This is a genomic window from Alloyangia pacifica, from assembly GCF_900116195.1.
GTDB classification, from domain to species: domain Bacteria; phylum Pseudomonadota; class Alphaproteobacteria; order Rhodobacterales; family Rhodobacteraceae; genus Salipiger; species Salipiger pacificus.
Map to the genome: position 1 here is coordinate 1 of NZ_FOZW01000013.1, position 225,356 is coordinate 225,356.

At 66.8% G+C, this 225,356-nt stretch carries 216 protein-coding genes, 2 tRNA genes, 1 rRNA gene, 2 pseudogenes and 1 riboswitch (1 of these 222 running past the window's edge); of the genes and pseudogenes, 101 read left to right on the forward strand and 120 right to left on the reverse strand.

The features are described from left to right. The first annotated feature begins 17 nt into the window (after positions 1-17). The 3 genes and pseudogenes from rrf to BM397_RS22660 form a co-directional block, all read left to right on the forward strand. Positions 18-132, forward strand: a 5S ribosomal RNA gene (gene rrf / locus BM397_RS22645). Positions 133-176: 44 nt separating this feature from the next. Then, positions 177-253: transfer RNA gene (locus BM397_RS22650), tRNA-Met, on the forward strand. Positions 254-586: 333 nt separating this feature from the next. Beyond that, positions 587-904 (forward strand): annotated as a pseudogene (locus BM397_RS22660) (integrase core domain-containing protein); the annotation flags it as partial. A gap of 135 nt (positions 905-1,039) precedes the next feature. On the opposite strand, the gene BM397_RS22665 reads toward BM397_RS22660, so the two are convergent. Both BM397_RS22665 and BM397_RS22670 read right to left on the reverse strand, forming a co-directional pair. Further along, the gene (locus BM397_RS22665) at positions 1,040-2,287 is read right to left on the reverse strand and encodes an MFS transporter (protein ID WP_176806816.1); all 1,248 of its coding nucleotides are present in this window, start codon (positions 2,285-2,287) and stop codon (positions 1,040-1,042) included. Positions 2,288-2,426: 139 nt separating this feature from the next. Continuing rightward, complete coding sequence (locus BM397_RS22670; protein ID WP_143015417.1) at positions 2,427-4,859, reverse strand: peptidoglycan-binding protein; 2,433 nt, start codon at positions 4,857-4,859, stop codon at positions 2,427-2,429. Between BM397_RS22670 and BM397_RS29095 the strand changes: the two genes are divergently transcribed. Next, the gene (locus BM397_RS29095; RefSeq protein WP_143015416.1) at positions 4,858-5,121 is read left to right on the forward strand and encodes a hypothetical protein; all 264 of its coding nucleotides are present in this window, start codon (positions 4,858-4,860) and stop codon (positions 5,119-5,121) included. The two genes, BM397_RS22670 and BM397_RS29095, sit on opposite strands and share 2 nt — an antisense overlap. Before the next feature lie 242 nt (positions 5,122-5,363). Here the strand turns inward: BM397_RS29095 and BM397_RS22675 are convergent, their stop codons facing one another. From BM397_RS22675 to BM397_RS22710, 8 genes are all read right to left on the reverse strand, one after another. Further along, positions 5,364-5,630 carry a hypothetical protein gene (locus BM397_RS22675; protein WP_092567418.1) on the reverse strand — a complete coding sequence of 89 codons (267 nt, stop codon included), beginning with the start codon at positions 5,628-5,630 and terminating at the stop codon, positions 5,364-5,366. 35 nt (positions 5,631-5,665) lie between these two features. Further along, positions 5,666-5,860, reverse strand: a complete 195-nt coding sequence (locus tag BM397_RS22680; protein WP_092429211.1) for a hypothetical protein — start codon at positions 5,858-5,860, stop codon at positions 5,666-5,668. A 199-nt stretch (positions 5,861-6,059) separates the two neighbouring features. Further along, positions 6,060-6,308 carry a hypothetical protein gene (locus BM397_RS29100; protein ID WP_143015415.1) on the reverse strand — a complete coding sequence of 83 codons (249 nt, stop codon included), beginning with the start codon at positions 6,306-6,308 and terminating at the stop codon, positions 6,060-6,062. Between the two features lie 1,099 nt (positions 6,309-7,407). Then, positions 7,408-7,827, reverse strand: coding sequence for a hypothetical protein (locus BM397_RS22690; RefSeq protein WP_092429207.1), 420 nt, complete (start codon positions 7,825-7,827; stop codon positions 7,408-7,410). Positions 7,828-7,837: 10 nt separating this feature from the next. Further along, positions 7,838-9,340 carry a c-type cytochrome gene (locus tag BM397_RS22695; RefSeq protein ID WP_092429205.1) on the reverse strand — a complete coding sequence of 501 codons (1,503 nt, stop codon included), beginning with the start codon at positions 9,338-9,340 and terminating at the stop codon, positions 7,838-7,840. After that, on the reverse strand, positions 9,337-10,680 hold the full coding sequence (locus tag BM397_RS22700; RefSeq protein WP_092429203.1) for an NADH:flavin oxidoreductase: 1,344 nt from the start codon (positions 10,678-10,680) through the stop codon (positions 9,337-9,339). The genes BM397_RS22695 and BM397_RS22700 overlap by 4 nt, the downstream gene beginning before the upstream one ends. Then, a complete protein-coding gene (locus tag BM397_RS22705; RefSeq protein ID WP_143015414.1) occupies positions 10,677-11,522 on the reverse strand; it encodes a hypothetical protein in 846 nt (281 codons plus the stop codon). The genes BM397_RS22700 and BM397_RS22705 overlap by 4 nt, the downstream gene beginning before the upstream one ends. Next, the gene (locus BM397_RS22710) at positions 11,519-13,315 is read right to left on the reverse strand and encodes a peroxidase family protein (protein ID WP_092429199.1); all 1,797 of its coding nucleotides are present in this window, start codon (positions 13,313-13,315) and stop codon (positions 11,519-11,521) included. The genes BM397_RS22705 and BM397_RS22710 overlap by 4 nt, the downstream gene beginning before the upstream one ends. 426 nt (positions 13,316-13,741) lie before the next feature. Here BM397_RS22710 and BM397_RS22715 point away from each other — a divergent pair, with 426 nt between their 5' ends. The 6 genes from BM397_RS22715 to BM397_RS22740 all read left to right on the forward strand — a co-directional run bounded on the left by BM397_RS22715 (position 13,742) and on the right by BM397_RS22740 (position 23,523). Further along, positions 13,742-15,007, forward strand: coding sequence for an MFS transporter (locus tag BM397_RS22715; protein WP_092429197.1), 1,266 nt, complete (start codon positions 13,742-13,744; stop codon positions 15,005-15,007). A gap of 918 nt (positions 15,008-15,925) precedes the next feature. Continuing rightward, positions 15,926-17,089 (forward strand): metallophosphoesterase, encoded by a 1,164-nt coding sequence (locus tag BM397_RS22720; protein ID WP_092429195.1) that lies wholly within the window; start codon positions 15,926-15,928, stop codon positions 17,087-17,089. A 587-nt stretch (positions 17,090-17,676) separates the two neighbouring features. Further along, complete coding sequence (gene paoA, locus BM397_RS22725) at positions 17,677-18,312, forward strand: aldehyde dehydrogenase iron-sulfur subunit PaoA (protein ID WP_092429193.1); 636 nt, start codon at positions 17,677-17,679, stop codon at positions 18,310-18,312. Beyond that, entirely contained in the window at positions 18,309-19,259 is a 951-nt protein-coding gene (locus BM397_RS22730) for an FAD binding domain-containing protein (protein WP_092429191.1), read from the forward strand. The genes paoA and BM397_RS22730 overlap by 4 nt, the downstream gene beginning before the upstream one ends. 4 nt (positions 19,260-19,263) lie before the next feature. Next, positions 19,264-21,462, forward strand: a complete 2,199-nt coding sequence (gene paoC / locus BM397_RS22735; RefSeq protein ID WP_092429189.1) for an aldehyde oxidoreductase molybdenum-binding subunit PaoC — start codon at positions 19,264-19,266, stop codon at positions 21,460-21,462. A gap of 231 nt (positions 21,463-21,693) precedes the next feature. Further along, positions 21,694-23,523 (forward strand): cation:proton antiporter domain-containing protein, encoded by a 1,830-nt coding sequence (locus tag BM397_RS22740; protein ID WP_092429187.1) that lies wholly within the window; start codon positions 21,694-21,696, stop codon positions 23,521-23,523. 166 nt (positions 23,524-23,689) lie between these two features. On the opposite strand, the gene BM397_RS22745 is transcribed toward BM397_RS22740, so the two are convergent. The 7 genes from BM397_RS22745 to BM397_RS22775 all read right to left on the reverse strand — a co-directional run bounded on the left by BM397_RS22745 (position 23,690) and on the right by BM397_RS22775 (position 29,856). After that, positions 23,690-24,877, reverse strand: a complete 1,188-nt coding sequence (locus tag BM397_RS22745; protein WP_092429185.1) for an MFS transporter — start codon at positions 24,875-24,877, stop codon at positions 23,690-23,692. Between the two features lie 10 nt (positions 24,878-24,887). Beyond that, positions 24,888-25,607 carry a hypothetical protein gene (locus tag BM397_RS29105; protein WP_143015413.1) on the reverse strand — a complete coding sequence of 240 codons (720 nt, stop codon included), beginning with the start codon at positions 25,605-25,607 and terminating at the stop codon, positions 24,888-24,890. Positions 25,608-25,982: 375 nt separating this feature from the next. Beyond that, the gene (locus tag BM397_RS22755) at positions 25,983-26,315 is read right to left on the reverse strand and encodes a hypothetical protein (RefSeq protein WP_092429181.1); all 333 of its coding nucleotides are present in this window, start codon (positions 26,313-26,315) and stop codon (positions 25,983-25,985) included. Between the two features lie 415 nt (positions 26,316-26,730). After that, a complete protein-coding gene (locus BM397_RS22760) occupies positions 26,731-27,378 on the reverse strand; it encodes a nuclear transport factor 2 family protein (protein ID WP_092429179.1) in 648 nt (215 codons plus the stop codon). Between the two features lie 40 nt (positions 27,379-27,418). After that, a complete protein-coding gene (locus tag BM397_RS22765; protein WP_092429177.1) occupies positions 27,419-28,231 on the reverse strand; it encodes an IclR family transcriptional regulator in 813 nt (270 codons plus the stop codon). 40 nt (positions 28,232-28,271) lie between these two features. Beyond that, positions 28,272-28,823, reverse strand: a complete 552-nt coding sequence (locus BM397_RS22770; RefSeq protein WP_092429175.1) for an NADPH-dependent FMN reductase — start codon at positions 28,821-28,823, stop codon at positions 28,272-28,274. A 70-nt stretch (positions 28,824-28,893) separates the two neighbouring features. After that, positions 28,894-29,856: a Bug family tripartite tricarboxylate transporter substrate binding protein gene (locus BM397_RS22775; RefSeq protein ID WP_092429173.1), complete on the reverse strand. Its 963-nt coding sequence runs from the start codon at positions 29,854-29,856 to the stop codon at positions 28,894-28,896. A 152-nt stretch (positions 29,857-30,008) separates the two neighbouring features. Here BM397_RS22775 and BM397_RS22780 point away from each other — a divergent pair, with 152 nt between their 5' ends. From BM397_RS22780 to BM397_RS29395, 8 genes are all read left to right on the forward strand, one after another. Beyond that, a complete protein-coding gene (locus tag BM397_RS22780) occupies positions 30,009-30,473 on the forward strand; it encodes a tripartite tricarboxylate transporter TctB family protein (protein ID WP_092429171.1) in 465 nt (154 codons plus the stop codon). 4 nt (positions 30,474-30,477) lie between these two features. Further along, positions 30,478-31,998 carry a tripartite tricarboxylate transporter permease gene (locus BM397_RS22785; protein WP_092429169.1) on the forward strand — a complete coding sequence of 507 codons (1,521 nt, stop codon included), beginning with the start codon at positions 30,478-30,480 and terminating at the stop codon, positions 31,996-31,998. Between the two features lie 70 nt (positions 31,999-32,068). Further along, a complete protein-coding gene (locus BM397_RS22790) occupies positions 32,069-32,932 on the forward strand; it encodes an intradiol ring-cleavage dioxygenase (RefSeq protein WP_218124913.1) in 864 nt (287 codons plus the stop codon). 274 nt (positions 32,933-33,206) lie between these two features. Continuing rightward, complete coding sequence (locus BM397_RS22795; RefSeq protein WP_092429167.1) at positions 33,207-34,337, forward strand: TRAP transporter substrate-binding protein; 1,131 nt, start codon at positions 33,207-33,209, stop codon at positions 34,335-34,337. Positions 34,338-34,409: 72 nt separating this feature from the next. Further along, on the forward strand, positions 34,410-34,994 hold the full coding sequence (locus BM397_RS22800) for a TRAP transporter small permease subunit (RefSeq protein ID WP_092429165.1): 585 nt from the start codon (positions 34,410-34,412) through the stop codon (positions 34,992-34,994). After that, positions 34,991-36,409, forward strand: a complete 1,419-nt coding sequence (locus tag BM397_RS22805) for a TRAP transporter large permease (RefSeq protein WP_092429163.1) — start codon at positions 34,991-34,993, stop codon at positions 36,407-36,409. Before BM397_RS22800 ends, BM397_RS22805 begins: the two co-directional genes overlap by 4 nt. Beyond that, positions 36,399-37,763, forward strand: coding sequence for an amidase (locus BM397_RS22810; protein WP_092429161.1), 1,365 nt, complete (start codon positions 36,399-36,401; stop codon positions 37,761-37,763). Before BM397_RS22805 ends, BM397_RS22810 begins: the two co-directional genes overlap by 11 nt. Positions 37,764-37,784: 21 nt before the next feature. After that, the gene (locus BM397_RS29395) at positions 37,785-37,946 is read left to right on the forward strand and encodes a hypothetical protein (RefSeq protein WP_176806813.1); all 162 of its coding nucleotides are present in this window, start codon (positions 37,785-37,787) and stop codon (positions 37,944-37,946) included. Between the two features lie 281 nt (positions 37,947-38,227). On the opposite strand, the gene BM397_RS22815 is transcribed toward BM397_RS29395, so the two are convergent. The 7 genes from BM397_RS22815 to BM397_RS22845 all read right to left on the reverse strand — a co-directional run bounded on the left by BM397_RS22815 (position 38,228) and on the right by BM397_RS22845 (position 43,192). After that, positions 38,228-39,187 (reverse strand): HesA/MoeB/ThiF family protein, encoded by a 960-nt coding sequence (locus tag BM397_RS22815; RefSeq protein ID WP_092429159.1) that lies wholly within the window; start codon positions 39,185-39,187, stop codon positions 38,228-38,230. Beyond that, positions 39,184-39,780 (reverse strand): thiamine phosphate synthase, encoded by a 597-nt coding sequence (locus BM397_RS22820; protein ID WP_092429157.1) that lies wholly within the window; start codon positions 39,778-39,780, stop codon positions 39,184-39,186. The genes BM397_RS22815 and BM397_RS22820 overlap by 4 nt, the downstream gene beginning before the upstream one ends. Further along, entirely contained in the window at positions 39,777-40,547 is a 771-nt protein-coding gene (locus BM397_RS22825; protein ID WP_092429155.1) for a thiazole synthase, read from the reverse strand. Before BM397_RS22825 ends, BM397_RS22820 begins: the two co-directional genes overlap by 4 nt. 2 nt (positions 40,548-40,549) lie before the next feature. Continuing rightward, a complete protein-coding gene (gene thiS, locus BM397_RS22830) occupies positions 40,550-40,744 on the reverse strand; it encodes a sulfur carrier protein ThiS (RefSeq protein ID WP_092429153.1) in 195 nt (64 codons plus the stop codon). Continuing rightward, positions 40,728-41,705, reverse strand: a complete 978-nt coding sequence (locus BM397_RS22835) for an FAD-dependent oxidoreductase (protein WP_092429239.1) — start codon at positions 41,703-41,705, stop codon at positions 40,728-40,730. The genes thiS and BM397_RS22835 overlap by 17 nt, the downstream gene beginning before the upstream one ends. Beyond that, positions 41,702-42,502: a bifunctional hydroxymethylpyrimidine kinase/phosphomethylpyrimidine kinase gene (thiD, locus tag BM397_RS22840; RefSeq protein WP_092429151.1), complete on the reverse strand. Its 801-nt coding sequence runs from the start codon at positions 42,500-42,502 to the stop codon at positions 41,702-41,704. Before thiD ends, BM397_RS22835 begins: the two co-directional genes overlap by 4 nt. Positions 42,503-42,546: 44 nt before the next feature. Then, a riboswitch (TPP riboswitch) is annotated at positions 42,547-42,650 on the reverse strand. A gap of 452 nt (positions 42,651-43,102) precedes the next feature. After that, a tRNA-Ser gene (locus tag BM397_RS22845) sits at positions 43,103-43,192 on the reverse strand. A gap of 1,120 nt (positions 43,193-44,312) precedes the next feature. On the opposite strand from BM397_RS22845, the gene BM397_RS22850 reads away from it, so the two are divergent. Next, on the forward strand, positions 44,313-46,109 hold the full coding sequence (locus BM397_RS22850) for a DUF3604 domain-containing protein (RefSeq protein WP_245696195.1): 1,797 nt from the start codon (positions 44,313-44,315) through the stop codon (positions 46,107-46,109). 106 nt (positions 46,110-46,215) lie between these two features. On the opposite strand, the gene BM397_RS22855 is transcribed toward BM397_RS22850, so the two are convergent. The 5 genes from BM397_RS22855 to BM397_RS22875 are packed head-to-tail and all read right to left on the reverse strand — an operon-like array spanning position 46,216 to position 51,158. Next, positions 46,216-47,322, reverse strand: coding sequence for a DmpA family aminopeptidase (locus BM397_RS22855; RefSeq protein WP_092429147.1), 1,107 nt, complete (start codon positions 47,320-47,322; stop codon positions 46,216-46,218). Then, positions 47,319-48,137: an ABC transporter permease gene (locus BM397_RS22860; RefSeq protein WP_092429145.1), complete on the reverse strand. Its 819-nt coding sequence runs from the start codon at positions 48,135-48,137 to the stop codon at positions 47,319-47,321. Before BM397_RS22860 ends, BM397_RS22855 begins: the two co-directional genes overlap by 4 nt. Next, the gene (locus tag BM397_RS22865; protein ID WP_092429143.1) at positions 48,134-49,018 is read right to left on the reverse strand and encodes an ABC transporter permease; all 885 of its coding nucleotides are present in this window, start codon (positions 49,016-49,018) and stop codon (positions 48,134-48,136) included. Before BM397_RS22865 ends, BM397_RS22860 begins: the two co-directional genes overlap by 4 nt. Next, complete coding sequence (locus BM397_RS22870) at positions 49,015-50,076, reverse strand: ABC transporter ATP-binding protein (RefSeq protein WP_245696194.1); 1,062 nt, start codon at positions 50,074-50,076, stop codon at positions 49,015-49,017. The genes BM397_RS22865 and BM397_RS22870 overlap by 4 nt, the downstream gene beginning before the upstream one ends. Positions 50,077-50,135: 59 nt before the next feature. Then, positions 50,136-51,158, reverse strand: a complete 1,023-nt coding sequence (locus BM397_RS22875; RefSeq protein ID WP_092429139.1) for an ABC transporter substrate-binding protein — start codon at positions 51,156-51,158, stop codon at positions 50,136-50,138. A gap of 112 nt (positions 51,159-51,270) precedes the next feature. On the opposite strand from BM397_RS22875, the gene BM397_RS22880 reads away from it, so the two are divergent. Continuing rightward, a complete protein-coding gene (locus BM397_RS22880; protein ID WP_092429137.1) occupies positions 51,271-52,137 on the forward strand; it encodes a MurR/RpiR family transcriptional regulator in 867 nt (288 codons plus the stop codon). 22 nt (positions 52,138-52,159) lie between these two features. On the opposite strand, the gene BM397_RS22885 is transcribed toward BM397_RS22880, so the two are convergent. From BM397_RS22885 to BM397_RS22935, 11 genes are all read right to left on the reverse strand, one after another. Next, positions 52,160-53,299 (reverse strand): CaiB/BaiF CoA transferase family protein, encoded by a 1,140-nt coding sequence (locus BM397_RS22885; protein WP_092429135.1) that lies wholly within the window; start codon positions 53,297-53,299, stop codon positions 52,160-52,162. Further along, complete coding sequence (locus BM397_RS22890) at positions 53,299-54,099, reverse strand: SDR family NAD(P)-dependent oxidoreductase (RefSeq protein WP_092429133.1); 801 nt, start codon at positions 54,097-54,099, stop codon at positions 53,299-53,301. Before BM397_RS22890 ends, BM397_RS22885 begins: the two co-directional genes overlap by 1 nt. Then, positions 54,096-54,974, reverse strand: coding sequence for an amidohydrolase family protein (locus BM397_RS22895; protein WP_092429131.1), 879 nt, complete (start codon positions 54,972-54,974; stop codon positions 54,096-54,098). The genes BM397_RS22890 and BM397_RS22895 overlap by 4 nt, the downstream gene beginning before the upstream one ends. Beyond that, positions 54,971-55,534: a carboxymuconolactone decarboxylase family protein gene (locus BM397_RS22900; protein WP_092429129.1), complete on the reverse strand. Its 564-nt coding sequence runs from the start codon at positions 55,532-55,534 to the stop codon at positions 54,971-54,973. Before BM397_RS22900 ends, BM397_RS22895 begins: the two co-directional genes overlap by 4 nt. Beyond that, positions 55,531-56,187, reverse strand: a complete 657-nt coding sequence (locus BM397_RS22905) for a glutathione S-transferase family protein (protein WP_218124912.1) — start codon at positions 56,185-56,187, stop codon at positions 55,531-55,533. The genes BM397_RS22900 and BM397_RS22905 overlap by 4 nt, the downstream gene beginning before the upstream one ends. Continuing rightward, positions 56,184-57,494: a TRAP transporter large permease gene (locus tag BM397_RS22910; protein ID WP_092429127.1), complete on the reverse strand. Its 1,311-nt coding sequence runs from the start codon at positions 57,492-57,494 to the stop codon at positions 56,184-56,186. Before BM397_RS22910 ends, BM397_RS22905 begins: the two co-directional genes overlap by 4 nt. Next, positions 57,491-58,015: a TRAP transporter small permease subunit gene (locus BM397_RS22915; RefSeq protein WP_092429125.1), complete on the reverse strand. Its 525-nt coding sequence runs from the start codon at positions 58,013-58,015 to the stop codon at positions 57,491-57,493. Before BM397_RS22915 ends, BM397_RS22910 begins: the two co-directional genes overlap by 4 nt. Before the next feature lie 71 nt (positions 58,016-58,086). Next, positions 58,087-59,118: a TRAP transporter substrate-binding protein DctP gene (gene dctP / locus BM397_RS22920; protein ID WP_092429123.1), complete on the reverse strand. Its 1,032-nt coding sequence runs from the start codon at positions 59,116-59,118 to the stop codon at positions 58,087-58,089. Between the two features lie 115 nt (positions 59,119-59,233). Beyond that, complete coding sequence (locus BM397_RS22925) at positions 59,234-60,175, reverse strand: LysR family transcriptional regulator (RefSeq protein WP_092429121.1); 942 nt, start codon at positions 60,173-60,175, stop codon at positions 59,234-59,236. A 17-nt stretch (positions 60,176-60,192) separates the two neighbouring features. Beyond that, positions 60,193-60,792: a flavin reductase family protein gene (locus BM397_RS22930; RefSeq protein WP_092429119.1), complete on the reverse strand. Its 600-nt coding sequence runs from the start codon at positions 60,790-60,792 to the stop codon at positions 60,193-60,195. 151 nt (positions 60,793-60,943) lie between these two features. After that, positions 60,944-61,372: an RbsD/FucU family protein gene (locus tag BM397_RS22935; protein WP_092429117.1), complete on the reverse strand. Its 429-nt coding sequence runs from the start codon at positions 61,370-61,372 to the stop codon at positions 60,944-60,946. Between the two features lie 146 nt (positions 61,373-61,518). Between BM397_RS22935 and BM397_RS22940 the strand changes: the two genes are divergently transcribed. Together BM397_RS22940 and BM397_RS22945 are read left to right on the forward strand one after the other, a co-directional pair. Next, positions 61,519-62,085: a heme oxygenase-like domain-containing protein gene (locus BM397_RS22940; protein ID WP_092429115.1), complete on the forward strand. Its 567-nt coding sequence runs from the start codon at positions 61,519-61,521 to the stop codon at positions 62,083-62,085. Further along, entirely contained in the window at positions 62,082-64,655 is a 2,574-nt protein-coding gene (locus BM397_RS22945) for an HWE histidine kinase domain-containing protein (RefSeq protein ID WP_092429113.1), read from the forward strand. The genes BM397_RS22940 and BM397_RS22945 overlap by 4 nt, the downstream gene beginning before the upstream one ends. Positions 64,656-64,726: 71 nt before the next feature. Here the strand turns inward: BM397_RS22945 and BM397_RS22950 are convergent, their stop codons facing one another. The 4 genes from BM397_RS22950 to BM397_RS22965 all read right to left on the reverse strand — a co-directional run bounded on the left by BM397_RS22950 (position 64,727) and on the right by BM397_RS22965 (position 70,952). Continuing rightward, positions 64,727-65,368 (reverse strand): PAS domain-containing protein, encoded by a 642-nt coding sequence (locus tag BM397_RS22950; protein WP_092429111.1) that lies wholly within the window; start codon positions 65,366-65,368, stop codon positions 64,727-64,729. A 149-nt stretch (positions 65,369-65,517) separates the two neighbouring features. Further along, positions 65,518-68,901: an error-prone DNA polymerase gene (locus BM397_RS22955; RefSeq protein WP_092429109.1), complete on the reverse strand. Its 3,384-nt coding sequence runs from the start codon at positions 68,899-68,901 to the stop codon at positions 65,518-65,520. A 10-nt stretch (positions 68,902-68,911) separates the two neighbouring features. Continuing rightward, the gene (locus tag BM397_RS22960; RefSeq protein WP_092429106.1) at positions 68,912-70,423 is read right to left on the reverse strand and encodes a Y-family DNA polymerase; all 1,512 of its coding nucleotides are present in this window, start codon (positions 70,421-70,423) and stop codon (positions 68,912-68,914) included. After that, a complete protein-coding gene (locus BM397_RS22965; RefSeq protein WP_245696193.1) occupies positions 70,350-70,952 on the reverse strand; it encodes an ImuA family protein in 603 nt (200 codons plus the stop codon). The genes BM397_RS22960 and BM397_RS22965 overlap by 74 nt, the downstream gene beginning before the upstream one ends. A 375-nt stretch (positions 70,953-71,327) precedes the next feature. Between BM397_RS22965 and BM397_RS22970 the strand changes: the two genes are divergently transcribed. From BM397_RS22970 to BM397_RS22980, 3 genes are all read left to right on the forward strand, one after another. Further along, positions 71,328-71,774 (forward strand): DUF2852 domain-containing protein, encoded by a 447-nt coding sequence (locus BM397_RS22970; RefSeq protein ID WP_092429104.1) that lies wholly within the window; start codon positions 71,328-71,330, stop codon positions 71,772-71,774. Between the two features lie 167 nt (positions 71,775-71,941). Beyond that, positions 71,942-72,394 (forward strand): RDD family protein, encoded by a 453-nt coding sequence (locus tag BM397_RS22975; protein WP_092429102.1) that lies wholly within the window; start codon positions 71,942-71,944, stop codon positions 72,392-72,394. A 631-nt stretch (positions 72,395-73,025) separates the two neighbouring features. After that, on the forward strand, positions 73,026-73,838 hold the full coding sequence (locus BM397_RS22980; protein WP_092429100.1) for an arginyltransferase: 813 nt from the start codon (positions 73,026-73,028) through the stop codon (positions 73,836-73,838). 48 nt (positions 73,839-73,886) lie between these two features. On the opposite strand, the gene BM397_RS22985 is transcribed toward BM397_RS22980, so the two are convergent. Together BM397_RS22985 and BM397_RS22990 are read right to left on the reverse strand one after the other, a co-directional pair. Next, the gene (locus tag BM397_RS22985; RefSeq protein ID WP_092429233.1) at positions 73,887-74,519 is read right to left on the reverse strand and encodes an alpha/beta family hydrolase; all 633 of its coding nucleotides are present in this window, start codon (positions 74,517-74,519) and stop codon (positions 73,887-73,889) included. Positions 74,520-74,524: 5 nt separating this feature from the next. Next, positions 74,525-74,992, reverse strand: coding sequence for a YbaK/EbsC family protein (locus tag BM397_RS22990; protein ID WP_092429098.1), 468 nt, complete (start codon positions 74,990-74,992; stop codon positions 74,525-74,527). A 125-nt stretch (positions 74,993-75,117) separates the two neighbouring features. Between BM397_RS22990 and BM397_RS22995 the strand changes: the two genes are divergently transcribed. From BM397_RS22995 to BM397_RS23030, 8 genes are all read left to right on the forward strand, one after another. Then, positions 75,118-77,895, forward strand: a complete 2,778-nt coding sequence (locus tag BM397_RS22995; protein ID WP_092429096.1) for a [protein-PII] uridylyltransferase family protein — start codon at positions 75,118-75,120, stop codon at positions 77,893-77,895. Next, positions 77,892-78,149 (forward strand): hypothetical protein, encoded by a 258-nt coding sequence (locus BM397_RS23000; RefSeq protein WP_092429094.1) that lies wholly within the window; start codon positions 77,892-77,894, stop codon positions 78,147-78,149. Before BM397_RS22995 ends, BM397_RS23000 begins: the two co-directional genes overlap by 4 nt. Positions 78,150-78,381: 232 nt before the next feature. Continuing rightward, positions 78,382-79,443, forward strand: a complete 1,062-nt coding sequence (locus BM397_RS23005) for an extracellular solute-binding protein (RefSeq protein WP_092429092.1) — start codon at positions 78,382-78,384, stop codon at positions 79,441-79,443. A gap of 62 nt (positions 79,444-79,505) precedes the next feature. After that, positions 79,506-80,636, forward strand: a complete 1,131-nt coding sequence (locus tag BM397_RS23010) for an ABC transporter ATP-binding protein (RefSeq protein ID WP_092429090.1) — start codon at positions 79,506-79,508, stop codon at positions 80,634-80,636. Positions 80,637-80,639: 3 nt separating this feature from the next. After that, positions 80,640-81,506, forward strand: coding sequence for an ABC transporter permease (locus BM397_RS23015; protein ID WP_092429088.1), 867 nt, complete (start codon positions 80,640-80,642; stop codon positions 81,504-81,506). Then, positions 81,503-82,357, forward strand: a complete 855-nt coding sequence (locus BM397_RS23020; RefSeq protein ID WP_092429086.1) for an ABC transporter permease — start codon at positions 81,503-81,505, stop codon at positions 82,355-82,357. Before BM397_RS23015 ends, BM397_RS23020 begins: the two co-directional genes overlap by 4 nt. Positions 82,358-82,625: 268 nt before the next feature. Then, the gene (locus tag BM397_RS23025; protein WP_092429084.1) at positions 82,626-84,503 is read left to right on the forward strand and encodes a PAS-domain containing protein; all 1,878 of its coding nucleotides are present in this window, start codon (positions 82,626-82,628) and stop codon (positions 84,501-84,503) included. Further along, complete coding sequence (locus tag BM397_RS23030; protein WP_092429082.1) at positions 84,500-85,201, forward strand: response regulator transcription factor; 702 nt, start codon at positions 84,500-84,502, stop codon at positions 85,199-85,201. The genes BM397_RS23025 and BM397_RS23030 overlap by 4 nt, the downstream gene beginning before the upstream one ends. 3 nt (positions 85,202-85,204) lie before the next feature. On the opposite strand, the gene BM397_RS23035 is transcribed toward BM397_RS23030, so the two are convergent. From BM397_RS23035 to BM397_RS23060, 6 genes are all read right to left on the reverse strand, one after another. Then, positions 85,205-86,128: an HNH endonuclease gene (locus tag BM397_RS23035; RefSeq protein ID WP_092429080.1), complete on the reverse strand. Its 924-nt coding sequence runs from the start codon at positions 86,126-86,128 to the stop codon at positions 85,205-85,207. A gap of 65 nt (positions 86,129-86,193) precedes the next feature. After that, positions 86,194-86,682 (reverse strand): DUF2383 domain-containing protein, encoded by a 489-nt coding sequence (locus BM397_RS23040; protein ID WP_092429078.1) that lies wholly within the window; start codon positions 86,680-86,682, stop codon positions 86,194-86,196. A 69-nt stretch (positions 86,683-86,751) separates the two neighbouring features. After that, positions 86,752-87,957 carry a hydantoinase/carbamoylase family amidase gene (locus tag BM397_RS23045; RefSeq protein WP_092429076.1) on the reverse strand — a complete coding sequence of 402 codons (1,206 nt, stop codon included), beginning with the start codon at positions 87,955-87,957 and terminating at the stop codon, positions 86,752-86,754. Between the two features lie 59 nt (positions 87,958-88,016). Further along, entirely contained in the window at positions 88,017-88,454 is a 438-nt protein-coding gene (locus BM397_RS23050; RefSeq protein WP_092429074.1) for an acyl-CoA thioesterase, read from the reverse strand. Then, positions 88,451-89,212, reverse strand: a complete 762-nt coding sequence (locus BM397_RS23055) for a TIGR02186 family protein (protein ID WP_092429072.1) — start codon at positions 89,210-89,212, stop codon at positions 88,451-88,453. Before BM397_RS23055 ends, BM397_RS23050 begins: the two co-directional genes overlap by 4 nt. Then, entirely contained in the window at positions 89,209-90,114 is a 906-nt protein-coding gene (locus BM397_RS23060; RefSeq protein WP_092429070.1) for a sulfite exporter TauE/SafE family protein, read from the reverse strand. The genes BM397_RS23055 and BM397_RS23060 overlap by 4 nt, the downstream gene beginning before the upstream one ends. A 472-nt stretch (positions 90,115-90,586) precedes the next feature. Here BM397_RS23060 and BM397_RS23065 point away from each other — a divergent pair, with 472 nt between their 5' ends. The 9 genes from BM397_RS23065 (at position 90,587) to BM397_RS23105 (ending at position 100,058) form a co-directional block, all read left to right on the forward strand. Beyond that, positions 90,587-92,551, forward strand: a complete 1,965-nt coding sequence (locus tag BM397_RS23065; protein WP_092429067.1) for an AMP-binding protein — start codon at positions 90,587-90,589, stop codon at positions 92,549-92,551. A 116-nt stretch (positions 92,552-92,667) separates the two neighbouring features. Continuing rightward, the gene (locus BM397_RS23070; RefSeq protein ID WP_425425975.1) at positions 92,668-93,423 is read left to right on the forward strand and encodes an ABC transporter ATP-binding protein; all 756 of its coding nucleotides are present in this window, start codon (positions 92,668-92,670) and stop codon (positions 93,421-93,423) included. A 13-nt stretch (positions 93,424-93,436) separates the two neighbouring features. Beyond that, positions 93,437-94,390, forward strand: a complete 954-nt coding sequence (locus BM397_RS23075; protein ID WP_092429063.1) for a branched-chain amino acid ABC transporter permease — start codon at positions 93,437-93,439, stop codon at positions 94,388-94,390. A 150-nt stretch (positions 94,391-94,540) separates the two neighbouring features. Beyond that, entirely contained in the window at positions 94,541-94,774 is a 234-nt protein-coding gene (locus BM397_RS23080) for a hypothetical protein (RefSeq protein WP_092429061.1), read from the forward strand. A gap of 107 nt (positions 94,775-94,881) precedes the next feature. After that, on the forward strand, positions 94,882-95,958 hold the full coding sequence (locus BM397_RS23085; protein ID WP_092429059.1) for a branched-chain amino acid ABC transporter permease: 1,077 nt from the start codon (positions 94,882-94,884) through the stop codon (positions 95,956-95,958). A 53-nt stretch (positions 95,959-96,011) separates the two neighbouring features. Continuing rightward, positions 96,012-97,304, forward strand: coding sequence for an ABC transporter substrate-binding protein (locus BM397_RS23090; RefSeq protein ID WP_092429057.1), 1,293 nt, complete (start codon positions 96,012-96,014; stop codon positions 97,302-97,304). Between the two features lie 65 nt (positions 97,305-97,369). Further along, positions 97,370-98,224 (forward strand): ABC transporter ATP-binding protein, encoded by an 855-nt coding sequence (locus tag BM397_RS23095; protein WP_092429055.1) that lies wholly within the window; start codon positions 97,370-97,372, stop codon positions 98,222-98,224. Continuing rightward, a complete protein-coding gene (thpR, locus tag BM397_RS23100) occupies positions 98,225-98,800 on the forward strand; it encodes an RNA 2',3'-cyclic phosphodiesterase (RefSeq protein WP_092429053.1) in 576 nt (191 codons plus the stop codon). Between the two features lie 25 nt (positions 98,801-98,825). Continuing rightward, a complete protein-coding gene (locus BM397_RS23105; RefSeq protein WP_092429051.1) occupies positions 98,826-100,058 on the forward strand; it encodes a phenylacetate--CoA ligase family protein in 1,233 nt (410 codons plus the stop codon). A gap of 51 nt (positions 100,059-100,109) precedes the next feature. Here BM397_RS23105 and BM397_RS23110 read toward each other — a convergent pair whose 3' ends face one another. From BM397_RS23110 to BM397_RS23180, 15 genes are all read right to left on the reverse strand, one after another. Next, positions 100,110-101,303 (reverse strand): class I SAM-dependent methyltransferase, encoded by a 1,194-nt coding sequence (locus BM397_RS23110; RefSeq protein WP_092429049.1) that lies wholly within the window; start codon positions 101,301-101,303, stop codon positions 100,110-100,112. A 55-nt stretch (positions 101,304-101,358) separates the two neighbouring features. Beyond that, complete coding sequence (locus tag BM397_RS23115) at positions 101,359-101,661, reverse strand: DnaJ family domain-containing protein (RefSeq protein ID WP_092429047.1); 303 nt, start codon at positions 101,659-101,661, stop codon at positions 101,359-101,361. Between the two features lie 122 nt (positions 101,662-101,783). Next, a complete protein-coding gene (locus BM397_RS23120; RefSeq protein WP_092429231.1) occupies positions 101,784-102,518 on the reverse strand; it encodes a class II aldolase/adducin family protein in 735 nt (244 codons plus the stop codon). 21 nt (positions 102,519-102,539) lie between these two features. Then, positions 102,540-103,973, reverse strand: coding sequence for a carnitine 3-dehydrogenase (locus BM397_RS23125; protein ID WP_092429045.1), 1,434 nt, complete (start codon positions 103,971-103,973; stop codon positions 102,540-102,542). Continuing rightward, on the reverse strand, positions 103,970-104,890 hold the full coding sequence (bcoG, locus tag BM397_RS23130; protein ID WP_092429043.1) for a 3-dehydrocarnitine:acetyl-CoA trimethylamine transferase BcoG: 921 nt from the start codon (positions 104,888-104,890) through the stop codon (positions 103,970-103,972). Before bcoG ends, BM397_RS23125 begins: the two co-directional genes overlap by 4 nt. Positions 104,891-104,900: 10 nt before the next feature. Then, positions 104,901-105,686: a carnitinyl-CoA dehydratase gene (locus BM397_RS23135; protein WP_092429041.1), complete on the reverse strand. Its 786-nt coding sequence runs from the start codon at positions 105,684-105,686 to the stop codon at positions 104,901-104,903. Continuing rightward, positions 105,683-107,737 carry an acetate--CoA ligase family protein gene (locus BM397_RS23140; RefSeq protein ID WP_092429039.1) on the reverse strand — a complete coding sequence of 685 codons (2,055 nt, stop codon included), beginning with the start codon at positions 107,735-107,737 and terminating at the stop codon, positions 105,683-105,685. The genes BM397_RS23135 and BM397_RS23140 overlap by 4 nt, the downstream gene beginning before the upstream one ends. Positions 107,738-107,740: 3 nt before the next feature. Then, complete coding sequence (locus tag BM397_RS23145; protein WP_092429037.1) at positions 107,741-108,901, reverse strand: acyl-CoA dehydrogenase family protein; 1,161 nt, start codon at positions 108,899-108,901, stop codon at positions 107,741-107,743. Positions 108,902-108,981: 80 nt separating this feature from the next. Then, on the reverse strand, positions 108,982-109,794 hold the full coding sequence (locus BM397_RS23150; protein ID WP_092429035.1) for an ABC transporter permease: 813 nt from the start codon (positions 109,792-109,794) through the stop codon (positions 108,982-108,984). Continuing rightward, positions 109,791-110,600 (reverse strand): ABC transporter permease, encoded by an 810-nt coding sequence (locus tag BM397_RS23155; RefSeq protein ID WP_092429033.1) that lies wholly within the window; start codon positions 110,598-110,600, stop codon positions 109,791-109,793. The genes BM397_RS23150 and BM397_RS23155 overlap by 4 nt, the downstream gene beginning before the upstream one ends. A 55-nt stretch (positions 110,601-110,655) precedes the next feature. Next, complete coding sequence (locus BM397_RS23160) at positions 110,656-111,768, reverse strand: ABC transporter substrate-binding protein (protein WP_092429031.1); 1,113 nt, start codon at positions 111,766-111,768, stop codon at positions 110,656-110,658. Between the two features lie 110 nt (positions 111,769-111,878). Further along, positions 111,879-112,847, reverse strand: coding sequence for an ABC transporter ATP-binding protein (locus BM397_RS23165; protein WP_245696191.1), 969 nt, complete (start codon positions 112,845-112,847; stop codon positions 111,879-111,881). A 166-nt stretch (positions 112,848-113,013) separates the two neighbouring features. Continuing rightward, complete coding sequence (locus BM397_RS23170) at positions 113,014-113,958, reverse strand: LysR substrate-binding domain-containing protein (RefSeq protein ID WP_092429028.1); 945 nt, start codon at positions 113,956-113,958, stop codon at positions 113,014-113,016. A 74-nt stretch (positions 113,959-114,032) separates the two neighbouring features. Beyond that, positions 114,033-114,779: a class II aldolase/adducin family protein gene (locus tag BM397_RS23175; RefSeq protein ID WP_092429026.1), complete on the reverse strand. Its 747-nt coding sequence runs from the start codon at positions 114,777-114,779 to the stop codon at positions 114,033-114,035. After that, positions 114,776-115,915 carry a TauD/TfdA family dioxygenase gene (locus BM397_RS23180; protein WP_092429024.1) on the reverse strand — a complete coding sequence of 380 codons (1,140 nt, stop codon included), beginning with the start codon at positions 115,913-115,915 and terminating at the stop codon, positions 114,776-114,778. The genes BM397_RS23175 and BM397_RS23180 overlap by 4 nt, the downstream gene beginning before the upstream one ends. 117 nt (positions 115,916-116,032) lie before the next feature. On the opposite strand from BM397_RS23180, the gene BM397_RS23185 reads away from it, so the two are divergent. Then, positions 116,033-116,947 (forward strand): LysR substrate-binding domain-containing protein, encoded by a 915-nt coding sequence (locus tag BM397_RS23185; RefSeq protein ID WP_092429022.1) that lies wholly within the window; start codon positions 116,033-116,035, stop codon positions 116,945-116,947. Here the strand turns inward: BM397_RS23185 and BM397_RS23190 are convergent. Together BM397_RS23190 and BM397_RS23195 are read right to left on the reverse strand one after the other, a co-directional pair. Then, positions 116,944-117,705, reverse strand: coding sequence for an ABC transporter permease (locus BM397_RS23190; protein ID WP_092429020.1), 762 nt, complete (start codon positions 117,703-117,705; stop codon positions 116,944-116,946). The genes BM397_RS23185 and BM397_RS23190 overlap by 4 nt on opposite strands. Then, a complete protein-coding gene (locus BM397_RS23195; protein WP_092429018.1) occupies positions 117,702-118,634 on the reverse strand; it encodes an ABC transporter ATP-binding protein in 933 nt (310 codons plus the stop codon). The genes BM397_RS23190 and BM397_RS23195 overlap by 4 nt, the downstream gene beginning before the upstream one ends. A 242-nt stretch (positions 118,635-118,876) precedes the next feature. Between BM397_RS23195 and BM397_RS23200 the strand changes: the two genes are divergently transcribed. After that, entirely contained in the window at positions 118,877-119,881 is a 1,005-nt protein-coding gene (locus BM397_RS23200) for a DMT family transporter (protein ID WP_092429016.1), read from the forward strand. A 7-nt stretch (positions 119,882-119,888) separates the two neighbouring features. On the opposite strand, the gene hemE is transcribed toward BM397_RS23200, so the two are convergent. Beyond that, positions 119,889-120,926 carry a uroporphyrinogen decarboxylase gene (gene hemE / locus BM397_RS23205; RefSeq protein ID WP_092429014.1) on the reverse strand — a complete coding sequence of 346 codons (1,038 nt, stop codon included), beginning with the start codon at positions 120,924-120,926 and terminating at the stop codon, positions 119,889-119,891. 109 nt (positions 120,927-121,035) lie between these two features. Between hemE and hemC the strand changes: the two genes are divergently transcribed. After that, on the forward strand, positions 121,036-122,007 hold the full coding sequence (gene hemC, locus BM397_RS23210; RefSeq protein ID WP_092429012.1) for a hydroxymethylbilane synthase: 972 nt from the start codon (positions 121,036-121,038) through the stop codon (positions 122,005-122,007). A gap of 226 nt (positions 122,008-122,233) precedes the next feature. Here the strand turns inward: hemC and BM397_RS23215 are convergent, their stop codons facing one another. Both BM397_RS23215 and BM397_RS23220 read right to left on the reverse strand, forming a co-directional pair. After that, positions 122,234-122,746: a DUF6446 family protein gene (locus BM397_RS23215; protein ID WP_092429010.1), complete on the reverse strand. Its 513-nt coding sequence runs from the start codon at positions 122,744-122,746 to the stop codon at positions 122,234-122,236. Then, positions 122,743-123,690, reverse strand: coding sequence for a glycine--tRNA ligase subunit alpha (locus tag BM397_RS23220; RefSeq protein ID WP_092429229.1), 948 nt, complete (start codon positions 123,688-123,690; stop codon positions 122,743-122,745). Before BM397_RS23220 ends, BM397_RS23215 begins: the two co-directional genes overlap by 4 nt. A gap of 222 nt (positions 123,691-123,912) precedes the next feature. Between BM397_RS23220 and BM397_RS23225 the strand changes: the two genes are divergently transcribed. Next, on the forward strand, positions 123,913-125,754 hold the full coding sequence (locus tag BM397_RS23225; RefSeq protein ID WP_092429008.1) for a serine protease: 1,842 nt from the start codon (positions 123,913-123,915) through the stop codon (positions 125,752-125,754). A 261-nt stretch (positions 125,755-126,015) separates the two neighbouring features. On the opposite strand, the gene BM397_RS23230 is transcribed toward BM397_RS23225, so the two are convergent. Together BM397_RS23230 and BM397_RS23235 are read right to left on the reverse strand one after the other, a co-directional pair. Further along, positions 126,016-126,411 carry an ester cyclase gene (locus BM397_RS23230; RefSeq protein ID WP_245696190.1) on the reverse strand — a complete coding sequence of 132 codons (396 nt, stop codon included), beginning with the start codon at positions 126,409-126,411 and terminating at the stop codon, positions 126,016-126,018. A 206-nt stretch (positions 126,412-126,617) separates the two neighbouring features. After that, positions 126,618-127,907, reverse strand: coding sequence for a PQQ-dependent sugar dehydrogenase (locus tag BM397_RS23235; protein WP_092429227.1), 1,290 nt, complete (start codon positions 127,905-127,907; stop codon positions 126,618-126,620). Positions 127,908-128,092: 185 nt separating this feature from the next. On the opposite strand from BM397_RS23235, the gene dctP (BM397_RS23240) reads away from it, so the two are divergent. The 5 genes from dctP (BM397_RS23240) (at position 128,093) to BM397_RS29400 (ending at position 131,595) form a co-directional block, all read left to right on the forward strand. Continuing rightward, positions 128,093-129,106: a TRAP transporter substrate-binding protein DctP gene (gene dctP / locus BM397_RS23240; RefSeq protein WP_092429004.1), complete on the forward strand. Its 1,014-nt coding sequence runs from the start codon at positions 128,093-128,095 to the stop codon at positions 129,104-129,106. A 9-nt stretch (positions 129,107-129,115) separates the two neighbouring features. After that, positions 129,116-129,634, forward strand: a complete 519-nt coding sequence (locus BM397_RS23245) for a TRAP transporter small permease (protein ID WP_245696189.1) — start codon at positions 129,116-129,118, stop codon at positions 129,632-129,634. Positions 129,635-129,663: 29 nt separating this feature from the next. Beyond that, positions 129,664-130,953 (forward strand): TRAP transporter large permease, encoded by a 1,290-nt coding sequence (locus BM397_RS23250; protein WP_092429002.1) that lies wholly within the window; start codon positions 129,664-129,666, stop codon positions 130,951-130,953. Between the two features lie 16 nt (positions 130,954-130,969). Further along, positions 130,970-131,344, forward strand: coding sequence for an OsmC family protein (locus BM397_RS23255; RefSeq protein WP_092429000.1), 375 nt, complete (start codon positions 130,970-130,972; stop codon positions 131,342-131,344). 86 nt (positions 131,345-131,430) lie between these two features. Further along, positions 131,431-131,595, forward strand: a complete 165-nt coding sequence (locus tag BM397_RS29400) for a hypothetical protein (RefSeq protein ID WP_176806812.1) — start codon at positions 131,431-131,433, stop codon at positions 131,593-131,595. 111 nt (positions 131,596-131,706) lie between these two features. Here BM397_RS29400 and ilvC read toward each other — a convergent pair whose 3' ends face one another. Continuing rightward, the gene (ilvC, locus tag BM397_RS23260; protein WP_092428998.1) at positions 131,707-132,729 is read right to left on the reverse strand and encodes a ketol-acid reductoisomerase; all 1,023 of its coding nucleotides are present in this window, start codon (positions 132,727-132,729) and stop codon (positions 131,707-131,709) included. A gap of 177 nt (positions 132,730-132,906) precedes the next feature. Between ilvC and BM397_RS23265 the strand changes: the two genes are divergently transcribed. The 3 genes from BM397_RS23265 (at position 132,907) to BM397_RS23275 (ending at position 135,014) form a co-directional block, all read left to right on the forward strand. Then, on the forward strand, positions 132,907-133,362 hold the full coding sequence (locus tag BM397_RS23265; protein ID WP_092428996.1) for an Lrp/AsnC family transcriptional regulator: 456 nt from the start codon (positions 132,907-132,909) through the stop codon (positions 133,360-133,362). Then, positions 133,359-133,814: an Lrp/AsnC family transcriptional regulator gene (locus BM397_RS23270; protein ID WP_092428994.1), complete on the forward strand. Its 456-nt coding sequence runs from the start codon at positions 133,359-133,361 to the stop codon at positions 133,812-133,814. Before BM397_RS23265 ends, BM397_RS23270 begins: the two co-directional genes overlap by 4 nt. A 75-nt stretch (positions 133,815-133,889) precedes the next feature. Then, positions 133,890-135,014: an aminotransferase class V-fold PLP-dependent enzyme gene (locus tag BM397_RS23275; RefSeq protein ID WP_092428992.1), complete on the forward strand. Its 1,125-nt coding sequence runs from the start codon at positions 133,890-133,892 to the stop codon at positions 135,012-135,014. A 29-nt stretch (positions 135,015-135,043) separates the two neighbouring features. Here the strand turns inward: BM397_RS23275 and BM397_RS23280 are convergent, their stop codons facing one another. Beyond that, on the reverse strand, positions 135,044-135,706 hold the full coding sequence (locus tag BM397_RS23280; RefSeq protein WP_092428990.1) for a GntR family transcriptional regulator: 663 nt from the start codon (positions 135,704-135,706) through the stop codon (positions 135,044-135,046). Positions 135,707-135,946: 240 nt separating this feature from the next. On the opposite strand from BM397_RS23280, the gene BM397_RS23285 reads away from it, so the two are divergent. From BM397_RS23285 to BM397_RS23305, 5 genes are all read left to right on the forward strand, one after another. Continuing rightward, the gene (locus BM397_RS23285) at positions 135,947-137,059 is read left to right on the forward strand and encodes an ABC transporter substrate-binding protein (RefSeq protein WP_092428988.1); all 1,113 of its coding nucleotides are present in this window, start codon (positions 135,947-135,949) and stop codon (positions 137,057-137,059) included. Between the two features lie 117 nt (positions 137,060-137,176). Continuing rightward, positions 137,177-138,070: a branched-chain amino acid ABC transporter permease gene (locus BM397_RS23290; protein ID WP_092428986.1), complete on the forward strand. Its 894-nt coding sequence runs from the start codon at positions 137,177-137,179 to the stop codon at positions 138,068-138,070. Further along, positions 138,063-138,953 (forward strand): branched-chain amino acid ABC transporter permease, encoded by an 891-nt coding sequence (locus BM397_RS23295; protein WP_092428984.1) that lies wholly within the window; start codon positions 138,063-138,065, stop codon positions 138,951-138,953. The genes BM397_RS23290 and BM397_RS23295 overlap by 8 nt, the downstream gene beginning before the upstream one ends. Then, positions 138,946-139,704, forward strand: a complete 759-nt coding sequence (locus BM397_RS23300; protein ID WP_092428982.1) for an ABC transporter ATP-binding protein — start codon at positions 138,946-138,948, stop codon at positions 139,702-139,704. The genes BM397_RS23295 and BM397_RS23300 overlap by 8 nt, the downstream gene beginning before the upstream one ends. Continuing rightward, positions 139,701-140,423 carry an ABC transporter ATP-binding protein gene (locus BM397_RS23305; RefSeq protein ID WP_092428980.1) on the forward strand — a complete coding sequence of 241 codons (723 nt, stop codon included), beginning with the start codon at positions 139,701-139,703 and terminating at the stop codon, positions 140,421-140,423. Before BM397_RS23300 ends, BM397_RS23305 begins: the two co-directional genes overlap by 4 nt. 37 nt (positions 140,424-140,460) lie before the next feature. Here the strand turns inward: BM397_RS23305 and BM397_RS23310 are convergent, their stop codons facing one another. Both BM397_RS23310 and BM397_RS23315 read right to left on the reverse strand, forming a co-directional pair. Further along, positions 140,461-140,928, reverse strand: coding sequence for an Lrp/AsnC ligand binding domain-containing protein (locus BM397_RS23310; RefSeq protein WP_092428977.1), 468 nt, complete (start codon positions 140,926-140,928; stop codon positions 140,461-140,463). A 404-nt stretch (positions 140,929-141,332) separates the two neighbouring features. Then, positions 141,333-142,931 (reverse strand): winged helix-turn-helix domain-containing protein, encoded by a 1,599-nt coding sequence (locus BM397_RS23315; RefSeq protein WP_176806811.1) that lies wholly within the window; start codon positions 142,929-142,931, stop codon positions 141,333-141,335. A gap of 231 nt (positions 142,932-143,162) precedes the next feature. Between BM397_RS23315 and BM397_RS23320 the strand changes: the two genes are divergently transcribed. Continuing rightward, the gene (locus BM397_RS23320; protein ID WP_092428973.1) at positions 143,163-144,368 is read left to right on the forward strand and encodes a ShlB/FhaC/HecB family hemolysin secretion/activation protein; all 1,206 of its coding nucleotides are present in this window, start codon (positions 143,163-143,165) and stop codon (positions 144,366-144,368) included. A 15-nt stretch (positions 144,369-144,383) separates the two neighbouring features. Here BM397_RS23320 and BM397_RS23325 read toward each other — a convergent pair whose 3' ends face one another. The 7 genes from BM397_RS23325 to BM397_RS23355 are packed head-to-tail and all read right to left on the reverse strand — an operon-like array spanning position 144,384 to position 151,380. Then, positions 144,384-145,655, reverse strand: coding sequence for an L-fuconate dehydratase (locus BM397_RS23325; RefSeq protein WP_092428971.1), 1,272 nt, complete (start codon positions 145,653-145,655; stop codon positions 144,384-144,386). Next, positions 145,652-146,107 carry a MaoC/PaaZ C-terminal domain-containing protein gene (locus BM397_RS23330; protein WP_092428969.1) on the reverse strand — a complete coding sequence of 152 codons (456 nt, stop codon included), beginning with the start codon at positions 146,105-146,107 and terminating at the stop codon, positions 145,652-145,654. Before BM397_RS23330 ends, BM397_RS23325 begins: the two co-directional genes overlap by 4 nt. After that, positions 146,107-147,150, reverse strand: coding sequence for a Gfo/Idh/MocA family protein (locus BM397_RS23335; RefSeq protein ID WP_092428967.1), 1,044 nt, complete (start codon positions 147,148-147,150; stop codon positions 146,107-146,109). The genes BM397_RS23330 and BM397_RS23335 overlap by 1 nt, the downstream gene beginning before the upstream one ends. Positions 147,151-147,159: 9 nt before the next feature. Further along, entirely contained in the window at positions 147,160-148,251 is a 1,092-nt protein-coding gene (locus tag BM397_RS23340; RefSeq protein ID WP_092428965.1) for an ABC transporter ATP-binding protein, read from the reverse strand. 3 nt (positions 148,252-148,254) lie between these two features. Beyond that, positions 148,255-149,121, reverse strand: coding sequence for a carbohydrate ABC transporter permease (locus BM397_RS23345; protein ID WP_092428963.1), 867 nt, complete (start codon positions 149,119-149,121; stop codon positions 148,255-148,257). Beyond that, entirely contained in the window at positions 149,121-150,017 is an 897-nt protein-coding gene (locus BM397_RS23350; RefSeq protein ID WP_092428961.1) for a carbohydrate ABC transporter permease, read from the reverse strand. The genes BM397_RS23345 and BM397_RS23350 overlap by 1 nt, the downstream gene beginning before the upstream one ends. Before the next feature lie 58 nt (positions 150,018-150,075). Beyond that, entirely contained in the window at positions 150,076-151,380 is a 1,305-nt protein-coding gene (locus BM397_RS23355; protein ID WP_092428959.1) for an ABC transporter substrate-binding protein, read from the reverse strand. Between the two features lie 150 nt (positions 151,381-151,530). On the opposite strand from BM397_RS23355, the gene BM397_RS23360 reads away from it, so the two are divergent. Further along, positions 151,531-152,328, forward strand: coding sequence for an IclR family transcriptional regulator (locus BM397_RS23360; RefSeq protein WP_176806810.1), 798 nt, complete (start codon positions 151,531-151,533; stop codon positions 152,326-152,328). A gap of 38 nt (positions 152,329-152,366) precedes the next feature. Then, entirely contained in the window at positions 152,367-153,212 is an 846-nt protein-coding gene (locus BM397_RS23365) for an amidohydrolase family protein (RefSeq protein WP_092428955.1), read from the forward strand. Between the two features lie 3 nt (positions 153,213-153,215). Here the strand turns inward: BM397_RS23365 and BM397_RS23370 are convergent, their stop codons facing one another. The 5 genes from BM397_RS23370 to BM397_RS23390 all read right to left on the reverse strand — a co-directional run bounded on the left by BM397_RS23370 (position 153,216) and on the right by BM397_RS23390 (position 157,115). Then, on the reverse strand, positions 153,216-154,319 hold the full coding sequence (locus BM397_RS23370) for an extracellular solute-binding protein (RefSeq protein WP_092428953.1): 1,104 nt from the start codon (positions 154,317-154,319) through the stop codon (positions 153,216-153,218). Beyond that, complete coding sequence (locus tag BM397_RS23375; protein WP_092428951.1) at positions 154,316-155,509, reverse strand: CaiB/BaiF CoA transferase family protein; 1,194 nt, start codon at positions 155,507-155,509, stop codon at positions 154,316-154,318. Before BM397_RS23375 ends, BM397_RS23370 begins: the two co-directional genes overlap by 4 nt. A gap of 160 nt (positions 155,510-155,669) precedes the next feature. Then, positions 155,670-155,963, reverse strand: a complete 294-nt coding sequence (locus BM397_RS23380) for a DUF1330 domain-containing protein (RefSeq protein WP_092428949.1) — start codon at positions 155,961-155,963, stop codon at positions 155,670-155,672. A gap of 169 nt (positions 155,964-156,132) precedes the next feature. After that, positions 156,133-156,498, reverse strand: a complete 366-nt coding sequence (locus tag BM397_RS23385) for a rhodanese-like domain-containing protein (RefSeq protein ID WP_176806809.1) — start codon at positions 156,496-156,498, stop codon at positions 156,133-156,135. A 68-nt stretch (positions 156,499-156,566) separates the two neighbouring features. Further along, a complete protein-coding gene (locus BM397_RS23390; protein WP_176806807.1) occupies positions 156,567-157,115 on the reverse strand; it encodes a YgjV family protein in 549 nt (182 codons plus the stop codon). A 195-nt stretch (positions 157,116-157,310) separates the two neighbouring features. On the opposite strand from BM397_RS23390, the gene BM397_RS23395 reads away from it, so the two are divergent. The 5 genes from BM397_RS23395 to BM397_RS23410 all read left to right on the forward strand — a co-directional run bounded on the left by BM397_RS23395 (position 157,311) and on the right by BM397_RS23410 (position 161,538). Next, the gene (locus BM397_RS23395) at positions 157,311-157,943 is read left to right on the forward strand and encodes a TetR/AcrR family transcriptional regulator (protein ID WP_092428943.1); all 633 of its coding nucleotides are present in this window, start codon (positions 157,311-157,313) and stop codon (positions 157,941-157,943) included. A gap of 140 nt (positions 157,944-158,083) precedes the next feature. Further along, positions 158,084-158,662 (forward strand): OsmC family protein, encoded by a 579-nt coding sequence (locus tag BM397_RS23400; RefSeq protein ID WP_092428941.1) that lies wholly within the window; start codon positions 158,084-158,086, stop codon positions 158,660-158,662. A gap of 85 nt (positions 158,663-158,747) precedes the next feature. Further along, on the forward strand, positions 158,748-158,918 hold the full coding sequence (locus BM397_RS29405; RefSeq protein WP_176806805.1) for a hypothetical protein: 171 nt from the start codon (positions 158,748-158,750) through the stop codon (positions 158,916-158,918). A 183-nt stretch (positions 158,919-159,101) separates the two neighbouring features. Continuing rightward, positions 159,102-160,361, forward strand: a complete 1,260-nt coding sequence (locus BM397_RS23405) for a flavin-containing monooxygenase (protein WP_092428939.1) — start codon at positions 159,102-159,104, stop codon at positions 160,359-160,361. 40 nt (positions 160,362-160,401) lie between these two features. Beyond that, a complete protein-coding gene (locus BM397_RS23410) occupies positions 160,402-161,538 on the forward strand; it encodes an FAD-dependent oxidoreductase (protein WP_176806803.1) in 1,137 nt (378 codons plus the stop codon). Positions 161,539-161,714: 176 nt separating this feature from the next. Here BM397_RS23410 and BM397_RS29410 read toward each other — a convergent pair whose 3' ends face one another. Beyond that, positions 161,715-161,864, reverse strand: a complete 150-nt coding sequence (locus tag BM397_RS29410; protein WP_176806801.1) for a hypothetical protein — start codon at positions 161,862-161,864, stop codon at positions 161,715-161,717. 297 nt (positions 161,865-162,161) lie between these two features. Between BM397_RS29410 and BM397_RS23415 the strand changes: the two genes are divergently transcribed. The 9 genes and pseudogenes from BM397_RS23415 to BM397_RS23445 all read left to right on the forward strand — a co-directional run bounded on the left by BM397_RS23415 (position 162,162) and on the right by BM397_RS23445 (position 169,633). After that, the gene (locus tag BM397_RS23415) at positions 162,162-162,518 is read left to right on the forward strand and encodes a group I truncated hemoglobin (RefSeq protein WP_092428935.1); all 357 of its coding nucleotides are present in this window, start codon (positions 162,162-162,164) and stop codon (positions 162,516-162,518) included. 10 nt (positions 162,519-162,528) lie between these two features. Beyond that, complete coding sequence (locus tag BM397_RS23420) at positions 162,529-163,578, forward strand: adenylate/guanylate cyclase domain-containing protein (protein ID WP_092428933.1); 1,050 nt, start codon at positions 162,529-162,531, stop codon at positions 163,576-163,578. 1 nt (position 163,579) lies between these two features. Then, the gene (locus tag BM397_RS23425) at positions 163,580-165,487 is read left to right on the forward strand and encodes a hybrid sensor histidine kinase/response regulator (protein WP_092428931.1); all 1,908 of its coding nucleotides are present in this window, start codon (positions 163,580-163,582) and stop codon (positions 165,485-165,487) included. Next, entirely contained in the window at positions 165,484-166,182 is a 699-nt protein-coding gene (locus BM397_RS23430) for a response regulator (RefSeq protein ID WP_092428929.1), read from the forward strand. Before BM397_RS23425 ends, BM397_RS23430 begins: the two co-directional genes overlap by 4 nt. Before the next feature lie 92 nt (positions 166,183-166,274). Continuing rightward, a complete protein-coding gene (locus tag BM397_RS23435; protein ID WP_092428927.1) occupies positions 166,275-166,712 on the forward strand; it encodes a globin domain-containing protein in 438 nt (145 codons plus the stop codon). Between the two features lie 10 nt (positions 166,713-166,722). Beyond that, positions 166,723-166,854, forward strand: a complete 132-nt coding sequence (locus BM397_RS29805) for a hypothetical protein (RefSeq protein ID WP_256218778.1) — start codon at positions 166,723-166,725, stop codon at positions 166,852-166,854. A 25-nt stretch (positions 166,855-166,879) separates the two neighbouring features. After that, a pseudogene (gene cysK, locus BM397_RS23440) lies at positions 166,880-167,917 on the forward strand (cysteine synthase A); the annotation flags it as partial. Between the two features lie 105 nt (positions 167,918-168,022). Then, positions 168,023-168,379 carry a glutaredoxin domain-containing protein gene (locus BM397_RS29810; protein WP_245696196.1) on the forward strand — a complete coding sequence of 119 codons (357 nt, stop codon included), beginning with the start codon at positions 168,023-168,025 and terminating at the stop codon, positions 168,377-168,379. 12 nt (positions 168,380-168,391) lie between these two features. Beyond that, positions 168,392-169,633 carry an MFS transporter gene (locus BM397_RS23445; RefSeq protein ID WP_092428923.1) on the forward strand — a complete coding sequence of 414 codons (1,242 nt, stop codon included), beginning with the start codon at positions 168,392-168,394 and terminating at the stop codon, positions 169,631-169,633. Positions 169,634-169,707: 74 nt separating this feature from the next. On the opposite strand, the gene BM397_RS23450 is transcribed toward BM397_RS23445, so the two are convergent. From BM397_RS23450 to BM397_RS23465, 4 genes are all read right to left on the reverse strand, one after another. Continuing rightward, positions 169,708-170,046 (reverse strand): hypothetical protein, encoded by a 339-nt coding sequence (locus tag BM397_RS23450; protein WP_092428921.1) that lies wholly within the window; start codon positions 170,044-170,046, stop codon positions 169,708-169,710. Between the two features lie 166 nt (positions 170,047-170,212). After that, complete coding sequence (locus BM397_RS23455; protein WP_092428919.1) at positions 170,213-171,517, reverse strand: TRAP transporter large permease; 1,305 nt, start codon at positions 171,515-171,517, stop codon at positions 170,213-170,215. Between the two features lie 25 nt (positions 171,518-171,542). Beyond that, the gene (locus BM397_RS23460; protein ID WP_245696188.1) at positions 171,543-172,070 is read right to left on the reverse strand and encodes a TRAP transporter small permease; all 528 of its coding nucleotides are present in this window, start codon (positions 172,068-172,070) and stop codon (positions 171,543-171,545) included. Positions 172,071-172,075: 5 nt separating this feature from the next. Continuing rightward, a complete protein-coding gene (locus tag BM397_RS23465; RefSeq protein ID WP_092428917.1) occupies positions 172,076-173,065 on the reverse strand; it encodes a sialic acid TRAP transporter substrate-binding protein SiaP in 990 nt (329 codons plus the stop codon). A 190-nt stretch (positions 173,066-173,255) separates the two neighbouring features. On the opposite strand from BM397_RS23465, the gene BM397_RS23470 reads away from it, so the two are divergent. The 3 genes from BM397_RS23470 to BM397_RS23480 are packed head-to-tail and all read left to right on the forward strand — an operon-like array spanning position 173,256 to position 177,546. Further along, the gene (locus BM397_RS23470) at positions 173,256-174,152 is read left to right on the forward strand and encodes a dihydrodipicolinate synthase family protein (protein ID WP_092428915.1); all 897 of its coding nucleotides are present in this window, start codon (positions 173,256-173,258) and stop codon (positions 174,150-174,152) included. Between the two features lie 34 nt (positions 174,153-174,186). Further along, positions 174,187-174,867 carry a GntR family transcriptional regulator gene (locus tag BM397_RS23475; RefSeq protein WP_092428913.1) on the forward strand — a complete coding sequence of 227 codons (681 nt, stop codon included), beginning with the start codon at positions 174,187-174,189 and terminating at the stop codon, positions 174,865-174,867. 27 nt (positions 174,868-174,894) lie between these two features. Next, on the forward strand, positions 174,895-177,546 hold the full coding sequence (locus tag BM397_RS23480) for an alpha-L-rhamnosidase (protein WP_092428911.1): 2,652 nt from the start codon (positions 174,895-174,897) through the stop codon (positions 177,544-177,546). 13 nt (positions 177,547-177,559) lie between these two features. On the opposite strand, the gene BM397_RS23485 is transcribed toward BM397_RS23480, so the two are convergent. Further along, complete coding sequence (locus tag BM397_RS23485) at positions 177,560-178,360, reverse strand: helix-turn-helix transcriptional regulator (protein WP_092428909.1); 801 nt, start codon at positions 178,358-178,360, stop codon at positions 177,560-177,562. Between the two features lie 149 nt (positions 178,361-178,509). On the opposite strand from BM397_RS23485, the gene BM397_RS23490 reads away from it, so the two are divergent. Genes BM397_RS23490 through BM397_RS23510 form a run of 5 tightly spaced genes read left to right on the forward strand, consistent with a single transcriptional unit; the run spans position 178,510 to position 183,320 of the window. After that, positions 178,510-179,643, forward strand: a complete 1,134-nt coding sequence (locus BM397_RS23490; protein ID WP_092429221.1) for an ABC transporter ATP-binding protein — start codon at positions 178,510-178,512, stop codon at positions 179,641-179,643. Between the two features lie 41 nt (positions 179,644-179,684). Then, positions 179,685-180,839, forward strand: coding sequence for an ABC transporter substrate-binding protein (locus BM397_RS23495; protein WP_092428907.1), 1,155 nt, complete (start codon positions 179,685-179,687; stop codon positions 180,837-180,839). 22 nt (positions 180,840-180,861) lie between these two features. Next, complete coding sequence (locus BM397_RS23500; RefSeq protein ID WP_092428905.1) at positions 180,862-181,719, forward strand: ABC transporter permease; 858 nt, start codon at positions 180,862-180,864, stop codon at positions 181,717-181,719. 16 nt (positions 181,720-181,735) lie between these two features. Next, a complete protein-coding gene (locus BM397_RS23505) occupies positions 181,736-182,542 on the forward strand; it encodes an ABC transporter permease (protein ID WP_092428903.1) in 807 nt (268 codons plus the stop codon). Positions 182,543-182,564: 22 nt separating this feature from the next. Further along, positions 182,565-183,320, forward strand: a complete 756-nt coding sequence (locus BM397_RS23510) for an SDR family NAD(P)-dependent oxidoreductase (protein WP_092428901.1) — start codon at positions 182,565-182,567, stop codon at positions 183,318-183,320. Between the two features lie 16 nt (positions 183,321-183,336). Here the strand turns inward: BM397_RS23510 and glpK are convergent, their stop codons facing one another. From glpK to glpD, 9 genes are all read right to left on the reverse strand, one after another. Further along, positions 183,337-184,848, reverse strand: a complete 1,512-nt coding sequence (glpK, locus tag BM397_RS23515) for a glycerol kinase GlpK (RefSeq protein WP_092428899.1) — start codon at positions 184,846-184,848, stop codon at positions 183,337-183,339. Positions 184,849-185,231: 383 nt separating this feature from the next. Further along, the gene (locus tag BM397_RS23520; protein ID WP_092428897.1) at positions 185,232-186,935 is read right to left on the reverse strand and encodes an ABC transporter substrate-binding protein; all 1,704 of its coding nucleotides are present in this window, start codon (positions 186,933-186,935) and stop codon (positions 185,232-185,234) included. Positions 186,936-187,014: 79 nt separating this feature from the next. Then, a complete protein-coding gene (locus BM397_RS23525) occupies positions 187,015-187,287 on the reverse strand; it encodes a DUF2160 domain-containing protein (RefSeq protein ID WP_092428895.1) in 273 nt (90 codons plus the stop codon). A 12-nt stretch (positions 187,288-187,299) separates the two neighbouring features. Then, a complete protein-coding gene (locus tag BM397_RS23530; protein WP_092428893.1) occupies positions 187,300-188,151 on the reverse strand; it encodes a carbohydrate ABC transporter permease in 852 nt (283 codons plus the stop codon). A gap of 252 nt (positions 188,152-188,403) precedes the next feature. Further along, positions 188,404-189,273, reverse strand: coding sequence for a carbohydrate ABC transporter permease (locus BM397_RS23535; protein ID WP_092428891.1), 870 nt, complete (start codon positions 189,271-189,273; stop codon positions 188,404-188,406). Then, positions 189,270-189,488 (reverse strand): hypothetical protein, encoded by a 219-nt coding sequence (locus BM397_RS23540; protein WP_092428889.1) that lies wholly within the window; start codon positions 189,486-189,488, stop codon positions 189,270-189,272. The genes BM397_RS23535 and BM397_RS23540 overlap by 4 nt, the downstream gene beginning before the upstream one ends. Beyond that, entirely contained in the window at positions 189,485-190,567 is a 1,083-nt protein-coding gene (locus BM397_RS23545) for an ABC transporter ATP-binding protein (RefSeq protein ID WP_092428887.1), read from the reverse strand. The genes BM397_RS23540 and BM397_RS23545 overlap by 4 nt, the downstream gene beginning before the upstream one ends. Before the next feature lie 12 nt (positions 190,568-190,579). Then, positions 190,580-191,668: an ABC transporter ATP-binding protein gene (locus tag BM397_RS23550; protein WP_092428885.1), complete on the reverse strand. Its 1,089-nt coding sequence runs from the start codon at positions 191,666-191,668 to the stop codon at positions 190,580-190,582. 36 nt (positions 191,669-191,704) lie between these two features. Continuing rightward, positions 191,705-193,300, reverse strand: a complete 1,596-nt coding sequence (gene glpD / locus BM397_RS23555; protein WP_092428883.1) for a glycerol-3-phosphate dehydrogenase — start codon at positions 193,298-193,300, stop codon at positions 191,705-191,707. 236 nt (positions 193,301-193,536) lie between these two features. On the opposite strand from glpD, the gene BM397_RS23560 reads away from it, so the two are divergent. Both BM397_RS23560 and sfsA read left to right on the forward strand, forming a co-directional pair. After that, the gene (locus tag BM397_RS23560; protein ID WP_092428881.1) at positions 193,537-194,304 is read left to right on the forward strand and encodes a DeoR/GlpR family DNA-binding transcription regulator; all 768 of its coding nucleotides are present in this window, start codon (positions 193,537-193,539) and stop codon (positions 194,302-194,304) included. A gap of 43 nt (positions 194,305-194,347) precedes the next feature. Continuing rightward, complete coding sequence (gene sfsA, locus BM397_RS23565; RefSeq protein ID WP_092428879.1) at positions 194,348-195,055, forward strand: DNA/RNA nuclease SfsA; 708 nt, start codon at positions 194,348-194,350, stop codon at positions 195,053-195,055. Between the two features lie 109 nt (positions 195,056-195,164). Here sfsA and BM397_RS23570 read toward each other — a convergent pair whose 3' ends face one another. After that, positions 195,165-196,067 carry a mechanosensitive ion channel family protein gene (locus BM397_RS23570; RefSeq protein WP_092428877.1) on the reverse strand — a complete coding sequence of 301 codons (903 nt, stop codon included), beginning with the start codon at positions 196,065-196,067 and terminating at the stop codon, positions 195,165-195,167. 247 nt (positions 196,068-196,314) lie between these two features. On the opposite strand from BM397_RS23570, the gene map reads away from it, so the two are divergent. Beyond that, positions 196,315-197,142, forward strand: a complete 828-nt coding sequence (gene map, locus BM397_RS23575) for a type I methionyl aminopeptidase (RefSeq protein WP_092428875.1) — start codon at positions 196,315-196,317, stop codon at positions 197,140-197,142. A gap of 46 nt (positions 197,143-197,188) precedes the next feature. On the opposite strand, the gene BM397_RS23580 is transcribed toward map, so the two are convergent. From BM397_RS23580 to BM397_RS23595, 4 genes are read right to left on the reverse strand one after another with little or no spacing between them, the layout of a single operon-like run. Then, a complete protein-coding gene (locus tag BM397_RS23580; RefSeq protein ID WP_092428873.1) occupies positions 197,189-198,667 on the reverse strand; it encodes an aldehyde dehydrogenase in 1,479 nt (492 codons plus the stop codon). A 9-nt stretch (positions 198,668-198,676) separates the two neighbouring features. Beyond that, entirely contained in the window at positions 198,677-199,711 is a 1,035-nt protein-coding gene (locus BM397_RS23585; protein WP_092428871.1) for an LLM class flavin-dependent oxidoreductase, read from the reverse strand. A 23-nt stretch (positions 199,712-199,734) separates the two neighbouring features. Next, on the reverse strand, positions 199,735-200,514 hold the full coding sequence (locus BM397_RS23590; protein ID WP_092428869.1) for an alpha/beta fold hydrolase: 780 nt from the start codon (positions 200,512-200,514) through the stop codon (positions 199,735-199,737). Then, positions 200,486-201,085, reverse strand: coding sequence for an amino acid synthesis family protein (locus BM397_RS23595; protein ID WP_092428867.1), 600 nt, complete (start codon positions 201,083-201,085; stop codon positions 200,486-200,488). Before BM397_RS23595 ends, BM397_RS23590 begins: the two co-directional genes overlap by 29 nt. Before the next feature lie 103 nt (positions 201,086-201,188). On the opposite strand from BM397_RS23595, the gene BM397_RS23600 reads away from it, so the two are divergent. Then, positions 201,189-202,037 carry a LysR family transcriptional regulator gene (locus BM397_RS23600; RefSeq protein WP_092428865.1) on the forward strand — a complete coding sequence of 283 codons (849 nt, stop codon included), beginning with the start codon at positions 201,189-201,191 and terminating at the stop codon, positions 202,035-202,037. Between the two features lie 27 nt (positions 202,038-202,064). Here the strand turns inward: BM397_RS23600 and BM397_RS23605 are convergent, their stop codons facing one another. Continuing rightward, on the reverse strand, positions 202,065-202,877 hold the full coding sequence (locus BM397_RS23605; RefSeq protein WP_092428863.1) for a sulfite exporter TauE/SafE family protein: 813 nt from the start codon (positions 202,875-202,877) through the stop codon (positions 202,065-202,067). 319 nt (positions 202,878-203,196) lie between these two features. Between BM397_RS23605 and BM397_RS23610 the strand changes: the two genes are divergently transcribed. From BM397_RS23610 to BM397_RS23645, 8 genes are all read left to right on the forward strand, one after another. After that, complete coding sequence (locus BM397_RS23610; protein ID WP_092428861.1) at positions 203,197-203,976, forward strand: serine O-acetyltransferase; 780 nt, start codon at positions 203,197-203,199, stop codon at positions 203,974-203,976. Continuing rightward, positions 203,973-204,869, forward strand: coding sequence for a VOC family protein (locus tag BM397_RS23615; RefSeq protein ID WP_092428859.1), 897 nt, complete (start codon positions 203,973-203,975; stop codon positions 204,867-204,869). Before BM397_RS23610 ends, BM397_RS23615 begins: the two co-directional genes overlap by 4 nt. A 51-nt stretch (positions 204,870-204,920) precedes the next feature. Further along, entirely contained in the window at positions 204,921-206,060 is a 1,140-nt protein-coding gene (locus BM397_RS23620; protein WP_092428857.1) for a M20 aminoacylase family protein, read from the forward strand. Next, a complete protein-coding gene (locus BM397_RS23625; RefSeq protein ID WP_092428855.1) occupies positions 206,060-206,968 on the forward strand; it encodes a LysR family transcriptional regulator in 909 nt (302 codons plus the stop codon). The genes BM397_RS23620 and BM397_RS23625 overlap by 1 nt, the downstream gene beginning before the upstream one ends. Positions 206,969-207,097: 129 nt before the next feature. Next, on the forward strand, positions 207,098-208,009 hold the full coding sequence (locus BM397_RS23630) for an NAD(P)-dependent oxidoreductase (RefSeq protein WP_092428853.1): 912 nt from the start codon (positions 207,098-207,100) through the stop codon (positions 208,007-208,009). After that, positions 208,009-209,544: an aldehyde dehydrogenase family protein gene (locus BM397_RS23635; RefSeq protein ID WP_092428851.1), complete on the forward strand. Its 1,536-nt coding sequence runs from the start codon at positions 208,009-208,011 to the stop codon at positions 209,542-209,544. The genes BM397_RS23630 and BM397_RS23635 overlap by 1 nt, the downstream gene beginning before the upstream one ends. Positions 209,545-209,658: 114 nt before the next feature. Next, entirely contained in the window at positions 209,659-210,474 is an 816-nt protein-coding gene (locus BM397_RS23640) for a DUF3100 domain-containing protein (RefSeq protein WP_092428849.1), read from the forward strand. A gap of 3 nt (positions 210,475-210,477) precedes the next feature. Beyond that, positions 210,478-210,957, forward strand: coding sequence for a hypothetical protein (locus tag BM397_RS23645; protein WP_092428847.1), 480 nt, complete (start codon positions 210,478-210,480; stop codon positions 210,955-210,957). Between the two features lie 113 nt (positions 210,958-211,070). Here BM397_RS23645 and BM397_RS23650 read toward each other — a convergent pair whose 3' ends face one another. Next, entirely contained in the window at positions 211,071-212,051 is a 981-nt protein-coding gene (locus tag BM397_RS23650; protein WP_092428845.1) for a zinc-binding dehydrogenase, read from the reverse strand. 30 nt (positions 212,052-212,081) lie between these two features. Beyond that, positions 212,082-212,681 carry a TetR/AcrR family transcriptional regulator gene (locus BM397_RS23655; protein ID WP_092429219.1) on the reverse strand — a complete coding sequence of 200 codons (600 nt, stop codon included), beginning with the start codon at positions 212,679-212,681 and terminating at the stop codon, positions 212,082-212,084. A gap of 144 nt (positions 212,682-212,825) precedes the next feature. On the opposite strand from BM397_RS23655, the gene BM397_RS23660 reads away from it, so the two are divergent. Then, entirely contained in the window at positions 212,826-213,404 is a 579-nt protein-coding gene (locus BM397_RS23660) for a GNAT family N-acetyltransferase (protein WP_092428843.1), read from the forward strand. A 4-nt stretch (positions 213,405-213,408) separates the two neighbouring features. Here BM397_RS23660 and BM397_RS23665 read toward each other — a convergent pair whose 3' ends face one another. From BM397_RS23665 to BM397_RS23685, 5 genes are all read right to left on the reverse strand, one after another. Then, a complete protein-coding gene (locus BM397_RS23665; RefSeq protein ID WP_092428841.1) occupies positions 213,409-213,951 on the reverse strand; it encodes an NADPH-dependent FMN reductase in 543 nt (180 codons plus the stop codon). A gap of 86 nt (positions 213,952-214,037) precedes the next feature. Continuing rightward, the gene (locus tag BM397_RS23670; RefSeq protein ID WP_092429217.1) at positions 214,038-214,481 is read right to left on the reverse strand and encodes a MaoC family dehydratase; all 444 of its coding nucleotides are present in this window, start codon (positions 214,479-214,481) and stop codon (positions 214,038-214,040) included. Positions 214,482-214,590: 109 nt separating this feature from the next. Then, positions 214,591-215,463 (reverse strand): TIGR01459 family HAD-type hydrolase, encoded by an 873-nt coding sequence (locus BM397_RS23675; RefSeq protein WP_092428839.1) that lies wholly within the window; start codon positions 215,461-215,463, stop codon positions 214,591-214,593. Positions 215,464-215,544: 81 nt separating this feature from the next. Next, positions 215,545-216,411, reverse strand: a complete 867-nt coding sequence (locus tag BM397_RS23680) for an aldose 1-epimerase family protein (RefSeq protein WP_092428837.1) — start codon at positions 216,409-216,411, stop codon at positions 215,545-215,547. Between the two features lie 176 nt (positions 216,412-216,587). Next, positions 216,588-217,508: a manganese-dependent inorganic pyrophosphatase gene (locus tag BM397_RS23685; protein ID WP_092428835.1), complete on the reverse strand. Its 921-nt coding sequence runs from the start codon at positions 217,506-217,508 to the stop codon at positions 216,588-216,590. 205 nt (positions 217,509-217,713) lie between these two features. On the opposite strand from BM397_RS23685, the gene BM397_RS23690 reads away from it, so the two are divergent. Together BM397_RS23690 and BM397_RS23695 are read left to right on the forward strand one after the other, a co-directional pair. Next, the gene (locus BM397_RS23690) at positions 217,714-217,926 is read left to right on the forward strand and encodes a DUF3072 domain-containing protein (RefSeq protein ID WP_092428833.1); all 213 of its coding nucleotides are present in this window, start codon (positions 217,714-217,716) and stop codon (positions 217,924-217,926) included. Positions 217,927-218,108: 182 nt separating this feature from the next. Next, positions 218,109-220,388 carry an NADP-dependent malic enzyme gene (locus tag BM397_RS23695; protein WP_092428831.1) on the forward strand — a complete coding sequence of 760 codons (2,280 nt, stop codon included), beginning with the start codon at positions 218,109-218,111 and terminating at the stop codon, positions 220,386-220,388. 45 nt (positions 220,389-220,433) lie between these two features. On the opposite strand, the gene BM397_RS23700 is transcribed toward BM397_RS23695, so the two are convergent. After that, entirely contained in the window at positions 220,434-221,408 is a 975-nt protein-coding gene (locus BM397_RS23700) for a Hint domain-containing protein (RefSeq protein WP_092428829.1), read from the reverse strand. A 475-nt stretch (positions 221,409-221,883) separates the two neighbouring features. Between BM397_RS23700 and prpE the strand changes: the two genes are divergently transcribed. Then, on the forward strand, positions 221,884-223,782 hold the full coding sequence (gene prpE / locus BM397_RS23705) for a propionate-CoA ligase PrpE (RefSeq protein ID WP_092428827.1): 1,899 nt from the start codon (positions 221,884-221,886) through the stop codon (positions 223,780-223,782). 181 nt (positions 223,783-223,963) lie between these two features. Further along, entirely contained in the window at positions 223,964-224,857 is an 894-nt protein-coding gene (gene yghX, locus BM397_RS23710) for a YghX family hydrolase (RefSeq protein ID WP_092428825.1), read from the forward strand. A gap of 18 nt (positions 224,858-224,875) precedes the next feature. On the opposite strand, the gene BM397_RS23715 is transcribed toward yghX, so the two are convergent. Further along, on the reverse strand, positions 224,876-225,356 hold the end of the coding sequence (locus BM397_RS23715; protein ID WP_092428823.1) for a GlxA family transcriptional regulator. Its footprint extends 548 nt past the window's final position; only the last 481 of its 1,029 coding nucleotides appear in the window; its start codon lies off the right edge, out of view — the gene reads right to left on this strand; the stop codon is at positions 224,876-224,878.

Here is a 225,356-nt window from a genome sequence, read left to right on the forward strand (position 1 = left end):
ATGTGGGCCTTTCTCGGTTTGGTGGTCATAGCGCAAGCAAAACACCCGGCTCCATTCCGAACCCGGCCGTTAAGTGCTGCCGCGCCAATGGTACTGCGTCTCAAGACGTGGGAGAGTAGGTCACCGCCAAACCTAGTAAGACCCACAAACGTATCTCTTAAACGATCTCCCCCTGTCGCGGGATGGAGCAGCCCGGTAGCTCGTCAGGCTCATAACCTGAAGGTCGCAGGTTCAAATCCTGCTCCCGCAACCACTTCCACCGAACACGCATCGACACCGCACAGCGCACCTGGCTGCGCCTGATCGATCATCGCCGTGATCGCCCCTTCCAGTTCCAGAACAAGATTGCCTCTCTCGTGGCGCACGGTCACGCGCTCGGTCAGGCCGCGCAGCACGTCCAGCGCCGGCGTCCGGATTGCCGCGTCGCGCAGCGTCTCCGACAGCTCAGCGACCTTCTTGCGGTAAGCTCGGCCAGCCCGGGATGGAAGCGCACCGGGGCAGGGGGCGCCTGCAACTCGGTCTCCAGTTCAGCCGTCCTCGTTTTCAGTTCTTCGAGCTGCTGTGAGCCATCCTCTCTGAAGTGGTCTACCCGAGCGCAATACGCGTCGACGATGGCAGCGAATTTATTTCACGCGACTTGGAACTCTGGGCCTACGCCAATGCCGTCACCTTGGACTTCTCGCGCCTCGGAAAATCGACTGAAACCAGGTTCATCGAGGCGTTCAACAGCAAGTTTCGGTCCGAGTGCCTCAACGCGCACTGGTTCCTGAGCCTTGCCGACGCCCGCGAGAAGCTGGAAGATTGGCGTAGACACGACAACGAAGACAGGCCCCACAGCGCGATCGGATACAACGTCCCGATCGCTCTGCACTATCCCGATGACGCCACCAGCCCGTCATCGTGAAACTGCCGGAAAATTCCAGCTTCCGATGGTCCAGCGTCGGGGAGAAGAGCACAAGCGCGGAAACTCCAAGGACGGCCGAGGGCGCGTCGAGTTCGCTCATCAAAGTCCATGAGCCATGGGAGAGGTCCTCCCAGGCTACTCGCGCTGCGTCAGGGGGCCAGCAGCGGGCGGCTTTGCGGCAGTCGCCAGACGTCCGCGCAGCGGCAGCAGTCCCAAGGCAGAGATGGCGGCGAAGGCGGCTCCTGCCAGGAAGGTGGCGGCCGGGCCCCGGATCTCCCAGAGCGCGCCTGCAAGAAGGCTCGCCAGCAGCAGGGCCACGCCCGTGACGAGATTGAACATCCCGAAAGCCGTGCCCCGGAGTTCCGCGGGTACGGTCTCGGCAACCATTGCCGCCAGCAGTCCCTGGGTAAACCCCATGTGCAGCCCCCAGATCAGCACACCGGCCGCGAGTCCGGCCAGACCGGGCGACAGTGCCAGCACGACATCGGCCACGATCAGCAGGCCGAGCCCGCAAAGCAGAAGACCCGTCCTGCCGATCCGGTCGGAGAGCACGCCGACCGGCCAGGCCGAGAGTGCGTAGACGAGGTTCATCCCGACCAGCACCAGTGGCACCAGCATCGGCGGCGTGCCTGCCACCTGTGCCCGTAGGATCAGGAAGGCCTCGCTGAAGCGCGCGAGGGTGAACAGCGTGGCGACCACCACGACCCACCAGTAGACCCCGCCGAGTAATTTCAGTTCTGCAAGCGCCAGCGGATTGCGGACCTTGCGTTGCGTGGCGGGGCGCTCGGGTTCCCGAACCACCCATAACAGCAGCCCGACCGACAGGAAGGCCGGGAGCACCGCGATCCAGAACACGCTGCGGAAATCGTCGGAGAAGAGCCACATCAGTCCGATCGCCGCGAGCGGACCGAGAAAAGCCCCCACGGTGTCGAGCGACTGACGCAGCCCGAAAGCGGCACCGCGCATGCCGGGAGGCGCGAGATCGGCGACCAGCGCATCGCGCGGCGCGCCGCGGATGCCCTTGCCGATCCGGTCGATGAAACGCGCCGCGATCACCCAGCCGAGCGCGCCTGCCAGCGGGAACACGGGCTTGGTCACCGCCGCCAGCCCGTAGCCTAGGGCCGCCAGTTCCTTGCGCCGCCCGATGCGGTCGGACAGTGCGCCGGAGAAGACCTTGGTGATTGCCGCGGTGGCCTCCGCGATGCCTTCGATCACGCCGAGGGCCAGGGCCGAGGCGCCGAGCCCGACCGTCAGGTAGACCGGCAGCAGCGCGTGGATCATCTCGGAGGAGACATCCATCAGCAGCGATACGAAGCCGAGCGCCCAGATGCCCACGGGAAGGCGCGCAGAAGTCGTCTTGTCCGGCATGAGATGCGACCGCATGCGCCCCTTCGCCCTGTATCACCTCCCGACCAGACACTCCGGACGGTGGCAGAGGCAAGCGGTTTCAGTATGCGAGGCCGAATTCCGTGGCGCAGCTCTTGGATGTGGGCCGCCGGCTGTGCGCCGACGACCCCGCGGCTCAGCCAAGCACATCTTTCGCCGGCAGGATGGTCGTGAGGAAGCGGTAGCCGTTGTTCGCCTTATAGCGCGGGTCGCGCTTCACCTCGGTCATGAACTCCTCGTGGCCCTTCTTCGTTCGCCCCACGAGGCAGCCGGCACTGGTCCTGCCGATGTTGTCCTCGGGCCTGTCATAGCCCCAGTGTTGGTTGATGAAGAAGATGCCGGTCTCGACACGGTCGCCCTGGCGCTCGTGGTCTTTGTTGAGGTCGCGGTACACGCTGACATCCGCGGTCTGGCGCAGCGCCTCGTGCTCGCCCGGTTTTCCCGGGTGGTGCTTTCCGACACTCCAGGCCGCGTATTGGCCGAACTTGATCCGCGCGGCCCCGAGCGGGTTGAGGGGGCGGTCGGTGAAGAACTTGCCCGGCTCGGTCGTCGCCTGCCAGGCCCGGGTCTGCAACTGCCCGGTCTGTCCGTCGACCCAGAACAGCAGGCGAAGGTCGTTGAACACGTTGACCCGGTCATCGTTCAGCGTGCCGTCCATGTTCGCGCCTTCCAGGTAGACAATGTTCCGGCATTCGGGCACGCGGCAAATCCAGAAGCCCTTCGCGGTCATGTAGTCAGCGACCCGGTTGACCCAGGACAGGGTCTGATGGCGCGGAATATCCGGAAGCCCGTTCGTGGGTATGGTCAGCGCGCTTGCCGTGTCGCGGTCGAAGATGTCCTGCTCTGCAAGGCCGCGGGTCTTGCAGAAGGCCTTCATCGACCACCTGGTGATCGGGCCGAAATCGCCGTCCGCAGGCGGATCGAGGTATCCGAAGGCGCTCAACCGTTGCTGGATCTCGGTGACCAGCCCGGTCTGCTCCACGAGGGCATCATACCCGAAACTGTCCTGGAAGCTTTCCAGCAGCGGCGCCGGCCGCATCAGCATCGCGGCAGGATCCGGTATGGCGGGGGCGGCTGCTGCGGCAATCATCGCGGCGGTGCTTCCGGCCGGCATCCCGGCAACCGCGGCGGCAAAGCTCGGGGCTCCGGTTGTCGCGCCCCAGCGGTCATCGCGGCTGACCGCCATTGCGTCGCCGAACCAGGAGAGGAAGCGATCGATGTGCTCGCCGGTTTTCGACGGGTAGCAGATCAGCAGCCAGCGGTTCTGCGCAGCATTCTCGCGCCGCAGGGACCCGGCGTTATAGGCGGCGGCAACGAGCGGCGGGTCGAAATGCGTGCTCTTGCGCTGCCGGGCAATATAGCTCGTCCCGGCCTCGATGGAGAGCGAGGGCTCCAGCAGGTCGTCGCCCGTGAGGCTGGCGCGTCCCAGGGTTTCGCGCGCGGTGGTCACCAGCGTCTGCATGAGGCCGACGCTCTCGTCGCGGATCTGTGGCTCTGGCCGCCGAGCGGCGCGGTTGCCGCTGCTCTCGGTGGCGATGGTCGCGATGATCAACTCCACCGGGACCTGGAAGTGTTTCGACCAGCGTGCGCAGAGGTCGCCGTACTCCTGCCAGATCCTGCGGATCGTCTTGGGATCACCGGGCGTACGCTCCGGCGGTCCGCCATCGATCCGGATGCCGCCGTCGGCTAGCGCCCAGGACACCGCATCTTCGAAATGCCGGTGCGGCGTGCAGAGATGCGGCAGCATCTCTCCGAGCAGTTCCGACCCGGCCGGCATCGTCGGTTCGCTGACGCGCAGCTCCGCCCCCATGGGTGCCTCCGCCGCGAGCACGGGTGGGGCGGCTGGGGCCGGGGACGGGCCTGGGGCGGTCGCGCCGGGTGGCGCCGGAGGCGGGGTCGCGGCGGCGTTGGCCTTGGCCGCCCGGCCGAGATCCTCGCTGAATTTCTGTATCGAGCGGTCCATCGCCGCGGACTTTTCCTTCGAGCCCTGGCTGCTGCCCCAATAGAAGGTGACCACGGCGCCGGCAATGCCGTTGACGAACCCAACGGCGGTGCCGATCAGTCCGAAAGCCGCAGTGGCGAAGCTGTCGTTCCCGATGGGTATTTTTCCGATTGCCACCAGCAGAAGCAATACAACCACCACCAGCAAGCCGCCCATCGCGATCCAGACCAGCCGCATGCCGTAGCGGAAGGCGAGGTCCCCTAGCTGGTTTGCTGTCTGAAAATCCGAAGCGCGTTTGCGATCTTCCAGTTCGAGCTCGGCAAAGCGCACGCCGGCTTCGAGCTCATATTGCTGAAGCGCGGTCTCCGCCTGTTGGAGCGCGACGAAAATCTCGGGGTCGCCCGCATTCTCCTTGATCGACTCGACGACCTGTTGCGGCGTCATCGCCGCGCGCGTCGCGGCACCGGAGGAGGCGGTTGCCGCGGGCTTCGCGCCGGGGAGCCGTTCGAGAGCATGGCTGACCACCGAGGCCGCGATCGCGTTGACCGGCGGCGGGAGGGCGAGGGCGGTGAGCAGCGTTGGAGCGGAGGATCTCAGCAGACCACTGACAAGAGGCGGAATTCGCATGGTCATTCATCCAAAAGGTGTAAAAGAATACCTTGTTATACCACAAGTAGGCGCAATGGTTTGGATGAATCCATCTATCTGGATTGCTGAATTGTGTCAGGTTCGTAATTATGACTTAACTATTAGTATTGAAGAAATGCTTCGGTGTTTTAGAGATTTATGGTCAAAACTGCGCTGCATCCGTCACATCTCTCTGTTGGGTGAAGCGGCATCTCCTGATGCATCTTTTGGTCCGTATGGCGACCATCCTGATTGGATGTGATGTGCGATTTGCAATAAACTGATGTCTCATTGATAGGTAATAACCCCGAAGGACAGGGAAATGCCTGCATGGCGGATTGTCACGCGGCGGATTTTGAAAAAGCCACAAATTGCTTTGTCACTGTCCTGCCGTCGAGATGCCCAGTGACCTCGTGTCGGCATCGATCGCTTCGGTGCCGTGTTGCGCGGCTGCCCGAGATTGGCGGTGATCGCATTGATCCCGAGCGGCGAGCCAATGGTGACCTAGCTGGCGAACCTCATCTGCGGCGCCTTGGCGACGAGCAGGTTGCAGCCCACGAAGTTGCCCGGCGGATGGCCCACTTCACTGGTCGACTCATCGGTCAACGCCTCTTGCAAGATCTTGTTGAGGGCCTTTCGCAGAACGGACTTGTCGAGGTAGCGGTACACCTCCGTCAGGCATTTCTCGACCTCCGAGCCCGAGAGCCCGCACCACTGCTGGTCGATAGCCTTGACGATAGCCTGCAGCCAATCCTGGTTCTGCGTGCCCAATTTCTGCAACTCGGCGTCGGCCTTTCCTTCCGGATTTAGACCTCGGAGATCTTGCCGGCGGCTGCGATCTCCTGCGGCACGGATCGCGTGAAAAGCTCGTATTCCACGGCCTTCCCGGGACCTACGGCAATGATCTGCGCGCTGGTGGGCCGCTTTGCCCGCGCGACGAATTCGTCGAGCGTGTCGCCATCGGACGGAAGGTCGTATTTGATGTCAGGTGGCAGGTCCACGCCGATTTCCGCCAGCCCTCTGTGCAGCGACGCGGGCCAAACCGCAGCTGCTCTGCCGAGGTCTTGCCGCGCTCGTCGCGGCCGCGGATGACATAGCGCGGATCTCAACTCTCCTGTCTGAATGGCCTTGAAGAGGGCATCACCCGATCCGGCCGAAAATGTTGTGCTCAGGATGTCGAGCAGCTACGGGCGCAATGCCTCAAGCAGCATGGAACTCGAGCGCCGGGTCGATGGCCTTGCCTGTACGGATGGCGCTCGCCAGCGCATCGGGATTTCGCGGATCGCCGATCGCGACCCTGCGCTTCTCGAAGGCCAGCGTCGTGGCGGCGCGCAGCTTGTCCAGTTCGGCGCGGCAACCCTGCGTCTCGTTGCCGCGAGAGGATGTAGTCGGCGGGGGCGTGGGAGAGCGGGGCCATGCCCTCGGCCTCGATCCGGATACGACCGACATACCCCTTGAAGCCAGACACCAGCAGACAGCGGCTGTCGCCGAACTCTATGGCGACCTGACCGAAGGGGCCGTCGGGATAGAGGCGGACCACGCTCTGGTCGGGGCCGCAGGACTTTTCCGGCGCAAGTGCCTACATGGCCCGCGGCCGCCCGACCTGCTTGATTTCCTCCCGGGCGATCCGCGCGCCGGACAGGCTCTGGCCGGACGCGGTTTCGGAGCGTGTCGCGTTGTCTATGGCATGCGCTCCCGCATCCTGCGGACGAGCTGGCCGATGTCGACAGAGCGCCCGACGCGCGGCGCCAGCGACGCGTCCAGCCCCGGGAACATTTGCTGGCGTCCCGCCTGTAGGGACACGAGCCCCTTCTGCAGGTCCGAGGGCGTCTAGGCCCGCCAGACCCATTTCTCGGTCCGGGCCCGGCGGACGGCGTCGGTGTACGGCGGTTCGAGCCGGGCAATTTCGGTGTCGCCCCAGAGCGCGATCTCGGAGCAGGTCCGGACGCCGAAGGGTTAAAGCATCTGGGCCGTCTGCGCGTCGATCCCAATGATGGGGAGAAGGTCGTCTGCCGCCGCCACGGCCGGTTAGGCCGGAGGGGCATGGATCGACGGGTGCGATGAAGACCCCCGTCCGCCGAGGGGATATTCGCCTTGATGTGCCGGGTCTTGGGGAAATTGACCTGGCCCAGCGTCCCGTCGCTCTTGTCTTGGAGGAACCGCTCTAGCTTCCGGGCCGGCACCACTTCGATCTGCCGCCCGTCGTACGTGACCTTCAGCCGCATTCTGGCGCGCGGCGTTTGGTACGCGCGCCGCAGGGCATGGGGCGGAAAGGACTGGCGCATCCCGCCGATCTCGCCCTCGAAGGCGGGGGGCCCCTTTGCGGTGGCATCGAAGATCAGCTTGCGCGTCATCGGCTCCCTGGCATCTGTGAGCATGGTGAGGCCATTGCCGGGATCGAAATTGCGGTGATCAGGCAGGCCAGTCATGTGCAGATCGCCTCGGCGCTGGGGGTGGCGGAGGTCAGGGCTGTCAGCCCTGCCGAGCGTCCGACCCCGATCACCATGGTCGCGGGGCAGGGGCTCGGTGGTCACGGCCTTCGGGCCGCCTATGGCCGGGTCTGGAGTTCCGCGATCAAAGCGCGGTGGAACAGCACGGCCAGGGCCACCGCGAAGATCGCGTCGAAGGCAGCGAAGCGCCAGAAGTCGAGCCCGAGGCTCAGGTAGACCAGCACCATCCAGACGCGGATCCCGATGGCAATCGCCACGTGGAACCGCTGCCGGATCGGATCACGCCACGCCAGCACCTGCAGCGCCGAAACCACGACGACCATGGCGCCCCAGACCTGCAGCAATGGTCGCGCCTGCGACGGCTCGATCCCCGTGCTCCATGCGCCCAGCCCCGGCGCGAAGAGGCAAATCAGCGCCACCAACGACTGCAACAGCAGGTTGGCCGCGAAGAGGCGCCGGAAGCGTTTCAGGGCGCTTTTCGCCTGTGCCTGGCTCCAACCGAGCGAAAGGGTGTTCATGGCAGCCTCCTCAGAACGTCAACAGATAGGCCAGAAGGTCGGATGTCTGTGCCTCGGGCAGCGCGGTCCCCCAGAGATGCCCGGTGTTCGAATTGCCTGGCAGTGAGGTGTCGTAACAGCCGGGGCCCTCCGTGCAGGCGGGCGACACGAAGCCCCCGTCGGGATCGATCACGTCCCTGCCCCGGCGGAAGCTTGCCGGGCGCTCGTCCGGGGGACGCAGCAGATCGCGCAGCGTCGGCACCGAGCCGTTGTGCAGGTACGGGCCACGCAGCCAGAGCCCGTCGAGCGGCGCGTTGGCATAGCCATTGGTTTTCCTGAACTGGCGGAACGCATAGGGTGTTCCCGCGAAAAGCTCGCGCAGCTGTGCCTGCTGGAAGGTCGGTGTGTAGCTGTTCAGCCGCGCGGGGTCGGTGCCGACGCTTGCCAGCGGCTCCACCGTGCCCAGCCGTGCGCCCTCGAAGACGTAGCCTTGGTCTCCCCGGTAGCCATGGCAGGCGGCGCAGGTCTCCATGTAGACAGCCTTTCCGCGGTCTGCCGCCGCCGCGTCGGGACGGTGCGGGCTTGCGGGCGGTGTCAAATCGCCGAGCCAGCGGGCCACGCGCTCGATGGCGGCATGGTCGGCGGTCTGCGGCGTGACCCCGGCTCCGAGTGCCGCCGAGAGGTTGCGCTCGGCGAGGCTGGTGTTGTTGCCGTCCCAGTGCAGCTGCATGCCCTCGCGCGGGCGCTGCTGGAAGATCGAGGGGAAATCCGAGGCACCCACCACCTCCTGATCGCTGAGCGCGCGGGCGTCGTCGTCGAAGGCAAGCACCTTGTAGGGGTTGAACGTATCGACCCGACCCGGGCCCCAGTCCGGTTGCCGGTCTAGCAGTGGGGACAGCCGGGCGGCGCGGTCGATCATGCCTTCCCGCAGGCGCGGGAAGACGGCGACCTTCCACAAAAGCGCCTCGACGGGGTCGAGCCCGACGCCGCTGTCACGCATCGCCGCGCTCAGAGGGGCGGGTGCCATGCGCGGATCGCGCGAGGCGGCCAGCACGAAGCGGGTGAAAAGGTGTAGGTCAAGCTGCTGCGCGGGCATCCCGGAGATGGTCAGCGGCGGGTCTTCCGTGCTGTTACGGACGGTGCCGGTGTGGCAGACGGCGCAGTTGAACCAGACCAGTTCCACCCCCGACACCGTTCGGCGCGAGATGCCGATGGGAAGGTCGTCGTCTTCATCGTAGAGAAAGCCGAACGCCCGGTAGTCCCCGGTCGTGCCGAAGGCTTCTGGGAAGAGCGTCGGCAAGGCTTTCCAGACCTTGTAGGGAATGCCCGAAGCCGTTTCCGCCCCGATCGAGCCATGCCGGAAATGCGTCTCTTCGTCGGGGTAATAGGGCGTGCCCGATTGCAGCACGCGGACGAGCAGCAGGACCGCAACGAGGACTGCTCCGGCGAGCGCCAGCACCGCGAGCCAAAGGAGCGGTCGCCACCTGCGGCGGCGGCGGTCCAGCTCGGCTTCGACGGCGGTGGGAAAGCTCATGACGCCTCCGGAATGCGCAGCTCGGGTTTGGTGTCGTAGACCTCCATCAGCTGGTCGATCATTGCCTCGCGGGACGAGAAGCGCGACAGCTCGTGGCAGCCCATCGGCAGTTTCGGCGCTCCGACGAGGCACTTGTTGCAATAGGTGCAGGGGGCGGGCGGCAGGTCGCGGCCTTCGGCCCAGTGGCGCAGCAGGTCCGGGTTGGCCACCAGCGAGCGGGCGATCGACACCCCGTCCACGTGTTCCAGCGCAGCGCGGATCGCGCCCGCGTCCTGCCAGCCGCCGGTCGAGATTACCGGGATGCCCACCTTCTCGCGGATCAGCCGCGCCTCTTCGAAACCCACGCCCTCGACGGGGCGGCCTTTCTTCATGCGAAACCAGAGCCAGTGAAAGATCGGCCGCAGCGCCGGGTAGCGGAACAGCAGGAAGTTCCGGAAGCCGTGCACCCCGCTGGAGATCATCGCGTCGTAGGTGACCGCCAGCACCTCCAATGGCAGATCGCCCGGCGGGTTCAGCGGATGCGGGAAGAGCGAGCCGGTGGAGACGTGCAGTGCGTCGGCCCCCATGGCCTCGCACCATTGCGCCACCTGCACGGTGTCGCCGACCGTATTGCCGCGCCCCTCCCAGGGAATGACATTGTTGTGGTCTGTGGCCGAGAGCTTCACCTGCAGGTGGAAGTTTCGCCCGACCGTGTCGCGGATCGCCGCAATGACCTCGAGCAGGAAACGGGCACGGTTTCTCAGCCCGCCGCCATATGCGTCGGTACGGTCATTGATCGCCGAGCTGAGGAATTGGGTGAAAAGATAGCCGTTGGCGGCGTGCAGCTCGATCCCGTCCAGCCCGGCCTCGCGCGCCCGCCAGGCAGCGCGGGCGAAGTCGCGTACCAAGCGGCGCACCTCGCCGGTGGGCATCGCCTGTGTCAGGAAGCCGTGGAGGGTCTCCGGTGCCGACGTCGGCGAAGGAGAGGCCCGGTGCATATTGTGCACCCCCGGAATGTCCATCTGCCGCCCCGAGTGGCTGAGCTGCAGGATGAACTTCGCGCCGTGTGCGTGCACCGCCTCGCCGAGCCGCGTCCAGGCCGGGATGAAATCGTCGCGGTGGATCGTCGCGTAGCCTGCGATGATCCTCCCGTCCATCCGCACCGGCACGTAGGACGAGATGATTGCCCCCACGCCGCCCCGCGCAAAGCGGCACTCCCAGTTGATCCGCGTCTGGGTGAGCGAGCCGTCCTCATTGTCGAACCGCCCCGAGATGTTCGAGCGGAAGATGCGGTTCTTCACTGTCAGGTTCCGGAATGCGAGCGGCCGGAAGATGGGGTCCTCCTCTGTGCCTTCGGTCATGGGGCACCTGTCGCTTCGGTCCAGACACGCCGAAGGACGGCGGGGACGAACGCATGTGCCGGGCAGCCGCTCCAGGCCTCGCTCAGGAAGGCCACGCGCGGGTCGAGCGTGCGTCGCGCAGCCTCGCCGACCGGCAGGATCACCAGCGTTCCGGTCCGGATGGAGCCGCCCAGCAATTCTGCAGGCACAGTCGCTTGCCGCAGCACCCGTCGCGGCGCGATCAGCGCGTGCGCCAGGGCCGCCTCGGCAGAGGCGGTCCGCGGCATCTCCCGCAGCGCCTCGAGGCTCGCCGCCATGTTCTGCGCAGCGATGCCGAGGGCATGGATCGCTGTCAGGTTGCCATGGGTCAGCCCGTGCAGCGCCGCGCGCGCGAGGCGGGAGCGGCCTGTGATCCGGTCGAGCAGCCGCTGCGCGAAGGTACCATTCAGCCCCCGACCGATGGTCTCTGCCGCAGCGACGCTTTCGGGCGTGGGGGCGAAGCCGGTGATCACCACCGGTCCGATCAGCGCCTGGGACAGTTCAAGCGCCTCGCCGGGTCCGCCGCCCACGAAGGCCGCCGCCCGCGCCACCGGCCCTGCGAGGGCCGCGTCCAGATCGCCGGATCCGAGCCGTGTACTCAGCGCGGCACGCATGTCCTGGCGCCGGTAATCGGCCTTCGGCAGGGCGCTGGGCAGATGTTGGCGGTGCGCGCTCAGCGTGTCCCGGGCCGCCCGCGCGATCAGCCGGTTCAGCAGCGGCCCATGGCCGGGGGCGGGCCGGTCAAGGCGCGCATCCTGCGCTGCCGCGCGCAATGCCTCCGGGTCCCGCAGAGTGACCACATCTATCACCCCGGGGATCCTCATGACGACCGCTCCCAGGGAAAGAACATGTTCCGCGCGTCGCCATAGGCATGGGCCAGCTCGGGGCAATGCCGCGCCACCACCGTCCGCAGGGAGTTCTGCTTCACCCAGTCGAAGCCGGCCTCGGTATAAATCTCGGGCCGGAAGTCGTCGGTGAAGAACCGGTCCGATTTCAGTCGGCGCGAGGCCATGAGGATAAAGATGCGGAAGGCGGTGTCCGAGAAGCCAAAGCGCGGCGGCTGGCCGCGGTCGGATTGCGCCTCGGCCAGCGTGCCGACCAGCAGGTCGACTTTGTCGACCGTGCCGTAGAGGTCCTCGAGCTCGGCGGCCCAGGTGCTGTTGGAGGTGATGTCGCTGAAGGTCTTGGGCACCGACATGCCGGTTTGCCGTCGGAACTCGGCAAACCGCGGCACCCCGCGTTCGCGGTCGCGCAAGATGTCGATCGCGGCCAAGTCGATCGTGTGACCGTTCTCGCGCTTCAGGTGTCGCAGCCCCTCGGGATAGTTGTGCAGGACAAGCGCCCCAGGGTGCTCGGTGCAGAGAGAATAGAGCACATCGTCGAAGGACAGGTCCCTGTAGAGGCCGCTGGCCGCACCCGCGCTGACCCCCGCGAGGTCGGCTGTCTGAACGTGGCTGTCGTCGCGCGCGCGGCGGAAATCGAAGCTGTCGGGGAGCAGCGAGTGCAGGCGATAGACCGCAGTGAACTCCTCGGTCATCGCGTAGGGCGCGCCATGATGGTCTGCGGGCGAGCCGGGAATGCCGTTGATGATCTCGCTCATCGACATGCGGCCGAAGGCGCCGGTCTCGCGCTCGCCGACGATGCCCCACTGGTTCCCGCGCATGGCCATCCGTCCGACCGGGCTGTCCATCAGGGCCGGGGTCCATTCAACCGTGTGGATCTTGGCAAGCAGCGCCGAGACCACGAGCCGCGCCTTGCCGAACAGCCAGTCGCCGGAGGCGGCGGGGTGCTCTGCCTTCAGCCGGTCCACCACGGCGTTGTGCTCGCGGACGAAAAGCGTGTGCAGAACCGAAAGACCGATCCACCAGTTGCCGTTGACGCCGCTGAGTTCCAGCCCGGGCACGCACGAAGGGCTATCGAGGGGCAGCAGTCCACGGTCGTCGAGCGCGAGTTTTCCGTCAGGAAGGGCCTCTGGCCCCGTTCCGCGCCGCACCGCTGCGATCCGCGCCTCTGACGAGCCGTAAATCTGGCTACCATCCCACCAGTGGGTCTCGACGTTTGTGAAGGCCCCGGGCCGGCCGGCGTCGGCATCGCCCGCCGCCGAGAGGGTGGTCGCGGGCACGGTCATCGGGCCCTCCCAATCGTCATCCCCGGCGAGCGGGATCTCGTGTAGATGGTCGCTGTTGTTCTTGCCGTGCGACAGCCAGTCGTGGACCATGAACTGGATCCAGGCGGCCGCGAGCACGTTGAGATGCGGAACCGGGGTGAATTCCCTGCGCGCCAATAGCCGCCGCGACACCTCGCGCGGCGACGGGGTCATCAGGTCGTCCCCCGTCTCGCCGAAGGCCGCCTCGAGCGCCACGTTGCGGGCAAAGCGGCTGCCGGCCATGCCCATCCACGGCTTGCCCAGATCGTTGTAGCTGCCGTCGGCGGTGCGGAAGTTCACCGGGTCCTCCGCGGGCTCGGGCTTCGGCGGTGCCGTCTCGGTGTCGATCAGGTTGGCGCTGCGCAGGTTTTCGCGGTGCCCCAGGATGATCAGGACCGCCGTGACGAAATTCCACTGAAACCAGACGCGGCGCGGTTCGGTAATTCTCGCGATGTAAGCCAAGATAGACATGGTTTGCCCTCTGCAATGACGTCGAGGTGCGGTCTCAATGACTTGAAATAATCTTATCATCATAACACGGAATTGGGGGCGGGAGAAGTTTTCCGGGGTTTGGTCGCGTATTTCCGATTTTGGACCGAGGGTCGGAAAATTGGGCAGGGGGGTGATTGCGGAGTTATTTTCGGGGTCGGCAGGAAGGGCAAGCCCCTGTCGCGGAGGGAGAGCCCCTATCCCGGTCCCCGATAGTTTCCGGGCCGAGACGGAGCCGGGTCCTTGGCGTTCTCGGCTTTGGGGGATGCTCGCCCGCGCTACAAAGAGGCACCGCATCGGGCCATGTCGTAAAGCGCCGAACAGATGCCGCGCGTGCGGCAGCGGCACGGCGCGGTACAGGTCAGGAGTGGCTAGGGGGATTCTGCCCGAGCTACGAGAGACGTCGTCATGATCAAGGTTTTGTCGGGGGTCTGGGTGCTCCTTCTGGGCATCGTGCTCATCATGCTCGGCAACGGCATGCATTTCACCCTGATCGGCCTGCGGGGCGGGATCGAAGGATTCTCCTCGACCGCACTGGCGGTGATCACCTCGGGCTACTTCATCGGCTTCCTGTCCGGTGCACGGGTCACGCCGCAGCTGATCCGCAAGGTTGGCCACGTGCGCGTCTTTGCCGCCTTGGGCAGCTTCATGTCCGCAGGGCTTATCGCCTTTCCGCTGGTCACCGAGCCCTGGGCATGGACGCTGCTGCGGCTGATCGTCGGCTTTTGCATGTCGGGGGTCTACGTTACCGCCGAAAGCTGGCTGAACCACGCGGCGAGCAACGAGACGCGGGGCAAGGTGCTCTCTGCCTACATGATCGCGCAGACCCTGGGGATCATCGGTGCGCAGGGCCTGCTGACGCTGGGCGATGCCGGGACCTCGACGCTGTTCATCGGCGCCTCGATCCTCGTGTCGATCTCCTTTGCTCCGATCCTGCTGTCGGCGACACCGGTACCCGCGGTCGAGGTTGCGCGACCGATGTCGCTGCGCACCCTGTTCGGCAACGCGCCGCTGTCGACGGTCGGGATCTTCCTGTTGGGCAGCGTCTATGCGACGCAGTCGGGCATGGGGCCGGTGTTCGGCTCGCAGATTGGTCTGACGGCGCCGCAGATCTCGCTGTTCATCGCCATGCTTTTTGCCGGGGCGCTGGTGCTGCAATACCCGATTGGTTGGCTGTCGGACCAGATGGACCGGCGCAGGCTGATTTTCGGGGCGGCGGTGATTGGCGCAGCGGCCTGCGCGATGGGATGGTTGATGGGCGGGGGCGTCGGCGCATTGCTGGGGGCGGCCTTTGTTGCGGGCGGGGTGACCACGCCGCTCTATGCGCTGTTTCTTGCCTTCACCAATGACTCGCTTTCCGCCGAGGACATGCCCGCCGCCTCGGGTGGCCTCGTCTTCACCTTCGGTCTCGGCGCCATCGCCGGTCCGCTGGTCACCGGCTGGGCGATGCAGCGCATCGGACCGCACGGCTTCTGGCTCGTGCTCGCCGCGACTTTCGGGGTCATCGCGCTCTACGCGCTCTATCGCATGACCCAGCGCGAGGCCTTGCCGCCGGAAGAGACGGAAAGCTATCTCAACGTGCTGCCGACGAGCTCCCCGGTTGCCGTTGAGGCGGCGGGGACCTGGGCCGCGGAGCATGCGGAGGCGGAACGCGAGAGCAGCGCGCAGCCCTGACCAAGGTCTTGCGAGCCGCTGAGCGTGCGGTGCTGCGCCTGGTGAGCGCGGAGGGCCTTCCCGCATCGGTGGACCGGGCTTGCCGGCCGCCGATGTCGTTGACCGAAAAGGTTCATCCGCTCCGCCGCCCAGTTGCGCCGACCGGCAATTGCGGTCCTGCGGAGGTTGAGATGGCGATGACTTGCCGCAGGAACGAACTCGCGCGTGGCGGTCAGGCGGCTGCGGATGGATATGCCGGGCCTCGCTGTGGGCGAGGGGGCGTCGGCCCTCGAGCGTGGTGGGTGCGCCCTCCAGCTTCTGCGCCTTGTCTTCGTCGGCGAGCGTCCAAGGGCTGCGCAGCGGCGTCCGCGCGGGAGCTTGGGGCAGGGGCCAAGGACAGGGGGCCAAGGACAGCGGGGCATCGGCGTTTCTCGGAGGGAGATGCCTGCGAAGTGTTGCCCTTGCCGCGTTCAGGGGTGAGCGTCACCTTCCAGCCCTCGGCATCGGGAGTTCCGTCCGGGGTCGCCCGGTAGAGCAGGAGCGGGTCATCTGTCCCGCCGGGGGCCGCCCCTTGCTACAGGGGCGTTAAGCGCCCGCAGCGCCGTCGGCGCGCGACCCTGCGCGCCGAGGAGGCCTGCGGCGGTGCCGAACCCGGCGCGCACCGCCGTCCTCCGCGTTTATCCGACGGGCCTGGCCGCCTTGTTGTCCGCTCAAAGGGGCGCGTCAGAGTCCTGGCCTGCCGAGAAACCCGGCAGGCGGAGACCGAGGCGCGCGATACATGAGGTTCACCAATCGGTAGGCATGGCATTCGCGTGCTGCGCTCTTATTTATGGTTCTCGTTCATGACGTTAATCGTGAATTCCCACGGGACAGCCCGGCTGTGGTGGCTTAGCGTTCGGCGCTCGCCCGGTCAGGATCAAAGAGCAGGAGAGCCAGAACATGTTTGCCACCGTCATGGGGATCATCGGCGCATACGTCGCGCTACGCGTCGTCGGACCGCTGGGTATCCCGCTCTGGAGCAAACTGCTGCTCGGGCTCGCGATCCTGCTGCTGGCCGAGAACCACCTGCTGACCAAATGGGCCTATGGCAACATGTTCTCGCTGGAACTGCCGCGTGGCATCGTCATCGCGGTGAACCTCGGTTTCGGCGCGATCCTGATCACCGCGGCGCTGCACGTTCTGCTCGACGTGTTCATGCTGCTGCGCTCGCTCGTGCTCTGGCAATGGCGCCCGCTTGGTCCGGGCTGGAGCATGGGCGCGGTGGCGCTGGGAGTGGCGCTTGCGGGGCTCGGCGTGGCCAACGCGGTGCGCCAGCCGGCGCAGAAGGACCTCGCCTTCGAGATCGAGAACCTGCCCGCCGGATTCGATGGCTACTCGGTGATCCACCTGACAGACATACACCTCAGCCGCCTGTTTCATCGGCCCTTCGCCGAGGCGCTGGTGGCACGGGTCAACGCGCTCGAGCCCGATCTCATCCTGATCAGCGGCGATCTGATCGACGGCTATCTCGACGCCCGGCGCGAGGACGTGGCGCCGCTGGCCGGTCTTTCGGCGCGGGATGGTGTCTATGTCAGCCCGGGCAACCATGAGTATTACTTCGGCTACGAGAGCTGGTGGGCGACCTACCAGGAGCTGGGCATGCGTCCCCTCGCCAATGCCCATGCCCGGATCAAGCGCGGGGAGGATGCGCTGGTGGTGGCGGGGCTGACCGATCTCGCGGCCGGACGCTTCGGACTGCCGGTGCCGGACATCGATCGGGCGCTGGCGGGGGCTCCGGAGGATGCGCCGATCCTGCTGCTCAACCACCAGCCGCAGCAGGCACGGATCATGGCCGCGCGCGGCGTCGACGTGCACCTGTCGGGCCACACGCATGGCGGCATGGTCGTTGGGCTGGCCTCGCTGGTTGCCCGCTACAACGAGGGGTTCATCTCGGGCTATTACGCGGTCGCGGGCATGCATCTCTACGTCAGCAATGGCACCGCGCTCTGGCCCGGCTTCGCGCTGCGCCTCGGCGTACCGTCAGAGCTGACCCGCATCACCCTGCGTCCGCGCGGGTCCGGTGCAGGGCAGGGGACGGGCGCAGACGGTCCCTTGGGAAGCTGACCCCGCATACCGGCTGGCCCGGCGCATGAAGGGCGCGCCGCAGCACGGATGGAATCCGGCGTGCGTCCTCGGGAGGCGATCATGCCAACTTGTCGTGTCGGCAGCGCCGGGTTTCGACTGACCCTTTCGGGGCAAGACCGTGCGTGACGGCGCCCGAGGGGCTACGGATCGCTCCACCACCGGTATGAGCAACACGGGCCATCAGGCTTTTGTCCCGCTGACGGCTGCAAGCTCCGACAGGGCGTGTGCGGGTGAGGCGCAAGCGCGGCGCCGGTCCGCAGGGAGGGCGGGCCATTGGGTCGTGTCCGCAGGTGCCCTGTGCGCGTCATCGCGCATCCCCGTGGTGTCGGCGCGCAACCGAGGAACAAGCGCGCGGGATGTGGCGTTGGGGACTCACGCGGCTCCGGAGACGGGCGCGACACCGCGCTTCGCCGTGCAAACCCGCTGAGCACATTCACGAGGAGGACCGATAACTGCGTGCGCTCTCGCGGCATGGTCCCGGTCTCCTCTCCACATACGTCTTAACGCATCGTCAGGACCGAACCAGCCGCCCGGCACCGGGCAGGCCAGACCAACAGGAATTGATCATGTCTTCACCCTCCAAAGCGTTCGAACCGCGCCGCCGCACCTTGCTCGCCGGCAATACGGACCTCGAACCGGGCGCCGCGCAGCGCACCGCAGCCCCGGTCGGCCCCGAGACCACGACCATCACTGTCACCGTGAACGGCACCGAGCAGGAGCTGACCGTCGACAACCGGACCACGCTGCTCGACGCGCTGCGTGAGCATCTGCAGCTCACCGGGACGAAGAAGGGCTGCGACCACGGCCAGTGCGGCGCCTGCACCTGCACGGTGAACGGCGCGCGCATCAATTCGTGCCTGTCGCTTGCGGTGATGCATGATGGCGACGCGGTGCAGACCATCGAGGGCATCGGCATGCCGGAGGCGCTCGATCCGATGCAGGCCGCTTTCGTCGAGCATGACGGCTTCCAATGCGGCTATTGCACGCCGGGGCAAATCTGCTCGGCCAAGGCGGTGCTCGAGGAGATCGCGGCGGGCGTCCCCAGTCATGTGACCGGCGATCTGACCACCCGCATCGAGGCCACCGAGGCCGAGATCCGCGAACGCATGTCCGGCAATATCTGCCGCTGCGGGGCCTATTCCAACATCCTCGCCGCCATCACCGAGGTCGCGGAGCAGCAGGCTCAAGGAGATCGGGCATGAGACAGTTTTCCTATGAGCGCGCCATCGATCCGGCGCAGGCCGCGGCACGGGCCGCCGAGGTCGAGGGTGCCAAGTTCATCGCAGGTGGCACCAACCTTCTCGACCTCATGAAGCTCGAGATTGAAACGCCGGTGCACCTCATCGACGTGAACGGGCTTGGCCTCGACGAGATCACCGAAACCGACGAGGGCGGGCTGCGCATCGGCGCGCTGGTGCGCAACACCGCTTTGGCCGCAGATGAGCGCATCCGCCGGGACTACCCTGTGCTGACGCGCGCGTTGGTGGCCGGTGCCTCGGGCCAGTTGCGCAACAAGGCGACCACGGCTGGGAACCTGTTGCAGCGCACCCGCTGCCCGTATTTCTACGACACCGCCCAGCCCTGCAACAAACGCGCGCCCGGATCCGGCTGCGCGGCGCTGAGCAAGGGGGCGTTCTCGCGCCAGCTCGGCATCATCGGCACTTCGGAGGCCTGCATCGCGACGCATCCGTCGGACATGGCGGTAGGGATGCGCGCGCTTGATGCGGTCGTCGAGACCATCACCCCGACCGGCCTCACCCGGAGCGTCCCGCTCGAGGAATTCCACCTGCTGCCCGGCGATACGCCGGAGCGGGAAAACGTGCTCATGCCGGGCGAGATGATCACAGCCGTGGCGCTGCCCGCGCCGGTGGGCGGGGTTCACAAGTACCACAAGGTGCGCGATCGGGCGTCCTATGCCTTCGCGCTGGTCTCGGTGGCGCTGATCCGCCAGCCGGATGGCACCGGCAGCGTGGCGCTTGGCGGCGTCGCGCCGAAGCCCTGGCGATCGGTCGAGGCGGATGCGGAGCTGCCGAACGGAGCCGAGGCCGTCATGGCCCGCCTCCTGAACGGGGCCCGCCCGACCGAGGAGAACGCCTTCAAGATCACCCTGGCGACGCGCACGCTCGCGGCCATGCTGGCAGAGGAGTGAGACCATGCAGTTCAATCAACCCGCCGGAGACAACCTCTTCGACAACGCCCGGCTGATCGGACGCCCGACGCCGCGCATCGATGGCCCGCTCAAGGTCTCGGGGCAGGCGCCCTATGCCTACGAACGCCACGACGCGGCCGAGGGCCAGCTTGTCGGCTACCCGGTGGTCTCGACCATCGCGCAAGGCCGCATCACCGGCATGGATACCTCTGCTGCCGAGGCTGCACCGGGCGTCATCGGCGTCGTCACCACGCTGGAGGTGGGCGAGATGCCGACACCTTCGGGAATGCACACGGCGCCGCTCTTCGGGGGTGCCGAGGTCTGGCACTATCACCAGGCCATCGCCGTTGTCGTCGCCGAGAGCTTCGAGCAGGCGCGTGCCGCCGCCGCATTGGTAAAGGTCGACTATGACGTCACCAAGGGCAGCTTCGATCTCGAAGCGGTCTGGCAGCAGAAGAAGGACGACAACTCGGAGCCGGTGGCCCGCGTCGGTGATTTCGAAACCGCCTATCAGGCGGCCGAGGTGACGCTCGATCAGGAATACCGCACGCCGAGCCACAGCCACGCGATGATGGAGCCGCATGCCTCCATCGCCGAATGGCAGGACGGCAAGCTGACGGTCTGGACCTCGAACCAGATGATCGAATGGGGCCGGCAGTCGCTTGCGACCACGCTGGAGATGGATGCGGACGACATCCGTGTCGACAGCCCCTATATCGGCGGCGGCTTCGGTGCCAAGCTGTTCCTGCGCGCCGACGCAGTGATGGCGGCGCTGGCGGCGCGCAAGCTGCAGCGCGCGGTGAAGGTGATGCTGCCGCGGCCCATGGTGATGAACAACACCACGCACCGCGCCTCGACCATCCAGCGCATCCGCATCGGCGCGCAGGCGGACGGCAAGATCACTGCCATCGCCCATGAGGCGATCTCGCACACGCTGCCCGGCGGCTCTGGCGAAGATGCGGTGGACCAGACGCGCAAGTTCTACGCCGGGGACAATCGGCTGATCGTGAAACATCTGGCCGAGATGCATCTGCCCGAGGCCAACGCCATGCGCGCCCCGGGAGAGGCCTCGGGACTCATGGCGCTCGAGATCGCGATGGATGAGATGGCCGAGAAGCTCGGCATGGATCCCGTCGAGTTCCGCACGGTGAACGACACGCAGGTCGATCCCGAGAACCCGGACCGGACGTTCTCGGACCGGCACTTCGTCGAATGCCTGCGTCAGGGGGCCGAAGCCTTCGGCTGGGTGTCTCGCAACACCACGCCGGGGGGCATGCGCGACGGGCAATGGCTTATCGGCCATGGCGTTGCAGGGGCCTATCGCGGCGGCCCGGCGACCACCTCCGGCGCGCGCGTCCGGCTGCAGGATACCGGGCGGATCATCGTCGAGACCGACATGACCGACATCGGCACGGGCTCTTACACCATCCTCGCGCAGACCGTGGCCGAGACCATGGGCGTGGACCTAGACGCGGTCGAGGTGCGCCTTGGCGACAGCGACTTCCCGGTCTCCGCGGGCTCAGGCGGCCAGTGGGGGGCGGCAAGCTCCACCGCCGGCGCCTATGCCGCCTGCATCGCGCTGCGTGAACAGATTGCCGAGCGGCTAAGGGTCAATGACCCCGAAACGCTGAGCTTCGCCAACGGCGCGGTGAACGCCGGAGAGAAGCAGGTGACGCTCGCTTCGCTGGCGGCGGATGGAGAGCTGGTGGCCGAGGACAGCATCAGCTTCGGCGACTTCCGGGACGAGCAGGTGGTCTCGACCTTCGCCGCGCATTTCGTCGAGTTGGGCGTGCATGTGGGTACCGGGGAAATCCGGCTGCGGCGCATGCTGGCGGCTTGTGACGCCGGGCGCATCCTCAACCCGGTCACCGCGCGCAGCCAGGTGATCGGTGGCATGGTGATGGGCGTCGGTGCGGCGATGATGGAGGAAATGGCGATCGACACGGGGCGCGGCTACTTCCCGGCGCATGACCTCGCCGGCTACGAGGTGCCCGTGCACATGGACATCCCCTCACAGGAGGTGATCTTCCTCGATACGGTGGATCCGGCCTCCTCGCCGCTCAAGGCCAAGGGCGTGGGCGAGTTGGGCCTCTGCGGCGTCGCCGCGGCTGTTGCCAACGCGGTCTACAATGCTACCGGCGTCCGGGTGCGCAGCTACCCGATGACGTTGGACAAGTACCTCGACCAGCTTCCGGCGGTGTGAGGGCCGGGCCGGGCGCAGAGGAACGCGCCCGGCCTTTTCATATCCGCAGAGCTGGGCTCAATAGGCGGCTCGGTTCGGAGGCATGGACTAGGGCGCTTCACTTCCTGCCCGGTCTTACAGGGCACACGCCCGGGGTGGCCCGCCACCCTTGCCAATTTGAGGGCCCCGGGTGACGCTGGGTCGGGCGGCTGTCTCGCGCCCCCTTTTTCGGCGGCACCAGAGGGCGCGATCATGACCGACTACCTGATGCTCGTCTTCATTCTGCTTTTCGCAGGGGTCGTCGTGGTCCCCATCGCGACCCGGTTCGGGCTCGGCTCTGTGCTGGGCTACCTGCTGGCGGGTGTCGCGCTGAGCCCGCTGCTCGAGACGCTCGGGGTGGACGTGGAGTCGGTGCAGCACCTTGCCGAGTTCGGCGTGGTGATGATGCTGTTCCTGATCGGGCTTGAGCTGCGCCCGGTGCTGCTCTGGCGCATGAGGGGGCGGTTGCTGGGGCTGGGCGGCTCGCAGTTCGCGCTGACGGCGCTGGTCGTCGGGGCGATCCTCTGGGCGTTCGGACAGACGTGGCAGGTCGGGCTTGCCGTCGGACTGGTGCTGGCGCTCTCCTCCACCGCCATCGTGCTGCAGACGCTCAACGAGAAGGGGCTTATGCAAAGCGACGGCGGGCAGGCCAGCTTCTCGGTGCTGCTATTCCAGGACATCGCGGTCATCCCGACGCTGGCGCTGATGCCCTTTCTGTCCAGCCCCGAGCTCTTGCGAGGCGTGCATGGCGGCGAGGATCATGACGCTGGCTTCAGTCTCGTTGCCGGGCTTGCCGGCTGGCAGGCGGCGCTGGTCACACTGGCGGCGGTCGCCGTGCTGATCCTCTTCGGACGCTGGGTGGTCACCGCGGTGCTGCGCTACATCGCGCAGACGAGGATGCGCGAGCTCTTCACCGCCGCGGCGCTGATGATCGTGCTTGGAGTGGCGCTCTTGATGTCCATGGTCGGCCTCTCGCCGGCGCTTGGCACCTTCCTGGCCGGCGTGCTGCTCTCGGGTAGCGAATACCGGCACGAGCTGGAAGCGGACCTCAACCCGTTCCGCGGCCTGCTGCTCGGCGTCTTCTTCATGACCGTAGGGGCCGGAATCGACTTCGCGCTTCTCTTCGATGAAATCGGCCTGATCCTTGTCGCAACGCTGGGGCTGATCGCCCTGAAGGCGGCGGTGCTGTGGAGGCTGGGGCAGGTCTTTGGCATCCGCGGCGGGGACCGCTGGATGTTCGCTCTCGGCCTCGCGCAGGCGGGCGAGTTCGGCTTCGTGCTGCTGGCCTTCGCCGTGGCGCAGGGGGTGCTGCCCGAGGCGCTGGAAGCACGGCTGTTGCTGGTCGTCGCGCTGTCGATGCTCCTGACGCCGGGGCTCTTTATCCTTTACGAGCGGGGGATCGCGCCGCGCTTCGATGCGCAGCAGAAGCGCGAGGCGGACGAGATCGAGGCAGAGGCCGACGTCATCATCGCCGGGCACGGGCGGGTCGGCGGCATCGTCAACCGGATGCTGCGCGGGCTCGGCTACAAGACCACCGTGATCGACTACAGTGCCGAGCAGCTCGAGTTCCTCTCGGCCTTCGGCATCCGGGTCTATTTTGGCGATGCCACACGGCCCGATTTGCTGGACGCGGCGGGGATTGCCAAGGCCCGGCTGCTGGTCATCGCCATCGACGACAAGGCGCAAACCACCGAGCTGGTGAGCTACGTCACCCGCACCTATCCCGAGGTGCATGTGATCGCCCGGGCCTTCGATCGCTTCCACACCTATGAGCTCTGGGCCGCAGGCTGCCGGGACGTGATCCGCGAGACCTACGACAGCTCGCTGCGCACGGGGCGCTCGGCGCTTGAAGCGCTGGGGATGAGCCCAGAGATGGCCGAGCGGCGCACCCGCGCCTTCGAGACGCTGGACCGCAAATCGATGCTGGAACTGGCGCAGCTCCACCGGCTGGGCGAGCCGAACCATGAGAACCCCGAGTACACGGCCAAGGCGCGCGAGATGCAGGAGATGATCGAACGCCAGCTGCGCGGTGTCGAGGAGTAGGGGACGCCGGACGGGAGGCGCAGGAAATTGCGCACGGAAAAGGTCGGCCCGGACCACCCGAACCGGCCTCTCCCTCTCGGAGATTGTTCAGATCGGGCCGATCTATACCCGCAGCAGCGTCCTGATCGCGCGTCGTTCGTCCATCACGTTGCAGCTTTCGGCGATTTCACCCGGAGAGCGTCGCGGGCGCGGTGCGGGTGCCACTTTTCCAGGACATCAGGGCGAGTGCCGCAAGGGTCGCCGAAATAGCCATCATCGCGATCGTCATCCCCGGGAATTCGGCCGGAACGAGGACGACGAGCAACGCGCCACCCAGCCTCGCGCAGACGATGTCGAAGCTGGCGCTCAGCCCGAACGCGCCCCTGCGCGCATTTGCCAGGATGATCTCTGTGGTGGGCATGTTGGCAAGCGCCATGGCGGCGCCGACGAAGAGGGCGCACCAGGGCGTGACGAAGAACAGGGCGGTTCCCGCCACCAGAAGCGCAGCGCTCAACAGAAGGTATCCGTGCAGCATGGACAGGTGCACGCTTCGCGCCATGGCAAGGCAGGTCAGTGAGAATGTGAGCCACAGAAGAGTCGAGAATGTCGCGGATCCGATGTCGTCGAGGCCGTAGAGCACGGCGGCACGCAGAGGAATGTTGTAAATGAACCAGGAGGTGACACCGTAGGAGAGGAAGACATAGGCGAACATGTAGTAGGCGGGCGCGCCGGTGGCTGGAGGGCCGGATGATCCGGAGATCTTCGCATCGGCTCGCAGATTCAGGCCGATGGCGATGGCGATCAGCGAGGTCGTCGGCACGACCAACCAGGCGAGCCGCCAGTCCGCTCCGGCGTGCGACGTGGCGAGGACGATGGCGAGCGGCGAGAGCGCCGCGAAAATCCCTGACCAGACGCCCCACATCGTAAGGCCTCTCGCGGAGCCGTGACGGGCGCAGGCAGCGATGATCAGCGGCACGCAGGGTGAGAAAATCCCCGCGCCAACTCCCTGCGCCGCCCGCAAAAGCAGGACCAACTCGAATGTCGGCGCCACCGCGATCAGCGCCGCTGCCGCCGTGTAGATGCTCAGACCAGCTAGGAATATTAGCTTCAAAGAAGACCGGTCGATCAGAAGGCCGCCGAGCAGGAGCGTTGCAGAGAGACTGGCACCATAGGCCGCAAACAGCAGCAGCGCCTGGTCGGCACCGATGTTCAGCGATGCGGCGATGCCCGGGAGAATGATCGCAAAGGCCGCGATGTCGAGGATGTAGGAAAAATTCGCCAGCAATGCCGGGAGCTGGGACGACCCGCGCGGGGGCGTGGCAGAAGACAAGGACGGCGAAAACGGCGGCAATGGCCCGGAGGACGATCTCGACATGGGGTGCCTTTCAGCTGGAGGCCTGCGCGCGCCGTGTCTTGCGTGCGTAGGCGCCGCGGGCGTTGCCCGACTTCAGCATGACTTCGGAGAACTTCGACCAGTCCGGGTCGCGGAACGCCTCGATGCCGGTCTCGATCGTCATGTTGGCGTGGATGTCTCTGGACAGGTCTTCGCTGCGGATGAGCTGCACGAAGAACACCGGCATGTTCCGCCGAAGCGAAACGACGGTGTCAGTACGGAGGATGCGGATATTGGTGAGCAGTGGGCCGAGCCAGGTATCGGCCCTTATTATCCCCTCGTAACCGATCATATTCTCCGTGATCGGCAGATTTGGGGGGTTTCGCACGATTGCGCTATATCCCGGAGGCGCTTCCATGAGGTAACCGCTCCAAAGTTGAAATACGCCGGGTTCTATCGTTGATCCAATTGTCACCGGGGCAAGCCCATGAAGCGAGTCCGGGCACGTCATTTCGAATTCATCTCGAAATCTTGTGTCTTTGAGATTTGTGAGTTTCTCGAATCTGTCGCCGCCTGCAGGGCGCCATGAAATCGAAACGCCGTCGAAAATTAGGTCGATATCTATGGGGGAAAACATGTACCACCCTGTGCCGCTCGCGAGCCGCATCGGTTCGCAATAGCGGTAGGCGCGGGTGAACATCGTGCCCATCGCTGATTTGTCGGCGATGGCGGGATCCGGAGCGGCTCTCAGGAGCTTGAGAAAGCGTGTCATTGGGTCACCATGCACGGCGCCACGGAGCGAGAGCCGCCTGATGATGGGCGTCGCGGGGGGCCGTGCCTGTTCTGGGGCGCTGTTCTGAGCGGATGGCTCGTCGCGCGGTGGAATTTTGGTAAGGGGTGGTCTCGCGCCGTAGCCCCGAGGGGGCATGGGACCCTGGCACGCGCAATGAAAGTCTCCCTGCAGCCGTATCCCCCGACCCCCAAAAGGCGGTCGGGAGAGCACGCTAGCTTTTCAGCGCAACGAGGGTTTGATCTCCAGTCCGTCGCGAGGTCCCTTATGAAGAAGCCGGGGCAAGTACGTGCTTTCAGAGAGCGTTGCGGAGTTTACCCCGAGAGTCCCGCCGACCGGTCGAAGGCCGAAATCCGATCAGGCGGCGCTGCGCAGGTCGTCTACGGTGAACTCCGCGGAGCGATTTGCGACGGGGGCGTCCTCGACGGTGAACTCCGCGGAGCGGTTTGCGACGGGGGCGTCCTCGACGGTGAACTCCGCGGAGCGGTTTGCGACGGGGGCGTCCTCGACGGTGAACTCCGCGGATCGGTTTGCGACGGGAGCGTCCTCGACGGTGAACTCCGCGGAGCGATTTGCGACAGGGGCATCCTCGACAATATACGCCGTGGTGAGCTGGGCGGGGTGCTGGGTGGATTCTTTATTCGCGGAATTGCCTCCGCGATCCGCAAATTGGCGCGAATGAACGTGCATATCTGAATTCCTTTGATTATATATATGGGTGATTCCCGATTTCAATTTATCACTGCGCTTCGTGTGTGTCAGTAATTTTATCTCCAATATATCCATACTCAATTAGCAAGTATCGGTATGAAGAATTTCCAAAATATCTTTGATTCAATTTTTTGATGCCTTGCAATTTATTCGGCTTTGAGTTGGCTGCTTTTTGGAAGTTTTTGCTGAAAAATAACTATTCATCCATTCTCCTTATTTCTCGGGGTCGCCCGGTCTCGCGCAGGTTTCAGGCGCCCGGCGCCCGGTCCCCGGGCTCTCGCCGCGGCGTCTCCCGTTTTCGTTTCAGGAGGCAGGTCATGGTGTCGCCGCTGGACGTACCGCAGGACGGACGTCGGGCCGCGACTTACGTGCGTGGAGAGAGCAGGCCGGGACTTCAGTCGCCCCAGCGGTAGCCTCCCCATGCGATAGGCTCGCCGGCCAGCCATTGAGTCCCGGTTGCGTAGAGCTCGTCGACCCTGCGGCCCATCAGCCCGGGCATGTCCGTCTTGACCGGATAGCCGATGGAGGACTGCAGGTAGGCAAGATGGCGATAGCCCGCCGGGTAGCGCGCCAGCACTTCCGGGTCGAGCTCGAGCCGCGCCGCGGGATCGACCGTGTCCATCCGGTCCTTCTCGTAGATCGGCTGGCGCAGGCAGAGGCCCCAGCGTCCCGTGCGGCGTTCCCAGAAGTCGTGGAAACGTCCGGTGCAGACCACATCCACAAGGACGCCATGCACCTCGGCGCGCTGCGAGATGGTCATCTTGGTTTGGGTGATGGCCCGGTCGTCGGAGACCTCGACAGTGCTGCCGCCAAGGAAATGCAGGATGCTCACGCCCTTGTCCCAGCCGGCGCGGTTCATCGCGATGAATTCGTCTGCTGTGCCCTGGGTCCAGGTCGCCATCATGCGCCCGTCGTCGTGCCAGACGGTGCGGAACTTCTCCCAGAGGCCGGCGTCGCGCCAGAGGACCCAGTTCTCGACAAGGTCCCTGAGTGCCAGCTTGTCCTCGCGCAGGCGCGATGTGTCGGGAAAAGCGGTGGTCATGGCAGTGCCTCCTCTGGTGATTGGTCTATGGGCGGCGCGGTCATGTCAGCCCGGCCCGGTGTTTGAGCGAGGTCACCGCCTTGTCGATGGCGGCGAGAGCGGTCTCGCGCAGCGCCGGGGTCATCCGCTCGGCGGGAACCGTGACGCTGAGCGATGCCAGCGGTTGCCCCTGCGCCGAGAGGATCGGTCGGGCGATGCCGCCGATGCCGGGGGTGAATTCCTCTTCCACCGTCGCGTAGCCGACGCTAGCGATGACATCGAGCTTCTGGCGGACGGCCTCGGCGTTCATCAGGGAATTCCTGGCGAAGCGCTGGTAGTGAGCCCGGTCCAGGTATTCGTCCCGCATCGCCGGGGGCAGATGCGCCAGGATCGCCTGCCCACCGGACGTCGCATGCAGCGGCGCGTGGTCGCCGAGCCGAAGGTGCGCGACGATCCGGTGCGGGCTGATCACCGTGGCGGCGACCCGGTGATCGTCGCCCTCTCGCAGGTTCAAGGCCGAGCTCTCCCCGGTCTGCTGGGTCAGCCATTCGAGCACCGGTGCCGCTGCCTCCTCGAGCTCGCGCTTGCTGCGCAAGCGGCCGGCAAGCTCGGTGACTGCGGGCCCGAGAAGGTAGCCGCGCCGCTCTGCATCGAACGCCAGGTAGTCGTGGCGCAAAAGGGTCTTGAGCACCTGCGTCAGGCTGCTCTTGGGGATGTTCAGCTCTTCGGCGATCTGCACGTGGGTGCGGGGGCTGCCCCATTGGCCCAGCAGATTGAGAAGCTGGATCACACGCAGCGCCGACTTCACATCGCCCGAGGCTGCCGGACGCCGGAAGTCCGGCTCTGCATCGATGTCCCGTTCCGCGCCACTCATGCGCGGGGTCCGGATGTCGGCGGGATTGTCACCTCCGGCCTCATGCGCGACCTCCGATCTCTGCCGTGAAGGCGGCCAGCTGCGCGCGGATCATCTCGCGCGTGGTCTCGTCGGCGATGCGTGTGCCGCTGTCGTCGACCTTGGACTTGGCAAAGCTGACAAAGACCTCGGGCTTGGTGAAGACCTTCGCCTCGAGAAACACCATGATCTGTCGGAGGTGGTACTGCATCCGTGCCCCTCCGAGCATCCCCCCCGCGGCCGACTGCAACGCCACCTGCTTGCCCTTGAACGGCTGGTCGGGCAGGCGCGAGATCCAGTCGATGGTGTTCTTGAGGCCACCAGGCACCGAGAAATTGTACTCGGGGCTCACGATCACCACGCCGTCCGCGACGGCGATCATCTGCGCAAGTTTCTCGACCTGCTCGGGAAAGCCCTCCGTCGCGTGGTGGTCCGCATTGTAGATCGGGATACCGCCGAAATCCGGTGCCTGGACGATCTCGCAGCCGTCGGGCGCGAGGTCGGGCAGCGTGTTGCAGATCGCGCGGTTGAATGAGCCGGTTCTCAGGCTTCCACAGATCGCGAGGAGTTGCATGGCGGTGTGTTCCTTGGTTTGGGCGCCGGCCCGAAGACCGGCCGGCGCGCTTGATGGGTCTCGCTTGGCGTCAGTTCTGTTCGATCCCCGCGTCTTCGCGGACCTTCTGCCAGACGCCGATGGCGTCGCGGAATTTCTGGGTGAAGGCCTCGGGCGAGGAGGGCGAGAGGATGAAGCCGCGTTCCCCGAGCGAGGTGGCAAAAGTCTCGGAGCCGACAGCCTCGGCGACGGCGGCGCTGGCTGCGCTCAGAATCGCCTCGTCGGTGCCCGCGGGGGCCGCGACGCCATACCAGGTGGATACATCGAGGTCGTAGCCCGCGCTTGCGAATGTGCCGACCTCGGGGATCGCCGGATGCGGCTCGGGCGAGGTGACGCCGATGCCCTTGAGGTCGCCCGACCCGATCTGCCCAATCACGGTGGAGGCCACCTCGACCATGAAATCGACCTCGCCCGACATCACCGCAGCCAGCCCCTCGGGGGTCTTGGCGTAGGGGATTTCCAGCAGCTCGATGCCGAGCTCGGAGGCAATCAGCGCCGCGGTGAGATGCTGCGTCGACCCGATGCCGACCGAGGCGATGGTCAGCCCGCCCGGATCGGCCTTGGCGGTCGTCACCAGCTCCTCGATGTTGTCGATCTCGGCGTCGGGCCGGGCGATCAGCACCAGCGGCATCGTTGCGATCCCCGAGACGCCGACGAAATCCTCGCCGGGGTCGTAGGGCAGCTCCTTGTACATGGCGGCGGCGACAGTGTGTCCGGCCGCCATCATGTAGAGCGTGTAGCCATCCGGATCGGCCCCCGCAGCCGCCGCCGCTCCGATGGTGCCCCCCGCGCCGGCGAGATTCTTCACCACGACAGGCTGGCCGAGGATGTCCGAAAGTGGCTCGGCAAGCTGTCGGGCGATGGTGTCGGTGCCGCCCCCGGCACCATAGGCGACGATCATGTCGACGGCCCGGTCCGGCCAGTCCTCTGCCCAAACAGCCCCGGCGCTTGTCAGGGCCAGGCCAAGAGCCGCGGCTGTGTTGCGAAGTGTCATCGATCGTTCTCCTCCCAGTGAACTCTCTCGAGTTTGATAGCCACATGACTGAAAGGCTGTAAACAGATATATGAATAGTTTACATATGTGAACAAGAAAGCATTTGACAGAATGCCGCCCAGCCTCGAGCATCGCTCTCAAAGGGAGGAAACGTGTTCAGGAAGCTCGCAGCCATCAATCGGCGCGACGCTTGGACGGCGGTCGCCGTGGTGGCGCTCGGCTCGGCCGGGGCCTTCATGGCGCTGGACTACCGGCTGGGCGAGTTGCGCAATATCGGTCCCGGGGCCTTCCCGCTGATCGTCAGCCTGCTCGTCGTGCTCGCGGGCGTGCTCATCGCGCTGGAGGGGCTCGCGCCGCAACGGGAGGAGGTCATCGACGACGGCCCGCCGCCCTATCGCGTGCTGATCTTCGTCACCGCGGGGCTGCTGGCCTTCGCCGTCGTCACGCCGATGGCGGGCGCGGTGCCGGGCATCCTTGCCTGCGTGGTCCTTGCCTCACTGGCGGACGGAAGCCTGCGGGTCTGGCAGGTTGGGGCGCTGGCCGCGCTGGTGGCTGGCTTCTGTGCGCTGGTCTTCGTCGTCCTTCTCAAGCTGCCGCTCGAGCTGGTGACCTGGTAGAGCGATGGCCTTTGCAGAGAATATCGCGCTCGGCCTGTCGGTTGTCCTTAGCCTGTCGACGCTCGGCTACTGCGCGCTTGGCGTCACGGTGGGCATGTTCATCGGCGTCCTGCCGGGGCTGGGGCCGCTGGCGACGGTGGGGATGCTGCTGCCGCTGACCTTCTACGTGCCGCAGACCGACGCCATCGTGATGCTCGCGGGGATCTACTACGGCTCGATGTACGGCGGCTCCACCGCCGCGATCCTGCTGAACCTGCCGGGGACGGCGGGCGCTGCGGTCACCTGTCTCGACGGCAATCCGCTGGCGAAGTCGGGCAGGGCGGGTGTCGCGCTGTTCACCGCCACCATGTCATCCTTCTTCGGCGGCATCTTCGGACTGGTGATCGTCGCCTCCTTCACGCCGTTTCTCGCGCGGGTGGCCCTGAGCTTCGGGTCACCGGAATACGCCGCGCTCATCGTGCTGGGGCTGCTGGCCGCGGCGATGGTCGGCAATGCCTCCAAGGGACGGTCGCTGGCCATGGCGCTGCTTGGCCTGCTGATCGCCATGGTGGGCACCGATCCCAATTCCGGGGTCAACCGCATGACCTTCGGCATGCTGTCGCTGGCCGACGGGGTGAACCTCGTGGTGGTGACAACCGGGCTTTTCGGGATCGCCGAGGTGCTGGCGAACGTCGGGCGGATCGGCAGGCGCGAGGCCCGGGTCGGGCGGATCCGGATGCGTGACATGCTGCCCACCGCGCGTGAGGCGCGCAGCTCTTTGGGGCCGGCGCTGCGCGGCAGTTCGATCGGGGCGATCCTCGGCATCCTGCCCGGCACCGGTGCGGCGCTGTCGACCTTCGTCGCCTACGCGGTGGAGAAGCGGACCTCGCCGACGCCCGAGCGCTTCGGCAAGGGCGCGATCGAGGGCATCGTGGCGCCGGAGTCGGCCAACAATTCCGCCGCGCAGACTGCCTTTGTGCCGACGCTGAGCCTCGGCATTCCGGGCGATGCCATCGTCGCGATCATGCTCGGTGCGTTGATCATCCATGGGATCGTGCCGGGGCCGCAGTTGATCCGCGACCACCCGGACCTGTTCTGGGGGCTGATCGCGAGCTTCCTCATCGGCAACATCCTCCTGCTGTTTCTCAACCTGCCACTCATCGGGGTCTGGGTCCGTATCCTGCGCATTCCCTATGCGGTGCTCTATCCGGCGATCCTCGTCTTCATCTGCGTCGGGGTCTTCTCGATCCGAAACTCGGTCTTCGACGTAGTGGTCTCGACGCTCTTTGGTCTCGGCGGCTACGTGATGCGGCGCTTCGGATTTCCGACCGCGCCGCTGCTGCTCGGCCTCGTCCTCGGCCCGCTGCTGGAGCAGAACTTCCGGCGCTCACTCATGCTGTCCCGGGGCGATCTGATGACCTTCGTCGAGCGCCCGATCAGCGGCGGGATCCTCGCGCTGACGGTGGCGATCGTCGTGCTCCTGTTGTGGGCGGAGTTCCGGCCGCGCCGAGCCCGGAGCCCGATCGAGAAGGAGGCGAAGGAATGAGGAAGGCTTGGGATGCGCAGATCGGGTCGCGCGGCTCCGCGCGGATGGTGGCGGAACAGGGAGGCACCAGATGATGGACAGAGGCTTGCCGGGCTATTTCTCGGAAGAGGGCTCGGCCGAGACGGTCAATGCCCGGATCGGCCCGGGGGCCGACGCGCGGCTTGCCGAGGTGATGGCGGCGCTGGTGCGCCACCTGCACGCTTTCATCAAGGACGTGGAACTCACTCAGGCGGAATGGGAACAGGCGATCGGATTTCTGACCCGTACCGGCCAGATCTGCGACGACACGCGGCAGGAATACATCCTACTATCCGACGTGCTGGGGGCCTCGATGCTCGTTGATGCGATCAACAATCGGCGCCCGCCGGGCGCGACCGAGAACACGGTGCTGGGGCCGTTCCACGTCGACGGGGCACCACGCTACGAGATGGGGGCGGACATCTCTCTGGCTGGCGGTGGGGAGCGGTGCCTCTTCGAAGGCAGGGTGCTGGATCTCGACGGCAATCCGGTTGCCGGGGCGACGCTCGATGTCTGGTGCGATAACGAGGACGGCTTCTACGACGTCCAGCAGCCCGGCGTTCAGCCCGCGTTCAACAATCGCGGCGTCTTCACCACCGGCGCGGACGGGCGCTACTGGTTTCATGGCATCCGTCCGGTGTCCTATCCGATCCCGGACGACGGCCCGGTGGGCCAGCTGCTTGGCCAGCTCGGGCGCCACCCATACCGCCCGGCGCACATGCACTTCATCGTCGCCGCCGAGGGCTTCGAGACCGTGGTGACGCACACGTTTGTTGCCCGAGATGCGTATTTGTTGTCGGATGCGGTCTTCGGCGTGAAGCAATCGCTGATTGCGAATTTCGTCGCAGCGGAGGGCGGCGAGGCGCAATGGCGGTCCGAGTTCGACTTCGTGCTCGTCCGGGAGGGTAGTCCCTGACGTCGCGCGAAAAGGCATTGCCGTGAGGCGGCGCGCCATGTCGCGCGCCTCGGCGGTTCGGAAGCGGAACAGGAGGAAACGGAACACGCAATAGCACAGGAAAGACGCGGCACTGCCCCCATGGTCCACTCTTGAGGAGGAGGATGGACCAGGAGGACCGGAGGCGGTGGCGGCGAGCGGCGGGCGTCCGATCATGACGCCCAAGTCGCGCGGTCAGGGGCAGGGCCCCGCGCCGCGAACCTGATCAAGACATGTCATCTAGGGAGGAATGACGATGACGGATTCCACGAAGATCGGCCGCAGATCCTTTTTGAAGAGATCGGCGCTGGCCGGAGGCACGCTCGCAGGCGGCACGCTGGCCGCACCGGCCGTGCTTGCACAGGCCCCGCTTGTACTGAAGATGCAGACCTCCTGGTCCGCCTCGAACATCTGGCAGGAGTTCGCACAGGATTACGTCGACCGGGTCGAGGCGATGTCGGGCGGCCGGCTGAAGATCGACCTACTGCCCGCGGGCGCCGTGGTTGCCGCCTTCCAGGTGCTCGACGCGGTCAACGACGGGCTGCTCGACGCGGCGCATTCGGTGCCGGTCTACTGGTACGGCAAGAACAAGGCCGCCTCGCTCTTCGGCACCGGCCCGGTGTTCGGCGGCTCGGCCACGACCATGCTCAGCTGGTTCTACGAGGGCGGCGGCGCGGAGCTCTACCGCGAGCTGACGCAGGACATCATGGGGCTCGATGTCGAGGGCTATCTCGGCTTCCCGATGTTCGCCCAGCCCTTTGGCTGGTTCAAGGGTGAGGTGAATACCGCCGCTGACCTGAACGGCTTCAAGTACCGGACCGTGGGCCTTGCCGCCGACCTGCTGCAATCCATGGGCATGTCCGTGGCGCAGCTGCCGGGCGGCGAGATCGTGCCGGCGATGGAGCGCGGCGTGATCGACGCCTTCGAGTTCAACAACCCCTCGTCGGACAAGGACTTCGGCGCGCAGGACGTGGCCAAGAACTACTACCTGTCGTCCTATCACCAGGCGTCGGAAAGCTTCGAGTTCCTTTTCAACAAGCTGACGATGGAGGACCTCGAACCCGACCTGCGGGCGATCCTGGTGCATTCGGTCGAAGCCGTGTCCACCGCCAACACCGCAAAGGCGATGCGGCGCTACTCGGCGGACCTCAAGTGGCTGCAGGACGAGGCCGGGGTTACGGTGCACCGCACCTCGAAGGACATCCTGGACGCGCAGATTAAAGCGTGGGACGGGCTGATCCCCGAGCTCGAGCAGGACCCCTTCATGAAGAAATGCCTCGACAGCCAGCGCGCCTGGGTCGAGCAGGTCACCTTCTACGAGCTGATGAACGCGCCTGACTACGCGCTTGCCTACGAACACTATTTCCCGGGCAAGCTTAAGCTCTGATCGGCAGCGAAGCGCAAGGTGGCGGCCCCGGCAAAGCATGGCGGGGCCGCCAAGAACCGTGAAGGGGGCCACATGATCGGGTTCATCCGTTTTGCCGACAACCTGTCGGCCTGGTTCGGCAAGGCGTTCGCCTGGCTGATCATTCTCATGTCCGTGGGCACCGGCTACGAGGTCTTCGTACGCTACGTGCTGAACAGCCCGACGGCTTGGGCTCTGGACGTATCGTTCATCATGTACGGCACGCTGTTCATGATGGGCGGCGCCTACACGCTCTCGCGCGGCGGGCACGTCCGGGGCGACTTTCTCTACCGGCTCTGGTCGCCGCGCACGCAGGGAGCGGTGGACTTGGTGCTTTACGTGCTCTTCTTCTTTCCCGGCGTGCTGGCACTGATCTTCGCCGGTTGGAAATACGCCGCGCGCTCCTGGCAATACGGCGAGGTCTCGGTGAACAGCCCGGCGGGCGTGCCGATCTACCAGTTCAAGACGGTCATCGTCGTCGCCGGCATCCTGCTCTTCGTCCAGGGAATCGCGCAGGTCCTGCGCTGCATCATCGCCATCCGCACCAACGCATGGATCGAGGCCGAGGAGGACGTGCAGGAGACCGAGGATCTGCTGATGCAACAGGCCAGCGCGGCCGAGAAGGACAACCACATATGACCGACCCGCAAATCGCCCTGATGATGCTGGGGCTGTTCATCTGCTTCGTGTTCCTCGGCTTTCCCATCGCCTTCACCCTGATGGCCATGGGCATCGGCTTTGGATACTACGCCTACTTCGATGCGCGCCGGATGTGGCGGGCCTTCGACCGGCTCGACGAGACCGCGGGCAGTTGGGACCAGTGGAGCACCTGGTTCGAAGGCTTCTTCAACAACCGAATATTCGACCTTTTCGTCAATCAGACCTTCACCGTGATGTCGAACGAGGTGCTGACAGCGGTGCCGCTGTTCCTGTTCATGGGCTACATCGTCGAGCGGGCCAATATCGTTGACCGGCTGTTCTCCACGCTGAACATCGCCTCCAAGAACATCCCCGGCTCGATGGGGGTCGCGGCGCTGATCACCTGCGCGCTGTTTGCCACGGCCACCGGCATCGTCGGCGCGGTGGTCACGCTGATGGGTCTGCTGGCGCTGCCGGCCATGCTTAAGGCACGCTACAACCCGTCCTTCGCCAGCGGCATCATCTGTGCGGGCGGCACGCTCGGTATCCTGATCCCGCCGTCGATCATGCTGATCGTCTATGCCGCGGCCTCGAACGTCTCGATCGTGCGGCTCTACGCCGGGGCGCTCTTGCCGGGGCTGACGCTGGTCGGGCTCTACCTGGTCTACGTCATGGGACGCTCGATCCTGCAGCCCTCTGCCGCGCCGCGGCCTACCGCCGACGAGGTGCCCGATGTACCGGCGGGACGGCTGCTCTGGATGATCATCACGTCGTTCCTGCCACTGGCCTTCCTGATCCTCGCGGTGCTCGGCTCGATCCTCTTCGGGCTGGCCACGCCGACCGAGGCGGCCTCGATCGGCGCCTTGGGAGGCATCTTCCTGGCGGTGATCTACCGGGCGATGACCTGGCAGCGATTGCGCGAAAGCGTCTACCTGACGGTGCGCACCACGGCGATGGTGTGCTGGCTCTTCGTCGGCTCCTACACTTTTTCGGCGGTCTTCTCCTATCTCGGTGGCGAGCACGTGATCTCGGAGTTCGTGCAGGGCATGAACCTCACGCCGATCCAGTTCCTGATCATGGCGCAGGTGATCATCTTCCTGCTTGGCTGGCCGCTGGAATGGTCAGAGATCATCATCATCTTCGTGCCGATCTTCCTGCCGCTGCTGCAGTTCTTCGAGATCGACCCGCTGTTCTTCGGCATTCTCGTGGCGCTCAACCTGCAGACCAGCTTCCTGACGCCACCGATGGCCATGTCGGCCTATTATCTCAAGGGGATTGCGCCCCCGGAGGTGCGGCTGACGCAGATCTTTGCGGGGGTGATGCCCTTCCTCGCCTGTGTCATCATCTCGATGATCCTGATGTATCTGTTCCCGCAGATCGTCTTCTACCTACCGGAGATGTTCTATGGCAGTTGACCTTGCAAGACAGGCGCTCGGCGCGCTGGGCCCCGTGGTGGAACTCGGCGCGGTGGAGTTGCGCGACCGGCTTGCCTCGGGTGCGCTTTCGGCGCTTGCACTGGCGGAAGCCTGCATCGCGCGGATCGAGGCGCGGGATGCAGAGATCCGGGCCTGGGCCTGGTTCGACGCAGACTTCGTGCGGGCACAGGCGCGGCATCTCGATGCGCATCGCGCGTCGGGCAAGCCGATCGGCCCGCTGCACGGGCTGCCGGTCGGCGTGAAGGACATCATCGACACCGCGCGCATCCCGACCGAGAACGGCAGCGCGGTGGATGCGGGGCGCGTGCCGCTGCAGGATGCCTTCGTCGTCGAGCGCCTGCGGCAGGCCGGGGCGGTGGTTATGGGCAAGACGGTGACCACCGAGCTTGCCTTCATGGACCCCGCGGTGACGCGCAATCCGCACAACCCGGGCCATACGCCGGGTGGGTCGTCCTCCGGCTCGGCCGCGGCGGTGGCAGACGGTATGGTGCCGCTGGCGATCGGCACCCAGACCGGCGGTTCGGTGATCCGGCCGGCGTCCTTCTGCGGGGTGACCGGTTTCAAGCCGAGCTTCGGCGCGATTCCGCGGCGCGGGGTGCTGAGGCAATCGCAATCGCTCGACACGGTCGGCGTCTTTGCGCGTGATCCCGCGGGCGCGGCGATGCTGGCAGAGACGCTCTACGGCTTCGATCCGTCCGACCCCGCGACAGCCCTGGCGCCGCCGCCGCGGCTGCTGGAGACGGCCCTTTCGACGCCGCCCTTTGCCCCGGTCTTCGCACTGGTCAAGCCGCCGGGCTGGGATCAGGCGGACCCGCAGCTGCATGCGGGGTTCGCGGAGCTTGCCGCTGCGCTTGGCGATCAGGTCTTCGAGGTCAGCCTCCCCGAGGCCTTCGAGGTGGCCGCGGCGCAGCGCAAATGTGTCAACCTTGCCGAGATGTCGCGCAACCTGCATCGCTACGGGCGTGACGGGGCTGAGCTGCTGGGCGCGCGGACGCGCGAGGCGCTGGCCGAGGGTGATGAGATCCGCGCCCGCGACTACCTTGCGGCGCTGGACTGGAGGGGCGTTCTGACCGCCGGACTCGCGGCGGTCTTCGAGCGCTGCGACGCGATCCTTTGCCCCGCCGCGCCGGGTCCGGCACCGGAGGGGCTGAGCTCGACGGGCGATCCGGTTTTCAATGGGCTCTGGACCTTCTGCGGAACGCCTGCCGTGACGGTTCCGTTGCTGACCGCCGAGAACGGCATGCCCATGGGGGTGCAACTGGTCGCAGCGCCCGGCAACGACGCCCGCCTGATGCGCTCCGCCTGCTGGCTCTATGCCTGGGCCGATCGGTGACACCCGACACAGGAGACTGACATGAACCGACTTCTCGCGCTCATCGCCTTCCTTGCCTTCAGCGGCTTCGTGCTGATCCTGATCGTCAAGGTCCCCAGCCCCGACCTGATCGTGGTGGCGATCCTGACCATAGGCCTTGTCGCTTGGGATCTGTTGACCTCGAGCGGCGGACGACGCGGTTGAGCCGGCATCGGGCCTGCGACCGACCGACTGCGCTGCGTAGGTGGAGCCTTGCTAGGCCAGTGGGCGCCAAGCTTTCGGCTACCGCGGCCCGCTAGGCGTGAGAGGATCACGCCGGCCCACGGCACTTGCTCGATCCTGCACGGGGACATGCGGTGCCGAACCGATTGTGCGGGTGCGCCTCGATGCGTCGCCTCCAAGGGTATTTCACATCGTCTGCTAATGGCTGGCCATCTGTGGCGTAAGCGAGCAGGTGTTGGATGGACGGGGCTGGGCCGCGGTCGTCACGAGGCAGAGGCGGCGACGAGAACGATCTCGCCGCGCCAGGTTTCCGCGATCCGTTCCGCCGCGCGCCAGGCGCGCAGGCCGGTGGCGCAGCACAGCGCGAGCCGGGTGCCAGAGGCGGGCAGGTGGGTCGCGACCTCGGCTGCTGACGCCCGCCGTATTGCCTGCGGATGCAGCAACGCACCGTCCGGGCGCAGGTCGACGATGTGATCTTCGCTGCAAAGCTGTGCCGCTGCGAGAAAGCGGAAGCCACCTTCGGGCTCCGCCGCACCGTCGAAGCGGAAGCTCGTCGCCCGCAGCCAGAGCCCGTCGTAGCGCACCAGCAGACCAAGGGGGGAGGGCGTAAGCCCCAGCAGAAGGTTCAGCGCCATCTGCGCCTGCATGGCGCCGACCGTGCCGACGACCGGGCCCAGCACCCCCGCGGTCGCGCAGCTGGCACCGTTTTCGGGCGCATCGGGAAATACCGCCCGCAGCGAGGGCGCCCCGCCGCAGACGCCAGCGACATAGCCGCCGAGACCGAGCGCCGAGGCGGTGATCAGTGGCACGCCTGCGGCGAGGCACAGGTCGCTCAGCATGTAGCTGACCGCGTAGCTATCGGCGCAGTCGAGGACGAGATCGGCGCTGCTGACGGGCCCCGGCGCCGTTGCAGGGGTGAGGCGGTCCGGCACAGCGTCCACGTCGATCCCGGGGTTGATCGCGCGGCAGCGCTCCGCGGCGACCTGCGCCTTGGGCTGGTCGCAGTCGGCCTGGGTGAACAGGGTCTGGCGGTGCAGGTTGGACAGGCTCACCACGTCGCCGTCGACGATGGTGATCCGGCCCACGCCAGCCCCGGCCAGCAGCGGCAGCACGGGGGCGCCGAGACCGCCGGCGCCGACCACGAGAACGCGGGCTGCCGCAAGGCGCCGCTGGCCTCTCTCGCCGACCTCGGGCAGGGCGGTCTGGCGGGCATAGCGGTTCATCGCGTCACCCTGAGCCATTGGCGCAGCCGCGCTTCGGGGTCCGCGTTCAGCGTGATGTCGGTGACCGCCGAGACGATGTCGGCCCCGGCTGCAAACACTGCCGCTGCGCGCTCGATCGACATGCCGCCGATGGCAACCAGCGGCGTTGCCCCGACGCGCGCCTTCCATTCGGTGACGCGCGGCAGACCCTGCTGATGCCATTTCATCTTCTTCAGGATCGTCGGGTAGACCGGGCCGAGCGCGACATAATCCGGGTCCATCGCCAGCACGCGCTCCAACTCGTCATCGTCATGGGTCGAGACGCCCAGTTTGATCCCGGCCCGTCGGATGGCCCCGAGATCGGCGCTGTCGAGATCTTCCTGACCAAGGTGCAGCCAGGGGCAGCCGAGCTCGATGGCTTCCTGCCAGTAGTCGTTGACCACCAGCACCGCGCCATGCGCGCGGCAGAGGTCGCGCGAGAGGGCGATCTGTTCACGGACGGCCTCGGGTGGCTGGTCCTTGATGCGCAGCTGCACCAGCCGGACACCGAGCGGCAGCATGCGCCGCAGCCAGTCCGAATGGTCGAAGATCGGGTAGAACCGGTCGAGGCTCATGACAGGAACGCCTTTCCGATCACCGGGGTCGAGGCCTCGGCCATGTCGCGCGCCTCTATCGGGTCGGCCTGATAGGCCAGCCGGCCCGCCTCGATCGCGCGCATCATGGCGCGGGCCATGGCAACCGGATCGCCGGCGCGGGCGACGGCGGTGTTGAGCAGCACGGCGTCATAGCCCAGCTCCATTGCCTGCGCCGCATGGCTCGGCAGCCCGATTCCGGCATCGATCACCAGCGGCACCTCGGGGAACTCGGCCCGCATCGCCCGCAGCGCATAGGTGTTGCTCAGCCCGCGGCCCGATCCGATCGGTGCCCCCCAGGGCATCAGCACCTCGCAGCCCGCGGCCAGAAGACGCTCCGCAACGATCAAATCGTCGGTGGTGTAGGGAAATACCTGGAAGCCGTCATCGGTGAGGATCTTCGCGGCCTCGACCAGTTGGAAGACATCCGGCTGCAGGCTGTCGGTGTGGCCGATCAGCTCGAGCTTGATCCAGCGCGTGCCGAAGACCTCGCGCGCCATATGCGCGGTGGTGACCGCTTCTTTCACCGTGTGGCAGCCGGCGGTATTGGGCAGGACGAGGACGCCGAGGTCCTGGATCATCTTCCAGAAGGCGGCGCCCGCGCCCTCGGCCCCCTCGCGGCGCAGCGACACCGTCGCCACCCCGGCACCGCTTGTCCGGAAGGCTTGTTCGAGGATGGCAGGGCTGGGGTATTGCGCGGTGCCCAGCATCAGCGGGTTGGGCAGCGCGGTGCCGTAGAAGAGCTTCATGGTCATCCTCCCTGCATCGGGGCGAGAATTTCGACACGATCGCCGTCGCGCAGGACGTGCGAGGCGCGAAGCGTGGCAGGGACAAAGCCCTCGTTCACGGCCGTCGCGACGCGTCCGGGCAGTCCGCGCTCCTCCAGCAGGCCGGCAAGGGTTGTCGCGGTCACCTCGCGGGGCTCGCCGTTAATCACGATCTTCATCGACCATCTCCGTACGAATGTTGTGCAGGGCAAGATCGGCCACGCCGCGCGCCAGCGCCGGGGCCAGCAGGTAGCCGTACCGGTAAAGCCCGTTGGCATAGATGCGGCCGCCGATCCGGCGGATGCGGGGCAGGTTGTTGGGGAAGGCCGGGCGCAGGTCGACGCCGACTTCCAGTATCTCGGCCTCGCCGAAGGCGGGGCTCAGGGCATAGGCGGCGCTGAGCAGCTCCAGCATCGAGCGCGCGGTGATCCGGCGGCGGTCTTCGCTTTCGATCATCGTCGCGCCCAGCATGTAGACGCCGTTCCCGCGCGGCACGATGTAGAGCGGGATGCGCGGGTGCAGCAGGCGCACCGGGCGGGTGAGCGTGACATCCGGGCAGCGGATCACCAGCATTTCGCCCTTCACCCCGCGCAGATCGCGCAGGGTGTCGCGCGCGCCGAGGCCACGGCAGTCGATGACATTGGGCAGATTGGCGGGCGCCTCGGTGTGGTGAAAGCGGACGCCGCGCGCGACCAGTCCGGCATGAAGATCCGCCAGAGCCTTGCGGGGGTCCAGATGCGCCTCGTCCTCGAAGAAGAGGCCGCGTGAGAAGCCGTGCAGGTCTGGCTCGAGCGAGGCCAGTTCCGCCCCGACTTCGCGAAAACCCTCGGTGCGCCGCGCAAAACGGCGCAGGTCGGGCAGGTCGCGCCGTGCGGCGACGACAAGCGTGCCGCGGCGCTCGACCGCGGTGCGCTCCTGCCACCATGCGGCGGCCTGCTGGCCAAGCCGCAAGACCGGCTCTTCGGCATTCTCATACTCGCACCACGGCGCCAGCATGCCACCGGCCCACCACGAACACCCGTGCGGGCCGGGAGGACCGGCTGGGTCGAAAACCTGGAGCTCGGCCCCCCGGGAGGCGAGTTCGCTGGCGACCGCAAGTCCCGCAACGCCGGAGCCGACAATCGAAAACACCGCGTTCAGCCCCAGAAATGGTGGAAGTGGTGAAGCGGACCGCGCCCCTGTCCGATGTCCAGCGTATCGGCTGCCGCGATGGCCTTCTGGACGTAGCGATGCGCCTCGGCGGCAGCCTCTTCGAGGCGCATCCCTTTGGCGAGGCCCGCGGCGAGGGCCGAGGACAAGGTGCAACCGGTGCCATGGGTGTTGCGCGTGTACTGGCGGTGGGCAGAGAAGCGGGCCCGAACCTCGCCTCCCGAGATGAGCAGATCCTCGCAGAGATCGCTCTCTGCATGGCCGCCCTTCATCAGAACCGCCTTGGCGCCGGCGGCGCAGAGGGCCTTGCCTTGATCGATCATCTCCTCGGAGGTTTTCGCCTCGGGCGCTGCCAGCAGTGCGGCGGCCTCGGGCAGGTTCGGCGTGACGAGGGTTGCGCGGGGAAGGAGTGTTTCCCGCAGTGCCGAAATGGCATCGGGGGCGAGCAGCGCATCGCCGGACTTCGCAATCATCACCGGATCGAGGACGATGGCACCGGAGAACCCCGCGATCGCGCGGGTGACGCAGTCGATGATTTCCCGTGTCGCCAGCATGCCGATCTTGATGGCGCGCACGTCGAGGTCGCTCAGGACGGCGCCGATCTGCGCTGCAATGACGTAATGCGGGATGGCATGAACGGCGGAAACGGCCCGGGTATTCTGCGCGGTCACGGCGGTGATGACACTGGCGCCGTAGACCCCGAGTGCGGACATTGTCTTGAGATCCGCCTGGATGCCGGCCCCGCCGCCACTGTCGGATCCGGCTATGGTCAATGCGATATGTGCCAACGGCTGCTCCTCCAAAGACAAGGGCACCGGGCATGGAAAACGTTCCGAAACTGAAGACCGTTCCCTACGCCGGAATTGCCCGGATCAGGTTCGATGGGTTAGCGCGATCACGCCTCTCAGCCTCCACGAGGCACCCCAACGGTTGTTCGTCTGATAGCAACCAGGTGGGCTGCGGTCAAACCCACTGACAGGGTCAAGCGGACAGCTGCGGGCGGGCAACGGGAGGGGGCACAGGTGCCGCGGTTTGTGGGGAAACGTTGCGCGACCAAAGCGCGTTGGCTGAGCCTGCCGGGCTGTGCTGGCGACGTTCCACGTCAGGACGCGGGGTGAGCCGCTGAACCGGCGCTTCCTCAGTGTCTGTCCGGGCGCTTGGGGAGAAGGCCGATGCGAAGTCGTGCAACTGGCAGGGGCGGCGGGTCATCCGTGCTCCCAGGATAGCTTGCGGTCTCTTGAATGCAGGAAGGCACCGGAAAAACGTCGGTCTGCGCATCGTGACCGGCGTGCTTCAGCCGCCTCGATGACGGGCATCCTCGGGTGGATAATCCTGTGTCTGATAGACCTGAAGGGCCTGATTTCCGTTCTTGATAAATCAGCGCCTAGTGGCGGAGACGAAGGGATTCGAACCCTCGAGACGGTTTCCCGCCTACTCCCTTAGCAGGGGAGCGCCTTCGACCACTCGGCCACGTCTCCGCCGACGCGTATAGCCAAGGAAACATGGGGGCCACAAGGCGAAACTGGCCTTGTCGGAAAAAAATTTTTCACCCCCAAGAACATGCATGAAATGCGGCCAATGGCGCTGAATGCCGTCGGTTTCGGGGGAGTCCTGAGGTACGACCCTTGCGGCAAGAGTAGCTTTGAGCAGGTGGAGAAAACCGCCTGCGCCCCAGCTCGCGCTTCCGGTGGAGAGAAGTGGGTCATGATTGCCGAGGCCGGCGCGTAGGCCTCTCTCTGCGCCCAGGCTCGCAGACAGGGATTGCCGACATGCGTGCTGGAGTGTGCAGAGCCGAAGGGTCTGCCAAGTGCCAAGATGGCTCGGTGGGCCGCAAGATTACGCGAAGCGCCGGAGAGTGGGCACACCGGCGATCAGGAGTCCCGGTGTTTCGTTCGGGTTCACTTCGGCCTTGATCGCAGAGCGAGTCGCGATGCGCGACGGCGCTTTTCAGAAGTCGGGGGGCTTGGGTGCCGCGCCACACAGGACCGCCCGCAGCGAAAACGCGGATGACTCTCTGATCGCCATGATTTGTGCCCATCGTGTCATCGCTTGTCATCACGAACCATCCGGACTTTCCGTTTCCCTGCGGTGCACGCGCAGAGGGTCCACGAAATGGGCCCTCGGCCATATACCGAGGCTTGCCCGCGATCTCCGGGGCCGAAAGCGCGGAGACTCCCGGCGACCCAACAGTGCGCCGTAGGCACGGGTGTGCCGGGCGCAGCCCGTGGGCCGTGGGAGCGCCTGCCGGGGGCGCAAGACTGGCTTTCCGGTGCCGCCTCCATTCCCGGTATCGAGATACGCGGAGATGCACGAGACCGCGATGCGACGGCTTCGGAGATCCCGGCCGGGACGGCGCGGAGGAGACATATTCACTTCAGCGCATGAACGCGAAACATGCTAGGCTGTGGCATGTCGGGTTTTTGGTGCGGCATTTTCACGCCAACCTTTGGGGAGAGAGGTCCAATGCCGATATTCTTGAATTCAGGAAATACTTTATTCATTCGCGCTGCCGTGACGTTCGGCGCCTGCGGTCTTGCGTTTTGTCTGCAGCCTGCCACGGCGCAGGAATATTCCACCGAACAGCAGGACACCGAGGTCGTGCTGGCTCCCGACGGCTTCTCGCCCTACGCGGGCCGGAATTTTCCTCAGGTGCCGCTCTGGGGAGACTCGCATCTGCACACGATGGTCTCGGTCGACGCCGGCACGATGACACGCTTGTCGCAGGAGGACGCCTACCGCTTTGCCCGTGGCGAAGAGGTCACCACCACCCACGGGCTGCGCGCGAAGCTGTCGCGTCCGCTCGACTGGCTGGTGATTTCGGACCATGCCGAGATGTACGGGCTGATGCCGCAATTGCTGTCCGGGGATGCGCAGGTCCTTGCCACCGAACAGGGGCGGATCTGGTACGAGGCGCTGACCGCCGGAGACGCGCAGCGGGCCTTTGATACCGCCATGGAGATCGTCGCCTCGCTGTCCGGAGAAACGCCGCCGATCGACAACCCAAAGGCGATCAAGCACGCCTGGGAGGCCTACACGGCGCTGGCCGAGCGCTACAATGAGCCGGGGGTTTTCTCGGCGATCATCGGCTACGAATACACCACCGAGGGCGCCAACAACCTGCATCGCAACGTGCTGTTCCGCGATGATGCCACGCGGGCGAACCAGACCCGGCCGTTCTCGCAATACGACAGCAAGAACCCGGAGGACCTCTGGACATATCTCGACGACTACGAGGCGCGCAGCGGCGCCGAGGTTCTGGCCATTCCGCACAACGGCAACCTGTCGAACGGGCGGATGTTCTCGCTGAATGCCTATGATGGCTCGGCGCTCACCGAGGAGATCGCGCAGATGCGCGCGCGCTTCGAGCCGCTCTACGAGCCGACCCAGATCAAGGGCGACGGCGAGGCGCACCCCTTCCTCAGCCCGGATGACGAGTTTGCCGATCACGACACCTGGGACGCGGCGAACCTCAACGGCACGGAGGTGAAGACACCCGACATGCTGGCCGGGGAATACGCGCGCGAGGCGCTGAAGCGGGGGCTGGCCATCGAGCGCGAGATTGGGGTGAATCCCTTCAAGTTCGGCATGGTCGGGGCCACGGACTCGCACACCGGCATGGCCACGGCACAGGAGGACAACTTCTTCGGCAAGCACTCGGGCGTCGAGCCGGAACCGCACCGCTGGGAGCACCTGGTGATCGAGGCGCCGGACCCGGCGCTCAACATCTACGGATGGAAACAGGCGGCCGGCGGCCTCGGCGCGGTCTGGGCCAGCGAGAACACCCGCGCCGCGATCTTCGACGCGATGATGCGCAAGGAGACCTATGCCACCACCGGCTCGCGCATGACCGTGCGGTTTTTCGGCGGCTATGATTTCACCGAGGCCGACACCATCAGCCGGCTGCCGGCGGACGCAGGCTACGCCAAGGGGGTGCCGATGGGAGGGGACCTGGCGGCCGCGCCCGAGGGCACCGCGCCAAGCTTCCTCGTCGCCGCGCTGAAGGACCCGATCTCGGGAAACCTCGATCGCATCCAGATCGTGAAGGGCTGGCTCGACGCCGAGGGCGAAACCCACGAGAAGGTCTTCGATGTGGCCTGGTCGGGCGATCGGTCGCCCGACGACAGCGGCAAGCTGCCGGACGTGGGCAATACCGTCGACGTGGCAAACGCAAGCTGGACCAACACCATCGGTGCGCCCGAGCTGATCGCCGCGTGGCAGGACCCGGAGTTCGACGCCACTCAGCCCGCCTTCTACTACGCGCGGGTGATCGAGATCCCGACGCCGCGCTGGACCGCCTACGAGGCCAAGCGTTTCGGCGTCGAGATGCCCGAGGAGGTGCCGATGATCACCACCGAGCGCGCGTATACCTCGCCGATCTGGTACACCCCGGGGTGAAGAACCGGGCTTCGCCCGTGGGCTGCGAGAGGCCCGGGGCGGGGCGCCGCCAAGGCGGGTGCGCTTCTTTGAAGGCCCGGCTTCCCTTGGCGGGCGTCGGATCGGCTCAGTCGCCCAGCAGCTCCATCAGCCGGCCCGTGTCCATCGCCCGGCAGGTGCCGACGGCGGGCCGCGCCATGGGCACGTCCTCGGCGGCGCAGAGCGCGTTGAGTACGGCCTCGTCCACCGCCTCGACGGCGGCCATGTAGACCGGATCGAGAAGCTCGTCGTTCAGGCAGATCATCTGCCGCCACGGGCCCGAGAGCTGCGGCAGCGGCATCTCGTTGGCAGTGGAGAAGGCCAGGAAGATGTCGCCAGAGTTGTTGCCGCCCGGGCTGCCGGCGCGGCCGATGCCGATGGCGGCGCGGCGCGACAGGCGCTCGAGCTGGCTCGAGGACAGCGGCAGGTCGGTGGCGAGGATCACGATGATCGAGCCGCGCTCGGTCATCATGTCGAGGATCCGGTGCTCGGTCATCTGCTCGCCGACGCGGCGTCCGGCCACGGTAAGCCATGGCCGCAGCCCGTGGTTCGCCTGAACCAGCGCGCCGAGGGTGAAGGTCTCGCCCTCCACCTCGATCTGCCGCGAGGCGGTGCCGGTGCCGCCCTTGAACTCGTAGCAGATCATCCCCGCGCCCCCGCCGGAATTGCCCTCGGTCACCGGGCCGGGCCTTGCGGCATCCAGTGCCCGACGCGCCAGCGCCTCGGTCACATGCAGCCCGTTGATGTCGTTGAGCACGCCGTCATAGGTCTCGGCCACCACCGGCATCGCCCAGAGGTGGTTGTCCTCCCACGTGCTGCCATAGGTCTCGACCATCCAGCGCACCGCCGCGGTGTGACAGGGGCCGATGGCATGCGAGTTGGAGATCATGATCGGCCCCGCGAGCCAGCCACCGTCGCGCACCCAGTGGGCGCCGGTCATCTCGCCGTTGCCGTTGAGGCTGAACTGCCCGGCCCAGACAGGTTTCGGCTCGGGGTCGCGGCCGCGCGGCAGGATCGCGGTGACGCCGGTCTGCACCTGGATGCCGCGGGTCGCGAGCGACGGATCGCGCGACGACAGCAGCTCGGTGGTGCCGACCTCGAGGCCCGGTACATCGGTGATGGCATTCAGGGGGCCGGGTTTGCCGGGCAGGGGGATCCCCAGCGCGCGGGCGCGGGGTTTGGTCGTCTTGGTCATTTCTGTCGTCTCGATCTGAAGTAGAGGCCGGCGGCGGCGATCACCAGGGTGAACAGCAGCATCAGCGTGGCGATGGCGTTGATCTCCGGCTTGATGCCGCGGCGGAGCAGCCCCCAGATGTGGATGGGCAGCGTGGTGTTGCCGGTCCCGGCGATGAAATAGGTGATCACCAGGTCGTCCATCGAGATGATGAACGCCAGCAGCCAGCCGCCGAGAATACCCGGAGCGATGCCCGGCAGCGTCACCTTGCGGAAAGTCTGCGCGGGGGTGGCACCAAGATCGGCCGAGGCCTCTTCGACCGAGGTGTCGACCTCGGCAAGCCGGGCAGAGACGGTCACGAAGACATAGGAGATCAGGAAGGTCGACTGGCCAATGATGATCGTCATCATCGACAGGTTCATGCCGATTGTGATGAAGAAGATCAGCAGCGCGATCCCCAGCACGATGTCGGGCATGATCATCGGCAGCATCATCAGCGTGCGGTAGAAGCGTGCCAGCCGGAAGCGGTAGCGTGCCACGGCCAGCGCCAGCGCGGTGCCGCAGACAGTCGAGAAGACCGAGGTCGAGAGCGCAACGATCAGGCTGGTGCGCACCGCGCCCCAGAGCTGGTCGGTGCTGTCGACGAAGGTGGCGCTCTGGGTCAGCGAGGTCTCCATGCCGAAGAGCTGGCGGTACCAGTCGAGCGTGAAGCCGTCCCAGATCATCATGTTCAGCGTGTTGGCGTTGAACGAGTAGATCACCACCAGCAGGATCGGCGCGTAGACGAAGACGAAGAACAGCAGCCCGTAGAGGCTCAGCAGGCGGCGCAGGATCATGCTTGCGCCTCCTTCTTCGAGAGGCGGAATTGTGCGATCAGCAGGATCAGCACCGCGCTCATCACCAGCATCGCCAGCGCCGAGCCGAAGGGCCAGTTGCGCGCCGAGAGGAACTGCTGCTCGATCAGGTTGCCGATCATCAGCACCTTTGCTCCGCCCAACACCGAGGGCACGATGAAGTTGCCCAAGGCCGGGATGAAGGTGATCACCGAGCCGCCGACGATGCCGGGCAGGGTGGCGGGCAGGATCACTTTGCGGAAGGTCTGGAAACGGGTGGCTCCAAGGTCAGAGGAGGCCTCGATCTGCGCCATGTCCAGCTTTTCGATCGAGCCGTAGAGCGGCAGGAACATGAAGGGGATGAAGACGTAGGTCATCCCGAGGATCACCGCGAAATCGGTATAGAGGAACTCGATCGGCGCGCCGGTCAGACCCAGCCCCATGAGCCCCTGGTTAAGGAACCCCGTGGGTCGCAGGATCAGCACCCAGGCAAACAGCCGCACGATCAGGCTGACGAAGAACGGCAGTGTGACGAGGAAGATGGCAAAGTCGCGCATCCCTGGCCGCATCCGGCTGATCCAGAAGGCGGCGGGGTAGCAGACCAGCAGGCTTGCCAGAACGGTCAGCGCGGCCAGCCTCAGCGAGCGCAGGAAGATGGCGATGAACACCGGGTCGAACTTCTCGTAGCGCGTGTCGGCCCAGCCGAGGATGCGCCCGTAGTTGAGGTGCGAGAAGATCCAGTCGACGCCGCCGTAGAGCCCCGGCGTCAGGAAGCTGTAGACCAGCATGATCAGCAGCGGGCCGAAGAAGAAGACCAGCAGGAAGACCGTCGGCGCACCGAGCAGGCCAACGAGTTGCAGCAGCTTGCGTCGGGCGAGGGTCATGGCGCGGCCTCGTCGATCAGGTGCAGCCCCTGCGCCGGCGCGTGCAGGGTCATCTCCGCCCCGAGGCCGGGCAGCGCGGCGCCGCTGCGGAGCAGCGCGTGCAGCGTGCCATGGGCGGGCGTCTCCAGCGCGATCTGGTGATCGGTGCCGGTGTAGTAGGTCTCGCGGATGGTGCCGGTGAAGCTGAGCGCATGGCCCTCGGGAGGCGTGATCGACAGTGCCTCGGGGCGCAGCAGCAACGTCGCCTCTCCGGCCCGATGCTCGGTGGCAAAGCTCTGCCCGTCGCGCAGGCTCGCCCGGCCGCCCGCGACCTTGACCGGCAGCAGGTTGCTCTCGCCGAGGAAGTCGGCGGTGAAGAGGTTGGCGGGCGTCCGGTAAAGTTCGGTCGGCGCGCCGATCTGCTGGATCTGCCCATGCGCCAGCACGGCGATCCGGTCGGACATGGTCAGCGCTTCCTCCTGGTCGTGGGTGACGAAGATGAAGCCGATCCCGAGCTCGCGCTGCAGCGCCTTCAGCTCCTGCTGCATCTTCTGGCGCAGGTTCTTGTCGAGCGCCGAGAGCGGCTCGTCGAGCAGCAGCAGCTTGGGTTTCGCGGCAAGCGCCCGCGCAAGCGCGACGCGCTGCTGCTGGCCACCCGAAAGCTGCTGGATCGAGCGCTTCTCCATTCCCGCGAGGCCCACCAGCTCCAGCATCTCACCGACGCGGGTGCGGATCTCGCGCTTGTCGCGGCCCGCGATCTCGAGCGCGTAGCCGACGTTGCGCGCCACGCTCATGTGGCCAAAGAGGGCGTAGCGCTGGAACACGGTGTTCACCGGGCGGCGGTGCGCCGGCATCTGGGTGACGGCGCTGCCGTCGATCAGCACCTCGCCCGCGTCGAGCGTCTCGAAGCCGCTGATGGTGCGCAGAAGCGTGGTCTTGCCGCAGCCCGAGGGGCCGAGCAGCGTGACGAACTCGGCGCTGGCGAGTTTCAACGAGATGCCGTCGAGCGCGGTCATGGTGCCGCCCTCCGGGGTCCGGAAGGATTTGCGGGCGTCGATAATTTCAAGCGGGGAGGGCATGGGCGTGCGGTCCTGCGAGCCGGCGGGGAGGAGCCCCGCCGGATGGGTGTCAAAGGGCGTCATTGCGCGGTCTTGATGCGTGTCCACTCGGAGTTGTAGAGCTGCAGGTCGCGGCCCAGGTCCTCGAAGATCTGCAGCTTGTCCATGACCTCCTGCGGCGGGTAGATCGTCGCGTTCCCGGCAATCGCCTCGGGGATCAGTTTCTGCGCGGGCACGTTCGGCGTGCCGTTCATCTGCTGCTCGACGTTCAGCGCCGCGATCTCGGGGCGCAGGTAGAACTCGAGGAACTTCTTGGCCGCATCCTTGTTCGGCGCGGACTCCAGCACGCAGATGTCTTCCTGGTACATGGTCGCGCCTTCCTCGGGGATCATGTAGCCGATGGTCTCGGGGTTCTCCGAGACATAGAGGTTGGCGCCCACGTACCAATGCGCCGCCGCCACATCGCCCGAGATCACCTGCGGCACGGAGTCGTAGGTGAAGGCTGTGACGCCGGAGATGTGGTCGATGATGTAATCCGCTGCCGCCTCGACCTCGGCGGGATCGGTGGAGTTCACCGAGTTGCCGTTGACGATCAGCCCGATGCCGATGGTCTCGCGCAGGTCGTCGAGCAGGGTGATTTTCTTGCCCGCCGCGCCAAGCGCGAAGAAGTCGTCCCAGCTCTTGATGTCGCCGGCCAGTTCCTTGTTGTAGACGATGCCGACGTTGCCCCAGGCGTAGGGCAGGCAATATTCGGCGTCGGGGTCGGTCTGGGCGCGGACGAACTGCGGGTCGATGTTCTCGAAGCCCGGCGCCTGACCGATGTCGGTCTTCGCCAGCAGGCCGAGCTGGAACATGATGTCGTGCATGTGGACGGACGGGAAGACGATGTCATAGCCCGTGGCGCCGGCCTGGATCTTCGCCAGCATCTCCTCGTTCGAGCCGTAGCTGTCGAGCGTGATCTCGATGCCGGTTTCCTCGGTGAAGGCCTCGAGCACGGCGGGGTTGATGTAGTCGCCCCAGTTGTAGAGCGACAGCGTCTCGGCGGAGGCGGCGAGCGGCGCAAGGCTCAGCGCCGTGGTTGCGGCAAGATGCATCTTCTTCATGGTTTCGGTGACTCCCTGTCAGGCTGTTTTTCGGTTTTGCCTTGAGTCGCCAAAATGGTTCGATACTGTCTTTTTCGTCAAATGTTAGTTTTCTGTCATTGGGAGATCTGCCATGTCACACGGGTTTGCATCCTATGCCGAGGCGCCGATCGATGATTTTGTGAGCAGAGTCGAGGAAGGCATGGCCGCACTGCCCAAGCAGGAGGCAAAGGTCGCGCAGTACTTCCTGCTCAACCTCAACTCGATTTCCTTCGAGACCGGCAAGTCCATCGCGCAGAAAGCGGGGGTGGCCGAAATCACCGTCGGCCGGATGCTGCGCCGCTTCGGCTGCGCCGGGATGAAGGAATTCAAGGCGATGATGCGGCACCGCTATTCGGTCACCGGCGAGAGCCTTGCCGATGACAGCGCCGAGCTGCCGAGCGACTGGCAGGAGCAGATGACCGCCGAGCTGCGCGCGGTCAGCACCGTCTATGCCAAGATCAACACCCCCGCCTTCCAGGCCGCCGAACGCTATCTCGGTGAGGCCGAGGAGGTCTACGTCACCGGCTTCCAGACCGTGCGCGGACTGGCCGAGGACACGGCGCGGCGGCTGGCGCTGGCGCGCCCGCGCGTGCGCTTTCTGTCGGGGCATGACAGCATGCTGTCGGAATGGCTCGATCCGCCGGCAGCAGGGGGCAGCTGCCTGCTGATCATCGACGTCATCCCCTATGCCGCCGAATGCGAGACGCTGGCGCGCATGGCGCGCGAGCAGGGGCGCGACGTGGTGGTGATCACCGACGAATATTGCCATTGGGCGCATGAGGTGACCGACGCGGTGATCAACACGCCGTCGAAGACCGGTCTGTTCCTCGAGTCCTTGCTGGGGCTCACCGCAGCGACAAGCCTGCTGATCCATGCCACGGCGAACGCCACCGGGCGGGACATGGATGCGCGGATGCGTGACTGGAAGCGGCTGGCGCAGCGCATCGGGATATTCTGAGGGATTTCGGACCCGCCTCGGCTTAGTCGCGCCAGCGCCTGTCCCCGTCCTGCGCGCCGACGGATTGCGGCGCGCTGCGCAGCTCGGGCGGCGTCTCCGAGAGCGTGAACCCGGCCAGCGGAACCCGTAGCCGCTGACCCTGCGTCCCCCAGCCTTCATGCGTGCCGAGCACGCCGCGCGCCGCGATCTGCGGGTCGGCCAGCGCCTCTTCCAGCCGCCGCACCCGCGCGGCGGGGATGCGAGCGGCGAGCAGGGTCTCCTCCCACGCGGCGGCGGGGCGGGTGGCAAAGATCTCGGCCAGCAAGGACTTTTCTGCAGCATGCGCCGCGATCCGGGCGTTGTTCGCGCTCTGGATCATCTCGGGGTGGCCGAGCAGACGCCACAGCCGCTCCTGCTGCGCAAGGTTCGAGGCGGCGATCATCAGCGGCTCGTCCGCCGTGTCGTAGCAGCCGAGCGTGGCGAAGAAGAAGTCGTTGCCCATAGGCTGCGGATGCGCGCCGTTCCACAGGTAGCCGGTGAGCGGCGCGCTCATCAGCATCAGCGCCACGTCGAGCATCGAGACGTCCACGTGCTGGCCGCGCCCGGTTCGCGCGCGGTGCAGAAGCGCGGCGGATATGGCGAAGGCGGCGGTGGTGCCCGTGGCATAGTCGATTACCGGCGCGCCGCATTTGAGCGGGCCGCTGTCCCCGGTGCCGGTCATCGCCATCATGCCGCAGAAGGCCTGGATGACGTTGTCGTAGCCGGTTTGCGCGCGGCGCGGCCCGGTGGCGCCGAAGGCCGAGATCGAGCAGTAGACCAGCCCCGGATTGCGCGCGGAGAGTGCGTCATATCCGAGCCCCAGCGCCTCGAAGGCGCCGGGGCGGTAGTTCTCGACAAAGACGTCGGCCGCCTCGACGAGCGCCAGAAGTGCGTCGCGTCCTTCCGGTGTTTTCAGGTCCAGCGCCATGCAGCGCTTGTTGGACCCCTGCGCCAGAAAGGCCGTGCCCATACCGGCATCGGTCAGTGCCGGGTCGCTTCCCTGCATGCGGGCCTGATCGGGATCGTTCGGATCCTCGATCTTGATGACATCCGCGCCCAGAACGCCAAGCTGGTAGGCCGCGAAGGGGCCCGCCAGCACATGGGTGGTGTCGATCACCCGCAGCCGTTCGAGCGCACCTCCCATCAGTCGCAGCGCACCGACATGCCACCGTCGACGACGATCTCGGTGCCGGTGATGAAGCGCGCTTCGTCCGACGCGAGAAAGAGCGCCGCGTTTGCCGTGTCGCGCCCGTCTCCCATCCAGCCCATAGGGATCCGCGCCAGCCGCTGCGCCAGCAGCGCATCGACGTCGCCGCCGGCGCGCTGGCCCGCCAGCCGCGCCTCGACCATCGGCGTGTGCAGCTGCCCCGGCACCACGGTGTTCACCCGCACGCCCTTGGCCGCGTATTCGACCGCCGTGACCTTGCCGAACTGGATCACGGCTGCCTTCGACGAGGCATAGGCCACCTGCGCCGCGCCGGTCCAGCGGGTGCCCGAGGTCGAGGAGGTGTTGACGATCGCGCCCGAGCCCTGCGCCTCCATGTGGGGCAGCACCGACTTGCAGGTCAGGAAGACGGACTTCAGGTTGAAGTCCATCTGCCGGTCCCAGTCTTCCTCGGAAAGCTGCGCCGCGCCCCCCTTGAACGAGCCGCCGACGTTGTTGACCAGAATGTCGACCCTGCCGAAGCGGGCGATGCAGGCCGCCACCATGGCCTCGACGCTGGCGCGGTCGGTCACGTCACAGAGGTAGGGTTCCACCTCGCCGCCCGCCTCGCGGGTGCGGGTCAGGGTCTCTTCCATCGTGTCGGCGCGCAGGTCGACCGCGAAGATCTTGGCGCCTTCTTCTGCGAAGCGCACACAGGCGGCGCGGCCGTTGCCCCAGCCCGGCCCGACGCAGCCTGCGCCGGTGACGATGGCGACCTTGCTTTCGAGACGCCGGGTCATGCGACGTCTCCGAAATCGTAGAGCCGCGCGGGGTTGTCCACGAGCAGGCGTTTGAGCGCGTCTTCGGTGGGGGCGATCACCTTCAGCGTGTCGACCAGCACGCCATCGTCCGGCGGCGCGGCGCGGAAGTTCGGATGCGGCCAGTCGGTGCCCCAGATCGTGCGCTCGGGGTAAAGCGCGACCAGCTTAGCGGCAAAGGGCGTGGCGTCGGCATAGGGCGGCTCCTCGACCGAGCAGCGCTCGGATCCCGAGACCTTGAGCCAGATGTGCGCCTTCTCGCCCAGCCGGATGAGATCCTGAAACGGTGCCTGATCCATCCCGAGGCTGGCATCGATCCGGCCCATGTGGTCGATCACCACCGGGCACGGCAGGTCGGCCAGCACCGGCGCGAGCTCGGCGATGAGCTTGGCCTCCATGTGGATCAGCAGCTGCCAGCCGTGCCGTGCCAGCCGCGGCGCGAGCGCGCGCAGCTGGTCGTGGGTGGCTCCGGGTGCGAGGTGGGACATGTAGTTGAAGCGTACTCCGCGGAAGCCCTGCACGTGCAGCTCGGTGATCTGCGCTTCCGAGATCTCGGGCGAGGCCAGCGCGATGCCGAGGTAGCGCCCCGGACGCGCCGCCATGGCGTCGGCCACCACCGAGTTGTCATGGCCGTGGCAGCCGGACTGGACGATCACGCAGCGGTCGATGCCCAGCATGTCATGCAGCGCGAAAAGCTCTTCCTTGGGCGCATCGCCGGGCTTGAAGCCGCTCTCGGGCGCGTAGGGGAAGCGCGAGGTCGGACCGAAGACATGCACGTGACAGTCGGTGGCACCCTTGGGCAGGGCCAGCGTGGGCGCGCTGCGGTCAGGGTTCCATGTGATGGGGGCGTCGTTCATGTCAGCTCCTTCGGCGCGTCCTGAGGCGGGGAGATGCGGAACACGTTGAGTGTGGCGGAGATCAGCGTGTAGTAGCCGATGACCCCCACCAGATCGACGAGCCGCTGGGTGCCCAGCACCGCTTCGGCCTCGGCATAAAGCGCATCGGGCACGGTGTTGGTGGTCAGCACGGAGATGGCGACGAAGTGGGTTACGCGCTCTTCGGCATCGGCGTAGGGCGGTTCGGCCCCGGTGCGCAGAGCCTCGACCAACTCCGGGGAGAGACCAGCCTTCAGTGCCGGCGGCTTATGCGCGAACCACTCGTATTCGGCGCTCCAGTGTCGGGCCATGGTGAGGATCGCCAGCTCGCTCAGCCGCGGCTCGAGCGCGCTGTCATAGCGGCAGTAGCGCCCCAGCTCCTGCGCCTTGGCGGCAAGTTCCGGGCGGTGCAGCCACACGGCGAGCGGTCCGCGCACCCCGCCGCGCGGGCCAGAGGCGATGGCCTCGTGGATCTCGCGCTGGCGGTCGGTATAGGTCTCGGGGTCCGGGGCGGCGAGGCGCTGCTTCGGCCAGTCGGTCATGTCGGGGCCTCCGTGGCCTTGAATGCGGGTTCGACGGTGCTGAAGCGGTCGAGCCAGGTCACGAGCTCCGGCCAGCGGTCACGCCAGGTGACGGGCGCGCGCCAGTCGAGATAGCCGAGTGTGCAGGCCAGCGAGATCGCCGCCGCGTCGGTGCGGGCAGGGTCCGGGGGCTGGGCGGCGAGCGCCGAAAGCCCCCGCTCGACCTTGCCGCGCTGGTGGGCCAGCCACTCCTCCGAGATCTTCTCGGCTCCGCGGAAACGGCCCTCGTAGACCATCAACAGCGCCGCATCGGTCACCCCGTCCGCGAGGCAGGCCTGCGTCAGGCAGTGAAACCGTTCGCGACCGTCACGCGGGAGGATGCCGCGCCCCTCGGCGAGGCTGTCGAGGAACTCGAGGATCACCCTGCTGTCGTAGAGCGTCTCGCCGTCGGTCATCAGGCAGGGCATCTTGCCCAGCGGGTTCTGCTCGCGCAGGTCGTCCGAGGGATCGCGGGTGTCGGCGGGGATCAGTTCGATCCGGTCCGAAAGCCCCAGCACCTGCGCCGCCATGCGCACCTTGCGGCCGTAGGGGGAGGTCAGCGTCGTGCGCAGGATCGCGCGGCCGCCGTCCCCCGCGCCGCGGAGCGCGAGGGGTTTGTCGAGGGTCATGCTCATAGCATCGTCTCCGGCAGGAAGAGGGCGATCTGCGGGATCAGGCACAGCAGGATCAGCATGGCAAAGCCCGCCAGCACGAAGGGCAGCAGCCCCTTGAACACCTGCTCCAGCGACACCCGCCCGTTCGAGGCCGATTGCACCACGAAGCAGTTGATCCCCACCGGCGGTGTCACCGCGCCAATCTCGACCAGCAGCACCACGAAGATGCCGAACCAGATCGGATCGAATCCGAGGTTCATCATCACCGGGTGGGTGATCGGCAGGGTGATGGCCAGCAGCGCGGGCGCGTCCATCATCATCCCCAGCGCGAGGTAGATTAGCGAGACCAGCAGCACGATCACCCAGCGGTTCACGTCGAGCCCGGTCAGGTAGCCGCCCACCGCGTTCGCCACGCCCGAGAGCGCAAGGAACTTCGAGAAGACCAGCGCGCAGATCAGGATGCCGAAGATCATCGCCGAGGTCTGGATGGTCTCGAGCAGCGTCTTGCGCAGCTCCACGCCCTTGATCCCCCGGTGCCGGATGATCGCCAACAGGAAGGTGGCGAAGGCCCCGATGCCGCCCGCCTCGGTCGGGGTGAAGATGCCGACGTAGAGGCCCACGACGATCAGCAGGATGATCAGCACCAGCGGACCGGCCAGCTTCAGAGAGGCGAATTTTTCGCGCAGGGTGAAGCTGTAGCTCTCCTGCGGTGCCAGCGACGGGTTGCGCAGCACCGTCAGCCAGATGGCGAGGCAGAGCACCAGCGCAAACACGATGCCGGGGATGAAGCCAGCGATCAGCAGCGCGCCGATCGAGCTGTCGGTGAGGATGCCGTAGACCACCACCAGCGCCGAGGGCGGGATCATCACCGCCAATGTGCCCGCGATGGCGATCGAGGCCGAGGCGAGGCTCTTATCGTAACCCCGGTCGAGCATCTGCGGCAGCGCCAGCTTGGTGAAGACGGTCGCCGTGCCCACCGAGGAGCCGGAGGCCGCGCCGAAAGCCGCAGCGCCGAGCGTCGTCGAGATCGCGAGGCCGCCGCGCAGGTTGCCGAGCCACTTGGTGGTGGCTTCGAAGAGGTCCTCGCCGAGGCCTGCGCGCATGGCGAAGAAGCCCATGAGCAGGAACAGCGGGATGACCGAGAAGTGGAAGCTGTGGGTTGTGTCGAAGAAGACGGTGCCGAGGATCGCCGTCGCGGCCTTGAAGCCGACGAGCGAGGCAAGGCCGAAAGCGCCCACGAGGCCCAGCACCACCATCACGTTGATGCCCAGCAGGATGCCGCCGAACAGCGCGGCCACACCAATCCCGCCAATCAGGAGCGAGCTCATTCCATCACCTCATCAGAGTCGTCGTCGAGAGTTCCGCCGAGCGCCACCCAGATCCCGTCGAGCAGGTACTGGATCGCCAGCAGGCCAAGGCCGAAGCAGATCGCGAATTTGATCGGCCAGATCGGGAAGCGGATCGATCCGCGTTCGAGCTCGCCGATGGCGAAGCTCTTGGCCGCCATCAGCCAGCCCGCGTAGGCAGCCCAGGCGAAGAGCACGAAGCCCGCCAGCATCGCCAGCACCTTGGCCGCCCGCGCGAGGCCTTTCGGCAGGCGCTGGGTCAGCAGGACCACCTTGATGTGACCGCCGTGCATCTGGGTCAGTGCCAGCGACAGGAAGATGATCAGTGGCAGCGCGCTTTCCGTCAGCTCCAGCGTGCCGGTGACCGGCTGGTTGAAGGCGTAGCGCATGATCACGTTGGCAACGACCAGCAGCATGACCGCGAAGATCAGCACGCCGGCGGCTGTGCCGCACAGCGACAGGAGTGCGCCGTAGCGACGGCGCAGGGTTTCTAGCGTTTGCATCTCAGGGACTCTCGCGAGGGGGAGGTCCCGCGCCGGGGGTACGCTGTGGCGCGGGACCGGTCACGTCCGGGTCAGGACGGTGTGTCGAAGCCGAAGTTCTTGGCGATCTCTTCAGCCGGAACGCCGAGCGCGTTTGCCTTGTCGATCCACTCCTGGCGCACTTCCTGAACTCCGGCATCTTCGAGAACGCCGAGCAGTTCCTCCTTCGGGAAGGGGATCACCTCGACGCCCAGATCGCCCTTCCACAGCTCGCGCACGCGGGCGGCGTCCTCGTCCACCACGCGGGCATACTCCACGAGGTAGTCCTTGCCGAGCTGATCGACGACGGCCTTGGTCTCGTCGTCCATCCCGTTGTAGCTGTCGAGGTTCATCGCCAGCAGGTGGCCGAAGGAGGCGCCGAGCGGCACTTCGATGTAGTACTTGGCAACCTCGTCATACTTCCAGCCGCGCGCCAGGGCGGGGCCGATCGGGGTGCAGTCGATGATCGAACGCTGCAGGGCCTCGTAGGCCTCCGAGGTGGCGATCGACACCGGCGAAGCGCCGAGCGCCTCGATCAGCTTGGGATAGGCAAAGCCGTAGGAGCGGATGCGCAGGCCCTTCATGTCGGCGGCGCTCTTCACCGGCTTGGTGCAGAGCAGGCCGTAGTCCTCGAGCGGGCGGAAGCCGAAGGCGTGGATGTTCTGGCTCGCCAGTTCCTCGCCGAACTGCGGGTAGGTGGCGTGCATCTCTTCCATGAACTGCCCGACTTCGAGCGTGTTCATCGGCTGCGGGATGAAGAAGCCCACAGCGTTGTTGAGCGGCATGAGATCGGGGAAATACGGGGTGATGATATCGCCGAAGTCGCCGACGCCGGCGGCCAGCGCCTCGGGGATTTCGCGGGTCTTGGCGACCGAGCCGCCCCAGAAGACCTCGATGCTGTGCTTGCCGCCGGTGCGCTCGGCGAACTGGTCGACGAGCCACTGCGTGGTGATCGCCTGTGCATCCCCTGCGCCCTGCGGCTTGAAGGTGATCCACTTGTAGGTGTCGGCCTGCGCGACGGACGCGAGGCCGGTGGCCGTCACAAGCGCAAGCGCCGACGACCGCAGAATTGCGTTCAGAGACATGAGTCCTCCCAAGATTGCGGGCCATCCTCCAGGCCCGTCGCAGGTGATCCTCGGTGATCTCGAGGCATGATTCAAATACTGTTATATGATCGCTTCGATACCTTTTAGGTATTGCTCAACGCCAGACACCCGATGCGACCAGCTCTCCCACGATGTCGCGCACCAGCCCTTCGACCACCTGGATTGCCTTCTTGCCGCGCTGGTCGGCCTTGGTCGCGGTACAGAGCGTCCAGGCCATCTGTGGCTGCACGATGGGCCGGGCTTCGAGCGTGCCGTTCTGCACCTCCGAGAGCACCCCGCCATAGGTCAGGATCGTGAAGCCGTGGCCGTGGCGGACCAGAGATTTCAGGTGCCACACCCCATCGACGCGCTGCACGATATTCAGCTCGGCGCCGACTTCGTCGGCGTGCTTGTCCACCAGAATGCGCAGGAAGTTCGGGCGGCTCGGCATGATCAGCGGCATCGCCGCGGCCTCCGCCAGCGTGTAGCTGTCCTTGTCGAACGAGCCGCAGGGGCCGATCACGTTGAGATGCTCGACCAGCAACTCGGTGGTGACGATGTCGTCCTGCAAGGGCGCGTCATGCATGACCGCGAGGCCGATCTCGCCCTGCGAGAGCTTGTGCTCGAGCGCATTGGAGAAGCCCTCGACGAAGCGCAGCTCGATCTCGGGGTATTCGGCCTTTACCCGCGCCAGCAGCGGCGGCGTGATGAACTCGCCCGGCGTTGGGGGCATGCCCACCACCACCACGCCCTGCGGCCGTTCGGCATGGGCGGTGACATCGTGATGGGCCTGCGCGATCTGCGCCATGATCGCATAGGCGCGGCGCTGCAGGATCTCGCCCGCCTCGGTCAGTTCCATCCCGCGCGCGGTGCGGTTGAACACCTTCAGCCCCAGGTCGCTTTCGAGCCGGGCGATCTGCCGGCTGAGCGCGGGTTGCGCGATGCGCAGCCGCTCGGAGGCGCGGGTCATGTTCTTTTCCTCCGCGACGCAGAGGAAGTAGCGCAGGCTGCGCAGTTCGGGCTGCCAGTCGCGCAGCGTGCTTCCGGTCTCGACCATCTCCCCCCTCCGCCGGCTCAGTCGTCGGGCCGGATCAGCTCCCAGGCCTCGGTCACGGTGGCGTAGTCGCGATATCCCATGCGCGAGATCGGGCGCGCCTTCACCGTGTCGAAGCGGCCCCCGGTGATGTACTCGTCGCGGATGTGGGTCTGAACGACTTGACCGATGACCATGAAGCGATTGATCGGCGAGCCAGTGCGGTCGGTCAGTTCGGTCACCGAAAGTGTCACGCATTCCAGCGCAGCGGGGCTTTCAGCCACGAAAGGCGCATCGGTCTCGATGCTGGTGCCGAGGGTGAGCCCGGCCTTGTCGAACTCGTTGGCGCCGTCGGGCATCGCCTCGGACGAGACGTTCATCGCCTGCGCCAGCGCCTCGGTGGCCAGGGAGAAGGTGAACTCACCCCGGTCGCGGGCGTTGACCACCGAGTGTTTCAGCCCGTCCGAGGTGAAGCAGATCATATGCGGGCTGTTGCCGATGGCGTTGAAGAAGGAATAGGGGCCGAGGTTGGGCACCCCTTCCGCATTGCGCGTGCCGATCCAGCCGATCGGGCGCGGCGCGATGATCGCCTTGAAGGGGTCGAACGTCAGGATATCGGGGCGTGTGTCGCCGTAATGCATGGAACCTCCACGGGATTTCTTGCGCCTTTCTAGGGCGAAGCGCCGCAGGAAGGCCATTGTTTTCCGGCGGTGCGCAGCGTCAGCACGTTGAGGCGGTCAGGCGCTGGAGGCGCCTGCGCCCGCCGCAAAGCAGGGGCGGGAGGGGGCCTCGTCAGGCGTCGTCGCGCAGCACGCCCTTCTTCAGGATGAGATTGGCGTAGAGCCGCCGCTCGCCCGTGGCGACCACCGCATAGGCCTGCTTCGTCCGCTCGTAGAAATCGAAACGGTCGACCTGCTGAACCTGCACCGGGCCCTCGTTGGCGGTGACGAGCAGCTGGTCGAAGACATCGAAGATTTCAGGCCGTCCGTCCGGGCAGGCCATGACCGCAGCGGGCGTTTCGACGAAATCGTCGAGGGGAAAGAGCGACAGTACCGCCTCGGCGGCGCGGTCGATGCCGATACCCGGCAAGCGCACCAGCCGCTGCGCAACGCGCGCGGCGGGGAAATTTGCATCGACAAGCACGATCTCGTCGCCGTGGCCCATGTCGCGGAGAATGGCGAGCAGCTCTCCGGTCAGCAGGGGATTGATGGTCTTCAGCATTATGTCCTCCGGCATCTGCAGTCCGACCGCAAGCGACAGCAGGACGCGTCACAAGGCAACAGGAAAATTTCCCGAACGACGGAACCAATGGGCCGGCGGGGAGTTGAAGGTGGTCGGCATAAAATAAAACAACAGGGACAGGCAGTGTGAAGGACTTCGTGGACGCCCCGGATCTGCTCCGGGACTGCAATCTGAGGGATGCCCTCCGCAGCGCGACCGCGGGCCCGCATCGCCGTCTCGACGCCCAGCTTTCCCGGCTCGATCTCACAAGCTCGGATGATCGTCGTGCTTTCTGCGAGGTGCAGAGGCGCGGGTTCACGCGGCTTGGGGCAGCCTGCGGCTGGGACGCGGCCGAGGCCGCGACGGCCCTGAGAGATACGCTCAAAGCACTGGACGAGGACTTGGGGCCGCAGCCTTTGCCGGGGCCGGGGCTTGACCTGCCTCTGCACGGCGACGCCGTGGCCTACCTGTTGCTGGGCTCGCAGCTTGGCACCGCGGTGCTGCGCCGGACGCTGCCCGAACCGCCCACCCGGGGATTTTTCGCGCTGACCGGGGATCGTGTCGCCTGGCGCGCCTTCTGCCTGCGGCTTGGCGCACAGCCAGACGATAGTGCGGAATCGCGCCGCGTTCTGCGCGATGCCATTCGCGCCTTTTCCATTTTCGAACACGAAACGCGGGCGGTTCTGAGCGCGCCCGTCGACGGAGCCCCATGAACGATTCCTTCATTTCGACCGATACGCCAGTCGATCTCACCAATTGCGACCGCGAACCCATTCATCTGCTCGGCAACGTGCAGAGCTTCGCGGCGCTGGTCGCGATCTCGGCCGATTGGATCGTGCAGCACGTCTCGCAAAACGCCGGAACGCTTCTTGGCCTTCAGGCCGAAGACCTGACCGGGCGGAGCTTCAGCGAGGTCATGCCGCGCGAAACAGTGGAGGAACTGCGCGAGAAGCTGGGCGGCACCAGTCACGAGAACGCCGTGGCGCGGCTGTTCGGCTACGACGTCTTCGGCGACGGGCGGCTGTTCGACATCAGTGCGCATCAGTCCGGTTCGAGCTTCATTTTCGAGTTCGAACCCAAGGTCCGCGTCGCCGAGCAGGACGAGCTGGCGCTGGTGACCCCCATGTTGCGGCGGGTGTCCTCGCAGAACGATCTGGCAGGGGCGTCGGAAGAGGCCGCCCGGCAACTGCGGGCGCTCACGGGGTTCGATCGGGTGATGGTCTATCAGTTTGGTCCCGAGGGCGATGGCACGGTCATCGCCGAGGCCAAGGACGGAGGGGATGCGGAAACCTATCTCGGACTGCATTTCCCGGCCTCCGACATCCCGCGGCAGGCGCGGGCGCTCTACAAGCGCAGCCTGCTGCGGCTGATCGCCGACGTTGACGACGATGTCTCGCCGATCGTGCCGCCGCAGAGTCCCGAGGGCCAGCCGCTCGATCTCTCGCTGGCCATGTCGCGCGCCGTCTCGCCGATCCACCTCGAATACCTGCGCAACATGAAGGTGCGGGCGTCGATGTCTGTGTCCATCGTCATCCGGGGCGAGCTCTGGGGGCTCTTTGCCTGCCATCATCGCGAGCCGCTGCACGTCGACTACCAGAGACGCACCGCCGTGGAGCTGCTGGCGCAGTTCTTCGCCTACGAGCTCGAGAGGCAGGAGGCGAGATCTACCAGCGACACCGTTGGCCGTGCGCAGCGTCTGCATGACCGCCTGATGATGCAGATGAGTTCCGGCGAGGGGCTGGCCGCCAGCCTGCCCAGCATCGCCCGCGAGATTCAGAAGGTGATCCCGCATGACGGCATCGCTCTCTATTCCGATGGTGACTACGTCGCCCAGGGACAGACCCCCTCCAAGGAGCAGTTCCAGACCATCGCGCGCTTTCTCAACACCGCCGCCGCGAGCCGGGTCTATGCCACGGACAGCCTCGTCGCGCGCCTGCCCTCGATGGAGGCGCTGAAGGCCGACTGCGCGGGCATCCTGGCAATCCCCGTGTCGCGCACGCCGCGCGATTACATCGTGCTCTTCCGCTCGGAAGTCGTGCGGCAGGTCAACTGGGCGGGCAACCCCAACAAGCCGGTCGAGGTCGGCCCGCTGGGCACGCGACTGACCCCGCGCAAGAGCTTCGAGCTTTGGAAGCAGGACGTTGCGGGCCGCTCGGAGAGCTGGTCGCCAACCGTTCTGAAGGCCGCCGAGGCGATCCGCGTGACCCTGCTCGAGGTGGTGCTCAAGCTCTCGGACGAGGTCAATGCCGAGCGCAAGCGGGCGCAGGACCAGCAGGAGCTGCTGATCGCCGAGCTCAATCACCGGGTGCGCAACGTGCTCGGGTTGATCCGCTCGCTGGTGGGTCAGTCGCGACAGTCGGCGCATACCATCGAGGAGTTCACCGCGGCGGTCGACGGGCGCATCCACGCGCTGGCGCAGGCGCATGACCAGCTGACCTCGACCGAGTGGCATCCGGTGGCGCTGCGCGAGCTGCTGGCCGTCGAATTGGGGGCCTATATCGCCGGTGAGGAACACCGCGTCGCGATCACCGGCGCGCCCGTGCTGCTTGCGCCCGATGCCTTTTCCACCATGGCGCTGGTGCTGCACGAACTGGTGACCAACTCGGTCAAATACGGCGCGCTGTCGGTGCCTGCAGGCCGGGTCGAGGTGGCGGTCGAAAAGCTGCCGGACGGGATCGTCCGCATCGGTTGGGCCGAGAGCGGTGGTCCGGCGGTGCGGGCACCCGAGCGGCGGGGCTTTGGCACCACGATCATCGAGAAGTCGATTCCCTTCGAGTTGAAGGGCAAGGCGGATGTGCACTTCGAGCTGACCGGCCTGCGGGCCGAGTTCCTTCTGCCCGAACGCTACGTGAGCGACGCGCCGGATACGGTGCCTTCCGCTGCACCTGCGCCGCAGGACGGCGCTTCCCTAAGCAAGGGGATCTCGGGCGTGGCGCTGGTGGTCGAGGACAACATGATCATCGCCATGGATGCCGCTGACATCCTGTCGGACCTCGGGGCCGAGACCGTGCACACCGCTTCCTCGGTGGCAGAGGCGCTGCGGATCATCGACGCGCACCCGGTCTCGGTGGCGGTGCTCGACGTGAACCTCGGCTCGGAAACCAGCCTGCCGGTTGCGGAAATGCTGGCGCGGCGCGGTGTGCCCTTCGTGCTGGCGAGCGGTTATGCCGGCCAGTCCGACTGGCTGTCGCGTTTCCCCAGCGCGCCGATGACCAGCAAGCCTTTCACCATCGAAACGCTGTCGAAGGCCGTCGGACGGCTGGGCGCGCGAGATCGGGGCTGAGCCGCGGCGCAGGCTGGCGGGGTAGGCATCGAGACTCGAGAGTTTGAAGATGGGAGGCGCAGGTGGGCTGCTCAGGCGGTCTGCTCGCCGTCCTTGCTGCCGTCGATCTGTTCGCGCAGGCATTCGACCGCCTGCGCGGCTCGCTCACCGGCTTCGCTCAGCGCTTCGGCCAGCGCGTCGGCGCGCTCCTGGTCGACGCCGCGGCGCAGGATGTTGGCAGCACTGGTCGAAACAGCGGTCAGGTTGGTCAGCGTGTGGAACAGCTCGCTCAGAGAACTCAGCATATCCCGGTCCTCGAAAGCCTCGCGCGTGTGTTTTTTGTCGGGCGCGGTGCCTGACATGAAAGAGGAGAGGGCGAGCACCCGGGCGACCTCACCCTCTGCCCAGTCCAGAGGCACGATCTCCACTTCCCACTCGCTCTGGTTGCCGGTCTCGCTCGTGAAGCTGCCGACAAAACTCGAAGGCTTGCCGCCGAAGGCGGTGGCCAGCGCGGCCTCTGCCTTCACCCGTTCTGCCCCGTCCCAGAATCCGGTCCAGACCTGGCCGCAGATCGTGTCGGCGTCGGTATTGAGCAATTCCAGCCCACGCTTGTTGACCGCGATCACCTTGCCATCGCGGTCCAGCACCTTGGCGCAGACGGTGGTGCGCTGCGCAAGATAGCCCATGACCGTCGAAAGGGCGGTCGCTTCGAGATCGGTTTTTGCGATGAGCATTGCGGGGTCCGTGGCCTTGGGGCGGCAGGTTTACGGATTGTTAATTTACGTGAAGTGCCGGTGTTTTCGCAACGGTTGAATTTGTGACGGTGTAATTTGGTTCAGCTACGATACGGCTTGGCTGCGTTTTCGCGTTAAGGTTGAACTTTTCAGTGGAAGTCCCGACTTGGAAACAGCTTTTTTGCCTGCTCCCGGGGGTGGCGGGCAGCGGTGCCGCGTCTGCTGCCGCCGGCCGGGCGGCGGGTCTCGTCGGCGCGGCCGTCGTTGGCCTCGATCGGCCCGAGGATCGGCACCGGCCCGCCGAGATCGAAGAGCAACTCCGACAGATCCTCGACCGTCTCGGCGATGAGATGGGTCACCACGCCCTCGCGTTCCAGCCGCCCGGTGACGCGCAGCAGTCGTCCCGCGATCACCGCCTTGCGGAAGGTCTCGTAGATCTTCGTCCAGACCACCACGTTGGAGGTGCCGGTCTCGTCCTCCAGCGTCAGGAAGATCACCCCCGAGGCGGTGCCGGGGCGCTGGCGGGTGATCACCAGCCCGGTCACGGTGATGCGGTGGCGATGGGGCACCTTGTCCAGCTGCACGTGCGGCAGGCTCTCGGGCAGGCGCGGGCGCAGCAGTTCCATGGGGTGGGCACGTAGGCTCAGGCGCAGCGAGAGGTAATCCTCGACCACCTCCTGCCCGAGCGTCATGGCGGGCAGGATCACGTCGGGCTCCATGCCACCTTCGCCATCGCCCCCGAAGAGCGGCAGCGGCTTCGGCGCCTGCAGCGCCTTGGCGGCCCAGAGCGCGTCGCGCCGGGTGAGGCCGAGCGCGGCGAAGCCGTCGCCCTCGGCCAGCCGCTCCAGCGTCGCGGGCTTCACCCCGGCGCGGCGCCAGAGGCTTTCGACGTCGGGATAGCCGTTGCCACGCGCCGCGACGATCCAGGCGGCATCTTCTTCGCGGAGCCCCTTGATCTGGCGGAAGCCGAGCCGCAGGGCGAGGCTGCCATCGGGGCGCGGCTCGAGCGTGTTGTCCCAGTCGGAGTGGTTCACAGAGACCGGGCGCACTTCGACCCCGTGCTCGCGCGCGTCGCGCACCAGCTGGGCGGGGGCGTAAAAGCCCATGGGCTGGGCGTTGAGCAGCGCACAGGTGAAGATCGCCTGGTGGTGCCGCTTCAGCCAGGCCGAGATATAGACCAGCCGGGCGAAGCTGGCGGCGTGGCTCTCGGGAAAGCCGTAGCTGCCGAAGCCCTCGATCTGGGCAAAGCAGCGCTCGGCGAAATCCGCCGCATAGCCGCGCGCCAGCATCCCGGAAACGAAGCGGTCGCGGAAGGCCCCGATGGTGCCCATGCGCTTGAAGGTGGCGAGGCTGCGGCGCAGCCGGTCGGCCTCGGCGGGGGTGAAGCCGGCGGCGACCACGGCGATCTGCATCGCCTGCTCCTGAAACAGCGGCACGCCGTAGGTGCGGCCCAGCACTTCCATCATCGCCGGGCCAAGGTCTTCGACCGGCTCCTTGCCCTGACGGCGGTTGATGAAGGGATGCACCATGCCGCCCTGAATGGGGCCGGGGCGCACGATGGCGACCTCGCACACCAGATCGTAGAACCGTCGCGGCAGCATCCGCGGCAGGAAGTTCAGCTGCGCCCGGCTTTCCACCTGAAACACCCCGATGGCATCGGCACGGCAGAGCATGTCGTAGACCTTTGGGTCTTCGGCAGGGACATTGGCCAGCGTCAGCTGCTGGCCTCGGTGCTCGACCAGCAGCGAGAACGCCTTGCGGATGCAGGTCAGCATCCCCAGCGCGAGGATGTCGACCTTCAAAAGCCCCAGCGCGTCGATGTCGTCCTTGTCCCATTCGATCACCGTGCGGTCGTCCATCGCGGCGTTCTCGATCGGGCAGAGCTCGTCGAGCCGCCCCTGGGTGATGACGAAGCCACCCACGTGCTGCGACAGGTGCCTCGGGAAACCGATGATCTCCTCGATCAGCTTGGCGGTCATCAGCACCCGGTCGTCGGTCGGGTCGATCCCGGCGTCGCGCATCCGGTCCTCGTCGGGGGCGCTCGACGACCAGCCCCAGATCTGCCCGGAGAGCCGGGCGATCACGTCCTGGCTCAGCCCCATCACCTTGCCGACCTCGCGGATCGCCGCGCGCGAGCGGAAGTGGATCACCGTGGCGGTGAGCCCGGCGCGTTCGCGGCCGTAGCGCTCGTAGATCCACTGGATCACCTCCTCGCGGCGCTCATGCTCGAAATCGACATCGATGTCAGGCGGCTCGCCGCGTTCCTTGGAGATGAAGCGCTCGAAGATCAGCGTGATGCTCTCGGGCGGCACCTCGGTGACGCCGAGCAGGTAGCAGACCACCGAGTTGGCCGCCGAGCCGCGCCCCTGGCACAGGATGCCGCGCGAGCGGGCAAAGGCGACGATGTCGTAGACCGTCAGGAAATATGAGGCGTAGCCCATCTCGCCGATCAGCCGCAGTTCCTTTTCCACCCGGTGCACGATCTTCGGCGGCGGGCCTGCGGGGTAGCGCCAGTGCAGCCCCTCGCGCGAGAGCCGGGCGAGCCGGTCCTGCGCCGGCTCGCCGTCCCGCGCCTCGTCCGGGTACTGGTACCGCAGCTCGTCGAGGCGGAAGGCGCAGCGACCCGAGATCTCGGTGGTGCGGCGCAGGGCGGCGGGGTAGCGGTGGAAGAGCCGGGCCATCTCGTCGCCGGACTTCAGCCGCCGCTCGCCGTTGGTCAGCCGCCGGCTGCCGATATTGTCGATGGTGCAGCCCTCGCGCAGGCAGGTCAGTACGTCGGCCAGCGGACGCCGGGCCGAGCGGTGCATCAACACATCCCCGAGGGCCACCAGCGGCAGGCCGGTCTGCTGCGACAGCCGGGCGAGGTGGTCGAGCCGTATCTGGTCGCGCCCGTCGTAGACTGGCGCGGCCCCGAGATAGGTGCGGCCGGGGCAGCGCCGGAGCATCTCGCGCAGCTCGGGGTCGGGGGGGGTGCGGGGTGCCCCGGGTTCCAGCGGGTCGGGCGGCAGGGCGATGAGGATCATCCCCTCGCAGGCGGCATGCAGGTCGGCGCGGGTAAGGTGACACGCGCCTTTCTCCGCCCGCCGCTTGCCCAGCGACAGCAGCCGCGTCAGTCGCGCCCAGGCGGCGATGTCGCAGGGCAGGGCGAGCCACTCGAGCGGGCTGTCGGACAGCACCAGCCGCGCCCCCGCGATGAGCCGGGGCAGCGGGCGTTCGGGCGGCAGCAGCGGCGCGGCCCCGGGCGGCACCTGCGCCACGCGCTGGCGGCTCGACGGATCGGTCAGAGACTGCGACCGGATCGCCGGGGCCTCGCGCGCTGCCGCCTCTGCCGCCTCGCGTGCCTCGCCCTGCAGTCGCTCCAGCTCCTTCAGGGCCGAGAAGGCGCGCACCACCCCCGCCACCGAGTTGCGGTCGGTGATGGCGATGGCCTCGAGCCCCAGCTCGGCGGCACGGGTGACCAGCTCCTCGGGGTGCGAGGCCCCGGTGAGGAAGGTGAAGTTGCTGGTCACGCAGAGCTCGGCATAGGGGGTCATGGTCGGTCCCTCATGCGAATTCCCCCTGCACGAACCAGTCCTGCGCGCCGCCCGCGTCCCAGCCCGCCACCTGCGGCGTGTGGAACAGCCAGAGCCGCGGCCCCTCGCGCGTCTCGATGCGCCAGTAGTCGCGGATCCCCGACCGCCAGGTGGGATCGTCGAACCACCATTCGGGGGCGATGCGCTCGGGCCCCGTCGCGCGCAGCGTGGAAAAGCGCATGTTGCGCCAGCGGAACTGCGCGGGCGGATGGCCGGGCTGCGCGCCGCGCGCGCCGCTGACCATCTCGGGCGGAAAGAGGATCTGCGGCCGCGGCGGGCCGCGCCGGGGCGGGGCCTCTTCGGCTTCGCTGTAGGCGGCGGGGGCGATGAGGAAGCTGCGCTCGGGGATGGTGCTGTCGGCGGGCAGCAGGCGCTGTACGGCGTCAAAGCCGAGCCGGTTGCCGAGCCGCGAGATCAGGTCCGCCATCGCGTCCTCGCTGCGCAGCTTGGGGCCACCGGGACCAAGCTGCTCGGGAGGCAGCTTCTCCGTCACCTCGGCGCAGAGCCGCAGCGCATCGATGCCGAAGCCCGCCTCGACCTCGGCCACACCCTTTTCGAAGAGCGCGGCAATTCGGGCGGGGTCGCGCATGGGCCGGGCGAGGCCGACCCGCACATGCGCCGTCTCGCGGTCGACCCGGCGCAGTTCCAGGAGCACCCGCCGCGCGCCGTGCTGGTGGTGGGTAAGCTGGGCGCAGAGCCGCTCGAGCAGCCGCGCGAGGCCTGCCATCACGTCCTCCTGCAGGCCGATGGGCTCGGGCAGGGTCATGCGCACGCCGAAATGCGGTGCCTCGCGCTCGGCATCCACCGGCTCGGGACGGGTGCCGAGCGCCTGATCGAGCCGGGTGACCAGACCTTGGCCGAAGCGTTTCGCCAGCGGCGCGCGGGGCAGGTGCACGAGATCGGCGATGCGGGTCAGCCCGACGCGGGAGAGCGTGGCGGCGGTGTCGTGGTCGATGCGCAGAGCAGAGACGGGCAGTGGCCCGAGCCCCTCGGCCAGCGCGCCCTCGGGCAGCACCCCGCCGCCGTGGCGGGCCAGCGCATGGGCCGCGCCGCGGGTGCCGGCGATGGCGCTCTGCGCTGCCAGCCCCGTGCGCTCCAGCCGGTCATGCAGATCGGCGCGCAGCGCGGCCTCGCCGCCGAAGAGATGCGGCACCCCGGTGATGTCGGCGATCAGCCCGTCGGACCCGTCGCGCGCCACCAGCGGCGCATAGCGCCCGGCCCAGCGGCGCAGACCCGAGAGCGCCGCTGCCTCGCGCGCCAGGTCGGCGGGGCGGGTGGCCAGATCGGGGCAGATGGCGCGGGCGTCGGCCAGCGCCATGCCGCGCGCCAGCCCATGCGCCTGCGCCAAGGGGGAGACACAGTGCAGGTGATCGGAATTGCCCGACCGCAGGGTCAGAGCAAACGGCCCCTCAACGGGGCGTTTCCGCAGGCTCGTGTCGCTCGCCAGCCGCGGAAACCATATGGAAAGCAGACGTCTCGCCATGCCAATCCACGGTCCAGAGTTTCAATGTTCCCTTTTTGTTCTTGATAAGCTCCCATTGCTGCAGAGTCGAGTCCGGCGCAGGGGAAGGCAGCTGTTCACAAGCCCAGCGTGTCTCGGCGGCATTGCTGCCCTGTCCGCTCTGGAGAAGCATCAGCCCGGTGGTCTTGCCGGCTTCTGCCGCCAGTTGCAGCCGCCGCCCGGCGGTGAGCGAGAGCAGCTCTCCGGGTTCGGCCACGACCAGCCCTACGGCGGGGCAGCGCAGCGCCTCCTCGGCGGTCCACAGAAGATCGGTTTCACTCTGGGTCCGCACGAGGTGCAGCCGCGCCCCCACACCCTCGGGCAGGCCGCGCAGCAGCGGCGTCTGCGGCGCATGGCGCGGCAGGATCCAGACCAGTGGCCCCGCGTGGCGCGTGGCCTGAAACAGCGCAAAGCCACGCCGCGCACGCCCCTCGGCCTCATGCACCCGGGCGGGGCAGAGCGAGAGCGGGTCGGCCTCGGCAAGAGGCGGGCTGGCGGGCAGGGGGCGCATGTGGGCAGACAAGAGAACCGGGAACGGTGGCAGCGGAGTCGGGGTAGGTGGATAGATGAGAACATTGCCAGAACATTTGGGCTGAGGGAAGCACCGGAGGGCAGAGAAGAGATCACGATTGGTGCGCCAGGGCCCCATGCGGCGGAAGCTGAGCGGCCAAGGCACGTACATCCGGGTCCGCGGGGTCAACAGGGAAGCCCCTGTAGCAACAGGGGGATGCAGACCGGGACAGGAAGACCGGGGATACGGCGACATCTGGCCCGGAGCGAAAAATGTAAAAACCCTTCACATCACCCCTTGAAGGGGGCGGGTCGAATACCGATCTTCGATAATGTGAAAGGCATTCACATCACCCGAACCGAAAGGAAACGACCCATGACCGCCGCCTCGCAGCACTACACCCAGCCCGCCAACCCCGGCTGGCTGCGCCGTGCCGAGTTCTGGCTCGACCAGCGGGGCAAACCCGCGTGGATCGTCGCCATGATCCTCGGTTTCATCTTCTTCTGGCCGATCGGGCTTGCCCTTCTGGCCTACATGATCTGGAGCAAACGCATGTTCGGAAAGTCCTGCCGCAATCGCCACAGCCACCGTCACGCCGCGTTCCAGCAGGGCTTCAACGCCATGCGCCCCAGTGGCAACGTTGCCTTCGACGCCTACAAGGCCGACACGCTGCGCCGCCTCGAGGACGAGCAGAAGAGCTTCGAGGACTTCCTGCAGCGCCTGCGCGAAGCCCGTGACAAGTCCGAGTTCGACCAGTTCATGGACGAGCGCGCCCGCAAGGCCCGCGACGAGCGTGAAAAGGGCGAGATCGAAGAGGCCTGATCGCCACGATCTCCAACCAGCCATGGCCCATGCCGGGCCATGGCTCCGCCGCGCCAGAGGACTTTGCCCCGGCTTTGCACTGGACTTTGCCAGCCATCGTCCCCAACTGACCCACTGATCCCATAGACCTGCACCCGCCCGAGACGGACAGCCCGAGCGAGAGAGACATGTACCCCAACGCGACCTATTCCCAGCTTCCCGACCCGGTGCATCAGCGCGCCTTCTACGAAAGCGTTGCGCTCAAGCGTGGCATGGCTTGGGTCATCGACACGATGATCGTCGCCGTGCTGGTGTTCATCGCCCTGCTGTTCACCGCCTTCCTGGGGGTGTTCATCTTCTTTGCCATCTGGCTGGTGGTGAGCTTCGGCTACCGGGTGGCAACGCTGGCCACCGGCTCGGCGACCTGGGGCATGCGCCTCATGGCGATCGAGTTCCGCGACTGGCAGGGTCAGCGCTTCGGCCTGCCGCAGGCCTTGCTGCACACTCTTGGCTACACGGTTTCTGTCTCGATAGCGCCGCTGCAGATCGTCTCGATCGTCTGCATGCTGGCCACCGAGCGGGGGCAGGGGCTGACCGACCTGGCGCTGGGCACCGTGGCGCTGAACCGCCGCGCCTCGTGATCCCGCCGGTGATCCTGCAGGTGGCCCGCCACACGAGCCTGCCGTTTCTCGCCAATGCGGGGGCAACATGACAAGAAGGGCCACGGTTCGCCGTGGCCCTTTTGCGTTGCCAGCAGACTCGCGGACTGTGAAAGGTTCGGCATGTTCGCGGCGACGGCCCTGGCAAGCTGACACTTCGGCATCACGTCGGCACTCGACCGGGTAGACGCAAGCACGACACCAAGCCGATCGCCGGTAATGCGCGACAACTCTGCGCGGCACAGGTCATTGCCAAGCAGGTCAGTAAGCTGCGCGGGATGGTCCGAAACATGGCTGGTCGTCGAGGGGCAAGGGGCGGCTGGTCGTCTGAATGGGATGGCAGAGGCGCTTGAAACTACGCCGAAGAACGCGCCGTGATATGTGAGTCGAAGTTAGCGGACTAGGGTCCCGACGACGGGAACAAGCCTCCCCGACCTCTCGCAGGGCCGCCGCCTTAGAGGTTCACGCGCCACGCCGGCCGCCGAGACTTGGGCGATCTTCCGCAATTTCTCGCATATGTTCTGCAAACACGCCCTTGTACGATCGCCTCGGGGTTGGCGACTGCGCGTTTCGTTGTTACGTTTTTCTTTCAAACAGTCCGGACAGTTCCGAAATGCGTCACTCGCTGCCCCTTGCGCCGCAATTCTACGTCACGGCGCCGCAACCCTGCCCGTATCTGCCGGGCCGGATGGAGCGGAAGCTTTTCACCGCTCTTCAGGGTGATTACGCGGAGAAGCTCAACGACAGTCTGTCCAAACAGGGCTTCCGCCGGTCGCAAAACGTGCTCTACCGGCCGTCCTGTTCGGAATGCTCGGCCTGTCTTTCGGCGCGCATTGACGTGCGGCGCTTCGAACCCTCGAAAAGCCAGCGCCGGTCTCTGAGGCGCAACGCGCACCTGCAGCGGAGGGCCTCCAGCCCCTGGGCGACGGAGGACCAGTTCGAGCTGTTCCGCCGCTACCTCGATGCGCGTCACGCCGATGGCGGCATGGCTGACATGGACATCTTCGAGTTCGCCGCGATGATCGAGGAGACCCCGATCCGCAGCCGCGTGGTGGAATATAGCGACCGCGAGAGCGGTGAACTGGCAGCGGTCTGCCTGACCGACGTGCTCGATGACGGGCTGTCGATGGTCTATTCCTTCTACGATCCCGAGCTGCCCAAGGCCGGTCTCGGCACCTGGATGATCTTGGACCACATCGACATCGCGCGTGAGGCGGGGCTGCCCTATGTCTACCTCGGCTACTGGGTGCCCGGCTCGCCGAAGATGGGTTACAAGGCGCAGTTCTCGGCGCTGGAGATCTATCGCCGCGGCCGCTGGGAGCCGATGCGCAGCGATGATGACTATGCCTCCGAGACCCACCCGCTGAGCACCGACCCCATCGCCGAGCAGGTGGCGAACATCTCGCTGCCGGACAGCCGGGCCTGAGCGCAGCGCTGGGCGGGCGGGCCGAGGGTGCCGCGTCCGTTGCAGGGCTTAGCCGATCCCTGCGATCCAGTCCGAAATTGTTCCGGCGGCGCTCGAGAGAGTGTCCTCGTGGTTCAGTCCGCTCACGCGCCGGCGCGGCTTGAGGTCATGATCACCGTCTTCCAGCCAGTGCAGCGTGATGGCCGGCGACAGCCCGTAGCCGGCCACCTCTTCGCGCGTGCCGAAGGGATCGCGCGTGCCCTGGCATATGAGCGTCGGGGTCCGCAGCGCGGCGAGATGCTCGGTGCGCAGCTTTTCCGGCTTGCCGGTGGGGTGGAACGGATAGCCGAGGCAGACCAGCCCCGAGATCGCCCCGGCGCTGAAAAGCTCATCGGCGATCAGGCTCGCGACCCGACCGCCCATGGACTTGCCGCCGATGTAGAGCGGGCCGGGGCACTCCAGCGCATTGATCGCGGCGCGGTATTCCTCCTGCAGAACGTCTATCTTGGGTGGCGGGCGCTTCGGGCCGCCGCTGCGCCGTTGTGCCATGTAGGCGAATTCAAACCGCGCCACGCGCAGCCCGCGCGCCGCCAGCAACTCGGCCATGCGCGCCATGAAAGGGCTGTCCATCGCCGCGCCCGCCCCATGCGCAAGCATGACCGTCGTCCGGTCCGGCCCGTCGCCGTCGATCAGGAAGTCCAAGCTGCTCACTCGGTGAACTCCGCGGCCACCGCACCCGTCAGCCCGGGCAGCACGTGGGCGTCGAGCGCGAAGAGATGCCGCGGCGTGCCCGCCGCCGCCCAGACCCGCGGGAACTCCAGCAGGCGCGGGTCGATCCAGGCACGGATCGGCGACAGGTGCCCGACCGGCGACACGCCCCCGATGGCAAAGCCGGTCTGGCCCCGGATCAGCGCCGCATCGGCCTTGCCCAGCGGCTCGCCAGCCAGCGCCGAGGCTTTATCGGCGCAGACCCGGTTGCCGCCTGCCGTCAGGAACAGCACCGCCTCGCCACTCTCCTCGGCGCGGAAGATGATCGACTTGGCGATCTGGTCGAGCTCGCAGCCCACGGCCTCCGCCGCCTCCTGTGCGGTACGGGCCTTCTCCACCTCGACGATCTCGACCGGCAGGCCGGCGTCATCCAGCGCGGCGCGCACCCGTTTCAGGCTCTTGCTCATACTCGTCTCCCGTCTTGCCGATGGTGTTTCCCGGACCGAGGGATAGCCGCCCATGCGGCGGCGCGGCAAGCCACCGATTTTCACATGGCATTGCACAAAGCCGCCAGTCGTGGCCATCTGCAGCCATGAGCCTTGCCGATGCGATCACCCGCCTGCCGCGCCCCTTCGAGCCCGCCCTCGGACAGGAGGCGCGCGAGTCCGTGCCCTGGGCCTCCGGCGCGGTCGCCGATCTGATCGAGGGGACGGGCGGCTCCAGCCCCTATCTCGCGGGACTGATCCGCAAGGAAAGCGGCTGGCTCGAAGGCGCGGTGGACGCGCCGGAGGAGGCGCTTGAGACCCTCTTCGGCACCTTGCAGAAGATCGAAGGCGATCCCGGCGCGCCGCTGCGCGAGGCCAAGCGCCGGGTGGCGTTGCTGGTCGGGCTTGCCGATCTTGGCGGTGCCTGGCGGCTGGAGCAGGTCACCGGCGCGCTCACCGATTTCGCCGACCTCGCGACGCAGATCGCCCTGCGCGACGCCATCGCGCGCGAGGTGAAGCGCGGCAAACTGCCCGGGGCGACCGAAGACGACATCGCCACCGCCGGCGGCATGGTGGTCTTTGCCATGGGCAAGATGGGCGCGGGGGAGCTGAACTACAGCTCCGACATCGATCTCATCTGTCTCTTCGACGAGACCCGCTTCGACCGTGACGATTTCCACGAGGCGCGCGCCTCCTTCATCCGCGCGACCAAGCGCATGAGCGCCACGCTCAACGATCTGACCGGCGAGGGCTATGTCTTCCGCACCGACCTGCGGCTGCGCCCCGATCCCGCCGTCACCCCGGTCTGCATGGCGATGGAGGCCGCCGAGCGCTACTACGAGAGCCTCGGCCGTGCCTGGGAGCGGGCCGCCTGGATCAAGGCGCGGCCCTGCGCCGGGGATCCCGAGGCGGGCGGGCGGTTCCTTGAATCGCTGCGGCCTTTCGTCTGGCGCAAGCACCTCGATTTTGCCGCGATCAAGGACGCCCACGACATGCGCCTGCGTTACCGCGAGGCCAAGGGGCTGTCGGGGCCGATCACCCTGCCGGGGCACAATATGAAGCTGGGCCGCGGCGGCATCCGTGAGATCGAGTTCTTCACCCAGACCCGCCAGATCATCGCCGGCGGCCGCGACCCGGCGCTGCGGGTGCGCGGCACCGTGCCGGGGCTGCGGGTGCTGGCCGAGACCGGCTGGGTGCCGGGCGAGGTCACCGAGACGCTGGTCGGCCACTACCGCGCGCACCGCGAGATCGAGCACCGCATCCAGATGGTGCAGGACGCCCAGACCCACGCGCTGCCGGGCAGCGAGGAGGGCTTCGAACGGCTCGCCGCGCTCTGCGGGCGCGATCTTGGCGAGCTGAAGGGCGACCTGAAGGCGCGGCTCGAAGAGGTGCACGAGCTGACCGAGGGGTTCTTTGCGCCAGAGAGCCGCGGCGAGCCCGCCGCCGCCTCGCCGCTCGAGGACAGCCCGCTGGTCGCCCGCTGGCCAAGCTACCCGGCGCTGCGCTCGGGGCGCGCGGTGGAGATCTTCAATCGGTTGCGCCCCGAGATCCTCTGCCGCCTCGGCCGTGCTGCCCGCCCCGAAGAGGCGCTCTCGGCCTTCGACGGATTCCTCGCGGGTCTGCCGGCGGGGGTGCAGCTCTTTTCGCTCTTCGAGGCCAACCCGCAGCTCGTCGACCTGCTGGTCGACATCGTTTCGGTCTCGCCCGAGCTGGCGCTGCACCTGTCGCGCAACGCGCAAGTCTTCGATGCGGTGATCGGCGGCGACTTCTTCGCGCCCTGGCCGGGGGTCGCGGCACTGACCGCCGATCTGCATCAGCTGCTGGCGCGCGAGGACGACTACGAACGGCAGCTCGACCAGACCCGCCGCTGGCAGCACGAGTGGCACTTCCGCATCGGCGTGCACCTGCTGCGCGGCATCTCCGAGCCGCAGGAGGCGGGCAAGCACTACGCCGAGCTGGCCGAGGCGACGCTCGCTGCACTGGCACCCGTCGTGCAAACGGAGTTCGCCCGCAAGCACGGCGATGCGCCGGGCCGCGGCGCGGTGGTGGTGGGTATGGGCAGCCTTGGCGCAGGGCGGCTGCACGCCCATTCCGACCTCGATCTCATCGTGATCTACGACGCGGATGGGGCGGAGGCCTCGGAGGGCCGCCGCCCGCTGCCCTCGCGCACCTATTACGCCCGCCTGACGCAGGCGCTGATCACCGCGATGACCGCGCCGATGGCGGAGGGACGGCTCTACGAAGTTGACATGCGCCTGCGCCCCTCCGGCAACCAGGGACCGGTGGCGACCTCGCTGGCCGCCTTCACCGAGTACCAGCGCGAGAACGCCTGGGTCTGGGAGCATCTCGCGCTGACGCGCGCGCGGGTCGTGGCGGGGCCGGCCGAACTGGCGGCGGAGGTCGAGGCGCGACGGCGCGAGCTGCTGGCCACACCGCGCGACCGGGCCGAGGTGTTGGCGGAGCTGGCGAAGATGCGCGCCCGCATCGCCGCCGCCAAGGGCTCGGGCGATGCCTGGGACCCGAAGCTGGGGCAGGGGCGCATGCAGGACATCGAGCTGGTGGGCCAGGCGGGCGCGCTGCTCTCGGGACAGGCACCGCGGCGCACGGCGCGCGGCCTCGCCGCGGCGGCGCAGGAGGGCTGGCTCAGCCGCGCCGATGCCGATCATCTCGCCGCCACCTACCGGCTGTGCTGGGCGTTGCAGATCGGGGCGCGGCTGATCACCGAGGGCGCACTCGATCCGGACGAGCTGGGCGCGGGGGGCTGCACCTTTCTCACCAGCCTCGCGGGGGTGGATGGCCCGGATGCGCTGCAGTCAAAACTCGACGAGATGACGGGGCGCGCCGCAGAGATCATCGGTGCGGCCCTGCCGGTTGCCGCCGAATGAAGGGCGATGCGCTCGATCCCAAGGCGCTGATCGCCGAGGCCTATCGCATCGAGGGCATCAGCCTCGAGGAGTGCCGGTCGATCTTTCTCGACTGGGCCCTATCGCTGCCCGAAGGCACGGATGAGCAGGCTGCGCTGGCGGCGCTGCTGGCGCGCCATGGCGTTTCGGGGCATCCGATGACGCGGGTTATGTCCGACGGGCGGTCACCCGCCGCGCCGCGCCGCCGCGGTGGCCGCGCCGCACGCCGGAACTGACCGCGATACGAAGACCCGCGCCCGACAGCTGCGCCAGCGCCGTGCCCCGAGGCAGGGCCGGTTGAGCGGGCCTGACACCTCCTGTGAGGATTGCGCATCGCGGCCCGTTGCCTGACGGCGACACGCAATAGCTTAATTTTTCGTGGACACACGTGAGGGAATTTGACCTTATGTGGCCAAAAAAAAACGTTCCTTTACTGACACATCGATTGATCCAACAAGGGAAATAGCCATGAAGTATCCGTTGCTCGCATCGCTTGTCGCGACAACCGCCCTCACCGCGCAGATGGCCTCGGCCGACACCCTGCGGCTGCTGACCTGGGGTGGCTACGCGCCGGAAGAGGTCATCGCGAAGTTCGAGGAGGAGACCGGCCACACCGTCGAGGTGACCACCTCCAACAACGAGGAAATGATCGCCAAGCTGCGCGCCACCAACGGCGGCGGCTTCGATCTGGCGCAGCCGAGCCAGGACCGGATCACCAGCGCGCAGGAAGAGTTCGGCATCTACAAGCCGATCGACATGTCCCGCGTCGAGAGCGATCTCTTCATCCCGTCCATGCTGAGCGCGACCGCGAAGAACACCACATTCGACGGCGAGGTCTACGGGCTGCCGCATGTGTGGGGCACCAGCGGACTGGTGGTGAACACCGCCGAGGCCCCGGAGGTCACCGACTATACCGACCTCTGCAGTGACGCGGTGGCGGGCAAGGTCTCCTACCGCCTCAAGCGTCCCACGCTGATCGGTTTCGCCTATTCCATGGGGCTCGACCCGTTTGCCGCCTATGGCGACACCGAGGCCTATCAGGGCATTCTCGATCAGGTCGAAGAGGCGCTGACCGCCTGCAAGCCCAACGTAAAGACTTATTGGGACGGCGGCGACGAGATCAAGAACCTGCTGCGTTCGGGCGAGGTGACCGCGGCCATGGCCTGGGATACCGGCGGCTGGCAGCTGAACGCCGACAACGCCGACATTACCTTCGTCGCGCCGGAGGCCGGGGCGCTTGGCTGGATCGACACCTTTGCACTGCCCGCACGCGGCCGCGCGGATGATGCCGCCTACGCCTGGATCAACTTCGTGATGCGCCCGGAGATCGCGGCGATGATCACCAACACCGCAGGCAACTTCACCGCGGCGGTGGACGGTGACGGCGGCGTAGATGCCGAGCTCAAGGCCCGCTACCAGGCCAGCTTCGATCAGGCCGCCATCGACAATATCAAGTGGTATCCCCCGGTCCCCGCCGGCCTCGAGGCGCTCGAAGGCGAGACCCTCGACCGTATCAACGCGGCGAACTGAGCCTGTGAGTGGAACTTGGAAGGGCACCTGCGGGTGCCCTTTCTTGCCTGAAAGGTTGACCCGTGACCGAGACTACCCCCGATCTTGCCCCCTCCGATCTCGAATGCCGCGATCTGGTCAAGGAATTCAGTGAGTTCCGCGCCGTGGATGGCGTCAGCTTCGACGTCCCGCAAGGGTCTTTCTTTTCGATCCTCGGGCCCTCGGGCTGCGGCAAGACCACGTTGCTGCGGATGATCGCCGGCTTCCAGTCACCCACCTCGGGGGACCTGCTGATCAAGGGGCGCTCGATGATCGGGGTGCCGCCGAACAAGCGGCCGGTCTCGATGGTCTTCCAGCACCTTGCGCTGTTTCCCACGATGAACATCGGTGAGAACGTCGGCTTCGGTCTGCGTCAGCGCGGCGTCGCCAGGGCGGAGATCAAGCGGCGGGTCGGCGAGGTGCTCGAGCGTGTCGGCCTGCCGGGCGTGTCCGAGCGCCGGGTCGACCAGCTCTCGGGCGGGCAGAAGCAGCGGGTGGCGATCGCCCGTTGCATGGTGCTCGAGCCGGATGTGCTCTTGCTCGACGAACCGCTCGGGGCGCTGGACCTCAAGCTGCGCGAGCACATGAAGGTGGAGCTCAAGGCGCTGCAGGCGGCGTTCAACACGACCTTCGTCTACATCACCCACGACCAGTCGGAAGCGCTGGTAATGAGCGACAATATCGCGGTGATGAACAAGGGGCGCTTCGAGCAGATCGGCACCCCGCAGGAGGTCTACCACGCGCCGCGCACCGCCTTCGTCGCGGGCTTCGTCGGTGATGCCAACCGGATTCCTGTACAGGTCGTCGACGCCACTGGTGGCACGCTGACCCTGAAGACCGGCGGCGGCGCGCCACTGAAGCTCGACGCCGCGGCGCAGGGCTCCGCCGACTGGCGGCCCGGTCAGCGCGCCGAGGTCTTCCTGCGACCCGAGGCGGTCGATCTGCTGCCCGCCGGCTCCGAGCAGGCAGAGGCCGCGAACATGGTGCCCGGGGTTGTCGATGCGGTGCTCTTCAACGGCGCCAACAGCACGGTGACGGTGCGGGCGTCGGACGGCTCGCTGATGACTGCAGCGCTGCCGCAGACCGGCGTGCTCGCGGCGCTGCGCAAGGGCGATGCAGTCACCACGCGCTGGCACCCGTCGCAGGCGCGCTGCTACCCAGTGGCGGAGGGCTGAGCCATGGCCTCCGACACCTCGAAGCTCGGCTTCTACCTGCTACTGGCACCGATCCTGCTGTGGCTGGCACTGCTGATCCTGCTGCCGCACGTCGGGCTCTTCCTCGTCTCGATCAGCGAGAAGATCGGCCCGCGCGAGTACGAGACCGGCTTCGGCAACTACTCGGCTTTCTTTACCGAGCCGCTCTACTGGCGCACCTTTGCCCGCACTGCGATCATGTCGATCCTCGCGACGGCGCTGACGCTGCTGCTCGGATTTCCCATCGCCTATTACATTGCAAAGATCACCCGGGGCCGCACCAAGACGACGCTTTTCCTGATGTGCATGATCCCCTTCTGGGTGTCGGAGCTGGTGCGCACCTTCGGCTGGATGATCCTCTTGCGGGAGACCGGGGTCTTTTCGCAATTCCTGCAATGGGCGGGACTGGTGAGCGGTCCGGTGGAGATGCTCTACAATGACGCGGCGATCATGGTCGGGCTGGTCTATACCTCGATCCTGTTCATGGTCGTGCCGCTGGTGACCACACTCGACAGCCTCGATGACAGCCTGATCGAGGCGGGCTACGATCTTGGCGGCACGACCACCGCGGTGATGCGCGAGATCGTCATCCCGCACGCCATGCCCGGTATCGTCTCGGGCTGCATCGTGGTCTTCATGCTGTCTCTGGGCAACTACCTGACGCCGATCCTGCTGGGCGGCAAGGACAGCCTTTGGTTCACCGGGATGATCTACACGCAGTTCATCACGCGCTTCAATTGGGAACTCGGATCGGCCTTCGGTTTCCTGCTGCTGGCGCTCTCGTCGCTGGTGGTCTTCCTGGGTCTGAAACTCTCCGGCCGCTCGCTCTCCGAAACCATGGGGCGCTCATGATACCCAGCCTGCCGCAATCGCCGTTCGCCAAATGGGCCTATCGGGCCTATGTGACGCTGTTCTTCATCTACCTCGGGCTGCCGCTGGCTGTGGTCTCGGTCTTTGCCTTCAACGACAGCCTCTTCCCTTCGCTTCCCTGGGAAGGCTTCACCCTGGCGTGGTTCTTTGGAAACGAGTCGCCCTTCATCGGCGTGTTCCACGAGCGCGCGATCCTGCGCTCGATCGGCACCTCGGCCTTCGTCGCGGCCTGGGTGTCGGTGCTCTCGGTCTTCGTGGGCACCTGCAACGCCTTCCTCTTCGTGCGTCATGACTTCCGTGGCAAGGCGCTGCTCTACATGCTGATGCTGCTGCCGCTGATCATCCCAGGTGTCATCCTCGGGATCTCGATCCTCGTGTTCACCAGTTCGGTCGCCAACACGCTCGAAGACGCCACCGGGCTCTGGTTCGACGGGCTGCGACCGGGGCTGATCCTGGTCATCCTCGGGCAGTTCTCCTTCATCACCACCTTCGCGACGCTGGTCATCTCCGCCCGGCTGCAGAAGTTCGACCCGAGCCTCGAGGAGGCGGCGCTGAACCTCGGGGCGACGAAGGCGGGTGCGATCCGCCAGATCACCGTACCCTTCCTGCTGCCGGCGATCGTCGCCTCGGCGGTGGTCGCCATGCTGATGAGCTTCGAGAACTTCAACACGACGCTGATGCTGGTGGGCTCGGATTCGCCGCTGACCATCACCATGTTCGACAAGCTCAAGCAGGGCTCGACGCCGGTGCTGAACGCGGTGTCGCTGCTGCTGATGCTGGCGTCCGCGGCACTGGGACTGATGTCGCTGCTGTTCCAGCGCAAGAAGGCGTGAACCCGGACCGGGCCGTACCTGGGACTGACAGGTGGCAGGCGGCGCAGGTCCACCGGCCTACGCGGTGCTTTCCTCCCGGATCCCTGCAGTGGGCGATCCAATCGACATGGCGCGCGGCAATGACACCAAGATCGAAGGAGGCGGGGCGCTGCGCGCCTCACCCCCGGGATTTTGGGATCATGTGGAAGGGCGTGACGCTGCGCGATTTTGCCGGGACATCTTCTTTCTTGCGCAGCAGGGTGCTAGCCCTTGGGGCGGAGGAGATTTCATGGACAAGGATGCGCTCACACAGGCGGGGCTGAACCTGATCCAGCAGGCGCTGTCGATCTACGACCGCGAGCTGAAGCTGGCGGTATGCAACCGTCCCTTTGCCGAGATGTTCGACCTGCCCGAGCGGCTGACCCGGCCCGGCGCAGGGTTCGAGGAAACCGTGCGGCACCTGATTGCGGCCGGAGAATACGGCGAGGTCGAAGATCCGGAGGCTTTCCTGCAGACCCGGGTCGAACAGGCCCGCGCCTTTGCGCCGCACTACATGGAGCGCACCCGCGCCAATGGAAGGGTGATCTCGGTCGAAGGGGCGCCGCTGCCGCAGGGTGGCTGGGTCACCGTTTACACCGACATCACCGCGGTGAAGGCACAGGAGGAGCTGCTGCGCACCCGTTCGGAGCTGCTGTCTGAGGAAGTGATCCGCCGCGCCGAGGCGCTTGCCGCCAGCAACCGCCAACTCGCCGCAACCAATGCCGCGCTGGAGGAAGCGCGGCGTGAACTCACCGAAATGGAGGCGCGCACGCGGCTGACCACCGAGATGATGCCGGCCCATATCGCCCGGGTCGATGCCGAGTGCCGCTACACCTATTCCAACCGTCGCCTGTCGCAGGTGATGCCGGGGCGCCCCTCGGAGATCGCCGGACTGCATGTCTCCGAGGCGCTGGGGTCGGCCTATGCCAAGGTGCGGCCGCATCTGACGCGGGCGCTGGAGGGGCAGCAGAGCATCTTCGAGTTCACCGACGACGGCTCGTCGCGGCGCATCCGGGCGGTCTTCACTCCCGATCCGGCCGAGCGCGGGGTCTACATCCTGTCGCTCGACGTCACCGAGGAGACGCAGGCGCGGGCCGCCTTGCAGCACGCGCGGCGGCGTGAGCTGGCGGCGCAGCTGACCTCGGGTCTCGCGCATGATTTCTCCAACCTGCTGACCATCATCCTCGGCATGCAGTCGAAGCTGGCGCGTATGGAACTGCCGCCCGAGGCGGCACAGCTGGCGGCCGGGACGCTGCAGGCGGCGCGGCGCGGCGGCGATCTTCTGGACCGGATCGCCGGGATCACCTCGCACCGGAGCTGGACCCCCGAGGCGGTCGTGCCCGAGCTGTTCCTGCGCGACCTGCGGACGCTGACCGGCGCGGCGCTGCCGGAAGCCGTCACGCTCGAAATCGCGCCGGCGCCCGAGGGCGCCTTCCTGCTCGATCCGGGGCTGCTGCAGGATGCGGCGCTGAACCTCGTGCTGAACGCCCGGGATGCCTGCGGCGCGACGGGCGGGCGGATCTGCGTCGAGATGCGCACGGTCAAGGACACCTGGCTCGAGCTTACGGTGCGTGACAGTGGCCCGGGGTTCTCGACGGAGGCGCTGAAGCACGCACTCGATCCGTTTTTCACCACCAAGGGCGGCTCCGGGTCAGGACTGGGGCTGGCGATGGTCTACGACATGGTCAAGCTTGCGGGGGGCACGATTAAGATCAGCAACGCGGAGCCGGGTGCCCGGGTCACCCTGCGCCTGCCACTGCGCCGCGCGCCCGAAATGCAGGCGCGGGGGCTGGCGCTGCTGGTCGAGGACGATGCGGAGCTTCGCGAACAGCTCCGCGGCATGCTGACCGGGCTTGGTCACGCGGTGGTGGAGGCAAGCTCTGTGGCGGAGGCGCGGGCGCTGGCAGAGGGGCTGTCACTGGACCTGGTGCTGTCGGACCTGCTGCTGGAAGGCGAGGCGCGCGGCTCGGATTTGCCAGGCGCGCTGCCGGGACTTGATGTGCGGTTGATGACCTCGCTGCCGCCGGGCGATCCGAGACGGACGGCAGCGGAGGCGGTTGCGCCGGTGATCGCCAAGCCCTTCACCGAGGGACAGCTGGCGGCGTTTCTCGGGGGGGATTCGGCATGAGCGCGCCGTTGATTTCGATCCTCGACGACGAGCCCGCGATCCGCACGATCCTCTCGGAAGCGCTGACCGAGGCGGGATTCCGGACGATGGCCTTCGGCCGCGCCACCGAGTTCGAGGCAGCGCTGAAGCGGGCCACGCCGGATGTCTGCCTCGTCGATCTCGGCCTGCCGGACCGCGACGGGCTTGGTCTCGTGCACCGGTTGGCGCTGGAGCAGGGCGCGGTGGTGATCATCGTGTCGGGCCGCGCGCAGGTGCAGGACCGGGTCACCGGGCTCGAGCTGGGCGCGGATGACTATATCATAAAGCCTTTCGATCCGGTCGAAGTTGTGGCGCGCGTCCGCGCCCGGCTGCGCAGCCCGCGCGGCGCGCCTGCCCGGGGCGAGACTGCGCGTTTCGCCGGCTGGACCGCGCATTTCGACCGCTATGCGCTGGAGGACGCTGAGGGCGTCGAAACGCCATTTTCTCATGCTGAGGGCGAGGTCCTGCGGCTGTTTCTGGAAAGTCCGAAACGGCTGATCACCCGTGCGCATATGCAGGAGAGCCTTGGCGGGGCGGCAGGCGAGAGTTTCGACCGGGCGATGGACGTGCGCATCTCGCGGCTGCGCACGAAACTGCGTGAGGACCCGAAGAATCCGCGCCTGATCAAGACGATCTACGGCGCGGGCTACATCTTCCTCGGGGACGTGGAGTGGGTGTGAGGCTCAGCCCAGCTGGCCGAAGACCTCTTCACGGTGATAGCGCAGGTACTCGGGGTGGGGATGGTCGCGCCTCGACTTCGGCAGGAGAAGTTTCTGGCCGGGGACGATCAGCCGTTTGGCCACGTCGTCGGGCACCTTGTTGTGGGAAATGAGGATGCTGTGGTCCTCGGCCACGCTGATCAGACCCCGGTCGAACATCCAGTGCAGCGTACCGGACAGCGCGAGGCCATTGCTGACGATGTCGGGTCCCTTGTCCTTCACCGGCCGGATGTGCGCGGCTTGCACCTCGGGCCGGCCGCCACCATTGCGCAGTTGCAGCCCTGAAATCGCGCAGCGGCTGTCATAGGCGCGCTTGACCATGCGTTGGAACGCCTGATCCCGGTAGGATCGAGAACTCAGCAGCTTTGTGCGATCCGGAGACAAAGGGGCGGCACCGAAGACGCTGGCCTCCTCGGCGAGGCCCGGGAGAGCACGCGCATCATCTTCCGCCGCGCGCGGCATGGCGTCGGCGCCCTCGATCTCTCGCAGACCGGCGTCGACGATGCTGGCAAATTCCTGCGGTGTGAGCCGGCGCACGGCCGATGTGTTGAGCCCCCCGGAATAGGCGCGCCCGTCGGGCCCCTCAAGGCGCCGTTCGTAAAGCTCGCCCCCCGGGCCTGCCCGCGGGACGATCGTCTCGAACTGAAGCAAAGTCTCGGGGGCAAAAACCGCAAAATGCCAACCGTCTCTCAGCGGGTCGGGTTCGACGGCGACGACCTTTTGCACCGCCACGTAGCCGAAGGCACCGCGCTTGCCCTCGTAGACCACGACCCAGTCGCCCACAGTCTCCTCGACCATGCCAAGGTATTGTTGCGGGAAATTGTAGCGCCGCCCCGGTTCGTCCCGGTAAATCGACTGCGGGTTTTGGATGAAGACTGCCTGCGCCATCTACCTGCCACGAAGGAAAACTCCCCTGCAGGTTGCACCACCCGCCACGCGGGCTCAAGGCGCTGTCACGCGTCCTTCGGCTTTTCCGGAAGAGAGCGTTCCTCGCCCTGGACCGTCTGCAACAAGTCCTGCAGCTCTGCCTGCATCTGCACCAGCTCGTCGCGGTAGCGCGAGGGCTCCATCGCCTTGATCACTTCGGTGAAGCCGGCCAGCACCTTGGCCTCGGACTCGCGGATGCGGGACATCATGTCGCCGTCGATGCCGCCGAAGACCGCGCGCACCGACAGGCCGGCGCGTTTCAGCGCCGCGCTCATGTTGTCGGATGGATCGGCGTCGCCGCCCACGGCGGTGATCAGTGCGGTCAGGCGTTGCACCTGCTCGACGTGCAGCCCGTGGAAGCGCACCGCGACGAAGCGGAACTCGGGGTCGGCCTTTTCCACCATCTCGTCGAACCAGCCGCGCGCGCCGATGCTGCGCGCCTGTAGGTGGTGCAGCTGCTCGAGCTGGCGCGGGCTGGCGGTGATGGCCTCGGGCTCTCTTGGAACATCCTTCATGACGGGGTCCTCCGGTCTGTTTCACCGAACAAACGCCGCTGCCCAGAGGCGGTTCCCGCCGGTGCGGCATCAGCCCAGGGCGGAGACCGCCCCGGCGAGCGCCCTGAGCCCGGTCACGAGGTCGGCCTCGGTCGTGTCCTCGGCGAAGTCGTGGCTGATGCCGCCGATCGAGGGGACGAAGAGCATGGCCACCGGCATCAGCTTCGACAGGTTGGTGGCGTCATGCAGCGCCCCCGAAGGCATCGCCCGCCATGCGCCCGGGGCGGCGGCTTCGGCACCCTGTTCCAGGGCGCCCCGCAGGCGGGCGTCCATTGTCACCGGCGCCAATTCCAGCTTGGGCGCGAACTCCAGTCCGAGGCCGCGTTCGGCGCAGATCTCCTGCACGGTGTCTCGGGCGATCTCTTCCATCCGATCTAGCCGGTCGGTCGAGCCGTCACGCCATTGCAGGGTGAAGCGCACCTCGCCCGGCACGATGGCATGGGCGTTGGGGTGCACCTCGACATGGCCGATGGTCCAGACCGTCGCCGGGGTGACCACGTTGCGGAAGCGGTCGTTGAGCGCCGTGGTGAAGGCCGCGAGCCCCTGGAAGGCATCCTTGCGCAGGCGCATCGGCGTGGTGCCCGCGTGGTTCTGCGCGCCCTTGAGCGTCATCGTCAGGTTGCGCATGCCAACGATCGCCTCGACCACGCCGAGACTGCCGCCCTCGGTGTCCAGCACCGGGCCCTGCTCGATGTGCATCTCGAGAAAGCCGGTGAAGCGGTCGGGGTCGAGGAAGGCGCCCGCGCGCGCGCCGAGTGCCTTGCGCGCCTCGGCCAGCGAGGTGCCGTCCGGACCCTGCAGCGCATCGGCTTCGGCCAGAGAGATATTTCCGCCCCAGATGGCGCTGCCGGTGGTCACGCCGAAACGGCCTTCCTCGTCCTGGAACGAAACGCAGGACACCGGCGGGCCGCCCGCCTCCTGCGCCGCGCGCGCCACCTCGAGGCCGGCGATCACGCCGAGCGCGCCGTCGAGCCAGCCGCCCTCGACCTGGCTGTCGGAATGAGACCCGATGAGCAGCGACGGGCCGTGGACCAGCCCGAAGAGCGAGCCTACGGGGTCGAAATGGGAGCGCAGACCGGCCTCTTCCATGCGCCCGGCCAGCCAGTCGCGGGAGTCGAGATCGGCCTTGCTGAAAGCGGGGCGGCAGACGCCCTTGCCGGTTCCAGACGCGCCGAAGGAACGCAGCATGTGCAGATCCGCAAGAAACCGCTCGGGGTCGATGGGAAGCGTGGTCATGATGTCTCCTTCAGCGTGCCGGGCGCTCTTCCGGACCTTGTCCTCACGGGGCGGCCGCGTCAATCGCCGCGCAGGATCGCCTCGATGGCCGGGCGGAAGCGGTCGGGGATCGGTTCGGGACGTGTTCGCTCGTCCACCGAGACGTGCACGATGAACCCCTCGGCGCAGGCGATATCGTCGTCATTGCGAAAGAAGCCGACCTCGAAGCGCGCGGAGCTTCGACCGAGGTGTCCGCAGCGTACCCCGGCGTGCAGCAGGTCCGGGAAGCGTGCCTCGGCATGGTAGGTGCAGCCGATCTGTGCCGCGAGAAAGCGCAATCCGCCGGGGCGGTAGATTTCCATCCCGGCGTCGAGCTGCCAGAGCGTCACTGCCGTATCGAGGTAGGACAGGTAAGACGCATTGTTGAGATGCCCGTAGGCATCCATGTCCTTCCACCGCGTGGCGATGGGATAGAAGGCGCAATAGTCGGCGCGGGTTCCGGGGGGCTGGCGGCTCATCCGGAACGGATCGCCCGGAACAGCGCCGAGGCGCCCCAGCCCGCCAGCGCGGCGATGGCCAGTGACAGCAGCCCGTAGGCCAGCGGCATCTGCCGCGACAGGGTGAAGAGCCAGCGTTCCAGCCCGACCTTGCCGACCTGGATTTCGCTTTCGTGTACCGAGATCACCTTGCCCGCACGGGTCAGGAAAACCCGGGTCAGGTAGCGCCCCTCGGAGATATTCGCGGGCATCGAGATCGAGGTGTCGAAGAGCGTGGATTCCTGCAGTTCGACGCTCTCTTCCTCGACCCTGTAGAGGCCCTGCTGCTCACGCACGCGGATCAGCGCCTCGGTGAAGGCCTCGCTGTCCATGATGTCCATCGGCGCGCCGACCGATCGGATGGCGCGGGGGATCGACACCTTGTGGCGCAGGTCCTCGACCGCGGTGATGCTCTGGTTCCACGGTGCTGAGGTGGCCACGGCGTAGAAGCTCGGGGCGCTGTCGATCTCCACCGCCTCTGCGTTGACCCAGATGCCGAGCTTGCGCGCCTTGCGCCAGACGGTGACCGGCTCGAGCGGTCCCTCGACGGTGACGATCACCTGCAGCGGTGGGTCGGATTGGATCGCCACCTCGCGTTTCACCGCGCCGAAGATGAGGATGTCGGAACCGTCGAAATCGGTGGTGATCGACACGTTGGTCCGGCTGAGGCCCAGCACGACCTCCTCGGCCCGCGCGGGCAGCGCGGCGATCAGGATCAGCAGCGCGGCGAGAACTCTCATCGTGCCACCAGCTCGTAGATCTCGGACGGGGTGATGAAGAGATCGAGCGCCAGCTTGCCACAGACCAGCAGCACCAGCGAGGCTAGCGCAATGCGCAGCTGCTCGGCCTTCAGCCGGGTGCCGAAGGCAGTGCCGATCTGCGCGCCGATGACGCCGCCGAGGATCAGCACCAGCGCCAGCATGATGTCTACGGTGTAGTTTGTCGTGGCGTGCAGCAGGGTGGTGAAGGCGGTGACGAAGATGATCTGAAACAGCGAGGTGCCGACGACCACTTTCGTTGGCATGCCCAGCAGATAGATCATCGCAGGCACCATGATGAAGCCGCCGCCGACGCCCATGATCGCCGAGAGCACGCCCACCGACAGTCCGACCAGCATCGGCGGGATCGCCGAGATGTAGAGCCCCGAAGTGCGGAAGCGCATCTTGAAGGGCAGCCCGTGCACCCAGCCATGATGGCGGCGCTTCCGCGGGGCACCCTTGCGCGATTTGAAGATGGCGTTGAGGCTCTCGATGAACATCAGCCCGCCGATGATGCCGAGGAAGACGACGTAGCAGAGCCGCACCAGCAGGTCGACTTGGCCGAGCCCCTTCAGCAGGTTGAAGATCCACACCCCGAGCGCCGCGCCGATCAGGCCCCCGGCGAGCAGCACGAGGCCCATGCGCAAATCCACGGTCTTGCGCTTGAAATGTGCCAGAACGCCGGAGATGGAGCTGGCGACGATCTGGTTCGCGCCGGTCGCCACGGCCACCGCCGGCGGAATGCCCATGAAGAAGAGCAGGGGCGTGATCAGGAAGCCGCCGCCAACGCCGAACATGCCCGACAGCACGCCGACCATCCCGCCCAGCCCGAGGAGCAGGAAGACGTTGACCGAGACTTCGGCGATGGGGAGGTAAATCTGCATGGCCAGACTTTGCTTGTGCCGTGCCGATTTGGCAACCGACAGGGATGTGTTCTGCGCACGGAAGATGCTGCGCCGCGGCGCTTTTCACACAGCCCGGTCGAGGCGCCGCGCGCAGCCGCTCCGGCGCTTCAGGTTCCGCCGGATCCGGGCCCAGCTTTGCGGTCGCTATGATGACCTAACGGAAGCTGCCGGGGCCCGGACGAATATGCCGAAACAATGCTGAGACATCAAGGCGCGGTTGGTGTAGCGGTGATGGTTTTGTTAATTATTACAGCGCCTTGAGTAAAAAATTCCTTTGATACAATTCGTTAGATTCGGGCAAAGATCACGAAAACATTGACGCTCACGCTGGCCGAACCCCTTAATGGGGATGACTCGCAAAAATGCGCGTCCCGAGCTGCGGAGGAGGTGGCGCGGGACGTCCGGGAGTAAGCACGTACCGGGAGCCAAGGGAGGAGACAAATTGGCTTACATGTCCGAGGGCGCAGCGGGGCTGCGCTCTATTCCGGCCCTGTTGCAGCGCAATGCTACACGCTTTGCCGGCCGCCCGGCCTACCGGGAGAAGGAATTCGGCATCTGGCAGAGCTGGAGCTGGGCCGACACGCAGGAGGAGATCGAGGCCTTTGCACTGGGCCTGCTGAACCTCGGTGTCGCGCCGGGTGACCACGTCGCCGTCATCGGTCGCAACCGCCCGACGCTCTACTGGTCCATGGTCGCGGCGCAGATGGCCGGGGCGGTGCCGGTGCCGCTCTACCAAGACGCGGTGGCCGAAGAGATGGAATACGTGCTGCAGCATTGCGGCGCACGCTTCGTCATTGCCGCCGATCAGGAGCAGGTCGACAAGGTCATCGAGATCCAGGATGACCTGCACCAGTTCGAGCACATGATCTACGTCGATCCGCGCGGCATGCGGAAATACGACCACCGCGCGCTGCACGACTACGCCCATGTTCAGGCGCAGGGCCGCGCCGCCCGCGACGAGTTGATCGGCGAGCTCGACCGCCGTCGCGACGCACTTGGCTACGACGACACCTGCGTGATGCTCTACACCTCCGGCACCACCGGCAAGCCAAAGGGCGTGGTGCTGTCCAATCGCAACATCATCGAGACCGCCAAGTCCTCGTCCGAGTTCGACCACCTGAGCCCCGGTGAGGAGGTTCTGGCCTATCTCCCCATGGCCTGGGTCGGCGATTTCATCTTCTCGATCGGTCAGGCCTACTGGAACGGATTCTGCGTCAACTGCCCCGAGTCCGCCGAGACGATGATGACCGACCTGCGAGAGATCGCGCCGAGTTATTATTTCGCTCCGCCAAGGGTTTTCGAGACGCAGCTCACCCAGATCATGATCCGTATGGAGGACGCGGGCGGCTTCAAGCGCAAGCTGTTCCACCACTTCCTCAACCACGCCAAGGTGGTGGGTCCGAAGATCCTCGACGGCAAGCCGGTGGGGATGTTCGAGCGGCTCAAGTATGCACTCGGTGAATTCATGGTCTACGGGCCGCTGAAGAACACGCTGGGCTTCAGCCGGGTGCGCGTCGGCTACACCGCGGGCGAGGCGATCGGGCCGGAGATCTTCGATTTCTACCGGGCATTGGGGATCAACCTCAAGCAGCTCTACGGCCAGACCGAGGCCTCGGTCTTCATCACCCAGCAGCCGGACAACGAGGTGCGGCCCGACACGGTGGGCGTGCCGTCGCCCGGCGTCGAAATCCGCATCGCCGAGAGCGGCGAGGTCTTCTACCGCTCGCCCGGCGTCTTCGTGGAATACTACAAGAATGCCGACAGCACCGCGGGCACCAAGGATGCCGAGGGCTGGGTCGCCACCGGCGACGCGGGCTTCATCGAGGAAGCCACGGGCCACCTGCGCATCATCGACCGCGCCAAGGACGTGGGCAAGATGGCGGACGGTGCGCTGTTTGCACCCAAGTACGTGGAAAACAAGCTCAAGTTCTTCCCCAACATCCTCGAGGCCGTGGTCTTCGGCAATGGCCGCGACCGCTGCACCGCCTTCATCAACATCGACCTCACCGCGGTGGGCAACTGGGCCGAGCGCAACAACATCGCCTATGCCTCCTACCAGGAGCTGGCAGGACACCCGCAGGTGCTGGAGACGATCCAGCGCCATGTCGAGGAGGTGAATGCCTCCGTGGCTCAGGACGAGATGCTCTCGGGCTGCCAGATCCACCGCTTTCTGGTGCTGCACAAGGAGCTGGACGCCGATGACGGCGAGCTGACCCGCACCCGCAAGGTGCGTCGCAACATCATCGCCGAGAAATACGCCGACCTGCTCACCGCGCTCTACGACGGCTCGGAGAGCATCTACACCGAGACCGAGGTGACCTACGAGGACGGGCGCAAGGGCCGGATTAAGGCGACGCTGGCGATCCGCGACGCGCAGGTGGTGCCGGTGGCACCGATGAAGGTGGCGGCGGAATGATGGACGGGTCGGGTCTGAGTATTTCAGGGAAAGATGAAAGGCGGGATGCCGTGAAGGATGCCAGCAAAGAGGTGGGATACGTCACCGAGGATGGACGGCAGATCGGCGGCGTGCTGATGGAGCTGCGCAATATCACCCTGAAGTTCGGCGGGGTCGTGGCGATCAAGGACATCTCTTTCGACATCCGCGAGGGCGAGATCCGGGCGATCATCGGGCCGAACGGCGCGGGCAAGTCCTCGATGCTCAACATCATTTCGGGCTTTTACACGCCCTCCGAGGGCGAGCTCTGGTACAAGGGCGCCAAACGCCCGCCGATGAAGCCATACGAGGTGGCACGGCTGGGCGTGGCGCGGACCTTCCAGAACATCGCGCTCTTCGAGGGGATGACGGTGCTCGACAACGTCATGACCGGACGGCTGACCCACATGAAGGCGGGCATCGCCAGCCAGGCGATCTGGTGGGGCCGCGCCCGCGACGAGGAGATTGCCAACCGCGAGATCGTCGAGAAGGTCATCGATTTTCTCGAGATCCAGAACATCCGCAAGACGCCGGTGGGGCGACTGCCCTATGGCCTGAAGAAACGCGTCGAGCTGGCGCGGGCGCTGGCCGCCGAGCCGTCGCTCTTGCTGCTCGACGAGCCGATGGCGGGGATGAATGTCGAGGAGAAGGAGGACATGAGCCGCTTCATCCTCGATGTGAACGACGAGTTCGGCACCACCATCTGCCTGATTGAGCACGACATGGGCGTGGTCATGGACCTGAGCGACCGGGTGGTCGTGATGGATTACGGCAAGAAGATCGGCGACGGCCCGCCCGAAGAGGTGCGGCAGAACCAGGACGTGATCGACGCCTATCTTGGCGTGGCGCATTGAGGGAGCAGGCGACATGCTGAACGACATCTTCATCCAGCCCTTTGCCGACATGTTCGCGGCGCCGGACTTCCTGCTGCAGGTGCTCTGGGAAGGGCTTGTCTCGGGCATCCTCTACGCGCTGATCGCGCTCGGCTTCGTGCTGATCTTCCGCAGTTCGCGGATCTTCAACTTTGCGCAGGGCATCATGGTCGTGTTCGCGGCGCTGACGCTCGTCGGGCTGCATGCCATGGGCATTCCGGCCTGGATCAGCGTGGCGCTGACCTTGGCAGTGATGTTCGTCCTGGCGGTCTCGATCGAGCGGGTGGTACTGCGGCCGCTGGTCGGCCAGCCGGACATCATCCTCTTCATGGCCACCATCGGCATCACGCTGTTCCTGATCGGCTTCGGCGAGATCATCTTCGGCGGCGAGAACAAGGTGATGATCACCGAGGAGCTGGGCATTCCCACGGACTCGGTGGTGCTGGAACCCTGGGGCGGGCTGCTGATCCTCGAACAGAAGGATATCACGGCGGTCGTGGTCGCGGGTCTGCTGGTGGTGGCGCTGCTGCTCTTTCTCGGCAAGACCCGCATGGGCCGCGCCATCCGCGCGCTTGGCGACGATCACCAGGCGGCGCTCTCGGTGGGCATCTCGCTGCAGACGATCTGGGTGCTGGTCTGGTTCATCGCGGGCATCATCGCGCTGGTCACCGGCATCGCCTGGGGCGCGCGTGCAGGGGTGAGCTTCGCCTTGGAAGTCATTGCTTACAAAGCGCTTCCGGTTCTTATGCTGGGCGGTCTCGAAAGCATCACCGGGGCGATCATCGGCGGGCTTATGATCGGTATGCTGGAGAAGCTCTTCGAGATCTACTGGGGCCAGCCGCTGATGGGCGGCAATACCGAGACCTGGTTCGCCTTCGTTCTGGCGCTGATCGTGCTGCTGTTCCGCCCGCAGGGGCTGTTCGGGGAGCGCATCATCGAGAGGGTCTAGGGCCGCTCCCGGCGGGGCCTCGATGTGGGGCCTCCGGCGGGAGTATTTCGGGAAAGATGAAGGCATCGGTGTGCTGGCCCGGCGGTCGGGGGCGGCAAGCTGGGATGCGTATTTGCGGAACGATGATGGCGCAGGGGAGGCGCTGGTGACATGGCGAAACTTGTGGCGGTGCTGAACGTGGTGGCCTGGGCGGGCTTCTGGGCCTTCGGCTACCTCGCGTTGACCGGCAGCGAGGGGCACGTGCTGCCGGCGCTGCTGCTGGCGGCGGCGGGGGGCGCGGCGGGCCTCTGGGCCTGGTTCTGGCTGGTGCGGCACTCGGAGGCGACGGGCTACGCGGTGCCACCGAAGCGCGCCTACCCCGAAGAGACGCACGGACCCGCCTGACGCCGGTCCGGCAAAGATACAGGGTCGCGTGACCGGGGAAGAGGAGCCCCGGACCCGCGGCAGGACCTGAAGGAGCGGCGCAGAGGCGCCGGGAGAGGGAGAGACGGATGCTCTATCGCACGGCGGGGCAATTCAAGACGAGTTACAAGTCGGACATGGCGCTGTTCCCGGTCCGCCAGGACGCGGTGCTGCTGATGGTGATCCTCGGCTTTGCCTGGGTGGTCTTCCCGCTCACCGCGAGCGAGTTCGCCTTCCAGACATTGCTGATCCCGATCCTGATCTACGCGCTGGCGGCGCAGGGGCTGAACATCCTGACGGGATATGCCGGGCAGCTGTCGCTGGGCACCGCGGCCTTCATGGGCGTGGGTGCCTATGCCTGCTACAAGCTGGTGACGCTGTTTCCCTGGATGAACCCGGTGGTGGCGATCCTGCTGTCGGGCTTCTTCAGCGCCGGCGTCGGCGTGGCCTTCGGTATTCCCTCCTTGCGGATCAAGGGGTTCTATCTCGCGATTGCCACGCTGGCGGCGCAGTTCTTCCTGGTCTGGCTCTTCGAGAAATGGGGTTGGCTCTACAATTACAACGCCTCGGGCGCGATCCAGGTGCCGAACCTCGAGATGTTCGGGACCTACGTCGCCGGGCCGCAGGCGAGCTCGATCGTGCAGTATTACGTGGTGCTGGTGGTGGTCACCCTGATGACCGTGCTCTGCATCAATCTCACCCGCGGCACGCTGGGGCGGAGCTGGAAGGCGACGCGCGACATGGACATCGCCGCCGAGCTCATCGGCATCAACCTGATGCGCTCGAAGCTCACTGCCTTTGCCGTGTCCTCCTACGTGGTGGGCGTGGCCGGCGCGCTCTTCGTCTTCATGTGGCGCGGCGCGGCGGAGCCCAACCTTTTCGACATTCCGCTGAGTTTCCGCATCCTCTTCATCGCCATCATCGGCGGGCTAGGATCGATCCTCGGCAACTACCTGGGCGCGATCCTCATCGTCGGCCTGCCGGTGGTGCTGGGCACGGTGCCGCAGGCGCTGGGGCTGCCGATCAGCTCGGCCATGGTCGAGCATCTCAACATCATGATCGTCGGCGCGCTCATCGTCTTCTTCCTGATCATCGAGCCGCACGGGCTGGCGCGCCTCTGGGCGCTGATCCGGGAGAAGCTGATCATCTGGCCCTTCCCGCATTGAGGAGGTGCGGGCCGGGCTTTTCACATCATCGAAGATCTCAGGGAGGAGATAGGATGAAAACGTTGACCAAACTGGCGGGGGCCGCGGCGCTTGGCGCTTTGATGGCGGGGGGCGCGATGGCCGAGGGGCTGTACACACCGAACCTCGCCTATCGGACCGGGCCGTTTGCCGCCACCGGCATCCCGCTGATGAACGGGCAGAAGGACTACATGGAACTGATGAACGCCCGTGACGGCGGCATCGGCGGCATCGCCATCGACTTCGACGAATGCGAGACCGGCTATTCCACCGAGAAGGGAGTCGAGTGCTACGAGAAGACCAAGGGCAAGGCGATCGTGACCCAGCCCTGGTCCACCGGCATCACGCTGCAGGTGCTGCCGAAGACCAATGTCGACGAGATTCCGATCCTCGCGCCCGGCTACGGCTTCTCGCCGATGGCCGACGGCAAGGTGTTCCAATGGGCCTTCAACATCCCGCTGAGCTATTGGGATGGCGCGTCGATCCTGATCAAGTATCTCGGATCGCAAGGGGACCTGAGCGGCAAGAAGATCGCCTTCCTGCACCTCGACCACCCCTTCGGCAAGGAGCCGCTGCCCTATCTCGAAGCCGCCGCAGAGGCGCAGGGCTTCGAGCTGGTGCCGATCCCCGTTGGCCTCAAGGAAATGCAGAACCAGTCGGCGCAATGGTTGCAGATCCGCCGCGAGCGTCCGGATTACGTGATCATGTGGGGCTGGGGCGCGATGAATGCCGGCGCCATCACCGAGGCCGTCAAGACCAAGTTCCCGATGGAGAACATGCTGGGGGTCTGGTGGGCCGGGCATGACGCTGACCTGAAGATCGTCGGCGACGCGGGCAAGGGCTACAAGTCCGTCAGCTGGTCCTTCCCGAACCCCGAGGCGCCGATCATGGCCGACCTGCAGAAATACGTGGTCGAGCCGGGCAAGACGCTGAGCAATGCCGAGGAAATGTCGGGCGTGTTCTACTCGCGCGGGCTGGTGATCTCCATGGTGCTCGGCGAGGGCATCCGGGTGGCACAGGAGCACGCGGGCAAGGCGGAGATTTCTCCGGCGGACCTGCGCTGGGGCCTCGAGAACCTCGACATCACAGAAGAGCGGCTCGAGGAACTGGGGATGACCGGCATGGTGCCGCCGTTCTCGACCTCGTGCAACAACCACACCGGCCACTCCGGCGGCTGGATCCTCGAATGGGACGGCGAGAAGTTCGTCAAGGCGTCGGATCTCATCATGCCGGACAGCGACATGATCGCGCCGCTCGAGGAAAAGGCGGCGATGGACTACGCCGAGGCCAACCAGCCCTGGCCGGTCAACGAAGAGTGCGGCGGCTGAGCTGACACCTCCGGCGGCGGCGCATCTGTCGCCGCCGGATTTTGCGTATTTGGAAAGAGAAGAAGATGCTGGACACTGCGCAGACGGGCGAGACCTCTACCCGCGAGGGGGCGGCGCGCGAGACGCTGCTCGAGGTCAACAATATCGAGGTGATCTACAACCACGTGATCCTCGTGCTGAAGGGCGTGTCGCTCGCGGTGCCGCGGGGCGGGATCACCGCGCTCCTGGGCGGCAATGGCGCGGGCAAGACCACCACGCTGAAGGCGATCTCGAACCTGCTGCATTCCGAGCGCGGCGAGGTGACCAAGGGCACGATCTCGTATCGCGGCGAGCGGGTGCAGGACCTCGATCCGGCGGCGCTGGTCAAGCGCGGCGTCATCCAGGTGATGGAGGGGAGGCACTGTTTCGAGCACCTGACGGTGGAAGAGAACCTGATGACCGGCGCCTTTACCCGGCGCGACGGCAAGGCCGCCGTGCAGCGCGATCTGGAGATGGTCTACGAGTATTTCCCGCGGCTGAAGGAACGGCGGAAGTCTCAGGCCGGCTATACCTCGGGTGGTGAGCAGCAGATGTGCGCCATTGGCCGGGCGCTGATGTCGCGGCCGGAAATGGTGCTGCTGGACGAGCCCTCGATGGGGCTGGCGCCGCAGCTGGTGGAGCAGATCTTCGAGATCGTGAAGGCGGTGAACGAGGGCGAGGGCGTGTCCTTCCTGCTGGCCGAGCAGAACACCAATGTGGCGCTGCGCTACGCCCACTACGGCTACATCCTCGAGAACGGCCGGGTGGTGATGGACGGGCCTGCGCAGGCGCTGCGCGAGAACCCGGACGTGAAGGAGTTCTACCTCGGCATGTCCGACGAGGGCCGGAAATCCTTCCGCGACGTGCGCTCCTACCGCCGCCGCAAGCGGTGGCTGGCGTGAATGCGCGCCTTCCTCGCTCTGCCGCTGCCCGAGCCGCTGATACCGCCGCTGCTGGCGGTGCAGGAGGCTCTGCCGGTGGGGCGCGCGGTACCCGAGGAGAACCTGCATGTGACGCTGGCCTTCCTCGGCGACGTCGAGGAGCCAGAACTTCGGGAGCTGCATCTCGAACTGGAGGGGCAGGCGCTGCCGGGCTGCCGGTTGCGGGTGACCGGGCTGGAGAGTTTTGGCGGGCGGTCGCCGAAGCTGCTGGCGGCGGCGGTGGCGCCCGAGCCGGGTCTTTCGTCCCTGCACGGGCGCGTGGTGCGGGCCTGCCGGGCGGCGGCGATCGAGCTCGAGCGGCGGCGGTTCCGGCCGCATGTGACACTGACGCGCTTCGGCGCGGGGCTGCGCGGCGAGGGGCTGGCGCGGCTTGAACGGGCGGTGGCGGCGCAGGTTGCGCTGACCACCGGGGCGGAGGCGGCGGGGGAGCTGCGGCTCGTCGCCTCGACGCTGACCCCCGAGGGGGCGATCTACGAGACATTGGCGGCCTATGCGCTGCCGATCCCGCCCGGCGATGCCGCGGACGGGGATGGATAGGACTGGGCTGAAAAGGGAGGCTCGGATGAGCAGTTACTTCGACGATTTGGAGACCCGCAGCGCGGCCGACCGCGCGTCGGCGCTGGCCGGGGCTCTGCCTGAGCAGGTTGCCCGTGCGCAGGCGTTGCCGGGCTACGCGGAGCTTCTTTCCGGGGTGGATGCGGCGAGCATCACCAGCCGCGAGGCGCTGGCGGCGCTGCCGGTGCTGCGCAAGTCCGAGCTCGGCGCGGCGCAGAAACGCGCCGCGCCCTTCGGCGGCTTCACCACCCGGCCCGCCGCCGGGTTTGCCCATGTCTTCCAGTCGCCCGGGCCGATCTACGAGCCGGGCGGGGCTGAGCACGACTGGTGGCGGCTGGGGCGCTTCCTGCATGCAGCGGGCATCGGCGCGGGCGACATCGTGCAGAACTGTTTCGGCTATCACCTGACACCGGCCGGGATGATCTTCGAGAGCGGCGCGCGGGCGGTAGGCGCGGCCGTGCTGCCTGCAGGCACCGGCCAGACCGAGCTGCAGGTGCAGGCGGCGGCGGACATCGGTGTTACCGCCTATGCCGGGACGCCGGACTATCTGAAGGTCATCCTCGACAAGGCCGAGGCCATGGGCGTCCAGCTGGCAATTACCAAGGCGGCGGTCTCGGGCGGGGCGCTCTTCCCCTCGCTGCGGGAGTTCTACGCCGAACGCGGCATCGCCTGCCTGCAATGCTATGCCACCGCCGACCTGGGGCTCATCGCCTACGAGACGCCGAGCATGGAGGGGATGATCGTCGACGAGCGGGTGATCGTCGAGATCGTCACCCCCGGCACCGGCGATCCGGTGGCCGAAGGCGAGGTCGGCGAGGTGGTGGTGACCACGCTCAACCCCGACTACCCGCTGATCCGTTTCGCCACCGGCGACATGTCCGCCGTGCTGCCGGGGCTGAGCCCTTGCGGGCGCAGCAACATGCGGATCAAGGGCTGGATGGGCCGGGCTGACCAGACCACCAAAATCAAGGGCATGTTCGTACGTCCCGAGCAAGTGGCGGCGCTGGTGGCGCGCCATGCCGAGATCGGCCGGGCCCGCGTGGTGGCCAGCCGCGAGGGCGAGATGGACGTGATGACCGTGCGGATCGAGACCTCGGGGCAGGGCGAGGCGCCGGATGCCGGGGCCTTCGAGGCGAGCGTGGCGGAGCTGCTGAAACTCAAGGGCAAGGTCGAGCTCGTGGCGCCAGGCGGGCTGCCGCGCGACGGCGTGGTGATCGAGGATGCGCGCAGCTACGAGTGAGGGGCGCCTCACTTCGTAGAGAGGAGCAGACTCCTTCGAAGGAATTTGCGCTCAGCGCAGCAGCGATGAGTAGAGAAGCAGGCCCCAGGGCTCCAGCGCCTTGTGGACCTGCGCCCAGCCGGTGCCAAAGGTGATCGGGTCGATGCTTGCACCCTGAGCGATCTCGCTCAGGCTGCGGCGCCCGTCGATCCCGGCGAGCAGCGGCGCGGTGCCCTTGGGCAGCATCAGCGTGGCCTCGGCCCCGGCCATTTTCACCGGCAGCGGGCGGCCCTGGGCCACCGCTTTCGCCAGCGCCGCGCGCTGCACGCCGCGCAGGTGCGGGACCAGCTTGCGGTCCGTGGGCCTGGCCTTCGTGTCCTCTGCTCTGGCCGGCACGGCATAGGCGGTGTGCATGCGGATCGTGCCGCGCAGTTTCTCGGCGGTGGCCATCTGGGTGGCGGCGTCCATGCCCTCGGGCACCTCGGTGATCTGTCCGAGGTCATAGAGCGCGGGGGTGGTGAAGCCCGCCAGCCGCCATCCGGTCTCGTCCAGCGTGGCGAGCAGTTCCGGCACCGCGTAGCTGCGGTCCTGCCCGTGCAGCAGCAGATCGTAGAAGCCCGCATCCGAGGTATGGTGATCGCCGAGGTTGCGGTTGGCGGTGAAGGGATGGCCCTCGGGCAGCTCGGCGACGAGGCGCTGCGCACGGGCCAGACGCTCCCGCGGCGGCAGCCCGTCGAAGAGCGCGCCGAAGGCTTCCTGCAGCGGGTAGACACCCGACCGGCCGTAGGGCGCGTAGACCATGAAGCCGAGCCCGCCGCCGGGGGCAAGGGCGGCGCGGAGGGCGCGGAAGCCGGCCTCGGGCTCGGGCAGGTGGTGCAGCACACCGCAGCAGTCGATGTAATCGAAACTGCCGAAGTCGGGGGCGTCGAGCAGGCTGGCGGTGTGGAAGGTGATGCCGCTGAGCCCGCGCACCTTGGCGCGGTCCTCGGCTACGGCGCGCGAGGCGGTCGAGAGGTCGAGATAGGTGATCTCGAAGGGCTTCTTCGCGGCGGTGAGCAGCGTGGCGAGCTGGAGCAGCCCGTCGCCGGTGCCGCCCCCGGCGACCAGCACGCGCAGCGGTTGCGACCAGTCGCGGTTGCCGCGCCAGAGCCAGTGGTCCATTTCCAGCGGGTGCGAGGGCGAGCCGGTGATCAGCCGGGTCTTTTCGTCCTTCGGGTCACGCTCAGGGTAGGGATAGCTTTCGTACTGCTCTTTGACCGTGACCATGCCTCGTCCTCTCGTTGCCGGAAGTTCTGGCACGGCGGGGCGGAAAGGCCAAGCCTCAGCGCGACTTGCGCTCGATCTCGAGGCGGGCTTCGAGCAGCGACATGTCCTGAATGAGGCGGCGCCGGGCATCGCGGTCGGAGGTCTCGCGCAACTCTTCGCGCAGGGCCGAAAGCTGGCGCGAGAGCGCCACCGCCTGCGGCACGGCGCCATTGTCCTTGAGGATGCGGTTCAGGACTGCATTCTCCGGGTCGTCGCAGTCGGGCAGCGGTTTCCCGGCGCCCGGCAGGTTGTCGAAGGCGCCTTCGGCCTCGGCCTTGGCGATGCGCGCGTTGATCAGGTCGATGAGCGGGTGGTCCATGGCAGCGGTCCGGCGGTGGCTGGTCGGCCTGTAGGGTAGCGCGGCGCGCTGGCGGCGTCACGGGCGAAAGCTGCGCGTGCGCGGGTTCGGCGCGCGCGGGGCTGCGCGCGCCGGACATAAGGTCAGGCGCGGAAGTCCGGGCCGATGGCTTCGATCGAGCGCAGGTGCGCCTGCCATTCGAGCTCGAGGTCGCCATCTTCCTCGTTCATCTGCACGTATTGCTGGTGCACGCGGGCGGCGATCTCGTCATTCACCATCCGCAGCGGCTGTCCGCTTGAGGTTGCGGCGATCTGGATCTCGCAGGCGCGCTCCAGGTAGAAGATGTTGTTGAACATCTCGGCGGCGCTGCGGCCGGTTGCGATGAGCCCGTGGTTGCGCAGCATCAGCACCGGGTGATCGCCGAGGTCCTCGACGATGCGCTCGCGCTCCTCGAGGTCGAGCGCGATGCCTTCGAAATCATGGTAGCCGATGCGGTTGTGGAACTGCAGCGAGATCTGGTTGAGCGGCAGTAGCCCCTCCTCCATGCAGGAGACCGCCACGCCCGCGCGCGTGTGGGTGTGCATGATCCAGGCTGCGTCGTGGCGGTTCATGTGCACCGCCGAGTGGATGGTGAAGCCTGCCGGGTTCACCCGCTGCGGGCTGCCGTCGACCTTGTTGCCGTCGACGTCGATCTTCACCAGCGAGGAGGCGGTGATCTCTTCCCAGCGCCAGCCGTAGGGATTGATCAGGAAATGCCCGTCCTCGCCCGGCACGCGGGCGGTGATATGGGTGTAGATGAGGTCGGTGAATTTATGCAGCGCGGCAAGCCGGTAGCAGGCGGCCAGCTCTTCGCGGGTCTGTTTCTCTTCGGGGGACATGGTCATCTGTGTCTCCGGTCTTCAGTTGCGTTGGCCGACGGCGCCACCGGCGCCCTCTGCGGGGCGCCCGGCGTGGGCCGCAGCGAGGTCTTCGAGGGCCTCCGCCACCTGCGGCTCGGGCGGGCAGGCGCGGCGAGTGGAGAGGTCAGTGTGAAGAAGCAGGGTTTCGAGCGTCGCCGCAAGGGTGCCGTCGGGCTTTGTCATGCGGTGGAAGAGTTTCATCTTCTTGCCGACGCCTTCGAGCACCTGAGTGGTCACCGTCAGGACGGTCCCGCGGTGCACCTCGTCGAGGTAGCGGATGCGGGTGTCGACGGTGAAGAAGCTCTTGCCAGCCGCGACATAGGCGTCGTCCGCGCCCACCAGCTTCATCAGCCCGTCGGTCGCCCAGGTGCCCAGCTCGAGGTAGGCGGCCTCGTTCATGTGGCCGTTGTAGTCGGTCCATGTCACCGGCACCGCCTGGCGCAGGGTGATCGGCAGCCCGTCCAGCTCACCGCCCTCGGCCAGCGTCTTCTCGTGTCCGAGCAGCACGCCGCCCGCGCCGCTGCCGGTGCGGCGCAGCCCGCGCAGGATGGCGACTAGATTGTCGTCGCGCAGCCGTTCCAGCTCGCGGATCGTTCGGTGGCCCGACTGGGCGTCGGATTGGCTGCTGATGGTTTCGATCAGCGCCGCATCAAGATCGGGCACATCGGTCAGCTTGGTCCAGGGCCAGCTGAGGGTCGGGCCGAACTGCTCGATGTAGCTCTGCATCCCTGCCTCGCCGCCGGCGATGCGGTAGGTCTCGAAGAGCCCCATCTGCGCCCAGCGGAGGCCGAAGCTCATGCGGATCGCGTCGTCGATCTCGGTCGTGGTGGCGATGCCGTCCTTGAGCATCCACAGCGCCTCGCGCCAGACCGCTTCCTGGAAGCGGTTGCCGATGAAGGCGTCGATCTCCTTGCGCAGCACCAGCGGGTGCATGCCGATGGAAGTCACCACCCCGGCGGCCTTGTCGCAGAGCGCGGCATCGCCCGAAATCTCGGCCAGAGGTAGCAGGTAGACTGGGTTGAACGGGTGCACCACCACCACCGGCGCGCCGCCGGAGGCAAGATCACTCGCCTTGAAACCCGAGGTCGAGGAGGCGATGAAGCCACCCTCGGGCAGCGCGTCGGCGATCTCCCTGTAGACCCTGTGCTTCAGCTCGAGCCGTTCCGAGACGCTCTCCTGCACCCAGTCGGCACCCGACACCGCCTCGGCGACGGAGGCGGCGAAGCTCAGCGTGCCTTCGGGCGGCAGTGGACGGTCGTAGAGGGCGGGCAGCGAGGCGCGGGCATTGTCCAGCACCTCGCCGATCTTGCGCGCGGCTTCGGGATCGGGGTCGAAGACGGCGACGTCCCAGCCGTTCAGAAGGAAGCGGGCGGCCCAGCCCCCGCCGATGACGCCGCCGCCGATGATCGCCGCATTCTTCGCGGTTCGCGTCATGCGAACACCGGCATATCGCGTTTCACGAGGCCCAGCTGGTCGCGGACCTCCTGCGGGGTCATCAGCGATGCGCCCATGTTCGACAGGATGGTTGCCGCCTTTTCGACCAGCTGCGCGTTTGTCGCGAACACACCACGATCGAGGTAGAGGTTGTCCTCCAGACCAACGCGGACGTTGCCGCCGGCCAGTGCCGCGGCGGCGACATAGGGCATCTCGTCCCGGCCAAGGCTGAAGGCGGACCAGGTCCAGTCGGCGGGCACGTTGTTCACCATCGCCATGAAGGTGTTCATATCGCCCGGCGCACCCCAGGGAATGCCCATGCACAGCTGAACCAGCGCGGGGCTGTCGAGCACGCCTTCCTTGACCAGTTGCTTGGCGAACCACAGGTGGCCGGTGTCGAAAGCCTCGATCTCCGGCTTCACGCCCAAGTCCGTCATTTGGCGGCCCATGGCGCGCAGCATGTCCGTGGTGTTGGTCATCACGTAGGTGCCATCGCCGAAGTTCATCGACCCGCAGTCCAGCGTGCAGATTTCCGGAAGGCAGTCACGGATATGCGCCATGCGTTCGGTCGCGCCGATCATGTCGGTGTTCGGCGCATCCAGAGCCATCGGCGTCTCGACCTCGCCGAAGGTCAGGTCGCCACCGGTGCCGGCGGTCAGGTTCAGAACCACATCCACCTCTGACGAGCGGATGCGGTCGGTCACTTCGCGGAACAGCGCCCGGTCACGGCAGGGCGCGCCGGTTTCCGGGTCGCGGACGTGGCAATGCACCACGGCTGCACCAGCCTTGGCCGCGTCGATCGCCGCATCGGCGATTTCCTGCGGCGAACGCGGCACGAGGCGGCTCTTGTCCTGCGTCGCGCCCGCGCCGGTGATCGCAGCGGTGATGAAGGGTTTGCGGTTCATCGTCAGGGACATCGGGTTCTCCTTACCGGCCCTTCCAGACCGGGTCGCGTTTCTCGGCGAAGGCGCGGGCGCCTTCCTTCTGGTCCTCGGAGCGGTAGAGCCGCTCGACGGTCTCGAACTGGCTGCCGTTGATCCGGTTCAGCGCGTCCTGGAACTTCATGTCCTCGGCCTCGCGGGCGATCTCCTTGATCGCGGCGAAGACCAGCGGCGGCCCCGAAGCCAGCTCGTCCGCCATCTTGCGGGCCTCGGCCATCAGCTCGGCCCCCGGCACGATGCGGTTGACCAGCCCCCAGCGGTGCGCCTCCTCGACGTCGAACCAGCGACCAGTGTAGAGCAGCTCCATGGCGATGTGGTAGGGGATGCGCTTGGGCAGCTTGAGTGTCGCCGCGTCGGCCACGGTGCCGGACTTGATCTCCGGCAGGGCAAAGGAGGCGTGGTCGGCGGCGAGGATGATGTCGGCGCTGATCGCCAGTTCCAGCCCGCCGCCGCAGGCGATGCCGTTGACCGCCGCGATCACCGGCTTGTTCAAGCCGCGCAGCTCCTGCAGGCCGCCGAAGCCGCCCTTGCCGTAGTCGCCATCGGCATCCTCGCCGCCAGCGGCGGCCTTGAGGTCCCAGCCCGGGCAGAAGAACTTCTCGCCCGCGCCGGTGAGGATCGCCACGCGCAGTTCGGGATCGTCCCGGAACTCGGTGAAGATCTCGCCGAGCTCGCGGCTTGTGGCCATGTCGATGGCATTGGCCTTGGGCCGGTTCAGCGTCACCTCGAGCACCGCGCCGCGGCGCTCGGTGAGCACGTTCGAAGAGGTCATTTGCTCTCTCCCATCCTGATGAGTGCATCCGCCGCCACCGCGCCCGAGGTGCGGCAGATCAGCGGGTTGATTTCGATTTCGTGGAGGTTGTCCGCGTGATGGCTGACCAACTCCTGCAGCGCCATGATCGTGTCGAGCACGGCCTCCATGTCCGCCGCCGGACGGCCCCGGTAGCCGGTGAGCAGCGCGCCGGTGCGCAGCCCGGTGAGCGCGCCGCGCACGTCCTCGCGGCTGGCGGGGATCAGCAGCGAGGCGGTGTCGCGGATCAGCTCGGTGAGGATGCCGCCCAGCCCCAGCGTCAGCACGAAGCCATGCGCCGGATCGCGGGTCACGCCGATCAGCAGCTCGGCGACGGTGCCGGTGATCATCTCCTCGACGAGGAAGCTCTGCGCGGGCATGCCCGTCGCCGCCTCCAGCACCGCCTCGCGGCAGTCGAGGTTCAGCACCACCGCCCCGGCCTCGGTCTTGTGGGCGATGCCTTCGCCCTTCAGCACCACCGGGAAACCGATGGCGGAGGCGCAGGTTCCGGCGGTCTCGGCACAGTCGGCTCGGTCGGACTTCGGCACGCGGATGCCCGCCGCCGAGAGCAGCGCCTTGGCCTCCGCCTCGGGGTAGACGCGGGTCGCTCCCTGGCCGTTGAGCGGCATCAGCACCGGCGCGGTCGGGCGGTTGTCGCCCGTTGCCCGCGCGCCGACCTGCGCCGCGGCGCGGATCGCGCGCAGCGCCTCGCCCATGCCGCAGAGCGGGGTGATGCCCAGCTCAAGCGCCCGGGACGCGACCGCCTCGGGCAGCCCTTCGGCGAGCAGCGAGACCAGCGCCATCGGCGTGCCGGTGGCCTCGCGTGTTCTTGCTACAGCGCGCAGTACCTGATCGTAGTCGGGTGCGGTGAAACGGTCGTCGCGCGGGTAGTCGATCACCACGCAGCCGAGCCCCAGATCGGCATCGCAGAGGCCGGTGAAAGTGGCTTCGAGCGCCGCCTCGTCGCCCCAGATATAAGTATTGTAATCCAAAGGGTTGGCCAACGCGACCTTGGGGCCGAGCGCGGCGCGCAGGGCGGTCTTCTGCGCTTCGTCCAGCGCCGGGAAGTCCACCCCCACCACCTCGCCCATATCGGCCATCAGCGAGGCCTCGCCGCCCGAGCAGGAGGCCGAGGCGATGCGGGCCGAGGCCAGTCCGCCGGTGACATGCAGCAGCTTCAGCGTCTCGACCAGCTCCGACGGCGTGTCGACCTGCGCCATGCCGAGCCGGCGCAGCAGCGCCCGCGCCCCGGCGTCGCTGCCGGTGAGAGAGGCGGTGTGCGAGACCGCCGCCTCCTGCGCCTGCTGCGATGCGCCGACCTTCAGCGCAACGATGGGCTTGCCCAGTTCCTGCGCGCGGCTGGCCAGCCCCTCGAAGGCGGGCAGATCGCTGATCCCCTCGATGTGCAGCCCGAGTGCGGTGATGCGCGGGTCTTCCAGCAGTGCGATGCCGAGATCGGCCATGGAGGTCTGCGCCTGGTTGCCCGCCGCCACGACCGCGGCCAGCGGCAGGCCGCGGCGCTGCATGGTGAGGTTGATCAGCACGTTGGACGACTGGCCGATGACGGCAACGCCCCGGTCCACCGGCGACATGCCGTGCCGGTCAGGCCAGAGTGCCACGCCGTCGAGTGCGTTGACGATGCCGTAGCAGTTCGGCCCGAGGATGCGCATCTGCCCCGCGGCAGCGACCAGCTGCGCCTGCAGCGCGTCGCCGTCGGCCAGCTCGGATACCGCCTCGCTGAAGCCGGCGGCAAAGCAGACCGCGCCGCCGCAGCCCATGGCCGAAAGCTCACCAGCGATCTGCACCGAGAGCTCGCGGTTGACGCCGATGAAGGCGGCGTCGGGCACGCCCGGCAGCGAGGCGAGATCGGGGTAGGCGGGCAGGCCGCCGACCTCGGACTTCTTGGGGTGCACCGGCCAGATCGGCCCCGAGAAGCCGGTGTCGCGGCACTGGCGCACCACGCTTTCGCACCAGGTTCCGCCGCCGATCACGGCGATGGCCCGGGGCGAGAAGAAGCGGCTGAGCGGCTGCATGGGTCAGGCTCCCAGCGGCCGGAAGATTTCCCGGCTGATGATGTGACGCTGGATCTCGGAGGTGCCGTCCCAGATCCGTTCGACGCGGGCATCCCGCCAGAAGCGTTCGATCGGCAGCTCGTCCATCAGTCCCATGCCACCGTGGATCTGCAGTGCGGCGTCAGTGACGCGGGCCAGCATTTCCGAGGCATAGACCTTGGCCGAGGCGATTTCGCGGTTTGCTGGCAGGCCCTGATCGAGGCGCCATGCCGACGACAGCGTCAACATGTCTGCGGCGTCGATCTCGGTGATCATGTCGGCGATCTGGAAGCTGACGCCCTGGAACTTGCCGATCGGCTGGCCGAACTGCTTGCGTTCGGCGGCGTATTGCACGGCGTGGTCGAACACCCGGCGGGCGCGGCCCACCGACATGGTCGCAACTGTGATGCGCGTGGCGTAGAGCCATTCGTTCATCACCTCGAAGCCGCCGTCGACCTCGCCCAGCACCTGCGCGTCGGGCAGGCGGCAGTTGTCGAAGTAGAGGATGCAGTTCTTGTAGCCGCGGTGCGAGACCGAATTGTAGCCGTTCGCCACCTCGAAGCCGGGGGTGTCGCGGTCGACGAGGAAGCAGGTGATGCGCTTCTTGGGGCCGCGCGGGGTCTCGTCGACGCCGGTGGCGACGAAGACGATGAAGAAGTCCGCGTGATCGGCGCCGGAGATGAAGTGCTTGGAGCCGTTGATCACCCAGTCACCGCCGTCACGGGTGGCGGTGCATTTCATGCCCCGCACGTCCGAGCCCGCGTCGGGCTCGGTCATCGCCAGCGCGTCCATGCGCTCGCCGCGCACGGCAGGCATCAGGTAGCGGTCCACCTGTTCGCCCTCGCAGGCCATCAGGATGTTCTGCGGGCGGCCAAAGAAGTGGGTCAGAGCCATCGAGCCGCGGCCCAGCTCGCGCTCGACCAGCGCGAATTCCAGATGCGACAGGCCCGGCCCGCCGACGCTCTCGGGGAAGTTTGAGGCGTAGAAGCCGAGATCGAGGCACTTTTGCTTGATCTCCTGTGCCACCTCGGCAGGCACCTCGCCGCTGCGCTCGACCGCGGCCTCATGCGGGTAGATCTCGTTTTCGACGAAGCTCCGGACGGTGGAGACGATCATCTCCTGTTCTTCGGTCAGTCCAAAATGCATGTCGGACCCTCTTTTTCTGTCGTTGGGTTGGTCTGGGGTTTTGCGGGGTCTTCCGCGCCACCGGGGCGCGGAAGGCGGGATCAGCGGGCGGCGCGTTCCTTGCGCATCAGCAGCAGGGCACGGGCGATCACCAACAGGCTCACCACGAGGATCAGCAGCACCGAGAGCGCGGCGATCGAGGGGTCGACGTTGTCACGCAGACCCATCCACATGCGGCGGGGCAGGGTGATGGTCTCGACCGAGGTGACAAAGAGCGTCACGCCGATTTCGTCCCAGCTGAGCAGGAAGCACAGGAAGAACGCGCCCAAGAGGCCGAAGCGGATGTTGGGCAGGATCACCCCGAAGATACGGGTTGGAACACTGGCGCCCATGGATTGCGCGGCCAGGTCCATGCGCCGGTCGATCTGGCTCAGCGAGACCATGACGACGACCACGGCGTAGGGCACGATCATCACCATGTGGGCGAGGATCACGCCGCCGAGGCTGTCGTAGGCGATCAGGCTGTTCCACTCCGACAGCTTCTTGAGGAAGAAGTAGAGTGTCAGCGACGAGACCACGGGCGGCGCCACCATGGGCAGCAGCACGAAGCCGGTCATCAGCCCGGAGAAGCGCGGACGCAGCATCCAGATGCCGATGCAGAAGGCGGTGGCCAGCGCCACGGCCAGCAGGCTGGCGATCACGCCGACCTGCACCGAGGTCAGGAAGCTGCTCAGCCACTCGGGGTCTTCCCAGAGCGCCTGGTAGTGGCGCAGCGAGTATTTGCCGTCGGGCAGGCTAAGGTACCGGCGCGAGGTGAAGCTCACCGGCACCACCGCGATCAGCGGCATCAGCAGGAAGAGCGCGACCAGCGCGGTCAGCAGCGTGGCGAGGCGGCCGGGGTGCAGCTTTGTCATTTCGCCATCTCCCCGTAGCGGCGCATGAGCAGCACCAGGATGCCGCCCACCGCGAGCATCAGGATCACGCTCATCGCGGCGGCCATGCCCCATTGCGGGATCTGGAAGATCCAGAGGTAGATCAGCTCGGCGATCAGCACCGACTGCCCGCCGCCCAGCAGCGCGGGGGTGACGAAGAAGCCGACCGAGAAGACGAAGACCAGCAGGGTCGCGCCCATGATGCCGCTCGCGGTCATCGGCAGGAACACCTGCCAGAAGATGCGCATCCGAGAGGCGCCCATGCCGTCTGCGGCGGTCAGCACCCGCTCGTCGACGTTGCGCATGGCCGTGGCCAGCGGGAAGACCGCGAAGGGAATGAGGTAGTGAGACATGCCGATGATCACGGCGAACTCGTTGCGCGTCAGCTGCAGCGAGGTCTCGATCAGCCCGAGGTCCTTGAGCCAGGTGTTCAGCAGGCCGCGGTTCGACAGCATCGACATCCAGCCGAAGGCACGGCTGAGGACGGAGATCCAGAAGGGGATCATGATGCACAGCTCGGTCAGGCTACGCACCAGCGGGCGACCGCGGACCCACAGGAGGGTGATGATATAGGCGGCTGCGACCGAGACGGCGGTGACGATCACGCAGATCCGCAGGGTGCGCCAGATCACGCTGAGGGTCAGCGGGTCCGACAGCACGTGGCTGTATTGGCCGAGCCCCGGCTCGGGGTCGGTGAAGCTGAGCTGCATGATCCCGAGGAAAGGCAGCAGGTAGCTGCCTCCCAGGAACAGCAGCACGGGGCATATCAGGAAGAGATAGGCGCGCATGGAGGCTCCTTGGCGCCGCCCCGCGACAGGGCACGGGGCGGCGGGGGTGACGGGATCAGGCGGAGATGATCTGCAGGTAGGCGTCGAGCGCCGTGCTGTAGTTCTTCTCGTACCAGTCCATGTCGAGCGCGGTCTGCTTTGGCAGGTTCTCGGGGTCCATCGGGTTGAACTTGCGCTCCTCCTGGGGGATCAGCGCGTCTGCCGCCGGGTTGCTCGGACCGTTGCCGAGCATCTGGAACAGCACCACCTGGCGCTCGGGCTCCTGCGTTGCCGCGATGTAGCGCATCGCCGCCTCGGTGCCGCCGGGGTTGCCCTTGACCACGGCGATGCCACCCGGGCCGATGATGCCGTCGTCCCAGGTGAAGGTGATCTCGCCCTCGGTGTCCTTGTGCAGCAGGCTCGCGCGGGTGTTCCAGATCAGCGCCATGGATACGTCGCCGTTGAGGAGCAGCGACTGGCTTTCCGCACCGCCGCCCCAGAAGGCACCGATGTGCTCCTTGAAGCCCTCGATCTTCTTGTGCGCGCGGTCGAGATCCAGCGGGTAGAGGTCCTCGGGCGCCACGCCATCGGCGAGCAGCGCCGCCTCCCACATGCCCGCGCCCCATTTGTACATGGCGCGCTTGCCGGGGAACTTCTCGGCGTCGAAGAAATCGGCCAGCGAGGTCGGCGGCGTGTCGAACTGCGTGGCGTCATAGGCGATGACGTAGGAGTAGAAGTAGCAGGACGACGAGTACTCCCACTGGAAGCCCTCACGCTGCTTGGCCGGATCGACGATGTCGTAGTCGATGGGTTCGATCATGCCCTGACGGCCGAGCGCCTGCGCCGAGAAGGGTTCGGCATCGACGAGGTCCCAGGTCGGATTGCCACCCTTGGCCTGCGCGATGATCGCGCCCTCGGTCGGGCCGGAGCCGTCGTAGAGCACCTTGATGCCGGTCTCGGCGGTGAAGGGCTTTCCGAAGGCCTCGTCCATGGCGTCGAGCGCATCGCCGCCCCAGTTGACGAAGACCAGCTTGCCGGTCTCGGCATGCGCGCCGCGCGCGCCAAGGCCGATGGCCGTGGTGCCCATCAGCGCCCCGAGACCCTGCAGCATCTGGCGGCGCGAGATCTGCCCCCTGGCCTGACGTTCCTTGAGGATTTCGACGCAATCGTTCTGGAAATGGCTGTTCATTTACTCACCTGTCGTTTCGTTTTTGATGGGGTCTGGGGTTTTGGAGGCAGAGTTGCCCCGCCCGGCGCGCGCGGCGCGCCGGATCACAAGGCGGGGCAGGGTGGGAGGGCTCAGACGGCGAAGCTGTCCTGCACGTCCCAGGCGACCCGGAGCTCGGCTCCGGTCTGCGGCGCGGCGGGGCCGGCACCGTTGTCGAGGTAGAGCATCAGCTCCTCGCCGGCCTGCGTTTCCAGCAGCAGGCGGGACTTCGAGCCCAGGTAGACCCGGTCGCGCAGCCGCACCGGCAGCTGGTTGGCGTCGCCCTCGGCGGCGAGCCGCATATGCTCGGGGCGGACGGCAAGGTGGCCGAGACCGACGGCATTGACCGGCAGCTGGATCGGGGTTCCGGCGACGCCGGATGTGCCGTCGAGGGTCAGGATGTTGATGTCGCCGAGGAACTCGGCGGTAAAGCGGTTGGCGGGCCGCTCGTAGACCTCGTCGGGCGTGCCGACCTGCTGCAGCGCGCCGTGGTTGAAGATGGCGATGCGCGACGAGAGCGCCAGCGCCTCTTCCTGATCGTGGGTGACGAAGACGAAGGTGGTGCCGAGCTCGCGGTGCAGGCGGCGCAGTTCCTCCTGCATCTGTCCGCGCAGGTTCTTGTCCAGCGCCGAGAAGGGCTCGTCGAGCAGCAGCACCTTGGGCTCATAGGCCAGCGCCCGGGCCAGCGCCACGCGTTGCTGCTGGCCGCCCGAGAGCGCCTTTGGCTTCTTGTTCTCATGTCCCGACAGGCCGACCATCTCGACCATCTGTGCCACCCGATCGGCGATCTGCGCCTTGGAGCGTTTCTGCACCTTCAGTGGGAAAGCGATGTTCTCTGCCACCGTCAGGTGCGGAAACAGCGCGTAGCCCTGGAAAACCATGCCGAAACCGCGCTGGTTCGCGGTCCAGCCCGTCATGTCCTGCCCTTCGAGAAACAGCTGTCCCGAGGTGGTGTTTTCATACCCTCCGAGCAGCGTCAGGAAGGTGGTCTTGCCCGAGCCCGAAGGCCCCAGCAATGAGAGGAATTCGCCTTCGGCGATTTCCAGGGAAATGTCGCGCAAGGCGTGGAATTTCCCGAACTTTTTTCCGACCGAACGTGCTTCGATCTGCGTTGTGTTTGCCACAATCGCCTCGCTTTTCATTCCTGTCCGTTATGCGACAAACCTAGGGAGGCACGAACATGGATCGCAAATGAAACTTATTGCGCCTCGTGACAAACGAAATTTGTCACGAGGCGCGCTTGCGGCGAAACCTGCTCAATTCAAGTCGTCTTTTCAGCCAGTTAGAGAATTCAACCACGATCTGGTTCTCGAGGTTTTCTTCCGGCGTGCAAAGAAAATACCCCGTGTCAGCGTGCAAAGATGGTGAAAAAGGTCGCATCAGCCGGCCTTCGCGCAGTTCCTCGCGCCAAAGGACCGTATCGCCGATCGCGATTCCCTGGCCCGACAGAACCGCGGTGTGAACGATGTTCATGTCCGAATAGCAGATGCCCCGGTGGGCATTCTCCGGCGGCAGGCCGGAGAGCTGCATCCAGTTTTCCCAGTCGGTGAAGTCGTTCATGTGCAGCAAGGTCGCGGCCTTGAGGATCCCCAGATCGTTGAAGCTCTTGAACTGGCTCAGGTAGGCGGGGCTGCAGAGCGGGGTGAATTCGACCGACATCAGCGGCTCGATCAGCAGGTGCGCGCGCGGCTCCTGCCCGAAGGTGATGAAAATGTCGACCTCGGGGTTGTTGGTGTCCGCAAGGTTGTGGGTGCTGATCACGTTGAGCACCACCTCGGGGTTCTCGGCGAGGAAATCGCCGATGTGCAGGCACAGCCATGCCGAGGCGAAGCCCGGCGGTGCGCTCACTGTCAGCCGCCCGGTCAGCCCGTGCTGCGACACGCGGGCGGTCGATGTGGCGATCATGCTCAGCGCGCGGCGCACGTCCTCGGCATAGGCGCGGGCGCGCGGGGTGATCTCGGTGCGATTGCCGTTGCGCTCGAGGATCTTGAAGCCGAGATCGGTCTCCAGAAGGCGCAGCTGGTGGCTCACCGCGCTGCGGGTGACATTCAACTCCGCCGCCGCCCGCCAGAGCGCACCATTGCGCTCGACGCTTTCGATGGCGCGCAGCGCCTGAATGGAAGGGAAACGTTTGATGGCGGGCCTCGTCTGCTGGAATGGCTGCCGCTGCATAGCGCAGCCCGCGCCGCCGGACGAGACCTGCGATGCGCACGGGGCCACCCATGGCGGCCCCGCGCGGAAGAAGATCAGAGCGTGGGCAGTTGCGACTTCAGGAAGTCGAAGTGCCGGGCGGCCATGCCACGATAGGCGCGCCAGCCGTCGGCGGTGTTCTGCGCCACCGCGTCCGACAGCACCGAGAGCTTTTCGCCGCTTGAGCGCGCGAGGATCAGCGTCTGGGCGGCCTTCTCGAAGAAGTAAAGGTCCTCGTAGGCGTCGGCCACGGTCTCGCCGACCACGGTGACCCCGTGGTTGCCCATCACCAGCACCGACTTGTCGCCCAGCGAGTCCGCCAGCCGCTCACCCTCTTCCTCGGCATCGGCGATGCCGCCGAAATCGAGGTCATAGGCGGTGCGCCCGTAGAAGCGCGCGGTGTTGTTGTCGATCGGTACGACCGTGGGATCGGCAAGGCAGGAAAGCGCCGTGGCATAGGGCGAATGGCAATGCAGGATTACCTTCGCCTCGGGCTTCTTGCGGTGCAGCGTGCCATGCACGCACCAGGCCGAGGCGTCAGGCGCATCCGGGCCGTCCAGCACCGTCTCGTCACCGCTGTCGAGCAGCAGCAGGTCCTCGGGCCGGATCGTCGCGAAGTGCTGCCAGCGCGGGTTGAGCAGGAAGCGGGCACCATCCTCGGAGACGGCGGCACTGAAGTGGTTGCCGACGGACTCGCTCCAGCCCATCTGGTGGCAGATGCGGAAAGCCGCCGCGAGGTCCTGCCGCAGGGCGGCAGGATCGGTCGCGGTCTCCGGCAGGCTGTGCAGGGATGCGGCGCTCATTTCTTGAACCGCCCCTCGCTGACCAGCGCGCGGTAGGTCGAGCGCATCTCGGCCCGGTCGGTGTAGCAGCCGCGTAGGTAGCGATCGCCGCTCTCCGCGGTATAGGCGGCGCGGCCATGCACGATGCGGTGATTGTCGAAGACCATGCATTCACCGGCCTTCATCAGGAAGGTCATCATGTATTTCTCTTCCTGCAGCATCTTCCCGAAGCGGCAGAAGGCCGGGTACCAGCTGTCCAGCAGCTCCTGGTCCAGATCGGAGATGTCCAGCATGTGCTGGCTGATGGTCAGGCCGGACACCTCGCCATGCTGGTCCAGCTCGATGATCGTCTGGCGCGAGCGCATGTCGTAGGTGTCATGCTCGCAGAAGAACGGCACGGGCACTTCCGAGAGCACCTTGAACCCCTCGGGATCGCGGAGCCGGAAATCGTTGGCCACGGCGACGCCATCGGCGTAGAGGCTGTAGCCCCCCTCGACGGTGTTGGCCCGGCAATGCAGGAACTGGACGCCCGGCGCGTGCTCTTCGGCGGGGGTGTCGGTGTGCAGTTCCAACGCCGACGCGGTGTAGGCGGTATTTGTCGGGTTGATGTGGGTCTTCACGTCAAAGTAGTCGCCGAAGAAGGTCGGGCGGACCTGACCGATCATCTCGGCGGTTTCGGTGATCCCCGCGTCGCTGTTCGGCATGTCGGTGAGGATGACGAAACCTTCGACCAGCATGGCCTCGATCCATTTTGCCCGCAGCGCGGGGTCGGCCAGCAACTCGGGTTGGCTGAAGCGCGGCACGTCGGGGTAGTGGTCGCCATACCATGCCTTGCGCGGCAGATCCGCCGGGTCGGGACGGCGCGCAGGGGTCTTGTAGGCCTCGAGCCAGTCCAGCGGGAAGCGGGTGACGTGTTCCTCGCCGGCCCAGGTGATCTCCAGCGCATCGCCGACGACCTCGGCGGTCTGCGCGCGCGGGGCGGCGTCGAGATGGAAGATGTCGAAGCTGCGCTCGCGCGTGTTGGCGTTGAACGAGCTGGGGCAATTGTCGCGAAGCCAGAAGTAATTGAAGTAATGGCTGGCGCCGTCCGAGAGGGCAATCTCGAGGCCCTTGTCTTTCAGGGCCGGGGTGGCGATCGGAGAGGTCATCACGTTCATCATATTTTCCAGTGTGTTGAGCGCGTATTTTGGGAGTTGCTGAAACAAGCATCCCACGGGTTTTCTTTCCGCGACAGCCGGATTAGCGTGATGATAACTTAAGCCAAGGGTTATGAAATGGATCGCCTGCCTCCGCTCCGCCTGCTGACCACCTTCGAGGCGGTTTCGCGCCATGGCTCGATGCAGCTTGCCGCCGCGCGGCTCAACGTGACGCAACCGGCGGTCAGCCAGGCGTTGAAGTCGCTGGAAGAGCACGTGGGCGCGCCGCTGGTCGATCGGGCCACGCGTCCGGCGCAGCTGACCGAGGCGGGCGAACTTCTGGCGCGGGCGGTGCGCGACGGGCTCGGGCAGATCTCCGCCGCGCTCGAGGACATCCGCGCGCTCAGCGGGCAGGAGGGCAACCAGGTCACCGTCTCCTGCACGCTCGGCATGGCGACCTACTGGCTGATGCCGCGCCTGCCGGAGTTCTATGCCCGCCACCCCGAGATCACCGTGAACGTGCAGGCCCCGGCGACGGACCTGCCGCATCTCGCGCCGGGGATCGACGTCGCGGTGCGCTACGGCACCGGCGGCTGGCGCGAGGGGCGAACGCTGAAGCTCTTCGACGAGCGGGTCTGCCCGGTGGCGGCCCCGGCGCTGCTCGAGCGGCTGGAGGCCGAAGGCATAGGCCTCGGCAGCGCGCCGCTGATCCATGTGCGCAGCCCGCACAACCAGCATTGGGCCGGTTGGGAGGACTACCTGCGTGTCCGCGGCGTCACGCGCGGGCGGCTCTCGGGGCAGACCTTCAACAACTACGTGCAGGCAGCGCAGGCGGTGCTCGACGGGCGCGGCGTGATGCTGGGCTGGCGCTCGATCGCCAGCGGCGCGGTGCGCGAGGGCGCGCTGCGCATGTGGCCGGGTGGCGAGGTGGATCTCGGCACCTCCTATTTCGCTACCGCCGCCATGCCGCTGTCGCAGAGCGCGCAGGTGTTCCTCGACTGGATCGTCGCGGCGGCGGGCGAGGGTGAAGGCGCGGCTGCGGGCAGCGCCTAGCTGCGCAGCCGCCAGCCGGTGCGGAAGATCCACCAGATCACCGCGAGGCAGAGCGCGGTGAAGCCGGCGATCGCCAGCAGGCTCAGCCCGACCGGCACGTCGGCCATGCCGAAGAAGGCCCAGCGGAAGCCCGAGATCAGGTAGACCACCGGGTTGAACAGGGTGATCGTCTGCCACACGGGCGGCAGCATGGAGATCGAATAGAAGCTGCCTCCGAGGAAGATCAGCGGCGTCACCACCAGCAGCGGCACCAGCTGCAATTGCTCGAAGTTGCCCGCCCAGATGCCGATGATGAACCCCAGCAGCGCGAAGCTGACGCAGGTCAGGACCAGGAAGGCAACCATCGCCACGGGGTGCTCCACGTGCAGATCGACGAAAAGCGTCGCCGTGCCGAGGATCACCACGCCGATGAACAGCGCCTTGGTGGCCGCCGCGCCGACGTAGCCGATGACGATCTCGAGGAAGTTCACCGGGGCCGAGAGTAACTCGTAGATCGTGCCGATGAACTTCGGGAAGTAGATGCCGAAGCTGGCGTTGGCGATGGCCTGGGTGATCACCGAGAGCATCACCAGCCCCGGCACGATGAAGGCGCCGTAGCTGACGCCCTCGACCTCGTCGATGCGCGAGCCGATGGCGGCGCCGAAGACCACGAAGTAGAGCGAGGTCGAGATCACCGGCGACAGGAAACTCTGCATCAGCGTGCGGAAGAAGCGGCTCATCTCGTAGTGGTAGATGGCCCAGATGCCGCGGAGGTTCATGCCGCCTCCTCCTCGCTATGCACCATGTTGACGAAGATCTCCTCAAGCGAGCTTTGCCGGGTGGCGACGTCTCGCACGGCGATGCCCTCGGTGGCGAGATCTGCCATCAGCCGGGCAATGCCGCTGCGCTCGGCGGTGCTGTCGTAGCTGTGCACCAGCATCTGGCCGCCGTCCTGCAACTCGAGCCCGCGGCCCTCCAGCGACGGGGGCAGGGCATCCAGCGGGGCATCGAGCGAGATCCGCAGCTCCTTTCGGCCGAGCCGGGTCATCAGGCTCTGCTTGTCCTCGACCAGCAGGATGCGGCCGCGGTTGATTACCCCGATGCGGTCGGCAATGGCCTCGGCCTCCTCGATGTAATGGGTGGTGAGGATGATCGTCGTGCCGCGTGCCTTGAGGTCCGCCACGATCTCCCACATGTCGCGGCGCAGTTCTACGTCGACCCCGGCTGTGGGCTCGTCGAGGAACAGCACCTTCGGCTCGTGCGCCAGCGCCTTGGCGATCAGCACCCGGCGCTTCATCCCGCCCGAGAGCGCGCGGATCGGCGTGTCACGCTTGTCCCAAAGCGACAGCCGGCGCAGCACGTCCTCGATCTTGGCGTCGTCGCGCTTCAGCCCGAAGAGGCCGCGCGAGAAGCGCACGGTGTTGAGCACCTTCTCGAAGGGTTCGAGGTTGATCTCCTGCGGCACCAGACCGACGAGGCGGCGGGTCTCACGGTAGTCGGTGATCACGTCGTGCCCGCCGACGCGTATGTGTCCGCCGGTGGGGGTGACCAGCCCGCAGATGATCGAGATCAGCGTCGTCTTGCCCGCGCCATTGGGGCCGAGCAGCGCAAGGATCTCGCCCTGTTCGATGTTGAGATCGACGCCCTTCAGGGCCTCGAAACTGCCGTCGTATTTCTTGGCGACCTGCGCCACTTCGACCATGGACATGCCCGGTCCTCCCGTTTCCGTGAGCGCAAACCTAGGCCCGCGGGCGCAAAGCGCAACGTGCGAAGGGGCAGGGAGCGCTGTGCGCGGTCCGCCTCTTGCCAGTTTCCGGCAGGAGCAAGCTGGCGTGGTCGGTCAACAGGGCGGACAAATCTCTTCGAAGAGATTTGCAACGTCCTTCGAAGGACGTTGGGTGCGGGTGTTTGCATATGGCGCTTGTCTTCGGGCCGGGCTAGAGCCGGGGCATGACACTCGCCGCATCTGCCACCAGCCTTCACCGTCCCGGCCTCGGAATCGCGCTGATCTGCGCGGGGGTTGCGGGAATCTCGATCAACGACATGCTGATCAAGCTGCTCTCGGGTGGCTACCCGCTGCACCAGATTGTCGCCACGCGCGCGGCGGTGGGGCTGTGCATCATCCTTGTCATGCTCAAGCTCGAGGGCGGCTGGAAACTGCTGCGCAGCGACACGCCCTGGCTGCATCTCGCGCGCGGGGTGCTGGTGGTGCTGGCGAACATGACCTTCTACGCCTCGGTGGCGATCATGCCGCTGGGACAGGCGACGGCGCTGTTCTTCGTGGCGCCGCTGTTCATCACGCTGCTCTCGGTGCCCATGCTCGGCGAGCGCGTGGGGCCGTGGCGGCTCGGGGCGGTCTTTGTCGGCTTTCTGGGCGTGGTGGTGATGCAGCAGCCCTGGGCGGAGACGCCGGAGGGGGTCGCGGGCGCGCGGCTGGCGTTGCTGCTTCCGGTGGTCTCGGCGCTGCTCTATGCGCTGCTACAGGTGCTGACGCGCAAGCTTGGGGTGACCACGCGCGCCTCGGCACTGGCAGTGCACCTGCAGCTGATGTTCCTCGTGGTCTCGGCGGGATTCTACCTCGTCGCGGGCGACGGGCGCTACATGGACAGCTTCGACAGCGAGGCGGCGCGCTTCCTGCTCCGCCCCTGGGTGCTTCCCAGCGCGAGCGACGCCATGGTCTTCCTGCTGCTCGGCTGCATTTCGGGCTTCGTCGGCTACGCGCTCAGCGCCTCCTACCGGATGGCCGACGCGGCGGTGATCGCGCCCTTCGAATATGTCGGGCTGCCGCTGGCGATCTTCTGGGGCTGGGCGATCTTCGGCGAGTGGCCGATCCCCGCCACCTGGATCGGCTGCGCGCTGATCGTCGGGGCGGGGCTGGTGGTCTTCCTGCGCGAGCGGGCGCGGTCTCGGCCGCAGCCGGGACGGCGGCGCGGCAGCACCGCCGTCAGGCGCTAGGTTTGGTTCAGGCGGTGACCGTGCTGCGCACGGTGTCGATCATCAGCTGAACGTTCTCGGGGTCGGCGTCGGGGGTGATGCCGTGCCCGAGGTTGAAGATATGCGGCCCCTTCGAGAAGGCCTTCACCACCCGCTGCGTCTCACGCACCAAAGCGTCGCCGCCGGTGACCATGTGCGACGAGGCAAGGTTGCCCTGCACGCAGCCCGAGACCTGCACGTGCTCGGCCGCCCATTCGGGCGTCACGCTGTCATCGACCGCGACGCAATCGGCACCGGTGGCCGCGTGGAACCCGATATAGTTCTCGCCCGCCTGGCGCGGGAAGGCGATAACCGGCAGGCCGGGGAAGCGTGCCTTCATTTCCTGGGTGATGATGCGGGCGGGCTCGAGCGCGTACTTGCGGAAATCGTCGCCCTCGAGCGAGCCGGCCCAGCTGTCGAAGATTTTCACCACCTCGGCCCCGGCCTCGACCTGCTTGGTGAGATACTCGATGGTGCCCTGCGTCAGCACGTCGAGAATGCCCTCGAAGAGTTTGCGGTTCTCGGCCTTCAGCGCATGTGCCGGGCCCTGGTCCTTGGTGCCGCGCCCGGCGATCATGTAGGTCGCCACGGTCCAGGGCGCCCCGGCGAAACCGATCAGCGTGGTCTCGGACGGGAGCTCGCGCGAGAGGATCTTCACCGTCTCGTAGACCGGGCCCAGCGTGTCGTGAATCGCCGCGACCGGCTTCAGCGCGGCAAGGTCGGCGTCGGTCTGGATGGTCGAGAGCCGCGGGCCCTCGCCGGTGACGAACCACAGGTCGAGCCCCAGCGCCTGCGGCAGCAGCAGGATGTCGGCAAAGAGGATCGCCGCGTCGAAGCCGTAGCGGCGGATCGGCTGCAGCGTCACCTCGGCGGCGAGCTCGGGGTTGTAGCACAGCGACAGGAAGTCCCCGGCCTGCGCCCGGGTGGCGCGGTACTCGGGCAGGTAGCGCCCGGCCTGGCGCATCATCCAGATCGGCGGGGTGGGCAGGGTCTCGCCGGCCAGCGCGCGCAGGATCGTCTTGGTCATGGGAACCCCCGTCTTTCTTCAGTGTCTTTCAGGTCCGTCGTCTGGGGGCGGCAATATGTCAAAACGGCCCCCATTGCCACAGCTTCTCCCGCGACATAAAGCTCAGGCCATGACAATCGAGACCCCCATCACCCTGCCTTCGCCCGAAGCCCCCCTGAAGATCGGCACCCGCGGCTCGCCGCTGGCGCTGGCGCAGGCGCATGAGACCCGCGACCGGCTGGCCGCGCATTTCGACCTGCCCGCCGAGGCCTTCGAGGTGGTGGTGATCAAGACCACCGGCGACGACCGCGCGATGATCGCCGCGGACCGGCCGCTGAAGGAGATCGGCAACAAGGGGCTGTTCACCCGCGAGATCGAGGAACAGCTTCTGTCGGGCGGCATCGACATCGCGGTGCACTCGATGAAGGACATGCCGACCGAGCAGCCGGAGGGGTTGATCCTCGATTGCTACCTGCCGCGCGAGGACGTGCGCGACTGCTTCATCTCGCCGACGCATTCGGCCATCGCCGAGCTGCCCGAGGGCACGGTGGTCGGCACCTCGTCCCTGCGCCGCCGGGCGCAGTTGCTGAGCCGCCGCCCGGACCTGCAGGTCGTCGAGTTTCGCGGCAACGTGCAGACTCGGCTGAAGAAGCTCGAAGACGGCGTCGCCGCCTGCAGCTTCCTCGCCATGGCCGGGCTCAACCGGATGAACATGGCCGGCGAGCACATGACCCCGATCGCGCCCGAGGACATGCTGCCCGCGATTGCGCAGGGTGCCATCGGCATCGAACGGCGTACCGACGATGCGCGTGTGGCCGAGATGCTGGATGCGATTCACGACCGACCGACGCAGTTCCGGCTGGATGCCGAGCGGTCCTTCCTGCGCACCCTCGACGGCAGCTGCGAGACGCCCATCGCCGGGCTGGCGCTGCTCGAGGGCGAGGAGCTCTGGCTGCGCGGCGAGATCCTGCGCCCCGATGGTAGCGAGGCGCTCTCCGGCGAGCGCCGTGGCCCGATCACCGAGGGCGCGCGCATGGGCGCCGACCTGGCACGCGAGCTGCTGGCCCGGGCGGGCGAGGGGTTCTTCGACTGGAAGGGCTGAGCCGGCCCGGAAGCAAGGCAGATCCGCCGGGCGAGCGGTCGTCCATTGTGGCGCCATCGGTTCAAGCCCGATGGTGAGCGCCGTCCCCGCGGGAGGGCGCTCTTTCAATGTCGCGCAGTGCGCGGACGTCGCCCGGATTTGATTGGCAGAAAGTGCATCGCTCGCATGTGGCAGCGCCCACGCGCGGGACGGCGCTCACCCGGCTCCCGCAGCTCCCAACAGCGCTTTACCTCTCCGGGCAATCCTCGCCGAGCGGCGTGCCGTCATAGGCCTTGTCGCCGCACTCGTTGACCTCTTCCCAGACGTAGCCATGCCCGTCGTCGGTGATGGCGACCACCCGGTCGATGCCGAACTCGATGTTGCGCCGCGAGGTGTAGACATGCGCCGTGCCCGCCTCGATCTGCGCGCCGATCGCCTCTGCATCGAAGCAGCCGAACCACTCGGGCGCATTGCGCGGCTCCGCGCCCTCGTAGCGCTCGAACACCGGGTCGAGCGTGTCCGGACGCTCGGAGGTGGTGAAACAGGCGCGGTATCGGATCGGCGAGGAGGAGGCGTCGATGCCGTCGAAATCCTCGAACGGGATGTCGCGCGGACCGTCGCCGTCGATCGGGGTCAGGACCACGCGCGCCTCGGCCTCGGGCAGAGGCTCGTAGAAGTAATAGACCTGCGCGTAGTAGACGACCGCGCCGAAGATCAGCGCGGCCGCAACGATGAAGATCGCGAGGATCTTGCCGCTCACGCGGCGCTCTCCGCGGCTTCGGCGGTCCAGCCGCCCGCCTCGGTGCTGACGAAGGCATCGGCGCATTTCTTCGCCAGCGTGCGCACCCGGCCGATATAGGCCTGCCGCTCGGTGACCGAGATCACGCCGCGCGCGTCGAGCAGGTTGAACAGGTGGCTGGCCTTGATGCACTGGTCATAGGCCGGGTGGGCCATGACGATGCGCTTGCCGGTCTTGGGATCGTCATGCGCGCGCGACAGGATCGCCTCGCATTCGGCCTCGGCTTCCTCGAAATGGCGCAGCAGCACCTCGGTGTTGGCCACGTCGAAGTTCCAGCGCGAGTATTCTTCCTCGGTCTGGCGGAAGACGTCGCCGTATTTCAGCGCGATGGGCGACTCGGGATCGTTGAACGGCATCTCCATCACGTGGTCGATGCCGAGCACATACATGGCGAGGCGTTCGAGCCCGTAGGTCAGTTCGCCCGAGACCGGGTGGCAGTCATGGCCGCCGACCTGCTGGAAATAGGTGAACTGCGAGACCTCCATGCCGTCGCACCAGACCTCCCAGCCGAGACCCCAGGCGCCCAGCGTCGGGCTTTCCCAGTCGTCCTCGACGAAGCGGATGTCGTGCAGCGCCATGTCGATGCCGATGGCTTCGAGGCTGCCCAGATAGAGCGCCTGCAGGTCCGGCGGGCTCGGTTTGATCAGCACCTGGTACTGGTAGTAGTGCTGCAGCCGGTTGGGGTTCTCGCCGTAGCGCCCGTCGGTGGGGCGGCGCGAGGGCTGCACGTAGGCGGCGGCCCAGGGCTTCGAGCCGAGCGCGCGCAGCGTCGTGGCCGGGTGGAAGGTGCCCGCGCCCACTTCCATGTCGTAGGGCTGCAGCACGGCGCAGCCCTTGGAGGCCCAATAGGTCTGCAGCCGCAGGATGATCTCCTGGAAGCTGCGCGGCTTGCCGGTCTGGGTCATGCCGGTTTCGCTCATGCTGGTCACGCTCATGGCATCCTTCCTTGCGGCGCAGGGCGCGCCCGTCGTCGAATGGTCGGCTGCCTGATTATGCGTGCAACGGTCAAGCGTCAATGCGCCAGCCTGACCATCTTTTGAGATGACGCGAGCGAGGCGTCTGTTACAGACTTCCCGAAGAAAACAAGAGATCGTCAGACGACCCGGGCCCGAGGAGCGAGTGAAGCCATGTTCAGATCCATTCTTTTCGCAGGAGCGACCGCGGCGTTGCTCGCCCATGGCGCAGCAGCGCAGCAGGGCGACTTGGTCTATATCCAGATCGAAGCCCAACCCAGCCTGAACGAGGCGGAGGCGCGACTGCGCGACTACGCGGGCGGGTTGCAGGACGTCAACGGATTCTCGCTTGGCGGTGGCTGGTACGGCATCGCGCTCGGCCCCTATGCGCCCGAGGCAGCGGCGGAGCAGCTGCGCAGCCTGCGTGCGGCGGGCCGCATCCCGCGCGATTCCTACCTTGCCGCCTCCGGCGAATACGGCCGGCAGTTCTGGCCGGTGGGCGCGGGCGTTGCCGGCACCCCCAGCCAGCCGCCGGTGACAAGTGCGCCGCTCGAGTCGGCGCCGGAAGAACAGACCGCCGCTCTGGCGGATGCGCTGGCCGAGGACCTGGCAGAAGCACCGGATGCCGGGGCTCCCGTTGCCACGCCGGACGCACCCGTGGCAGCAGAGCCGGCGCCGGAGCCGGAGATCCCCGAGGAGACCGTGTCGCAGGCGCGGCGCAGCGAGCAGCTGCTGAACGCAGCCGAGCGCCAGCAGCTGCAGGTGGCGCTGCGCTGGTCGGGTCATTACGACAGCGCCATCGACGGGGCCTTCGGCAATGGCACCCGCATGGCCATGGGGGCCTGGCAGCGAGACAACGGCTACCAGGTGACCGGCATCCTCACCACGCGCCAGCGCGCCGACCTTCTGGGCAAGTACAATGCCGTGCTCGAAGGCACCGGCATGCAGGAGGTGACCGACGCCCGCGCCGGCATCGCGATCGAGATGCCCATGGGCGTGCTGGACTTCGACCGCCACGAGGCGCCCTTTGCCATCTACAGCGGCAACGGCGAGCTTGAGGGCGCGCAGGCGCTGCTGATCAGCCAGCCCGGCGACCGCAAGGCGCTTGGCGGGCTCTACGAGATCCTTCAGACGCTGGCGGTCGTGCCGGTCAACGGCGCGCGCAGCCTGCGCCGCGACGGCTTCACTCTCACCGGCAGCAATGCCAGCATCACCAGCCACACCGAGGTGCAGCTGCGGGACGGGCAGATCAAGGGCTGGACGCTGGTCTGGCCGGCGGGTGACGAAGCCCGCTTCGAGCGCGTCGTGAACATGATGAAGACCAGCTTCCGGGCGACCGCAGGCGTGCTCGACCCGGCCTCGGTGAGCGATGACGGCCAGTCTCTGGACCTTGTCTCCGGCCTGCCGATCCGCAAGCCGCGTGAAACCGTGGCGGGGTTCTTCGTGGATGGGCGCGGCACGGTGCTGACCACCGCCGAGGCTGTGGCTGGCTGCAGCCGGCTCACCCTCGACGGCAGTTACGACGCGCAGCTCCTGCAGAGCGACGCGGATCTGGGCGTGGCGCTGCTGCGTCCCACGGCGGCGCTGGCACCGCGCGGCGTGGCGCGGCTGCGCACCGACATGCCGCGTCTCAACTCCGAGGTCGCGGTCGCGGGCTTCCCCTATGGCGGCGTGCTGAGTGCGCCGACGCTGACCTTCGGCGCGCTGGCCGACAGTCAGGGGCTGGGCGGCGAGGAAACACTGGCGCGGCTTGAGGTCGAGACCACGCCGGGCGACGCGGGCGGGCCGGTGCTCGACACGGGCGGCGCGGTGGTCGGCGTGCTGATGCCGCGCGATGCCGGGGCGAAACAGCTGCCCGAAGACGTGGCCTTTGCCACCGACGCCTCGGCGCTGCTCGCCTTCCTGCAGGGGGCCGGGATCTCCGGCAATGCCTCGCAGGGCGAGGGCGTCATGGCGCCGGAGGATCTCACGGCGGCGGCGCGCGACATGACCGTGGCGGTCAACTGCTGGGAGTGATCCGCGGGTCAACGCGGGGGAGCGGTCTGGACGACGGCCCTCCCGCGGATATTCCTACGTCCTAGGCAACGCCCGTCCAGGCGTCAGGTGCCTGCCTTCCGCACCCGACATGAATGGCATCCGGCGCGGTTCGGGACCAATCGGGGGGAGGCTGAGCCAGCCGGCAGCACACCGCTCGGAGGTCGCGCAAACGGGGCCGTCGGGCCGGCTGTCCTCTTGGTTTTCAGCAGGTCTGGCTGCCTGAGACGCGCCTGACCCGGATCAGAGCTGAGCGGCTATGGCGGCCTTGTCGATCACCGACCAGACGTTCAGGATCCTGCGGTCCCGGACCTCGTAAAAGACGTTCTCGGTGAAGCGGACCCGCCTGCCATTGACCGGAAGGCCGAAAAGCATCCCCTTCGGCGTGCAGTCAAAGGCGAGGCTGCTGGCGATGAGAGGCGGATCGCATGCAACGCGCGACACGTTGAAGGAAAGATCGGGGATCGCATCGAAATCGCCGATCAGCATGTCACGGTATCCGCGCAGGCCGACGAGGTCGCCGTTATAGGTGACCTCCTCTGCGACATGGCGGTGCAAGCTAGACCAGTCTTGAGCGTTCAGGCAGGCGATATAGGCGGAATAGGCCTCGACGGTGTCCTCGCGCGTCATATGGGGCATCTCGATGAGTCCTCTAGGTTCTGCCGGTTGACGCGGCACGGTGCGCGCAGCCGGAGGTCTTGTTTGACCTGACCGGACGCGGTGGTTTGGCCGATGTGCCGCAAGCGCCCTGCCATCGGAAGCGTCTGTCTCTTGGCCTCGCAGGGCGTATTGCGAAGGGCCGCGCTGCGCGCGGCTACCCGGGTCACTGATCTGACATCTCGACGTCAGGCCGCGGTCACTCGCCAGATGATATCGCCCACGTCGTCCGCCATCAGCAGCGACTTTCCGTCCGGCCCGATGCAGACCCCGACCGGGCGTCCGTAGGAGACGCTCTCGTCCTCGGCGAGGAAGCCTGAGAGGATATCGCGCGAGGGCCCCGAGGGCTTGCCGTTCTCGAAGGGCACGAAGACCAGCTTGTAGCCGCTCAGGGTCGAGCGGTTCCACGAGCCGTGCTGGCCGATCACCATGCCGTCCGGGAAGCCGGGCAGGGTGCCTTCGGGCATCCAGCACAGGCCCAGCGAGGCGGTGTGCCCGCCAAGCGCGTAATCGGGCTGGATCGCACGCGAAACCAGCGCCGCGTCCTGCGGCACGCGGTCGTCGACGATCTGCCCCCAGTAGCAATAGGGCCAGCCGTAGAAGCCGCCGTCCTGCACCGAGGTGAGGTAATCCGGCGGGGTCTCGTCGCCGAGCCCGTCACGTTCGTTGACCACGGTCCAGAGCGCACCGGTGGTGGGCTCCCAGGCCATGCCCACGGGGTTGCGCAGGCCGGAAGCGAAGACGCGGGCCTTTTCTGTTTCCAGATCGAGTTCCCAGATCGCGGCGCGGCCTTCCTCGACCTCCATGCCCTCGTCGGCGATGTTGCTCAGCGAGCCGACGCCGGCATAGATCTTCGTGCGATCGGGCGAGACCAGAAGGCTGCGGGTCCAGTGGCCGTCGGGCTTGAAATCTACCAGCTTGCGGCCCTCGCCGGTCAGCCGGGTCGCGCCGTCCTCGTAGGGGAAGGCGACAATGCCGTCGGTGTTGCCGATGTAGAAGGTGCCGTTCACCAGCGCCATGCCGAAGGGCTGGTTCTGCTTTTCGATGAAGACCTCGCGACGCTCGGCGACGCCGTCGCCGTCCTCGTCGCGCCAGAGGGTGATGCGGTTGGCGCTGGTGCCGAGCGCGCGCGCGCGCCGCATGGTGGCCTGTGCGGCCTTGTCGAAGAGCGTCTTCGGCGGCCGCCCCTGCTGCATCGCCTCGGCGACCAGAACATCCCCGTTCGGCAGCACCTCGATCCAGCGCGGGTGCTGGAGCTCAGAAGCGAAGGCATTGACCTTCAGCCCCGGCGCGGCCTTGGGCGTCTGGCCGGGCTCCCAGCCCTTGGCCGTTGGCATCTTCAGGGTCATGATCCCCTGCTTCTTGGCCTCGGGTATGCTAGGATTTGCACCGAACGCCTGAGTGCCCGGTGCGTTGACGCGCCGAAGTAGAACCATTGTGCCGCCGACGATCGCGGTCACGCGTGCCAGAAAATCCATTTCCGCCCCCATGTCGAGTTTCCGGGACGCTAGCGCAACCGGACCGACGGGCAAAGGGGTGCCGCGGCGTTTGCGCGCACCCGCAACTGGTGAATGCGCCCTGAGGTCAACCGCTTCCCCCCATTGAACGCAGTGAGATTTCAATTAACGAGCGGCCCCGCAATCGGCCGAGAGGAGAGACCCCAATGACCATCCGCATCCGCACCGCGCTGCTGGGCGCCGCCCTCGCAGGCTCCGCCGCGACCGCCTCGATGGCCGAGGACTGGCGGCTCAATAACTTCCTGCCCGAGACCCGGCCGGAAACCGCACAGATCGAGCAGTTCGCCGAGGATGTGAACGCGGCTCTCGACGGCAAGGATTTCAAGCTGACCGTCTACAGCGGCGGCTCGCTGGGGTTGAAGAACACCGATCTGCTGCGCGTGCTGCCGCGCGGCGCGGTGGAGATGAGCCTGATGTGGTCGAACTACCTCGGCCGCGACGCGCCGGCGCTGTCCTCGGTCTTCGTGCAGGGCGCGATCAGCACCGTCGACGAGCTGAAGGCGGTGCTGCCGGTGGCGCAGGAAATCTACGAAGAGGAATACACCGACTGGGGCGTGACCACCGTCGGCTTCGTGGCGATCCCGACGCTCTCGGTTTCGGTCTTCTGCCGCGACGAGCCGATCCGCACGCTCGAGGACCTGAAGGACGTCAAGCTGCGGGTCTGGGCGCGCGAGCAGGTCGAGACCTTCACCAAGCTCGGTGTCGCGGCGCAGATCATCCCGCAGGAAGAGACCTACGTGGCGCTGAAGACCGGCGTGGTGGATTGCGCGCTCTACCCGGCGCTCTACGCCAGCACGATCTCGCTGCAGGAGGTGACGGATTATGCCTCCTTCCTCTACCCGATGGCCTCGGCGCCCTACACGCTGGGCGTCGCCACCGAAACCTGGGAGGCCACTGACCCCGAGATCCAGACGGCGATCACCACGGCGGCGGATGCTCTCTGGGAGCGCACCAACCAGTACGACAAGGACGCCGAGGCCGAGATGGCCGCACGAGAGAAACTGGGCGAGATGGGTGTGATATGGGGCGAGGACTTCCCCGAGGCCGACCGTGCGCAGTTCATGGAGGCCGTGTCGGAGACCTGGGCGATGCTCGCTGAGGAAGCAGGCGGCAACGCCATGGACTACCGCGCCCGCGTGCTCGAAGCGCTCGGCCGCTGATCCACGGCGATGGGGGCGCTGAAACACATGCTGGCGCGGGGGCTGGAGCTTCTTGCCCTCGCCATGGCGCTGCTGGCGGCACTGGCCATGGTGGGGATCGTCGGGATCATCACCACCAGCGTCGTCATGCGGCGGTTCTTCAACTCGCCGGTCCATATCACCGAGGACATGGTGGGGCTGATGCTGAGCGCCATGCTCTTTCTCGCCCTTCCGCTGGTGACCCTGCGGGCCGAGCATGTGCGGGTCTCGATCGTCGCCGATGCCCTGCAGAGCCGCATCCCGCACCTGCTGCGCATCGCGGCGATGTTGGTGGGCGTGCTCTTCTTCGGCTGGATCCTCTTGGAGTCGGTCCCCTGGTTCGAGTTCGCCTGGAAGCGCACTCTCAAGTCCGAGACCGCCCGGCTGCTGCTCTACCCGTGGATGGCCGCGCTGCCGCTGTCTGTTGGTGTGACCTGGGTAATTTTCGCCGGGCGCCTGCTCGGACTGCTGGCGCCCGAACGGCCGCACGCGCCGGAGGACTTGCAGTGACCCCGACCTCCGCAAAGGACAGGTAATCCATGTTCTGGACCACGCTGATCGGCGTCATGGTGTTCTGCGCCTCGACCGGCGTCGCGCTCGGCGCGGCGCTCGGCCTCACCGGGCTGGTGCTGCTGCATGTCTACTCCAACGGCGCGACCTCGCTGGCGGTGGATGCGATCTGGAGCGTCTTCAACTCCTTCACCCTCAGCGCGGTGCCGCTGTTCATCCTGCTGGGGGAAATCCTGCTGCACAGCGGCGTGAGCAACCGCGCCTATTCAGCCTTCGCGCCGCTCTTCCGCCGCGTTCCCGGCGGGCTGCTGCACACCAATATCGCTGTCTGTACGCTCTTCGGCGCGGTCAGCGGCTCGAGCATGTCGACCGCCGCCGCGGTGGGCTCGGTCGCCTATCCCGAGATGGTCCGGCGCGGCTATGATAAGGACGTCATCGTCGGAAGCCTGGCGGGCGGCGGCACGCTGGGGCTGCTGATCCCGCCGAGCCTGTCGTTCCTGATCTACGGCGCGCTCACCGAGACCTCGATCGGGCGGCTCTTCATGGCGGGGATCCTGCCGGGGCTGATGATCGGGCTGATGTTCATGGGCTACATCCTCGTGAAAGCACTGCGTCATCCGCAGATTGCCCCGCGCGACGAGAGCGGCCTGCCGCTGCGAGACATCCTGCGCGGCTTCAGCCAGGTCTGGCCGCTGCTGATCCTGATCGTCGCGGTGATCGGCAGCATCATCGGTGGCATCGCCACGCCCACCGAGGCGGCGGGCCTCGGCGTGGTGCTGGCGGCGGTGATCTCCTTCCTTTGGGGCGATCTGACCCTCCGCAAGCTGCTGAATGCGATCTTCCACTCGACGCTGCTTTTCGCCGCGATCGGCTTCGTGGTGCTGGGCGCGACGATCCTCGCGCAGTCGGTGAGCATCCTCGGCATTCCGCAGCAGATCCTGAACGCCGTCGCATCGAGCGGGCTGGGACAGTACAGCATCCTGCTGATCGTCGTGCTGATCTACCTCGTGCTCGGCTGCTTCTTCGACGGGCTGTCGCTGATGATCATGACGCTGCCGGTGGTCTTCCCGCTGCTCACCGGGCTGGGCTATGATCCGGTCTGGGTCGGCGTTCTGATCACCATCGTCATCGAGATCGGACAGGTGACGCCACCGGTGGGGCTCAATCTTTCGGTTCTGTCGAGCCTGACCAAGAACGAGATCAGCCTGGGCCGCGTGGCAACGGCGACAGTGCCCTACTGGCTGATCCATCTCTTCGCGCTGGGGGTGCTGACCGCCTTCCCGGTCATCGCTCTCTGGCTGCCCAACCTGTTGTTCTGAGGAAAGGTTTTTCCATATGGCCCTGAAACTCCGCCCCAAGCGCTTCGGCCCGGTCTCGGTGCTCTTCGACCCCGAGGGCCCTGTGCGCTTTGTCTCGGGAGAAGGCGGCGAGCCGCTGCCGCATCCGCCCTACGACAAGCCGGTGCTGACGCTCATGGCTTCGGTAGCGCATTGCCTCGTGGAATCGCTGCGCATCGTCGCCAAGCGCGACGCCGTGACGCTGCCGGCCTATGCGATCACCGTGACCGCCGAGAAGTCGCTCGATGCGCCGGGGAGGATCGAGTCCATGGTTTGCCGCATCGAGGGCGATCTTGACGGCGAGATGGTGCGCGAGGCCAAGTCCATGTGCACGGTCAGCAACACGCTGAACTGCAAGATCACCCTCGAGTGAGAGCGCCATGCCCCGCGCGCCGCTTGTGAAGCCGCGCCGGATGGGGCATGTGACGGCATCTTCGTGGCAGCGGAAAGGATCGTGTCATGGACTACAGCAAGATGGGCGGTGGACGCCCGGGCTCGAACAAGCCGAAATTCAAGGCCGAGGACATCAAGCGCGACGGCAAGGCCGGCACCGGCGGCAAGGCCAGCAAGGAAGAGCTTCTGGCGCGCATGAAGGCGCAGAACGAGGCGAAGAAGAAGGACTGAGGCGTTTGCCTGCCGGGAGCAAGGCCGAAGGCCGCCGGGCGCAGGACACCTAGCCTCAAAAGAAAAAGGCGCGGGATTTCCCGCGCCTTTCGTCTGTTCGGGAAATCCCGATCAGTTCTTGGCCTTGTCGACCATCTTGCCGGCCGAGATCCAGGGCATCATGCCGCGCAGCTTGGCGCCGGTGGCTTCGATCTCGTGCTCGTCGTTGGCACGGCGCGAGGCCTTGAGGGTCGGCTGACCCACGGCGTTCTCGAGCATGAAGTCGCGGACGAACTTGCCCTGCTGGATGTCGGTGAGGACTTCCTTCATCGCCTTCTTGGTCTGCTCGTAGGGCAGGATGCGCGGGCCGGTGACGTACTGGCCATACTCGGCGGTGTTGGAGATCGAGTAGTCCATGTTGGCGATGCCGCCTTCATAGATCAGGTCAACGATCAGCTTCACTTCGTGCAGGCACTCGAAGTAGGCCATTTCCGGCGCGTAGCCGGCTTCCACCAGCGTCTCGAAGCCGCAACGGATCAGCTCGACGAGGCCGCCGCAGAGAACGGCCTGCTCGCCGAAGAGGTCGGTTTCGCACTCTTCGCGGAAGTTGGTCTCGATGATGCCCGAACGGCCGCCACCGATGGCCGAGCAGTAGGACAGGCCGATTTCCAGCGCCTTGCCCGATGCGTCGTTGTGAACCGCCACGAGGCAGGGCACGCCGCCGCCCTTGGTGTATTCGCCGCGCACGGTGTGGCCCGGGCCCTTCGGTGCCATCATGATGACGTCGACGCCGGCTTTCGGCTCGATCAGGCCGAAGTGCACGTTCAGGCCGTGGGCGAAGGCGATGGCGGAGCCTTCCTTCAGGTTGTCATGCACGTACTTCTTGTAGGTTTCGGCCTGAAGTTCGTCGGGCATGGTGAACATGATCAGGTCGCACCAGGCCGCCGCTTCCGCGATGCCCATGACCTGCAGGCCTTCGGCTTCGGCTTTCTTGGCCGAGGGCGAGCCTTCGCGCAGGGCGACGACGAGGTTCTTGGCACCCGAGTCGCGCAGGTTCAGCGCATGGGCGTGGCCCTGGGAGCCGTAGCCCAGGATGGCCACTTTCTTGTCCTTGATCAGGTTGATGTCGCAATCACGATCATAATAGACGCGCATGGGTCTTTTCCTTCCTTGGTGCAGCCTTGCTGCGGGTCTTGGTGCGGGCGGTTTGTTGCGCCGCTTGGTTATGAGGCGCAATTTACGTACCCATTGGTGATGGGGGTTGCGTATTTCTTGAATAATTCGCGAAAAGATGAAAGATCATTCTCGGAATGATGAATTAACGGCGAAATCATGCTCGACGATACCGACCGGCGCATCCTGCGCCAGTTTCAGGCCGCGCCGGACCTGCCGGGGGCCGAACTGGCCGAGCGGGCAGGGGTCACGCCCTCGACGCTGGCGCGGCGACTCGCGGCCATGCGCGAGAAGGGCGTGCTTCGCGGCACGCGCGGGGTGATCCACTGGCCCGCCATTGGCTACGAGCTGGAGGTCTCGCTGCGTGTGACGCTCGACAAGACCGTCTCAAGCGCCTTCGACGAGTTCATCGCGGCGGCGCGGCAGGTGCCCGAGGTGATCGAGATCCAGACATTCCTTGGCTCGATCGACGTGCGTCTGGCGGTGATCGCGCGCGACCTCTCGCACTATCAGCAACTCTACCGGGGCCAGATCCTCACCCTGCCGCATATCTCGGACATCGAGGCACTGATGCACGTGGCGCTGGTGAAATCTGACGAGACGGTGCCGCTGTGATCGATCTCGACGACATCGACCGCGCGCTGGTGCTGGCGCTGGCCAAGGATGCAGGGGCCAGCGCCGGCGCGCTGGGGCGGCAGCTCGGGCTCTCGCAGCCCGCCTGCTGGCGGCGCATCCAGCGGCTGCGCGAGATGGGGGTGTTCCGCAAGCCGCGGCTCGATCTCGATCTCGAAGCGCTGGGATTCGGAGTTACGGTCTTTCTGGGCGTGAAGCTCGCCACCAAGGGGCGCGTCAGCCTCGAGGACTTCGAACGCGCTGTTTCGGCAATTCCCGAAGTGCAGATCGTCGAACATGTGCTGGGGGCCTTCGACTACCGGCTGCGCGTCGTGGCGCGCGATATTCCCGACTTCGAGCGGGTGCTGCGGCGGCGGATCATGACGTTGCCAAGCGTGGGCAGGGTCGAGGCCAACGTGGTGCTGACCGAAGAGCGCCGTCCCGGTCCGCTCTGAGCCCCGAGACTATCGGAGGTTTTGCCAATCCCGGCGAACCACGCTAACCCCGTCGCAACAACAAAGGAGGTGGCCATGGCGCTGCGCAAGGATGTGGACCCGACGGGTCTCGACGAATTCTCGGTGGTCTTCACGGATCGCTCGCTCAACCACATGTCGGCGGCCTTCCAGGAGGTGATGCGCGATATCTCGGCAGGGCTGCGCGAGGTCTACGGGGCGGACGGAATCGCCGTGGTGCCGGGTGGCGGCAGCTACGGGATGGAGGCGGTCGCCCGCCAGTTCGGCCGCGGCGCCAAGGCGCTGGTGGTGCGCAACGGCTGGTTCTCTTTCCGTTGGAGCCAGATCTTCGAGGCTGGCGGTTTCGGCGGCGACGTCACCGTGATGAAGGCCCGCGCCACCGGCAACGGCGCGCAGGCGCCCTTCGCCCCGGCGCCGATCGAGGAGGTGACTGCAAAGATCCGTGAAGAGCAGCCCGATATCGTCTTCGCCCCGCACGTGGAGACCGCCGCCGGGATCATCCTGCCCGACGACTACGTCACCGCGCTGGCCGCGGCGGCGCATGAGGTCGGCGCGCTGATGGTGCTCGACTGCATCGCTTCGGGCTGCGCCTGGGTCGACATGAAGGAGACCGGCGTCGACGTGCTGCTGTCGGCACCGCAGAAGGGCTGGAGCTCGACCCCCTGCGCGGGCCTGGTGATGATGTCCGAGCGCGCGCTGGCGCGTCTCGAAGAGACCACCTCGGACAGCTTCGCGCTGGATCTCAAGAAGTGGCGCCAGATCACCGCGGCCTACGAGGCGGGTGGCCACGCATACCACGCCACAATGCCCACGGACGGGCTGCGCATGTTCCGCGACGCAATGAACGAGACCCGCGCGTTCGGATTTGCCGAGGCCAAGGCGGCACAGTTCGAACTGGGCCAGAAGGTGCGCGCGCTGCTGGCGTCGAAAGGCGTGGTGTCGGTCGCCGCCGAGGGCTTCGGTGCGCCGGGCGTGGTGGTCAGCTACACCTCCGATCCCGAGGTTCAGTCGGGCCGCGCCTTTGCCGCCAAGGGCACGCAGATCGCCGCCGGCGTGCCGCTGCAGGTGGACGAGCCCGCGGGCTTCTCGACCTTCCGTCTCGGTCTCTTCGGCCTCGACAAGCTCAAGGACGTGGATGCCACGGTGGCGCGTCTCGAGACGGTGATGGCCGAGGTTCTCTGACCCCGGTATGAGCTTGGGGCGTCCGGTGGTCAGAGACCGAAACCGGGCGTCCCCTCCAGATCCTTCAGCGCGGCGAGCACGATGTCGCGGGTGGTGTTCACGTGCTCTCGCGCTGCCATCTCGGCGCGCTCGGGATCGGCCTCCGCGATCGCGGTGAAGATGGCGCGGTGCTGCGCCTGCATCACGACGATCTGCTCGGCCGAGAACATGACCGGCAGGCGCAGCTGCCAGTGCTGGAACAGCGTTTTTTCCCAGAACTCCGTAATGAAACGGTTGTCGGCGGCGGCAGCGATGACCTCGTGGAAGCGGACGTTGTGCTTGTTCAACTCACCGCGCGTGATCTCGGGCCAGGTTTCCATTGCGGTGCAGAGGTCTTCCAACTCGCGGAGCCGCTCCGGCGGGCAGGCGCGGGCGGCGAGCGCAGCCAGCGTGCCCTCTGAGATGGCGCGTGCGTCGAAAAGCCGGGGCAGGTCGGACGGATCGGTCTCGGCCACGTACCAGCCGTGGTTGCGCTCCACGAGACCCTCGCCCTGCAGCAGCAGCAGCGCCTCGCGCAGGGGCGTGCGACCGAGGCCGAGAATCTCTTCGAGCCGGTCTTCCAGCAACCTCTCGCCGGGCCGGAAGTCCCCTCCGATGATCATGGATTTGAGCCGGCGCACCGATTGCCGGAATTTCGTAGTTTTCTGTGTCATCAGCTTCTTGCCCTGTTCCGGGAGACCTTAGAGAAAGGGTCGGACGAGGTCACGCCTCAATGGCAGACGTGCAAAGGGATCGGAGATGTGGTGCCTCGACAGTATCGCCGCGTCATCCGCGTTGATTTCACGGCAGCAACTCCCCTTGCCGGAGAACCTGCGGAAAACTGGCGCGCAACGCGGATATTAATACGGATTTTTTTACGTATATTTTTCTTGTCCAACTACGAGGCAAGCAAAATGACAAGAACCACTCCCGCACTCGCTACGCTGCTGGCGGCCACGACGCTGCTCAGCGCGCCGGCCGCCCTGGCCGAGATCACCCTCGGCGCGGTGATCCCGCTGTCGGGCTCGAACGCAACCCCGGGCGAGGACCAGCGCCGCGGCATCGAGATCGCCGTGAAGGAAATCAATGCGGCCGGAGGCGTGCTCGGCGAGCCGCTGAAGGTCATCGTCGAGGACAGCGCCGGCAAGCCGCAGACCGCCATCGACGCGGCGCGCAAGCTCGTCACCGTCGACGAGGTTCCGCTGGTGATCGGCTCCTACTCCTCGGGCATCACCCTGCCGATGGGCGAGTATCTCGTGCAGGAAGGCATCCCGCACCTGAACCCGGCCTCGACCTCGGGCCTCGTGCGCAATATCGGCGACAGTTCCTTCTCGATGGTCGGTCTCGACAACGTCTCTACCGAATTCGCGGCCAAGGAAGTCATCGCCAATGGCTGGAAGAACGTCGCCGTTCTGGCGGTGAACAACGCCTTCGGCCAGGGCGTGGCGCAGGAGTTCCAGAAGCACCTCGAGGCGATGGGCGGCGGGGTCAAGACCTCGGTGCTGTTCACCGGCGGCCAGCCCTCCTACCGTCGCGAGCTGCAGCAGCTCGAGGCCACCGACCCGGATGCCTATGTCTTCACCGCCTACGGCACCGACGCCGCGCTGATCATGCAGGAGAGCTTCGAGCTCGGTCTTCAGGAAGATGCGCCCTGGTATTCGATCCTGATCACCATGATGAACAAGGACACCGCGCCCGAGTTCAAGCAGGGGCTGAGCGGCATGGACGTGGGCTACCTCGGCGCGGGCGGCGAGGGTTATGCCGCCACCTACGAGGCCGACTACGGCGAGACCTTCCTGTCGGCCTACGGCGGTTATGCCCATGACGCGGTGCTCTTTGCTGCCAAGGCGATCGAGAAGGCCGGCTCCACCGACAAGCAGGCGCTGCTGACCGCCATCCGCGCGCTCGGCGACGAGGGCTTCACCGGTGCCACCGGCGAGATCAAGCTCGACGCGAACGGCCAGCGGATGTCGCAGCCTTACCTCAAGTTCAAGGTCGAGGGGAACGATCTGGTCCAGATGGACTGATCCACCCTTGTCGCGCGGCGTGGTTTGCTCCCGCGCCGCCAAGGACCCGCGCCGTTTTTCCCTTTGGCGGCGCGGGTCGCGATTTCGCCCCTCCTCCCGGGGCCAACGAGAGACACCATGATTCAATTCCTGATCGACACGATCATCCGGGCGCTGGACCTCGCCCTGATCGCGGTCGCGCTGAGCGGAGTATACTCCCTCATCAAGTTCCCCAACGTCGCCCTGGTCCAATACGCGGTGGTCGGCGCTTTCGTCGGCATGCTGCTGCAACAGGCGGGTCTGCCGCTGGTTCTGGCGCTGCCGGTTTCGGCCATCTTCGTCGGCCTGGTCGCCGTGATCTTCAACGTGCTGCTCTTCGAGCGGCTGCTCACCGAGGGGTCGGCCATCGCGCTGATCGGCTCGCTGGCGCTGTCGATGATCCTCTCGGCGGTCTTCCTGCTGGCCTTCGGTCCGGCGGCCTACCGCTTCGACCTCGCCGTTGCACCGGCCATGCGCGTGCTCGGCGCGCGGATCACGGTGCACCAGCTCTCGACGCTGGCGATCACCGTGGCGGCGCTCGGTGGCTTTGCGGCAATTCTGTTCTTCACCCGGCTCGGCCGCGAGATGCGCGCCACGGCCACCAACAAGGTGCTGGCCTCGGCCAGCGGCATCGACACCCGGCGGGTGATCAATGCCACGGTGTTCCTGTCGGGCGTGCTGGCGGCGCTTGGCGGCATGACTCTGGCGATGCGGGGGTCGGTCTCTATCGATCTGGGCACGCAGATGCTTCTGCCGGTCTTCGCCGCGGCCATTCTCGGCGGTCTCGGCAATGCGCTTGGCGCCATCGCCGGCGCCTTGGTGATCTCGGCCGCCGAGACCTTCGTGACCAACACCAACTTCGGTGTCCTCACAGGGACCGATTTCCTGTTCCTGCCCGCCAGCTACGCCCAGACCGCCAGCTTCGCGCTGCTCGTCGGCTTCCTGCTGCTGCGCCCCTCGGGGCTGTTCACCAGCGAGGTGTCGCGTGTCTGAGTTCCTGATCCACGTCGCCGCAGTCTCCTGCCTCTATGGCATTCTCGCACTGGCACTGAACCTGCAGATGGGCTTTTCCGGCCTCGTCAACTTCGGCCTCATCGCGCTCTTTGGCTGCGGCACCTACGGCGCGGCCTTCGCCCACCTCTGGGGCTGGCCGCCGCTGGCCGGGCTGGCACTCGGGCTGATCTTCGCCGCGCTCATGGGGCTGTTCTTCGCCCGGCTCGGCGCGCGCATGTCCGAGGACTACTGGGGCATCGCCACGCTCTCGCTGGCCGAGATCATGCGGCTGGTCTTCACCAACGAGCAGGCGCTCGCGGGCGGGGCGCAGGGCGTCTCGGGCCTGCCGGTGAGCTTCGCCGGGCTGGCCGGGCAGGGCGCGGGGCTGAGCCGCCTGGCCCTCTACGCTGCGCTGCTCGCCGCGGCCTTCGTGCTGTGCCAGCGGATCACCCGCTCGGGTTTCGGCATGGCGCTCAAGATGATGCGCGAGGAGCCGCAACTGGCCCGCGCGCTTGGCTACGATCTCGGGCGGATGCGGGCCATCGTCATGGTGATCTCCTCGCTGATGGCGGCGGTGGCGGGCTTTCTCTACGCCCACTACCTGTCCTTCGTCGGCCCCGAGCAGCTGATGAGCCACGAGACCTTCCTGATCTGGTCGATGGTGATCATCGGCGGCATCGCCAACAACTGGGGCGTGGTCGCGGGGGCCTTCCTGATGCAATTCGCGCTGGCCTACGTGCCTTTCGTCAAGGACTGGCTCGACATGCCCAGCGATTTCGTCGCCGCGACACGGCTGGTGATCGTTGGCGGCGGTATCCTCGCCTTCCTCATCTGGCGCCCCAAGGGGCTTTTCCCCGAACGTATCGGAGGCTCCCATGGCTGATCCCCTGCTGCAACTCGACGGGCTGTCCAAGGCCTTTGGCGCGCATCAGGTGCTGGACGGGATCGCCGCCAGCATCGCCCCCGGAGAGATCGTCGGCCTCTTGGGGCCGAACGGTTCGGGCAAGTCGACGCTGCTCAACGCCATCTCCGGCTTTCTCGCGCCGGACGGGGGCGCGGTGACCATCGCCGGGCGCGACATCACCGGGCTCCCGGCGCATGAGGTGACACGGGCGGGGCTCGCGCGGACCTTCCAGCTGCCCTCGATGCCGACCCGAATGACGACGCGAGAAGTGCTTGCCGCCGGCGACGTATCGGCTGGCTCGGCGCGCAACATGCTGAGGGGCGCGGCGCAGGACCAGCGCATCGATCAGCTGCTCGAGATGTTCCGACTGAGCCATGTCGCGAAGCTGCCCGCGAGCGCGCTTTCGGGCGGGCAGAAGAAGCTGCTATCGGTGGCGCTGGCCCTGCGCGGCGCGCCGAAGCTCCTGTGCCTCGACGAGCCCACGGCGGGTGTGCACCCCGAGCTGCGCAGCGAGATGATCACCATCCTGCGCCGTGCCGCGCGCGACGGCACGACGCTGCTGGTGATCGAACATGACATGCTCTTCATCCGCCAGCTCTGCAGCCGCTGCATCGTGCTCGACCGGGGCCAGCTCATTGCCGACTGCGCCCCCGAGGAACTGGAGAAGAACGCCGCCGTGGTCGAGGCCTACCTCGGCAAGTCGGTTGAGAAAGGAAAGACCGCAAGATGATCGAGGTTCAAGACATCCGCGCCGGATACGGCGACGGGCCCGACATTCTCGGGGGCATCTCGATGCATGCCCATGCCCGCGAGATCGTCACCATCCTCGGCCCCAACGGCTGCGGCAAGTCGACCCTGCTGAAGACGGTGGCAGGCTTCGTGACGCCGCGCGCCGGCACGGTGCGGATCGACGGGCAACACGCAGAGGCGGTGCCGATCCATGAAAAGGTGCGTCACCATGGTGTCGGATACGTGCCGCAGACCGACAACGTCTTCCGCACGATGAGCGTAGCCGAGAACCTGCTGATGGGGGCGCGCGATCTCGATCGGCAGACCCGGGAGGAACGTCTGGATGCGGTGATGGCGCAATATCCCTCGCTGGCCAACAAGCGGCGGCGCAAGGCCTCGGCCCTCTCCGGGGGCGAGCGGCAGATCCTGTCGCTGGCGCGCGCGCTGATGGCCGGGCCGCGGATCCTGCTGCTCGACGAGCCGTCGGCGGGGCTGTCTCCGGCGATGATGCATGACGTTTTCGACGCCATCGCCCGCATCCGTGATGAACAGGATATGTGTATCCTGATGGTCGAGCAGAACGCCTTCGAAGGGTTGTCCATTTCGGATCGGGCCTATGTGCTCAACCTCGGCAAGGTGGCGCTGACTGCACAGGCGCAGGCATTGCTGAACGATCCGGCGATGGAGCGGCTCTATCTTGGCGGTGCGCCGGCCGAATGACACTCCGGCGGGCCGCAAGCAGAAAAGTCCCGGGCCGTCACCCGGCGATCTTCAGCGGCCCGTCGTTCTTCAGCTCTTCCATCACCACGTAGGTCCGCGTCTCGATCACCCCGGGCCAGGACATGATCACGTCGCCGAGGAACCGCCGGTATTCTTCCATGGCGTGAAAGCGCGTCTTCACAAGGTAATCGAGCCCGCCCGCCACCATGTGGCATTCGATCACCTCAGGCGTCGTCTGCACCGCCTTCTTGAACTTCTCGAAAACCTGCGGCGTGGTCTTGTCGAGCTTGATCTGGATGAACACCAGCATTTCGAGCCCAAGCTTCTGCGGGTCGAGCCGCGCGCCATAGCTGAGGATGACGCCTTCGCGCTGGAGCCGCCGTAGCCGATCGCTCATCGAGGTGGCAGGAATGCCCACGCGCGTTGCCAGCTCGGAATTGGTGATCCGGCCATCGCGTTGCAGGATCTCCAGGATCCTGCGGCTGATCTTGTCGAAAACGGCCATATGTCCTGTCCCATCCGATGCGCGTACGAATAAAAATATATTTTTATGGATATCGTGTTCCCGTCAATATCTGTCGTCAGGTCACGCGCTGCGCGGCCTGCGTGCTGCTTGGGGACGGGGCAGGACTCCCGCCGCTGTGTGGGCGGGAAAATCGAGGTGCGGAAATCAGGGTGGGGAAATGTCTAAGGGAGAGCAAGGCCTGCCCGGCAAGGAGCCCCCGGAAGCAGGGTGACGCCGGGCAGACCCTGAAACCGCAAGCATGGCCGGACCAAGATGGCCGCACCCGGGATCAGTGGCGGAGCTTTGCGGGACGGAAGCTGCCCTGTGCTCCGGACCAGAGGCTGCACCGAGATTCACCACCAATTGTTGCAAAACAGAAATTCGGGCCGCAGGTCCACGTCCGCTCAGCCGAGACGCGCCATCACGCGCGGGTAGCGGTCGGCCACCTCCTTCGGGACCGCGTTCGGCCCGAAGCGGCGACAGACCAGCGCCAGCGGGCTGTGGATCGCGTTGTCACGATGGTCCGCTTGCGCGAAGAGACGACCGGACACGTAATCCGCGTGCACCAAGCTGCTCACCGCTGTGCGGCGTGACATGGCCATGGCGGCGAGCCGCCCCCGGAGCGACGGATTGTCGGGATCGCCAAACAGCGGTTCGAAAAACAGCGGGGCCAGGACAGAGACCGCGTAGAGCTGGCGCTTGGCGTCATCGAGACCCTCATGATTGCCCGAGGCCACGAGGATCTGGCACTTGATGGTCAACGCGTAAAGGTGCGACTTCGAGCCGGGCTCGAGCAGGTCGAGCGCCTGGTCGATGCAGGGCAAGGCGGCGTTGATGCGGCCGGTGAAGGCGCGCATCTGCGCGATCAGCGGCAGCAGGGAGGCGACCGAGAGGCTGGAGCGAAAGGCGTCCTCGGCGATCTCGATCGCAAGCTCTCCATAGCCGCGGTCGAGGAAATGCAGCAGCTTGGCGGCGGTGATCGCGAGGTCAGGCTCCGATTGCACGTGTGGCAGGGCCGACAGAAGCAGGGCCTCCATCGCGTCCTCGTCCTCGGCGCGGTCATCGATCCCGTCTGCAAAGAGCTTGCGCCCGAGCATGATGTATTTCGTGTGCAAATGCGCCGCGTGCATCACGCGTAGGCTGGCGTCCTCGGGTGAGGCCTCGCGCAGCTCGAGGATCCTGCGTTCCGATTGCCGCCATTCCTGCAGGTACCTGCGGTCGATGGTGTCTGCCCGCGCGGTCAGTTTCGCAAGGCTTTCGGTCGGCGTCGCACTGTGGTCAAGCTTCCAGAAGCTGGCGGTATACATCGAGACGGGCAGTGGCCCGTCGCTGTCGGTGGCACCCGCCTGGGCGCGCCATGCCTCGTTGAGCAACCGCCGCACGAAGGCGCGCATGCTGGCAGGATCGGCGAGCAACTCATGCGTGTCGTCGTCGAGCGCGACCCGGTTCATCGCGAGGATGCGCCCGGTGTCGAACTTCTTCACCGCGGTCACGCAGTTCACCGCACCCGCTTCGGCAAAGAAGGTGATCTCGATCATCTTGCCCGGCCCTTGGCTGACGGCACTGGCGCGCGGCAGGGCGTCGGGCATGTAGATCACGCTCTGCCCATCCGGGAGTTCACCCTTGACCATGTAATGCAGGGTCTTGGCAAAGAGCTCGGCGCGCGGACGCAGCGGTCCGAGATGTGTGAGCCCCAGCAGCGGCCCGACCAGAAGGTCGGCCTGCGCCGGGTCGCGCTGCAGTGCCGGAGGCCCACCAACCCAGACATAGCCCTCGCCGTAGCGGGTGGCGATGAAGCGTGGATTGCGCGCATCGTCGGCAAGCTTGCGACGCAGGCGGTTGATGACGAAATCTATATTGCGTTCGCTGCGGTCCGAGCCGACCTCTGTCAGCGCATCGAGAAGCATCTCGCGGGTGGCGATCCGGTCGGGATGGCGTGCGAGCAGCGCGAGCGCCCGCGCCTCGGACCGGGTGAAGCGGACGGTCTGTCCGTCCTCGGTCACCGCCGACCCGAAATCCTCCGCAAAGATCAGCTGGCTAAATTGCTCGGCATTGGAAATGGGACGGCTCCGTGCTTTTACGGAACGTGGTCCGACATTCCGTTTGTAATTGAGAGTTTATTAAACCTACTCGGCAAGGTAGCATAACTTTTGGAATTTGACCTCCTTTCGATGTGATCTCCGGGCTATTCGAGCTCGGCTTTGTTGGACATGTTCATGAGGACCGTATTCTGTATGCCGAATTCATTTTTCTCAAAGGTTTTCCGTCACCTGTTCTGCGTTTTCCTGTTTTCCGCCATGCTTTCGACGGTGGCGCGGGCGCAGGCATTTTTCGCCGATTTCGTGGTCGACCCGGTGACCGGCGTGGACAGGGGATCAACCTCGCAAATTCGCAAGGTAGACGAACTCACCGCAGTTGCGACCTTCTCTTCCACGGGATCCGCGCCAATCGGCCGCTATATCGGTTCTCTGGGCCTCTCCATGCCGCTGGAGACCGAGTATGGCGGCCAGATCGATGTGCTTGGCGTGCTTGGCGGGCCGGATGCCGATGGCGGTCTCGAGCTGAGGGCCGGGGGGCTGGGCTTTCGGCTTGGCCTCGATACGGGCAGCACGCTCTATCTGAATTACGACTACGGTGATTACCGGCTGGGCACCAATGATCTGCTGCCGCTCGACGTGACTGGCGTGCACGAGACCCTTGCGCTGGCGCTGCGCCATGTCTGGATGCTGGGCGAGGACAGCCTGACCGGCTCGGTCGAGCTGGCCGCCAAACAGCGCCGCGATGAGATGCTGGGTTTCGAGGTGACCGACGAGGACCTGCGCCTGCTGCGACTGGGACTTATGCACGAGACCGGCGCGCTCTACGGCTTTCGCAGCCGGCTTGCGCTGGCGGCGACAAAGGGTCTGTCCGGACTTGGCGCCTCGCTGGAAGACAATCCCTTGCCGAGCGCGCGCGGCGTGACGCCCGATTTCTTCCGCCTGTCCTTCAGCGCCGAGGCGTCGTTTCCGCTGCACGCGGCAACCTATGTGAATGCGGGGGTGATCGGGCAACTTAGTCACGACAGCCTGCCGGTCTCGCAGCGCTGCGGCTATGGCACCAATGGCTATTCGCGCGGCTTCGACCGCAGCTACGTGATGGGGGACGAATGTCTCGGCGCGCGGATCGAGCTCGCGCATGACTTCCAGCCACCGAGCATGGCGAGCGGCGCGCTGCGCCGCACTCAGGGCTTTGTCGCCGTCGATGGCGGACGTCTGCGCGACAAGGGCAGCGAGGTGTTCGCGGGCCGGGAGGATGACTGGTCGAGCGCCAATTGGGGCGTGCGGACGTTGCAGGGCAACTTCCTCGGAGAGATCGCCCTGTCGCATATCCTCAGCAAGCCCGAGGGCACGGTGCGGCAGGACAAGACCCGGCTCTGGTTCCAGGCGGCCTACCAGTTCTGAGCCGTGCCTCGCGGATCAGCCCACCGCGAAGTCGCGGCGGGTTTCGGGTCTGATCTCGATCGAGAATCCGGGTGCGGAGGGGGCCATGTAGGCACCGTTCCGGACCGCGCAGGGATCGGTGAAATGCTCGTGCAGATGGTCGACGTATTCGGTGCGGCGATCGTCCTTTTCGCCGCAGATCGCCACGTAGTCGATCATGCTCAGGTGCTGGACGTATTCGCACAGGCCGACGCCGCCCGCATGCGGCCAGACCGGAAGCCCGGCCTTGGCGGCCATCAGCTGCACCGCGAAGACCTCGTTGAGCCCGCCGAGGCGGCAGGCGTCGATCTGCACCACGTCAATCGCCCCGGCGGCGATGAACTGCTTGAACATCACCCGGTTCTGGCACATCTCGCCGGTCGCCACCTTGACCGGGGCGACACCCTCGCGGATCGCCCTGTGGCCGAGGATGTCATCGGGGCTCGTCGGCTCCTCGATGAACCACGGCTTGGCAAAGGCGAGGCGGTTCACCCAGTCGATGGCCTGCGGTACCTCCCAGACCTGGTTGGCGTCGATCATCAGCGTGACCTCTGCTCCCAGTTCCTCGCGGAAGATACTCAGGCGGCGGATGTCATCGTCGAGATCGCGCCCGACCTTCATCTTCACGTGGCTGAAACCCTGCGCCCCGGCCTCGCGGCAGAGACGGCGCAGCTTGTCGTCGGGATAGCCAAGCCAGCCCGCCGAGGTGGTGTAGCAGGGGTAGCCCTCATCCAGCAGCGTGGCGATGCGGGCGGGCTTGCCGCGCGCGGCTTCCTGCAGCAGCTCCAGCGCCTGCGCCGGATCGAGGAAGTCGGTCATGTAGCGGTAGTCGGGGATGCGGGCGAGTTCCTCGGGGCTCATCTCAGACACGAAGCGCCAGACCGGCAGCCCGGCCTCGCGCGCCATGAGGTCCCAGACCGCGTTGACCAGCGCGCCGGTGGCGAGGTGGATGACGCCCTTTTCCGGCCCGACCCAGCGCAGCTGGCTGTCGCCGGTGATCTCGCGCCAGAAGGCGCCGGGATTGGCGCGGATGTCGTCGGTGTCGCGCCCGATCACCTGTCCCTTCAGCGCTTCGATCGCGGCGACGCAGAGCTCGTTGCCGCGCCCGATGGTGAAGGTCAGCCCGTGTCCCTCGTGCCCGCCGTCCGTCTCGAGCGTCACGTAGGCCGCCGAGTAGACCGGATCGGGGTTCATCGCATCGGAGCCGTCGAGACCGCCCTCCGAAGGGAAGCGGAGATCCCATGTGCGCAGGCCGGTGATCCGAGTCATGCCGCGGCGACCTCCTTCTTCTGCACCACGTAGATGTGCTCGCAGGCCAGAACCACCTCGTCCTTCTGGTTGAGCACCTGCACCGTTTCGAAGAGCTTGCCGGACTGCGGACGCTTGGGGTCGTCCTCCTTGCGGGCGGCGGTGATGCGGGTGCGGATGGTGTCGCCGATGAACACCGGCCGAACAAAACGCAGCCGGTCGTAGCCGTAGGAGAAGGCGAGCGGATTGATCTCGGTCGCCGTGAGCCCGACGCCGATGGCGAAGATCATCGTGCCGTGGGCGATGCGGCCGCCGAACTCGGACTTGGCCATGAACTCGGCGTCCATGTGGTGCGGGAAGAAATCGCCGGTGTGCCCGGCGTGGACGACGAAATCGGTCTCGGTGATGGTGCGGCCGTAGGTCTCGCGGACCTCGCCGATCTCGATCTCTTCAAGGTAGCGGGGGCGTTCCATCACGGGGTCTCCTGAATGGGGGTCAGCGGTGCGGCAGAGGCGGCATAGCAGGCCTCGACCAGCGCCATGGTGTGCCAGCCGTCGGAGGCGGGGGCGATCAGCGCCTCTTCGGCCGCGGCGGCGCGTTGCAGGTTGTGCATGCGGGCGGTGAAGCTTTCGGTGAACCATGAACCGGTGAGCGGCACCGCGCGCCAGCCAGTGCCGTCGTTGATCTCCAGCACGTCGGGCTCCCCCTTGGGGTAGTCGAGGTTGACGCCCAGCTTCATGTAGGCCGCGCCCTTGGTGCCCGCGACGCGCAGCTCGCAGGCCTGGTGCGGGCGGCCGAAATCCCAGTCGTGGTTGACCGACAGCAGGCAGCGCAGGTCGGGCCCGTAGTCGAGGATCGCGGCGGTGCGGGTCTGGGCGACGGCATGGCTCGGGTGGCCCAGCGTGCGGGCCGAGACGCCCTTGGGGTCGCCGACGAGGTGGCGGATCAGGTCGAGGTAGTGGATCGAGTGCATGGCGATCTCGATCCGGGGCAGGCCTTCGAGAAAGGTCCAGAGCCCCCAGGGCGTGGCGAGCACACCATGCATCTCGATATCGACCACACGGCCCAGCAGGCCCTTGTCGATGGCGTCTTTCAGTGCCACCGCCATGGGGGCAAAGCGCAGCTGGAAATTCATCGCCGCCAGCAGCTTTCGCTCGCGACAGATCCTGAGAATCTCGCTCGCGCCCTCCAGCGTGCTGCCCATGGGTTTCTGGATCAGCACCGGCGCGCCCTCTGGCAGCCGTTCGAGGATCCCTGCGTGGGCGTCGGGCGGGGTGGCGAGGTCGAAAACCGCGTCCGGCACTGCCAACGCCTCGGCGGCGGTCAGCGCCTGCGTTGCGTGCTCGGCAGCCAGCGCCTCGGCCTTGGCGTGGTCGGGATCGGTGATCCCCGCCACCTCGTAGCCGCCCGCCGCCCAAGCGGGCAGGTGGGCATCGCGCACGATCGAGCCCGCGCCGAAGATGACGATCGGGCGGCGGGTTCTCGGCGGGGTCCAGTCCTGTTTGAGCGTGTTCATTTCGCCTCCTTAACCGCGCAGGGTCAGCCCGGTCTCGGCGTCAAAGAGATGCGCGCGCGACAGGTCGAGGTGGAAGCGCAGAACCTCTCCGCGTTTGACCATGCGCGGGTTGAGCATCCGCGCCGTCCAGTTCTGCCCTGCGACCTCGGTGAACAGCAGCGTCTCGTTGCCCAGCGGTTCCGACAGAGCCACCGGCAGCTCGCGGCGTTCCACGGCGTGGCCGCTCTCGCTGTGGATGCCGTGGCCTTCGGGGTAGATGTCGTCGGGGCGCAGGCCGAGCACCACACGCCGCCCCTCGGCGACGGTGAAGGCGGGCGGCACGGGGAATTCGGTGCCGTCGTCGAAATGCAGCGCCCCCCGTGTGACCGTAGCTTCAGCCATGTTCATCGGCGGCGAGCCGATGAAGCTGGCGACGAAGCGCGAGGCGGGGCGGTTGAACACCTCGTCGGGCGTTCCGACCTGCTCGATCACCCCGCCGCGCATGATGACGATGCGGTCGGCGAGGGTCATTGCCTCGATCTGGTCGTGGGTGACATAGACCACGGTGGAGCCGAGCCGCGCGTGCAGCTGCTTGATCTCGGTGCGCATCTGGCCGCGCAGCTTGGCGTCAAGGTTCGACAGCGGCTCGTCAAACAGGAACACGTCCGGGTCGCGCACGATGGCCCGCCCCATGGCAACGCGCTGGCGCTGTCCCCCCGAAAGCTGCGCCGGGCGGCGCTCCAGCAGCGGCTCGATGTCGAGGATGCGCGCGGCTTCCTTGACGGCGGTTTCGATGGTGGCGGCATCGCGCCCGGCGATCTTCAGCGAGAAGCCCATGTTCTCGGCCACCGTCATATGCGGGTAGAGCGCGTAGGACTGGAACACCATCGAGATGTTGCGGTCGCGCGGCGGCAGATCGTTGACCACCCGGTCGCCGATGCGCAGCTCTCCGCCCGAGATGTCCTCGAGTCCGGCGATCATCCGCAGCGTGGTGGACTTGCCGCAGCCCGAAGGGCCGACCAGCGCGACGAACTCTCCGTCGGCGACCTCGAGGTCGATGCCCTTCACCGCGTGGAAGCCGCCGTATTTCTTGTCGAGTGTGGATAGGGTGAGCGTTGCCATGTCTTATCCCTTGATCGCGCCCGAGGTCAGGCCCGAGACGAGGTGCTTCTGCACCGCGTAAGTCAGAAGAAGCGCCGGGATGATCATCACCACGGCCAGCGCGCACATGCCGCGCCAGTCGATGGTGAACTCGGCGGTGTAATCCAGCAGGCCCACCGGAAGGGTCTTGCTGTCGGTGGACCGGGTGAGCTGGCTGGCCAGCGCGAACTCGTTCCACGAGGTGAGGAAGGCGAAGATGCCGGCGCTGGCGATGCCGGGGCGGGCGAGCGGGAACTCAACCTGCCAGAAGGCCTGCCAGCGGGTACAGCCGTCGATCTGCGCAGCCTCCGCCAGATCGCGCGGGACCTGCCGGAAGAAGCCGTCGATCAGCCAGATGGTGAAGGGCACGTTGAGCGCGGTGTAGGCGATGATCATCCCCGCGTGGGTGTCGATCAGACCGACCTTGGCGTAGAGGAAGAACAGCGGCAGCGACAGCGCGATGCCGGGCACCGTGCGGGTCAGCATGAGCCCGAGGAACCAGGCCGACTTGCCCTTGAAGCGGTAGCGCGCGAAGGCGTAGCCGCCGGACATGCCGATCGCCAGAGAGATGATCGTCGAGGTGACCGCGATGATCACCGAGTTGCGGAAGTATTCGATCACCGGGATGCCGCCCTGTCCGACGCCCGAGAACATGTCGACATAGGCATCGAACGACAGCTCGCGCGGGATCCAGACGGGCGGCTTGGCCATGATCTCGACCGTGGGGCGCAGCGAGTTGAGCACGATCCACAGGCCCGGCAGGCAGATGATCAGCATCGAGATGAAGAGCGCGATGTTCAGCGCCCAGGCGGAGCCGCGTTTTTTCAGGCGGGCAGAGGCGTTCGCGTCCATCACCAATCCCCCGCGACCTGGGCCCGGGCCTTGCCGAGCTGTGAGAAGAAATAGGCCGTGAAGGCGACCGAGAGCAGGATGGCGACGTAAGCCATAGCGTTGGCCATCCCCATGCGCGCGTCCGAATAGGCGGTGCGGGCGATCAGCGTCCACAGCACCTCGGTCCGGCCGGCTGGGCCACCGTCGGTCATGATCTTGATGATGTCATAGGCCCGCGCCACGTCGAGGCTGCGGATGGTCATCGCGATGAAGGCGAAGGGCATCAGGAAGGGCCATGTGACATAGCGGAAGGTCTGCCACGGCGTGCAGCCGTCGACCCGGGCCGCCTCCTGCGGATCGCGCGGCATGGCCATCAGTCCCGCGAGGATGAAGATCGCGAAAACCGCGGTCGACGACCATATTTCGGCGGCGGCGATGGCGAGAAAGGCGAGCTTGCCGTCGATCAGCCAGGGGATCGCCTTGTCGGTGAGGCCCAGCGACTGCAGGGCATTGTTCACCAGACCGACGTTGTCGTTGAACATGAACTTGAACTGGAAGCCGACGAGGATCGGCGAGAACATCATCGGGAACATCAGGATGGTGCGCAGCAGCCGCTGGCCGCGGGTCTGCCGGTCGACCAGCAGCGCAAGCCCGAGGCCGATCAGCATCTCGAGGTTCAGCGCCACGGTCAGCAGCAGCACGGTGCGCCCGAAGGCGATCCAGAAATCCATGTCGCCGAAGATGCGCTGGTAGTTGCGGATGCCGATGAACTGGTAGACGGACTCCGGCTTGGTCAGCCGAAACGGCGTGAAGCTCGACCACAGCGACAGCAGCAGCGGCAGCACCACCACGGCGGCAAGTACGATCACCGCGGGCAACAGCAGCATCATATGCGGGGGGAGGCGCGAGGCCTTCATCTTTGTCTCCTGTCAGGGGAGGCGGGCCGCGCTGGGGCGGCCCGCGAAGGGACGCGGCTCAGAGCTCGCCGGCATCCTCGAGGATGTAGGTCGCCTCTTCGGCGGCCGTGTCGAGCGCCTCCTGCGGGGTCTTGTCCCCGAGGATCGCCGCCTGCAGTTCCGGGTAGAGCACGTTGGTGATCTCGATCCAGCTCGGCGTCTGCGGCACCGGGAAGGCGGTTTCGGCGGCCACCTGGAAGGCCTTCAGCACCTCGGTGCGATAGGCGTCGCCCTCGGCCTCTGCGATGACATGCTCCCAGACCGACTGGCGCGAAGGCAGCGGACCCGCGGCGCTTTCCAGCTTCTGGCTGTCCTCGTTGGTCAGGAACCAGACCAGCGAGGCGGCGGCCTCGGGGGTCTCGCAGTCCTGCGTGACCGAGAAACCGTGGAAGCCCGACCAGCCCGAACGGATGCCCGCCGAGCCCTTGGGCGGCGGTGCGACGCCGACGTTGCCCGCGACCTTCGAAGCTTCGGGGTCGTTAAAGAAGCCGGCCCAGCCCGGCCAGTCGAGGTTCAGCGCGACGGTGCCCGAGGCGAAGCCCTGTCCCAGATCGTCCCACAGGTAGTTCGGCACGCCCGCGGGCACCGCCTGCGCCTGGTAGAGATCGACGAACCAGTTAAGTGCTTCGACACCCGCTTCGGAGTTGAAGGCGGGGCGGCCGTCGGCGTCGAGGAATTCGCCGCCATCGGCCACGAGGATCTCGTAGAAACGTCCGGCGATGGCCTCTTCCTTACCGGCGTATTGCGTGCCGTAGAAGTTCGGGGCGTCGGCGAAGAACTTCGCCTGATCCGCCACCTGGTCCCAGGTGTCGGGCACCGCCAGGGGGTAGCCGTATTCCGCCTCGAAGGCGGCGGCGTCGGCCTTCTCGTAGATGTCCTTCTGGTAATAGAGCGCCGAGACGTCGAACTGCGCGCGCGGCAGCATCACCAGCTTGCCGTCCAGCGTCGCCGACTGGATGTTGCCCGGCACGAAATCGGCCAGTGACTCCTCGGGCAGGTACGCGCGCAGGTCGACGTAGATGCCCGGGTACTGGGGCGCGAAGGACGAATGGTTCGAGCCGACACACCAGCCGAGCTGGCCGGTGGCGATGTCGGACTTGATCTCCCGGTCGAGCTCGAAGTGGTTCTTCTTCGAGATCACCTCGACCTTTGCGCCGGTCGCGGCCTCCCATTCGGCGATGCGTGCATAGAGCGGTTCATATTGCTGCCCGCCGATGAGCTTCGCCTCGATGGTCACCCCCTCGAAGCTGCCCGGCAGATCCTGCGCGGAAGCGGCGGTCGCCAAGGCCAGCACCGCCGCCGAAGCGGTCGTCAGATAATTCATGGGTCTCCTCCCTGAAAATCCGTGGGGGCTATCCCCTCACTTATGGATAATCTATTTATATGCAAATACACTGGGAGGCGCCTGTCAAGGAAATCCGCTGGATGCGCAGAACGTATTCTTATATGAATGACGCAATTCACAGAGAGCAGCATGACCGACACCAATGATCGCTACCGCGCGCCCGCGCTCGACAAAGGGCTCGATATTCTCGAGTTGCTTGCCGGGATCGAGGGCGGGCTGACCCAGGCCGAGATCGCCAAGGCGCTCGGCCGTTCGCCCAATGAATTCTACCGGATGCTCGAGCGACTTGCCCGGCGCGGTTACGTCGCCCGCGTCGAAGGGGACCGCTACGCGCTGACGTTGAAGATGTTCGGCATGGCGCAGTTTCACGCGCCGACGCGCCGGCTGGCCTCGCTGGCGACGCCCTTGTTGCGCGATCTGGCCGAGCGCACCCGGCAGGCAAACCAGTTGGTGGTCTTCGATCGCGGCAACGCCGTGGTGATCGCCCAGCAGGAGGCCCCGGGCTACTGGGGCATCTCGATCCGCGTCGGCAGCCACATCAACCTCTTCGACACCGGCTCGGGCAACGTGCTGCTGGCCTTCTCCAGCCCCGAGCGGCGGCTGGCCATGGTGGCCGAGAACAGCGACACCGGCGCCCCGGCGCGCGCGATTCCTGCCGAGCTGGAGGCGCGCTTCGAGATCGTTCGCGGCCGCGGCTACGAGGTGAAGCCCTCGGCGCAGACGGTCGGTGTCACCAACCTCTCGGCCCCGGTGCTGTCACCGAGCGGCGAAGCCATCGCCGCGGTCACCATTCCCTACCTGCCGCTGGTCGACGGCGAAGCCGCGCCCAGCCCCGAGGAGGCGACGAAGGCGCTGGTCGAGACCACGGCCGAGCTGTCGCGATTTGCCGGATATGGCGCGGAGGGGGAGACATTCGCATCTGAATGATCCATTCTTGGGTGAATGACTTGCTCAGGGAGGAGCACATGCAAGAGCCCGCGATTCTGGACAGCCACCTTCACCTCGTCGACCGCAGCCGGCTCGACTACCCGTGGCTGTCCGGGGCTCCGGCGCTGGACCGGGACTGGCTGCTGGAGACCTACGCCGAGGAGGCCCGCCGCATCGGCATTGGCGGGGCGATCCACATGGAGGTGGATGTCGCCGACGCGCGTCTCGAGGATGAGACCGACTGGATCGCGGAGCTGGCCGCCAGCGGCATCTTCCCGATCCGCGGCGCGATTGCCGCCTGCCGCCCGGAATCGGCCGAGTTCCCGGCTTTCCTCGACCGTTCGGCTGCGCGCGATCTCGTCGTCGGCTTCCGCCGCGTGCTGCACGTGGTGCCCGACGAGGTCTCGAAAGGGGAGCTTTTCCGACAGAACATCCGCCTGCTTTCGGGCCCCGATCTGCCCTTCGATCTCTGCGTGCTTGCCCGCCAATTGCCGCTGGCCATCGAATTGGTCGACTCGGCCCCCAATACCCGCTTCGTGCTCGATCATTGCGGCGTGCCGGATATCGAGGGCGGACAGTGGGATACCTGGGCGCGCAACCTCTCCGAGATCGCGAAGCGGCCAAACGTCTGCGCCAAGATCTCCGGTGTCGTCGCCTATGGCGGTGCGGGCTGGACGCTGGACGAGCTGAGCCGCTGGGTCACCCACACCGCCGAGACCTTCGGCCCCGAGCGCATCTGCTGGGGCGGTGACTGGCCGGTGAACACGCTGGGCGGCGGGCTCTCCACCTGGGTCGCCGCCACCCGCGCGATCTTTGCCGGCTGCAGCGCGGAGGAGCGCGCCGCGCTCTATTCTGGAAACGCGGCGCGGATCTGGAAGCTCTGAACCTCAGAAGGTCGCGGTGAACATCCGGTCGAGGTCGCCCATGGCGGCCTCGAGCTTCCCGTCCCTCAGCGCTGCGTTGATCCGCTCCGAGGCCTCCTGCTGGAACGGCATGTAGCCGTCATGGCGGGGGCGCATCCAGGCGGCATCCAGCGTCGCGAGCGTGCCCGAGTAGAAGCCGCCGGCGCCCGCATCCACCGTCGGCGAATCCCAGGCATCGCGGTGCCCGGCCTGTCCGCTCGCCGAGGCCCAGAGTCCGGCCTGCGCCTCGGGGCCCGCCGCGTGGCGGGCAAAGGCGATGGCCGCGTCCGGGTGCTTGCAGAAGGCCGACACCGCCAGCCCGGTGCCGCCGAGAGCGCTGCCCTTCGGTCCGGTGCCGGGTGCGGCCTCGGGGATGTCGTGGAAGGTGACACGGTGCGGCGCGGCGTCGGGCAGGGAATAGCTGATATAGCCATAGATCAGCGGCGCGCAGGCGATGCGGTCTCTTGCCGCCATTTCCGCAAGCACGGTGATCGGGTCCATCCCGAAGCAGGCGGGGTCGACCTGGGCCGCCAGCGCCTGCAGCAACGCCAGGGCGCGCAGGCCGCCGGCGCGGTCGACAAAAGGCACGGTGCCATCGACGCGACAGGGATGCCCGAGGTTGGCGCAGAGCGTGTAGAAGCTCATCAGCACATGCGGTGGGCGCAGCGGGATCATCACCCGCCCTTCGGCTGCGAGGCGCATCACCCCGTCCCAATCGGTCACCGGTGCCGTCAGGTCCGGCCGCACCGCCTGCACCTGCGCTGCGGCATCGACCGGGTAGGCCCATTGGCTGCCCTCCCAGGTGTAGCTCTCGTAGGAGCGCCCGAGCGAGCCGGCGGCGATCTCCGGGGCGTCGGGCAGGGGGATCAGGCACGCTTCGCCGGTGATCTGCCCGACGTGCGGGTGGTCGATGATGACGAGGTCGTAGGCCTTGGCCAGATCGAGCACCGGGTAGCTCTCGAAATCCTGCAGGGAGCGCCGGTCCCAGCTGATCGAGACGCCGTGCGCGGCCTCCCACTCGCGCGACAGGGCGGCGAGCGGGTCGTAGCCGCGCGGGTGGTCCCAGGTCATGCCCTTGAGGGTGATCATAGTCCGAACTCCTTGCGGATCGTCTCCGAGTGCTCGCCGACGCGCGGCGCGGCGCGGCGGCCCGCCGGGCGGCGGCCGTCGATGGTCAGCGGCGCGCGGGTGGTGTCGATGCTCACGCCGTCGTCGCGGGTGACGGTCTGCAGCAGGTCGAGGCGCCGGAACGCCTCAGCCTGCATCAGCTGCGACCAGTTGAGCACTTCCGAGCACCAGATGTCGGCGGGCTGCAGGATGGCGAGCCAGTCGGCGACGGTCTTCTCGGCGACGCGCTCGGCGAGCCGCGCCTTGATCGCATCGCGGGCGCTGAAGGCATCGCTGGCCGGGCGTCCGGCAAGGTCCGGCATCTCCATCAGCTCGGCCAGCCGGTCGAGCGGGGTCATCGCCAGCGCGAGATAGCCATCCTGAGCCGCATAGACGCCGTAGGGGGCGCCGAGGTAGGCGTGGGCGCCGTTGGTCTGCGAGCGAGTGGGCAGGCGGCGTCCGTCGTTGAGCCAGGTGGTCAGAACCTCGAACTGCAGATCGACCAGTGCCTCGAGCAGCGAGGTCTCAACATGCCGTCCGATGCCGTCCATGCCGCGCCGCACCAGCGCGGCGAGGATGCCTTGCGACAGCGCCACCCCGGCGAACATGTCACCCACCGCGAGCCCCATGGGCACCGGGCCCTGCGCCGCGTCGCCGGTCAGCCACATCAGCCCCGAGCGCGCCTGCGCCAGCAGATCCTGTCCGGGGAACTTCACCCAGGGGCCGTCGTCGCCATAGCCCGAGATCGAGCCGTAGACGAGACGCGGATTGAGCGCGTGCATCTCCTCCCAGCCGACGCCGATGCGGTCCGCCACGCCGGGGCGGAAATTCTGGATCATCACGTCGGCCTGTCCCACCAGTCGCTTCAGAGCCGCGAGGTCCGCCGGGTCCTTCAGGTCGAGCGCGAGGCTCTCCTTGCCGCGGTTGATGGCGTGGAAGATCGTCGAGTCACCGCCGATCTCGGTGTCCGACAGGTAGAGCTGCCGCGACAGGTCCCCGGCGCCTGCACGCTCGATTTTGATCACCCGCGCCCCGAGGTCGGCGAGCCGCAGCGAGCAGTAGGGGCCGGAGAGGAACTGGCTGAGATCGACCACCAGCAGCCCTTCGAGCGGACGCTCGGGCAGGGCCTCTGCCGGGCTGCGGGCGGAGTCTGTCGGGGGGCTGGCGATCATCGTGACTCATTCTTCTGTGAAGTAACTACTCACATATGAATGAATGCTTCACCCATGGCGCGTCAAGCCTGTTGCGTGGGGACGATGTGAAAACGCGCGGCTCCCGTTTCCCAGGGGCCGCGCGCGCTGCGGTCGGAAGCGGCCTTGCTGGCCCGGATCGTCAGCCCAGATCGCCCTCGAAGATCACCAGCTCGCGCGTGGCGGCCTTCGTGGCGAAGGCGCGTGCGGCCTGGTAGTCGGGGTCTTCGTAGCAGGCCCGGGCCTTGGCGAGACTCTCGAATTCCACCAGCAGGACGCGAGACTTGTCGCCCGCCTCCACCAACGCGGGGGCGTCATCGCCGCGCCTGACGGTCGCGCCGTATTTCGCGGCGACCGGGGCCCAGAGACGCCCATACTCCGCCTGCGCCTCGGGGTCGGTCACATCGGTGCCGAGCACCAGCCAATAGCCTTTCATCGGGGTCTGTCCTTCGCTGTTGGGTCGTTGCGGTGCAGGTCTAGCGCGGGGATCGGGAGGCGGAAAGGGCTCGGGCTTTCCGACGAGTTCGTCGCTGGCGGATAGGTTTCACGAAAGAAAACCTCCCGCCGCGATGCACGGCGGGAGGGAACTTCAAAAAGACCCGGGGTCAATATTCGGTGCGATGTCCGGCGTCGATCCAGGCCTGTGTCCCGCCCTCGACGAAGGCGACGGTCTGCACGCCTGCCTTTGCAAGCGCGTGAGCGGCGAGCGCCCCCATCGGGCCGGCCTGACAGGCGGTGACAACCGCGCCTGCGTGGGCGCGTACCTCGGCCGGGACATCCCCGGCCTCGAGCCGGTCGAGGGGCAGGACGATTGCGCCGGGGATGCGGCCCGTGGTCTTGGCGATGGCCTCTGCGGGGCGCGGGTCGATGAAGAGCGCGCCCCCGGCGTGGCGGATCGCTGCCTCTTCGGCGGTGATCGAGGGAATGGCCGCACGGGCCTCTTCGACGCGGGTGTTGAAGCAGTTTGCCATTGGTTTGATCCTTTCATGGCTGAGGGAAGATGCGGCATCGCCGCGGGAGTGAAGTCGGAAGGCAGAGGTCAGGCGGCGGCGGGCAGGGCTGCCTGCCGCGTCCGCCATTCCCGCCGCAGCGCTGCCGCGCCGATGCCGGCCGAGAGCAGCGCGCCCATCAGCCCGGGCAGTGCACCGACGACGAGGTCGTAGCCGATGCCGAAGGGCGAGGCGCAGAGCATGACCGCGCGCATCCGCAGCGTGTCGTCCTGCATCCGACCGATCATGATCAGGCAGCAGGCGGTCATCGCGAGCGCCGAGGCGAGCCCGCTCCAGGTCAGTGCGGTCACCAGCCAGACCACCGGCAGGAAGCCAAGGCCCATGTGCCGCAGCCAGGGGCGGTCCCCGGCGGCGAGGGCGATGAGCGTCTGGCTCGCGCCGATGGCGCAGACGCCGGTGCCGCTCCACTGGCCGAGCAGCGCGTATTGCGCGGCGTAGCAGCTGGCGATGCAGAATTGCGCCGTGAGCATCTGGCGGCGCTGCTTGAAGAGCGGCCAGACCAGTTGTCCGGCCAGTCCCACCGATCCGAAAAGGACCGCCGGGGAAACTGCGGGGATCAGGGCAAGAATGTCGGGCATCATGGCCTCCATGGGAACAGACTGTTTGGTCTGCATTGAACGTACCAATCGGTCTGTTTCCGGGGGAGGTGCTTCCGGGTTTCGGTTGTTTCATCCGCGTATCAGCGCGTTTCAGCCGTGTTTTGGCTCTATGTCTTGCGCGAAACCTGTGGGGCGCGTAGCCTGAATACCGACTGATTGGTTTGGAGATGACCCATGTCGCGCAAGGGAGAGCAATCCCGCGAACACATTCTCGGGGCCGCCCGCGAGCTGGTGATGGAGAAGGGGTTTGCCGGAACCGCGATCGACGACATCCTGCGCAGGGCGGGGGTCTCGAAGGGCGCCTTCTTCCACCATTTCGGGTCCAAGGCCGAGCTCGCGCGCGAGCTGGTGCGTTGGCACGCCGGGCAGGATATCGAGATGTTCCGCACCCTCGCCGCCCGCGCCGAGGCGACCCATGACGACCCCTATGACCAGCTGCTGATGTTCCTGCAGGGTTTCGAGGCCTACATCTCCAATCCCGAGCAGCCCTCGCGCGGGTGCATGTACGCGGTCTATACTTACGAGAACGCCCAGTTCGACGAGCAGGTGCGCGGCATCGTCGCGGAGGTGCTGCGCGAGTGGACGGCGATCTACATCCGCAAGTTTCAGGAAGTGCTGGACGTGCACCCGCCGCGCATGGAGGTCTCTGCCCGGCAGCTCGCCGAGATGATCGTCTCGATCATCGAGGGCGCGCTGGTGCTGCAGCGCGCCTATGGCAAGCCCGACATGACCGCCCGCCAGTCGCGGCATTTCCGCGACTATCTCGCGCTGCTCTTCGACAAGCCGGCGCAGGCCTCCGCGGCCTGAGCCGCGCAGAATTCCCCGCGTGAAACGAATGAAACAGCCCGCGCAATCGGCCTGAAACGCGGGGCCGTCAGAACTTCTGTCCATCGGAAGGGCACAGCGCCCGACGAGTTCACCAGACCCCAATGGACAGGAGTTCAGACATGACCACCCAGACCCTCGAGAAGCCCGCCAAGATCGCCATGAACGGCGTCGACGTCCCCACTTTCCTCGCCACGCTCGGCGTCGTGGGAGAGACCCCGCAGATCGCCCAGTTCACCTTCCGCGCCAATGGCGAATGGCTCTCGGGCACCCACAGCCGCACCGCTTTCCCGGGTTTCCACGGTGCCATGCAGGAGATGCAGCACCGCCGCGACTACGCCGTCGAGAGCGACCACCCGCAGGTGCTCTGCGGCGAGGACAATGGCGTGACCCCGGTCGAGCTGCTGCTGGCGGCGCTGGCCTCCTGCATCACCGCGGGCATCGGCAACATCGCCTCGATCCGCCAGGTGAAACTGCACGCGGTCGACACGAAGATCGAGGGTGACATCAACCTCAACGGCATCCTCGGCCTCGACAAGACCGCCCGCAACGGTTTCACCGGCATCCGCATGGCGGTGAGCATCCGCGGCGATGCCCCGCAGGAGAAGCTGCGCGAGATCGTCGAACAGTCGGTCGCCCGCTCTGCCGTCTTCGATGTGTTGAGCAACGGCGTGCCGGTCTCGGTCGAGCTGGCCGGCTGAGCCTTCCCGACAGGCTGATCAAAGACCGCCCGCGCCGACCGGGGCGCGGGCCGCCCCCTCCATTCCCGAATGAAAGGACGATCCCATGCCCCGCTTCCAATCCTCCGCGACCACCCCCAGCTACGGTTCCGGCTTCGACAACGTCGCCCTGCGTGACACCTTCGCCGACTTCCGGGCCTGGTGGGACCGCAAGTGCCTGCTGGACGACGCAGCGCCGCAGGCGGCCCCGCAGGCCCCGCTGGCAAAGGCCGCCTGAGCCACGAGACCTGCCTCCCTTCCTCCCATCCTCCCGGACGGCCCGTTGCCTTCGTGCAGCGGGCCGTTTGGCTGTTCGGAGCGTCGGGCGCGCTGAAACAGTCGAAACGCGAAAGCAGCTTTCCGGAGGCCCGGACGAAACACGGCGCGGCCACTCTTCGGAAAACCGCAACGGAGAAGTCCCATGAGCACCGCAACCAGCGTCCTGATCCTCGGGGCCGGCCAGGCCGGCCTTGCCCTCAGCTGGTCCCTGTCGCACCGCGGCGTGGACCATATCCTGCTCGAACGCGGGCGGGTGGGCGAACGCTGGCACTCCGAGCGCTGGCCGGGGCTGCACCTGCTGACGCCGAACTGGATGAACCGCCTGCCGGGCCCCTGGGCGGGGTCCGAGCACGGGGCCGAGCCCGAGGGGTTCATGTCCGCCGCCGACTTCGCCACGCGGCTCGAGAGCTACCGCGAAGCCATCGCGGCCCCGGTGGTGACCGGCTGCGAAGTGCAGTCAGTGACGCATGAAAATGGCCGCTACCGCGTGGTCGCGGGCGGGCGGCAATGGTTCGCACGCGCCGTGGTCATCGCCACGGGCGCCTGCGACCAACCGGCGGTGCCGGCATGGGCCGCAAACCTGCCGGAGGAGATCACCCAGATCGTGCCGACGCGCTACCGCGGCGCGGAAAGCTTGCCGGAGGGCGGCGCGCTGGTCGTCGGCGCCTCGGCCACCGGGGTGCAACTGGCCTCCGAGATACGGGCCTCCGGGCGCGCGGTGACGCTGGCGGTGGGCCGCCATGTCCGCGCGCCACGTCGCTACCGAGGGCGCGAGGTCTTCGAGTTGCTTGCGCAGAGCGGCTTTCTCGACAGCCGACGCCCCGAGGACGCCGATCCGGCGCACCTTATGGCACTGCCCTCGCTGCAACTCACCGGCTCGGGCGGAGGCGGGGCGCTCGGCCTTGACCGGCTGCGGGCCATGGGTGTGCGGCTGGTGGGGCGGGCGCTCGGGGCCGAGGACGGGTCGCTGCGTCTCGATCCGGCGCTCGGCGCCGAGATCGGCGCGGGCGAGCGGCGTCGGCGCAAGCTGCTGACCCATCTCGAAACGCATCTTGCGGAGGTCGGCAGCGCCTTGCCCGCGGACCCGGAGGCCTGGGCTGCGCCCGATCTGCCGATGCGCGGGCCGGCGCGCCTCGATCTGGCGGCGCAGGGTATCCGGACCGTCGTCTGGGCCACCGGTTTCCGCCGGGCCTACCCGTGGCTCCACCTGCCGGTGCTGAATGCGGCGGGAGAGCTGGAGACCGACCGGGGGTTCACCGCCATGCCGGGCCTTTACGCGCTTGGCCTGCCGTTCCTGCGCCACCGGGCCTCGGCCTTCATCCACGGCGTCGGGCGCGATGCCGAAGAGCTCGCCCCCCTCATCGCCGCCGGTCTGCGCCGGGGTGTTCCCCTTGCCGCCTGACACATCTCAACGTGACACACTTCAACATGGGAATTTCGACATGACCAAAGAGACTTATGACGCACTCATCGTGGGCGCCCGCTGCGCCGGGGCTGCAACGGCCCTGCAGCTGGCCCGCAGCGGCGCAAAGGTGCTGCTGATCGACAGCGCCCGCGCCGGGAGCGACACGATGTCCACCCACGCGCTGATGCGCGGGGCGGTGATGCTGCTGGAACGCTGGGGCCTCGCCGCGCCGCTGCGCGCCGCCGGGACGCCGCTGATCGCGCGCACGAGCTTCATCTACGGGCCCGAGGTCTTCGACATTGATCTCCGCCCCGAACATGGCGTCGAGGCGCTGATGGCGCCGCGCCGCTTCCTGCTCGACCGGATGCTTGCCGAGGCCGCCGCCGAGGCCGGGGCCGAGCTGCGCTTCGAGACGAGCTGCACCGGGCTCATCCAGGACGCACAGGGCCGCGTCGTCGGGGCCCGGCTGGCCTTTCCGGATGGCGGCATCCGCGAGGTTTCCGCCGGGCTGGTCATCGGCGCCGACGGCAAGCGATCGCGCGTCGCGCGGCTTGTGGGCGCCGAGGGCACGCGGCAGGCGCAGCACACGGTGGCCTGCGCGTACCAATACGTCTCGGGCCTGCCCAACCGTGGATTCCGCTGGCATTTCGCCGAAGGTGCGGCGGGCGGGATCATCCCCACCAATGACGGCGCCAGTTGCGCCTTCGTCGCGCTGCCGGAACGCGCCGCCGCCGAGTTGCGCAGCGCCCCGCTGCAGGAATTGGCCGCGCGCCACATGCCGGTGATGGCCGAGGACATGGCGGGCGCCGAGCCGGTCGAGGCGCGGGTGATCTTCGCGGGGCTCAAGGGCTACATGCGTCGCTGCGCCGGGCCCGGCTGGGCGCTGGTCGGCGATGCCAGCTGGTTCCGCGACCCGATCACCGCCCATGGCATCACCGATGCCTTCCGCGATTCCGAGCTGCTCGTCGAGGCGGTGAAGACGGGCACGCTCGGCCGCTACGAGGCGCAGCGGGATCACCTGTCGCTGCCGATCTTCGACCTTTCCGATCGTATCGCCAGCTTCGACTGGTCGCTGGGTGACCTGGCCGGGCTGCACAAGCAGCTGAACCGCGCGATGAAGGCGAACCAGGGATGGATTGCCGGCGCGCGCGACGAGGTCCGGCGCGTGGCGTAAGGAAAAGGCCGGTGCATCTGGAACCGGGCGAGCGCGGGGCCATGGGCCGGCACTCGCCCGGCGTGGCGTCACCCAGGGTCCGGGAGGATCCGCGCGGCGCGGGTTCATCAACATCGAGGTTCAAGAAAAAGGGCCCGCCAGTTCGGCGGGCCCTTCGGCGTTTCGGCAAGCGTGCTTCAGCAGTTGTGGATGCGCCGGAAGATGCGCTGGCGTTCGGCTTCGACGATCTCGTCGGTGCCGCCGGGCAGGGCGCGGAGCGCGCGGCGCTGGCGGCGCGCGGCGCGGCGTTGTTGCATGGCTTCGTGCAGGTCGTTCAGGGCTTTCATCTGGTCTGTCCTTCTTCATCGGGGTGATGAGGAAGTCTCGCCCGCAGCGGTTTCAGCCCGATGTCCGCCGGCGGTCCAAAAGGTATCCTCGGTAACGCCCCGCTCCCCGCGCCCTGAAACAATCGAAACAAAGCCGCGCCTGCCGCGACACGCGCCTGAAACATGGCGCACCAAGGCTGGACTCTCCCTTTGAGACGAAAGCCTTGCCACAGAGGTGCAAGATCCCGCATGTTTGTAGAGCATTACACGACAGCGCATTCTTACGCCGAGGAGCCGCACGCTCCGGGGGAGGTGGCCATGGAGAAGTCCCTGTTCGACAAGTACGGCGGCTTTTCCGTCGTCAGCAAGATAGTCCTCGACCTGTATGACCGGCTTCTGGACGACGATGACGTCGGCCCGTTCTTCGACGAAATCGACATGGCCCGGATCGTCGATCACCAGACCAAGTTCGTCTCCTCGCTGATGGGCGGACCTGCTTCCTACACCGACGATCAGATCCGCAAGATGCACGCGCATCTCGAGATCCATCAATTGCACTTCGACAAGCTCCAGACCCTGCTGCGCGCGACGCTGGCCGATCATGGCGTCGCGCCCGAGGATCAGGATGCGATCCTCGGCGCCTTCGAGGCGCGCCGGAACCTCGTGACCGAATAGGAGCAGCGCCATGACCATCGCCGCGATCAACGAGCAACTGCTGAGGGCGATCGGGGTCGGGGTGGCGCTGCTCGATCTGCAGAGCCTGCGCCTGCGCTTCTGCAACGACACCTTCCGCGGCTGGTTCGGCGAGATGGAGGTGGGCTCGAAACTGCTCGACCAGTTCCAGGACTTCGACGTCGAGGCGCTGCAGGCCGCGCTCGCCGCCGAGGGGCGCTACACCACCGAAACCACCTTTCGCCTGCGCCGCCGCACGATGACCGTGGCGATGGATTTCAACCGCGCGCTCGACGAGGACGAGCCGATCGCGGTGCTGGTGTGCCAGAACATCTCGCGCATCAAGGAGCTGGAGTCGATGATCGACAGCTACTCGATGATGGTCGAGCGCAACACCCGCGAGATCAAGCGCGAGAAGGAACAGGTCGAGAAGCTGCTGCTCAACATGATGCCGCGCTCGGTCTACGAGGAATACAAGACCTTCGGCATCGTCACGCCCCGGCTCTACGATCCGGTCTCGGTGGTCTGTCTCGATTTCGTCGGCTTTTCCGAGATGGTCAGCGCACATGAGCCGGGGGTGATCGTCTCGGAGCTCAACGACATCTACACCGCCTTCGACCGCATCGGCGAGCAGTTCGGCTGTGCGCGGATCCGGGCAGTGGGTGATCTCTACATCGGCGTCGCCGGGCTGCCCGATCCCACCGAGGACCACGCGCAGGCCGCCGCCAACGCCGCGATCCGTTTCATGCGCTACCTCAACCAGCGCAACGGCAGCCACCCGATCCAGTGGCGCTGCCGGGTCGGCATCGCCTCGGGCGCGGTGGTGGGGTCGGTCGTTGGCGTGCAGAAATACATCTACGACGTCTTCGGCCCTGCGGTGATCACCGCCAGCCAGCTGCGCTACAAGGCCGAGCCGATGACCATCTCGGGCAACCGCGCGGTGGTCGAGCGGCTCGGCGATGAGTTCACCGCCGCCGAGGCGGGCAGCATCACGCTCTCGGATGGCAGCGAGGAGACGGTCTTCCGGATTGCCGCCGAGATGCGCGCGGCGCAGGAGCGCTGAGATGGCGGTGCGCTTCGATCCCTCGGTACCGGAAGCAGGGGACGGGCCCGCGCGCCGCCCTTCCGACATGCTCGAAGAGGTGATCGACGCGCTGACCGAGGGTCTGGCGATCTTCGACGAGAACGCCGTTCTACTGCGCTTCAACGCGGGCTTTTCCGAGATGAACCCGGCGGTGGCGGACCTGCTGGCCGAAGGGCTCGACTGGTCCATCCTGCTGCGCGAATGGGTCATGCGCGGCGGGCTGAGCGCCGGGGATGCCGAACGGCTCAGCTTCATGGAGGCGCGGCTGGCGGGGGGCGACTGGATGGTGACCCCGCTGGAGATCGAGGCCGGCGACCGGGTCACGGAGATCCTGCTGCGCAGCACCGCCGCGGGCGGCTTCGTGCTGGTGCAGAGCGACGTGACCGAGCGCCGCGCCTTCGAGGAGACCGAGCGCGCCGCCGACCAGCTGGTGCGCAAGGTGCTCGAGAGCTGCCCTGCGAATATCATCATGTCCCGGGTCGGCGACGGCGAGGTGATCTACCGCTCGCCGGCCGCGACAGAGCTTCTGGGCAGTGCCGAGCACACCCACGCGCATTTCGCCTCGCGCGCCGAGCGGGCCGATTTCATAACCGCCGTGCTGCCCGACGGGCGGGTCGACGACATGCCGGTGACCGGCATCCGCGCGGACGGTGCGCGCTTTCCGAGCCTCGTCTCGGCGCGTCTGATCCAGTACCGGGGCGAGGATGTGCTGGTCTCCTCGACCATCGACGTGTCGAAGGAGGTGGAGCTGCGCCGCCGCCTTGCCGCGCAGCGCGAACAGATCTTCCAGGCCGAGAAGATGTCGGCGCTTGGCGAACTGCTGGCCGGGGTGGCGCACGAGCTGAACAACCCGCTCTCGGTGGTCGTTGGGCATGCGCTGATGCTGCGGGACGAAGATATCAGCGATGATGTGCTGCGCCGGGTCGAGAAGATCTCCGACGCCGCCGAACGCTGCGCGCGGATCGTGAAGTCCTTCCTCGCCATGGCTCGTCAGCAACCGGCGCGGCTGGTTCCCATGGATATTTCCGAGACCGTCGAGACCGCCGTGGGCGCGCTGTCGCAGAGTGCAGAGGGTCTGGGCGCGGAGGTCTCACTGGACATTTCGCCCGACCTTCCGCCGGTGCGCGGCGACGCCCACCAGATCGCGCAGGTGGTGATCAACCTCGTGACCAACGCCGATCAGGCCATCGGCGAGAGCGGCACCGGCGGGCGGATCGACATCTCGCTGACCCACGACGCCGCGGCGCAGATGGTCGAGCTGCGCGTCGCCGACGATGGGCCGGGCATCCCCAAGGGCATCCGCAGCCGCATCTTCGATCCGCTCTTCACCACCAAGCCCGTGGGCTCGGGCACCGGCATCGGGCTGGCGCTTTGTCACCGCATCGTCACCGCGCATTCCGGGGTCATTTCCCTGGCCGAAGGCGGGCAGGGGGCGACGCTGCTGGTACGCCTGCCGACCACCGAGGCGGATGCTGGGAATGCGCCGAGCCAGAAGGACGCGGAGATATCCGCCGGGCGCGGCGCGGTGCTGGTCGTCGACGACGAAGAGGACGTCTCGGACCTGATCCGCGAGATCCTCCTTCGCGATGGCTTCGAAGTGACCGTGGCGAATTCCGCCGAGACGGCGCTCGATCTGCTGGCGGGGCAGGACTTCGCGCTGATCCTCACCGATCTCAACATGCCGGGTCTCGGCGGGCGGGGGTTCTACGAGCGGCTGCTGCGCGACCTTCCCGCGATGGCGCGCCGCATGGGATTTGTCACCGGCGACACGATGAGCCCGCAGGCGCGGGGCTTTCTCGACGGGGCCGGGCGGCCCTTCCTCGAAAAACCCATCGCCCCTGACGAGCTGCGGCGGCTCGCGCGCACCATGCTGGAGGGCGGCGCATGAGCGATCACGTGCTCATTTGCGACGACGAGCAGGACCTGCGCGAGATGGTCGGCGAGTACCTCGGCAAGCGCGGCTATCGCACCACGCTGGCGGGCGGGGCGGACGAGCTGCGCGAGAAGCTGGCGCAGGAGCGACCCGATCTCATCCTGCTCGATATCAACATGCCCGGCGAGGACGGGCTGTCCGTGCTGCGCAGCCTGCAAGGGCCCGAGGCACCGATGGTCATCATGCTGACCGCCGCCGGCGAGGTGATCGACCGGGTGGTCGGCCTCGAGATGGGGGCCGACGACTACCTTGCCAAGCCCGTGGACCTGCGCGAGCTCGCCTCGCGGATCAAGGCGGTGCTGCGCCGCCAGACCTCGGCGCCCGAAGAGGCGCCGCGCGAACGCACGCGCTTTCGTTTCGGCAAGACGTGGCTCGATCTCGATGCGGCAAAGCTCTTCGACGAGGAGGGCGTCGAGCTGCCGCTCACGGCCATGGAGTTCAACCTTCTGAAGCTCTTCGCCCGCAACCGCGGGCGGGTGCTGAACCGCGACCAGATCCTCGAAGGGGCGCACGACCGGGCCTGGGATCCCTTCGACCGTTCCATCGACATCCGCATCTCGCGCATCCGCAAGAAGATCGAGGTCAACCCTGCCAAGCCCGAGGTGATCCGCACCGTGCGCGGGGTCGGCTACATCTACGACCCGGGCTGAAACCTTTGAAACACGGGCGCTCCTGAGCGGACACAGGGCGGAAACCCGGGGCGCGCAGACTGGCTGCATCATCCGATCCATAGGAGAGCGCCATGACCCTGACACCGCAGAATATTTCCGACATCCGCGCCAGCTGGCAGGTGCTGGCTGCCGACGCCGATGGCTTCACCGCCGATTTCTACGCCGCGTTGTTCCGTCGCGACCCAGGCTTGCGTCCGCTCTTTGCCCACACCGACCTGCCCGCGCAGCGCAAGAAGCTGGTCGCGGCGCTGGCGCTGGTGGTGCGCCACGCGGACGACCTGTCGCCCGTGCTCGGCCCGCTCGAGGAGATGGGCGCGCGCCACGTCGGCTATGGCGTAAAGAACAGCGATTACGCGACCGTCGGCGGCGCGCTGATCGAGACCATGGAGGCGCACCTGTGCGAGGCCTTCTCTTCCGAGATCCGGGAAGCCTGGACGGCCGCCTACGGTGCGGTCGCCAGCACGATGATGGCTGGCGCGCAGGCCGCCGAAGCCCGCAAGTCGGCCTGAGGAGCGCGCCATGCCCAACGCACCCGCCCCCTCGATCCCGCCCGCCGCCTTCAGGGCGGCGGGGCCGCGCAGGCTCTTCGTCGCCGGCGCGCTCGCCTCGGCCTTCGGGGTCTTCGCCCATTGCATTCTCCCGCTCCTCTGAGCGCCTTTCACAAGAGGATTTTCCGATGACCAAGGCTTTCCAGAACATCCTGCAGACCGTCGGCAACACGCCCATCGTGCGGATAGGCAAGCTCGCGCCCGAGGGCGTCGAGCTCTACGTCAAGCTCGAGGCCTTCAACCCCATGAGTTCGGTCAAGGACCGGCTGGCGCTGGGGATCATCGAGGCCGCCGAGGCGGATGGCTCGCTCAAGCCCGGCCAGACGGTGGTCGAGGCAACCTCGGGCAACACCGGCATCGGCCTTGCCATGGTCTGCGCCGCCAAGGGCTACCCGCTGGTGGTCACCATGGCCGAGAGTTTCAGCGTCGAGCGCCGCAAGCTGATGCGCTTTCTTGGCGCCAAGGTCATCCTCACCCCGGCCTCGGAAAAGGGCTCGGGCATGATCGCCAAGGCGCGCGAGCTGGCCGAGAAGCACGGCTGGTTCCTCGCCCGGCAATTCGAGAACGAGGCCGGGCCCGACATCCATTCGCGCACCACGGCGCAGGAGATCCTCGACACATTCGACGACGCCCCGCTCGACTACTGGGTCAGCGGCTTCGGCACCGGCGGCACCCTGAAGGGCGTCGCCCGCAGGCTGAAGGCCGAAAGCCCGGGCACGAAGATCGTCGCCGCCGAGCCGGACAACTCCGCGCTCATAGCGTCCGGCTTTTGCCAGCCCTACAACGAGGACGGCTCGCCCGCCGCCAGCCATCCCGCCTTCCGCCCTCACTTGATGCAGGGCTGGACGCCGGACTTCGTGCCGAAGCTGGTGAACGACGTTCTGCAAGACGAATGGATCGACGAACTGCAGCCGGTGGCCGGGGCCGATGCCATGACCTGCGCAAAGGATCTGGCGCGCTACGAGGGCATCCTCTGCGGCACCTCGGGCGGCGCGACCTTTGCCGCCGCGCTGGAGGTGGCGCGGCGCGCGCCGAAGGGGTCGCGCATCCTCGCCATGCTGCCCGACACTGGCGAGCGGTACCTCTCGACGCCGCTCTTTGCCGAGATTGAGGAGGTGATGAACGCCGAGGAACTGGACATCGCCGCCTCGACCCCGCGCTTCCGCTTCGACGCGGGGGCCAGCGCGCCGGCGCCGCAGGCTGCGCCGGTCGCCGCGAGCGAAGAGGCGAAAGCCGAACTCGAAGCGCTGATCTCGGACCCCGAACAGCCGGTGGTCTTCTTCGCGCTGGAGTGGTGCGAATTCTGCTGGTCGGTGCGCAAGCTCTTCGCCGCCGCCGGGATCGCGTACCATTCGGTCGATCTCGACGGCGCAGCCTACCGCGAGGACGACCGTGGCGGCGCGCTGCGCAGGGCGCTGGCCGAGAAGACCGGCGCAGTGACCATTCCGCAGATCTTCGTCGGCGGGCAGCACGTCGGCGGCGCCACCGAGACCTTCGACGCCTTCAACAGCGGTGCGCTGCAGGAAATGCTGACCGCCGTGGGGCGCGAGGTCCATGCCGAGGGCATCGGGAATGCCTATGGCTTCCTGCCCGCCTGGCTGCATCCGCGCAAGCCGGCCACCGCCTGAGGAGGATCGAGGATGGAACAGGTCAAGCAGACCCCCGCGCAGCCCGACCGCTACCGCTGGATCATCGTTGGTGCCGCCTCGGTGGTGCTGGCGGTGGCCATGGGACAGCTGGTCAACGGGCTCTCGGCCTTCTTCACCCCGCTCGAGGAGAGCGAGGGCTGGAGCCGGGGCGACATCGCGCTGATCAACTCGGCGGGGCTGATCGGCCTCGCGGTGGGAGGCATCGCCATGGGTTGGCTGGCCGACCGGATCGAGACCCGCAAGGTGGTGCTGGCCGGAACCGTGGTCACCGGGATTTGCATTACGGCGGCCGGCTTTGCCACCACGCTCTGGCAGCTCTACACGCTGTTCTTCGTTGCCGGCGCGCTTGGCGGCGGGGCGCTTTTCGCACCGCTCTTCGCTCTTGTCGGCAGCTGGTTCCGTACCGGTGCGGGACTGGCGATCGGCATCGTCTCGGCTGGCCAGGCCATGGGGCAGGGTGGCATCCCGCTCGCCAATGCCATGCTGATCGACGCCCTCGGCTGGCGCGGGGCCTTCGTCGCCATCGGCATTGCTTCGCTGGTCATCATGGTGCCGCTGGCCCTGCTGGCGCGCGCGCCGAATTCCGGAACGGGAGGCCTCGGCGCACAGGCCGAGGAGGAGGCGCCCGCCGTCCGCCCTTCCGTCGTGGTGGTGCTGATGAGCCTTGGCGTGGTCTTCTGCTGCGCGCTGATGTCGGTGCCGCTGATGCACCTTGCCCCCTTGGTCGAGCTTTGCGGCGCGACCGGCCCCGAGGCCGGGGGCGTGGTCTTCGTGATGATGCTGAGCGCCATCGCGGGTCGGATCGCCTTCGGCAAGCTGGCGGACATGATCGGAGCGCTGCCCGCCTATCTTGCGGCCAGCGCCTGGCAGGCCACGCTGGTCTACGTCTTCATCCAGATCGACGACATCGGGCTCTTCTACCTTTTCGCACCGATCTACGGCTTCGGCTACGCCGGGGTGATGACCGGGGTGTTGACCTCCATCCGCGCGCTGATCCCGGCCTACTGCCGGGCCGGGGCGAGCGGCATCATCATCGCCTTTGCCTGGGGCGGTCACGGTCTGGGGGGGTGGCTTGGCGGTGCCTTCTTCGACATGACCGGCAGCTACGGTCTGACCTTCGGCGTGGCGGCGCTGGCGGGGGTGGCGAACCTGGCGCTGATCCTCACGCTCGGGGCGCTGGTGCTGCGCGGCAGGTCGGGCCCGCCCGCGCCGCTGAAACCGGCGATGGCGTGAGCGGGCGGGCCGAGCCGAGTTCCCCGGGCGCGGCGCGTCCGGGGCCAAGCTGTCCGCACAGTGTCAGGGCTTCGTCAGGGCTTCAGCAGCGCGCCCTGAGGCGGCACCGCCCGGTGCAGCCTCGGGCGTCGCCCGTCCCACCGGGGAAGGCGCGAGTAGCGCAGGACCAGAAACGCATCCACGGCGATGACCGCGGCATTGAGCGCGTAGAGCCAGACGATCGGCGGCAGCGTGCCGGTCTCGCTCCAGATCAGCAGCTTGGAGACCACCCCGCAGAGGTAGCCGAAACAGATCACCAGAACGAAGGGCAGGCTCTTGCCGCGCGCCTCCCGGGTGCGCATCATCTTGAAGATCGAGCAGTACCATCCGGTCGAAAAGGCGACCAGCATGATCGCTTCAAGCAGTTCAGACATGTCGGTGTTCCCGCATTGGTCGGACCGCCGGGTGTGCGGCCCCCGTTGATGCCGACGAGCCTGAGGGGCGAATGTTGCAGAAACCTTTGAATGTGGCCCGCCGCTGCGATGCAAGCGCGGCACGGCTGGCGGCTGCCTGCGATTTGGGCGTCGCAGGCAGCGCGGGTCAGAGCATCCCGGCGGCGCGCGGCAGCCAGAGCACGAGGTCCGGCACGAAGGTCAGCACCATCAGCAGCGCGATGAGGATCGCCAGGAACACCCAGACCTCGCGGATCATCTCGCTCACCGGGATGCCGTTCAGTGCCTTGATGATGAACAGCAATATTCCGTAGGGCGGCGTGATCAGCCCGATCATCATGTTGAACACCAGCACCACGCCGAGATGCGTCAGGTCAATTCCCAGCGCCGCTGCAGAGGGCAGGAACAGCGGCGTGACAACCAGCATGATGGTCGAGACATCGAGGAAACAGCCCATCGCGAGATAGAGCAGGTTGAGCAGGATCAGCAGCTGGATGGCGTTGAGATCCATGCTCTCGAAGAAGGCGAAGACGCTGGCCGGCACGCGCTCGACGGTGACCACGTAGTTGAAGATGAAGGCACCGCAGAGGACGATGGTGACGACAGCCGTGGTGCGCACCGTGGCGCGGACCACGTCGAGGAACTCGCGCAGGCCGAGCACGCGATAGGCAAAGACCGACAGCAGCAAGGCGTAGAAAGCCGAGACGGCGGCGGCTTCCGTGGGTGTGAAGACGCCGGTGTAGATGCCGCCGAGCAGGATCGCTGGCATCATCAGCGCCGGTGCGGCGCGCAGGAAGACCAGCGGGAAGGTCCGCCAGGGGATCGGCGTCTCGACGGGGAAGCCGCGGAGCTTGGCCATGATCATCACCGCGATGCCCAGCACCACGACCAGCAGGAAAGCCGGGATGACGCCGCCGAGGAACAGCGCGCCCACCGAGGTCGAGGAGATCAGCGCGTAGAACACCATCGGGATCGAGGGCGGGAAGATCGGGCCGACCACTGCCGAAGTCGCGGTGATGGCGCCGGCAAAGCCGCGCGGGTAGCGGCCGTCCTTGGTCATCATGTCGGTGATCACCTTGCCGACCCCCGCCGCGTCCGAGATCGCCGAGCCTGACATGCCCGAGAAGATCAGCGAGGTCAGGATATTGACCTGAGCCAACCCGCCCGGCACCCGGCCCACCAGCGCCAGGGCAAAGGTGAGCAGCCGGTCCGAGACCTTGCCCGCGTTCATGATGTTGGCGGCGAAGATGAACAGCGGCACCGCCAGCGCGACGAAATTGCCGAAGACCCCGTTCAGCACGTTCTCGGCGGCCAGCCCGATGTCGCGCCCGGCCATCAGCAGGTAGAAGACGCTCGAGACGATCATCGCGAGGCCCATGGGCAGCCCGGCCACGGTGATCATGACCAGCAGCCCGATCATCAGCAGCAGGGCGTTGTCGGCAAAGAATTCCATTGGTGTCCCTTGGAAGGCGTAGGGGTCAGAGCGCGTCGCGCCAATGCGGCCCGAAGAGCCGCAGCAGGCGCCCGAGCATTTTCAGCGTCAGCCCGACGACAAAGAGCAGGTAGCAGCCGTAGATCCAGTGCATCGGCAGGCGCAGCACCGGGCTTTTCTTGCGGGTGAGGAAGTCGAGGTAGTCGAGCGTCGGCAGGATCAGCAGGCCGAAGGCTGCGAGCGCGACGACCATGGTGAAGATCGCCATCACCCGCTGCGTGCGCGGGGATACGACGTCATAGACCACGTCGAAGGTCACGTGCTCGCGGATCGGCACGAGGAAGGCGGCGGCCCAGAACACCGTCCAGATGAAGGCGATCATCACGAATTCTTCGGACCAGACGAGCGGCGCGCCCATCACGTAGCGAAAGAAGATCTGCACGATGAACCCCGCGAAAGCCGCGAGGAACATCACGATGCCGACCGCATCGGCCGCCCGCGCAAGCAGGCGGCCAAGGGTTTCCAGAGCGCCGGGGCGGGTCGCCCCGGTCTCGGGATCGGTGCGGGCCGCCACGCGGATCACTCCGCCAGGGCGTTGATCTTCTCGGCCCAGCCCTCGGGCCAGTCGGCCGAGCGATCAGAGCTGAAATAGACCTCCTGCACGTGGCTGCGGAACGCCTCCACGTCGGGCTCGGTCACCTGCAGCCCCTCGGACTTGAAGAAGTCCACAAGCCGCTCCTCGTTGGCCACGCGCTCGGCGTTGTTCCAGTCGCAGGAGGCGACTGCGGCCTCGGTCATCGCGGTCTTTTCCTCGTCCGAGAGCTGGTCCCAGGTCTCGTTGTTGATCGCGATGTTGATGCCATCCACGAGGTGGCTGGTCAGCACGATCTGCTCGGTGACCTCGTAGAACTTCGCCGCCTCGACGGTGGGCAGCGGGTTGTCCTGCGCGTCGATGGTGCCGGTCTGCAGGCCGAGGTATACCTCGCCGAAGGGCAGCGGCGTCGGCGCGGCGCCGAGCGCACTGCCGAGGAACAGCCAGGCGTCGGAGCCGGGCATGCGCAGCTTCAGCCCCGCGAGGTCGTCCGGCGTGCTCACGTCACGCGCGCTGCGCAGGTTGAGCTGGCGGGTGCCGAGATAGCAGGTGTCGAGCAGCTGCACGTCCATCTCGTCCGAGACGGTCTGCTTGAACTCGGCGCCGATGTCGGAGTTCAGGAAGGCGCGGTAATGCTCAGGGCTCTGGAACAGATAGCCCGCGGTCAGCAGACCGTAGGCGGGGATCGCGTCGGCAATCAGCTGGTACGACAGGTAGGTCATCTCGGCATTGCCCCGCTGCAGCGCGTCGAGATCGGCACCCTGGGCAAACAGCGAGCCGGAATCGTAGAGCTGCACGTCGAAACGGCCGGGCACGCGGGCCTCCAGCTCGTCCTTGAACACCTGCATCGCCTTGGTGTGCAGGTCGGTCGGAACCGACGCGGTGGTGTACTTGATCTCGATCTGGTCGGCGGCGAGCGCCGGGGTCACCAGAGCCGTGCCGAGGGCAAGCGCGGTCAGCGTGCGTGTGAATGTCATGTCAGTCCTCCCTGAATTCCGTTTAAGGATTTTCGCCGCTTTGCCAATGGCCGGATCCTCCTCCGACGGCGATTGCAGCAGACTTTACAAAGCGAAGTGGCTTATGTAAACACTGATTGTATCAGTTATTGGATTAATAAAACAATCAAGCCTTTACGGCTGGTTGTCCCGTGAATCGGAGGAGAATGGGATGCGCGCAGGCACGGACTTCAGGGGGGTGGTCGGCGCCGCGGTGACGCCGGTGACCGCGGCGCTCGAGATCGACGTGCCGCGGCTGATCTCGCATTGCGACGCGATGCTGCAGGCGGGCTGCGCCTTCACCTCGGCCTTCGGCACGACGGGCGAGGGGGCCTCCTTTTCGGCAGACCAGAAGATCGCGGCGCTGCAGGCGATGAAGGATGCGGGGCATGACATGTCCCGGCAGGTGCCCGGCATCATCGCCGCCGCCGTCGAGGATGCGGCCCGGCTCTACCGCGCGTGCGCCGAGCTCGGCTGCCGCGCGGCGCTGATCATCCCGCCGTTCTACTACGCGCCCTCGTCCGACGCGGCGGTGGCCGAGTTCTACGCCGCCGTGGCCGAAAGGGCGGGCAGCCCCGGCCTCGACATCGTGCTCTACAACTTCCCGCATTTCTCGGGCGTGACCTTCACCCCGGCGCTGGTCCGTGCGGTGCAGGCAAAGCTCGGCGATCTGGTCATCGGCATCAAGGATTCCACTGGCGATCTCGAGGGCGGGCTCGAACTGATCCGCGTCTTCCCCGAGCTGTCGATCTTCACCGGCGACGACCGCATCCTGACGCGCGTGGTCGCGGCGGGCGGCGCGGGGATGATCGGCGGGCTGGTCAACCTCTTCCCGGCGGACAGCGTCACGCTCTGCGGTGGCAAGGTGGACGCGGCTTTCGAGAAACGCGCGGCGATGCGGATCGAGGCTGTTGACGCTCATGGCGGGCTCGTGGTTCTGAAGGCGCTCGTGGCGGCCCGCTATGGCGACGACGGCTACCGCCGGACCATGCCGCCGCTGGCCCCGCTCGAGGCCGGGCTGAGCGCCAGCCTCGCCGAAGAACTGGGCTTCACGGGCGAGACGCTCTGAGCCACCGCACGACAGGACGACAGGAGACAGGCTGATGCCGGGCAACCGCGCCGAGGAGACCCAGAAACGCCATGACGGGCGGGTCCGGCAATCGGGCTACGAGCAGTTCCAGAAGGCGCTGCTCGACGGCCGCCTGAGGCCCGGTCAGCTGGTCAGCCAGCGCGACCTCGTGGCCATGCTCGGCCTGTCGATCGGGGCGCTGCGCGAGCTTTTGCCGCGGCTCGAATCCGAGGGGCTGATCAACGTGCTGCCGCAGCGCGGGATCCAGATCCCGGCGATCGACCTGCCGATGATCCGCGACGCCTTCCAGATGCGCGCGGCACTGGAGCGGGAGGCCGTGCTCAACGCCATCCGCAGCATGCCCGACGAGGCGATCCGTGAGCAGCTCGCGCTGCACCGCGAGGTGCTTGCGCAGGTCGCGGCCGACCCCAGCGAGACGGTGCTGGAGCGCGGGCAGGAAATCGACACGGGGTTTCACGCGCTGCTGATCGGCGCGACGAAGAACGAGCTGATCATCTCGGCCTACGACATCAATTCGATCCGTATCCGGCTGATCAAGCTCGACCGTATTCGCCTCAGCGCGGTGACCCTGCCTGCCGCCTTCGCCGACCATATCGCGGTGATCGAGACGCTGCTGGCGCGCGATCCGGTGGCGGCGACGGCAGCGATGGACCGCCATATCGCCAACGCCCGCGAGCGGGCGCTGGAAATCTGATTTGAAGTGCTGACCGGGAGGTCTGACATGGCCGGAGATGACACCGCCGCGGCCCTGCGCCCCGTCGCGCTGCGCTGTGAGCTGCAAGCGGAACCGCGCGGTCTCAACGACCTTTTGCCCCGGTTGAGCTGGGGCTGCGAGGGCGAGGCCGATCTGGCCGCGAGCCGGGTGGTGCTTGGCGTGGATTGCGCGGCAGTGGTCTCGGGGCAGGGCGATCTCTGGGACAGCGGCTGGCTTTCCGGCACCCCGTCGCCGCTGCGCTACGCCGGCGCCCCATTGCCGCGCGATGCGCGCCTGTGGTGGTCCGTTGGCCTGCGCGACGGGCAGGGTGCCGAGACATGGTCCGAGCCGGCGCCGATCTTCACCGGGCTCGATGCGGCGGATTGGGAGGCCGAGTGGATCGCCCGCTACTTCGTGCTGCCCGCCGGGCGCGAGGTGCCGCAGGACAGTGCCTACGACAACCGCTTCCAGGCCCGCCCAGCCGACTACATGCGCCGGACCTTCGATCTGCCCGAGGCGCCGGTGCGTGCCTTGGTCTATGTCAGCGCGCTCGGTCTCTACGAGCTGCATGTAAACGGCCAGCGCATCGGGCGGGACGTGATGGCGCCGGGCTGGACCGACTACCACACCCGCACCGAATACACGGTGCACGATGTCACCGAGCACCTGAGCGCCGGCCCCAACGCCCTCGGTGCCATTCTGGGCGAGGGCTGGTACTCGGGCCGCATCGGTCACAACCAGCGCCGCGCGGGCAACCATTATGGCGGACGCCCGGCCTTCCTGTGCCAGCTGCATGTCGAATACGCGGACGGGCAGACCCAGCGCATCGTCAGCGACGACCGCTGGCGCACCCGGCAGGGGCCGGTCTGCTACTCGGACTTCCTCGCGGGTGAGATGTACGACGCGCGGCGCGAGATGCCGGGCTGGGATGCGGCGGGCTTCGAGGAAGTGAACTGGCAGCCGGTGGAGGTCTTCACCCCCGATCCCGGGGCACCTCATCTCGACGCCGCCCGCGCACCGCTGGCCCGAGAGGTCGCGACGCTGGAGCCGCAAAGCGAAACCCGTGCCCCGGACGGCGAGCGCATCTTCGACTTCGGTCAGAACCTCGCGGGATACCTGAGCATGGAGGTCGAGGCCCCCTCCGGCACTGAGATCCGCCTGCGCCACGCCGAGCGGCTGGATGAGGCGGGGGCGCTCTACACCGCCAACCTGCGCTTTGCCGTCAGCGAGGACATCTACATCTGCAAGGGTGGCGGGCCTGAGCGCTTCACTCCGCGCTTCACCTTCCATGGGTTCCAATACGTCGGCCTCAGCGCCAGCGGCCCGGTCGAGGGGCTGAGCCTGCGCGCCATCGCAATCCAGTCGGACCTGCCGTTGACGGGGTCCATCGAGACCGGAAACGCGATGGTCAACCAGCTGATCTCCAATATCTTCTGGAGCCAGCGCGGCAATTTCCTCGCGGTGCCCACCGATTGCCCGCAGCGTGACGAGCGTTACGGCTGGTCTGCCGACGCGCAGGTGTTCTGGCGCACCGCAGGCTATTTCATGGACGTCAGCGCCTTCACCGAGAAGTGGCTGCAGGACATGGTCGACGGCCAGTCGGCCGAGGGCATCTTCCCCGACGTGGCTCCGACCAAGCCGCTCAATCCCTACCGGCTCACGCCGCAGCCCGGTGCCCCCGCATGGGGTGACGCGCCGGTCATCCTGTGCCGCGATCACTGGCTGCGCTATGGCGACGCGGAGCTGCTGCGCCGCATGTGGGCGCCGCTGGTGGCCTGGATGGACTACATCGAACGCGAGAACCCGGGTGGCATCCGCGAACGCTCGGTGCACAACAACTACGGGGACTGGCTGTCCATCGGCCCGGTGACCGACCGGGCGCTTGTCGCAACCGCCTACTGGATCCACCTCGCGGACATCATGGGGATGCTGGCCGGGGTGTTGCAGGAGCCGGTGGACCGCTGGAGCGCACTTGCCGAACGGCTGCGCGCGGCCTTCCTCGCCCGCTTCTGGCAGGAGGGCAGCCTCAGCGGCGACACCCAGACGGCCTACCTGCTTGCGCTCGACTTTGCCCTGCTGCCCGAGGCGCTGCGGCCGCAGGCAGCGGCGCGGCTCGGCGCACTGCTCGATGCGGCGGACGGCCACCTGCAGACCGGCTTCCTCGGCGTGCGCCATCTCGCGCCGGTGGTCTGCGACTGGCTGGGGCCGGAACGGGCGGTCGATCTGTTGCTGAAGGACACCTATCCCTCGTGGGGCTTCTCGATCCGCCACGGCGCGACGACGATCTGGGAGCGCTGGGACGGTTGGACGCCGGAAAAGGGCTTCCAGTCCACCGCAATGAACTCCTTCAACCATTACGCCTATGGCGCGGTTGGCGAGTGGATCTGGGCGCGGCTCGCGGGCATCGACTGGAACGCGGCGGGTCCCGGGTATCGCAGGCTGGCCATGCGCCCGGTCTTCGACCGCCGTATCGGCCATGTAAAGGCACGCTACGAAGCGGCGACGGGACCGGTGCAAAGCGCCTGGGCCTATGAGGGCGAAGCCGTGGTCTGGGAGGTTTCGCTGCCGCCGGGCACCAGCGCCGAGGTCGCCTTGCCCGAGGGCTGGAGCCGCGACGGGCAGCGGGCCTTTGCACTCGGAGCTGGGCGACACAGGCTGGTGCTGCAGCCCGCCGGCTGAGCGATGCGTTTGGTCAGAGGTCCTCGAGCGAGGCCATGAACTTGGAGAAGAGCTCGCCCTGCGAGCTCACCCCGAGCTTGCCGTAGATATTGCGCCGGTGAATGCGCACCGTGCCGGGGGCGATCCCGAGCGCGTGGCCCGTCGCCTCGGCGGAATGTCCCTTGAGCGTGTATTCGACGATTTCGGCCTCGCGCGGGGTCAGCAGGTTGCGCCCGAAGCTCTGGAATGCCTCGTCGATCAGCTTGGGCAGGCGCGGTCCCTCGCTTCCCGGCTGGCCGGCAAACTCGTCGATCAACCCCGCCCAATGGCGCTTCGCGCAGGCCTCGACAAAGGGAAAGATCGTCTGCAGGTCGCGGAATTCCTTCGCCGAAAATGCCTTCAGCTCGCGCATCGCCGATATCACGACGCTCACATCGTCACCAACGTCAACGATAAAGCCTATTTCTTCGGCAAGTCCGGTCTGCACATAGTAGTTCCGGAAGTATTCGGCCTGGTAAAAGCGGTCGGGCGCAAGCTCGCGCAGGCGCACCAGCCGGGACGTCGTGGGGGCGGCGGAATGGAGGTAGAACGGGTCCAGGAGATAGGGACCCTCCTGGTAATCGTCGACCATGACCCGGCGCTTGGCAGCCGGGAAATCGTCATAGATATCAAGGGGACGGCGGTCCTTGTAGTAGGCGAAGGTCACCGTGAACTCGAAGGGCACGACGGTGCGCATCGCTTCGGTCAACGCCTTCGGGAAGCCCGGGGTGCCAAGCGCGGCGACCGCTGCGGCGCTGGCTGAAACCCAGCTCTCGATGTCAAATTTACCAGCCATCTATGCCCTTTGTGGTATATACAACCAAATCTTGTTTCCGTACCGTTTTTGAAAATTACGGCATATGCCGCCTGGCGCAAGGGTAAACAGCCACGCCGGACGACAGGGGATAAGCCGGACCGGGGAGCACGATGATTCAGGAACCGAAGATGACCGACGCCACCACCACCCACGTCCCTGCGCCGGAGGCCGTGGCGGAATTCGTCGGGGCGACCAAGCGCTTCGGCGACGTTCTGGCTGCCGACCGCATCGACCTGCGCATCCGGCGCGGCGAATTCCTGTCGTTTCTCGGCCCCTCCGGCTGCGGCAAGACCACGGCGCTGCGCATGCTGGCGGGCTTTGAGAGTCCGACCGAGGGCGAGGTGCTGATCGACGGGCGCGACGTTTCGGCGGTCCCGGCCCACAAGCGCCCGGTGAACATGGTGTTCCAGCACTACGCGCTCTTTCCGCATATGACCGTGGCGCAGAACGTCGGCTATGGGCTGCGCCAGCGTCGCCCGCGCCTGCCGAAGCGCGAGATCGAACTGAAGGTCGCCAAGGCACTGGCGACGGTGCGTCTGGCGGACTTCGGGCCGCGCCGGATCTGGGAGATGTCTGGCGGCCAGCAACAGCGCGTGGCGCTCGCCCGTGCCATCGTCAACGAACCGAAGATCCTGCTGCTCGACGAGCCCATGGCGGCGCTCGACGCCAAGCTGCGCGGCGAGATGCAGCGCGAGCTCTTGGAGCTGCAGCGTAGCCTCGGGATCACCTTCGTGCTGGTCACCCACGACCAGGAGGAGGCGCTCGCCATGTCCGACCGCATCTGCATCATGGGCAAGGGTCGGATCGCGCAGGTGGGCACGCCGCAGGAACTCTACGACCGCCCGCGCAGCCGTTACGTCGCCGATTTTGTCGGCAAGGCCAATATCGTGTCCGGACAGATCACCGGCCGGCAGGGCGGGCTGGCGCAGGCGGTGCTTGGCAATGGCGTGAAGGTCGTGCTGCGCGACGAGCCGGGCGATGACCGCACAACGACCGAGATCGCCGTGCGCCCCGAAGCACTGGGTCTCGCCGCCCGTGATAGCGCCGTCCCTGCGGGGACAGCGGTTGTCCCCGCGCGCGTCACCCATCGCACCTTCCTGGGCGATCACACCGAATACCTGCTGGCGGCCGACGGGCTCGGCCAGATGCAGGTCAATGTTCCGCGACAGGCCGAAAGAGCCTTGGGCGGGCACGACGTGGGCGCATTGGTCCACGTCCTCTGGCCGGAGGGAACGGGTCTCGTTCTCGCCGTCGACGACTGAAGACACTCCAACAAGTCAAAGTCCAACAAGGGAAAATCCAGATGAAGAACGACAACACGCCGATCTCGCGCAAGGCGTTCATGGAAGAGCTGCGGCGCTACCAGAAGGGCTCTGTCACCCGTCGCCACTTCCTCGGGGTGACAGGTCTCGGAACCGCCGCGGCGGTCATGGGGGGGGCCATGCCGGGCCTGCTGCCGAGCCGTGCCCGCGCGCAGGACATCGGTGACCGCGTGGTGCTGGCGACCTGGCCGAACTACCACGACGCCGCCAATTTCGACGCCTTCACCGATGAGACCGGCGCCTACACGCAGGTCAATGTCTTCGGCTCGAACGAGGAGATGCTGGCGAAGATCCAGGCTGGCGGGTCCGGCTGGGACGTCTTCGTGCCGACCAACTATGCGATCCCGACCTATGTCGAGGCGGATCTCATAGAGCCTCTCGACTTGAGCAAGATCCCGAACTTCGACCCGGCCTCCTTCGACCCGCGCTTCGCCGATGCGGGCACGATCGACGGCGTGGTCTACGGCGTGCCGAAGAACTGGGGCACCACCGGCATCGCCTTCAACTCCGACAAGACCGGCGGCGTTGTGGACAGCTGGAAGGCCTTCTTCGACGGCGCCCGCGATGCGTGGGACGGCCGGGTGATGGTGCATGACTACCAGCTTACCACCATCGGCAACGCATTGGTTTATCACGGCTTCTCCTTCAACTCGGTGGATCCCGAGGAACTGGCGCAGGCCGAGAAGCTGTTGATCGACGTCAAGCCGCACCTCTATGCGATTTCGTCTGACTATCAACCGGCGATGCGCAACGGCGATGCCTGGCTGACCATGTGCTGGACCGGCGACGGCAAGCAGATGAACACCGACATGCCCGAGATCGGCTTCGCGCTCGGCAAGGAGGGCGGCGAGATCTGGTCCGACTATTACGCCATCCCCAAGGACGCGCCGCACAAGGAGGCCGCCTACGCGCTGATCAACTACCTGCTGTCGCCGGAGGTGAACGCCAAGGAGGCGCTGGCTCACGGCTACCCGGTGGCCGACAGCCGCACCAACGCGCTGCTGCCCGAGGAGCTGCTCAACGATCCGATCATCTACCCGGCCGCCGAGGCGCTCAGCCCGCTGGAATTCGGCGCGGCGGTGACCCTTACCGACCCGAACCGCGCCGAGCTGATGGCGCGCTTCAAGTCGGCCTAAGAGCGAAGACGGAGACAGGACGATGGCCATGACCCAATCCCGGGCGCGGGCGCTGCTGCTGACACCGGCAGGGCTTTGGTACGCGGCGATGCTGCTGCTGCCGCTGGCCGTCGTCCTGATCTTCTCCTTCGGCGAGCGCAGCGCCATCGGCGGCTACGCGCCCGGCTTCACCTTCGAGCAATATGCCAACCTGCCAGCGAGGTTCGCGGCCTTCCGAAACACGCTGACGCTGGCACCGGTGGGCACCCTCGCGGCGTTGCTCATCGCCTATCCGCTGGCCTACTTCCTGGCGGTGAAGGTTAGCCCGAAATGGAAGACCATGCTGCTGGTGCTGGTGATCGTGCCGTTCTGGACCTCGATCCTCATTCGCTCCTACGCGTGGATCTTCCTGCTCGGCGGCAAGGGCATCCCGGCGCTGCTCGAGGTCATCGGTCTGGATGACGTGCGGCTGCTCAACACGCCCTTCGCGGTGCTGGTGGGCATCGTCTACGGCTACCTGCCGCTGATGGTCTTCCCGATCTACGTGGCGCTGGAAAAGCTCGACAAGCGGCTGCTCGAAGCTGCTGCCGATCTCGGCACGCCGCCCTGGCGCGCTTTCCTGCAGATCACCCTGCCGCTGTCGATGCCCGGGGTGCTGACCGGCTCGATGCTGGTGTTCATCCTGCTGATGGGGGAGTTCCTGATCCCCGCGATCCTTGGCGGTGGCAAGGTCTTCTTCGTCGGCAACGCGCTGGTCGACCTCTTCCTGCAGTCGCGCAACTGGGCCTTCGGCTCGGCAGTGGCGGTGGCGCTGGTGGTGGTCATGCTGATCACCGTCGGCATCTACACCCGCCTCGTGAAGCGCTTCGGCGCCAGCCGCGACGACGTCGGCCTGATGTGAGCCCCCGGAGACCCTGATGAAACTCTACGCCTGGGCGGTTTACGCCTTCCTGTACCTGCCGATCGGTATCATCGCGCTGTTCTCCTTCTCGGCGGGGCGCTCGGCCTCGCAGATGCAGGGGTTCTCGCTGCAATGGTACGGCCGCGCGTTGAACAATCCCTTCGTGATGGAGGCGCTTTGGACCTCGGTGCGCGTCGCCTTCCTCTCGGCGGTGCTGGCGACGGTGGTCGGCACCATGGCGGCGCTGGCGCTGACCGGTATGCGCGGGCGCACGCGCAAGGTCTTTGACCTATTGGTGCAGATCGCCGTGATGATCCCCGGCATCGTCATCGGCATCGCGACGCTGATCGCGCTGGTCTCGGTCTTCGATCTGGTGAACCCCTGGCTCGAAGGGCTGACCGGCTGGAAGCTGTCGCTCGGCTCCGGCTCGCTGATCGCGGCGCACGGGCTGTTCACCATGTCTCTGGTGGTATTGCTGGTGCGCGGGCGGATGGAGACGCTGGACGGGGCGCTGATCGAGGCCTCGGGCGATCTTGGCGCAACGCCCATGGGGACCTTCTGGCAGGTGACCTTCCCGCAGATCCTTCCCGCGATCCTCGCGGGCTTCCTGCTCGCCTTCACCTTCAGCTTCGACGACTTCATCATCGCCTTCTTCGTCGCGGGCGCCGAGACCACGCTGCCGATCTACGTCTTCTCATCGATCCGCCGCGGCGTCACCCCCGAGATCAACGCGATCGGCACCATGGTCATGGCCGCCTCGCTTCTCATGCTGATCGTCGCGCAACTGCTGCTGCGGCGCTCTCAGGCGCAGGCGCGCCGGTAACTCAAGACTTCAGGAGAGACCCATGCTGAAAGACCGTGTCGCATTGGTGACCGCCGCCGGATCCGGGATCGGCCGCGCTGGCGCCGTGGCCATGGCCCGCGAGGGCGCCTACGTGGTGGTGACGGATCTGCGTGAGGAGCTTGCCGCCGAGACGCTGGCCGAGATCGAGGCCGCCGGCGGCCGCGGCATGGCGCAGGGGCTCGACGTGCGCGACGATGCTGCGGTGGAGGGGCTGATCGACAAGGTGGCCAGGGATCACGGCAGGCTCGACGTGCTGCACAGCCACGCCGGAATCCAGATCGAGGGCAGGGTCGAGGATGTTTCCCCGGCGCAGATGGATGCGGCCTGGGCGCTGAACGTGCGGGCGCATTTTGTCGCCTCGCGGGCGGTGATCCCGCACATGCGGGCGCAGGGCGGCGGCTCGGTGATCATCACCGCCTCGAACTCGGGCTGCCAGTACGACCGCGGCATGGTCTCATACGCCACCACCAAGCACGCTGCCGTGGCCATGGTGAAGCAGATGGCGGTGGACTACGCGCGCGAGAAGATCAGGTTCAACGCGCTCTGCCCGGGGTTTGTCGACACGCCTTTCAATCTTGGCTTCGAGAAGCAGATGGGCGGGCGCGCGGCGCTTGAGAGCTATGTCGCCGACACCATCCCGATGGGCCGCTGGGCCAGCGTGGAGGAGATCGCCGAGGGAATCCTTTACCTCGCCTCCGACCGCTCTGCCTTCGTCACCGGGCTGGCGCTGGTGATCGACGGGGGCGAGATCCTCTGATCCCGCCCCGCGGCGCTCAGCCGTTGGGGGAGCCGAAGCCGATGGTTGCCTCGACCGCGCGTTTCCAGGCGGCGTATTTGCGCTCGCGCGTGGCCGCCTCCATCTTCGGCTCGAAGCGGGCGTCGCGGGCCCAGGCGGCCGCAAACTCTTCCATCCCGGGCATCAGTCCGGCCTTGTGACCGGCGAGCCAGGCCGCGCCCATGGCGGTGGTCTCCAACACAGTCGGCCGCTCGACCGGCGCGTCAAGGATGTCCGACAGGTATTGCATCCCCCAGTCCGAGGCGCTGAGACCGCCGTCCACGCGCAGCGCCGCCATTTCGGCATCGCCGTGTTCGGCGCTCCAGTCGGCCTTCATCGCCTCGATCAGGTCGCGGGTCTGGTAGCCGACGCTTTCCAGCGCGGCGCGGGCGAACTCGGCGGGGCCGGAGTTGCGGGTGAGCCCGTAGATCGCGCCCCGGCAATCGGCGTTCCAATAGGGCGCTCCGAGCCCGGTGAAGGCGGGCACGAGCACCAGCTCCTGCGCCTCGTCGGCCGCCTCGGCCAGCGGCTGGCTCTCGGCGGCATGGCGGATCACCTGCAGCCCGTCGCGCAGCCACTGGATCACCGCGCCGGCGACGAAGATCGAGCCTTCGAGCGCGTAGGTGGTCTTGCCGTCAATGCGGTAGGCGATGGTGGTCAGAAGCCGGTTCTTGGACACCACCGGCGTTTCGCCGGTGTTGAGCAGGGCAAAGCAGCCGGTGCCATAGGTGGATTTGACCATGCCCGGGGCAAAGCAGGCCTGGCCGATGGTCGCCGCCTGCTGGTCTCCGGCGATGCCGAGGATGGGGATCGGACGGCCAAAGAGATCGGCGCGGCACTCGCCGAAACTGGCGTCGCAGTCGCGCACCTCGGGCAGCATGTTGGTGGGGATGTTCAGCCGCTTGCAGATCGCCTCCGACCAGCGCCCCTCGCGGATGTTGTAAAGCATGGTGCGCGCGGCGTTGGTGGCGTCGGTGGCGTGGACCGCGCCGCCGGTGAGCTTCCACACCAGCCAGCTGTCGACGGTGCCGAAGAGCAGCTCGCCAGCCTCGGCCTTCTCGCGCGCGCCGGGAGTGTTGTCGAGGATCCAGGCCAGCTTGGTCGAGGAGAAATAGGGATCGAGCAGCAGGCCGGTCTTTTCGGTGACCACCTCCTCGAAGCCTTCGTCGCGCAGGCCGCGGCACATCTCCGAGGTGCGGCGGTCCTGCCAGACGATGGCATTGTGGATCGGCTTGCCGGTGGTCTTGTCCCAGACCACGGTGGTCTCGCGCTGGTTGGTGATGCCGATGGCGGCGATGTCGTCGGCGCCGATCCCGGCTTTTTCCACGACGGCGCGGCAGGTGGCGGCGGTGGTGGACCAGAGATCGAGCGGGTCGTGTTCCACCCAGCCGCTCTGCGGGAAGTGCTGCGGGAACTCCTCTTGCGCCGAGGCGACGACCTGCAGCTTTTCGTCAAAGAGGATCGCGCGGGTCGAGGTGGTGCCCTGGTCGATGGCGAGGATGAGGGTCATGGGTGTGGTCTGGCCTTTGTTTGCGTCGTTACGTGGTGCCCACGATTGGGCCGGGCGTAGGGGAGCCGGGCGAGCGTCTGCCCGTGGGGTGGCGCTGCAACGGTCGCGATCTGTGCTTTATCCTAGACAAATCCGGACGAGTTCCGAACGTCGCGCGACGATGACACAGCGCCAGCCCGCCGGGACGGGCAGGCGCTTGCCCGGCGGCTTCGCCTTGATTCCGGGCGAAGTTGCGTATCTCTCAAGTCTCTCGACCAAAGAGCCTCCCGACATCTCTTCCCTATTTCAATCTCTTACTTAACTCGTATCGGCGATGGCCCGACATGGCCATGGCGAAGACGAGAAAACGGGGGCGGGCCACAGCCCGCCCCCGCTTAGCTAGCTCAGTTCCACGAGGCGACGAGCTCGTCATAGGAGACGGTCTTTGGCTCCTCGCGCTCGTTCTCGATCTTCGGCTTCGGCGAACCTTCCATCGAGAGCCATTCCTCGGCGTCCTTCTCCTCGTTCATCACCGGGCCAAGGTCGCCCTGGATGCCGGCACGCTCGAGGCGCTCCATGACCTTCTCCATGTCCGAGCAGAGGCTGTCGAGGGCCTCCTGCGCGGGCTTCGCGCCCGACATGGCGTCGCCGATGTTCTGCCACCACAGCTGCGCCAGCTTGGGGTAGTCCGGCACGTTGGTGCCGGTGGGCGACCAGCGCACGCGGTCGGGCGAACGGTAGAATTCCACCAGGCCGCCAAGGTTCGGCGCGCGGTCGGTGAAGCTCTGGTCCTGGATCGAGCTCTCGCGGATGAAGGTCAGGCCGACGTGGCTCTTCTTCACGTCCACGGTCTTGGAGGTGACGAACTGCGCGTAGAGCCAGGCGGCCTTGGCACGATCCTCGGGGGTGGACTTCATCAGCGTCCAGGAGCCCACGTCCTGGTAGCCGACCTTCATGCCGTCCTCCCAGTAGACGCCATGCGGCGAAGGGGCGAGGCGCCACTTGGGCGTGCCGTCCTCGTTCATCACCGGCAGGCCGGGCTCGACCAGCGAGGCGACGAAGGTGGTATACATGAACATCTGTTGCGCGATGTTGCCCTGCGCCGGGACCGGGCCGGCCTCGGAGAAGGTCATGCCCATGGCCGACGGCGGCGAGTACTTGTTGAGCCACTCGATCGCCTTCTCGACCGCGTAGACTGCCGCCGGGCTGTTGGCCGCGCCGCCGCGCGACATGCAGGCGCCGACGGGTTGCGAGTTCTCGTTCACCCGGATGCCCCATTCGTCGACCGGCAGGCCGTTGGGCTCGCCCTTGTCGCCCATGCCGGCCATCGACATCCAAGCATCGGTGTAGCGCCATCCGAGCGAGGGGTCCTTCTTGCCGTAGTCCATCGAGCCGAAGATGTCCTGCCCGTCGATGTTACGACCGGTGAAGAACTCGGCGATGTCCTCATAGGCCGACCAGTTGACCGGTACGCCGAGGTCGTAGCCGTACTTCTCCTTGAATTCGGCCATGATGTCAGGGTCAGTGAACCAGTCGTAGCGGAACCAGTAGAGGTTGGCGAACTGCTGGTCGGGCAGCTGGTAGAGCTTGCCATCGGGGGCGGTGGTGAACTGGGTGCCGATGAAATCGTCGAGATCCAGCGTCGGGCTGGTGACCTCGGCGCCCTCGTTGCTCATCCAGTCGGTCAGGTTGCGCACCTGCTGGTAGCGCCAGTGCGTGCCGATAAGATCGCTGTCGTTGACATAGGCGTCATAGATATTCTCGCCCGACTGCATCTGCGTCTGCAGCTTCTCGACCACGTCGCCCTCGCCGATGAGGTCGTGGGTGATCTTGATGCCGGTGATCTTTTCGAAGGCCGGGGCGAGCACCTGGCTTTCGTACTCGTGGGTGGTGATCGTCTCCGAGACCACCTTGATCTCCATGCCCTGGAAGGGCTGGGCCGCATCGACGAACCACTGCATCTCGGCTTCCTGGTCTTCGCGCGAGAGGGTCGACAGATCGCCGATCTCCGCATCGAGGAAGGCCGTGGCCGCCTCCATGTCGGCGAAGGCCGGCCCGCTCAGCAGGCCGAGCGCAAGCGCCATGGCGGTTGATCTCTTAAGGTTCATGGTTTCCTCCCTTATTGAACCGTTTTTACTCTTGCGGTGGTCCGGGACTCCTCCATCCCGGGTGATGCCATGCCGGGTCTCAGACCCAGCGGAACACCGCCGCCGCGTAGATCAGGCAGACGACAAGCGCCGCCCACTGCATCTGGCCGATGAGTCCGAGCCAGGCGAGATTGATGAAGGCCGAGCCCAGCAGCGTGATGAAGAGCCGGTCGCCGCGCGTGGTTTCGATGCCGAGGACGCCGAGGCGCGGCGTCTCGGGAAAGCGGATTGCCAGCACGGTGAAGATCACCAGCAGCGCCGCGATGGTCAGAAAGAAGGCCGCCGTGGGCCAGGTCCATGCCATCCAGTCCATGTCGGTCTCCTCTCAGACGCGGCCCAGGGCAAAGCCCTTGGCGATGTAGTTGCGGACGAACCAGATCACGAGCGCGCCCGGGATAATGGTCAGCACGCCAGCGGCGGCCAGCACGCCCCAGTCGAGCCCCGAGGCCGAGACGGTGCGGGTCATCGTTGCTGCGATCGGTTTGGCGTCCACCGTGGTCAGCGTGCGCGAGAGCAGCAGCTCGACCCAGGAGAACATGAAGCAGAAGAAGGCGGCGACGCCGATGCCCGACGAGATCAGCGGCATGAAGATCTTCACGAAGAAGCCGCCGAAGCTGTAGCCGTCGATATAGGCGGTCTCGTCGATCTCCTTCGGCACGCCGCGCATGAAGCCCTCGAGGATCCAGACCGCCAGCGGCACGTTGAACAGGCAATGCGCCAGCGCCACGGCGATGTGCGTGTCGAAGAGGCCGATGCTGGAATAGAGCTGGAAGAAGGGCAGGGCGAAGACCGCAGGCGGCGCCATGCGGTTGGTCAGCAGCCAGAAGAACAGGTGCTTGTCGCCCATGAAGTGATAGCGCGAAAAGGCGTAGGCCGCCGGCAGCGCCACGGTGAGCGAGATCACCGTGTTCATCACCACGTAGATCAGCGAGTTGATATAGCCGGTGTACCAGCTCGGATCGGTGAGGATCGTTGCATAGTTGGCAAAGGTCAGGTTGCGCGGCCAGAGCGTGAAATCGCCGAGGATCTCGGTGTTGGTCTTCAGGCTCATATTGAGCAGCCAGTAGATCGGAAGCAGCAGGAACAGCAGGTAAAGCGTCATCACGATGACGCGGGTGTTGATCCGGGGCAGGCTGCGCGACCGGCGTGCGGCGGGGGTGAGGGCGGTGTCGGTCATGACGGGCTCCCGGTCGCGATTGAGGACGGAACAGAGTGGCCCGGAATCAAGCCGAAGGCGCCGGGCCAGCGCCGGCCCGTCCCGGCGGGCTGGCGCTTTGCCAGCTGTGCGCGCCGTTCAAAGGTCGTCCGGGTCTGGCTGGGATAAAGCGCGGAGTTCGGCCGTTGCAGCGCCACCCCACGGGCCAGCGCTGGCCCGGCTTGCGTTGCGCCGGTGGCAAGCTTGCCGGTGTCCCTAAGGGTCACACCCATCTCACATCCCCTTTTTGTCGAGGTTGGTCATCACGGTGTAGAACACCCAGGAAATCAGCAGGATCACCAGGAAGTACATGATCGAGAAGGCCGCGGCGGGGCCGAGGTCGAACTGCCCCAGCGCCATCTTCACCAGGTCGATCGACAGCAGCGTGGTGGCATTGCCGGGACCGCCGCCGGTGACCACGAAGGGCTCGGTGTAGATCATGAAGCTGTCCATGAAGCGCAGCAGGATGGCGATCATCAGCACCCCCGCCATCTTCGGCAGCTCGATGTAGCGGAACACTTTCCAGCGGCTGGCCTGGTCGATCTTGGCGGCCTGGTAGTAGGCGTCGGGGATCGATTTCAGACCGGCGTAGGCCAGCAGAGCCACCAGTGAGGTCCAGTGCCAGACGTCCATGACGACGATGGTGACCCAGGCGGCCAGCGGGCTTTGCGTATAGTTGTAGTCGATCCCGAGGCTTTCCAGCGTGCGGCCCAGCAGGCCGATGTCGACCCGGCCAAAGACTTGCCAGATGGTGCCGACGACGTTCCACGGAATGAGCAGCGGCAGCGACATGAGCACGAGACAGAAGGACGCCCAGAAGCCCGACTTCGGCATGTTGAGCGCCACGAAGATGCCCAGCGGCACCTCTATGGCGAGAATGATCCCCGAGAACATCAGCTGCCGTCCGAGTGCATTCCACATCCGGTCGGAATGCAGCATCTCGTCGAACCATTCGAGCCCGGCCCAGAAGAACTGGTTGTTCCCGAAGGTGTCCTGCACCGAGTAGTTGACCACGGTCATCAGCGGGATCACCGCCGAGAAGGCCACCAGCACCAGCACCGGCAGCACCAGGAACCAGGCCTTGTGATTGACGGTCTTGTTCATCGCGCAGCCTCCTCATGGGGCTTCCGCACGGGGACGGCGGTGCAGGTCAACGTTTTCACATCCAGGCCGGAGCCGGCCGCTCGTGACGCGGTTACGCCCCAGAGCCCTTGCGCCTCATGCACGGCGGCGGGGTCAATGAAGGCCTTGGCGCGCGGCTGGATGGTCCGCAGACGCTGCCCAACCAGAGATTTCTGTGCGATGAAACGGATCATCATGCGGCCTCCCCCTCGGGCGCGACGCGCCAGTCGTCGCGGTAGACGTTGACGTGCGCCGGATCGAAGCGCACGCGGGTCATGTCCGGCCCGATGCTCTCGTCCTCGCCGGCGACGATGTTGATGTCATGACCGAAGAAGTCGGCACGGATGATCTTGTGCCGCCCGGCGTCCTCGACGCGGCGGACCTTCACCGGCAGCCCCTCGGAGGTGCTGAGCCGGGCGAACTCGGGGCGCACGCCGATCTCGACCTTGCCCTCCATCGCGCGGTAGCCGGCACCCAGATCGAAATGCGATCCGTTGATGTAGGCCCTGGTGCCATCGACCTTGGCGGGGATCACGTTCATCCCCGGCGAGCCGATGAAATAGCCGACGAAGGTATGCTCGGGCCGCTCGAACAGCTCCTCGGGCGTGCCGATCTGCACCACGCGGCCGTCGTACATCACCACCACCTTGTCGGCGAAGGTCAGCGCTTCGGTCTGGTCGTGGGTCACGTAGATCATCGTATGGCCGAAATCATGGTGCAGCTTCTTGAGCTGGGTTCGCAGCTCCCACTTCATGTGCGGGTCGATCACCGTCAGCGGCTCGTCGAAGAGCAGGGCGTTCACGTCCTTGCGCACCATGCCGCGACCGAGGCTGATCTTCTGCTTGGCGTCGGCGGTGAGCCCGCTGCACTTGCGGCGCAGCTGGTCCTCCATGCCGATCATCCGGGCGATCTCCTGCACGCGCTCGGCGACATAGGTCTCGTCGCGGCCGCGGTTGCGCAGCGGGAAGGCGAGATTGTCGCGCACGGTCATCGTGTCGTAGACGACCGGGAACTGGAACACCTGCGCGATGTTGCGTTCGGCGGTCGGCGCGTGGGTCACGTCGTGGCCATCGAAGAGCACGCGCCCCTGCGAGGGGATCAGCAGTCCCGAGATGATGTTGAGCAGCGTGGACTTGCCGCAGCCCGAGGAACCGAGCAGCGCATAGGCGCCGCCGTCCTGCCAGTCGTGGGTCATCTGCTTGAGCGCGAAGTCTTCCTCGCCGCGCGGGTTCGGCAGGTAGGAGTGGGCGAGATTGTCGAGCGTTATCTTTGCCATGTCGCTATCTCCTCAGGCAGCCAGCGCGTAGGCAGCGGGGGCGACCAGCTCGCCGTTTTCGCCAAAGACGTAGACGTGGCGGGGCGACAACCAGACGTCGAGCGGCTCGCCGAGTGGAAGGTCATGCACGCCGCTCACCAGCCCGACCCAGCGTTCGCCATGGTGGTCGAGGTGGACGAAGGTCTCGGAACCGGTCAGCTCACTCACCTGAAGCTGGGTGCGGAAGCGCAGCGCTTCGGGTTCGTGCTGCAGGATCTCCAGGTGGTTGGGCCGGAAGCCCGCCATGCAGCGCCCGTCGGGCAGATCCTTGAGCTTGCCGGTGGCGGGCGCGCTCTGGCCCTCGCCGAACATCAGCCGATCGCCGGTCTTGGAGATCTGCAGGAAGTTCATCGGCGGGTCGCTGAACACCCGGGCCGTGGTGGCGTCAAGCGGCTGGCGGTAGACCTCGGGGGTCGGGCCGAATTGCGTCACGCGGCCCTCCCAGAGCGTCGCGGTATGACCGCCAAGCAGCAGCGCCTCCTCGGGCTCGGTGGTCGCGTAGACGAAGATCGAGCCGGAAGCCTCGAAGATCTTTGGAATTTCTACCCTCAGCTCTTCGCGCAGCTTGTAGTCGAGGTTGGCCAGCGGCTCGTCCAGAAGCACCAGACCGGCGTTCTTCACCAGCGCCCGCGCCAGCGCGCAGCGCTGCTGTTGCCCGCCTGACAGCTCCAGCGGCTTGCGTTGGAGAAACGGCGTCAGCTTCATCAGCTCGGCGCTCTCGCGCACCCGGCGGTCGATTTCGGCACGGTCCACGCCCATCAGCTTCATCGGCGAGGCGATGTTCTGATAGACGGTCATCGAGGGGTAGTTGATGAACTGCTGGTAAACCATGGCCACCTTGCGGTCCTGCACCCGCATGCCGGTGACGTCATTGCCTTCCCAGAAGATCTTGCCGGTGGAGGGCGCATCGAGCCCCGCCATCAGCCGCATCAGCGACGTCTTGCCCGACAGGGTCGGGCCCAGCAGCACGTTCATCGTGCCATTCGCGAGCGTCAGATCGGTCGGGGCAATATGGGTCTGCCCCTCGACGATCTTTGATACGCCCTTCAGTTCCAGCGACATAAGGTCCTCCTCCCCGCGCCGTATGTCTCCGCCGTGTTATTCGGCGGCGTCGGCCCTTTCGCGGCGGGATCTCATCCAGCCGTCCAGTGCCGATATCTCCTCCGCGCTCAGGCGCAGCCCGAGCTTGGTGCGTCGCCACACCACGTCCTCGGCCGTGCGGGCAAACTCCTGCCGCATCAGCCAGATCGCCTCCGCCTCCGTGAGCGTCGCGCCGAAACCCCTCCCAAGGTCCTCCGCGCTCTTTGCCTCTCCCAGAAGCGTTTCCGCTTCGGTGCCATAGGCGCGCACGAGCCGCCGTGCCCAAACCTCTCCAAGGAAGGGATATTTGCCGCTCAGAGTCTGCACCAACACATCGAACCCATCGACTGGAAAATCGCCGCCTGGCATGGCCACGCCCGCCGTCCAGGGCCCGGACTTCAGCGCGATGTGCTCGCCGATCTTTTCAAGCGCGCTTTCCGCCAGCCGCCGGTAGGTGGTGATCTTGCCGCCGAAGACGTTGAGCACCGGGGCACCGCCCGTGGCATCCACCTTCAGCGTGTAGTCCCGCGTCGCCGCCGTGGCGCTGCTGGCACCGTCATCGTAGAGCGGGCGTACCCCTGAATAGGTCCAGACCACATCCTCCGCCGAGATCGACTGCGCGAAATACTGGTTGGCGAAGTTGATGAGGTAGGCCTGTTCCTCGGGCGTGCAGACGGGGCGGCGATCCGGGTCGTCGTGCTCGGCGTCGGTGGTGCCGATCAGGGTGAAATCGCGCTCGTAGGGGATGGCAAAGATGATGCGCCCGTCAGTGCCCTGGAAGAAGTAGCACTTGTCGTGATCGTAGAGCTTGCGCGTGACAATATGGCTGCCACGCACCAGCCGCACGCCTTCGCGAGACGGCAGGTCGATCTTGTCGTGGATCACGTCGCCGACCCACGGTCCGCCCGCATTGATCAGCATCTTTGCGTAATGGGTTGCTTTCGCGCCCGTCTCCGCGTCCTCGGTCGCGATGCGCCAGAGCGCGCCGTCGCGCTGCGCATGGGTGACCTTGGTGCGGGTCATGATCGTGGCGCCGCGCGCCTCGGCGTCGCGGGCATTGAGCACCACCAGCCGCGAATCCTCGACCCAGCAGTCGGAATATTCATAGGCGCGCTCGAAGCGCTCCTGCAGTGGCGCGCCCTCCGGCGTGCCCTTCAGCGAGAGCGTCGCCGTGCCCGGCAGGATCTTTCGCCCGCCCAGGTGGTCGTACATGAACAGCCCCATGCGGATCAGCCAGGCCGGGCGGCGGCCCTTCATCCAGGGCATGGCAAGGCCGAGCATTTTGGAGATCGGCGTCTCGCTCTCGAAACGCATGTCCTTGTGGTAGGGCAACACGAAGCGCATCGGCCAGCTGATGTGCGGCATGGCGCGCAGCAGAACCTCGCGCTCGACCAGCGCCTCGTGCACCAGTCGCACCTCGAGGTACTCCAGGTACCGCAGCCCGCCGTGGAACAGCTTGGTCGAGGCCGAGGAGGTCGCCGAAGCCAGATCCCCCATCTCGGCAAGCACCACCGAAGCGCCGCGCCCGGCCGCGTCCCGGGCGATGCCGCATCCGTTGATGCCGCCGCCGATGACGAAGAGATCTGCAGGGGTGTTCGGGGTGGTTTCGCGCACGGGGGCCTCTTTCAACTTGGGCGCAGGCTAAACCCGGACCGCGCATCCGCGCAAGGCTTTTGTTTTCGTTTTTTTTCGTATCGCCTGAGAATCAAGATTTCCTCGAAAAATCCTGTGCTTCACATGTCATGCTCACCGCAGATTTCGCGTCTGCAGCATATAAACCTCTGGATCATGGGCGCGTTTGCGGGTTCCTTACGGTCAGTGAAGACGAAAACGAAAGAAACCGAACAGCCATGTCCCAATCCCTGCGCCACCCGGAAATTCTCGAGATCGCCCGCCGCGACGGCAAGGTGACCGTCGAGGGGCTGGCGCAGCATTTCGGCGTCACGCTGCAGACCATCCGGCGCGACCTGAGCGAATTGGCCGACGGCGGGCGGTTGGAACGGGTGCATGGCGGCGCGGTGCTGCCCTCGGGCACGATGAACATCGGCTACGAAGAACGGCGCCACCTCAACATGGAGGCCAAGACCGCCATCGCCCGCGCCTGCGCGGCACACATCCCGCAGGGCATCTCGCTGTTTCTCAATATCGGCACCAGCACCGAGGCGGTGGCGCGCGAACTCCTGCACCACAAGGGGCTGATGGTGGTCACCAACAACATGAACGTCGCCAATATCCTCGTCGCCAATCCCGATTGCGAGGTGCTGGTCAGCGGCGGAAGCCTGCGCCGCACCGATGGCGGGCTGATCGGCGCGCTGGCGACCGAGAGCATCCGGCAGTTCAAGTTCGACCTTGCCGTCATCGGCTGCTCGGCGCTGGATGCCGAGGGCGACATCCTCGATTTCGACCTCCAGGAGGTGGGCGTCAGCCGCGCCATCCTGCGCCAGTCGCGCCGCACCTTCCTCGTCGCCGACCACACCAAGTTCCGCCGCAGTGCCCCGGCGCGCATCGCCTCGCTGGCAGAGATCGACAAGTTTCTCACCGACCAGCCCCTGCCGGCCTCCTTGGCCGCTGCCTGCGCTGACTGGGGCTGCGAGGTGGTGGTGGCCGGTCGCCGCTGACCCCGCGCTTGCGCGTGGTGCACCCGCCGCTATAGCTCGGACCATGCGTTTCGAAACCCCGCTCATCCCCGCCCGCCTGCTGCGCCGCTACAAGCGCTTCCTCGCCGACTGCCGGCTCGAGGACGGCACAGAGATCACCGCCCATGTGGCCAACCCGGGCAGCATGCTGGGCATGGCCGAGCCGGAGAGCAAAATCTGGCTCGAGCCGAATGACGATCCGAAGCGGAAACTGAAATACGCCTGGCGGCTGATCGAACATGAAAGCGGCGCCTTCACCGGTGTCGACACCGGCGTGCCCAACCGCGTGCTGCGCGCGGCGCTGCAGGCGGGGCAGGTGGCGGGCCTCGAGGGGTACGACACGCTGCGCCCCGAGGTGAAATACGGCGAGAAGAGCCGCATCGACTTCCTGCTTGCCGGCGACGGACGCCGCGATTGCTACGTAGAGGTGAAATCGGTGACGCTCTCGCGCCGCCCGGGCCTGGCCGAGTTCCCGGACAGCGTCACCGCGCGCGGCGCCAAGCATCTCGCGGAGCTTTCGGCAATGGTCGCGTTGGGGCATCGCGCGGTGATGCTCTATCTCGTGCAGCGGACGGATGCGGAGGAGGTGACCCTCGCGGGGGACATCGACCCCGCCTATGCCACCGCCTTCGCGCGCGCCGTGCAAAGTGGTGTGGAGGTGATCGCCCTCGGTTGCCGGATATCGCCGGAAGAAATCACGCTCGGCGATCCTTTGCCCTTCCGGACGCCCTGACCGCCCGCGTCCCTGCGGGCTTCCACATGGTCGAAATATCCCGGGGGAGTCCGCGTCAGCGGACGGGGGCAGAGCCCCCATCCACCGCTCATGTCATGTAAGCGCCGGCTTAGACCAGCTGCGACTTCGGCTCCGCGAGGGCCGTTGCCTCTTCCTCCTCGTCGCGCGTGATGTGCAGCGTGCGGGTGGGGAAGGGGATGTCGACACCGTTCTCGTCGAGCGCTTCCTTGACCCGGCGCTTCATGTCGGCCTGGAACTGGAAGAAATCGCCGCTGGCGACCCAGACCCGCACCAGGAAGTCGACCGAGCTGTCGTTCAACGCGTTGACCTGGATGAAGGGCGCGGGATCGGTCATCGACCGTTCGTCGGCCATGATCGTCTCGCGGATCACCCGCTCTGCGGTGGCGAGGTTCGCGCCGTAGCCGACACCGAAGGTCCATTCCGCCCGGCGTGTCTTGTAGATTGAGTAGTTCTCGATGACATTGCCCCAGACCTCCGAGTTCGGCACGATGATCTGCGTGTTGCTGAGGCTGGCAAGCTCGGTGGTGTTGAGCGTGATGTCCTTCACCGTGCCCGAGACCCCCGCCACGGTGATGAAATCGCCGAGCTTGATCGGGCGGAAGACGATGATCATCACGCCGGCGGCGACATTCGACAGCGTGCCTTGCAGCGCAAGGCCGACGGCGAGGCCGGCGGCACCCAGCGCGGCGATGATCGAGGTCGTCTGCACGCCGAAGGTGTTGAGCACGATCAGCGTGGTGAAGATCAGCACCACGTAGCGCGCGATATTGCCCAGGAAGTTGAAGAGCGTGTCATCCAGCCGGGCGCTGCGCGCCGACATGGCGGTGATCCGGCCCTTGACCCAGCGCCCGATGAACAGGCCGACCAGCAGCAGCAGGATCGCCGCCACGACGTTGCCGAGCATGCTGGCCAGGAAATCCAGCGTGAACACGTCCGAGAGCGACGTGCCGTTGTAGATGTCGGTGTTCAAGACCTCGTTGATACTGTCCATTGTCCCTCAATGTTCCTTTTCTGCGGGTCTGCGCCGGGGCTGCCCGTCTTGCGCACCGCTGCGACCGGTGCGACTTGGTTTGGGTCTGGCCTGATCCCCTTCAGGCGGTTTCGGAGCGGGCTCCGGGTGACATGGTGCGCATCAGGCCCGCATCGCGGGACCTAACGCAGGGACATGCCATTGCGTTCCCCTGCCATCCTCTGGCAATGGAACGCAACACGCATTAAGTATTGAAGGGAAGAGACCCATGGAGCGCCCCGTCTTGCGAAATGACACGAGCGGCCGTCTCACCCGCGACGGCATCCGCATTCACGAACCCGCCGATTTTGCCGGCATGAACAAGGCCGGTGCGCTGGCCGCGAAGATCCTCGACGATCTCGCGCCGCTGGTCGAACCCGGCCAGACGACCGGAGCGATCGACGACTTCATCCGCAACGCGGTGGAGGAGGCGGGCGCGGTCTCGGCGACCATTGGCTACAAGGGCTACCAGCACGCCAGCTGCATCTCGATCAACCACGTTGTCTGCCACGGCATTCCCGGTGACAAGAAGCTGAAGGATGGCGACATCCTCAACGTCGACGTCACGGTGATCGTCGACGGATGGTACGGCGACACGTCCCGCATGTACGTGGCCGGAAAGCTCTCGCGGAAGTCCGAGCGGCTGATCCAGGTGACTCACGATTCGCTGATGCTGGGCATCGAGGCGGTGAAACCGGGCAACACCTTCGGCGACATCGGCCACGCGATCCAGAGCTACGTCGAGGCGCAGCGCATGTCGGTGGTGCGCGACTTCTGCGGTCATGGCCTCGGCCGGGTGTTCCACGCCGCGCCCAACGTGCTGCACTACGGCCGCGCCGGCACCGGACCGGTGCTCGAAGAGGGCATGTTCTTCACCATCGAGCCGATGGTGAACCTCGGCCGTCCCGAGACCAAGGTGCTGGCCGATGACTGGACCGCGGTGACCCGCGACAAGTCGCTCTCGGCGCAGTTCGAGCATTCGGTCGGCGTGACCGCCGACGGGGTCGAGATCTTCACCCTCTCACCGGGCGGCAAGTTCCACCCGACCTGGGGCTAAGGGGCAGACCGGGCGCGTTCTAGCAGAGCCGCGCCCGGCTCCCATCTCACCGCATCACGAAAGGGTTCGCCATTGGCTCGGCCGAGGTGCTGATCCAGGTGGTGCGGGTGCGGGTGTAGTCCTTGATGGCCTCCATCCCCGCCTCGCGTCCGTAGCCGGAATCTCCAAAGCCGCCAAAGGGCGCGATGGGCGAGATCGCCCGGTAGGTGTTCACCCAGCAGATGCCCGCGCGCAGCCGCCCCGACACCCGGTGAGCACGCGCGAGGTTCTGGGTGAAGACGCCCGAGCCGAGACCGTAGAGGCTGTCATTGGCCAGTGCGATCGCCTCTTCCTCGGTGTCGAAGGGCAGCAGCGACATGACCGGGCCGAACATCTCGGTGTGCAGCGTGGCGATCTCGGGCGAGGGACAGTCCACCAGCGTCGGCGCCATGTAGTTGCCGGGCCGGTCCAGCGGCGCGCCGCCGAAGCGCAGCGTCGCGCCCTGTGCCTGTGCTTCGGACAGCGTCCTGCCGATCAGCTCCACCTGCGCCCGGGTGCAGAGCGGCCCCATGTGGCTGCCGCCGTCCAGCGGATCGCCGACCACGATGCCCTGCGCCTTTTCGGTGATCTTCGCGACCAGCGCCTCGAAGATGCTGCGCTGCACCAGCCCCCGAGATCCGGCCACGCAACTCTGCCCCGAGGCGCCGAAATTGCCGGCGATCAGCGCGTTGGCTGCGCCGTCGAGATCGGCGTCCTCGAAGACGAGGATCGGGGACTTTCCGCCCAGCTCCAGCGTGGTGACCGCGAAGTTCTCGGCCGAGTTGCGGATCACGTGGCGCGCCGTATCGGGCCCGCCGGTAAAGGCGATGCGGTCGACGTCGGGGTGACTGGTGAGCGGGATGGCGCAGCCCTTGGCGTCGCCGGTGATCACCGACACGACGCCCGGCGGGAAGCCCGCCTCGTGGATAAGCCGGGCGAATTCGAGCATCGGCACGGGGGCCACTTCCGAGGCCTTCAGCACCACGGTGCAGCCCGCCGCCAGCGCCGGGCCGAGCTTGGTGGCGGTGAGGAACATCTGCGCGTTCCACGGCACCACCGCCGCGACCACGCCGATCGGCAGAGGCTTGGTGAAGACATGCATGTCCGGCTTGTCGATCGGCAACACCGCGCCCTCGATCTTGTCGGCAAGCCCGGCGTAGTAGCGGTAGTAGTCGGCGACATAGGCGGTCTGGCTGGCGGTCTCGGCCAGCAGCTTGCCGCTGTCGGTGGTCTCGAGGCGTCCAAGTTCCTGCGCGTGCCGCTCGACCAGATCGGCCAGCCGGTAGAGCAGCTTGCCCCGCGCGGTCTGGCTGAGGTCGCGCCACTTGGGGTCGTCGAGCGCCCGGCGGGCGGCGGTCACCGCGCGCTCGACGTCGGCGGGCGCGGCGCAGGCAAAGCTGGCCCAGGCCTCGCCCGTGGCGGGGTTCTCGGTCTGCTGCCGTTGCGCCCTCGCGCCCTCGCAGAAGGCGCCATCGATGTAGAGTTGGTAGTGCGGGAGGTCGGTCATCAATAGTCCTCAGGCAAAGGCGGGCAGAACGTCGTCTAGGAAGCGCGCGAGGGAGTCCCGCTTGCGCTGGTGGCTCATGCCGGTGTCGATCCAGAAGGAAAATTCATCGTAGCCCATGTCCTCGTAGCGGCGGATCCTGTCGATCACCTCCTGCTTGGTGCCGATGGTCAGATCGCGGGCGAGCTTCTCCGGGGCCATGAGGTTGTTGCCGGCGATCTCTTCCTCGCTCAGCGCTTCGATCAGCCCGTTGCGGACCGGGCGCTTGTTCTGGAACCAGGCGCCGAAATAGCAGTAGTAGCGCGAGATTTCGCGGGCGGCCTGCGCCACGTCCTCTTCGTCGCGTCCGACATAGGTGTGGTGCAGCAGCATGATCTTGGGGCTCCGGCCGGGGTTCTCGGCGCGGGCGGCGTCGAAGCGCGATTTCAGCGCGGTGATCTCCTCCATGCCCTGCCAGAGCGGCGTGACCTGGATGTTGAAGCCAGCGGAGACGCCAAACTGGTGGCTGGCTTCCTCGCGCGCGGCGATCCAGATCGGCGGACCGCCGTCCTGCAAAGCCTTGGGCACGGCGGTGGTGGCGGGGAAGCTGTAGAATTGCCCGGCGTGGGTGCAGTCTCCGGCCCAGAGCTGTGGCAGCAGCGGCGCGGTCTCGCGCATCCGCGCGCCCGCCTGCGCCGCGTCGAGACCGGGCATCATCCGCTCGTACTCGAAGCTGTAGGCGCCGCGGGCGATGCCCAACTCGAGCCGCCCGCCGGTGATGAGATCGGTGGCCGCAGCCTCTCCGGCCAGCCGGATCGGGTGCCAGAAGGGGGCGATCACCGTGCCAGTGCCGAGGCGGACGTTCTTCGTGTGATGCGCCAGGTCGACGATCGACAGAAAGGGGTTGGGCGCGATGGTGAATTCCATGCCATGGTGTTCGCCGGTCCAGATCGCGCGCATGCCGCCCTCGTCGGCCATCTTGCAGATCGAGATGAACTCCTCGTGCAGCACCTCGTGGGGCTGGTCCGGGGTGAGGCGTTCCATATGGGCGAAGAGGGAGAACTCCATGGCTCAGCTCCTTTTGGCTTGGGTTACAGGCTCGCCTCAACAAGGCGGGTGAGTTCGGCGGTGACCTCGTCGGCATGGGTCATCGGCATCATGTGGGCGGCGTCCGGCAGGACGACGGCGCGGCCCTGCGGGGCGAGCCCCGCCATGGCGTGTGACATGGCGGGGGTGGAGTTGGGCTCCAGCTCGCCGGTCATGAAGAGCGCGGGGCAGGCGAGGCCGCGCAGGGTGTCGTCCGCGGGACCGTCTTCGGCGGCGAAGACACGGTAGGCGGCGCGGTAGCCCATCGGATCGACATGGGTCAGCCAGTCCCGGCAGGCTGCACGCGCGGGGCTTTCCGCCGCACCGAACCAGCGTGTGAGCGTCGGCTCGGGATCGCCGGTGCCGCGCCCGTCCAGCTGCGCCGCGCGCTCCGCCACGGCCTGCCGCGCTTCTGGGCTGCGGCGGTGGATGGCGTTGAGGCAGGCGATGCCGGCGACCTTGTCGGGGGCGCGTCGCGCCAGTTCCGCGGCGAGCATCGCGCCCATGGAGTGCCCGGCGATCAGCGTCGGCCGGTCCAGCAGGTCGGCGATGCGCGAGGCGAAATCCGCGAGGCTGCTCTCGTTCCGACCCTCGCTCTCACCGTGCCCCGGCATGTCCACCGCGATCACCTGGCAGCCTCCGGCAAGCGCATCCAGCTGCGCGCCCCAGGCCTCGGCGCGAAGGCCAACACCGTGGATCAGCAGGATGCGCGGGCCGGTATCGCCCGCGAGGATCCCCGCCAGCCCGCCGCCGAGGTCAGACCGCGGCCGGGTTGTCCAGGTCATGGCCGAGGTCCTTCAGATCCTGGTAGCGGTCGCCGATGCGGTGGTGCGGGCGGCCCCCGGTGGCGGCGCCGAGCACCACGACGATCTCGTCGTCGCGCGGTGCGTCGGGGATGGAGAACTGGATGGTCAGGTAGTGCGAGCGCCGGCCGGCGTCGTTCTTGTCCATCAGCGGCACCATGATCGGCGCGTTCGCCCCGCCGCGCGTGTTGGTGAAGGCCAGGTAGCTCTTGGCCTCGACCGCCTGCCGGTAGTGGTTGCCGAAGCGCAGCGTGTGGATGAGACCCGAGGCGTGCTCGATCTCGCCGTCAAGGCCGACCACCGCCGCCTTGCCATAGGCTTCGATGGCGGCACCGCTGCCGGCGAGTGCGATCATACGCTCGGTCATCATTTCGCCCAGCACCGGGCCGTAGGCGTGGATCTCGGGCTTGAGGTCCTCGACGTAGCGCCCGGCCCAGGGATTGCGCACCACCGCGGCCACGGCGAACATGCGCCAGGGTGTCTCGGCGGGGCGAAAGCCCTCGATCAGTACCTCTTCGTCATAAGTCACGATTTTGCGTATTTCCGGCTGCATGCACCCACTCCTGTTCGCTATATTCATGATTTTCCGGAATGCATGTTTTGACAAACGTGGAAAACAAGGGCTTATCCATTAGCTAGACTAATAGAGGTGTGACATGCCCCGATCCCTTCCGCCCGTCGCCTGGTTCCGCGCCTTCGAGGCCTCGGCCCGGCACCTCAGTTTCACCGCCGCAGCGGACGAACTCGGCATGACGCAATCGGCGGTCAGCCAGCAGATCAAGGCGCTGGAGACGCGCTTCGGCACGGAGCTTTTCACCCGCAAGCCACGCGGGCTTGCGTTGACCGACGCCGCGCGCAAGCTGATGCCGCAGGTGGGCTCGGCCCTGGAGATGCTGCAGGCGGCGACGCTGGCGCTCGATGGCCCTCCCGAGGCGGAGCTGCTGACCGTCGCCAGTTCGGTCAGCGTGGCGAGCTGGGTGATCGCGCCGCATCTGCGGGACTTCCACCGCCGCCACCCGCAGGTGCGCATCCGCTTTGCCAGTGCCATCTGGCCGGATGACTTCCAGAGCGCCATGGCAGATGTCGAGATCCGTTTCGGCTCTCAGCGGCAGGTGGGGCAGAGCGCCTTGCCGCTGGAGCCGAGCGAGTTGGTGGCGCTGAAGTCACCAATGTTGGAAGGCAAGCTCGAAGACCTGCCGCTGATCGAATCCGTGGGCACCTCGGTGGGCTGGGATGCCTTCGGCGCGGCGCATGGGCTGGGGGCGTTGCGGCCGCGGCTCTACGTCGATTCCTACGGCATGGCCCTGCAGCTCGCGGCGGGCGGCAGCGGCGTCGCGCTGGTCACGGCGCTGCTCGGACGGGACGCGGTGGCCTCGGGGCAGCTGGTGCCGGCGCATCCCGGAAGCCTCGCTCCGCGCGAGGGCTACTACATCGCCGTGCGCGACACGGTGCCCGCGGCGCGGGCCTTTGCCGACTGGCTGGACGCGCGGCTGAAGCAGGGTTGAGGCGGCGAGAGGCCGCCTCGAAAAGGGTCACCCCATCAGCGCCTTGCGCAGCATGTTGCCCGCCAGAACCAGCACGGTGAGCGCGAAGACAAGGCGCAGCCGGGCGGGGCTCAGGCTGTGGGCCAGCTTCACCCCGATCGGCACGGTCATCAGCGAGGTCACCATGATCAGTGCCACGGCGGGCAGGTTGACGTAGCCCACGGTGCCCGGAGGCTTGCCGGTGATGCCCCAGCCGGTCAGCAGGAAGGCGATGAAGCCGGGGATCGAGATCAGCAGGCCGAAGCCGGGCGAGGTGCCCACGGCGCGATGCGGCGGCACGTTGTAGGCGGTCAGCAGCGGCACGGTGAAGCTGCCGCCGCCGATGCCCATCAGCGCCGAGAAGAAGCCGATGATCCCGCCGTAGAGGGCGCTCAGGCCGCGGCCCGGCAACGTGTCGGAGAGCCTCCAACTCTTCTTGCCGAGCAGCATATAGAGCCCGAGACAGACGCCGATGACGCCGAAGATCATCAGCAACTGATCGCTGTGCAGCACCGTGGCCGCGAGCACGCCGAGCACCGAGCCGATGGCGATGAACGGGCCCCAGCCCTTGATCAGCTCGAGGCTTACCGCGCCGCGCTTGTGGTGCGATGTCACCGAGCGCAGCGAAGTCACGATGATCGTGCCCGTCGAGGTGGCGACGCAGATCTGCATGAGCTGCTCGGGCTGATATCCGAGCCCGGTGAAGACATAGTAGAAGGCGGGCACGAGGATGATCCCCCCGCCGACCCCCAGAAGGCCCGAGATGATCCCGGCCACCGCGCCGGCGGCTGCGATGACGGCGAAAAGCGTGAGGTAGTCCATGGGTTTCTTTCCTGCAGGGCGGCATGGGCGGCGAGGCGTGGAAGCTGCGGACCGGGCCGCGCCGTGCGCGAGGGCCGCCCGCCGGAGAAACGCGGCGGCGGACCGAAGGTCAAGGGGCCGTGGCTCCCGGCCTGGGGATCTAGGCAGGACTGCGCCCTGTATGCAGCGTTGCCGCCGTGCCGGACACGTGCCCTGTTCTTGTCAGGGCAACGCGGGCGGCACATATCTGCACTTGTGCGCACCACCCCTGCCGGTGCAGCTTTGCTGCAACGGCCGCAGACCCGCTCCGCACGTTCCCGAGACAAGCACGAGAGACCGCATGTCCAATCCCTTGATGCAGAGCCTGCTGCCCGCGGTGCGCGAGATGTTCGCTGCCGAGCCGGGGCTCGTCGTGCTCTATGGCTACGACCCGGCCGAGATCACCAGCCCGGCCGAGCTGCTCGCCGCGGCGCTGTCCGCCTGCCTGCCGGAGGGCATGGCACGGGCCTGGCTGCGCGGGCTGGCGGCCGAGGTTTTCGGCCATGACACCGAAACTCTGGAACTGGCGCTTGACGACCTGCTGGCCACCGCGGCGCGCGACGCGCAGCCCGGCGGCGCGGCAGCGGTGCTGCATTTCGCCAATGGCTACCATGCGCTGCTGTCCTACCGGCTGAGCCGGGCGCTTTGGTGCGCCGGGCGCGAGAGCCTCGCGCTGGCGGTGAAGGGGCAGTTCACCCGCGCGCTCTCGGTCGAGATCTGGCCGCAGGCGCAGATCGGCCGGGGTGTCTGGTTCGACCACGGTCTCGGGCTGGTGATCGGCCAGACCTCGGTGATCGAGGAGGACGTGAGCCTCTGGCACGGCGTCACGCTTGGCTCGAACTTCGTCGATATGGGCGAGGGGCGGCATCCCACCCTGCGCAGGGGTGCAGTGGTCGGCGCAGGCGCGCTGATCCTCGGGCCGGTGGAGGTCGGGGCGGGCGCGACCGTTGCCGCCGGGGCGATCGTCACCAAGGATGTGCCGCCTGGCCACGTGGTCACCGGACCGCGCGCCACCGATCGGGGTGCGGGGCGCTTCGCGGGCTTCACGGCGTTGGCGGATTTGAAGGGAGCGGGTGCGTGACTTCGCTCGGGATCGATCATCCCCTGGTCTGCCTGCGCAACCTCGACGCCGCGCGCGAGACCTATCTGTCGCTCGGGTTCCTGATGAAGCCACCGGGCATGCACCCCTGGGGCACCTCGACGGCGCTGGTGATCTTCCGCAACCAGCTGCTGGAACTGGTGGGGATCGGTGACGAGAGCCTGCTCGACGGCTACGCGGCGGGTGACTTCCGCTTCGGGCGACATGTTCAGAAATGGCTCCAAGAGCGCGAAGGCGTGCCGCTCTCGGCGCTCAACTCCAGCGATGCGGCAGCGGATGAGGCGGCGGTGGTCGCGCGTGGCGGTCACTGCGCGGGCACCATCGAATTCGGCCGCGAGGTGATCCGCGACGACGGCGCGCCCGACCGGACCGCCACCACGCTGAAGATCTTCACCCGCGAGGGGCTGCCGCGCCTGTCGATGTTCGCCTGCCAGCAGCACCGGCGCGATCTCATCGAGTTCCCCAAGTGGATGGACCACCCCAACGGCGCGCATGGCTTCGTCTCGGCGACGATCCTCGCCGAGCCACAGGATCAGCCTGCCGTGAAGGATTGGCTCGCCACGCTCCATGGCCCCGAGGCGATAACCGGGACCGGCTGGGGCTTCACCGTCACCACCGGCAAGGGACACTGGCGCGTCCTGAGCCGTGACGCCGCCCGGGCCTTCTTCGGTCCGTTGCCCGAGGAGCTTGCTCCGGATGGCGCGCCCTCGGTGATCTCGCTCGACGTCGCCTGCCGTGCGCTGGAGCGCGTCCGTCCCTTCCTCACCGCCGGCGACTTTGCCCATCGCGAGATCGGCGGCACGCTCGTCCTCACCGAGCCCGCCCGGCTGGGCGGCATCCTGCTGACCTTCCAGGAGGCGCCTGAAGCGCCCTGACCCACCCCCCGACGCAACACCGCGCGCGCCGCGCGCCCGCAAGGAGACCCCATGTTCGACCAAGACCATATCGCCGAAGCCATCGCCTGGCGCCATGACCTGCACCGCCACCCCGAGCTGGGCTTCGAGGAGCACCGCACCTCGGAGATGATTGCCGGGCTGCTCACCGGCTGGGGCTGGCGGGTGCACCGGGGCCTTGCTGGCACCGGCGTCGTGGCGCAGATGGGGCAGGGCGCGCCGGTGATCGGTCTGCGCGCCGACATCGACGCGCTTCCGATCAACGAGGCGACGGGCGCAGCCCATGCCTCGACGATCCCCGGCAAGATGCACGCCTGCGGCCATGACGGGCATACCGCTATGCTGCTGCTTGCCGCGCGGCAGATCGCGGCAGAAGGGGTCGAGCAGGGCACCGTCACGCTGATCTTCCAGCCCGCCGAGGAAAGCGAGGGCGGCGCGCGCGTCATGGTCGAGCAGGGGCTCTTCACCCAGTTCCCGGTCGACAAGGTCTTCGGCATCCACAACTGGCCGGGCCTCGCGCCGGGGCGCTTCGTGGCACGGGACGACAAGATGATGGCGGCCTTCTCGGTCTTCGACATCGAGATCCTCGGCAAGGGCGGCCATGGCGCCATGCCCGAGCAGTCCGACGGGGTGATTGCCGCCGCCGGGCGCACCGCCGCGGCGTTGCAGGAGATCCCCGCCCGGGCGCTCTCGCCGCTGGAACCGGGCGTGGTCTCGGTCACGCAGATCCACAGCGGCTCGGCCTACAACGTCTGCCCCGACCGCGCCGTGCTGAGCGGCACTTGCCGCTGGTTCGGCGCCGAGGCCGGGGACATCATCGAGGAGCGCGTCCGCCGCGTCGCCACTGCCGAGGCCGCGGCACAGGGCTGCACCGCCAATATCGACTACCAGCGCCGCTACCCCGCGACGATCAACACCGCCCCCGAGGCCGCACTGGCCCGTGAGGTGGCGGCGGAGATGGGGCTCGATACCGCGATGACCGGCCCGAGCATGGCCTCCGAGGATTTCGCCTTCATGCTGAATGAGGTCCCCGGCGCCTACCTCTGGCTTGGGGCGGCGCGCGAGGGCGATAACCCCGGGCTGCACTCGGCGAAGTTCGACTTCAACGACGCGGTGCTGCCTGCCGGGGCGGAGTTCTGGGTGCGCCTCGCCCGCCGCGCGACACGGGGCTGATGGACGCGCTCGACAGCCGCTTCCTGCGCGAGTTCCTTGCGGTTGCGCAGGAGGGGTCGATCCGCCGCGCGGCGGAGCGGTTGAACGTGGTTCCCTCGGCGATCTCGCGCAAGATCGCCGAGGCCGAGGCGCGGCTCGGGGTGACGCTGCTCGAGCGCAGCTCCAAGGGGGTCACGGTGACCGAGGCCGGGGAGCTCTTGCGCGAACACGCGCTGCACCTGCAGGACGAGCAGACCTTCCTGCTCGACCAGATCGGCCGCTACCGCGCTGGTCGCACGCAGACCGTGCGTATCGCGCTTGGCGAGGGGTTCACCGCCGACCTGATGGAGAACGGCCTGTCGGAGCTGAGCCGGCTGCAGCCCGACCTGCGCTTTTCCATCGACCACGCGGGCACCGGGGAATTGCAGCGACGGGTGGTCGAGGGCGAGGCGGATATCGGAATCGCCTACAACCCGCTGGTGACCGAGGCGACCCGCTCGCTGGCCGTGGGACGGCAGCCGCTCTGCGCCGTTGTGCCCGCGAATTCATCACTGGCCGGACGGCAGAGCGTCGGGCTGGCCGAGGTGCTGGAGCATCCCGTCGCCATGCTCGACGGCCGCCATGCCATTCGTCACCTCGTCGGGCAGGTCGCGGCCGACCATGGGTTGGCACTGCGGGTGCACGTGGAGACCGCCTCGATCGCGCTGCTGATCCGCTACGTGAGCGCTGGCATGGGGGTGACCTTCCTGCCGAGATTTTCGGCGTCGATTCAGGCGGATCGCGGTGATCTGGCGGTGGTCGAGCTGGACGAGCCGGCGCTGCACCGGGTCAGCACGCACCTCATGGTGCGCGCGCGCCGCCGCCTGCCGAAGTCGGTGGAACTGGTCGCCAGCTTTCTGTCGGACCGCATGGTGGCCTTCCGCGCGTGATCCTGCGCGTTGCTTTCAGAGCAACGCAATGTGCGCAACGTGACCCCTATCTGTGAGCGCCGCCTCTCCGGTTAGCTGCTCGAAACGCTTGCCGAACGTGGCGGGCGACGCACAGAGACAGGAGATCACATGGCAACAGATACAGGCAAACGGGCCGGGGTGATCGGACTTGGGGCCATGGGCTTCGGCATGGCGTCGAGCCTTGTCCGCGCCGGGTTCGAGGTGGCGGGCTACGATCCGGCCCCTGCTGCGCAGGACCGCGCCCGCGGGGCGGGCATCGCGCCCAAGGCCAGCTCTGAAGAGGTCTTCGCCGCGGCAGAGGTGATCGTGCTCTCGCTGCCGACGGCGGCGCATGTGGAAGCCGTGATCGCGGCGGCACGGGGCGCCGGGCTGCTCAATGCGGACGGAGCGGCAAAGGTGATCATCGACACCTCTACCTCCGAAGCCGAAGTCAGCCGCAAGCTCGCGGCGGCGCTTTCCGAAGACGGACACGGCTTCCTCGACGCACCGGTCAGCGGTGGCCCCTCGGGCGCGGCGTCGGGGCAGCTTTCGGTGATGCTTGGCGGTGATGAGAAATGGGTTGGCGCGGCGATGCCGGCGCTCGAGGCGATGGCGGCGAAGATCCTGCACGTCGGCCCCAGCGGCGCGGGCAATGTCGCCAAGCTGGTCAACAACATGCTGGTCGCCAGTCACATGGTCACCACGCTCGAGGCGCTGCGGCTCGCGGAAGCGGCCGGCGTCGGTGCCGAAGATGCGCTGCGGGTGATCAACTCGGCCACCGGGCGTAGTGCCATCTCGGAGATCCATTTCCCGAATTGGGTGCTGCCGCGCAGCTTCGACAGCGGGTTCAGCACCGGGTTGATGCGCAAGGACGTGCGGCTTGCCCGCGAGCTGGCGCAAAGCGTCGGCTGCGCCATGCCGGTTGCCGATCTGGTGGCGGAGCTCTGGGCCGAGCAGACCTCGGGGCTCAAGGACACCGACGATTTCATGCATATGGGCGATCCCGCGGTGGACCGCCTGAGCCAGAAGGAAAAGATGTGATGGCCAAGGACATCATCGATACCGCGGCCCGCGTGGCCGAGCTGCTGAAGGACCTCACGGGCTCCTCCGAGGTGCAATCTTTCGTTGGCGGCGCATTGGTGCCGGGCACCGGCCACGCGCTGGAGCTGACCGATCCGGCAACGGGCGAGGTGTTTGCCCGCTACAGGGACGCGGGTGCCGAGGTCGTGGCGCAGGCCGCCGAGGCCGCGACCCGGGCGCAGAAGGAATGGTTCGCCAAGACCGCCTCGGAACGCGGTCGCATCATGTTCGAGATCGGCCGCCAGCTGCGTGCCAATGCCGCCGCGCTGTCGGAGCTCGAGGCGCTCTCCTCGGGGCGTCCGATCCGCGACACCACCGGCGAGCCCGCGCGCATGGCCGAGATGTTCGAATATTACGCCGGCTGGTGCGACAAGATCACCGGCGACGTGATCCCGGTGCCCTCGACCCATCTGAACTACACGCGCCACGAGCCGCTCGGCGTGGTCAGCCAGATCACCCCGTGGAACGCGCCGCTCTTCACCTGCTGCTGGCAGGTCGCCCCGGCGATCTGCGCGGGCAACGGCGTGATGATCAAGCCCTCGGAACTGACGCCGCTGTCGTCCATCGTGGTCGGGATCCTGTGCGAGAAGGCGGGCGCGCCCAAGGGTCTCGTCAACGTCATCGCGGGCGACGGGCCGGGCTCGGGCCAGGCGATGATCGAGAACCCGGCGACGGCGCTGGTGGTCTTCGTCGGCTCCGCCGAGGCAGGGACCAAGATCGCCGGTGCGGCGGCCAAGCGGCTGGTGCCCTCGGTGTTGGAACTGGGCGGCAAGTCGGCGAACATCGTCTTCGGCGATGCCGATCTCGACCGCGCCGTCATCGGTGCGCAGGCGGCGATTTTCGCCTCGTGCGGCCAGAGTTGCGTGGCGGGCTCGCGCCTGCTGGTGCACCGCTCGGTGCATGCGCAGATGGTCGAGAAGCTGAGCGTCGCGGCAGGCAACATCCCGGTCGGTGCGCCGATGGACCCGGCGACGCAGATCGGCCCGGTGAACAACGCGCGGCAGTGGTCGAAGATCGACGAGATGGTGCGCGAGGCCGTGGCGCAGGGCGCCGAGATCACCAGCGGCGGCGCGAAACCCGCGGCGCTGGCGGCAAGCGGCGGGTACTTCTTTGCCCCCACCGTGGTCGATCAGGTCACCCCGCAGATGACCATCGCCAAAGAGGAGGTCTTCGGCCCGGTCGTCTCGGTGCTGCCCTTCGACACCGAGGAAGAAGCCATCGCGCTGGCCAATGCCACGCCTTACGGGCTTGCCGGGGCAGTCTGGACGCAGGACGTCGGCCGGGCGCACCGCATGGCGGCCGAGGTCCGGGCGGGCACCTTCTGGGTCAACAGCTACAAGACGATCAACGTCATGTCGCCCTTCGGTGGTTTCGGCCGCTCGGGCTATGGCCGCTCGTCCGGCCGCGAGGCGCTGGCCGCCTACACCCAGACCAAGTCCGTCTGGGTCGAGACCGCGGCCAACCCCGCGCAGGGCTTCGGCTACGCACCGGGTTGATGCTTCCCCAAGGTCAGCTTTTCGCTGACCTTTTCCTGCCGCCGCGGACCGGGTAGCTGCCCGGTCCCGGCCAATGCGCCACCCTGAATGGGGGCGTCAACAGAGAGGTCCCTCATGCCAATAAAAGACATCCTTCTTGACTGGCGGCTGCACGGCAGCGTGCTGGTCATCACCGTGATCGCCGAGGCAATCGGCGTTATCGCGGTTCCGATCGGCATCGGCTCGATCCTGCTGCTGCCGCTGCTCTACGCCTTCGTGCTGGGGCTGCTGATCAACCCCAACGTGATCTCCGGGGCCCGCGCGCTGATCCGCGACCGCGAGGTGCATGCCGCATCGCCGCTGATCGTCATCGCGATCATGCCCTTCATTGCCAAGTTCGGCACGATCATCGGCCCGTCGATGGAGCAGATCATCGCCGCCGGTCCGGCGCTCATCCTGCAGGAGCTGGGCAACCTCGGCACCATCGTGCTGGCCTTCCCGGTCGCCGTTCTGGTGCTGCGCATGGGCCGCGAGTCCATCGGGGCCTGCTTCTCCGTGGCGCGTGAGCCGAACATCGCGATCATCGCCGACAAGTACGGTCTGAAGAGCCAGGAAGGCGCGGGCGTCATGGGCGTCTACGTGATCGGCACGCTGTTCGGCACCTTCATCTTCGCGATCCTCGCCTCGATCCTCGCCACCACCGGAGCCTTTTCGGTCGAGGCGCTGGCCATGGCCTGCGGCATCGGCTCGGGCAGCATGATGGCGGCCTGTTCGGGTGCTCTGGTGCATGCGGTACCGGACATGGAAGAGCAGATCCTCGCGCTCGCCGGCGCGTCGAACGTGCTGACCTATGCCACCGGTCTCTACCTCTGCGTCTTCGTGGCGCTGCCGCTGACCGAGAAACTCTACGACCTGCTGGGCCGCAAAGAGCCCACCAACGCCGGAGCCTGAGCCATGAGCGACATCCGTACTGACGACATCGACCTGACCGAAGAGCCTAAGCTCGGACTCGGTGCCCATGCAGCGGCGCTGGCGGTGGTCTGCGTGATTGCCCTTGTCGGCAACACCGTGGCGACCGAGCACACCGTGCCGCAGGGGCTGGTGGGGCTGATCATCCTGTGGGTGATGTGCATGGTGGGCATGGCGCTGACCAAGTTCGTGCCGTTCAAGCTGCCCTCGGTCGCCTGGATCTCGCTGGTCGGCATCCTCGCCACCATGCCCTGGACCCCGGGCAGCGCCTGGATCCTCGACAAGGTGAGCCATGTGAACTTCCTGACGCTTGCCACGCCCTGCCTTGCCTATGCGGGCATCGCGATCGCCAAGCGCGAGATCGAGATCGCCAAGACCTCGGGCTGGAAGATCGCCGTGGTGGCCGTGCTGGTGATGACCGGCACCTACGTGGGCTCGGCCATGGTGGCGCAGGCCTTCCTCTGATCGCGCACTCTTCCCCGCCACGGGCCGCACTCCCCGGCCTGTGGGACCTGCCCCTCACCGGAAACGGTGGGGGGCTTTTTTTTCGCCCGGGCGTTCAGCAGGGCTCTGCGGGCTCAGGCGCGGAGCATGATCTTGCCGCTGCGCGCCGGGGTCTGAGCCGCCTTCATCGCCTCCGCGACCTGCTCCAGCTCGAAGATGCCGCCAACGTCGAGCGCCAGCTTGTCCTGAGCCGCCAACGTCACCAGCTCGGTCAGCAGGCGCAGCTGGGTCTCGCCGTCCATCTCGCCGAACACCCGCGCGGCCCAGAAGCCGCGCACCGCGAGGTGCTTGGTGATCATCTCGCCGCTCGGCAGTTGCAGCGGCGCGCCGGTGGCGGTGCCGAAGACCACATACTCGCCGTCGCGGCCCAGCAGCGCGGCCAGCGCCAGCCCCATTTCGGCCCCCACGGAGTCAATGGCCGACACCGCGCCCTGCGTGCCCATCAGCGCCTTGGCAGCGTCGAGCCAGCCCTCGTCGGAGGTGCAGAGCACATGTTCGGCGCCAAGCGCCTTCAGCTCGTCCACCGCTTCGGCGCGGCGCACGAGGTTCAGCAGATTGATGCCGCGCGCCTTGGCGAGGCTCACCATGATCTTGCCGACCGCGCCGTTCGCGGCGGTCTGCACCAGCCATTCGCCTTTGCCCACCTTCAGCGAGTCCAGAAGGGCAATGGCGCTGAACGGCATGGCGATGAGCTGCGCCGCGTCCTCGTCCTTGATGCTTTCGGGCAGGGGCACGAGCGTCGCTGCCTTGGCAATGAAATACTCCGCCCAGCTGCCGTGAACGCCACCCACCGAGATGCGCTTCCCAATCAGGGCTTCGTCGACACCTTCACCGACGGCGGCGACGGTGCCCACCGCCTCGGAGCCGCCGATCTCGCCCGGCAGCTCGGGGACGTAGCCGTACTGGCCGCGGATGGTCCAGAGGTCGTGGTTGTGGATCGGCGACAGGATGGTCTTGACCAGCACTTCGCCCGCGCCGGGCTTGGGGGTCTCCATCTCGCCAAAGAGCATCACCTCGGCGGGGTCGCCGAAGACGTCGTGATAGGCTGCACGCATGTTGGGGTCCTTCGTATCGGGAAGTTCGTGTCAGGGTATGTCGGGAAAGAGCCGGCGCGCGGTGTCGGCGCGCGCCTGCCTCAGCGGGGCTTCATCCTGCGAGAGTTTCGACAGGATCGCCGCCCCGAGCCATTGTGCATAAAGACCGGAAGCCGTGCCCTCGGGGTCAGGGAGCGTGCGCAGCGAGCCTTCGTCGGCACCCTCGGTCAGCAGCGCGGCAAGGCGGGAGACGAGGTCGGAGACGCCTTCGTCGAGCACCCGCCGCATGTCGTCCGAGAGGTCTGCGATCTCGGCCGCGAGCTTCACCACGAGACAGCGGCCGGCGATGCCGTCCGCGGCTTCCGCGCCCAGCCAGCCGTCCCAATAGGTGGCAAGCCGGTCAGCGGCGCTGCCCGGCGTCTCCGCCAGCGCGTCGAAGCTTTCGAGGTATTCGGCCACATAGTCTTCGAGTAGGGCGCAGCCGAACGCCTCTTTCGAGGAGAAGTAGTAGTAGAACGACCCTTTGGGCACGCCGCTTTCCTTGAGGATCTGCGACAGGCCGACACCGGTGAAGCCGCCCTTCAGGACAAGCTCGCGTCCGGTTGTCAGGATTTTCTTGCGCGTGGCTTCTGATTTGCTTGGCTCGGTCATGGAGGGGTACATAGTCAAAATAGACCGGTCGTCTATAGTTGGGCCCAAATGACGTGGCGACAGATTTTGCCGGTCGCCCCATGGAGGACAGGGTCGCAGTGGCGTGATAGGCTGATCTTCCAGCCATCAGGGGAGGACTGGCACATGATCGACCTATCGCCGCCGTACCGGCTTGCCACGCCGGAAGATGCACAGGAACTTGCGGAGCTGGTGAATTTCGCCGGGAATGGTCTGCCGCTGCACCTCTGGCGCGAGCTGGCGGAGGAAGGCCAGGACCCCTGGGAGGTCGGGCGCCAGCGCCAGGCCGAGAGGACCCGCGATGGGCAGGCCGTGGTCGTGGATTTCGGCGCGGGCGCGGTGGCCGCGCTGACCGGCTACCCGATCGACGCCGCGCCGGAGCCGGTGCCCGATGATCTGCCCGCCGTTTTCCGACCGCTGCAGGAGCTGGAGAACGAGGCGCCGGGCAGCTGGTACGTAAACGTGCTGGCCTGCTTTCCCGAGCATCGCGGTATGGGCCTCGGCTCCGGCCTGCTGCGCCTGGCCGAGCAGATCGCCGGTGCCGAGGGACTGGAACGCATGAGCATCATCGTCGCCGGTGACAACGAGGGCGCTCGGCGGCTTTACGAGCGGCAGGGCTACACCGAGACGGCACGCCGGCCCTGCGTGCATGGCAACTGGCAGAGCGACCTCGAGGAGTGGGTGCTCCTGGTAAAGACGATCTGATGGGTTATTTCAGGGTCGCGGCGAAGCTCGCCAGAAGACCGGTTAGCTGGTCGCGTACGGTCTCATCTGTCAGGTTTCCCGCCTCGTCAAAGGCTTTTCCAGCCCGCGACGCCATCAGCTTGCTGCCGAACCACGGCTGCGCGCCGAGCTGACGCAATACCGGAAGCCAGTGGCTTTGCGACAGGATCGTGCCAAAGCCGCCCGGCGAGGCACCGATCAGGGCCACCGGTTTGCCCCGGAAGGCCTTGCCGCCTTCGCCGCGGGACATCCAGTCGATGGCGTTCTTGAACACCCCCGGGATGCCGCCGTTGTACTCGGGGGTGACCAGCAGCAGCCCGCTCGCTTCGGCCAGTTGCGCCTGCAGCGTCTTTACCGCCACGGGCAGCCCTTCGGCGGCCTCGTCGTCGGCGTTGAACAGCGGCACCTCGTGGATCGAGCCGGGCAGAACCGGGCACTCCCCGGGCGCGACCTCCATCGCGGCGCGCAGCAGGCCGGCATTGTAGGAGGCGGCGCGTAGGCTGCCGCAGAGGCCGAGAATTCGGGGCATGGGTCAGTCCTTCCGCTGGGTCAGCGACAGCATGACGCGCGGCCGGCCATCGGGCAAGACCTTGACGGGATGGAAAAAGCGACCGGTCAGTCGAACTTGCGCGAGGGGGCGAGCACCTTGGCCTCGCCGACCAGCACCGGCTTGCCGTCGACCGAGCACTTGCAGTCCAGCATCACCCGGCGTTTCGAGAAGTCGATCTCGGTCACCGTCACCTCTGCCAGCACCGTGTCGCCGGGACGCACGGGGCCGATGAATTTCAGCGTCTGGCCAAGGTAGACCGTGCCGTGGCCGGGAAGCTGTTCGCCGATCACTGCCGAGATCAGCCCGGCGGTGAGCATGCCATGGGCAATTCGCCCCTCGAAGATCGTGTCCTGAGCGTAGGCGTCGTCGAGATGCACCGGGTTATGGTCGGTCGAGACCTCGGCAAAGAGGGCGATGTCGCGATCGGTCACCTGCTTGCGCAGGTGGCGCGACATGCCCATCTCGATGTCCTCGATGCAGATCGTCCCGCGGGGCAGGTTGTCGAGCATCTTCTCCTCCATGATCTGCGGTCCGGTAATAAATAGGCGCCATTTTGGCGTCTCTTGGTAATTTTATTACTTCGCGACCGCAGAAAATCAAGGGGGAAATTTGTACCTTTCAGCGTAGGAAGCCGATCGAGTAGGTGGGCTCCATCTGCTGCTCGGAAAGGTAGCGCTCGAGCGCCTCTGCCTCGGGCTGCTCGGTCGTCGCCGTCTCCTTCGCTGCGAGCCCGCCGGTGATGAACAGCGAGTCGAGGTCCTCGCCCACCGCGCCGAGGATGTCGGTGCGGATGCCGTCGCCGATGCAGAGGATGGCACTGTCGGGGACCGTGCGGTCGATCTCGGCGAGGCGGCGGCGCGCCAGGTCGTAGACCGGCGGATGCGGCTTGCCGAAGTAGAGGCTCTCGCCGCCCATCTCGGTGTAGAGCTGCGCCACCGCGCCGGCGCACCATTCCCGGGTCTCGCCGCGGTCCACCACGATGTCGGGGTTGGCGCAGAGCAGCTTCATGCCCTTCTGCTTGGCGTAGAGCAGCTGCGGGCGCAGCTCGGAGGGATCGGCCTGCGCATCGAACGGGCCGCAGCAGACGATGCCCTCTGCCTCTTCCAGCGCCACGCGTTCGATCTCCAGCGGGTTCTCCAGCAGCTTGATCGGCTCGAAGAAGGGTTCGTCGAACTCGGTGCCCATGAAGTACACTTTCTGCCCGACCTCGCCGCGGAACATGGCAACGCGGGCGCTGTCGCCGGAGGTGGCGATATTGTCCCAGGCGTCCTCGGGCACGCCGAAGACCTCGAGTTGCTTGACCACCTCGTGGCGGGACCGCGGCGCGTTGGTCAGCAGCACCACGGTGCCGCCCTGGGCGCGGAAGGCGCGCAAAGCCTCGATGGCCGCCGGGAAGGCCTTCACGCCGTCATGCACGCAGCCCCAGAGGTCGACGAAGGCCGCCTCGTAATTCTGCGAGATCTCGGAAAGCGACTGGATGATGCGGGTCATGGGAAGCCTTTGTCGGACTTTGGATTGAGAGGTTTGCGCCCTTGATAGGGCAGCGCGGGCGGTGAGGCCAGCGCCGAGCGATCAGAGGTGGGGCGTGACGGTATAGCCGAAGCTGGCGCTGTCCCCGGGGGCGAGGCTGAGGGCGCCGGGCCGCTCCGAGAGCTGCGCCGAGCCGCCAAGGGGGGCGTGCATCCCGTGCCAGGGCTCGACGCAGAGGAAGGGCGCGCCGGGCTTCTGCCAAAGGGCGAGGAAGGGCAGGTTGTCGAAGGTGAAATCGAGCCGCGGGCCATCCTCGGTGCCGTAGCTGAGTTCCGTGCCCGCGCCCTCGGGGAAGATCATCGCGTCGGCCTCGAACTGTGCGTGGGCGAGGGTGAGCTCGCCCTTGCTGAAGGGCGAGGGCAGGCGGGTCTCGGGCAGGCGGCTGCCCTCGAGCCGGGCCAGCGCCGGCTCGGCGCCATCGGCCAGCGTCACGCCGTGCGGCCGCCCCTCGGCGCCGGGCAGCGGCCAGGCGAAGGCGGGATGGAAGCCGAGGCAGAAGGGGAGCGGCGTATCGCCGGTGTTGCTGACCTCGGCGGTCACCTTGAGCGTGCCGCTCTCCAGCGCGTGGGTGATCGCCAGACGGAAGGCAAAAGGATACTGCGCCCGCGTCGCCTCATCGTCGGTCAGCACGTGGCGGCAGGAGGTTGCGGTGCGTTCTTCGAGCGAAAAGCTGCGACGCCGGGCAAATCCGTGTTGGCCCATCTCCGCCTCGAAGTCGGCAATGCGCAGGCGGCCTTCGGGCGCGGGGCCGACGATGGGAAAGAGGATCGGGGCGCGGCCGGACCACCACTGCGGGTCGCCCTGCCAGAGCAGTTCTTGCCCGGCCCTGGAGAAACTCTGCATCTCGGCACCGAGCGGGGCGACGGTGAGCATGAGATCGGCGTCGGAGAGGGTGACGGTTTCGGTCATGGGGAGGCTCCGGGGGCTGGACGCGGGAGGAACGGGAAAGGACTGAACTCGGGGGACTTTCTGCCCCGCCGCGGACTTGCGCGCAACCGTGGCCGGTCATCGGCGAAACCCGCGGTCGAAACATGAAAAAGGGCACCCGCCGGGGTGCCCTTCGATGCCTGGCGCGATGTGATCGCTCAGACCTTCAGGTTCGGGATGATCTGCTTCTTGCGCGACATGACGCCCGGCAGCACCACCAGATCGCCCTCGACCGTCGCGCCGAAGCTCTTTTCGGCGACAGTCTTCACCAGATCGTTCGGCACCAGCAGCGTTGCTTCTTCCTTCAGGATGTCCACCACGAAGAGCAGCACCTCGTCGACGCCATCTTCGGCGGCCACGGTCTTGAAGCTCTCCATCAGGCTGTCCTTGCGGCCCAGCGGGATCTCGGGCGCGGTGGTTTCCAGTACCGAGACACGGAACTTGGTGCCGCCGACCTCGTATTCCTTGCTGTCCATGCGGATCAGCTCGGCGTCGGAGAATTCGGACACGTCCGACTTGGCGGCGAACATCTCCACGGCGAAGTCGGGGATGTCCACGCCGAGATCGGCGGCCAGCGTTTCGGCCACCGCGCGGTCATGCGGCGTGGTGGTCGGCGAGCGGAAGGCCAGCGTGTCGGACAGGATGCAGGTCAGCGCCGCGCCCTTGATCGCCTCGGGCATCTTCACGAAGTCCTTGCCCATCAGGTCGACCATGATGGTGGCGGTGCAGGCCAGCGGGCGCACGGTGATGTCGATCGGGCCCTTGGTTTCCAGTCCGCCGACCAGTTTGTGGTGGTCGATGATGGCGCGGATGTCGGCGCTGTTGATCGAGGCCGGCAACTCGGCAGGGTTGTTGGTATCGACGATCACCACGGGGGCATCGGCCTCGACGTCGGTGATGATCTCGGGCTTCTCGAGGCCCCAGTGCTCCAGCATGAAGGCGGCTTCGGTGTTCGGCTCGCCCAGCAGCACGGGCTTGGCCGCCTCGCCCTTCACCTCGTTCAGATACCACGACCAGATGATCGGGCTGCCGGTGGAGTCGGTGTCGGGGGACTTGTGGCCAAATACCAGGGTGGTCATGCGGAAAAACTCCTTGGGGGCATATGGGGGTGCCTCTGGGAAGCACCCGGGTGCATTGCGGCTTTCGCGTGGGGTTATAGGCAGATGGCCGGGGCTTGTCACGCCGACAAATGCTGCGTCTGCAGCCTCGTTTGCGCAAACCCTGGCGGTGCCATGGAACCGCAGGGGGCAGGCTGCGTTGTGTGCCCCATAAGGAGGAAACACGATGAGTTTCATGACCAGCCCGCGCACCATCGACGCCGCCATGGACGTGCCGCCCGATCCGCGCCAGCCAATGACCGCCGAACAGGAAGCCCGCCTGCGCGAGCTGTCGCAGCGAGCCGGCGAGACGTTCGACGCCGAGCTGACCCTGTGGCAGGCCGGCCGGCGGATCGCCGAGCTCGAGGACCTGGCGGGCACCACGCCTCCGGCCGTCTGAGGCGCCAAGCCAGACCGATCCAACCTTGGCGCAGCGGGCGGCTCCCCGCCCGTTCCAACATAGGCGTGATGCGGCCTCCGGTGTTTTTCGTTTACCGGCTGTCGAAATCCTGATACCCGGCCCCCGAGCCCGCATGGGCAGATTGTTCAACGTTGAACCATCTTCGTTGGGAGGCCTACGACATGACCGATACCGCTCAGGAGAGCCTGCGCCAGGCGGCACTCTTCTATCACGAAAACCCCAAGCCCGGAAAACTCGAGGTCCGTGCCACCAAGCCTTTGGCGAACGGTCGCGATCTCAGCCGTGCCTATTCCCCCGGCGTTGCCGAGGCCTGCCTCGAGATCAAGGCCGACCCCGCCAACGCCGCGCGCTACACTTCGCGCGGGAACCTCGTCGCGGTGGTGTCGAACGGCACTGCGGTGCTGGGCCTTGGCAATATCGGCCCGCTGGCGTCGAAGCCGGTGATGGAGGGCAAGGCGGTTCTCTTCAAGAAATTCGCCAACATCGACTGCTTCGACCTCGAATTGAACGAGCCCGATCCCGTGAAGCTGGCCGAGATCGTCTGCGCGCTCGAGCCGACCTTCGGCGCGATCAACCTCGAGGACATCAAGGCTCCCGACTGTTTCATCGTCGAGAAGATCTGCCGCGAGCGGATGAACATCCCCGTTTTCCATGACGACCAGCACGGCACCGCCATCGTGGTGGGCGCGGCCGCGACCAACGCGCTGCACGTCGCCGGCAAGTCCTTCGAGGATATCAAGATCGTCTCGACCGGTGGCGGCGCGGCGGGCATCGCCTGCCTCAACATGCTGATCAAACTGGGCGTCAAGCGCGAGAACATCTGGCTCTGCGACATCCACGGGCTCGTCTACGAGGGCCGCGAGGAGGACATGAACCCGCAGAAGGCGGCCTTTGCGCAACCTTCCGACAAGCGCACGCTGGACGATGTGATCGAGGGTGCGGACCTCTTCCTCGGCCTGTCGGGGCCGGGCGTGCTGAAGCCCGAGCAGGTGGCGAAGATGACCGCCCGCCCGATCATCTTCGCGCTGGCCAACCCGACGCCCGAGATCATGCCCGACCTCGCGCGCAGCGTGGCACCCGATGCGATCATCGCCACCGGCCGCAGCGACTTCCCGAACCAGGTCAACAACGTCCTGTGCTTCCCCTTCATCTTCCGCGGCGCGCTTGACGTCGGCGCGACCGAGATCAACGATGCCATGCAGGTCGCCTGCGTCGAAGGCATCGCGGCGCTGGCCCGGGCCACCACCTCGGCGGAGGCCGCCGCCGCCTATCACGGCGAGCAGCTGACCTTCGGGGCGGACTACCTGATCCCCAAACCCTTCGACCCGCGCCTTTCGGCGGTGGTGTCCTCGGCCGTCGCCAAGGCGGCCATGGAAACCGGTGTGGCCGCGCGTCCGGTCGAAGACCTGAAGGCCTATAAGGACAGCCTCAACGCCTCGGTGTTCAAGTCCGCCCTGCTGATGCGCCCGGTCTTCGAGGCCGCCGCTACCGCAGCGCGCAAGATCGTCTTCGCCGAGGGCGAGGACGAGCGCGTGCTGCGCGCGGCGCAGGCGATCCTGGAGGAAACCACCGAGACGCCGATCCTCATCGGCCGCCCCGAGGTGCTGGAGATGCGCTGCGAGCGGCTTGGCCTGACGGTCCGCCCGGGCAAGGACTTCCACGTGGTGAACCCCGAAAATGACCCGCGCTACCGGGACTATTGGGAAACCTATCACGGGATCATGGCGCGCCGCGGCGTGACACCGGATCTGGCCCGCGCGGTGATGCGCACCAACCTGACAGCCATCGGCGCGGTGATGGTGCATCGCGGAGAGGCCGACAGCCTGATCTGCGGCACCTTCGGCGAGTATCGCTGGCACCTGAACTATGTGACGCAGGTTTTGGGCAGCGAGCGAGCGCAGCCGCACGGCGCGCTGTCGATGATGATCCTCGAGGACGGCCCGCTGTTCATCACCGACACGCAGATCTGGATCGAGCCCACCCCCGAGCAGATCGCGCTGACGGCGATCGGCGCCGCCCGCCACGTGCGGCGCTTCGGTCTCGAGCCCAAGGTCGCCCTTTGCTCGCGCTCGCAGTTCGGCAACCACGCCGACGGCTCCGGCCCGCGCATCCGCAAGGCGCTGGAGATTCTCGACAGCGCGCCGCGGGACTTCGTCTACGAGGGCGAGATGCACGTGGACAGCGCGCTCGACCCCGATCTTCGCGAGCGCCTGCTGCCGAATGGCCGGATGCAGGGCGCGGCGAACGTACTGGTCTTCGCCGAGGCCGATGCCGCCTCGGGCGTGCGCAACATCCTCAAGGTGAAGGCGGGCGGCCTCGAAGTCGGTCCGATCCTGATGGGCATGGGCAACCGCGCGCATATCGTGACCCCGTCGATCACCGCGCGCGGGCTGCTCAACATGGCCGCCGTCGCCGGCACCCCGGTGGCGCACTACGGATGACGTGATCTGGGCCGCGGCGAGGGAGTGGACCCCGCCGCGGCCGCTTCAGCCCGGCACCTCTTGCCGGGCCAGGAGACGCGCCTCGTAGCCGCGCAGGATCGGAGCAGCGGCTGGCACGCTGTCGATCCCCTCCCCAAGTCTTTCGTCGAACTCTCCGAATGCGGCCCGCTCGAAGCCGTGCCGTGCCGCACGGGCCGGGTGCAGGCTCTCGGCCGGCAGTCCGTTGGCGACCAGCACGGCGTGGCGATCACAGAGGATGTGATAGTAGGTCACCTCGGAAACCGAGCGATCGACCCTGATGGCCTCGCCATCGGTCAGCCGCACGACCGGTGCCAGGCATTCGGCCTCGCCGAAGTAGAACTCGTTGAGGGCCGAGCGCACCAGCACGCGGTGCTGCTGCGAGAGCCATGTGGGACGGTAGGGGTGGCCACGCCCGAAGGCATGCGCGTCAATCCGTACCGGGTGCCATTTCCGGTAAGCTGCCCGTGGAGGAATGCGCAACTGCATCTTCCCGACCCATTCGATCCTATGGCTCTCGCCGCCGAGGTCGACGACCCGGTCGCCCCGCGCGAGGGTCTCGATCGGCCTGCGTCCCTCCGGCGTGCGCATGAGCGTCCCTGCGGTGAAGCAAAGCGGGGTGAAGACCTCGTAGGGCGTCGCGTCGATATCCACCACCAGAAACAGGTTCCCGAGCAGGTTCGGCTCCCCCTCGGGATAATGGAAGTAGATCTGTCCGCCGGCCTCGAAGACCACCACGGCAACCGGCGTTCCCAGGGACACTCCGAGGATGCCGAGATCGATCCCCGGGGTCACGGTGCCGCTGCCGATGAAACTGACCGGGTCACCGTCGAAGGTCGAGCTGCCGTCATCGCCGCTTCCGAGAATGCCATCGCCATCCTGAAGCGTTCCCGTGGCCGGGGTGCCGAAATCCGAAATCAGAAGATTTTGTTCTGACCCCAATAAAACCGCCGCGGCCACCGAGCCATTGTACGGCGAAACGGTTATCTCCTCTGTTGTCATAGCGGCTCTCTACCTCCCTGCCTTTGTTATAATTTTTTGAGCAATAGCTCTCACGGCGAGCAATTGCGCATCAGGCAATAGCTCGCGGCTTGAGCAATTATTTATTTCTGGAACGGACCTCCTCCATTCGATTTAAATTTCGTGAACTAATTTAGATTCGTAAACACATTATTTTAAATGAATGTGATTTAATTATAATTACGGCTTTTGCATGTCACTAAAGTAGATAAATAGGACAGATGAATTGACATTTCTGGGTGCGCTCGAATCGGGGAAAATTTGCAAAAAAGAGCGCGTTTTGCAGAAGAATTTGCAGCTTGAGCGGGTTTGCAAATTTCCCACCGGCCAATTTCGCAAAAATCAGCAAACTTCTGCGTCCATCTGTCCCTGTGCGCGGTAACAGGCTTGCTCGAAGCAAGTTTCGGGTCCTATCAAATTGAGCACCGACGTGGAGACGGCGCTAGGAGGAGGCACCATGGGCTACAAGGACATCTACGACAGCTGGGCATCCAACCCCGAAGACTTCTGGATGCGGGCCGCCGAGGCGATCGACTGGGACAAGGCCCCCTCGAAGGCGCTCTTCGACAAGGGCGAGGGCATGTTCGAATGGTTCGCCGACGGGATGACCAACACCTGCTGGAATGCTGTCGACCGTCACGTCGAGAACGGCCGCGGCGAGCAGGTGGCGATCATCTGGGACAGCCCGATCACCCATACCAAGCGCGAGATCACCTATGTCGAGCTGCGCAACCGCGTTGCCACTCTGGCCGGTGCGCTGCGCGCCAAGGGCGTCGAGAAGGGCGACCGCGTCATCATCTACATGCCGATGATCCCAGAGGCGCTCGAGGCGATGCTCGCCTGCGCCCGGCTCGGCGCGATCCATTCCGTGGTCTTCGGCGGTTTTGCCGCGCATGAGTTGGCGGTGCGCATCGACGACGCCAAGCCCAAGTGCATCATCGCCGCCTCCTGCGGGCTCGAGCCGAACCGCGTGGTGCACTACAAGCCGCTGCTCGACGGCGCGGTCGACCAGGCCACCCACAAGCCCGACTTCTGCGTGATCTTCCAGCGCGAACAGGAGGTGGCGACGCTGACTCCGGGCCGCGACGTGAACTGGCACGGCTTCCAGTACGGCGTCGAGCCCGCCGAATGCGTGCCGGTCGAGGGCAACCACCCGGCGTATATCCTCTACACCTCCGGCACCACCGGCCAGCCCAAGGGCGTCGTGCGCCACACCGGCGGGCATCTGGTGGCGCTGAACTGGACGATGAAGAACATCTACAATGTCGAGCCGGGAGACCGCTTCTGGGCGGCCTCGGACGTCGGTTGGGTCGTCGGTCACAGCTACATCTGCTACGCGCCGCTGATCCACGGCAACACCACCATCGTCTTCGAGGGCAAGCCCATCGGCACCCCTGACGCGGGCACCTTCTGGCGGGTGATCTCCGAACACAAGGTGAAGAGCTTCTTCACCGCGCCCACGGCCTTCCGCGCGGTGAAGCGCGAGGATCCCAAGGGCGACTTCGTCGGCAAATACGACCTCAGCTGCCTGAACGCGGTCTACCTTGCCGGAGAACGCGCCGATCCGGACACCATCCAATGGGCGCAGAGCCAGCTCAAGGTGCCGGTGATCGACCACTGGTGGCAGACCGAGACCGGCTTTGCCATCGCCGCCAACCCGCTGGGGATCGAGGAACTGCCGGTCAAGCTGGGCTCGCCGTCGGTTCCCATGCCGGGCTACGACGTGCGTATCCTCGACGAGGGCGGCCACGAGGTGAAGGACGGCGAGCTGGGAGCCATCGCCATCAAGCTGCCGCTGCCGCCGGGCACGCTGCCGACGCTGTGGAATGCCGAGGAGCGCTTCAAGTCCGCCTATCTCACCCATTTCCCCGGGTACTACGAGACCGGCGACGCGGGGATGAAGGACGAGGATGGCTATCTCTACATCATGTCCCGCACCGACGACGTGATCAACGTGGCCGGCCACCGGCTCTCGACCGGCGCGATGGAGGAGGTGCTGTCGAACCACCCCGATGTTGCCGAATGCGCGGTGATCGGCGTGACCGATCCGCTCAAGGGGCAGCTGCCCATGGGCTTCCTCTGCCTCAACGCCGGCTGCGACCGGCCGCATGACGAGGTGGTCAAGGAGGCGGTGAAGCTGGTGCGCGACCAGATCGGCCCGGTCGCTGCCTTCAAGCTCTGCACCGTGGTCGACCGGCTGCCGAAGACCCGCTCGGGCAAGATCCTGCGCGCCACCATGGTGAAGATCGCCGACGGTGCCGAGTTCAAGACGCCCGCCACCATCGACGATCCCGCCATCCTCGGCGAGATCCGCGAGGCGGTCACGCCGCTGGGATACGCCAAGGAACCGGCCTGACCGGGCCAGCCTCCGGCGTCGCGCGTCCTGTCTTGGGAGGGGCAGGGCGCGCCTTTTTCCCTCCACAGTGTTCGCCACCCGCACCAAGCGGCAGCGGCGGCAGCCCGCCTGCTCGCGCAGGCGTGTGATCCCGCTCCGGCGGTGCGTGCTACGCTCACGCCATGTGGAGAGGAGATCCCCGATGAACGAACAGACCCGGATGACCGCGAAGGACTTCAGCCCGGAACTTCTGGAGCTCTACGACTTCTACGCCCATGGCATGATCACCAAGCGCGAGTTCCTCGACCGCGCCGGCAAGTTCGCCATCGGCGGGCTTACCGCCGCCGCGATCCTGTCGATGATGAGCCCCGATTACGCGCTGGCCGAGCAGGTCAGCTTCAACGATCCCGACATTCTCGCCGAGTGGATCACCTATCCCTCGCCGAACGGTCACGGCGAGATGCGGGCCTACCTCGTGCGCCCCACCGGCCGCGAGACCGCGCCGGGCGTGGTGGTTGTACACGAGAACCGCGGCCTCAATCCCTATATCCAGGACGTCGCGCGGCGGCTCGGCAAGGCCGGGTTCATCGCGCTGGCGCCGGACGGGCTCACGCCGCTCGGCGGCTATCCCGGCAACGACGAGGAAGGCCGGGCGCTGCAACAGCAGGTCGATGGCGAGAAACTGATGAATGACTTCTTCGCCGCCGTGGAATTCCTGATGGCCCATGATGCGGTGACCGGAAAGGTCGGCATCACCGGCTTCTGCTACGGTGGCGGTGTCGCCAATGCGGCGGCGGTGGCCTATCCCGAGCTGGGCGCCGCGGTGCCCTTCTACGGCCGGCAAGCCGCGGCCGAGGACGTGCCGAAGATCGAGGCGCCGATCCTGCTGCACTACGGCGCGCTCGACGAGCGAGTGAACGCCGGCTGGCCCGCCTACAAGGAGGCGCTGGAGGCCAACGGCAAAACCTTCGAGGCGCATATCTACGAGGGGGCCAATCATGGCTTCCACAATGACTCGACGCCCCGCTACGACGCCGAGGCGGCAGAGCTTGCGTGGTCACGTACCGTAGATTGGTTCAACCGGCATCTCGCCTGACCGGGCCCGCGTGCCCGGTCACTCGGCGCGGGGCAGCAGCACCCCCACGGCAAGCTCCGGCTCGGCTCCGCCGCCCTGCGCCTTGCGGTATTCGGCGGGGGTGATGCCGCGCTCGGCCTTCAGGGTGCGCGACAGGTGTGGCCCGTCGCAGAAACCGCAGGCCAGCGCCACCTCGGTCACCGAGGCATCGCTGCTGCGCAAGCGGATCAGCGCGCGTTCCAGCCGCAGCTCCAGGTAGGCCTTCAGCGGGGTCTGGTTGAGGTCCGACAGGAAACGCCGCTCCAGCGTGCGCCGCGACGTGCCGAGATCCCGGGCGATGTCGTCGATGGGTTTCGGCATCTCGATGTGCTGCTGCATGCGGAGCACCGCGCGTTTCACCAGCTCGTCGCGGGCGCGGCGGGTGAGGGCCTGTCCGGGCTGCGCCTTCTCGCCGCTCATCGCCTCGTCGATCATCATGATGTTGAGGCTCTTGATCGCCGCCGACTGGCCGATATGGCGC

Coding starts and splice junctions, on each gene's coding strand:
- BM397_RS23590 (WP_092428869.1), bottom strand. CDS start 200,514: ATGACCTGGACAACCCGGCCGCGGTCTGACCTCGGCGGCGGGCTGGCG.
- BM397_RS23640 (WP_092428849.1), top strand. CDS start 209,659: ATGCCAATAAAAGACATCCTTCTTGACTGGCGGCTGCACGGCAGCGTG.
- BM397_RS22950 (WP_092429111.1), bottom strand. CDS start 65,368: ATGCTCATCGCAAAAACCGATCTCGAAGCGACCGCCCTTTCGACGGTC.
- yghX (WP_092428825.1), top strand. CDS start 223,964: ATGAACGAACAGACCCGGATGACCGCGAAGGACTTCAGCCCGGAACTT.
- BM397_RS23385 (WP_176806809.1), bottom strand. CDS start 156,498: ATGGCAAACTGCTTCAACACCCGCGTCGAAGAGGCCCGTGCGGCCATT.
- BM397_RS23485 (WP_092428909.1), bottom strand. CDS start 178,360: ATGGCTGGTAAATTTGACATCGAGAGCTGGGTTTCAGCCAGCGCCGCA.
- BM397_RS23390 (WP_176806807.1), bottom strand. CDS start 157,115: ATGCCCGACATTCTTGCCCTGATCCCCGCAGTTTCCCCGGCGGTCCTT.
- BM397_RS22895 (WP_092429131.1), bottom strand. CDS start 54,974: ATGAACGACGCCCCCATCACATGGAACCCTGACCGCAGCGCGCCCACG.
- BM397_RS22930 (WP_092429119.1), bottom strand. CDS start 60,792: ATGCATTACGGCGACACACGCCCCGATATCCTGACGTTCGACCCCTTC.
- BM397_RS23455 (WP_092428919.1), bottom strand. CDS start 171,517: ATGGAATTCTTTGCCGACAACGCCCTGCTGCTGATGATCGGGCTGCTG.
- BM397_RS23435 (WP_092428927.1), top strand. CDS start 166,275: ATGACCCTGACACCGCAGAATATTTCCGACATCCGCGCCAGCTGGCAG.
- BM397_RS23065 (WP_092429067.1), top strand. CDS start 90,587: ATGTCCGAGGGCGCAGCGGGGCTGCGCTCTATTCCGGCCCTGTTGCAG.
- BM397_RS23685 (WP_092428835.1), bottom strand. CDS start 217,508: ATGACCACCCTGGTATTTGGCCACAAGTCCCCCGACACCGACTCCACC.
- BM397_RS23545 (WP_092428887.1), bottom strand. CDS start 190,567: ATGGCAAAGATAACGCTCGACAATCTCGCCCACTCCTACCTGCCGAAC.
- BM397_RS23170 (WP_092429028.1), bottom strand. CDS start 113,958: ATGCAGCGGCAGCCATTCCAGCAGACGAGGCCCGCCATCAAACGTTTC.
- BM397_RS22995 (WP_092429096.1), top strand. CDS start 75,118: ATGAGCCTTGCCGATGCGATCACCCGCCTGCCGCGCCCCTTCGAGCCC.
- BM397_RS23610 (WP_092428861.1), top strand. CDS start 203,197: ATGTCCAATCCCTTGATGCAGAGCCTGCTGCCCGCGGTGCGCGAGATG.
- BM397_RS23050 (WP_092429074.1), bottom strand. CDS start 88,454: ATGAGCCGCCAGCCCCCCGGAACCCGCGCCGACTATTGCGCCTTCTAT.
- dctP (WP_092429004.1), top strand. CDS start 128,093: ATGACCATCCGCATCCGCACCGCGCTGCTGGGCGCCGCCCTCGCAGGC.
- BM397_RS23450 (WP_092428921.1), bottom strand. CDS start 170,046: ATGTCTGAACTGCTTGAAGCGATCATGCTGGTCGCCTTTTCGACCGGA.
- BM397_RS23225 (WP_092429008.1), top strand. CDS start 123,913: ATGTTCAGATCCATTCTTTTCGCAGGAGCGACCGCGGCGTTGCTCGCC.
- BM397_RS23600 (WP_092428865.1), top strand. CDS start 201,189: ATGCCCCGATCCCTTCCGCCCGTCGCCTGGTTCCGCGCCTTCGAGGCC.
- BM397_RS23635 (WP_092428851.1), top strand. CDS start 208,009: ATGGCCAAGGACATCATCGATACCGCGGCCCGCGTGGCCGAGCTGCTG.
- BM397_RS23580 (WP_092428873.1), bottom strand. CDS start 198,667: ATGACCGACCTCCCGCACTACCAACTCTACATCGATGGCGCCTTCTGC.
- BM397_RS23625 (WP_092428855.1), top strand. CDS start 206,060: ATGGACGCGCTCGACAGCCGCTTCCTGCGCGAGTTCCTTGCGGTTGCG.
- BM397_RS22790 (WP_218124913.1), top strand. CDS start 32,069: ATGATGGACAGAGGCTTGCCGGGCTATTTCTCGGAAGAGGGCTCGGCC.
- BM397_RS23275 (WP_092428992.1), top strand. CDS start 133,890: ATGGCGCTGCGCAAGGATGTGGACCCGACGGGTCTCGACGAATTCTCG.
- BM397_RS23350 (WP_092428961.1), bottom strand. CDS start 150,017: ATGAAGGCCTCGCGCCTCCCCCCGCATATGATGCTGCTGTTGCCCGCG.
- BM397_RS23030 (WP_092429082.1), top strand. CDS start 84,500: ATGAGCGCGCCGTTGATTTCGATCCTCGACGACGAGCCCGCGATCCGC.
- hemE (WP_092429014.1), bottom strand. CDS start 120,926: ATGACCAAGACGATCCTGCGCGCGCTGGCCGGCGAGACCCTGCCCACC.
- BM397_RS23055 (WP_092429072.1), bottom strand. CDS start 89,212: ATGAGAGTTCTCGCCGCGCTGCTGATCCTGATCGCCGCGCTGCCCGCG.
- BM397_RS23120 (WP_092429231.1), bottom strand. CDS start 102,518: ATGTCCCCCGAAGAGAAACAGACCCGCGAAGAGCTGGCCGCCTGCTAC.
- BM397_RS23140 (WP_092429039.1), bottom strand. CDS start 107,737: ATGCAGCCGCTCAGCCGCTTCTTCTCGCCCCGGGCCATCGCCGTGATC.
- BM397_RS23105 (WP_092429051.1), top strand. CDS start 98,826: ATGAGCAGTTACTTCGACGATTTGGAGACCCGCAGCGCGGCCGACCGC.
- BM397_RS23230 (WP_245696190.1), bottom strand. CDS start 126,411: ATGCCCCATATGACGCGCGAGGACACCGTCGAGGCCTATTCCGCCTAT.
- BM397_RS23265 (WP_092428996.1), top strand. CDS start 132,907: ATGCTCGACGATACCGACCGGCGCATCCTGCGCCAGTTTCAGGCCGCG.
- BM397_RS23175 (WP_092429026.1), bottom strand. CDS start 114,779: ATGAGCGCCGCATCCCTGCACAGCCTGCCGGAGACCGCGACCGATCCT.
- BM397_RS23290 (WP_092428986.1), top strand. CDS start 137,177: ATGATTCAATTCCTGATCGACACGATCATCCGGGCGCTGGACCTCGCC.
- BM397_RS23495 (WP_092428907.1), top strand. CDS start 179,685: ATGAAGAACGACAACACGCCGATCTCGCGCAAGGCGTTCATGGAAGAG.
- BM397_RS23660 (WP_092428843.1), top strand. CDS start 212,826: ATGATCGACCTATCGCCGCCGTACCGGCTTGCCACGCCGGAAGATGCA.
- BM397_RS23375 (WP_092428951.1), bottom strand. CDS start 155,509: ATGATCGCCAGCCCCCCGACAGACTCCGCCCGCAGCCCGGCAGAGGCC.
- BM397_RS23360 (WP_176806810.1), top strand. CDS start 151,531: ATGACCGACACCAATGATCGCTACCGCGCGCCCGCGCTCGACAAAGGG.
- BM397_RS23185 (WP_092429022.1), top strand. CDS start 116,033: ATGGATCGCCTGCCTCCGCTCCGCCTGCTGACCACCTTCGAGGCGGTT.
- map (WP_092428875.1), top strand. CDS start 196,315: ATGGAGCGCCCCGTCTTGCGAAATGACACGAGCGGCCGTCTCACCCGC.
- BM397_RS29100 (WP_143015415.1), bottom strand. CDS start 6,308: ATGTCGGTCGTATCCGGATCGAGGCCGAGGGCATGGCCCCGCTCTCCC.
- BM397_RS23335 (WP_092428967.1), bottom strand. CDS start 147,150: ATGAACACGCTCAAACAGGACTGGACCCCGCCGAGAACCCGCCGCCCG.
- sfsA (WP_092428879.1), top strand. CDS start 194,348: ATGCGTTTCGAAACCCCGCTCATCCCCGCCCGCCTGCTGCGCCGCTAC.
- BM397_RS22970 (WP_092429104.1), top strand. CDS start 71,328: ATGACCGCCGCCTCGCAGCACTACACCCAGCCCGCCAACCCCGGCTGG.
- BM397_RS29095 (WP_143015416.1), top strand. CDS start 4,858: ATGGTCATTCATCCAAAAGGTGTAAAAGAATACCTTGTTATACCACAA.
- BM397_RS23670 (WP_092429217.1), bottom strand. CDS start 214,481: ATGCTCGACAACCTGCCCCGCGGGACGATCTGCATCGAGGACATCGAG.
- BM397_RS23035 (WP_092429080.1), bottom strand. CDS start 86,128: ATGGCGCAGGCAGTCTTCATCCAAAACCCGCAGTCGATTTACCGGGAC.
- BM397_RS23300 (WP_092428982.1), top strand. CDS start 138,946: ATGGCTGATCCCCTGCTGCAACTCGACGGGCTGTCCAAGGCCTTTGGC.
- BM397_RS22980 (WP_092429100.1), top strand. CDS start 73,026: ATGCGTCACTCGCTGCCCCTTGCGCCGCAATTCTACGTCACGGCGCCG.
- BM397_RS23470 (WP_092428915.1), top strand. CDS start 173,256: ATGCGCGCAGGCACGGACTTCAGGGGGGTGGTCGGCGCCGCGGTGACG.
- BM397_RS23015 (WP_092429088.1), top strand. CDS start 80,640: ATGGCCTCCGACACCTCGAAGCTCGGCTTCTACCTGCTACTGGCACCG.
- BM397_RS23675 (WP_092428839.1), bottom strand. CDS start 215,463: ATGACCCGCATCATCCAGTCGCTTTCCGAGATCTCGCAGAATTACGAG.
- BM397_RS22705 (WP_143015414.1), bottom strand. CDS start 11,522: ATGAGGATCCCCGGGGTGATAGATGTGGTCACTCTGCGGGACCCGGAG.
- BM397_RS22945 (WP_092429113.1), top strand. CDS start 62,082: ATGAACGATTCCTTCATTTCGACCGATACGCCAGTCGATCTCACCAAT.
- BM397_RS23280 (WP_092428990.1), bottom strand. CDS start 135,706: ATGACACAGAAAACTACGAAATTCCGGCAATCGGTGCGCCGGCTCAAA.
- BM397_RS22955 (WP_092429109.1), bottom strand. CDS start 68,901: ATGACCCCCTATGCCGAGCTCTGCGTGACCAGCAACTTCACCTTCCTC.
- BM397_RS22875 (WP_092429139.1), bottom strand. CDS start 51,158: ATGAAGAAGATGCATCTTGCCGCAACCACGGCGCTGAGCCTTGCGCCG.
- BM397_RS22745 (WP_092429185.1), bottom strand. CDS start 24,877: ATGTCGAGATCGTCCTCCGGGCCATTGCCGCCGTTTTCGCCGTCCTTG.
- BM397_RS23380 (WP_092428949.1), bottom strand. CDS start 155,963: ATGAAAGGCTATTGGCTGGTGCTCGGCACCGATGTGACCGACCCCGAG.
- BM397_RS23560 (WP_092428881.1), top strand. CDS start 193,537: ATGTCCCAATCCCTGCGCCACCCGGAAATTCTCGAGATCGCCCGCCGC.
- BM397_RS23690 (WP_092428833.1), top strand. CDS start 217,714: ATGAGTTTCATGACCAGCCCGCGCACCATCGACGCCGCCATGGACGTG.
- BM397_RS22695 (WP_092429205.1), bottom strand. CDS start 9,340: ATGAGCTTTCCCACCGCCGTCGAAGCCGAGCTGGACCGCCGCCGCCGC.
- BM397_RS22690 (WP_092429207.1), bottom strand. CDS start 7,827: ATGAACACCCTTTCGCTCGGTTGGAGCCAGGCACAGGCGAAAAGCGCC.
- BM397_RS22865 (WP_092429143.1), bottom strand. CDS start 49,018: ATGACCCTCGCCCGACGCAAGCTGCTGCAACTCGTTGGCCTGCTCGGT.
- ilvC (WP_092428998.1), bottom strand. CDS start 132,729: ATGCGCGTCTATTATGATCGTGATTGCGACATCAACCTGATCAAGGAC.
- BM397_RS23365 (WP_092428955.1), top strand. CDS start 152,367: ATGCAAGAGCCCGCGATTCTGGACAGCCACCTTCACCTCGTCGACCGC.
- BM397_RS23400 (WP_092428941.1), top strand. CDS start 158,084: ATGACCACCCAGACCCTCGAGAAGCCCGCCAAGATCGCCATGAACGGC.
- prpE (WP_092428827.1), top strand. CDS start 221,884: ATGGGCTACAAGGACATCTACGACAGCTGGGCATCCAACCCCGAAGAC.
- BM397_RS22700 (WP_092429203.1), bottom strand. CDS start 10,680: ATGACCGAAGGCACAGAGGAGGACCCCATCTTCCGGCCGCTCGCATTC.
- BM397_RS23325 (WP_092428971.1), bottom strand. CDS start 145,655: ATGACTCGGATCACCGGCCTGCGCACATGGGATCTCCGCTTCCCTTCG.
- BM397_RS23095 (WP_092429055.1), top strand. CDS start 97,370: ATGCTGGACACTGCGCAGACGGGCGAGACCTCTACCCGCGAGGGGGCG.
- BM397_RS23180 (WP_092429024.1), bottom strand. CDS start 115,915: ATGAACGTGATGACCTCTCCGATCGCCACCCCGGCCCTGAAAGACAAG.
- BM397_RS23160 (WP_092429031.1), bottom strand. CDS start 111,768: ATGAACAGCCATTTCCAGAACGATTGCGTCGAAATCCTCAAGGAACGT.
- BM397_RS23605 (WP_092428863.1), bottom strand. CDS start 202,877: ATGGACTACCTCACGCTTTTCGCCGTCATCGCAGCCGCCGGCGCGGTG.
- BM397_RS22880 (WP_092429137.1), top strand. CDS start 51,271: ATGTCACACGGGTTTGCATCCTATGCCGAGGCGCCGATCGATGATTTT.
- BM397_RS23200 (WP_092429016.1), top strand. CDS start 118,877: ATGACACTCGCCGCATCTGCCACCAGCCTTCACCGTCCCGGCCTCGGA.
- BM397_RS22820 (WP_092429157.1), bottom strand. CDS start 39,780: ATGAGCCTCGACCGGTTCTACCCGATCTTCGACCATTCGGACTGGCTG.
- BM397_RS22670 (WP_143015417.1), bottom strand. CDS start 4,859: ATGCGAATTCCGCCTCTTGTCAGTGGTCTGCTGAGATCCTCCGCTCCA.
- BM397_RS23370 (WP_092428953.1), bottom strand. CDS start 154,319: ATGATCACCCTCAAGGGCATGACCTGGGACCACCCGCGCGGCTACGAC.
- thpR (WP_092429053.1), top strand. CDS start 98,225: ATGCGCGCCTTCCTCGCTCTGCCGCTGCCCGAGCCGCTGATACCGCCG.
- BM397_RS23060 (WP_092429070.1), bottom strand. CDS start 90,114: ATGCAGATTTACCTCCCCATCGCCGAAGTCTCGGTCAACGTCTTCCTG.
- BM397_RS22710 (WP_092429199.1), bottom strand. CDS start 13,315: ATGTCTATCTTGGCTTACATCGCGAGAATTACCGAACCGCGCCGCGTC.
- BM397_RS22900 (WP_092429129.1), bottom strand. CDS start 55,534: ATGACCGACTGGCCGAAGCAGCGCCTCGCCGCCCCGGACCCCGAGACC.
- BM397_RS23080 (WP_092429061.1), top strand. CDS start 94,541: ATGGCGAAACTTGTGGCGGTGCTGAACGTGGTGGCCTGGGCGGGCTTC.
- BM397_RS23220 (WP_092429229.1), bottom strand. CDS start 123,690: ATGACCCAGACCGGCAAGCCGCGCAGCTTCCAGGAGATCATCCTGCGG.
- glpK (WP_092428899.1), bottom strand. CDS start 184,848: ATGACCCTCATCCTCGCCATCGACCAGGGCACCACCTCGACCCGCGCG.
- BM397_RS23310 (WP_092428977.1), bottom strand. CDS start 140,928: ATGGCCGTTTTCGACAAGATCAGCCGCAGGATCCTGGAGATCCTGCAA.
- BM397_RS23155 (WP_092429033.1), bottom strand. CDS start 110,600: ATGCGCGCCTATCTCTTCCTGATATGCCCCGTGCTGCTGTTCCTGGGA.
- BM397_RS23540 (WP_092428889.1), bottom strand. CDS start 189,488: ATGATGATCCGTTTCATCGCACAGAAATCTCTGGTTGGGCAGCGTCTG.
- dctP (WP_092429123.1), bottom strand. CDS start 59,118: ATGTCTCTGAACGCAATTCTGCGGTCGTCGGCGCTTGCGCTTGTGACG.
- BM397_RS23020 (WP_092429086.1), top strand. CDS start 81,503: ATGATACCCAGCCTGCCGCAATCGCCGTTCGCCAAATGGGCCTATCGG.
- BM397_RS23005 (WP_092429092.1), top strand. CDS start 78,382: ATGAAGTATCCGTTGCTCGCATCGCTTGTCGCGACAACCGCCCTCACC.
- BM397_RS23520 (WP_092428897.1), bottom strand. CDS start 186,935: ATGAACCTTAAGAGATCAACCGCCATGGCGCTTGCGCTCGGCCTGCTG.
- BM397_RS23115 (WP_092429047.1), bottom strand. CDS start 101,661: ATGGACCACCCGCTCATCGACCTGATCAACGCGCGCATCGCCAAGGCC.
- BM397_RS23195 (WP_092429018.1), bottom strand. CDS start 118,634: ATGTCCATGGTCGAAGTGGCGCAGGTCGCCAAGAAATACGACGGCAGT.
- BM397_RS23430 (WP_092428929.1), top strand. CDS start 165,484: ATGAGCGATCACGTGCTCATTTGCGACGACGAGCAGGACCTGCGCGAG.
- BM397_RS23500 (WP_092428905.1), top strand. CDS start 180,862: ATGGCCATGACCCAATCCCGGGCGCGGGCGCTGCTGCTGACACCGGCA.
- BM397_RS23250 (WP_092429002.1), top strand. CDS start 129,664: ATGTTCTGGACCACGCTGATCGGCGTCATGGTGTTCTGCGCCTCGACC.
- BM397_RS23040 (WP_092429078.1), bottom strand. CDS start 86,682: ATGAAGGATGTTCCAAGAGAGCCCGAGGCCATCACCGCCAGCCCGCGC.
- paoC (WP_092429189.1), top strand. CDS start 19,264: ATGCAGTTCAATCAACCCGCCGGAGACAACCTCTTCGACAACGCCCGG.
- BM397_RS22825 (WP_092429155.1), bottom strand. CDS start 40,547: ATGAAGCTCTTCTACGGCACCGCGCTGCCCAACCCGCTGATGCTGGGC.
- BM397_RS23530 (WP_092428893.1), bottom strand. CDS start 188,151: ATGACCGACACCGCCCTCACCCCCGCCGCACGCCGGTCGCGCAGCCTG.
- BM397_RS23475 (WP_092428913.1), top strand. CDS start 174,187: ATGCCGGGCAACCGCGCCGAGGAGACCCAGAAACGCCATGACGGGCGG.
- BM397_RS23000 (WP_092429094.1), top strand. CDS start 77,892: ATGAAGGGCGATGCGCTCGATCCCAAGGCGCTGATCGCCGAGGCCTAT.
- BM397_RS23150 (WP_092429035.1), bottom strand. CDS start 109,794: ATGACAAAGCTGCACCCCGGCCGCCTCGCCACGCTGCTGACCGCGCTG.
- BM397_RS29400 (WP_176806812.1), top strand. CDS start 131,431: ATGGACTACAGCAAGATGGGCGGTGGACGCCCGGGCTCGAACAAGCCG.
- BM397_RS23145 (WP_092429037.1), bottom strand. CDS start 108,901: ATGCATTTTGGACTGACCGAAGAACAGGAGATGATCGTCTCCACCGTC.
- BM397_RS23285 (WP_092428988.1), top strand. CDS start 135,947: ATGACAAGAACCACTCCCGCACTCGCTACGCTGCTGGCGGCCACGACG.
- BM397_RS23395 (WP_092428943.1), top strand. CDS start 157,311: ATGTCGCGCAAGGGAGAGCAATCCCGCGAACACATTCTCGGGGCCGCC.
- BM397_RS23245 (WP_245696189.1), top strand. CDS start 129,116: ATGGGGGCGCTGAAACACATGCTGGCGCGGGGGCTGGAGCTTCTTGCC.
- BM397_RS22960 (WP_092429106.1), bottom strand. CDS start 70,423: ATGGCGAGACGTCTGCTTTCCATATGGTTTCCGCGGCTGGCGAGCGAC.
- BM397_RS22810 (WP_092429161.1), top strand. CDS start 36,399: ATGGCAGTTGACCTTGCAAGACAGGCGCTCGGCGCGCTGGGCCCCGTG.
- BM397_RS23480 (WP_092428911.1), top strand. CDS start 174,895: ATGGCCGGAGATGACACCGCCGCGGCCCTGCGCCCCGTCGCGCTGCGC.
- BM397_RS23420 (WP_092428933.1), top strand. CDS start 162,529: ATGACCATCGCCGCGATCAACGAGCAACTGCTGAGGGCGATCGGGGTC.
- BM397_RS29410 (WP_176806801.1), bottom strand. CDS start 161,864: ATGAAAGCCCTGAACGACCTGCACGAAGCCATGCAACAACGCCGCGCC.
- BM397_RS23330 (WP_092428969.1), bottom strand. CDS start 146,107: ATGGAACGCCCCCGCTACCTTGAAGAGATCGAGATCGGCGAGGTCCGC.
- BM397_RS23110 (WP_092429049.1), bottom strand. CDS start 101,303: ATGGTCACGGTCAAAGAGCAGTACGAAAGCTATCCCTACCCTGAGCGT.
- BM397_RS23425 (WP_092428931.1), top strand. CDS start 163,580: ATGGCGGTGCGCTTCGATCCCTCGGTACCGGAAGCAGGGGACGGGCCC.
- BM397_RS22765 (WP_092429177.1), bottom strand. CDS start 28,231: ATGAGTGGCGCGGAACGGGACATCGATGCAGAGCCGGACTTCCGGCGT.
- BM397_RS23665 (WP_092428841.1), bottom strand. CDS start 213,951: ATGCCCCGAATTCTCGGCCTCTGCGGCAGCCTACGCGCCGCCTCCTAC.
- BM397_RS22860 (WP_092429145.1), bottom strand. CDS start 48,137: ATGATCCTGCGCCGCCTGCTGAGCCTCTACGGGCTGCTGTTCTTCGTC.
- BM397_RS23415 (WP_092428935.1), top strand. CDS start 162,162: ATGGAGAAGTCCCTGTTCGACAAGTACGGCGGCTTTTCCGTCGTCAGC.
- BM397_RS23190 (WP_092429020.1), bottom strand. CDS start 117,705: ATGAACCTCCGCGGCATCTGGGCCATCTACCACTACGAGATGAGCCGC.
- BM397_RS22775 (WP_092429173.1), bottom strand. CDS start 29,856: ATGACACTTCGCAACACAGCCGCGGCTCTTGGCCTGGCCCTGACAAGC.
- BM397_RS22975 (WP_092429102.1), top strand. CDS start 71,942: ATGTACCCCAACGCGACCTATTCCCAGCTTCCCGACCCGGTGCATCAG.
- BM397_RS22935 (WP_092429117.1), bottom strand. CDS start 61,372: ATGCTGAAGACCATCAATCCCCTGCTGACCGGAGAGCTGCTCGCCATT.
- BM397_RS22730 (WP_092429191.1), top strand. CDS start 18,309: ATGAGACAGTTTTCCTATGAGCGCGCCATCGATCCGGCGCAGGCCGCG.
- BM397_RS23445 (WP_092428923.1), top strand. CDS start 168,392: ATGGAACAGGTCAAGCAGACCCCCGCGCAGCCCGACCGCTACCGCTGG.
- BM397_RS23595 (WP_092428867.1), bottom strand. CDS start 201,085: ATGCAGCCGGAAATACGCAAAATCGTGACTTATGACGAAGAGGTACTG.
- BM397_RS23090 (WP_092429057.1), top strand. CDS start 96,012: ATGAAAACGTTGACCAAACTGGCGGGGGCCGCGGCGCTTGGCGCTTTG.
- BM397_RS22665 (WP_176806816.1), bottom strand. CDS start 2,287: ATGCGGTCGCATCTCATGCCGGACAAGACGACTTCTGCGCGCCTTCCC.
- BM397_RS23490 (WP_092429221.1), top strand. CDS start 178,510: ATGACCGACGCCACCACCACCCACGTCCCTGCGCCGGAGGCCGTGGCG.
- BM397_RS23645 (WP_092428847.1), top strand. CDS start 210,478: ATGAGCGACATCCGTACTGACGACATCGACCTGACCGAAGAGCCTAAG.
- BM397_RS22795 (WP_092429167.1), top strand. CDS start 33,207: ATGACGGATTCCACGAAGATCGGCCGCAGATCCTTTTTGAAGAGATCG.
- BM397_RS23320 (WP_092428973.1), top strand. CDS start 143,163: ATGCCGAATTCATTTTTCTCAAAGGTTTTCCGTCACCTGTTCTGCGTT.
- BM397_RS23680 (WP_092428837.1), bottom strand. CDS start 216,411: ATGACCGAAACCGTCACCCTCTCCGACGCCGATCTCATGCTCACCGTC.
- BM397_RS23085 (WP_092429059.1), top strand. CDS start 94,882: ATGCTCTATCGCACGGCGGGGCAATTCAAGACGAGTTACAAGTCGGAC.
- BM397_RS22870 (WP_245696194.1), bottom strand. CDS start 50,076: ATGCCCTCCCCGCTTGAAATTATCGACGCCCGCAAATCCTTCCGGACC.
- BM397_RS23550 (WP_092428885.1), bottom strand. CDS start 191,668: ATGTCGCTGGAACTGAAGGGCGTATCAAAGATCGTCGAGGGGCAGACC.
- BM397_RS22715 (WP_092429197.1), top strand. CDS start 13,742: ATGATCAAGGTTTTGTCGGGGGTCTGGGTGCTCCTTCTGGGCATCGTG.
- BM397_RS22770 (WP_092429175.1), bottom strand. CDS start 28,823: ATGCAACTCCTCGCGATCTGTGGAAGCCTGAGAACCGGCTCATTCAAC.
- BM397_RS22755 (WP_092429181.1), bottom strand. CDS start 26,315: ATGCACGTTCATTCGCGCCAATTTGCGGATCGCGGAGGCAATTCCGCG.
- BM397_RS23410 (WP_176806803.1), top strand. CDS start 160,402: ATGACCAAAGAGACTTATGACGCACTCATCGTGGGCGCCCGCTGCGCC.
- BM397_RS23695 (WP_092428831.1), top strand. CDS start 218,109: ATGACCGATACCGCTCAGGAGAGCCTGCGCCAGGCGGCACTCTTCTAT.
- BM397_RS23045 (WP_092429076.1), bottom strand. CDS start 87,957: ATGACCACGCTTCCCATCGACCCCGAGCGGTTTCTTGCGGATCTGCAC.
- BM397_RS22925 (WP_092429121.1), bottom strand. CDS start 60,175: ATGGTCGAGACCGGAAGCACGCTGCGCGACTGGCAGCCCGAACTGCGC.
- BM397_RS22720 (WP_092429195.1), top strand. CDS start 15,926: ATGTTTGCCACCGTCATGGGGATCATCGGCGCATACGTCGCGCTACGC.
- BM397_RS23620 (WP_092428857.1), top strand. CDS start 204,921: ATGTTCGACCAAGACCATATCGCCGAAGCCATCGCCTGGCGCCATGAC.
- thiS (WP_092429153.1), bottom strand. CDS start 40,744: ATGAAGATCGTGATTAACGGCGAGCCCCGCGAGGTGACCGCGACAACC.
- BM397_RS22740 (WP_092429187.1), top strand. CDS start 21,694: ATGACCGACTACCTGATGCTCGTCTTCATTCTGCTTTTCGCAGGGGTC.
- BM397_RS22760 (WP_092429179.1), bottom strand. CDS start 27,378: ATGACCACCGCTTTTCCCGACACATCGCGCCTGCGCGAGGACAAGCTG.
- BM397_RS23305 (WP_092428980.1), top strand. CDS start 139,701: ATGATCGAGGTTCAAGACATCCGCGCCGGATACGGCGACGGGCCCGAC.
- BM397_RS23355 (WP_092428959.1), bottom strand. CDS start 151,380: ATGAATTATCTGACGACCGCTTCGGCGGCGGTGCTGGCCTTGGCGACC.
- paoA (WP_092429193.1), top strand. CDS start 17,677: ATGTCTTCACCCTCCAAAGCGTTCGAACCGCGCCGCCGCACCTTGCTC.
- BM397_RS23525 (WP_092428895.1), bottom strand. CDS start 187,287: ATGGACTGGATGGCATGGACCTGGCCCACGGCGGCCTTCTTTCTGACC.
- bcoG (WP_092429043.1), bottom strand. CDS start 104,890: ATGTCCCTGACGATGAACCGCAAACCCTTCATCACCGCTGCGATCACC.
- BM397_RS23340 (WP_092428965.1), bottom strand. CDS start 148,251: ATGGCAACGCTCACCCTATCCACACTCGACAAGAAATACGGCGGCTTC.
- BM397_RS22990 (WP_092429098.1), bottom strand. CDS start 74,992: ATGAGCAAGAGCCTGAAACGGGTGCGCGCCGCGCTGGATGACGCCGGC.
- BM397_RS22815 (WP_092429159.1), bottom strand. CDS start 39,187: ATGAACCGCTATGCCCGCCAGACCGCCCTGCCCGAGGTCGGCGAGAGA.
- BM397_RS23570 (WP_092428877.1), bottom strand. CDS start 196,067: ATGGACAGTATCAACGAGGTCTTGAACACCGACATCTACAACGGCACG.
- BM397_RS22890 (WP_092429133.1), bottom strand. CDS start 54,099: ATGACCCGGCGTCTCGAAAGCAAGGTCGCCATCGTCACCGGCGCAGGC.
- BM397_RS23070 (WP_425425975.1), top strand. CDS start 92,668: ATGGAGCTGCGCAATATCACCCTGAAGTTCGGCGGGGTCGTGGCGATC.
- BM397_RS29805 (WP_256218778.1), top strand. CDS start 166,723: ATGCCCAACGCACCCGCCCCCTCGATCCCGCCCGCCGCCTTCAGGGCG.
- BM397_RS23700 (WP_092428829.1), bottom strand. CDS start 221,408: ATGACAACAGAGGAGATAACCGTTTCGCCGTACAATGGCTCGGTGGCC.
- BM397_RS23025 (WP_092429084.1), top strand. CDS start 82,626: ATGGACAAGGATGCGCTCACACAGGCGGGGCTGAACCTGATCCAGCAG.
- BM397_RS22910 (WP_092429127.1), bottom strand. CDS start 57,494: ATGAGCTCGCTCCTGATTGGCGGGATTGGTGTGGCCGCGCTGTTCGGC.
- BM397_RS23125 (WP_092429045.1), bottom strand. CDS start 103,973: ATGACGCGAACCGCGAAGAATGCGGCGATCATCGGCGGCGGCGTCATC.
- BM397_RS23630 (WP_092428853.1), top strand. CDS start 207,098: ATGGCAACAGATACAGGCAAACGGGCCGGGGTGATCGGACTTGGGGCC.
- BM397_RS23465 (WP_092428917.1), bottom strand. CDS start 173,065: ATGACATTCACACGCACGCTGACCGCGCTTGCCCTCGGCACGGCTCTG.
- BM397_RS23235 (WP_092429227.1), bottom strand. CDS start 127,907: ATGGATTTTCTGGCACGCGTGACCGCGATCGTCGGCGGCACAATGGTT.
- BM397_RS23135 (WP_092429041.1), bottom strand. CDS start 105,686: ATGACCTCTTCGAACGTGCTCACCGAGCGCCGCGGCGCGGTGCTCGAG.
- BM397_RS23585 (WP_092428871.1), bottom strand. CDS start 199,711: ATGGAGTTCTCCCTCTTCGCCCATATGGAACGCCTCACCCCGGACCAG.
- BM397_RS23405 (WP_092428939.1), top strand. CDS start 159,102: ATGAGCACCGCAACCAGCGTCCTGATCCTCGGGGCCGGCCAGGCCGGC.
- BM397_RS23510 (WP_092428901.1), top strand. CDS start 182,565: ATGCTGAAAGACCGTGTCGCATTGGTGACCGCCGCCGGATCCGGGATC.
- BM397_RS22805 (WP_092429163.1), top strand. CDS start 34,991: ATGACCGACCCGCAAATCGCCCTGATGATGCTGGGGCTGTTCATCTGC.
- BM397_RS23535 (WP_092428891.1), bottom strand. CDS start 189,273: ATGAACAAGACCGTCAATCACAAGGCCTGGTTCCTGGTGCTGCCGGTG.
- BM397_RS23505 (WP_092428903.1), top strand. CDS start 181,736: ATGAAACTCTACGCCTGGGCGGTTTACGCCTTCCTGTACCTGCCGATC.
- BM397_RS22800 (WP_092429165.1), top strand. CDS start 34,410: ATGATCGGGTTCATCCGTTTTGCCGACAACCTGTCGGCCTGGTTCGGC.
- BM397_RS22905 (WP_218124912.1), bottom strand. CDS start 56,187: ATGAGCATGACCCTCGACAAACCCCTCGCGCTCCGCGGCGCGGGGGAC.
- BM397_RS29395 (WP_176806813.1), top strand. CDS start 37,785: ATGAACCGACTTCTCGCGCTCATCGCCTTCCTTGCCTTCAGCGGCTTC.
- BM397_RS23075 (WP_092429063.1), top strand. CDS start 93,437: ATGCTGAACGACATCTTCATCCAGCCCTTTGCCGACATGTTCGCGGCG.
- BM397_RS22785 (WP_092429169.1), top strand. CDS start 30,478: ATGGCCTTTGCAGAGAATATCGCGCTCGGCCTGTCGGTTGTCCTTAGC.
- BM397_RS23655 (WP_092429219.1), bottom strand. CDS start 212,681: ATGACCGAGCCAAGCAAATCAGAAGCCACGCGCAAGAAAATCCTGACA.
- BM397_RS22885 (WP_092429135.1), bottom strand. CDS start 53,299: ATGGGAGGTGCGCTCGAACGGCTGCGGGTGATCGACACCACCCATGTG.
- BM397_RS23650 (WP_092428845.1), bottom strand. CDS start 212,051: ATGCGTGCAGCCTATCACGACGTCTTCGGCGACCCCGCCGAGGTGATG.
- BM397_RS23255 (WP_092429000.1), top strand. CDS start 130,970: ATGGCCCTGAAACTCCGCCCCAAGCGCTTCGGCCCGGTCTCGGTGCTC.
- BM397_RS22855 (WP_092429147.1), bottom strand. CDS start 47,322: ATGACCAAGACGACCAAACCCCGCGCCCGCGCGCTGGGGATCCCCCTG.
- BM397_RS29405 (WP_176806805.1), top strand. CDS start 158,748: ATGCCCCGCTTCCAATCCTCCGCGACCACCCCCAGCTACGGTTCCGGC.
- hemC (WP_092429012.1), top strand. CDS start 121,036: ATGACAATCGAGACCCCCATCACCCTGCCTTCGCCCGAAGCCCCCCTG.
- BM397_RS29105 (WP_143015413.1), bottom strand. CDS start 25,607: ATGACACGCTTTCTCAAGCTCCTGAGAGCCGCTCCGGATCCCGCCATC.
- BM397_RS22915 (WP_092429125.1), bottom strand. CDS start 58,015: ATGCAAACGCTAGAAACCCTGCGCCGTCGCTACGGCGCACTCCTGTCG.
- BM397_RS22965 (WP_245696193.1), bottom strand. CDS start 70,952: ATGCGCCCCCTGCCCGCCAGCCCGCCTCTTGCCGAGGCCGACCCGCTC.
- BM397_RS23345 (WP_092428963.1), bottom strand. CDS start 149,121: ATGGACGCGAACGCCTCTGCCCGCCTGAAAAAACGCGGCTCCGCCTGG.